The sequence below is a fragment of the Streptomyces griseoaurantiacus genome, assembly GCF_036189845.1.
Lineage (GTDB): Bacteria > Actinomycetota > Actinomycetes > Streptomycetales > Streptomycetaceae > Streptomyces > Streptomyces griseoaurantiacus.
On the sequence record NZ_CP108326.1, the window covers coordinates 962,281 to 1,188,715 of the forward strand.

General features: G+C 72.6%; 196 protein-coding genes, 3 rRNA genes, 1 pseudogene and 2 riboswitches (2 of these 202 running past the window's edge). Of the genes and pseudogenes, 99 read left to right on the top strand and 101 right to left on the bottom strand.

Features of this window, described 5'->3' with window-relative positions; translation table 11 throughout:
- Positions 1 to 1,018 carry the 3' portion of an oxygenase MpaB family protein gene (locus OHB09_RS04350; protein ID WP_006144271.1) on the top strand. The gene continues 143 nt to the left of window position 1, outside the view, so the window shows 1,018 of its 1,161 coding nt (coding positions 144-1,161); its start codon lies beyond the left edge, outside the window; the stop codon is at positions 1,016 to 1,018.
- A gap of 16 nt (positions 1,019 to 1,034) precedes the next feature.
- Here OHB09_RS04350 and OHB09_RS04355 read toward each other — a convergent pair whose 3' ends face one another.
- The gene (locus OHB09_RS04355) at positions 1,035 to 1,577 is read right to left on the bottom strand and encodes a MarR family winged helix-turn-helix transcriptional regulator (RefSeq protein ID WP_167796338.1); all 543 of its coding nucleotides are present in this window, start codon (positions 1,575 to 1,577) and stop codon (positions 1,035 to 1,037) included.
- 178 nt (positions 1,578 to 1,755) lie between these two features.
- Between OHB09_RS04355 and OHB09_RS04360 the strand changes: the two genes are divergently transcribed.
- The 8 genes from OHB09_RS04360 (at position 1,756) to OHB09_RS04395 (ending at position 11,811) form a co-directional block, all read left to right on the top strand.
- Positions 1,756 to 2,985, top strand: coding sequence for an FAD-dependent monooxygenase (locus OHB09_RS04360; RefSeq protein ID WP_191889622.1), 1,230 nt, complete (start codon positions 1,756 to 1,758; stop codon positions 2,983 to 2,985).
- A 168-nt stretch (positions 2,986 to 3,153) separates the two neighbouring features.
- Positions 3,154 to 3,555, top strand: a complete 402-nt coding sequence (locus tag OHB09_RS04365) for a hypothetical protein (RefSeq protein ID WP_006144267.1) — start codon at positions 3,154 to 3,156, stop codon at positions 3,553 to 3,555.
- 190 nt (positions 3,556 to 3,745) lie between these two features.
- A complete protein-coding gene (locus OHB09_RS04370; RefSeq protein WP_078631340.1) occupies positions 3,746 to 4,795 on the top strand; it encodes a LacI family DNA-binding transcriptional regulator in 1,050 nt (349 codons plus the stop codon).
- Positions 4,796 to 4,915: 120 nt separating this feature from the next.
- The gene (locus tag OHB09_RS04375) at positions 4,916 to 6,199 is read left to right on the top strand and encodes an ABC transporter substrate-binding protein (protein WP_328921628.1); all 1,284 of its coding nucleotides are present in this window, start codon (positions 4,916 to 4,918) and stop codon (positions 6,197 to 6,199) included.
- A 94-nt stretch (positions 6,200 to 6,293) separates the two neighbouring features.
- Complete coding sequence (locus tag OHB09_RS04380; protein WP_006144264.1) at positions 6,294 to 7,331, top strand: carbohydrate ABC transporter permease; 1,038 nt, start codon at positions 6,294 to 6,296, stop codon at positions 7,329 to 7,331.
- 1 nt (position 7,332) lies between these two features.
- Positions 7,333 to 8,226 (top strand): carbohydrate ABC transporter permease, encoded by an 894-nt coding sequence (locus OHB09_RS04385; protein WP_006144263.1) that lies wholly within the window; start codon positions 7,333 to 7,335, stop codon positions 8,224 to 8,226.
- Positions 8,227 to 8,367: 141 nt separating this feature from the next.
- Positions 8,368 to 9,987: a glycoside hydrolase family 76 protein gene (locus OHB09_RS04390; protein WP_328921629.1), complete on the top strand. Its 1,620-nt coding sequence runs from the start codon at positions 8,368 to 8,370 to the stop codon at positions 9,985 to 9,987.
- Between the two features lie 123 nt (positions 9,988 to 10,110).
- Positions 10,111 to 11,811, top strand: coding sequence for a glycoside hydrolase family 13 protein (locus tag OHB09_RS04395; protein WP_191889617.1), 1,701 nt, complete (start codon positions 10,111 to 10,113; stop codon positions 11,809 to 11,811).
- 619 nt (positions 11,812 to 12,430) lie between these two features.
- Here OHB09_RS04395 and OHB09_RS04400 read toward each other — a convergent pair.
- Positions 12,431 to 13,327 carry a hypothetical protein gene (locus OHB09_RS04400; protein WP_234525145.1) on the bottom strand — a complete coding sequence of 299 codons (897 nt, stop codon included), beginning with the start codon at positions 13,325 to 13,327 and terminating at the stop codon, positions 12,431 to 12,433.
- A 260-nt stretch (positions 13,328 to 13,587) separates the two neighbouring features.
- On the opposite strand from OHB09_RS04400, the gene OHB09_RS04405 reads away from it, so the two are divergent.
- Positions 13,588 to 14,481, top strand: coding sequence for a helix-turn-helix domain-containing protein (locus tag OHB09_RS04405; protein ID WP_374111727.1), 894 nt, complete (start codon positions 13,588 to 13,590; stop codon positions 14,479 to 14,481).
- Positions 14,478 to 14,684, top strand: a complete 207-nt coding sequence (locus tag OHB09_RS04410; protein WP_040897240.1) for a DUF397 domain-containing protein — start codon at positions 14,478 to 14,480, stop codon at positions 14,682 to 14,684. The genes OHB09_RS04405 and OHB09_RS04410 overlap by 4 nt, the downstream gene beginning before the upstream one ends.
- 82 nt (positions 14,685 to 14,766) lie before the next feature.
- Here the strand turns inward: OHB09_RS04410 and OHB09_RS04415 are convergent, their stop codons facing one another.
- Positions 14,767 to 15,339 (bottom strand): TetR/AcrR family transcriptional regulator, encoded by a 573-nt coding sequence (locus tag OHB09_RS04415; RefSeq protein ID WP_328919197.1) that lies wholly within the window; start codon positions 15,337 to 15,339, stop codon positions 14,767 to 14,769.
- Positions 15,340 to 15,461: 122 nt separating this feature from the next.
- On the opposite strand from OHB09_RS04415, the gene OHB09_RS04420 reads away from it, so the two are divergent.
- Positions 15,462 to 16,358, top strand: a complete 897-nt coding sequence (locus OHB09_RS04420) for an SDR family oxidoreductase (protein ID WP_328921630.1) — start codon at positions 15,462 to 15,464, stop codon at positions 16,356 to 16,358.
- Positions 16,359 to 16,386: 28 nt separating this feature from the next.
- On the opposite strand, the gene OHB09_RS04425 is transcribed toward OHB09_RS04420, so the two are convergent.
- Positions 16,387 to 18,774, bottom strand: a complete 2,388-nt coding sequence (locus OHB09_RS04425; RefSeq protein WP_191852682.1) for a phosphoketolase family protein — start codon at positions 18,772 to 18,774, stop codon at positions 16,387 to 16,389.
- 282 nt (positions 18,775 to 19,056) lie between these two features.
- Between OHB09_RS04425 and OHB09_RS04430 the strand changes: the two genes are divergently transcribed.
- A complete protein-coding gene (locus OHB09_RS04430; protein WP_381019258.1) occupies positions 19,057 to 19,464 on the top strand; it encodes a DUF779 domain-containing protein in 408 nt (135 codons plus the stop codon).
- A 137-nt stretch (positions 19,465 to 19,601) separates the two neighbouring features.
- The gene (locus OHB09_RS04435; protein WP_328921631.1) at positions 19,602 to 20,900 is read left to right on the top strand and encodes a phosphodiester glycosidase family protein; all 1,299 of its coding nucleotides are present in this window, start codon (positions 19,602 to 19,604) and stop codon (positions 20,898 to 20,900) included.
- A 40-nt stretch (positions 20,901 to 20,940) separates the two neighbouring features.
- Here OHB09_RS04435 and OHB09_RS04440 read toward each other — a convergent pair whose 3' ends face one another.
- The 5 genes from OHB09_RS04440 to OHB09_RS04460 all read right to left on the bottom strand — a co-directional run bounded on the left by OHB09_RS04440 (position 20,941) and on the right by OHB09_RS04460 (position 25,367).
- Entirely contained in the window at positions 20,941 to 21,135 is a 195-nt protein-coding gene (locus tag OHB09_RS04440; protein WP_006144251.1) for a hypothetical protein, read from the bottom strand.
- A gap of 159 nt (positions 21,136 to 21,294) precedes the next feature.
- Positions 21,295 to 22,404, bottom strand: coding sequence for an acyl-CoA dehydrogenase family protein (locus OHB09_RS04445; RefSeq protein WP_328921632.1), 1,110 nt, complete (start codon positions 22,402 to 22,404; stop codon positions 21,295 to 21,297).
- A complete protein-coding gene (locus tag OHB09_RS04450) occupies positions 22,401 to 23,612 on the bottom strand; it encodes an acyl-CoA dehydrogenase family protein (RefSeq protein WP_234525161.1) in 1,212 nt (403 codons plus the stop codon). Before OHB09_RS04450 ends, OHB09_RS04445 begins: the two co-directional genes overlap by 4 nt.
- 3 nt (positions 23,613 to 23,615) lie before the next feature.
- A complete protein-coding gene (locus OHB09_RS04455; RefSeq protein ID WP_234525163.1) occupies positions 23,616 to 24,587 on the bottom strand; it encodes an NADPH:quinone oxidoreductase family protein in 972 nt (323 codons plus the stop codon).
- A gap of 168 nt (positions 24,588 to 24,755) precedes the next feature.
- Positions 24,756 to 25,367, bottom strand: coding sequence for a helix-turn-helix domain-containing protein (locus OHB09_RS04460; protein WP_040897236.1), 612 nt, complete (start codon positions 25,365 to 25,367; stop codon positions 24,756 to 24,758).
- 76 nt (positions 25,368 to 25,443) lie between these two features.
- On the opposite strand from OHB09_RS04460, the gene OHB09_RS04465 reads away from it, so the two are divergent.
- The 5 genes from OHB09_RS04465 to OHB09_RS04485 all read left to right on the top strand — a co-directional run bounded on the left by OHB09_RS04465 (position 25,444) and on the right by OHB09_RS04485 (position 30,329).
- Complete coding sequence (locus OHB09_RS04465; RefSeq protein WP_328921633.1) at positions 25,444 to 26,493, top strand: NAD(P)/FAD-dependent oxidoreductase; 1,050 nt, start codon at positions 25,444 to 25,446, stop codon at positions 26,491 to 26,493.
- Positions 26,494 to 26,522: 29 nt separating this feature from the next.
- Positions 26,523 to 28,061 (top strand): ATP-dependent DNA ligase, encoded by a 1,539-nt coding sequence (locus OHB09_RS04470; protein WP_328921634.1) that lies wholly within the window; start codon positions 26,523 to 26,525, stop codon positions 28,059 to 28,061.
- Entirely contained in the window at positions 28,058 to 28,567 is a 510-nt protein-coding gene (locus OHB09_RS04475) for an NUDIX domain-containing protein (protein ID WP_328729868.1), read from the top strand. The genes OHB09_RS04470 and OHB09_RS04475 overlap by 4 nt, the downstream gene beginning before the upstream one ends.
- A gap of 114 nt (positions 28,568 to 28,681) precedes the next feature.
- Entirely contained in the window at positions 28,682 to 30,067 is a 1,386-nt protein-coding gene (locus OHB09_RS04480; protein ID WP_006144243.1) for an NADP-dependent succinic semialdehyde dehydrogenase, read from the top strand.
- Positions 30,068 to 30,092: 25 nt separating this feature from the next.
- Positions 30,093 to 30,329: a DUF6213 family protein gene (locus tag OHB09_RS04485; protein WP_040897235.1), complete on the top strand. Its 237-nt coding sequence runs from the start codon at positions 30,093 to 30,095 to the stop codon at positions 30,327 to 30,329.
- Between the two features lie 68 nt (positions 30,330 to 30,397).
- Here the strand turns inward: OHB09_RS04485 and OHB09_RS04490 are convergent, their stop codons facing one another.
- A complete protein-coding gene (locus OHB09_RS04490; protein WP_191889608.1) occupies positions 30,398 to 31,624 on the bottom strand; it encodes an acyl-CoA dehydrogenase family protein in 1,227 nt (408 codons plus the stop codon).
- 203 nt (positions 31,625 to 31,827) lie between these two features.
- On the opposite strand from OHB09_RS04490, the gene OHB09_RS04495 reads away from it, so the two are divergent.
- Entirely contained in the window at positions 31,828 to 32,478 is a 651-nt protein-coding gene (locus OHB09_RS04495) for a TetR family transcriptional regulator (RefSeq protein ID WP_006144240.1), read from the top strand.
- A 29-nt stretch (positions 32,479 to 32,507) separates the two neighbouring features.
- Here OHB09_RS04495 and def read toward each other — a convergent pair whose 3' ends face one another.
- Complete coding sequence (def, locus tag OHB09_RS04500) at positions 32,508 to 33,050, bottom strand: peptide deformylase (RefSeq protein WP_328921635.1); 543 nt, start codon at positions 33,048 to 33,050, stop codon at positions 32,508 to 32,510.
- A gap of 169 nt (positions 33,051 to 33,219) precedes the next feature.
- Between def and OHB09_RS04505 the strand changes: the two genes are divergently transcribed.
- The 6 genes from OHB09_RS04505 (at position 33,220) to OHB09_RS04530 (ending at position 38,548) form a co-directional block, all read left to right on the top strand.
- The gene (locus tag OHB09_RS04505) at positions 33,220 to 34,458 is read left to right on the top strand and encodes a MurT ligase domain-containing protein (RefSeq protein WP_040897231.1); all 1,239 of its coding nucleotides are present in this window, start codon (positions 33,220 to 33,222) and stop codon (positions 34,456 to 34,458) included.
- 26 nt (positions 34,459 to 34,484) lie between these two features.
- The gene (locus OHB09_RS04510; protein WP_006144238.1) at positions 34,485 to 35,213 is read left to right on the top strand and encodes a type 1 glutamine amidotransferase; all 729 of its coding nucleotides are present in this window, start codon (positions 34,485 to 34,487) and stop codon (positions 35,211 to 35,213) included.
- Positions 35,214 to 35,401: 188 nt separating this feature from the next.
- Positions 35,402 to 36,427, top strand: coding sequence for a 6-phosphofructokinase (locus OHB09_RS04515; RefSeq protein WP_006144237.1), 1,026 nt, complete (start codon positions 35,402 to 35,404; stop codon positions 36,425 to 36,427).
- A gap of 107 nt (positions 36,428 to 36,534) precedes the next feature.
- On the top strand, positions 36,535 to 37,485 hold the full coding sequence (locus OHB09_RS04520; protein ID WP_006144236.1) for a cytochrome c oxidase assembly protein: 951 nt from the start codon (positions 36,535 to 36,537) through the stop codon (positions 37,483 to 37,485).
- 265 nt (positions 37,486 to 37,750) lie between these two features.
- Entirely contained in the window at positions 37,751 to 38,299 is a 549-nt protein-coding gene (locus OHB09_RS04525; protein ID WP_006144235.1) for a DUF3455 domain-containing protein, read from the top strand.
- A 90-nt stretch (positions 38,300 to 38,389) separates the two neighbouring features.
- Positions 38,390 to 38,548 carry a hypothetical protein gene (locus OHB09_RS04530; protein ID WP_167794851.1) on the top strand — a complete coding sequence of 53 codons (159 nt, stop codon included), beginning with the start codon at positions 38,390 to 38,392 and terminating at the stop codon, positions 38,546 to 38,548.
- 208 nt (positions 38,549 to 38,756) lie between these two features.
- Here OHB09_RS04530 and OHB09_RS04535 read toward each other — a convergent pair whose 3' ends face one another.
- From OHB09_RS04535 to OHB09_RS04550, 4 genes are read right to left on the bottom strand one after another with little or no spacing between them, the layout of a single operon-like run.
- The gene (locus tag OHB09_RS04535; protein WP_006144233.1) at positions 38,757 to 39,965 is read right to left on the bottom strand and encodes a sensor histidine kinase; all 1,209 of its coding nucleotides are present in this window, start codon (positions 39,963 to 39,965) and stop codon (positions 38,757 to 38,759) included.
- On the bottom strand, positions 39,962 to 41,695 hold the full coding sequence (locus tag OHB09_RS04540; RefSeq protein WP_093597647.1) for a sodium/solute symporter: 1,734 nt from the start codon (positions 41,693 to 41,695) through the stop codon (positions 39,962 to 39,964). The genes OHB09_RS04535 and OHB09_RS04540 overlap by 4 nt, the downstream gene beginning before the upstream one ends.
- A gap of 3 nt (positions 41,696 to 41,698) precedes the next feature.
- Positions 41,699 to 42,058: a hypothetical protein gene (locus OHB09_RS04545; protein ID WP_006144231.1), complete on the bottom strand. Its 360-nt coding sequence runs from the start codon at positions 42,056 to 42,058 to the stop codon at positions 41,699 to 41,701.
- A 10-nt stretch (positions 42,059 to 42,068) separates the two neighbouring features.
- Complete coding sequence (locus OHB09_RS04550) at positions 42,069 to 42,839, bottom strand: LytR/AlgR family response regulator transcription factor (protein WP_006144230.1); 771 nt, start codon at positions 42,837 to 42,839, stop codon at positions 42,069 to 42,071.
- A 77-nt stretch (positions 42,840 to 42,916) separates the two neighbouring features.
- Here OHB09_RS04550 and OHB09_RS04555 point away from each other — a divergent pair, with 77 nt between their 5' ends.
- Together OHB09_RS04555 and OHB09_RS04560 are read left to right on the top strand one after the other, a co-directional pair.
- Entirely contained in the window at positions 42,917 to 43,438 is a 522-nt protein-coding gene (locus OHB09_RS04555; protein WP_006144229.1) for an Lrp/AsnC family transcriptional regulator, read from the top strand.
- Between the two features lie 158 nt (positions 43,439 to 43,596).
- The gene (locus OHB09_RS04560) at positions 43,597 to 45,201 is read left to right on the top strand and encodes an alpha/beta hydrolase (protein ID WP_086011043.1); all 1,605 of its coding nucleotides are present in this window, start codon (positions 43,597 to 43,599) and stop codon (positions 45,199 to 45,201) included.
- 132 nt (positions 45,202 to 45,333) lie between these two features.
- Here OHB09_RS04560 and OHB09_RS04565 read toward each other — a convergent pair whose 3' ends face one another.
- The 7 genes from OHB09_RS04565 to ddaH all read right to left on the bottom strand — a co-directional run bounded on the left by OHB09_RS04565 (position 45,334) and on the right by ddaH (position 53,806).
- Positions 45,334 to 46,065, bottom strand: a complete 732-nt coding sequence (locus OHB09_RS04565; protein ID WP_191852746.1) for a lysophospholipid acyltransferase family protein — start codon at positions 46,063 to 46,065, stop codon at positions 45,334 to 45,336.
- A 106-nt stretch (positions 46,066 to 46,171) separates the two neighbouring features.
- Positions 46,172 to 47,515, bottom strand: a complete 1,344-nt coding sequence (locus tag OHB09_RS04570) for a JmjC domain-containing protein (RefSeq protein ID WP_328921636.1) — start codon at positions 47,513 to 47,515, stop codon at positions 46,172 to 46,174.
- Positions 47,512 to 48,636 carry a hypothetical protein gene (locus OHB09_RS04575; RefSeq protein WP_234525175.1) on the bottom strand — a complete coding sequence of 375 codons (1,125 nt, stop codon included), beginning with the start codon at positions 48,634 to 48,636 and terminating at the stop codon, positions 47,512 to 47,514. Before OHB09_RS04575 ends, OHB09_RS04570 begins: the two co-directional genes overlap by 4 nt.
- Entirely contained in the window at positions 48,636 to 51,065 is a 2,430-nt protein-coding gene (locus OHB09_RS04580) for a DUF4135 domain-containing protein (RefSeq protein WP_328921637.1), read from the bottom strand. Before OHB09_RS04580 ends, OHB09_RS04575 begins: the two co-directional genes overlap by 1 nt.
- Before the next feature lie 88 nt (positions 51,066 to 51,153).
- Complete coding sequence (locus tag OHB09_RS04585) at positions 51,154 to 51,309, bottom strand: hypothetical protein (RefSeq protein WP_006144222.1); 156 nt, start codon at positions 51,307 to 51,309, stop codon at positions 51,154 to 51,156.
- A 443-nt stretch (positions 51,310 to 51,752) separates the two neighbouring features.
- Positions 51,753 to 52,973: an ornithine--oxo-acid transaminase gene (rocD, locus tag OHB09_RS04590; RefSeq protein ID WP_234525179.1), complete on the bottom strand. Its 1,221-nt coding sequence runs from the start codon at positions 52,971 to 52,973 to the stop codon at positions 51,753 to 51,755.
- Positions 52,970 to 53,806, bottom strand: a complete 837-nt coding sequence (gene ddaH / locus OHB09_RS04595) for a dimethylargininase (protein ID WP_167795664.1) — start codon at positions 53,804 to 53,806, stop codon at positions 52,970 to 52,972. Before ddaH ends, rocD begins: the two co-directional genes overlap by 4 nt.
- A 582-nt stretch (positions 53,807 to 54,388) precedes the next feature.
- A riboswitch (cyclic di-AMP (ydaO/yuaA leader) is annotated at positions 54,389 to 54,594 on the top strand.
- A gap of 3 nt (positions 54,595 to 54,597) precedes the next feature.
- Between ddaH and OHB09_RS04600 the strand changes: the two genes are divergently transcribed.
- Both OHB09_RS04600 and OHB09_RS04605 read left to right on the top strand, forming a co-directional pair.
- Positions 54,598 to 55,071 carry a C40 family peptidase gene (locus OHB09_RS04600; protein WP_006144219.1) on the top strand — a complete coding sequence of 158 codons (474 nt, stop codon included), beginning with the start codon at positions 54,598 to 54,600 and terminating at the stop codon, positions 55,069 to 55,071.
- Between the two features lie 87 nt (positions 55,072 to 55,158).
- Positions 55,159 to 55,710 (top strand): DUF6328 family protein, encoded by a 552-nt coding sequence (locus OHB09_RS04605; RefSeq protein ID WP_040897227.1) that lies wholly within the window; start codon positions 55,159 to 55,161, stop codon positions 55,708 to 55,710.
- A gap of 42 nt (positions 55,711 to 55,752) precedes the next feature.
- Here OHB09_RS04605 and OHB09_RS04610 read toward each other — a convergent pair whose 3' ends face one another.
- Positions 55,753 to 56,193 (bottom strand): ATP-binding protein, encoded by a 441-nt coding sequence (locus OHB09_RS04610; RefSeq protein WP_006144217.1) that lies wholly within the window; start codon positions 56,191 to 56,193, stop codon positions 55,753 to 55,755.
- Between the two features lie 283 nt (positions 56,194 to 56,476).
- On the opposite strand from OHB09_RS04610, the gene OHB09_RS04615 reads away from it, so the two are divergent.
- A complete protein-coding gene (locus OHB09_RS04615) occupies positions 56,477 to 57,337 on the top strand; it encodes a helix-turn-helix domain-containing protein (protein ID WP_191852693.1) in 861 nt (286 codons plus the stop codon).
- 10 nt (positions 57,338 to 57,347) lie between these two features.
- Entirely contained in the window at positions 57,348 to 57,638 is a 291-nt protein-coding gene (locus OHB09_RS04620) for a DUF397 domain-containing protein (protein ID WP_407077309.1), read from the top strand.
- Between the two features lie 35 nt (positions 57,639 to 57,673).
- On the opposite strand, the gene OHB09_RS04625 is transcribed toward OHB09_RS04620, so the two are convergent.
- The gene (locus tag OHB09_RS04625) at positions 57,674 to 58,801 is read right to left on the bottom strand and encodes an 8-amino-7-oxononanoate synthase (RefSeq protein ID WP_328921638.1); all 1,128 of its coding nucleotides are present in this window, start codon (positions 58,799 to 58,801) and stop codon (positions 57,674 to 57,676) included.
- Between the two features lie 190 nt (positions 58,802 to 58,991).
- On the opposite strand from OHB09_RS04625, the gene bioB reads away from it, so the two are divergent.
- The 9 genes from bioB to mug all read left to right on the top strand — a co-directional run bounded on the left by bioB (position 58,992) and on the right by mug (position 68,620).
- A complete protein-coding gene (gene bioB / locus OHB09_RS04630; protein ID WP_328921639.1) occupies positions 58,992 to 60,356 on the top strand; it encodes a biotin synthase BioB in 1,365 nt (454 codons plus the stop codon).
- Positions 60,349 to 61,641 (top strand): adenosylmethionine--8-amino-7-oxononanoate transaminase, encoded by a 1,293-nt coding sequence (locus OHB09_RS04635; RefSeq protein WP_040897226.1) that lies wholly within the window; start codon positions 60,349 to 60,351, stop codon positions 61,639 to 61,641. Before bioB ends, OHB09_RS04635 begins: the two co-directional genes overlap by 8 nt.
- Position 61,642: 1 nt before the next feature.
- Positions 61,643 to 62,356: a dethiobiotin synthase gene (bioD, locus tag OHB09_RS04640; protein ID WP_006144211.1), complete on the top strand. Its 714-nt coding sequence runs from the start codon at positions 61,643 to 61,645 to the stop codon at positions 62,354 to 62,356.
- Between the two features lie 92 nt (positions 62,357 to 62,448).
- Positions 62,449 to 62,868, top strand: coding sequence for a GNAT family N-acetyltransferase (locus OHB09_RS04645; RefSeq protein WP_328921640.1), 420 nt, complete (start codon positions 62,449 to 62,451; stop codon positions 62,866 to 62,868).
- Between the two features lie 213 nt (positions 62,869 to 63,081).
- Positions 63,082 to 64,599 carry a hemolysin family protein gene (locus tag OHB09_RS04650; RefSeq protein ID WP_328921641.1) on the top strand — a complete coding sequence of 506 codons (1,518 nt, stop codon included), beginning with the start codon at positions 63,082 to 63,084 and terminating at the stop codon, positions 64,597 to 64,599.
- Positions 64,596 to 65,609, top strand: a complete 1,014-nt coding sequence (locus OHB09_RS04655; RefSeq protein WP_006144208.1) for a hemolysin family protein — start codon at positions 64,596 to 64,598, stop codon at positions 65,607 to 65,609. Before OHB09_RS04650 ends, OHB09_RS04655 begins: the two co-directional genes overlap by 4 nt.
- A gap of 92 nt (positions 65,610 to 65,701) precedes the next feature.
- The gene (locus tag OHB09_RS04660; RefSeq protein ID WP_006144207.1) at positions 65,702 to 66,499 is read left to right on the top strand and encodes an SGNH/GDSL hydrolase family protein; all 798 of its coding nucleotides are present in this window, start codon (positions 65,702 to 65,704) and stop codon (positions 66,497 to 66,499) included.
- 133 nt (positions 66,500 to 66,632) lie between these two features.
- Complete coding sequence (gene purB, locus OHB09_RS04665; RefSeq protein WP_093597606.1) at positions 66,633 to 68,075, top strand: adenylosuccinate lyase; 1,443 nt, start codon at positions 66,633 to 66,635, stop codon at positions 68,073 to 68,075.
- The gene (mug, locus tag OHB09_RS04670; protein WP_167794984.1) at positions 68,072 to 68,620 is read left to right on the top strand and encodes a G/U mismatch-specific DNA glycosylase; all 549 of its coding nucleotides are present in this window, start codon (positions 68,072 to 68,074) and stop codon (positions 68,618 to 68,620) included. The genes purB and mug overlap by 4 nt, the downstream gene beginning before the upstream one ends.
- Positions 68,621 to 68,653: 33 nt before the next feature.
- Here the strand turns inward: mug and OHB09_RS04675 are convergent, their stop codons facing one another.
- Both OHB09_RS04675 and OHB09_RS04680 read right to left on the bottom strand, forming a co-directional pair.
- Positions 68,654 to 69,091 carry a hypothetical protein gene (locus tag OHB09_RS04675; RefSeq protein ID WP_328921642.1) on the bottom strand — a complete coding sequence of 146 codons (438 nt, stop codon included), beginning with the start codon at positions 69,089 to 69,091 and terminating at the stop codon, positions 68,654 to 68,656.
- 53 nt (positions 69,092 to 69,144) lie between these two features.
- A pseudogene (locus OHB09_RS04680) lies at positions 69,145 to 69,354 on the bottom strand (ABC transporter permease); the annotation flags it as partial.
- A gap of 87 nt (positions 69,355 to 69,441) precedes the next feature.
- Between OHB09_RS04680 and OHB09_RS04685 the strand changes: the two are divergent.
- On the top strand, positions 69,442 to 70,599 hold the full coding sequence (locus OHB09_RS04685) for an ROK family transcriptional regulator (protein ID WP_040897224.1): 1,158 nt from the start codon (positions 69,442 to 69,444) through the stop codon (positions 70,597 to 70,599).
- Positions 70,600 to 70,853: 254 nt separating this feature from the next.
- Here OHB09_RS04685 and OHB09_RS04690 read toward each other — a convergent pair whose 3' ends face one another.
- On the bottom strand, positions 70,854 to 71,615 hold the full coding sequence (locus OHB09_RS04690) for a GntR family transcriptional regulator (RefSeq protein WP_006144201.1): 762 nt from the start codon (positions 71,613 to 71,615) through the stop codon (positions 70,854 to 70,856).
- A gap of 486 nt (positions 71,616 to 72,101) precedes the next feature.
- On the opposite strand from OHB09_RS04690, the gene OHB09_RS04695 reads away from it, so the two are divergent.
- From OHB09_RS04695 to OHB09_RS04705, 3 genes are all read left to right on the top strand, one after another.
- The gene (locus tag OHB09_RS04695; RefSeq protein ID WP_006144200.1) at positions 72,102 to 72,929 is read left to right on the top strand and encodes an alpha/beta fold hydrolase; all 828 of its coding nucleotides are present in this window, start codon (positions 72,102 to 72,104) and stop codon (positions 72,927 to 72,929) included.
- Between the two features lie 262 nt (positions 72,930 to 73,191).
- Positions 73,192 to 74,778 carry an alkaline phosphatase D family protein gene (locus OHB09_RS04700; protein ID WP_006144199.1) on the top strand — a complete coding sequence of 529 codons (1,587 nt, stop codon included), beginning with the start codon at positions 73,192 to 73,194 and terminating at the stop codon, positions 74,776 to 74,778.
- Between the two features lie 189 nt (positions 74,779 to 74,967).
- Positions 74,968 to 76,404, top strand: a complete 1,437-nt coding sequence (locus OHB09_RS04705) for a GNAT family N-acetyltransferase (RefSeq protein WP_328921643.1) — start codon at positions 74,968 to 74,970, stop codon at positions 76,402 to 76,404.
- A 208-nt stretch (positions 76,405 to 76,612) separates the two neighbouring features.
- On the opposite strand, the gene OHB09_RS04710 is transcribed toward OHB09_RS04705, so the two are convergent.
- Positions 76,613 to 77,845, bottom strand: a complete 1,233-nt coding sequence (locus tag OHB09_RS04710; RefSeq protein ID WP_328921644.1) for a trans-sulfuration enzyme family protein — start codon at positions 77,843 to 77,845, stop codon at positions 76,613 to 76,615.
- Between the two features lie 60 nt (positions 77,846 to 77,905).
- Here OHB09_RS04710 and OHB09_RS04715 point away from each other — a divergent pair, with 60 nt between their 5' ends.
- The gene (locus OHB09_RS04715) at positions 77,906 to 78,415 is read left to right on the top strand and encodes an Lrp/AsnC family transcriptional regulator (protein ID WP_006144196.1); all 510 of its coding nucleotides are present in this window, start codon (positions 77,906 to 77,908) and stop codon (positions 78,413 to 78,415) included.
- A gap of 93 nt (positions 78,416 to 78,508) precedes the next feature.
- Positions 78,509 to 80,209 (top strand): DUF885 domain-containing protein, encoded by a 1,701-nt coding sequence (locus OHB09_RS04720; RefSeq protein ID WP_006144195.1) that lies wholly within the window; start codon positions 78,509 to 78,511, stop codon positions 80,207 to 80,209.
- A gap of 55 nt (positions 80,210 to 80,264) precedes the next feature.
- Here OHB09_RS04720 and OHB09_RS04725 read toward each other — a convergent pair whose 3' ends face one another.
- The 4 genes from OHB09_RS04725 to OHB09_RS04740 all read right to left on the bottom strand — a co-directional run bounded on the left by OHB09_RS04725 (position 80,265) and on the right by OHB09_RS04740 (position 86,084).
- Entirely contained in the window at positions 80,265 to 83,258 is a 2,994-nt protein-coding gene (locus tag OHB09_RS04725; RefSeq protein WP_328921645.1) for an SMC family ATPase, read from the bottom strand.
- Positions 83,259 to 83,340: 82 nt separating this feature from the next.
- Complete coding sequence (locus tag OHB09_RS04730; RefSeq protein WP_093597583.1) at positions 83,341 to 84,504, bottom strand: exonuclease SbcCD subunit D; 1,164 nt, start codon at positions 84,502 to 84,504, stop codon at positions 83,341 to 83,343.
- 131 nt (positions 84,505 to 84,635) lie between these two features.
- Complete coding sequence (locus OHB09_RS04735; RefSeq protein ID WP_093597580.1) at positions 84,636 to 85,262, bottom strand: YigZ family protein; 627 nt, start codon at positions 85,260 to 85,262, stop codon at positions 84,636 to 84,638.
- A gap of 132 nt (positions 85,263 to 85,394) precedes the next feature.
- Positions 85,395 to 86,084, bottom strand: a complete 690-nt coding sequence (locus tag OHB09_RS04740) for a hypothetical protein (protein WP_328921646.1) — start codon at positions 86,082 to 86,084, stop codon at positions 85,395 to 85,397.
- A gap of 118 nt (positions 86,085 to 86,202) precedes the next feature.
- Between OHB09_RS04740 and OHB09_RS04745 the strand changes: the two genes are divergently transcribed.
- A complete protein-coding gene (locus OHB09_RS04745; protein WP_006144190.1) occupies positions 86,203 to 86,610 on the top strand; it encodes a CoA-binding protein in 408 nt (135 codons plus the stop codon).
- A gap of 45 nt (positions 86,611 to 86,655) precedes the next feature.
- On the opposite strand, the gene OHB09_RS04750 is transcribed toward OHB09_RS04745, so the two are convergent.
- Both OHB09_RS04750 and OHB09_RS04755 read right to left on the bottom strand, forming a co-directional pair.
- The gene (locus tag OHB09_RS04750; RefSeq protein ID WP_006144189.1) at positions 86,656 to 87,837 is read right to left on the bottom strand and encodes a cation diffusion facilitator family transporter; all 1,182 of its coding nucleotides are present in this window, start codon (positions 87,835 to 87,837) and stop codon (positions 86,656 to 86,658) included.
- A 244-nt stretch (positions 87,838 to 88,081) separates the two neighbouring features.
- Positions 88,082 to 88,750 carry a TetR/AcrR family transcriptional regulator gene (locus OHB09_RS04755; RefSeq protein WP_006144188.1) on the bottom strand — a complete coding sequence of 223 codons (669 nt, stop codon included), beginning with the start codon at positions 88,748 to 88,750 and terminating at the stop codon, positions 88,082 to 88,084.
- A 164-nt stretch (positions 88,751 to 88,914) separates the two neighbouring features.
- On the opposite strand from OHB09_RS04755, the gene OHB09_RS04760 reads away from it, so the two are divergent.
- Entirely contained in the window at positions 88,915 to 89,475 is a 561-nt protein-coding gene (locus OHB09_RS04760) for an NAD(P)H-dependent oxidoreductase (protein WP_006144187.1), read from the top strand.
- A gap of 127 nt (positions 89,476 to 89,602) precedes the next feature.
- On the opposite strand, the gene OHB09_RS04765 is transcribed toward OHB09_RS04760, so the two are convergent.
- The 3 genes from OHB09_RS04765 to OHB09_RS04775 form a co-directional block, all read right to left on the bottom strand.
- Positions 89,603 to 90,166 carry a YbaK/EbsC family protein gene (locus OHB09_RS04765; RefSeq protein ID WP_328921647.1) on the bottom strand — a complete coding sequence of 188 codons (564 nt, stop codon included), beginning with the start codon at positions 90,164 to 90,166 and terminating at the stop codon, positions 89,603 to 89,605.
- A gap of 35 nt (positions 90,167 to 90,201) precedes the next feature.
- Complete coding sequence (locus tag OHB09_RS04770; RefSeq protein WP_093597571.1) at positions 90,202 to 90,774, bottom strand: helix-turn-helix domain-containing protein; 573 nt, start codon at positions 90,772 to 90,774, stop codon at positions 90,202 to 90,204.
- Positions 90,775 to 90,984: 210 nt separating this feature from the next.
- Positions 90,985 to 91,722 (bottom strand): acyltransferase, encoded by a 738-nt coding sequence (locus OHB09_RS04775; protein ID WP_006144184.1) that lies wholly within the window; start codon positions 91,720 to 91,722, stop codon positions 90,985 to 90,987.
- 126 nt (positions 91,723 to 91,848) lie between these two features.
- Here OHB09_RS04775 and OHB09_RS04780 point away from each other — a divergent pair, with 126 nt between their 5' ends.
- Entirely contained in the window at positions 91,849 to 92,373 is a 525-nt protein-coding gene (locus OHB09_RS04780; protein WP_006144183.1) for a gamma carbonic anhydrase family protein, read from the top strand.
- 122 nt (positions 92,374 to 92,495) lie between these two features.
- Here OHB09_RS04780 and OHB09_RS04785 read toward each other — a convergent pair whose 3' ends face one another.
- Entirely contained in the window at positions 92,496 to 93,152 is a 657-nt protein-coding gene (locus OHB09_RS04785) for a DedA family protein (RefSeq protein ID WP_234527164.1), read from the bottom strand.
- 359 nt (positions 93,153 to 93,511) lie between these two features.
- Here OHB09_RS04785 and OHB09_RS04790 point away from each other — a divergent pair, with 359 nt between their 5' ends.
- Positions 93,512 to 94,099: a CHAP domain-containing protein gene (locus OHB09_RS04790; RefSeq protein ID WP_319117349.1), complete on the top strand. Its 588-nt coding sequence runs from the start codon at positions 93,512 to 93,514 to the stop codon at positions 94,097 to 94,099.
- Positions 94,100 to 94,118: 19 nt separating this feature from the next.
- On the opposite strand, the gene OHB09_RS04795 is transcribed toward OHB09_RS04790, so the two are convergent.
- On the bottom strand, positions 94,119 to 94,556 hold the full coding sequence (locus OHB09_RS04795; RefSeq protein WP_167793171.1) for a DUF4442 domain-containing protein: 438 nt from the start codon (positions 94,554 to 94,556) through the stop codon (positions 94,119 to 94,121).
- Between the two features lie 135 nt (positions 94,557 to 94,691).
- Between OHB09_RS04795 and OHB09_RS04800 the strand changes: the two genes are divergently transcribed.
- Both OHB09_RS04800 and OHB09_RS04805 read left to right on the top strand, forming a co-directional pair.
- Positions 94,692 to 95,735 (top strand): chromosomal replication initiator protein DnaA, encoded by a 1,044-nt coding sequence (locus tag OHB09_RS04800; protein WP_328921648.1) that lies wholly within the window; start codon positions 94,692 to 94,694, stop codon positions 95,733 to 95,735.
- A 114-nt stretch (positions 95,736 to 95,849) separates the two neighbouring features.
- Positions 95,850 to 97,256 carry an MFS transporter gene (locus OHB09_RS04805; protein WP_191852707.1) on the top strand — a complete coding sequence of 469 codons (1,407 nt, stop codon included), beginning with the start codon at positions 95,850 to 95,852 and terminating at the stop codon, positions 97,254 to 97,256.
- Positions 97,257 to 97,302: 46 nt separating this feature from the next.
- On the opposite strand, the gene OHB09_RS04810 is transcribed toward OHB09_RS04805, so the two are convergent.
- Both OHB09_RS04810 and tuf read right to left on the bottom strand, forming a co-directional pair.
- Entirely contained in the window at positions 97,303 to 98,148 is an 846-nt protein-coding gene (locus OHB09_RS04810) for a spermidine synthase (protein ID WP_167793160.1), read from the bottom strand.
- 112 nt (positions 98,149 to 98,260) lie between these two features.
- Positions 98,261 to 99,460 carry an elongation factor Tu gene (tuf, locus tag OHB09_RS04815; RefSeq protein WP_328921649.1) on the bottom strand — a complete coding sequence of 400 codons (1,200 nt, stop codon included), beginning with the start codon at positions 99,458 to 99,460 and terminating at the stop codon, positions 98,261 to 98,263.
- 457 nt (positions 99,461 to 99,917) lie between these two features.
- Between tuf and OHB09_RS04820 the strand changes: the two genes are divergently transcribed.
- From OHB09_RS04820 to OHB09_RS04830, 3 genes are all read left to right on the top strand, one after another.
- On the top strand, positions 99,918 to 100,727 hold the full coding sequence (locus OHB09_RS04820; protein WP_006144175.1) for a TVP38/TMEM64 family protein: 810 nt from the start codon (positions 99,918 to 99,920) through the stop codon (positions 100,725 to 100,727).
- Between the two features lie 285 nt (positions 100,728 to 101,012).
- Positions 101,013 to 101,888 (top strand): undecaprenyl-diphosphate phosphatase, encoded by an 876-nt coding sequence (locus tag OHB09_RS04825; RefSeq protein ID WP_093597551.1) that lies wholly within the window; start codon positions 101,013 to 101,015, stop codon positions 101,886 to 101,888.
- Positions 101,889 to 102,188: 300 nt separating this feature from the next.
- Positions 102,189 to 104,594, top strand: coding sequence for a SpoIIE family protein phosphatase (locus tag OHB09_RS04830; protein WP_328921650.1), 2,406 nt, complete (start codon positions 102,189 to 102,191; stop codon positions 104,592 to 104,594).
- A gap of 127 nt (positions 104,595 to 104,721) precedes the next feature.
- Here the strand turns inward: OHB09_RS04830 and OHB09_RS04835 are convergent, their stop codons facing one another.
- The 4 genes from OHB09_RS04835 to OHB09_RS04850 form a co-directional block, all read right to left on the bottom strand.
- Complete coding sequence (locus OHB09_RS04835) at positions 104,722 to 105,738, bottom strand: LacI family DNA-binding transcriptional regulator (protein WP_040897222.1); 1,017 nt, start codon at positions 105,736 to 105,738, stop codon at positions 104,722 to 104,724.
- A gap of 64 nt (positions 105,739 to 105,802) precedes the next feature.
- Complete coding sequence (locus OHB09_RS04840; protein ID WP_328921651.1) at positions 105,803 to 106,600, bottom strand: enoyl-CoA hydratase/isomerase family protein; 798 nt, start codon at positions 106,598 to 106,600, stop codon at positions 105,803 to 105,805.
- Positions 106,590 to 107,780, bottom strand: coding sequence for a CaiB/BaiF CoA transferase family protein (locus tag OHB09_RS04845; protein ID WP_309486367.1), 1,191 nt, complete (start codon positions 107,778 to 107,780; stop codon positions 106,590 to 106,592). Before OHB09_RS04845 ends, OHB09_RS04840 begins: the two co-directional genes overlap by 11 nt.
- 427 nt (positions 107,781 to 108,207) lie before the next feature.
- Complete coding sequence (locus OHB09_RS04850; protein WP_328921652.1) at positions 108,208 to 109,776, bottom strand: PucR family transcriptional regulator; 1,569 nt, start codon at positions 109,774 to 109,776, stop codon at positions 108,208 to 108,210.
- A 175-nt stretch (positions 109,777 to 109,951) separates the two neighbouring features.
- Here OHB09_RS04850 and OHB09_RS04855 point away from each other — a divergent pair, with 175 nt between their 5' ends.
- Entirely contained in the window at positions 109,952 to 111,211 is a 1,260-nt protein-coding gene (locus OHB09_RS04855; RefSeq protein ID WP_006144168.1) for an NAD(P)/FAD-dependent oxidoreductase, read from the top strand.
- 43 nt (positions 111,212 to 111,254) lie between these two features.
- Here the strand turns inward: OHB09_RS04855 and OHB09_RS04860 are convergent, their stop codons facing one another.
- Positions 111,255 to 112,292: an Lrp/AsnC family transcriptional regulator gene (locus tag OHB09_RS04860; protein WP_006144167.1), complete on the bottom strand. Its 1,038-nt coding sequence runs from the start codon at positions 112,290 to 112,292 to the stop codon at positions 111,255 to 111,257.
- A 158-nt stretch (positions 112,293 to 112,450) separates the two neighbouring features.
- On the opposite strand from OHB09_RS04860, the gene OHB09_RS04865 reads away from it, so the two are divergent.
- Positions 112,451 to 113,785, top strand: coding sequence for an MFS transporter (locus OHB09_RS04865; protein WP_245766113.1), 1,335 nt, complete (start codon positions 112,451 to 112,453; stop codon positions 113,783 to 113,785).
- 41 nt (positions 113,786 to 113,826) lie between these two features.
- Entirely contained in the window at positions 113,827 to 115,413 is a 1,587-nt protein-coding gene (locus OHB09_RS04870; RefSeq protein WP_040897323.1) for an N-acyl-D-amino-acid deacylase family protein, read from the top strand.
- 174 nt (positions 115,414 to 115,587) lie between these two features.
- On the opposite strand, the gene OHB09_RS04875 is transcribed toward OHB09_RS04870, so the two are convergent.
- Positions 115,588 to 116,235, bottom strand: coding sequence for a GntR family transcriptional regulator (locus OHB09_RS04875; RefSeq protein ID WP_040897220.1), 648 nt, complete (start codon positions 116,233 to 116,235; stop codon positions 115,588 to 115,590).
- Between the two features lie 98 nt (positions 116,236 to 116,333).
- Between OHB09_RS04875 and OHB09_RS04880 the strand changes: the two genes are divergently transcribed.
- Genes OHB09_RS04880 through OHB09_RS04890 form a run of 3 tightly spaced genes read left to right on the top strand, consistent with a single transcriptional unit; the run spans position 116,334 to position 120,810 of the window.
- Positions 116,334 to 117,716 (top strand): FAD-dependent oxidoreductase, encoded by a 1,383-nt coding sequence (locus tag OHB09_RS04880; RefSeq protein WP_213088098.1) that lies wholly within the window; start codon positions 116,334 to 116,336, stop codon positions 117,714 to 117,716.
- 23 nt (positions 117,717 to 117,739) lie between these two features.
- Complete coding sequence (ilvD, locus tag OHB09_RS04885; RefSeq protein ID WP_040897218.1) at positions 117,740 to 119,452, top strand: dihydroxy-acid dehydratase; 1,713 nt, start codon at positions 117,740 to 117,742, stop codon at positions 119,450 to 119,452.
- Complete coding sequence (locus tag OHB09_RS04890) at positions 119,449 to 120,810, top strand: MFS transporter (protein ID WP_006144161.1); 1,362 nt, start codon at positions 119,449 to 119,451, stop codon at positions 120,808 to 120,810. Before ilvD ends, OHB09_RS04890 begins: the two co-directional genes overlap by 4 nt.
- Positions 120,811 to 121,128: 318 nt before the next feature.
- On the opposite strand, the gene OHB09_RS04895 is transcribed toward OHB09_RS04890, so the two are convergent.
- Entirely contained in the window at positions 121,129 to 123,972 is a 2,844-nt protein-coding gene (locus OHB09_RS04895) for a helix-turn-helix transcriptional regulator (RefSeq protein WP_328921653.1), read from the bottom strand.
- A gap of 435 nt (positions 123,973 to 124,407) precedes the next feature.
- On the opposite strand from OHB09_RS04895, the gene OHB09_RS04900 reads away from it, so the two are divergent.
- The 10 genes from OHB09_RS04900 to lnt all read left to right on the top strand — a co-directional run bounded on the left by OHB09_RS04900 (position 124,408) and on the right by lnt (position 136,094).
- On the top strand, positions 124,408 to 124,683 hold the full coding sequence (locus tag OHB09_RS04900; protein WP_143041079.1) for a hypothetical protein: 276 nt from the start codon (positions 124,408 to 124,410) through the stop codon (positions 124,681 to 124,683).
- Positions 124,684 to 124,965: 282 nt separating this feature from the next.
- Positions 124,966 to 125,955 carry an MBL fold metallo-hydrolase gene (locus OHB09_RS04905; RefSeq protein WP_328921654.1) on the top strand — a complete coding sequence of 330 codons (990 nt, stop codon included), beginning with the start codon at positions 124,966 to 124,968 and terminating at the stop codon, positions 125,953 to 125,955.
- Between the two features lie 697 nt (positions 125,956 to 126,652).
- Positions 126,653 to 128,896, top strand: coding sequence for an FUSC family protein (locus OHB09_RS04910; RefSeq protein ID WP_328921655.1), 2,244 nt, complete (start codon positions 126,653 to 126,655; stop codon positions 128,894 to 128,896).
- 493 nt (positions 128,897 to 129,389) lie between these two features.
- Entirely contained in the window at positions 129,390 to 130,301 is a 912-nt protein-coding gene (locus OHB09_RS04915; protein WP_191889577.1) for an MBL fold metallo-hydrolase, read from the top strand.
- Positions 130,302 to 130,323: 22 nt separating this feature from the next.
- The gene (locus OHB09_RS04920) at positions 130,324 to 131,820 is read left to right on the top strand and encodes a carboxylesterase/lipase family protein (RefSeq protein WP_328921656.1); all 1,497 of its coding nucleotides are present in this window, start codon (positions 130,324 to 130,326) and stop codon (positions 131,818 to 131,820) included.
- Between the two features lie 300 nt (positions 131,821 to 132,120).
- A complete protein-coding gene (locus OHB09_RS04925; protein WP_191889575.1) occupies positions 132,121 to 132,504 on the top strand; it encodes a RidA family protein in 384 nt (127 codons plus the stop codon).
- A 147-nt stretch (positions 132,505 to 132,651) separates the two neighbouring features.
- Entirely contained in the window at positions 132,652 to 133,503 is an 852-nt protein-coding gene (locus tag OHB09_RS04930; RefSeq protein WP_319117362.1) for a hypothetical protein, read from the top strand.
- Positions 133,504 to 133,821: 318 nt separating this feature from the next.
- The gene (locus OHB09_RS04935) at positions 133,822 to 133,980 is read left to right on the top strand and encodes a UDP pyrophosphate phosphatase (RefSeq protein WP_328923084.1); all 159 of its coding nucleotides are present in this window, start codon (positions 133,822 to 133,824) and stop codon (positions 133,978 to 133,980) included.
- Between the two features lie 68 nt (positions 133,981 to 134,048).
- Positions 134,049 to 134,228, top strand: a complete 180-nt coding sequence (locus OHB09_RS04940; RefSeq protein ID WP_006144151.1) for a hypothetical protein — start codon at positions 134,049 to 134,051, stop codon at positions 134,226 to 134,228.
- A 168-nt stretch (positions 134,229 to 134,396) separates the two neighbouring features.
- Positions 134,397 to 136,094 (top strand): apolipoprotein N-acyltransferase, encoded by a 1,698-nt coding sequence (gene lnt / locus OHB09_RS04945; protein WP_406255493.1) that lies wholly within the window; start codon positions 134,397 to 134,399, stop codon positions 136,092 to 136,094.
- On the opposite strand, the gene OHB09_RS04950 is transcribed toward lnt, so the two are convergent.
- On the bottom strand, positions 136,037 to 136,948 hold the full coding sequence (locus OHB09_RS04950) for a Gfo/Idh/MocA family protein (RefSeq protein ID WP_040897216.1): 912 nt from the start codon (positions 136,946 to 136,948) through the stop codon (positions 136,037 to 136,039). The two genes, lnt and OHB09_RS04950, sit on opposite strands and share 58 nt — an antisense overlap.
- A 119-nt stretch (positions 136,949 to 137,067) precedes the next feature.
- Between OHB09_RS04950 and OHB09_RS04955 the strand changes: the two genes are divergently transcribed.
- On the top strand, positions 137,068 to 137,541 hold the full coding sequence (locus tag OHB09_RS04955) for a hypothetical protein (RefSeq protein ID WP_040897214.1): 474 nt from the start codon (positions 137,068 to 137,070) through the stop codon (positions 137,539 to 137,541).
- Between the two features lie 89 nt (positions 137,542 to 137,630).
- Here OHB09_RS04955 and OHB09_RS04960 read toward each other — a convergent pair whose 3' ends face one another.
- The 8 genes from OHB09_RS04960 to OHB09_RS04995 all read right to left on the bottom strand — a co-directional run bounded on the left by OHB09_RS04960 (position 137,631) and on the right by OHB09_RS04995 (position 144,837).
- A complete protein-coding gene (locus OHB09_RS04960; protein WP_328921657.1) occupies positions 137,631 to 138,368 on the bottom strand; it encodes a dienelactone hydrolase family protein in 738 nt (245 codons plus the stop codon).
- A gap of 191 nt (positions 138,369 to 138,559) precedes the next feature.
- Complete coding sequence (locus OHB09_RS04965; RefSeq protein WP_176945146.1) at positions 138,560 to 139,096, bottom strand: hypothetical protein; 537 nt, start codon at positions 139,094 to 139,096, stop codon at positions 138,560 to 138,562.
- A 219-nt stretch (positions 139,097 to 139,315) separates the two neighbouring features.
- Positions 139,316 to 139,999 (bottom strand): uracil-DNA glycosylase, encoded by a 684-nt coding sequence (locus OHB09_RS04970; RefSeq protein WP_006144145.1) that lies wholly within the window; start codon positions 139,997 to 139,999, stop codon positions 139,316 to 139,318.
- A gap of 79 nt (positions 140,000 to 140,078) precedes the next feature.
- On the bottom strand, positions 140,079 to 141,656 hold the full coding sequence (locus OHB09_RS04975; protein ID WP_328921658.1) for an ABC transporter substrate-binding protein: 1,578 nt from the start codon (positions 141,654 to 141,656) through the stop codon (positions 140,079 to 140,081).
- 293 nt (positions 141,657 to 141,949) lie between these two features.
- Positions 141,950 to 142,708, bottom strand: a complete 759-nt coding sequence (locus tag OHB09_RS04980; RefSeq protein WP_040897210.1) for an SDR family oxidoreductase — start codon at positions 142,706 to 142,708, stop codon at positions 141,950 to 141,952.
- 22 nt (positions 142,709 to 142,730) lie between these two features.
- Complete coding sequence (gene fabG / locus OHB09_RS04985) at positions 142,731 to 143,492, bottom strand: 3-oxoacyl-ACP reductase FabG (RefSeq protein ID WP_006144142.1); 762 nt, start codon at positions 143,490 to 143,492, stop codon at positions 142,731 to 142,733.
- A 176-nt stretch (positions 143,493 to 143,668) separates the two neighbouring features.
- A complete protein-coding gene (locus OHB09_RS04990) occupies positions 143,669 to 144,052 on the bottom strand; it encodes a DUF3037 domain-containing protein (RefSeq protein WP_191852724.1) in 384 nt (127 codons plus the stop codon).
- Complete coding sequence (locus OHB09_RS04995) at positions 144,049 to 144,837, bottom strand: HipA family kinase (RefSeq protein WP_093597480.1); 789 nt, start codon at positions 144,835 to 144,837, stop codon at positions 144,049 to 144,051. The genes OHB09_RS04990 and OHB09_RS04995 overlap by 4 nt, the downstream gene beginning before the upstream one ends.
- A 223-nt stretch (positions 144,838 to 145,060) precedes the next feature.
- Between OHB09_RS04995 and OHB09_RS05000 the strand changes: the two genes are divergently transcribed.
- Complete coding sequence (locus OHB09_RS05000; RefSeq protein ID WP_006144139.1) at positions 145,061 to 145,531, top strand: Rieske (2Fe-2S) protein; 471 nt, start codon at positions 145,061 to 145,063, stop codon at positions 145,529 to 145,531.
- 93 nt (positions 145,532 to 145,624) lie between these two features.
- Entirely contained in the window at positions 145,625 to 146,092 is a 468-nt protein-coding gene (locus OHB09_RS05005) for a pyridoxamine 5'-phosphate oxidase family protein (protein WP_006144138.1), read from the top strand.
- Positions 146,093 to 146,095: 3 nt separating this feature from the next.
- Here the strand turns inward: OHB09_RS05005 and OHB09_RS05010 are convergent, their stop codons facing one another.
- Positions 146,096 to 147,031 carry a LysR family transcriptional regulator gene (locus OHB09_RS05010; protein ID WP_006144137.1) on the bottom strand — a complete coding sequence of 312 codons (936 nt, stop codon included), beginning with the start codon at positions 147,029 to 147,031 and terminating at the stop codon, positions 146,096 to 146,098.
- A gap of 38 nt (positions 147,032 to 147,069) precedes the next feature.
- On the opposite strand from OHB09_RS05010, the gene OHB09_RS05015 reads away from it, so the two are divergent.
- Positions 147,070 to 148,122: an EamA family transporter gene (locus tag OHB09_RS05015; RefSeq protein WP_407077310.1), complete on the top strand. Its 1,053-nt coding sequence runs from the start codon at positions 147,070 to 147,072 to the stop codon at positions 148,120 to 148,122.
- A gap of 103 nt (positions 148,123 to 148,225) precedes the next feature.
- Here the strand turns inward: OHB09_RS05015 and OHB09_RS05020 are convergent, their stop codons facing one another.
- The gene (locus tag OHB09_RS05020) at positions 148,226 to 149,557 is read right to left on the bottom strand and encodes an aminotransferase class I/II-fold pyridoxal phosphate-dependent enzyme (RefSeq protein WP_328729810.1); all 1,332 of its coding nucleotides are present in this window, start codon (positions 149,555 to 149,557) and stop codon (positions 148,226 to 148,228) included.
- 124 nt (positions 149,558 to 149,681) lie between these two features.
- On the opposite strand from OHB09_RS05020, the gene OHB09_RS05025 reads away from it, so the two are divergent.
- The gene (locus OHB09_RS05025) at positions 149,682 to 150,437 is read left to right on the top strand and encodes a pyridoxamine 5'-phosphate oxidase family protein (protein ID WP_191852727.1); all 756 of its coding nucleotides are present in this window, start codon (positions 149,682 to 149,684) and stop codon (positions 150,435 to 150,437) included.
- A 206-nt stretch (positions 150,438 to 150,643) separates the two neighbouring features.
- Here OHB09_RS05025 and OHB09_RS05030 read toward each other — a convergent pair whose 3' ends face one another.
- From OHB09_RS05030 to OHB09_RS05040, 3 genes are all read right to left on the bottom strand, one after another.
- The gene (locus OHB09_RS05030) at positions 150,644 to 151,693 is read right to left on the bottom strand and encodes an EamA family transporter (RefSeq protein ID WP_328729807.1); all 1,050 of its coding nucleotides are present in this window, start codon (positions 151,691 to 151,693) and stop codon (positions 150,644 to 150,646) included.
- A gap of 109 nt (positions 151,694 to 151,802) precedes the next feature.
- Positions 151,803 to 152,246 carry a Clp protease N-terminal domain-containing protein gene (locus OHB09_RS05035; protein ID WP_328922992.1) on the bottom strand — a complete coding sequence of 148 codons (444 nt, stop codon included), beginning with the start codon at positions 152,244 to 152,246 and terminating at the stop codon, positions 151,803 to 151,805.
- Between the two features lie 236 nt (positions 152,247 to 152,482).
- Positions 152,483 to 152,863 (bottom strand): winged helix-turn-helix transcriptional regulator, encoded by a 381-nt coding sequence (locus tag OHB09_RS05040; RefSeq protein ID WP_191852729.1) that lies wholly within the window; start codon positions 152,861 to 152,863, stop codon positions 152,483 to 152,485.
- Positions 152,864 to 152,941: 78 nt separating this feature from the next.
- On the opposite strand from OHB09_RS05040, the gene OHB09_RS05045 reads away from it, so the two are divergent.
- Positions 152,942 to 153,871 carry an NADP-dependent oxidoreductase gene (locus tag OHB09_RS05045; RefSeq protein WP_328921660.1) on the top strand — a complete coding sequence of 310 codons (930 nt, stop codon included), beginning with the start codon at positions 152,942 to 152,944 and terminating at the stop codon, positions 153,869 to 153,871.
- Positions 153,872 to 153,940: 69 nt separating this feature from the next.
- Here the strand turns inward: OHB09_RS05045 and OHB09_RS05050 are convergent, their stop codons facing one another.
- The gene (locus OHB09_RS05050) at positions 153,941 to 154,600 is read right to left on the bottom strand and encodes a PadR family transcriptional regulator (RefSeq protein WP_374111741.1); all 660 of its coding nucleotides are present in this window, start codon (positions 154,598 to 154,600) and stop codon (positions 153,941 to 153,943) included.
- Positions 154,601 to 155,003: 403 nt separating this feature from the next.
- Here OHB09_RS05050 and OHB09_RS05055 point away from each other — a divergent pair, with 403 nt between their 5' ends.
- Positions 155,004 to 155,834, top strand: coding sequence for a PhzF family phenazine biosynthesis protein (locus OHB09_RS05055; RefSeq protein WP_093597465.1), 831 nt, complete (start codon positions 155,004 to 155,006; stop codon positions 155,832 to 155,834).
- 31 nt (positions 155,835 to 155,865) lie between these two features.
- Here the strand turns inward: OHB09_RS05055 and OHB09_RS05060 are convergent, their stop codons facing one another.
- Both OHB09_RS05060 and OHB09_RS05065 read right to left on the bottom strand, forming a co-directional pair.
- Positions 155,866 to 156,666: a CPBP family intramembrane glutamic endopeptidase gene (locus tag OHB09_RS05060; protein WP_006144127.1), complete on the bottom strand. Its 801-nt coding sequence runs from the start codon at positions 156,664 to 156,666 to the stop codon at positions 155,866 to 155,868.
- A gap of 136 nt (positions 156,667 to 156,802) precedes the next feature.
- Positions 156,803 to 158,323, bottom strand: a complete 1,521-nt coding sequence (locus OHB09_RS05065; RefSeq protein ID WP_006144126.1) for a hypothetical protein — start codon at positions 158,321 to 158,323, stop codon at positions 156,803 to 156,805.
- 643 nt (positions 158,324 to 158,966) lie between these two features.
- Here OHB09_RS05065 and OHB09_RS05070 point away from each other — a divergent pair.
- Both OHB09_RS05070 and OHB09_RS05075 read left to right on the top strand, forming a co-directional pair.
- Complete coding sequence (locus tag OHB09_RS05070) at positions 158,967 to 159,584, top strand: hypothetical protein (RefSeq protein ID WP_167795380.1); 618 nt, start codon at positions 158,967 to 158,969, stop codon at positions 159,582 to 159,584.
- Positions 159,585 to 160,058: 474 nt separating this feature from the next.
- The gene (locus OHB09_RS05075; RefSeq protein ID WP_040897206.1) at positions 160,059 to 160,256 is read left to right on the top strand and encodes a DUF5999 family protein; all 198 of its coding nucleotides are present in this window, start codon (positions 160,059 to 160,061) and stop codon (positions 160,254 to 160,256) included.
- 75 nt (positions 160,257 to 160,331) lie between these two features.
- Here OHB09_RS05075 and gcvP read toward each other — a convergent pair whose 3' ends face one another.
- Positions 160,332 to 163,217, bottom strand: coding sequence for an aminomethyl-transferring glycine dehydrogenase (gcvP, locus tag OHB09_RS05080; protein ID WP_328921661.1), 2,886 nt, complete (start codon positions 163,215 to 163,217; stop codon positions 160,332 to 160,334).
- A 181-nt stretch (positions 163,218 to 163,398) separates the two neighbouring features.
- A riboswitch (glycine riboswitch) is annotated at positions 163,399 to 163,495 on the bottom strand.
- A gap of 114 nt (positions 163,496 to 163,609) precedes the next feature.
- Here gcvP and OHB09_RS05085 point away from each other — a divergent pair.
- Entirely contained in the window at positions 163,610 to 164,047 is a 438-nt protein-coding gene (locus OHB09_RS05085) for a PRC-barrel domain-containing protein (RefSeq protein WP_176945144.1), read from the top strand.
- On the opposite strand, the gene OHB09_RS05090 is transcribed toward OHB09_RS05085, so the two are convergent.
- From OHB09_RS05090 to OHB09_RS05150, 13 genes are all read right to left on the bottom strand, one after another.
- Positions 163,942 to 165,546 (bottom strand): DNA polymerase IV, encoded by a 1,605-nt coding sequence (locus tag OHB09_RS05090; protein WP_328921662.1) that lies wholly within the window; start codon positions 165,544 to 165,546, stop codon positions 163,942 to 163,944. The genes OHB09_RS05085 and OHB09_RS05090 overlap by 106 nt on opposite strands.
- Before the next feature lie 103 nt (positions 165,547 to 165,649).
- Positions 165,650 to 166,321: a MerR family transcriptional regulator gene (locus OHB09_RS05095; protein WP_093597456.1), complete on the bottom strand. Its 672-nt coding sequence runs from the start codon at positions 166,319 to 166,321 to the stop codon at positions 165,650 to 165,652.
- A gap of 248 nt (positions 166,322 to 166,569) precedes the next feature.
- A complete protein-coding gene (locus OHB09_RS05100) occupies positions 166,570 to 167,043 on the bottom strand; it encodes a bifunctional nuclease family protein (protein ID WP_006144119.1) in 474 nt (157 codons plus the stop codon).
- 139 nt (positions 167,044 to 167,182) lie between these two features.
- The gene (ftsR, locus tag OHB09_RS05105) at positions 167,183 to 167,935 is read right to left on the bottom strand and encodes a transcriptional regulator FtsR (protein ID WP_006144118.1); all 753 of its coding nucleotides are present in this window, start codon (positions 167,933 to 167,935) and stop codon (positions 167,183 to 167,185) included.
- Positions 167,936 to 167,978: 43 nt separating this feature from the next.
- Entirely contained in the window at positions 167,979 to 168,929 is a 951-nt protein-coding gene (locus OHB09_RS05110; RefSeq protein ID WP_078631320.1) for an FHA domain-containing protein, read from the bottom strand.
- 61 nt (positions 168,930 to 168,990) lie between these two features.
- The gene (locus OHB09_RS05115; RefSeq protein ID WP_191889563.1) at positions 168,991 to 169,980 is read right to left on the bottom strand and encodes a DUF881 domain-containing protein; all 990 of its coding nucleotides are present in this window, start codon (positions 169,978 to 169,980) and stop codon (positions 168,991 to 168,993) included.
- A 5-nt stretch (positions 169,981 to 169,985) separates the two neighbouring features.
- Positions 169,986 to 170,318, bottom strand: a complete 333-nt coding sequence (locus OHB09_RS05120; protein WP_006144114.1) for a small basic family protein — start codon at positions 170,316 to 170,318, stop codon at positions 169,986 to 169,988.
- Complete coding sequence (locus tag OHB09_RS05125; RefSeq protein ID WP_191889562.1) at positions 170,315 to 171,217, bottom strand: DUF881 domain-containing protein; 903 nt, start codon at positions 171,215 to 171,217, stop codon at positions 170,315 to 170,317. The genes OHB09_RS05120 and OHB09_RS05125 overlap by 4 nt, the downstream gene beginning before the upstream one ends.
- A 146-nt stretch (positions 171,218 to 171,363) precedes the next feature.
- Positions 171,364 to 173,859, bottom strand: a complete 2,496-nt coding sequence (locus OHB09_RS05130; RefSeq protein WP_167796078.1) for a mannose-1-phosphate guanyltransferase — start codon at positions 173,857 to 173,859, stop codon at positions 171,364 to 171,366.
- A 113-nt stretch (positions 173,860 to 173,972) separates the two neighbouring features.
- Positions 173,973 to 174,581, bottom strand: coding sequence for a CDP-alcohol phosphatidyltransferase family protein (locus OHB09_RS05135; protein WP_006144111.1), 609 nt, complete (start codon positions 174,579 to 174,581; stop codon positions 173,973 to 173,975).
- 188 nt (positions 174,582 to 174,769) lie between these two features.
- Positions 174,770 to 174,886 (bottom strand): 5S ribosomal RNA (gene rrf, locus OHB09_RS05140).
- Positions 174,887 to 174,996: 110 nt separating this feature from the next.
- Positions 174,997 to 178,120: ribosomal RNA gene (locus OHB09_RS05145) — 23S ribosomal RNA — on the bottom strand.
- Positions 178,121 to 178,433: 313 nt separating this feature from the next.
- Positions 178,434 to 179,957 (bottom strand): 16S ribosomal RNA (locus OHB09_RS05150).
- The 16S, 23S and 5S rRNA genes sit together here, the layout of an rRNA operon.
- Before the next feature lie 577 nt (positions 179,958 to 180,534).
- Between OHB09_RS05150 and OHB09_RS05155 the strand changes: the two genes are divergently transcribed.
- Together OHB09_RS05155 and ptsP are read left to right on the top strand one after the other, a co-directional pair.
- Positions 180,535 to 180,984 carry a PTS sugar transporter subunit IIA gene (locus OHB09_RS05155; protein WP_006141489.1) on the top strand — a complete coding sequence of 150 codons (450 nt, stop codon included), beginning with the start codon at positions 180,535 to 180,537 and terminating at the stop codon, positions 180,982 to 180,984.
- Between the two features lie 78 nt (positions 180,985 to 181,062).
- Positions 181,063 to 182,733 carry a phosphoenolpyruvate--protein phosphotransferase gene (gene ptsP / locus OHB09_RS05160; RefSeq protein ID WP_040895993.1) on the top strand — a complete coding sequence of 557 codons (1,671 nt, stop codon included), beginning with the start codon at positions 181,063 to 181,065 and terminating at the stop codon, positions 182,731 to 182,733.
- A 93-nt stretch (positions 182,734 to 182,826) separates the two neighbouring features.
- Here the strand turns inward: ptsP and OHB09_RS05165 are convergent, their stop codons facing one another.
- Both OHB09_RS05165 and OHB09_RS05170 read right to left on the bottom strand, forming a co-directional pair.
- A complete protein-coding gene (locus tag OHB09_RS05165) occupies positions 182,827 to 183,717 on the bottom strand; it encodes a hypothetical protein (protein WP_234528529.1) in 891 nt (296 codons plus the stop codon).
- A 184-nt stretch (positions 183,718 to 183,901) separates the two neighbouring features.
- The gene (locus OHB09_RS05170) at positions 183,902 to 185,878 is read right to left on the bottom strand and encodes an acetoacetate--CoA ligase (RefSeq protein WP_328729799.1); all 1,977 of its coding nucleotides are present in this window, start codon (positions 185,876 to 185,878) and stop codon (positions 183,902 to 183,904) included.
- A gap of 208 nt (positions 185,879 to 186,086) precedes the next feature.
- Here OHB09_RS05170 and OHB09_RS05175 point away from each other — a divergent pair, with 208 nt between their 5' ends.
- On the top strand, positions 186,087 to 188,435 hold the full coding sequence (locus OHB09_RS05175; RefSeq protein WP_328921663.1) for a glycoside hydrolase family 31 protein: 2,349 nt from the start codon (positions 186,087 to 186,089) through the stop codon (positions 188,433 to 188,435).
- Between the two features lie 25 nt (positions 188,436 to 188,460).
- Here OHB09_RS05175 and OHB09_RS05180 read toward each other — a convergent pair whose 3' ends face one another.
- Positions 188,461 to 188,997, bottom strand: coding sequence for an NUDIX domain-containing protein (locus tag OHB09_RS05180; protein ID WP_328919165.1), 537 nt, complete (start codon positions 188,995 to 188,997; stop codon positions 188,461 to 188,463).
- 117 nt (positions 188,998 to 189,114) lie between these two features.
- Positions 189,115 to 189,924 carry a M15 family metallopeptidase gene (locus OHB09_RS05185; RefSeq protein ID WP_040895994.1) on the bottom strand — a complete coding sequence of 270 codons (810 nt, stop codon included), beginning with the start codon at positions 189,922 to 189,924 and terminating at the stop codon, positions 189,115 to 189,117.
- Between the two features lie 458 nt (positions 189,925 to 190,382).
- Between OHB09_RS05185 and glpK the strand changes: the two genes are divergently transcribed.
- Positions 190,383 to 191,906: a glycerol kinase GlpK gene (gene glpK / locus OHB09_RS05190; RefSeq protein WP_167793879.1), complete on the top strand. Its 1,524-nt coding sequence runs from the start codon at positions 190,383 to 190,385 to the stop codon at positions 191,904 to 191,906.
- A gap of 210 nt (positions 191,907 to 192,116) precedes the next feature.
- Here glpK and OHB09_RS05195 read toward each other — a convergent pair whose 3' ends face one another.
- From OHB09_RS05195 to OHB09_RS05210, 4 genes are all read right to left on the bottom strand, one after another.
- Complete coding sequence (locus OHB09_RS05195) at positions 192,117 to 192,722, bottom strand: GTP-binding protein (RefSeq protein ID WP_006141499.1); 606 nt, start codon at positions 192,720 to 192,722, stop codon at positions 192,117 to 192,119.
- Between the two features lie 84 nt (positions 192,723 to 192,806).
- A complete protein-coding gene (locus OHB09_RS05200; protein WP_006141502.1) occupies positions 192,807 to 193,217 on the bottom strand; it encodes a DUF742 domain-containing protein in 411 nt (136 codons plus the stop codon).
- Between the two features lie 9 nt (positions 193,218 to 193,226).
- Positions 193,227 to 193,664: a roadblock/LC7 domain-containing protein gene (locus tag OHB09_RS05205; RefSeq protein ID WP_006141503.1), complete on the bottom strand. Its 438-nt coding sequence runs from the start codon at positions 193,662 to 193,664 to the stop codon at positions 193,227 to 193,229.
- On the bottom strand, positions 193,661 to 196,498 hold the full coding sequence (locus OHB09_RS05210; RefSeq protein WP_328921664.1) for a nitrate- and nitrite sensing domain-containing protein: 2,838 nt from the start codon (positions 196,496 to 196,498) through the stop codon (positions 193,661 to 193,663). Before OHB09_RS05210 ends, OHB09_RS05205 begins: the two co-directional genes overlap by 4 nt.
- 451 nt (positions 196,499 to 196,949) lie before the next feature.
- On the opposite strand from OHB09_RS05210, the gene OHB09_RS05215 reads away from it, so the two are divergent.
- Complete coding sequence (locus tag OHB09_RS05215) at positions 196,950 to 197,504, top strand: hypothetical protein (RefSeq protein WP_006141507.1); 555 nt, start codon at positions 196,950 to 196,952, stop codon at positions 197,502 to 197,504.
- 55 nt (positions 197,505 to 197,559) lie between these two features.
- Here OHB09_RS05215 and OHB09_RS05220 read toward each other — a convergent pair whose 3' ends face one another.
- The 4 genes from OHB09_RS05220 to OHB09_RS05235 all read right to left on the bottom strand — a co-directional run bounded on the left by OHB09_RS05220 (position 197,560) and on the right by OHB09_RS05235 (position 205,803).
- Positions 197,560 to 202,302, bottom strand: a complete 4,743-nt coding sequence (locus OHB09_RS05220; protein WP_328921665.1) for a hypothetical protein — start codon at positions 202,300 to 202,302, stop codon at positions 197,560 to 197,562.
- 73 nt (positions 202,303 to 202,375) lie between these two features.
- A complete protein-coding gene (locus tag OHB09_RS05225) occupies positions 202,376 to 203,266 on the bottom strand; it encodes a hypothetical protein (RefSeq protein WP_006141510.1) in 891 nt (296 codons plus the stop codon).
- 136 nt (positions 203,267 to 203,402) lie between these two features.
- On the bottom strand, positions 203,403 to 204,929 hold the full coding sequence (locus tag OHB09_RS05230) for a hypothetical protein (protein ID WP_167793525.1): 1,527 nt from the start codon (positions 204,927 to 204,929) through the stop codon (positions 203,403 to 203,405).
- Positions 204,930 to 205,107: 178 nt separating this feature from the next.
- Positions 205,108 to 205,803, bottom strand: coding sequence for a GntR family transcriptional regulator (locus tag OHB09_RS05235; protein WP_006141515.1), 696 nt, complete (start codon positions 205,801 to 205,803; stop codon positions 205,108 to 205,110).
- A gap of 218 nt (positions 205,804 to 206,021) precedes the next feature.
- On the opposite strand from OHB09_RS05235, the gene OHB09_RS05240 reads away from it, so the two are divergent.
- From OHB09_RS05240 to OHB09_RS05260, 5 genes are read left to right on the top strand one after another with little or no spacing between them, the layout of a single operon-like run.
- Positions 206,022 to 207,356, top strand: a complete 1,335-nt coding sequence (locus OHB09_RS05240; protein ID WP_328921666.1) for an MFS transporter — start codon at positions 206,022 to 206,024, stop codon at positions 207,354 to 207,356.
- Positions 207,353 to 208,174, top strand: a complete 822-nt coding sequence (locus OHB09_RS05245) for a putative hydro-lyase (RefSeq protein WP_319351937.1) — start codon at positions 207,353 to 207,355, stop codon at positions 208,172 to 208,174. The genes OHB09_RS05240 and OHB09_RS05245 overlap by 4 nt, the downstream gene beginning before the upstream one ends.
- 47 nt (positions 208,175 to 208,221) lie before the next feature.
- On the top strand, positions 208,222 to 208,974 hold the full coding sequence (locus OHB09_RS05250; RefSeq protein ID WP_006141518.1) for a LamB/YcsF family protein: 753 nt from the start codon (positions 208,222 to 208,224) through the stop codon (positions 208,972 to 208,974).
- Positions 208,971 to 209,618: a 5-oxoprolinase subunit B family protein gene (locus OHB09_RS05255; protein ID WP_006141519.1), complete on the top strand. Its 648-nt coding sequence runs from the start codon at positions 208,971 to 208,973 to the stop codon at positions 209,616 to 209,618. The genes OHB09_RS05250 and OHB09_RS05255 overlap by 4 nt, the downstream gene beginning before the upstream one ends.
- The gene (locus OHB09_RS05260; protein WP_328921667.1) at positions 209,615 to 210,484 is read left to right on the top strand and encodes a 5-oxoprolinase subunit C family protein; all 870 of its coding nucleotides are present in this window, start codon (positions 209,615 to 209,617) and stop codon (positions 210,482 to 210,484) included. Before OHB09_RS05255 ends, OHB09_RS05260 begins: the two co-directional genes overlap by 4 nt.
- 46 nt (positions 210,485 to 210,530) lie before the next feature.
- On the opposite strand, the gene OHB09_RS05265 is transcribed toward OHB09_RS05260, so the two are convergent.
- Positions 210,531 to 211,952: a hypothetical protein gene (locus OHB09_RS05265; protein WP_006141521.1), complete on the bottom strand. Its 1,422-nt coding sequence runs from the start codon at positions 211,950 to 211,952 to the stop codon at positions 210,531 to 210,533.
- A gap of 352 nt (positions 211,953 to 212,304) precedes the next feature.
- Positions 212,305 to 212,697, bottom strand: a complete 393-nt coding sequence (locus OHB09_RS05270; RefSeq protein ID WP_006141522.1) for an ankyrin repeat domain-containing protein — start codon at positions 212,695 to 212,697, stop codon at positions 212,305 to 212,307.
- Positions 212,698 to 213,014: 317 nt separating this feature from the next.
- Between OHB09_RS05270 and OHB09_RS05275 the strand changes: the two genes are divergently transcribed.
- Entirely contained in the window at positions 213,015 to 213,209 is a 195-nt protein-coding gene (locus OHB09_RS05275; RefSeq protein ID WP_006141523.1) for a hypothetical protein, read from the top strand.
- Between the two features lie 36 nt (positions 213,210 to 213,245).
- Positions 213,246 to 214,907, top strand: coding sequence for a hypothetical protein (locus OHB09_RS05280; RefSeq protein ID WP_191854463.1), 1,662 nt, complete (start codon positions 213,246 to 213,248; stop codon positions 214,905 to 214,907).
- Between the two features lie 15 nt (positions 214,908 to 214,922).
- Here the strand turns inward: OHB09_RS05280 and OHB09_RS05285 are convergent, their stop codons facing one another.
- Positions 214,923 to 216,422 carry an SCO1417 family PLP biosynthesis transcription factor gene (locus OHB09_RS05285; RefSeq protein ID WP_328921668.1) on the bottom strand — a complete coding sequence of 500 codons (1,500 nt, stop codon included), beginning with the start codon at positions 216,420 to 216,422 and terminating at the stop codon, positions 214,923 to 214,925.
- A gap of 136 nt (positions 216,423 to 216,558) precedes the next feature.
- Here OHB09_RS05285 and yczE point away from each other — a divergent pair, with 136 nt between their 5' ends.
- The 3 genes from yczE (at position 216,559) to OHB09_RS05300 (ending at position 218,706) form a co-directional block, all read left to right on the top strand.
- Positions 216,559 to 217,230, top strand: a complete 672-nt coding sequence (yczE, locus tag OHB09_RS05290; RefSeq protein ID WP_167793518.1) for a membrane protein YczE — start codon at positions 216,559 to 216,561, stop codon at positions 217,228 to 217,230.
- A complete protein-coding gene (locus OHB09_RS05295; RefSeq protein WP_191854461.1) occupies positions 217,227 to 217,994 on the top strand; it encodes a glycerophosphodiester phosphodiesterase in 768 nt (255 codons plus the stop codon). Before yczE ends, OHB09_RS05295 begins: the two co-directional genes overlap by 4 nt.
- A 337-nt stretch (positions 217,995 to 218,331) precedes the next feature.
- Positions 218,332 to 218,706, top strand: coding sequence for an RNA polymerase-binding protein RbpA (locus OHB09_RS05300; protein ID WP_003977404.1), 375 nt, complete (start codon positions 218,332 to 218,334; stop codon positions 218,704 to 218,706).
- Positions 218,707 to 218,869: 163 nt separating this feature from the next.
- Here OHB09_RS05300 and fxsA read toward each other — a convergent pair whose 3' ends face one another.
- From fxsA to OHB09_RS05320, 4 genes are all read right to left on the bottom strand, one after another.
- A complete protein-coding gene (gene fxsA, locus OHB09_RS05305) occupies positions 218,870 to 219,430 on the bottom strand; it encodes an FxsA family membrane protein (protein WP_167793517.1) in 561 nt (186 codons plus the stop codon).
- 46 nt (positions 219,431 to 219,476) lie between these two features.
- Positions 219,477 to 220,280 (bottom strand): polyprenol monophosphomannose synthase, encoded by an 804-nt coding sequence (locus OHB09_RS05310; protein WP_006141529.1) that lies wholly within the window; start codon positions 220,278 to 220,280, stop codon positions 219,477 to 219,479.
- A 570-nt stretch (positions 220,281 to 220,850) separates the two neighbouring features.
- Positions 220,851 to 222,473, bottom strand: coding sequence for an amidohydrolase (locus OHB09_RS05315; protein WP_328921669.1), 1,623 nt, complete (start codon positions 222,471 to 222,473; stop codon positions 220,851 to 220,853).
- A gap of 73 nt (positions 222,474 to 222,546) precedes the next feature.
- A complete protein-coding gene (locus OHB09_RS05320; RefSeq protein WP_234527817.1) occupies positions 222,547 to 222,987 on the bottom strand; it encodes an Lrp/AsnC family transcriptional regulator in 441 nt (146 codons plus the stop codon).
- Between the two features lie 271 nt (positions 222,988 to 223,258).
- On the opposite strand from OHB09_RS05320, the gene OHB09_RS05325 reads away from it, so the two are divergent.
- Positions 223,259 to 223,684: a hypothetical protein gene (locus OHB09_RS05325; RefSeq protein WP_006141532.1), complete on the top strand. Its 426-nt coding sequence runs from the start codon at positions 223,259 to 223,261 to the stop codon at positions 223,682 to 223,684.
- A gap of 504 nt (positions 223,685 to 224,188) precedes the next feature.
- On the opposite strand, the gene OHB09_RS05330 is transcribed toward OHB09_RS05325, so the two are convergent.
- From OHB09_RS05330 to OHB09_RS05340, 3 genes are all read right to left on the bottom strand, one after another.
- On the bottom strand, positions 224,189 to 224,860 hold the full coding sequence (locus OHB09_RS05330; RefSeq protein ID WP_040895996.1) for a TetR/AcrR family transcriptional regulator: 672 nt from the start codon (positions 224,858 to 224,860) through the stop codon (positions 224,189 to 224,191).
- Positions 224,861 to 225,071: 211 nt separating this feature from the next.
- Complete coding sequence (locus OHB09_RS05335; RefSeq protein WP_328921670.1) at positions 225,072 to 225,224, bottom strand: SCO1431 family membrane protein; 153 nt, start codon at positions 225,222 to 225,224, stop codon at positions 225,072 to 225,074.
- 148 nt (positions 225,225 to 225,372) lie between these two features.
- On the bottom strand, positions 225,373 to 226,134 hold the full coding sequence (locus OHB09_RS05340) for an SDR family oxidoreductase (protein WP_328921671.1): 762 nt from the start codon (positions 226,132 to 226,134) through the stop codon (positions 225,373 to 225,375).
- A gap of 194 nt (positions 226,135 to 226,328) precedes the next feature.
- On the opposite strand from OHB09_RS05340, the gene OHB09_RS05345 reads away from it, so the two are divergent.
- Positions 226,329 to 226,435, top strand: the 5' end (the start) of a protein-coding gene (locus OHB09_RS05345; RefSeq protein ID WP_006141537.1) for a helix-turn-helix domain-containing protein. The gene runs 778 nt beyond the window's last position; 107 of the gene's 885 nt are visible here — the first part of the coding sequence; the start codon lies at positions 226,329 to 226,331; its stop codon lies beyond the right edge, outside the window.

Here is a 226,435-nt window from a genome sequence, read left to right on the forward strand (position 1 = left end):
GCTGCCGGACGGGCTGCCCGAGGTGGCCCGCGAGTACCTGCGCGCCACCTCCGCGCCACCGGCCTGGGTGGACTGGACGGAGATGGAGAAGGCGCGGCTGTTCTTCGTCGACAACAACGTGCACATCTCCACCGCGCTGTCCTTCGCCTCCATGCCCGCCTGCTACGTCGTCCCGCATGTGGCGAGACTGCTGTCGGCCACGCACGGGCTGAACTACCCGTCGAAGCGGATGGCGGAGACCGGGCAGTTCACCGTCTACCTGATGCAGCCCGACGCCTTCGAGGCGGGCAGCCGCTTCCTTCCCGCCGCGCAGAAGGTGCGCCTGCTGCATGCCGCCATCCGCCATCACCTCAAGCGCGAGGACCGCTGGGACACCGGGGCGGACGGCGTGCCGATCTGTCAGGAGGACATGATCGGCGGGCAGATGTTCTTCTCCATGCTCGTCCTGGACTGCCTGCACCGGCTCGGCATCCACATGTCCCCCGAGGGCGCGGAGGCGTACTTCTACGCCTGGCGCGTGGTCGGTGCCCTCCTGGGGGTCGACCAGGACGCGGTGCCCAAGAACATCGAGGAGGGCCGGGAGTTCCTCGACCTGTACATGATCCGGCACATGGGCCCGTCGCCGGAGGGCGCCCACCTGACCCGGCAGCTGATCGACCTGTACGAGGAGGTCGTACCCGGGACCTTCTTCGACCCGGTGGTCTCCGCCCTGATCCGCCATCTGATCGGTGACACCTGCGGCGACTGGCTCCAGGTGCCACGCACCTCCTGGGACCGGGTGGTCAAGGCGGCTCCCGCGCTGCTCGGCGTACTGGAGACCGTCGAGGACCGTTCGCCGCTGGGCGCCTGGGCCCTGGACCGCCTCGGTCATCTCACCACCCTCCTCGAGTTGTCCTCCCTGACCCGTGGCCGGGTCATGCACTATGCCATTCCCGAGCAGCTCAAGAAGGACTTCGGGGTCTCCGGCGAGGTGCCCCGCAACCACCGGTGGACACCGCCCGCACCCACGGTGGTCTGAGCGGCAGTGGGTGCCTCTAGGGCATGTTGCCCGCCTCCTCCTCCGGCGCTGCCAGCCGGGCCGCCACGTCGTCGGCGAAGCGGGCGAGGAGGCGCAGCAGGTCCTCGCGGTCCTGGCGGGGCCAGTCGGCGAGGACCTCGGCGAACCAGCCGAGCAGGGTGGCGACGTAGCGGTGGGCGGCCTCGTCGCCCGCCTCCGTCGGCTCGACGAGGCTGGCGCGGCGGTCGAGGGGATCGGTGACCCGCCGCACGAGACGGTGCTTCTCCAGGTTCTGGACCTGGCGGGTGACGTGCGGGCCGACGACCTGCATGCGGTCGGCGATCTCCCCGATGCGCAGGGGCTCCCCGGCCGCGAGCAGGGTCACCAGCACCCCCACGGCGGGGCGGTCCAGGTGCGGACCGGCCGCCTCGGCGGCGCGTTCGACGAGCCGGCCCTTGTTGAACGCGGAGCTGAGCCGGGTGAGCCGGGGCAGGACGGCGAGCAGGTCCTCGGGCGAGAGGCCGGGCGCGGGCTCGGCGCCCGGCGCGGGCGAGGACTCCCCTGGGGACTCGGGGGTCATGACACCTCCATTTGCATACCTGAGTTAGGTATCTATATTCTCGGGGACGAGGCCGCGGCACCCAGGGGCGCCACACGGCCTCATAAAGAATACCTAAGGTACGTATCTTTGCCGTCCTCCGGGCGTGCCGCGTACCGCCACCATGCCGGGCCGAGCCCGGCGGAAAGGTGCCCTCGCCATGACGCACCCGACCTCCACATCCACCCCTCGTCGCGTACTGGTCTCCGGGGCGAGCATCGCCGGTCCCGCACTCGCGTACTGGCTCGACCGGTACGGCTTCGAGGTGACCGTCCTCGAGAAGGCCGCCGCCGTGCGCGGTGGCGGCTACGCGATCGACGTCCGCGGCACGGCCCGGGAGGTCGTGGACCGCATGGGCCTGCTGCCGCGCCTGCGCAAGGCCCACATCGACACCCGCCGCATCTCCTTCCTCGACGCCGCCGGGGACACGGTCGGCGCGGTGCGGCCCGAGCAGTTCACCGGCGGCGAGAGCGGACTGGACCTCGAGATCCGGCGCGGCGACCTGGCCGACGCGCTCTACGAGCCGCTGCGGGACCGCGTCGAGTTCCTCTTCGGCGACTCGATCGCCACACTGGACGACGACGGGGACGCCGTGCACGTCGTCCTGGACAGCGGCATCCGCCGCACCTTCGACCTCGTGATCGGCGCGGACGGGCTGCACTCGAACACCCGGCGCCTCGTCTTCGGCCCCGAGGAGCCCTTCCACCGCTACCTCGGGCACGTCTTCGCGGGCTTCACCCTGCCCAACGACTTCGGCTTCTCGCACGAGGCGTTCCTCTGGAGCGAGCCGGGGCGCACCGCCGCCGTGTACGCCTACGAGCCCCACGAGCCGGTGCACGGATTCCTCACCTTCGTCCGCGAGACCCCGCCCCTGGAGGCGTTCCGCGATCCGCGTGCCCAGCGCGATCTGGTCGCCTCGCACTTCCCGGAGCAGGTGTGGGAGGTGCCGCGGCTGGTCGCGGCGATGCGGACGGCGGAGGACCTCTTCTTCGACATCGTGAGCCAGATCCACATGCCCTCCTGGTCCCACGGGCGGGTCGCCCTGGCGGGCGACGCGGCGCACGCCACCTCCTTCCTCTCGGGACAGGGGTCGAGCATCGCGCTCGTCGGCGCCTACATCCTGGCCGGGGAGCTGGCCTCGCACACGGACCACAGCGCGGCCTTCGCGGCCTACGAGCGCCGGATGCGCCCCTTCGCCGAGGACAACCAGGCGCTGGCCTCCGGCGGCAGCCCGATCGTCACGCCGAGGACGCGCGCCGAGGTGGACGCCCGCAACGCCCTGCTCCGCGACTCGGAGGCGATGACGAGGGAGCTGTCGACGCCGGGGGCGGAGACGCGACGGGCGACGCACTCCGCCCTCACGCTGCCCGACTACGCGGCGGCGCTCTGAGACACCCGGCGGCCCTCTCCCCCGGCCGGGTCCGCGGGGCAGGCCCTAAGGTGTCCGGGACGGAACGCGGGGCGGGGCGGGGCGGGAGGCGGCATGGGCGAGGTGGGGGGTGCCCGGGCGGAAGGTTCCCGGGCCGGGGGTTCTCCGGCGGTGTGGCGGATCCCGCCCGTGCAGATCGCCCTGCTGATCCTGCTGGCCTGCCCGTGCGCGGCGCTGAACCTCTACGGACACCCGTCCGGGGCGTTGCGTCTGCTCACGCTCGTGGCGGGCGCGGCCGCGCTGGGGGCGGCGGTGGTGGCCGCGCGGATGTACCTCGTGGTGGACGGCGAGGGGATCGCCGTCCGGTTCCTGCACCGCGAGCAGTGGCTGCCGTGGTCCTCGGTCGCGCACATCGGCGTCGTCCCCGGTGTGCGCGGTGCGGAGACCGTCCGGGTCAGCCGTGCCGACCGGACGTACGTGGATGTGCCGCCCTCGCTGCTGCAGCCCTCCCGCCCGGTCGGGAAGCCGGTGGCCCGCGCGCTCCTGCGCGATGCCGTGCGCCGGATGGAGGCGCTGCGCCCTCCGGCGTGAGCGGTGCCGCGGGGCGCGGGGCGGCCGGGCGACGAGGTGCCCGGGGCTACACGGGCGAGGGGCGAATGCCCGGCATCCGCGCTGGATAGACTGCGCAGCACCGACGCCGTGGAACGACCGGCGGTGTGGCGTGGACGCCCCGAGCGCGGTCACGCCGGGTGGCCGCCGGGGCCCGGGATGAGAGGGGACCATGTCCCGTAGTGCGGGCGACAAGGTACCGACCATGGTGGACGTGGCCCGGCGCGCGGGCGTCTCGCCCAGCACGGTCTCCTACGCCATGACCGGCAGCCGGCCCATCTCCGAGGCCACGCGTCAGCGGATCCAGCAGGCGATGGTCGACCTGGGCTACCGGCCGAACGTCTTCGCGCGGGGGCTCAAGAGCAAGCGCAGTCACATCATCGCGGTGCTGTTCCCCAAGAACGAGCGGGGCATGAACCTCGGCTCGATGGAGTACATCTTCGGCGCCTCCGACCACGCCCAGGACCGCGGGTACCACCTGCTGCTGTGGACCTCCGGGGCGGACGCGCTCGACGATCTCGCCGGGCTGGCCCAGCAGGGGCTGGTGGACGGTGTCCTGCTCATGGAGGTCCGGCTGAAGGACCCGCGGATCGAGGTGCTGCGGAACTCGGAGCTGATCTTCACCATGCTGGGGCAGAACGCCGATCCCGGCGAACTGGACTACGTGGACACCGACTTCGACCAGTGCGCGCGGCTGGCCGTCGAGCACCTCGCGGGGCTCGGTCACCGCCACCTGGGCTTCGTTCACCAGGACGCCGCGACGATCGCCTCCGGGCGCGGCAACGCGATCCGGCTGCGGGACGGCATGCTGCGGGCGGCGCGCGAGGCCGGTGTCGCGCTGACCGCGCTGACCTGCCAGAGCCACACCGACGGCGGGCGGAAGGCGTTCGCCGAACTGCTCGCCGCGGATCCGCGGACGACCGCGGTGATCGCGTTCAACGAGCAGGCCACACCCGGACTCATGGCCGCGGCGGTGGCCGGCGGCCGGCGCATCCCCGAGGACTTCTCGGTGGTGTGCGTCGACATGCCGGCCCAGGCCGCGCTGATGACGACGCCGACCATGACCACGGTGGGGCCGGTCGCCGCCGACATGGGCAAGGCGGCCGCCGAGATGCTGATCCGGCGTATCGAGGGGCAGCAGCTCGGCGCTCCCTCGCAGATGCTGTTCGACGGGGAACTGGTGGTCCGGGCGAGTTCCGGACCGGCCCCCGAACCTCGCTGATTCGTTGCCCTTCCGTAACGCGAGCCTTCTCCCGCACCGTTGACACCCCCGAGGCGTGACTTTAGCGTGCTCGGAACATCGTCGAATCGTATCGATTCCTTGGGCGAAGGAGAGCGGCTCATGCGTGCAAGGAAGGTCGCGGCCGTGGCGGGCGCGCTCGGCGCGACACTGGTCCTGGCCGGCTGCGGCGCGGACGGAGACAGCGGCGGTTCGACGCGGGGAGCGGACGGCCGGGGGCCGATCACCTTCGTCACGGGCAAGGACAACAGCGGCGTCCTGCCGTTCATCGCCGACGAGTGGAACAGGGCGCACCCCGACGAGAAGGTGACGATCAAGCAGCAGTCCGACCAGGCCGACCAGCAACTGGCCGATCTGGAGCAGCACTTCCAGGCGAAGGACCCCGGCTACGACGTCGTCACCGTGGACGTGGTGTGGACGGCGGAGTTCGCGGCCCGGGGCTGGATCGTGCCGCTCACCGGACGGCACACCCTGGACACCCGCAGGCTGCTCCCCGCGACCGTGAAGTCGGCCACCTACAACGGCACGCTCTACGCGGCACCGTACGGCTCCGACGGCGGGCTGCTCTACTACCGCACCGACATGGTCGACTCCGCGCCCACCACGTGGAAGGAACTGCTCGGGAACTGCGAGGGCAGAACCGCCGAGGGGACCATCACCGGTGACCGGCCCGCCTGCTACGCGGGCCAGTTCGCCAAGTACGAAGGGCTGACGGTGAACGCCGCCGAGGCGATCAACGCCACCGGCGGCAAGATCGTCGGATCGGACGGGCGCACCGCGACGGTCGACTCACCCAAGTCCGCCGCCGGGCTCGACTTCCTGGTCAAGGGCTTCAAGGACGGCTACATCCCCAAGGAGGCGCTCGGCTTCCAGGAGACGCAGACCGTGAACGCCTTCCGCTCCGGACAGCTCATGTTCATGCGCAACTGGCCCTACGCGGTGGCCATCCTGGACGGCAAGGACTCCAAGGTCGCCGGCAAGTACGGTGTCGCGCCGCTGCCGGGCCCCGACGGTCACGGCGCCTCCACACTGGGCGGCCACAACCTGGGCATCAGCGCCTACTCCGAGCACCAGGCGACCGCCCTGGACTTCCTGAGGTTCATCGAGTCCGACACCGTCCAGCGCAACAACCTGACCGTCGGCACGCTGGCGCCGGTCCTCACCTCGATGTACAGCGACCCGAAGCTCGTGAAGAAGTTCACCTACCTGCCCGACCTGCTCAAGAGCATCGAGACGGCGGTGCCGCGCCCCATCACCCCGTTCTACCCGGGGGTCACCGAGGCGATCGAGACCAACACCTACGCGGCGCTGCAGGGGCGGACCACCACCGCGCAGGCGCTGAAGGACATGCAGGCGGCCATCAAGTCCGCCACCGCCGGCGGCTGACCGCGGGGCGGGCCCCCTCGGCCCCTGCCCGCCCCACCCCGCCCCTTCCCCAGGTCACGACGTCGGACGGTGCCCCCCACCGCAAGGAGCAGCCATGGCCGTAGCCGGTCACACGGAACGAAGAACCGCCGAGGAACCCGGGAACGACCGGCGCCGTCCGTCCCGGAAAGGACGCGCTCCCCGCCGGGGCGCCCGCCGTCCCGGGGAGGCGCGCACGGCGTACCTGCTGATCGCGCCCGCCGTCCTGCTGCTGGCGCTCGTCGTCGGCTATCCCGTCCTCAAGGCCGTCTACCAGTCCTTCCTGACCGACCCGGGGCTCGACCGCGCGACCGGCATGTTCGACTCGGGCGGCAACTGGTTCGGGCTGCACAACTACACGCACTGGCTGCTGCAGCGATGCGCCACGCCCGAGGGCGGCTGGACCTCCTGCCCGAGCGGGGCCCTGGGTTCGCAGTTCTGGGGTTCGGTCGGGGTCACGGTGGGGTTCACCGTGGTCGCCTGCACGCTGGAGACCGTCATCGGCATGGTGTTCGCGCTGACGATGCACCGCGCCTTCCGCGGCCGTGCCATGGTGCGGGTGGCGATCCTCGTGCCGTGGGCGATCCCCACGGCCGTCACGTCCAAGCTGTGGCAGGTCATGTTCGACCCGCAGGGCGTGGTCAACAAGCTCCTCGGCACCCACTACGCGTGGACGTCCTCGCTGTGGCCGGCCCGGTCCGCGATCGTCGTCGCGGACACCTGGAAAACCACGCCCTTCATCGCACTGCTGATCCTCGCGGGACTGCAGAACATCCCCGCGGAGACGTACGAGGCGGCGAGGATCGACGGCGCGGGTGCCTGGCGGCGCTTCACCAACGTGACGCTGCCGCTGGTGAGACCGGCCCTGGCGGTCGCCGTCGTCTTCCGCGCTCTGGACACCCTGCGCATGTACGACCTGCCGAAGATCCTGACCGGCGGCTCCAACGGGACGACGACCAGCTCCGTCCTCGTCGTCAACCAGCTCACCAGGGGCGCCAATTCGGCCTCCGCCCTGTCCACGATCACCTTCGTGCTGATCTTCGTCATCGCGTTCGGGCTGGTCCGCCTGCTCAACGCCAACCTGTTCGGCGCACGGGCGAAGGCGGTGAGCTGAGATGACCACGAGCACCGCATCCGCGGCCCCCGCTGCGAAGGCGCCTCACGCGCGAGGGCACCGCAACATCCGCTGGAGCACGATCGGCACCGCCCTGACCACGGCCGTCATCCTCGTGTGGTGCCTGGCGCCGTTCTACTGGATGCTCGTGCTGGCGTTCCGCGACAACGACCACACCTTCTCCACGGACCTGTGGTTCAGTCACGTCACCCTGGACAACTTCCGGTACGCGTTCGACGACCGCTACAACGCCTTCACGCGCTCGTTGGTGAACAGCCTCCTCATCGGCACGGTGGTCACCGCCGTGTCCATGGTGATCGGTGTCTTCGCCGCCTACGCGCTGGCCCGGCTGACGTTCCGCGGCAAGGGGCTCGTCCTGACGGTGATCCTCGGGGCCTCCATGTTCCCCGGCGTCGCGATCCTGACCCCGCTGTTCCAGCTGTTCAGCGACTGGCACTGGCTGGGGACCTACCAGGCGCTGGCCCTGCCGCAGATCTCCTTCTCCCTTCCGCTCGCCGTCTACACGCTGACCAGCTTCTTCGCCGACATGCCCTGGAACCTCGAGGAGGCGGCCCGAGTGGACGGCGCCACCTCCCGGCAGGCCTTCCGCCTGGTCATCCTGCCGCTGGCCGCCCCCGCCCTGTTCACCACGGCGATCCTGGTCTTCCTCGCCTCGTGGAACGAGTACCTGCTGTCCAGCGTGCTGTCCAACGGCTCCACGGACGTGGCGCCGTCCACCGTGGCCATCGCCGGTTTCACCGCGGGGCCGCACATCGTCCCCTACACCCAGACGATGGCCGCCGGTCTCGTCGTCACCGTGCCCCTGATCGCCGTCGTCCTGCTGCTGCAGCGCCGCATCGTGAGCGGCCTGACCGCCGGCGGCATCAAGGGCTGACCACCCTCCGCCCCCCTCCGCACCCCTCCTCCGCATTCCCTTCCCCTTCTCCACCTCCCCCGTACGCACCACCCCCACCACCCCCCAGGGAACGGTCCGCCGTGCGGCGGCCCGTTCGGCGACAGACAGGGAGCGCACCCCATGAGGTACCGAACCCATGCGTTGAGAGCGACCGGCATCGTGCTCACGTCCGCGATGCTCACCGGCGGTCTCCTCGCGAGCGCCACGACCGCGAGCGCGAGGACGGCGCACGCGGGAACGGCGAACGCCACGGCCCCGGACGCCGCGACCGCGCACGCCACGACCAAGCACGCGGCCGCCACGTTCACCCGCGCCGACCTCGTCAGGACCACGGACTCCTTCCTCTCCCACTACTACGACGGGGGCGACTTCAAGACCTCCCTGTCCAACCCCGCCGCCATCCACTTCTGGGAGTCCTCCTTCGACCGCCAGACCCTCACCGACGCCTCACGGCTGACCGGCCGGTGGAAGGACAAGATCAGCGAGGCCTACTACCGCTACGAGAACACGCACTCGACCGACCGCTTCGGGAACCCGAAGTGCTGGATCGGCAACGACACGGACTGGAACGACGACTACTCCTGGGCGATCCAGTTCGCCCTCGACGCCTACGAGGCCACGGGCGACCGGCACATGCGCGACCAGGCGAAGTGGCACGTCGACTTCTTCTACCGCGACTACTACGACGACGCCCACGGCGGCGGCTTCTGGCGGGAACGCGGCACCAAGGACCAGAAGGACGTGCCCTCCAACGGCTTCGCCATAGCGGCCGCCGAACTGGCCCGCTACTACCCGGACGCCACGGTGCACAACAACCCGCTGAACACCGACAGGACGTACCTGCAGATCGCGCAGGACACCTACGCCTGGCTGAAGAAGAGCTTCCTGCGGCCGGACGGCGGCTTCGAGAACTCCTTCTCCGGGCGTGAGTGGGACGACAACCTGTACACCTACAACGCCGGTGTCTTCCTGGAGCTGGGCGCCAACCTCTACGACCTCACGAAGGACGACACCTACCTCGCCGACGGCCGGAAGGTCGCCGACTTCGCCCGGTCCCACTTCACCACCGGGAGCAAGCAGATCATCGTCCACGAGGACGACGTCGGCGGGAGGGGCCTGTACCGGCCCGGCGCGGTCAACGACTACGAGGTCGTCTTCAAGGGCATCTTCCTGCGCGGGCTGTACAAGTTCATCACCCTCGGCGGCCAGGACGCCTACCTCGGCTGGCTCGGCGACAACGCCCAGTCGGCCTACGACCACCGCACCGATGACCTCCCCTCGGCCCAGTTCGACAGGACCCTCACCGACGGGCGCTCCACCGGGGTGGCCTCCGGCCTCGCGGCGATGACGTACACCCTGGCCGCGCAGAGGCTGTCGGGGAGGATCGAGGCGGAGACCGGCCAGAAGTACGGCACGGCCCGGAACGAGTCGGCCGCCGCCGCCTCCGACGGGCAGCTCGTCGGAAGCATCGACAAGGCCGGGGCGGGCCTGGAGTTCCACAACGTGGCGGCGGCCACGTCACTGACCTTCAGGACGGCCAGTGCCAACAAGGGAGCCAAGCTCAGCCTGTACATCGACGGCCGCTTCGCCCGGAAGGTGCACTTCCCGTACACCGGGAACTGGAACTCCACCTTCGCCGACACCACCGTCCGCGTGTCCGTCCCCGACGGGGCGACGGTGAGGCTCCAGTACGACACCGGGGACAGCGCGGCCAACATCGACCACATGACCGTGAGTTAGGCCGGAGAGCCGCGGCACGCACCGCCGACGGGCGCGTCGGCGGTGCGTGCCGTGCCCGAGCGAGAACGGACCGGCCGCCCCGGAGGACTCCGCGGCGGCGACCCGAGGGAAGGATGCAGCACGATGGATCCCTGGTGGAAGAGCGCTGTCGTCTACCAGATCTACCCCCGCAGTTTCGCTGACGCCGACGGTGACGGCGTCGGGGACCTGCGCGGCATCATCGGCCACCTGGACCACCTCGCCGGCCTCGGCGTGGACGTCCTCTGGCTCTCGCCCGTCTACCCCTCCCCGCAGGACGACAACGGCTACGACATCAGCGACTACCAGGACATCGACCCCCTCTTCGGCGATCTCGACGTCTTCGACGAGCTGCTCGCCGGCGTCCACGCGCGCGGCATGCGGCTGATCATGGACCTGGTGGTCAACCACAGCTCCGACGAGCACCCGTGGTTCCTGGAGAGCCGCAGCGGCAAGGCCTCCCCCAAGCGCGACTGGTACTGGTGGCGGCCGCCCCGCGAGGGCATGGAGCCCGGGGCGCCCGGTGCCGAACCGACCAACTGGGCCGCCGCCTTCGGCGGGTCGGCCTGGGAGTTCGACGCGCGCACCGGCGAGTACTACCTGCATCTGTTCTCCCGCAAGCAGCCCGACCTGAACTGGGAGAACGAGCAGGTCCGCGAGGCGGTGTACACGATGATGCGGTGGTGGCTGGACCGCGGAGTGGACGGCTTCCGGATGGACGTCATCAACATGATCTCCAAGGACCCCGCGCTCCCCGACGGCCGGGTGTCGGACCGCGGGGTCTTCCCCGACGGCGCGGCCGGCTACGTCAACGGCCCGCGCGTCCACGAGTTCCTGCAGGAGATGCACGAGCGGGTCTTCGCCGGCCGGGACGCGGTGCTCACCGTCGGCGAGATGCCCGGCGTGACCATCGAGGAGGCCGTCCTCTTCACCGATCCGCGGCGGCGCGAACTCGACATGGTCTTCCAGTTCGACCATGTCTGGGCCGACCGGGGCGAGGACCCGTGGCAGCTCGTCCCGCTGAAACTCACCCGTCTCAAGGCCATCCTCGGACGCTGGCAGGCGGGCCTCGCCGAACGCGGCTGGAACAGCCTCTACTGGAACAACCACGACCAGCCCCGCGCCGTCTCTCGCTACGGCGACGACGGCCCCGCCCACCGCGTCGCCTCCGCGAAGATGCTCGGCACCGTACTGCACCTGCACCGCGGCACGCCCTACGTGTACCAGGGCGAGGAACTCGGCATGACGAACCACCCGTTCGAGACCATCGCCGACTTCCGCGACATCGAGGCGCTCGGACAGTACGCCGAGGCGACGCGGAAGGAGGGCCGTACGCCGGAGGAGGTGCTGACCGTGCTGCGCGCCCGGGGGCGCGACAACGCGCGCACACCGATGCAGTGGGACACCTCGCCGCACGCCGGTTTCACCACCGGCCGGCCCTGGCTCGCCGTCAACCCCAACCACGACCGGATCAACGCCGCCGCCCAGTACGAGGACCCCGACTCCGTCTACCACTACTACCGCAGGCTGATCGAACTGCGGCACACCGAACCGGCCGTGGCCGACGGTGACTTCCGCATGCTCCTGCCGCACGACGAACGCGTCTACGCCTTCACCCGCCGCCTCGGGGCGACCGAACTCCTGGTCCTCGGCAACTTCACCGGTACCCCGGTGAAACCCGACCTCCCGGACGCCCCCGCCTGGTCCTCCGCCGACCTCCTCCTCACCAACCTCGCTCCCCCACCCCCCGACCTCACCCTGGCCCCGTGGCAGGCGGTGGTGTACCGGCGGAGGGTGGAGGGCTGAGGCCGACGACCACCGGCCTCTCGGACCGGAGGGAGGCGCGGGGCGACGGGGTAGGAAAGGCGACATGGGACTCGGGATCTACGTACTGGATCGCCGAGGCAGGCAAATCAGTTACCTGCCTGATGACACGGAGTGCACTGCCAGGAACGCGTGCACTTCCGCGCCCCCGGACAGCATGCGCCGCGGTGTCATGGTTCACGGGGACACAACGTTCAACAGACTCCAACTCGCAGGACTGGTCGAAGAGTTGGAAGCGTTGGAAGCGCCGTCCCGAGTGATCGACGACATTCTCGAAGCCGCACGATTCGCCAGGGACAGGAGCTATTACCTGTTCATAGCGGGCGACTGACTTCGACCTTCCCCGGTGGTCCGCCGACCGAGTCGGCGGACCACCGGCCCGAGTACCCGGGCCGGCCCTGACGGTCATCCTGCTGGCGTCAAGCCGTATCCATCCGGTCGCACTGGCGCACCGGCGGGGTCGGAGGCGCGTGCCGGACAGCGCGGTACGGGCGTCGTACGGGTACGGAAGCACGGCCCGGACGCCGTGCGGTCGTCACCGAGTACGACGGGACGCCGCACGGCGCAATCACAGCCCACTGAGCACGTCGGGCTCAGCCCGTCACACCGTGATGCGCAGCCAGGTATCACCCGCGCGGAGCCAAAGCGTGCCGTCGCGGCCCTGACCGCAGCGGAGGACGACCCGGCCGGGAACGTCGAGTACGCGCCTGTCGGTCACCGTCCAGGTGGTGTCGCCGAGTTCGGCGCGGTCGAGCGTGACGGTGCGCTGATTGTGGTCGCGACGGGTCAATACCGCCCGGTTGCCGTGGACCGCGAACCCGTCAGGGTCGCTGACGGGACAGGGGTACGTCACCGTTTCGCCGGTGGCCGGGGAGACGCGGGTGAGGTAGGTGCCTCGACTGCCGCTGCCCGTGTACCAGGCCAGCCATACCTCCTCGCCGTCGGTCGCGGCCGTGCAGCCTTCCAGCGCAGGCTGGGGCAGCCGGCCCCGTGGACTCCACAGCGCACGGCCGTCGGTGTCCCAACCGGCGAGTCCGGCCGCGGACTCGGGGTGTCCCCCGAAGATGCCTTCGTCCCCATGGGTCGTCCAGACCCGTCCGTGGCGGTCGCTCACGAGAGTGCGGACGTCGTCGCCGATGCAGAACTGCCCCTCGGGTGCGCCCGACGCGGAGTAGACCACGGCGTTGGGCGCCCAGACACCGCTGGTCCTGTTCCGTGCCGTACGTCCGCTCACCAGTAGGAACCGTGAGTTCGGGAGTAGGGCCAGGTGACTGGACCAGACGCCAATGTTTTCCACCGTGATGCGCCGCTCCCCCTGTCCCGTGACGGTGACCAGCTCACCGGGGCAGGCGCCTGCCGGCCGCCATCCGACCCAACCCTTGATGTAGGGGGTTTGTTCCAGGTACCGCCGATGGACCAGCAGGACCGAGAGTTCGCAGTCCGGTCCGACGCTCCAGCACAGTGCTTTGCGTCCTTGCCGGATGTCGGCGGCGGACACGCTCCACACCTCGTGCACGGGGGGTTCGGTGGGATCGCTCGTCGAATGACTCGTCATCTAGATGGGTCACCTCAGGGACTCCGGAGGCCGACGCCGTCCGAAGGTCCCCACGGTACGGGCCGGGGCGGCGGTGTCCCACCCGTTTTTGTACGGGCGTTGTACGGCTTCGCTCACGTGTCCCCGTGCGCGCGGCTCGCGTTGGACATGGCCCGGGAGCGGGTGTGAATGCGGGCGGAAAGGGCGTGAGGGCCGTGAGTACGGTGCGGGAGACGCGGGGCGGCGGCGGTCGGGTGGCGAACAGGAAGGACGAGGGCGGGGGTGACCTTCCGGGGGCGTGGGCTGCGTACGGGAGATTGCTCCAGCATCTGCGGAAGCGGGCCGGGTTGAACCAGCAGCAGTTCGGTGAGGCCATCGGCTACTCCCTGGAGCAGGCCACAATCACTCAGCTCCCGTCCCCGGCCCCGCAGGTCGGCTCGGTGGAGCAGGGCCGGCGCCCGGCCAAGGCGGCGTTCACGCGCGCCGCGGACCGGGTGCTGGAGGCGGGCGGAGTGCTGGAGGTGCTCCAGGACGAGGTGGACCGGGCGAAACTGCCGCGCTTTTTCCGTAACTTCGCGCTCATGGAGGCGGAGGCGGTGAGCCGGTTCGACTACGAACCACAACTGGTGCCGGGGTTGTTGCAGACGGAGGAGTATGCACGGGCCCTGTTTGCTGGTCACTGCCCGCCGCTCGGCGAAGATGTCATCGACCAGCGCACCGAGGCACGCCTGAGTCGGCAGAAGCTGCCGACGCGGCTACCACTCGCGGAGTTGTCGTTCATCATCAACGAGGAGGCACTGCGCGATCCGGTGGGCTGCCCGGAGGTGATGCGTGCACAGTGGCTTCAACTGCTGGAGCTGGCTGCGCTGCGGAACGTGGAGGTACAGGTCATGCCCGCCATGCGCGGCTTCCACCCCGGCAAGAACGGTCCATTCGTGGTGGTGGAGACGCGCGAGCACAAGCACCTCGGCTACTTCGAATCCCAAGGTGTCGGATGCGTCCTCACAGAGCCCGCCGAGGTCAGTACCTTCGCCTTGCGATATGGCAAGCTGCGATCGCAGGCCTTGAACGTCGAGGAATCTGCACGACTCATCGAGCGGATGGCGGGAGAGACATGAGCGTGGAGCAGATGGCCGAGCACGTGGACGGGCTGCACTGGTTCAGGAGCAGCTACAGCGGATCGGACGGCGGGAACTGCGTGGAGGTGGCTGCCGCCCTGGACGCCGTGTACGTACGGGACTCGAAGATTACGGGTGACGGACCGATGCTGCGCGTCGGCCGGGGCCAATGGGCGGTGTTCGTGGCGCGCGCGGCGGGATAGCTTCGACCAGGGGCTCCAAGGAACCGTGGCGCGGTGGCGACCGGAGCCCGGTGGCAAGCCGCGGCAGTCCGGGTGCCGCCCGTCACGCCTCGTCGGCGGCCAGCGCGACGAGTTCGTTCCACACCTCTCGCTGGATGTCCTGGAACAGCCGCTCCTCGCCCTCGGCGACCCAGACGCCGAAGGCCACGCCGAAGACCGTCACCCCGGACTGCGCGGCGAGGCGGGCGGTCACCTCGGGGACGCCGCGGGCGCGGAGGGCGGCGGTCATGGACGTGGCCAGGCCCGCCGCCTTCAGCAGTTCGCGTTCGCGCAGGGCGGGGTTCTCCTCGACGATCGCCTGCCGCTGCCGGGAGAAGGGGCGGCGTTCGTCCGAGAAGTGCGGGGCCAGGGCGGTCAGGGCTGACCGGACCGTCTCGAACGGTGAGGCGTCCGGTGCCGCCGCGGCCACGCCGTCGAGGAGCGCCTTCTCCAGCAGTTCCTGGCCGCCGAACAGCACCTCGCGCTTGTCGGCGAAGTGGCGGAAGAAGGTCCGCTCGGTGAGGCCGACGGCCTGCGCGATGTCCGCGGCGGTGGTCCTCTCGTAGCCGCGGCTCGTGTAGAGGTCCATCGCCGCCGCCTGCAGTCGTTCCCGTGTCCCGGGTTCCCAGCGCACCATGCGGCTCAGTCTAGTGATGACAGGTACTGACATAAGAGCTACAGTGATGTCAGCGACCGACGTCAGTCACTGACGTCACTTGTTCCACGGCTCCCTGGTGAGCCTCGAAGGAGACCATTCCCATGCGCGTTTTCGTCACCGGAGCTTCCGGCTGGATCGGTTCTGCCGTGGTCGACGAGCTGCTGGCCGCGGGCCACGAGGTGGAGGGGCTCGCCCGCTCCGAGGCCTCGGCCGCCTCGCTCGCCGCGAAGGGCGTCCGGGTCCGCCGCGGTGACCTCGACGACCTCGACGGCATCCGGGCGGGCGCCGAGGCCGCCGAGGCCGTCATCCACCTCGCCAACAAGCACGACTTCACCCGCCCCGCCGACACCGCCCGCGCCGAACGGGAGGCCGTACGGACGATCGGCGACGCCCTCACCGGTTCGGGCCGCCCCTTCCTGCTGGCCTCCGGCGTCGCCGGCATGTCGCAGGGCCGCAAGGTGACCGAGGAGGACCCGTCGCCGTTCCACGGCCCGGACTCCCCCCGGGGCGGCAGCGAGAACCTCGCGCTGGAGTACGTCGGCCGCGGCGTGCACACGGTGAGCGTGCGCTACTCCACCACCGTGCACGGCGAGGGCGACCACGGCTTCCTCGCGGTCCTGACCGCCGTCGCCCGGGAGAAGGGAGTCGCGGGCTACGTCGGCGAGGGCACGAACCGCTGGCCCGCGGTGCACCGCTCGGACGCGGCGCGGATCACCCGCCTGGGACTGGAGAAGGCCCCGGCGGGGACGCTCCTGCACGCGGTGGGCGAGGAGGGCGTCCCCACGCGGGAGATCGCGGAGGCCATCGGGCGGGGGCTGGGCGTCCCCGTCGCCTCGATCGCGCCCGAGGACGTCCAGGACCACTTCGGCTGGATCGGCCCGATCTTCGCCCTGGACATCCTCGCCTCGAGCACGCGCACCCAGGAACTGCTGGGCTGGACGCCGAGCGGGCCGAGCCTCGTCGAGGACCTGGACGCGGGGCACTACTTCCGCGCCTGACGCACCCCGGCGGGCGGAGGCCGCCGGCTCAGCCGTCCCAGGTCCAGTCCGCCACCTCCGGCAGGTCCACCCCGTGCTCGCGGATCCACTCGTGGTGCCGCAGCCGGGCGTCCTGCATCTCCTGGCGGACGGCGGCGGCACGGACGGCGAGGCCGGGGACGCGGTCGATGACGTCCATGACCAGGCGGTACCGGTCGAGGTCGTTCTGGACGACCATGTCGAACGGGGTGGTCGTGGTGCCGCGCTCCTTGTAGCCGCGCACGTGCAGGTGCTCGTGGCCGTCGCGGCGGTAGGCGAGGCGGTGGATGAGCCACGGGTAGCCGTGGTAGGCGAAGATCACCGGCTTGTCGGAGGTGAAGACGCCGTCGTACTCGAAGTCGCTCATGCCGTGCGGGTGTTCCTCGGCGGGGAGCAGCCGGGCGATGTCGACGACGTTGACCACGCGGACGGCGAGGTCGGGCAGGTGGCCGCGGAGCAACTGGGCGGCGGCGAGGGTCTCCTGGGTGGGGACGTCCCCCGCGCAGGCGAGCACCACGTCGGGTTCCCGGGTGCCGTCCTCGGTGCCCGCCCAGTCCCAGACGCCGAGGCCGCGGGCGCAGTGGACGCGGGCCTCCTCCATGCTCAGCCAGTCGAAGCAGGGCTGCTTGCCGGCGACGATCACGTTGACGTAGTTCCTGCTGCGCAGGGCGTGGTCGGCGACCGAGAGCAGGGTGTTGGCGTCCGGCGGGAAGTAGACCCGTACGGCTTCGGGGCTCTTGTTGAGGATGTGGTCGACGAAGCCGGGGTCCTGGTGGGAGAAGCCGTTGTGGTCCTGTCGCCAGACGTGTGAGGTGAGCAGGTAGTTGAGGCTCGCGATGGGGGCGCGCCAGTCCAGGCGGCGGGTGGTGCGCAGCCATTTGACGTGCTGGTTGACCATCGAGTCGACGATGTGGACGAAGGCCTCGTAGCAGGAGAACAGCCCGTGCCGGCCGGTGAGGAGGTAGCCCTCCAGCCAGCCCTGGCAGGTGTGTTCGGAGAGGATCTCCATCACCCGGCCGTGCCGGTCGAGGTTCTCGTCCACGGGGCGGGTCTCCGCCTGCCACGCCTTGCCGCTGGCCTCGTAGACGGCCTGGAGGCGGTTGGAGGCGGTCTCGTCGGGGCCGACGAGGCGGAAGTCGCGGCGTTCGGCGGTGGCGGCCATGACGTCCTCGAGGAGGTCGCCGAGGACGCGGGTGGGTTCGTGCAGGGTGGCGCCGGGCTTGTCGACGGGGACGGCGTGCTTCTCCAGAGGCGGCAGCGGCAGTGTGCGCAGCAGCAGACCGCCGTTGGCGCGCGGGGTCGCGCCGAGGCGGCGCTCCCCCTCCGGGACGCAGGCCAGGACCTCGGGCCGGGGCGCGCCCTGGGCGTCGAACAGTTCCTCGGGGCGGTAGGAGCGCAGCCAGCTCTCCAGTTGGCGCAGGTGCTCGGGGTTGTCGCGGACTGCGGCGAGCGGGACCTGGTGGGCGCGCCAGGTGCCCTCGACGGGGAGGCCGTCGACCTCGGCGGGCCCGGTCCAGCCCTTGGGGGTGCGCAGCACGATCATCGGCCAGCGGGGGCGCTCGGTGACGCCGTCCTCACGGGCGGCGCGCTGGAGGGCGGTGATGCGGTCCAGGGCGGTGTCCATCGCGCCGGCCATCGCGCGGTGGACGGCGGCGGGGTCCTCGCCGGTGACGTGGAGGGGGTCGTGGCCGTAGCCGCGCAGCAGTTCGTCGAGTTCCTCCTCGGGGAGGCGGGCCAGGACCGTGGGGTTGGCGATCTTGTAGCCGTTGAGGTGGAGAACGGGCAGGACGGCGCCGTCGTGGACGGGGTCGAGGAACTTGTTGGAGTGCCACGAGGCGGCGAGCGGCCCGGTCTCCGCCTCGCCGTCGCCGATCACGCAGGTGACGAGGAGGCCGGGGTTGTCGAGGGCGGCGCCGTAGGCGTGGGAGAGGGCGTAGCCGAGTTCGCCGCCCTCGTGGATCGAGCCGGGGGTCTCGGGGGCGACGTGGCTGGGGATGCCGCCGGGGAAGGAGAACTGCTTGAAGAGGCGGGCCATGCCGGCGGCGTCACGGGTGACGTCGGGATAGGTCTCGGTGTACGAGCCCTCCAGCCAGCTGTTGGCGACGACGGCGGGGCCGCCGTGGCCGGGGCCCCAGATGCAGAGGGCGTCGAGGTCGCGGTCGCGGATGACGCGGTTGAGGTGGGTGTGGACGAGGTTGAGGCCGGGCGAGGTGCCCCAGTGGCCCAGCAGCCGAGGCTTGACGTGTTCGGGGCGCAGCGGCTCGGTGAGCAGCGGGTTGGCCATGAGGTAGATCTGGCCGACGGCGAGGTAGTTGGCCGCGCGCCAGTGGGCGTCGAGGGCGGCGAGGTCCTCCTCGGTGAGGGCGGTGGGCGGCGGGGTGGTGTCGTCGGGGGGCATGGGGGGCCTTCCGGGTCGGGGCGGACGGTTCCACCTTGCGTGGGTTCCCCGGGTACCCGCGAGGGCCGGTCGGCCCCACTCGGATGGCGGCGGCGGGTTTACGCCACGGCCGTGCGGCCCGGGGTACGCGTCCGGGCCGCAGCTCTCGTCCGGGCCGGGGGCACGCCCCGGCCCGGGGGCACGCCCCGGCCGCCCGCCCCGGTCGCAACCTCCGTGCAACCTGCCGCGGCGTTCAATCGCGTGCGGGAGCCGTGGCACCACCGTGCCCACCGGGGTGCCGGGATGCCGGGGACGAAGGACGGGAGTGACCTCATGGAGGACGCCGACCGGGACGTGGAGAGCGTGCCGCGGGTGGCGCTGACGCCCGCCGCCGGGGAGCTGCTGCGGCGGCTCCGGGCGGAGCACGGGCCGCTCATGTTCCACCAGTCGGGCGGCTGCTGCGACGGCAGCGCCCCCATGTGCTATCCGGAGGGCGAGTTCCGCACCGGCGGCTCGGACGTGCTGCTCGCCGAGCTGGAGGTGGACGGAGTCGGCGAGCCGGTCGGGTTCTGGATGTCCCGCAGCCAGTACGAGGTGTGGGCGCACACCCGGCTGATCGTGGACGTCGTTCCGGGACGCGGCAGCGGGTTCTCCCTGGAGGCACCCGAAGGAGTGCGTTTTCTGATCCGTTCCCGCGTCGTCGACGCGTAGCCGCCGTGCGCGTCGCCCCCGTCTGGTGGACTGCCCCTCGCCCTCCCGGCTTATTCCTGTGATGAGCCGGTGAGTTGACGATACGTCAGCACATGTGTGCGGACGGCCAGGCAGCCACCAGTTCCCAGGGGGTACTCGTGACGCGTTACCGGCATTTCCGGACCGGAGCCCGGCTCCGGATCAGACCCAGTGGGCGGTTCGGGATCCGCCCCGGGGCCCGGCTCACCACCGTTCTCGCCCAGCTCTCCGTCCTCGGCACGCTGGCCGGCGCCACCCTCGCGGGCGCGGCGCCCGCCGGCGCCGTACAGCGCGCGAGCGAGGTCTCGCCCGGTGTCACCTACCGGGACTTCGACCTCGCCGCCGCCCACGGGACGGCCCACGTCCATCTGCTCACCGTCGACCTGGCCGATCCGCACGTCCGTGTCGACCTGCTCTACCCGGGGTCCGTCGCCGCCCGTGCCTCCGTGTCGCGGATGGCCGCCTCCGCGGGGGCCGTCGCCGGTGTCAACGGCGATTTCTTCCACATCAGCGAGGCCCAGCACCCGGGGGTGCCGGTGACCGGCGCCCCGGTCGGCCCGGCGGTGGCGGACGGCCGGCCCCTGAAGGCGGCGGTGCCGCGCGCCCAGCGCTTCGGTCCGGCGCTGCCCTCGGGGGGCAGCACCGAGGACGTGCTCGGCGTCGGCACCGACGAACTCGCGCGGCTGGACCGGCTGTCCCTGTCCGGGACGGTGCGCTCGGCGGCCGACGGATCGCTGCCGCTGCGCGGGCTCAACCAGTACGCGCTGCCCGAGGGCTCGGTCGGGGCGTACACCGCCGACTGGGGCAGTGCCTCGCGGCGGCGGGCGGTGTGCGGCACGGACAGCTCGCGTGCGGCGCCCTGCGCATCGGACACCTACGAGGTCACCGTGCGCGACGGACGGGTCGTCTCGACGGCGGACTCCCCCGGTTCCGGGGCGGTCGCCGAGAGCACGACGGTGCTGGTGGGGCGCGAGGCGGGAGCCCAGTGGCTGCGCAAGCTGTCGGTGGGCGAGCAGGTCACCGTGGAACAGCGGCTCGTGGCGGCGAAGGCGGGCGCGCCCTACCGGTTCGCCGTCGGCGGCGCGGTACTGCGCCGGGACGGCCGGAATCTGCCGGGGCTGGACGACTCGGCGTCGACGGTCCGCACGGCGCTGGGCATCGCGGACGGCGGGAAGCGGCTGCTGCTGCTCGCCCTGGACGGCTCGGCGGCGTACCGGTCCGGGCTGACGGTCGCCGAGGTGGCCGCGGAGCTGGGACGGCTGGGGGCCTCGGACGCGCTCGGGACGGACGGCGGCGGGTCCTCGGCCCTGGTGGCGCGCGGTGCCGGGGGCGGGGCGCCCGTCGTGCGGAACCACCCCTCGGACGGGTCGGAGCGGGCGGTCGCCAACGGGGTGGGTGTGTTCGCCGTCGGCGGGTGACCTTTGGGCGCAGGGCTCCGGGGTGGGTCCCCGGAGCCGCTCACGGGCGCAGGCTGCTGACGATGTCCGCCGTGGCCAGCAGGCCGTTGTGGATCGTGGGCGCCATGCTGGAGCTCGCCAGGAGGAAGCCCAGCAGGGCGCAGACCAGCGCGTGCGAGACCTTCAGGCCCCCGTTGCGGAGGAAGATCACCGCAAGGATCGTCAGCAGCAGCACCATCGAGATGGAAATGGCCATGGTCACCCTCCTCCGCAACGTCCGCTTCGCGGCGTTCGGCCGCAAGTGTGGCGTAGCGGAGGGTTCGTCCGGGCGGCTGACGTGTCCGCCGAACGAGTGGTGTCCCGGCCGGTGGCGGGTTCGCATCGGTTCGCGGACACGCCCCGGGGTGGCGCCCGCCTACGCGGGCGGACGCAGGTCGGCGAGCGTGGCCAGCCGCTCGCGGTGGGCGCCCGCCGTGCCGTAGGCGAGCGAGTCGGCCTTGGCCCGCTTGAGGTAGAGGTGGGCCGGGTGCTCCCAGGTCATGCCGATCCCGCCGTGGAGCTGGACGGCCTCCTCGGCCGCGTGCACGGCGACGCCCGCGGCGTACGCCTGGGCGAGGACCACCGCGAGGTCGCCCTCCGCGCTTCCGGTGGCGAGGGCGTCGGCGGCGTTGCGCGCGGCGGCGCGCAGGTTGACGACCTCCAGCCACAGCGCGGCCAGCCGGTGCTTGAGCGCCTGGAAGCCGCCGACCGGGCGGTTGAACTGCTTGCGGTCCTTCAGGTACCGGACCGTCTCCGTCAGGCACCAGTCGGCGAGGCCGAGCTGCTCGGAGGCGAGCAGTCCCGCCCCGGCCCGCAGGGCGCGGCGCACGGCGGGCTCCGCCTCGCCGAGGCGGCGGGCGGGCGCGGCGTCGAGGACGATCCGGGCCACGGGCCGGGTGAGGTCGAGGGAGAGCTGTGCGGTGACGTCCGCCTCGGCCGCGGCCACCGCGTACAGGCCGCCGTCCTCGGCGGGGACGAGGAGGACGTCGGCGGCGGTGGCGTCGGCGACGGCGGTCAGTTCGCCGTGCAGCGTGCCGTTCTCCCGGCGCACCGCGGGGAAGGGGGCGTGCGGGGCGGTGTGCAGCCCGACGGCCAGCGTCCCGACCGTGGCACCCGAGGCGAGGTCGCCGAGCAGGTCGCCCGCGGGGCTGCCGGGCTCGCCGGCCGCGCAGGCCAGCAGTGCCTCCGTGGCGACGACGGCGCTGGTCAGGTAGGGCACGGGGGCGACCGCACGCCCCAGTTCCTCCAGGACGACGGCGGCCTCGCGGTGGGTGGCACCCTGGCCGCCGAGTGCCTCGGGCACCAGGAGTCCGGCCAGGCCCATGCCCTCGGTGAGCGCCTTCCACAGCTTGGCGTCGTGCGGGGCCTCCGACTCGGTGCGGGCGAGGACGCCCGCCGGGTCGCAGTGGTCGGTGAGCAGGTCGCGGACGGCGGCGCGCAGCGCCTCCTCCTCCTCGGAGTGGAGCAGGTCGGGCTGTGTGCTCATCGGGCCAGGTCCTTCCAGGCGACGTCCTTGTCGGTGCGCGGTTCGGCGGGCAGGCCGAGGACGCGCTCGGCGACGATGTTGAGCAGCACCTCGCTGGTGCCGCCCTCGATGCTGTTGCCCTTGGAGCGGAGGTAGCGGTAGCCGGCCTCGCGGCCGGTGAAGTCGACGAGTTCGGGCCGCCGCATGGTCCAGTCGTCGTACAACAGGCCCTCCTCTCCGAGGAGTTCGACCTCCAGGCCGCTGATCTCCTGGTTGAGGCGGGCGAAGGCGAGCTTCATGCCGGCGCCCTCGGGGCCGGGCTGCCCGGCGACGAGCTGCTGGCGCAGCCGTTCGGCGGTGAGGCGGGAGACCTCGGCGTCCACCCACAGTTTCAGCAGCCGCTGGTGCAGGTCGTGGGTGCGCAGTTCGGGGCGTTCGCGCCAGGTCCTGGCGACGGGGCCGATCATGCCGCCCTCGCGGGGCAGCCGCATGCCGCCGATGGCGACGCGCTCGTTGTTCAGGGTGGTCTGGGCGACCCGCCAGCCCTCGCCGACCGCGCCGAGCCGACGGGAGTCGGGGATGCGGACGCCGGTGAGGAAGACCTCGTTGAACTCGGCCTCGCCGGTGATCTGCCGCAGCGGGCGGACCTCGACACCGGGGTCGGTCATGTCGCACACGAAGTAGGTGATGCCGCGGTGCTTGGGCACCGCGGGGTCGGTGCGGGCGATGAGGATGGCCCAGCGGGCGAGGTGGGCGCTGGACGTCCACACCTTCTGTCCGTCGACGACCCAGTCTCCCCCGTCCCCGGGCACGGCGCGGGTGCCGAGCGCGGCCAGGTCGGAGCCGGCGCCGGGTTCGCTGAAGAGCTGGCACCACACCTCCTCGCCGGTCCACAGCGGGCGCAGGAAGCGCCGCCGCTGCTCGGGCGTGCCGTACTGGAGAATGGTGGGCGCGGCCATGCCGAGGCCGATGCCGATGCGCCGGGAGTCGTTGTCGGGGGCGCCGGCGGCCTCCAGCTCGGCGTCGACGACGGCCTGCAGGGAGCGGGGGGCGCCGAGGCCGCCGAGGCCCTCGGGGTAGTGCACCCAGGCCAGGCCCGCGTCGAACCGGGCGCGCAGGAAGTCGAGCCGGTCGGTTCCGGCGGGCGGGTGGGCGGCCAGGAACTCGCGGGTGAGGGCGCGCAGTCGGGCCGCGTCGAGGACGGCGGGGGCGGCGGGGGTGTCCGGCATGGTTCAGGCTCCGTTCGCCTCGGTGGGCAGGACGACGACGCGGCCGGTGGTGACGCCGTCGGCGACCCGTTGTACCGCGGCCGCCGCGCCCTCGAGCGGCACCCGCTCGCTCACCAGGGGGGCGATCGCGCCCTTGGCGGCCAGTTCGGTGAGCTGCTCGTGGCAGTGCCGGACCAGGTCGGGGTTCTTGGTGTTGTACAGGCCCCAGTGCAGGCCGAGGATCGCGTAGTTCTTGACGAGGGCGTGGTTGAGCGCCGGGCTGGGGATCGTGCCGCTCGCGAAGCCGAGGACGACGATGCGGCCCTCGAAGGCGACGAGCTTGGCGGACTGGGCGTAGGCCGTGCCGCCGACCGGGTCGTAGATCACGTCGGCGCCCCGTCCGCCGGTGGCCTCCTTGACGGCGGCCACGACGTCCTCGGCGCGGCGGTCGACGACCAGGTCGCAGCCGAGCCCGCGGGCGACGGCGGCCTTCTCGGCGCCGCCGACGACGCCGATGACCGTGGCCCCGGCCGCCTTGCCGAGCTGGACGGCGGCGCTGCCGACCCCGCCGGCGGCGGCGTGCACGAGCAGGGTCTCCCCGGCCTGGAGGCGGGCCCGGCGGTGCAGGCCGAACCAGCCGGTCTGGTAGCCGATGTGCAGCGCGGCGGCCTCGGCGTTGTCGAGGGTGCCGGGGGCGGGCAGGAGGGCGGCCGCGTCCGCGAGGGCGTACTCGGCGAAGCCGCCGTGTGGGAGGGCGGGGGTGGCGAGGACGCGGCGGCCGTCCTCGGTCTCGCCGCAGATCTCGACGCCGGGGGTGAAGGGCAGGGGCGGGCGGACCTGGTACTGGCCGCGGCAGAGGAGGGCGTCGGGGAAGTTGACGTTGGCGGCCAGCACCTTGAGCAGTACCTGGCCGTCGGCGGGGGTGGGCGGCTCGGCGTCCGTGAGGCGCATGGCCTCGCCGGGTTCGCCGTTCTCGTGCACCTGCCATACCTGCATGCGGGGGCCTCCGGGGGTGCGGGCGTTTTCTGCATACTAAGCGGTCGCTTGCCCCTGTGGGGTGCCCCCGGGAGAGTTTTTTTCGCCCCGCCGCCCCTACCCGCCCCGTCCTCGGGGGCCCCGCCCCCCGGGACCCCCGAAAAGGTCGCGCGGTTCCCCGCGCCCCTGTCAAGGTCGCCGGGACGGGCGGGCGCGGACGTGCATGCGTTCGCCCTGGGGGCCGAACAGGCTCAGGAACTCCGCCGGGCCCTCCCCCGTCGAACCGAACCAGTGCGGCACCCGCGTGTCGAACTCCGCCGCCTCCCCGGGCCCGAGCACGACGTCGTGCTCGCCGAGGACCAGACGCAGCTTCCCGGACATGACGTACAGCCACTCGTAGCCCTCGTGGGTGCGCGGATGCGGCTCGGAGGCCCGCTGCGGCTCCAGCACCTTGAACGCCTGCAGCCCGCCGGGCTGGCGGGTGAGCGGCCAGTACGTGCGGCCGAACCGCGCGATCGGCTCCGCACGCACCCGGGGGTCCCCCACCCGCGGCGCGCCCACCAGCTCGTCCAGCGGCACCTGGTGCGCCCGCGCGATCGGCAGCAGCAGCTCCAGGGAAGGCTTGCGCAGCCCCGACTCCAGCCGGGACAGGGTGCTCACCGAGATGCCGGTCGCCTCCGACAGCGCGGCGAGCGTGGCGCCGCGTTCCTTGCGGATCCGTCGCAGCCGGGGGCCCACCTCGGCGAGCACCTCGTCCGTGTCGTCACTCCCGGGTACGTCGTCCCGCGCATCGTCACTCATGCCTTCATTGCAGATTCGGCAAGTGCGTTTGTCAATACGGTGGGGCTCGGCGACGCTGCCCGTGGAGGTGGTCACCATGACCGAGACGCACGGAACACACGACACACACCCCGACCGCTACGAGGTCCTCGTCGTCGGTGGCGGCGCGGCCGGGCTCTCCGCCGGGCTGGTCCTCGGCCGGGCCCGGCGCCGGACGCTCGTCGTGGACGCGGGCGAGCCGCGCAACGCGCCCGCCGCGCACATGCAGGGCTATCTGTCCCGGGACGGCATGCCGCCGGCCGAGCTCCTGGCCGCGGGCCGTGCGGAGATCGCCCGGTACGGGACGGTCGAGCTGGTCACGGACCGGGTCGTCGACCTGGCCCGGGACGGGGCGGAGGGCGGGGCGCCCCTCGGCTTCACCGCCCACCTCGCCGGAGGACGGACCGTCCGCGCCCGGCGGGTCCTCGTGGCGACCGGGCTGAAGGACGAACTGCCGCCCGTGCCCGGCGTGGCCGAGCGCTGGGGCCGTGACGTGCTGCACTGCCCGTACTGCCACGGCTGGGAGGTGCGTGACGAGGCCTTCGGCGTGCTCGCCACCTCGCCGATGAGCGTCCACCAGGCACTGCTCGTCAGTCACTGGTCGAAGGACACCACGCTGTTCCTGAACGGCGTGGCCGAGGCGGACCTGTCCGACGAGGAGCTGCGCCGGCTCGCCGCGGCGGGCGTGGACGTCGTCCCGGGCGGGGTCGCCGGCCTGGTGGTCGAGGACGACCGGATCACCGGCGTGCGGCTGGCCGACGGCTCGGTGCACGCACGGTCCGTGGTCTTCGTGGCGCCCCGCATGGTGCCGCGCACCGGCCTTCTGGAGAAGCTGGGCGCCGAGCTGCGCGAGACCCCGGTGGGCGCCTGCCCGGTGGTGGACGAGACGGGGCGCACGACGGTGCCGGGGGTGTGGGCCGCGGGCAACGCGACCCTCGTCGCCCAGCAGGTGGTCAACGCGGCGAGCACCGGGTACACGGCGGCGGCCGCGGTCAACGCCGAGCTGGTCTTCGAGGACATCGACGCCCGGGTCGGCGTGACGCGGACCGGCGGGACCGGCAGGACCGCCGAGGCCGCCGAGGCCGCCGAGGCCGCCGCCGAGGTGTAGGCCCCCGCGTCCCGGTGCACCATGACTGCATGCTGCTGCACCGGCTCGCCCGTGTGTCCCGGGAGGTCGCGGCCACCTCGGCGCGCTCCCGCAAGACGGCCCTGCTCGCCGAGTTGTTCCGGGCCGCCGAGCCGGAGGACGTGCCCGTCGTCATCCCCTATCTCGCGGGCCGGCTGCCGCAGGGCCGGCTGGGCATCGGCTGGAAGCTGCTCGGCACCCCGGTCCCGCCGGCCGACGAGCCCTCGCTGACCGTGCGTGAGGTCGACGCGCGGCTGACCGCGATCGGCGCCGTCACCGGCACCGGCTCGCAGACCGCGCGCGGCCGGCTGCTGGGGGCGCTGATGGCGGCGGCCACCGAGGAGGAGCAGCGTTTCCTGGTGGGTCTGCTCACCGGGGAGGTGCGGCAGGGCGCGCTGGACGCGCTCGCCGCGGAGGGGCTGGCCGCGGCGACCGGCGCGGCCCCCGCGGACGTGCGGCGGGCGGTGATGCTGGCCGGGTCGCTGCAGACGGTCGCGCGGGCGCTGCTGGCGGAGGGCCCCTCGGCGCTGGGGGCGTTCCGGCTCACCGTGGGCCGCCCGGTGCTGCCGATGCTCGCGCACACCGCCTCCTCGGTCACCTCGGCGGTGGAGAAGCTGGGCGCCTGCGCGGTGGAGGAGAAGCTGGACGGCATCCGGGTCCAGGTCCACCGGGACGGCGAGGTGGTGCGCGTGTACACCCGCACCCTCGACGACATCACCGACCGGCTGCCCGAAGTCAGCGCGGCGGCAAGGGAGTTGACCCAGGGCCGGTTCGTCCTGGACGGCGAGGTGATCGCGCTGGACGAGGAGGGGCGGCCCCGTTCCTTCCAGGAGACCGCGGGCCGGGTGGGCTCGCGGGTGGACGTGGACCGGGCGGCCGCCGCCGTGCCGGTCTCCCCCGTCTTCTTCGACGTGCTGTCGGTGGACGGACGCGACCTGCTGGATCTGCCCTTGGCCGAGCGGCACACGGAGCTGGCGCGTCTGGTCCCGGAGCCGCTGCGGGTGCGGCGGGTGGTGGTGACGGGGCCTGAGGAGAGCGCGCGGGCCGAGGCGTTCCTCGCCGCCACGCTGGAGCGCGGGCACGAGGGAGTGGTCGTCAAGTCGCTGGACGCCCCCTACAGCGCGGGCCGGCGCGGCGCCTCCTGGCTGAAGGTGAAGCCGGTGCACACCCTGGACCTGGTGGTGCTGGCCGCCGAGTGGGGGCACGGCCGGCGCACCGGAAGGCTCTCCAACCTCCATCTGGGCGCCCGGGGCGAGGACGGTTCGCTGGTGATGCTCGGCAAGACGTTCAAGGGCATGACGGACACGATGCTCGCCTGGCAGACCGAGCGGCTGAGCGAACTGGCCGTCGAGGAGCACCGCTGGGGGTTCACGGTCCGGCCCGAACTCGTCGTGGAGATCGCGTACGACGGGCTGCAGCGCTCCACCCGCTATCCGGCCGGCGTCACGCTGCGGTTCGCGCGGGTGCTGCGCTACCGGGAGGACAAGCGCCCGGAGGAGGCGGACACGGTGGAGACGCTGCTCGCGGCGCACCCCGGGGTGGCACCGTGACCCGGCCGGGGGACACCGAGGGGGCCGGTGCGGCGCGCCACCGGCGCAGTGCCGGGCTGCTGCTGTTCCGCCGTGCCGCGGACGGCGGCACCGAGGTGCTGCTCGGCCACATGGGCGGTCCGTACTACGCCCGCAAGGAGGCCGGGGCGTGGACCGTGCCGAAGGGCGAGTACCCGCCCGAGGAGCCCCCTTGGGAGGCGGCCCGCAGGGAGTTCGAGGAGGAGCTGGGGCTGCCGCCCCCGGACGGCACGGCGGTGCCCCTGGGCGAGGTGCGGCAGGCCGGCGGCAAGGTCGTCACGGCGTGGGCGGTGCGCGCCGACCTGGACCCGGCGACGGTGGTGCCGGGAACGTTCGGGATGGAGTGGCCGCCGCGCTCGGGGCGCCGGCAGGAGTTCCCCGAGCTGGACCGGGTGCGCTGGTTCCCCCTGGCCGAGGCACGCGTGGTGATCGTGAAGGCGCAGGCCGCGTTTCTCGACCGGCTCGCGGAGCACTCGGACGGAGGGTGAGCCGTCCGGGTCATGTCCCGGGAGCCGCCCGACGAGAAACGAGCCGTGCCCGCGTTGCGGCGCCCACCGGGGCGCGGGAGGGTCGAGACACAGCCTGCCCAGGAGGTCACAGCCATGCCCCTCGCGACCGTGAACCCGGCGACCGGTGAGACGCTCAGGACGTTCGACGCCCTGGACGCGGAGGAGGTCGAGCGCAGGCTCGCCGCCGCCGAGGCCGCGTTCCGCACCCACCGCACCACGTCCTTCGCCGAGCGGGCCCGGCTGCTGCGTGCCGCCGCCGATCTGCTGGAGGCGGACGAGCGGGAGATCGCGGAGGTGATGACCACCGAGATGGGCAAGCCGGTCACCCAGGCCCGCGCCGAGGCCGCCAAGTGCGTCAAGGCGATGCGCTGGTACGCCGACCACGCCGAGGGGCTCCTCGCCGACGAGGAGCCTGCCGAGGCCGATGTGAAGGACTCGGGCGCCTCGCGGGCGTTCGTGCGCTACCGGCCGCTCGGCCCGGTGCTCGCGGTGATGCCGTGGAACTTCCCGCTGTGGCAGGTGATCCGGTTCGCCGCGCCCGCGCTGATGGCGGGGAACGTCGGCCTGCTCAAGCACGCCTCGAACGTGCCGCAGACCGCGCTGTACCTGGAGGAGCTGTTCCGCCGGGCGGGATACCCGGAGGGCTGCTTCCAGACGCTGCTGATCGGCTCCAAGGAGGTCGAGGGCGTCCTGCGCGACCCGCGCGTGGTCGCGGCGACGCTGACCGGCAGCGAGCCGGCGGGCCGTTCGGTGGCAGCGGTGGCCGGGGACGAGATCAAGAAGACGGTGCTGGAGCTGGGCGGCAGCGACCCCTTCGTCGTGATGCCGTCCGCCGATCTCGACCGGGCGGCCGAGGTGGCGGTGACCGCGCGGGTGCAGAACAACGGGCAGTCGTGCATCGCCGCGAAGCGGTTCATCGTGCACACCGATGTCTACGACGCCTTCGCGCAGCGGTTCACGGCCGCGATGAAGGCGCTGAAGGTGGGCGATCCGATGGACGAGGAGACCCAGGTCGGGCCGGTCGCCTCGGAGCGGGGCCGGGCGGACCTGGAGGAGCTGGTGGAGGACGCCGTCGAGCACGGCGCCACGGTGCTGTGCGGTGGCGAACGTCCGGACGGGCCCGGCTGGTACTACCCGCCGACCGTGCTGGCCGACATCACGCCCGGGATGCGCGTGCACCACGAGGAGACGTTCGGGCCGGTCGCCACGCTGTACCGGGCGGCGGACCTCGACGAGGCGGTGGCGATCGCCAACGACTCCCCCTTCGGCCTGAGTTCGAACGTGTGGACGCGCGAGGAGGCGGACGTGGACCGCTTCGTGCGGGACCTGGAGGCGGGTGCCGTGTACGTCAACGGCATGACGGCCTCGCATCCGGCCTTCCCGTTCGGCGGGATCAAGCGGTCCGGGTACGGCCGTGAGCTGTCCGGGCACGGAATCCGGGAGTTCTGCAACATCACCGCGGTCTGGCAGGGGGCGTGAGCGTTCCGCGGCTACGATCGCTGTCGTGAACCGCGAAGTGACCCTGCCTCTCATCGTCGACGACCGCGGCACGTTGCAGGTGGCGGCCGCCGACGTCAGCAAGCTGCTGCGCACGGTCGGCGGCCGGTGGCTCCACCTCGTGGAGTCCGGGCAGGGCGGACTCGACGAGGACACCGTGGCGGCACTGACCATCGAACTGGCCAAGCTGGCCGACCGGATCGACGTGGCCTGCATCGCCCACAGCAGCGGAACCCCGACCTGACCTTCCGGGCCGGGCGGTCGCCGCCGTGGGCGGGGCCACGGCGGCCCGCTTCCATGGGCGGCCGCTCGCTAGCGGATCGGCATCCCCGACAGCGTGCGGGCGATCACCAGGCGCTGGATCTCGCTGGTGCCCTCGAAGATCGTGTAGATCGCCGCGTCGCGGTGCATCCGCTCCACCGGGTACTCCCGGGTGTAGCCGTTGCCGCCGAGGATCTGCACGGCCTGCGCGGTGACCTTCTTCGCCGTCTCACTCGCGAACAGCTTGGACATCGAGCCCTCGGCCGCCGTGAACGGCCTGCCGTTGACCGCCATCCAGGAGGCCCGCCACACCAGCAGCCGGGCCGCGTCGATGGAGGTCCGCATGTCGGCGAGCTGGAAGGCGACGCCCTGGTTGTCGATGATGGGCCGGCCGAACTGCTGACGGGTCTTGGCGTAGTCCAGGGCGACCTCGTAGGCGGCCCGGGCGGTGCCGACGGCCATCGCGCCGACCGCGGGGCGGGAGGCCTCGAAGGTGGCCATCGCCGCGTTCTTCACGCGCTCGCCGCCCTGCTTCGCCTTCTCGCGGGCCCGGGCGAGGCGCTCGTCGAGCTTCTCCTTGCCGCCGAGCAGGCAGGAGCCGGGGACGCGCACGTCGTCGAGGACGACCTCGGCGGTGTGCGAGGCACGGATGCCGTGTTTCTTGAACTTCTGCCCCTGGGAGCAGCCGGGTGTGCCCGGCGGGATGATGAAGGAGGCGTGGCCCTTGGAGCCCAGCTCCGGGTCGACGGAGGCGACGACGACGTGGACGCCTGCGATGCCGCCGTTGGTCGCCCAGGTCTTGGTTCCGTTGATCACCCACTCGTCCTTGGCCTCGTCGTAGACGGCGCGGGTGCGCAGGGAGGCGACGTCGGAGCCGGCGTCGGGCTCGGAGGAGCAGAACGCGGCGACCTTGACGTCGTTCGCGTCGCCGTACATCTGGGGGATCCAGGTGCCGATCTGCTCCTCGGTGCCGTTGGCGAGGACGCCGACGGCGGCGAGGCCGGTGCCGACGATGGACAGGGCGATGCCCGCGTCGCCCCAGAACAGCTCCTCCATGGCCATGGGGATGCCGAGACCGGTGGGGTCGAAGTACTGCTGGGCGTAGAAGTCGAGGGAGTAGATGCCGACCTTGGCGGCCTCCTGGATGACAGGCCAGGGGGTCTCCTCGCGCTCGTCCCACTCGGCGGCCGCGGGCCGGATCACGTCGGCGGCGAAGCCGTGGAGCCAGTCCCGGACCTCGCGCTGTTCCTCGCTCAGCTCCATGGTGAACTCGGCCATGTCCCCTCCAGTGCTGCGGTAGCCTCTCACTAGCTATGTTACTAGCGGTAACTCGGAGTCTGTTACCGACGAGTAGGAAAAGTCAACTCCCAGGCCCGGACGGGCCGCGACCTGCACTCGCGCCGACGGCCGTTCGAGGTCGGACCGCCGGGCAGTGCTACTTTGCGCAGGCGTCACCGAAACACGACGGGTGGGGAGAGACCATGGAGACCACGCAGCGGAGCGATCACCAGACATCCGCCGACCGCCGCCGGCGCGAGCTGCTGGAGGCCGCCGACCGGGTGGTCCTCCGCGACGGTCCCGGCGCCTCGATGAACGCCATCGCCGCCGAGGCAGGCATCACCAAGCCCATCCTCTACCGCCACTTCGGCGACAAGGGCGGGCTGTACGCCGCCCTGGCCAAGCGGCACACCGACGCGCTGCTCGCCTCGCTGCGGGCCGCGCTGGACGCCCCCGCCGAGCGCCGGGAGCGGGTGGAGGCCACGCTCGACACCTACCTCGCCGCGATCGAGGCCCGGCCGCAGGTCTACCGGTTCCTCATGCACCCCGCGGAGGGCGGCCCCCAGCAGCCCGCCGAGGCCGGCTTCGACACCGGCCGCAACTCCATCCCCGTGCTGCGCCGCATGGGCGAGGAGCTGGGCCAGGTCATCGAGGAACGGCTCGACCTCGGCCCCGGCACCCAGCAGCTCGCCCGCATGTGGGGCCACGGCATCGTCGGCATGATGCATGCCGCCGGAGACTGGTGGCTGGGCGAACGCCCCTGCCCCCGCGCCGAGTTGGTGCGCGCCCTGGCCGACCTGCTGTGGGGCAGGCTGGCCGCGGCGGGCGACCGGGTCGGCGGTCCCGGATTCTGAACTCCCGTTCCGGCGGCCGCCCCGGCCGGTCACCGGTCCGCCCAGCCGGCCCGCGCCGCCTGCCGCATCACCCGCCGGTGGCGCCACCCCCGCACCCGGTCCACGTACAGCTCGCCCCCGAGGTGGTCGTGCTCGTGCTGGAGGCACCGCGCGAACCAGCCGGTGCCCTCCACCCGCAGCGGCTCCCCGGTGACCGTACGGCCCTCCAGCACCGTACGGTCGTACCGCGGGGTCGCCGCCTCCAGGCCGGGCAGCGAGAGGCACCCCTCGGGGCCGCGCACGCTCACCCCGTCCCTCGCCACCAGCCGGGGGTTCACCAGGTGCCCCAGGTGGCGCACCCCCTCGTCGTCCTCGCAGTCGAAGACGAACACCCGCAGCGGCTCGCCGACCTGGTGGGCGGCCAGGCCCACACCCCGTGCCGCGTACATGGTGGCGAACATGTCCTCGACGAGCGCGGCCAGTTCGGGCCCGAACGCGGTCACCTCCGCGCCGGGCGCGCGCAGCACCGGGTCTCCGAGCAGGGTCAGGGGCCGGACGCGTCCGCGGACGCCCGGCAGGGAACGATGTCGCATGGCGGTCAGCGTACGGTTTCCCCTGCACCCCGCCGGAAGCGCCGAGGACCGTTCCGCCCGCGCCGTACCGGTCCGGGATTCGGGTGTGCGAATGGATCTCGATAGGCTGACGTCCATCACGTTGCCGACAGGCTTCCGGGCGGCGCGTACCAGAGAGGATCGAGAACTGATGGCAGGCAACTCGGACCCGCTCTCGCCGCGGGCCAAGCTGGCCGTGACCGCCGGCAAGGCGGTCGCAGCGGCCTCGCGCGCCGCGGGGCGCGGCAGCGGTTCGGTGATCGGCGGCAAGGTGGCGCTCAGACTCGACCCCGACCTGCTGGCCCGGCTCGCCCAGAACCTGGACGTCGTCCTCGTGTCGGCGACCAACGGCAAGACCACCACCACCCGGCTGATCGCGGAGGCGCTGCGCGCCGCCGGCCCGGTGGTGTCCAACGCGCTCGGCGCCAACATGCCGGCCGGCATCACCTCCGCGCTGGCGGGCGGCTCGGAGTCGAAGTACGGCGTCATCGAGGTCGACGAGAAGTACCTCGCCGGCGTGGCCCGGGACACCGACCCCAAGTGCATCGCGCTGCTCAACCTCTCCCGCGACCAGCTCGACCGGGCCGCCGAGACCCGCATGCTGGCGGAGAACTGGCGCGAGGGACTGGCCGGTTCCAAGGCGGTGATCGTCGCCAACGCGGACGACCCGCTGGTGGTGTGGGCCGCCTCCTCCTCCCCCAACGTGATCTGGGTCGCGGCGGGACAGATGTGGAAGGACGACGCCTGGTCCTGCCCCTCCTGCGGCGGTGTGATGCAGCGGCCGGGCGACGACTGGTTCTGCGGCGAGTGCGGCTTCCGCCGCCCGGTGCCGAGCTGGGCGCTCTCCGGCGACCACGTCCTGGACCCGCACGGCTCCGCCTGGCCCATCCACCTCCAGCTCCCGGGCCGCGCCAACAAGGCCAACGCCGCCTCCTCCGCGGCCGTCGCCGCCGTCTTCGGTGTGCCGCCGCAGGTGGCGCTGGAGCGGATGTACCAGGTGCAGGCGGTGGCCGGCCGCTACGACGTGGTGCAGTTCCAGGGCCGCGACCTGCGGCTGCTGCTGGCGAAGAACCCGGCCGGCTGGCTGGAGACGTTCTCGCTGATCGACCCGCCGCCCACCCCCGTGATCCTCTCGGTCAACGCGCGCGGCGCCGACGGCACCGACACCTCCTGGCTGTGGGACGTGGACTACACCCGGCTCACCGGCCACCCGATCTTCGTGCTCGGCGACCGCAAGCTGGACCTCGCCGTACGCCTCGAGGTCGCGAACCAGTCCTTCCAGGTGTGCGACAGCCTCGACCAGGCGGTGCAGGCCGCCCCGCCCGGCCGGATCGAGGTCATCGCGAACTACACCGCCTTCCAGGACCTGCGCCGCCGCGTCGGCAACTGACCTCGAGCGATCTTCCAAGGATGAGCATGAGCGACAACCAACTGCGGCTGGTGTGGATCTACCCCGACCTGCTGAGCACCTACGGCGACCAGGGCAACGCGCTGGTCGTGGAGCGCCGGGCGCGCCAGCGCGGGCTCGACGTGGCCCGGCTCGACGTGCGCAGCGACCAGCCGATCCCCACCTCCGGCGACATCTACCTCATCGGCGGCGGCGAGGACCGGCCGCAGCGGCTGGCCGCCGAGCGGCTGCGCCGCGACGGCGGACTGCACCGGGCGGTGGGCAACGGCGCGATCGTCTTCTCCGTCTGCGCCGGCTACCAGATCCTCGGCCACGAGTTCGTCAACGACCTCGGGCAGCGCGAGTCGGGCCTCGGCCTGCTCGACGTGGTCTCGGTGCGCGGCGAGGGCGAGCGGTGCGTGGGCGACGTGCTCGGCGACATCGACCCCCGGCTCGGGCTGCCCCCGCTGACCGGCTTCGAGAACCACCAGGGCGTCACCCACCTCGGCCCCGGCGCGCGTCCCTTCGCCCAGGTCAAGCTCGGCAAGGGCAACGGCACGGGGGACGGCACGGAGGGCGCGTACAACGACACCGTGTTCGGCACGTACATGCACGGGCCGGTGCTCGCCCGCAATCCGCTCATCGCGGACCTGCTGCTGAAGCTGGCCCTCGACGTGAACGCGCTGCCCCCGGTGGACGACCGCTGGTACGAGGCCCTGCGCGGCGAGCGCATCGCGGCGGCGCAGCAGCCCGCGTGAACGGTTCTCCCCACACCCCGCGCGGGGCCCTTCTGTCGGGCTCCGCGCACAGGTGAGCGGGGGCGTCCAGCACGCGGACGCACGGTTCGGTCCCGCCCCCCTGTGCCGCTAGGGTGGCGGGGATCGAACCGGACGGCGTGGTCCGGGTCCCCGGCCCCCGGGCCCACGTGGAGAAGGTAATTCGGGCGATGCGCATTGGTGTCCTCACGTCCGGCGGCGACTGCCCCGGCCTGAACGCCGTCATCCGGTCCGTCGTGCACCGAGCCGTCGTCGACCACGGCGACGAGGTCATCGGCTTCCGCGACGGCTGGCGGGGCCTCCTGGAGTGCGACTACCTCAAGCTCGACCTCGACGCGGTGGGCGGCATCCTCGCCCGTGGCGGCACCATCCTCGGTTCCTCCCGGGTCCGGCCCGAGCACCTGCGGGACGGCGTGGAGCGGGCCCGGGGCCACCTCGAGGAACTCGGTCTCGACGCGGTCATCCCGATCGGCGGCGAGGGCACCCTGAAGGCGGCCCGGCTGCTGTCCGACGCCGGCCTGCCGATCGTCGGCGTGCCGAAGACCATCGACAACGACATCGCGGTCACGGACGTCACCTTCGGATTCGACACCGCGGTGGGCGTCGCCACGGAGGCGCTGGACCGGCTGAAGACCACCGCCGAGTCCCACCAGCGAGTGCTCATCGTGGAGGTCATGGGCCGCCACACCGGCTGGATCGCGCTGCACTCCGGGATGGCGGCCGGCGCGCACGCCATCGTCGTCCCCGAGCGCCCCTTCGACATCGACGAGTTGACCGCGAAGGTCGGCGAGCGGTTCTCCGCGGGCAAGCGCTTCGCGATCGTCGTGGCCGCCGAGGGCGCCAAGCCGAAGGCGGGCGGCATGGACTTCGACGAGGGCGGCAAGGACGTCTACGGGCACGAGCGGTTCGCCGGCATCGCCCGTCAGCTCGCCCTCGAACTGGAGGAGCGCCTCGGCAAGGAGGCCCGCCCCGTCATCCTCGGCCACGTCCAGCGCGGCGGGACGCCGACGGCCTACGACAGGGTGCTGGCCACCCGCTTCGGCTGGCACGCGGTGGAGGCGGTGCACCGCGGCGAGTTCGGGATGATGACCGCGCTGCGCGGCACCGACATCCACATGGTGCCGCTCGCGGAGGCCGTGGAGACGCTCAAGACGGTGCCCGACGAGCGGTACGCGGAAGCGGAGTGCGTCCTGTAGCGGACTCCCCGGCATGACCTCGCCCCCGGTCGCGGACGCGACCGGGGGCGGTTCTACTCTTGGTTCGGACAGACAGCGCCCAACCCCCACGAATCAGGAGCCGGCGGATGGAGCACAGCGGCCACGGCATGGTCATGGATCTGCCGCCGTTCACGCTGGGCCGGGGCCTTCACTGGTCGGCGGACCCGTTCTTCCTCGTCGCCTGCCTGTTGGGACTCGCCCTCTACGGCTGGGGCGTCGCCCGGCTGCTGCGGCGCGGCGACGCGTGGCCGGTGGGCCGCACGGTCTCCTTCGCCGTCGGTGTGCTGACCGTCGCGCTGATGATGTGCACGCGGCTGAACGACTACGGCATGGTCATGTTCAGCGTGCACATGGTGCAGCACATGGTGATCAGCATGCTCTCCCCCATCCTGATCCTGCTCGGGGCGCCGATCACGCTGGCGCTGCGCGCGCTGCCGACGGCGGGGCACGGTCGCAAGGGTCCGCGCGAGCTGCTCCTGATGCTGCTGCACAGCCACTACATGCGGATCGTCACGCACCCGGCGTTCACGATCCCGCTGTTCATCGCGAGCCTGTACGGGCTGTACTTCACGCCGCTCTTCGACTTCCTGATGGAGTCCAGGACCGGGCACGCGGCGATGATGGTGCACTTCCTCGCGGTGGGCCTGGTGTTCTTCTGGCCGATCATGGGCGTGGACCCGGGCCCGCACCGGCCCGGTTATCTGATGCGGATGCTGGAGCTGTTCGCGGGCATGCCCTTCCACGCCTTCTTCGGCATCGCGCTGATGATGGGCTCGACGCCGATGGTCGGCACGTACGAGAACCCGCCGGCCTCGCTCGGCATCGACGCGCTGGCGGACCAGACCTCGGCGGGCGGCATCGCCTGGGCGTTCAGCGAGGTGCCCTCGGTGCTGGTGCTGCTGGCGCTGCTGTTCCAGTGGTACCGCTCGGAGCAGCGGCAGGCCCGGCGCACGGACCGGGCGGCGGAGCGGGACGGCGACGCGGAGCTGGCGGCGTACAACGCGTACCTGGCCTCGCTGAACGCGCGCGGGAACTGAGCGCGCCCCTTCGCATGACGGCACCGGCGGTGCTCCGGACGGGCGGCGGATTCCTCGGTGGGAATGCGCCGCCCCTGTCTTTTCCGGGGTGGTGCGCCGGGTTCCTGCCAAGAGCCTCGTTCACCCCGTGCGCCTCGGCGGCACGCTCTACGCTCTGCGGTCATACGTTCGACGGGGGGCGGACGCGGCGTTCTCACGCCCGCGTCCGCCCCTTCGCCGTACGTGATCCCGTTCCGTCTTCGCCTGTCGCTCTGGAGAGAGACCGATGAAACTCGCCACCCGTCTCGCGCTCACCACCACGGCCGTCGCCGCCGTGGCCGCCGGCACCTTTTTAGGAGTGACGACCGGCACGGCCGCGGCCACCGGCACCGGTACCGTTCCGCCCGTGCCCAGCGCGGTGAAGGTCCCGGACGGCAACAGGCTCACCGGTGTCTTCGCCGCCGAGGGTGTGCAGACGTACACGTGCACCGACGGCGCCTGGAAGCTCCTGGAGCCCGCCGCCACCCTCAGTGCCGCGCACGACAGGTCCCACCGCCCCGTGGCCCTGCACTCCCGCGGCCCCGTCTGGGTCTCCACGGTGGACGGCAGCGCCGTCAACGCCGCCTCGGTCGCCTCCTCGCCGAGGGACGGCGCCGTCGACGAACTCCTCCTCCGCGCCACCGCCACCCGCGGTTCCGGGGTGTTCGCCGACGTCTCCTACATCCAGCGTCTGGGCACCAGGGGCGGGCTCGCCCCCAGTGCCGCCTGCAGCGGCGGCGACCAGAAGAGCGTCCCGTACTCCGCCACCTACGTCTTCTACAAGCCGTCCGCGTGAAGCGGTGACGGGACGGGGCCGCGGTCGCCCGGTTCCCCCCGCCCGGGAAGGGGCGCATGATGAGGGGAACGAACCCGTGAGGAGGGTGTGATGCCCGGTTCCACGAAGGCGATGGGGGTGATCACCGTCGGCGGGCTGGTGGTCGTCACCGCCTACACGGTGACGCTCGGCAGCAACGGCTGGCTGTGGTTCGGCTGGGTGCTCCTCGTCCTGATCACACTCGGCATGGTCGCCTCCCACGGCACCTGAGGCCGCCGGCCCCTGGGGCGTGTTTCGAAAGTAGCGCCGTCCGCCCTGGAGGGCGGGTTCGGCGGCGTCTGGTGCGTGCGATCGCAAGGCGGAGGGTCGCCCCGATACTGGATGTATCGGGGTGATCCCGACAACGCGGCTGGGGGTCCCCCCTCTGGGGGAGTGCGTGCCAGGCGTCGCCGAACAGGCGGGACTTTCGAAACACGCCCTACGGCTCCCGGGGCAGCCGGGCTCCCGAGTGGACGCCCGGCTGATACTTCGGGAGCCGTGCGGTGATCTTCATACCGGCGCCGGCCGCGGTCTCGATCACGAGGCCGTGGTCGTCGCCGTACACCTGGCGCAGCCGGTCGTCGACGTTGGACAGCCCGATGCCGCCGGAGGGGCTGGTCTCCCCGGCGAGGATGCGGCGCAGCAGCGCGGGATCCATGCCCGGGCCGTCGTCCTCGATCACGACGAGGGCCTCGGCGCCCGCGTCCTGCGCGGTGATGCTGATGTGCCGTTTGTCGGCGGTGCCCTCCAGGCCGTGCTTGACGGCGTTCTCCACCAGCGGCTGCAGGCACAGGAACGGCAGCGCGACGGGCAGCACCTCGGGGGCGATCTGCAGGGTGACGGAGAGCCGGTCGCCGAAGCGGGCCCGGACCAGGGCGAGGTAGTGGTCGATGGCGTGGAGTTCCTCGGCGAGCGTGGTGAAGTCGCCGTGCCGGCGGAACGAGTAGCGGGTGAAGTCGGCGAATTCCAGCAGCAGTTCGCGGGCGCGTTCGGGGTCGGTGCGGACGAAGGACGCGATCACCGCGAGCGAGTTGAAGATGAAGTGCGGGGAGATCTGGGCGCGCAGGGCCTTGATCTCGGCCTCGATGAGCCGGGTGCGGGAGCGGTCGAGGTCGGCCAGTTCGAGCTGGACGGAGACCCAGCGGGCGACCTCGCCGGCGGCACGGACCAGGACGGCGGACTCGCGGGGCGCACAGGCCACCAGAGCGCCGTGCACCCGGTCGTCGACGGTGAGCGGGGCGATCACCGCCCAGCGCACCGGGCAGTCGGGGACGTCGCAGCGCAGCCGGAACGCCTCGCCGCGGCCGGTGTCCAGCGGGCCGCCGAGCCGCTGGAGGATCTCCTCGCGATGGTGCTCCCCCACTCCCTCCCAGGTCAGTACCGTCTCACGGTCGGTCAGGCAGAGCGCGTCCGTGCCGAGCAGGGTGCGCAGCCGCCGCGCGGACTTGCGGGCGGTCTCCCCGGTGAGGCCGGCGCGCAGCGGGGGCGCGGCGAGGGTGGCGTTGTGCAGGGTCTCGAAGGTGGCGTGCTCGACGGGGGTGCCGAGGCCGCCGAGGTTCTGCGGGCGGGCGGTGCGCCGGCCGAGCCAGAACCCGGCGGCGAGCAGCGGCAGCACGGCCACGCACAGTCCGGCGAGGAATCCGCTCATGTCCGTGCCTCCGTGCGCGGCCGGCCCCCGGTGAGCTGCTCGGGCAGGTGGAAGCGGGCGAGGATGGCGGCCGTCCCGGCCGGGACGCGGCCCGGGGTGGCCAGGGAGACCAGCACCATGGTGAGGAAGCCGAGCGGCACGGACCACAGCGCGGGCCAGGCGAGCAGGGCGTGCAGGGTGCCGGTGCCGGTGCCCGGGTAGCCGGCCATGGTGGCGGTGACCGCGGCGAAGGCCGAACCGCCGCCGACGACCATCCCGGCCGCCGCGCCGGGCGGGGTGAGCCGGCGCCACCAGATGCCGAGCACCAGCAGCGGGCAGAAGGAGGAGGCGGACACCGCGAAGGCGAGCCCGACCGCGTCGGCCACCGGCAGCCCGCCCACCAGCACGCTGGCCCCCAGCGGCACGGCCATCGCGAGCAGGGTGCCGAGCCGGAAGTGGCGTACGCCGCGGCTGGGCAGCACGTCCTGGGTGAGCACCCCGGCCACGGCCATGGTCAGTCCGGAGGCGGTGGAGAGGAACGCGGCGAAGGCGCCGCCCGCGACCAGCGCGCCGAGGAGGTCCGCGCCGAGGCCGCCGATGAGCCGTTCGGGCAGCAGCAGGACGGCGGCGTCGGCGTCGCCGGTCAGGGTGAGTTCGGGCGCGTAGAGGCGGCCGAGCGCGCCGTACAGGGGCGGCAGCAGGTAGAAGGCGCCGATGAGGCCGAGGACGGCGACGGTGGTGCGGCGGGCGGCGACGCCGTGCGGGCTGGTGTAGAAGCGGACGACGACGTGCGGCAGGCCCATGGTGCCGAGGAAGGTGGCGAGGATCAGTCCGTAGGTGGCGTACAGGGGGCGGTCCTCGCGGGCGGAGGCCAGCGAGCCGGACATGCCGCCGTCGCCGCCGCGTTCGGCGACGGGGACGGCGGCGCCCTCGGGGAGGGTGAGCCGGGTGCCGCCGGCGACGCGGTGGACACCGGCCGGGAGCGCGATCCGCTCCCCCGTGCGGCGGTGGCCGTCGACCGTGCCGGTGGCGGTCACCGTGAGGGGTTCGGTGAGGCGCAGGTCGAGGGTGGCGTCGACGCGTACGGTGCGCTGCGCGCGCAGGGCGGGGGGTTCGTCGAAGGCGCTGCGGGGTGCGCCGTCGCCCTGCCAGGCGAGCATCAGGAAGAGGGCGGGGACGAGCAGGGCGGTGAGCTTGAGCCAGTACTGGAAGGCCTGTACGAAGGTGATGCTGCGCATGCCGCCGGCGGCGACGATGACGACGACCACGAGCGCCACGACGATCCCGCCGAGCGGGGCGGGCGCCCCGGTGAACACGGCCAGTGTCAGCCCCGCGCCCTGCAGTTGGGGCAGCAGATAGAGCCAGCCGACGCCGACCACGAAGGCTCCGGCGAGCCGCCGCACCGGCTGGGAGGCGAGGCGGGCCTCCGCGAAGTCGGGCAGCGTGTAGGCGCCGGAGCGGCGCAGCGGGGCCGCGACGAAGAGCAGCAGCAGGAGGTATCCGGCGGTGTAGCCGACCGGGTACCAGAGCATGTCGGGGCCTTGGGTGAGGACGAGTCCCGCGATGCCGAGGAAGGAGGCGGCGGAGAGGTACTCGCCGCTGATCGCGGCGGCGTTGAGGCGGGGGCCGACGGTGCGGGAGGCGACGTAGAAGTCGGAGGTGGTGCGGGAGATGCGCAGGCCGAACGCGCCGACGAGGACGGTCGCGAGCACCACCAGGGCGACGGCGGTGACGGAGTAGGTGCGGTCCACGGCTCAGCGGTCCTCCACCAGCCGCACGAAGTCCCGCTCGTTGCGTTCGGCACGGCGCACGTACCAGCGGGCGAGCAGCACGAGGGGGGCGTAGAGGCCGAAGCCGAGCACGGCCCACTGCACCGCGCCGTCGTGCCGCAGGGTGGCGAACAGCAGCGGCAGCGGCCCCACGAGGAGCACGAGCACGGCGAGCACCACAAGGGCGGCGCGGAGCTGGGAGCGCATCAGGGAGCGGACGTAGGTGTGGCCGAGGGTGGTCTGTTCGTCGATCTCGGTGCGGGGCCGGTAGTGCGCGGAGGGGCGGCGGGTGCGGCGGGGCGGGCCGGTGACGACGACGCGGCGCTCGGTGGGATCCTGGGGCACGTCGTACTCCTCAGGTCGTGGTCCGGCGCATCAGCAGGTCCCGCAGTTCGCGGGTGTGCCGCCGGCTGACCTGGAGTTCCTCGCTGCCGACCAGGACGCTCACGGTCCCCGCGTCCAGCCGCAGTTCGACGACGTGGCGCAGGGCGACGAGGTGGCGGCGGTGGATGCGGACGAAGCCGCGGGCCCGCCAGCGCTCCTCCAGCGTGGAGAGGGGGATGCGGACGAGGTGGCTGCCCTGGGGGGTGTGCAGCCGGGCGTAGTCGCCCTGGGCCTCGACGTGGGTGATGTCCTCGACGGGCACGAAGCGGGTGACGCCGCCGAGTTCGACCGGTATGTGGTCGGGGTCGGGTTCGTGCACGGGTATGCGCGGCGGGGTGCCCTTGGCGGGCACGTCCTTGAGCTGCGCGGCCCGGCGGACCGCCTCCGCGAGCCGTTCCCGGCGCACCGGTTTGAGCACGTAGTCGACGGCCTTGAGGTCGAAGGCCTGGACGGCGAAGCCCTCGTGGGCGGTGACGAACACGACGAGCGGGGGGCGGGCGAACCCGGTGAGCAGCCGGGCCAGGTCGAGCCCGTCGAGGCCCGGCATGTGGATGTCGAGGAAGACGACGTCGATCGCGTCGGGCCCGTCGGGGCCGGACTCCAGGGCGCGGTTGATCCGGCGCAGCGCCTCGGTGGCGTCGCTCGCCCCCTCGGCGCCGGCGATCCTGGGGTCGGCGTTGAGCAGGTAGAGGAGCTCCTCGAGCGAGGGACGTTCGTCGTCGACGGCGAGAGCGCGCAGCATGAACGTGGAGTGTAGGGGCGTTTGGTTCGTTCGGACATGTGCCGAACGCGGAGGTTGTCGCTGGATACAGTGCGGCCATGAACAGCAGGCCGGGCGGTTTCGACGCACTCGACCGCCAGATCGTCACCGCGCTCACGGCGAACGCGCGGTCCAGCTTCGCGGAGATCGGCGCGGCGGTCGGACTGTCGGCGACGGCGGTCAAGCGCCGGGTGGACCGTCTGCGGGAGACGGGGGTGATCACCGGGTTCACGGCCACGGTGAAGCCCTCGGCGCTGGGCTGGCGCACGGAGGCGTACGTGGAGGTGTACTGCGAGGGGGCCGCGCCGCCGCGGCGGCTCGCGGAGGTGGTGCGCAACCATCCCGAGATCGCGGCGGCGATGACGGTGACGGGGGGCGCGGACGCGCTGCTGCACGTGCGGGCGCGGGACGTGGAGCACTTCGAGGAGGTGCTGGAGCGGATCCGGGTGGAGCCGTTCATCCGCAAGACGGTCAGCTGCATGGTCCTGTCCCACCTGCTGCCGGAGAGTCCGGAGGCGGGCGCGAGCCAGGCCGCTCCACAGGGGGCCGGGGCGGGGTCGCCCGGCCACGAGGAGGGCTGAGCGGACCGCGCGTACCGCTGGGCGGACGCACGCGTACCGGATATCGGATTGGCAAAGGAGGTCCGCCGCCCCTGTTGTCAGGGACCTCTCAGCGACAAGTATCCCCGTAGTCATCGGAAGATTCGTCACGATGTTCGGGGAGGTCCCTCTTGAGGGGTATGAGACCGACGAAGCGAGCCACCGTGCTCGGCTCCGCCGGAGCGCTCGTCACTGCGGCGGCACTGATAGCCGGGGCCGTGGCGGCACCGTCGGCGACCGCCGGCACGCGCCACGGCGACGGTCACGGCAACGGCAGCGAGGCCCGCGGCGCCTCGATCGCCGCCGCCCGGGCCGCCAAGGCCGGGATCGACTGGCGGGACTGCCCGGCCGACTGGGGGCTCGCCAAGCCGATCCAGTGCGGCTGGGTCAGCGTCCCCGTCGACTACGCCAAGCCGAACGGCAAGCAGATCGAGCTCGCCGTCGACCGCATCGGCAACACCGGCACCGCGAGCGAGCGCCAGGGCGCCCTCGTCTACAACCCGGGCGGACCCGGCGGCTCCGGACTGCGCTTCCCGGCCCGCGTCACCGCGAAGAACCCCGTCTGGGCCAAGGTCGCCAAGGCCTACGACTTCGTGGGCTTCGACCCGCGCGGCGTCGGCCACTCCGCGCCCATCTCCTGCCAGGACCCGCAGGAGTTCGTCAAGGCGCCCAAGGCGGACCCGGTGCCCGGCTCCGAGGCCGACAAGCGGGCCCAGCGCAAGCTGGCGCGCGAGTACGCCGAGGGCTGCGCCGAGCGCACCGACCGCGCCGTGCTGCAGCAGATGACGACCCCCAACACCGCCCGTGACCTGGACGTCGTCCGGGCCGCGCTCGGCGAGCGCAAGCTCAACTACCTGGGCGTCTCCTACGGCACCTACCTCGGCGCCGTCTACGGCACGCTCTTCCCGGGCCACCTGCGCCGCATGGTCGTCGACAGCGTGGTCAACCCCGAGCGGAGCAACATCTGGTACCAGGCCAACCTGAACCAGGACATCGCCTTCGAGGGCCGCTGGAAGGACTGGGAGGACTGGGTCGCCGAGAACGACGCCACCTACCACCTCGGCAACACCCGGGCCAAGGTCGAGCAGCAGTGGCTGAAGCTGCGCGCCACGGCCAAGAAGAACCCGCTCGGCGGGATCGTCGGCCCGGCGGAGCTGATCTCCTTCTTCCAGAGCGCCCCGTACTACGACTCCTCCTGGGCGCCGGTCGCCAAGGTGTTCAGCCAGTACGTCGCCGGCGACACCCAGGCGATGATCGACGCCGCCGCGCCCGACCTCACGGACACCGCGGGCAACATCTCCTCGGAGAACGGCAACGCCGTCTACACGGCCGTCGAGTGCACCGACGCCAAGTGGCCCACCGACTGGCGGACCTGGGACCGGGACAACACCCGGCTGCACAAGGACTACCCGTTCATGACCTGGGCCAACGCGTGGATGAACCTGCCGTGCGCGACCTGGCCGGTCAAGCAGCGCACCCCGGTCGAGGTCCGCTCGGCCAAGGACCTGCCGCCGGTGCTCATCGTGCAGTCCACCGAGGACGCCGCCACGCCGTACCCCGGCGCGGTCGAGCTGCACAAGCGGTTCAAGGGCTCGCGACTGATCACCGAGAAGGGCGCCGGCTCGCACGGTGTCACCGGACTGGTGAACCCCTGCATCAACGACAGGGTCGACACGTACCTGCTGACGGGGAGGACGGACCGCTCGGACGTGACGTGCGCCCCGCACGCCACACCGACTCCGTGACGGTGCGGTAGCCGCGTCCCGGTGACGCGGTGAGACGGGAGGGGGCGGCCGGACCACCGGCCGCCCCCTCCTTCCGTCACGTCCGCGTCGCTTCACGTCCGCGTCGTGTCACGTCGCGTCCGGGAAACGATGTCAGCTCAAGGGCATGCGCGGGAACCTGCGCTCCTTGGCCGCCTGCTCCGCCTGCTCCGCCTCCTCCGCCTTCACCACGGCCGCGTACTTGTCGACGTACTCCTGCTCGGAGAGCGACAGGATGGAGTACATGATCTCGTCGGTGATCGCGCGCAGGACCGCCTTCTCGTGCTCCATGCCGGCGTAGCGGGAGAAGTCCAGGGGCTTGCCGAAGCGGATGACCACGGGGTGGATGCGGGGGATCTTCCGGCCGGGCGGCTGCGCCTCGAAGGTGCCGATCATCGCGCACGGGACGACCGGGGCCCCCGCCCTGAGCGCCATCACGGCGACCCCGACCTTGCCCTTGTAGAGCCGTCCGTCGTGGGAGCGGGTGCCCTCCGGGTAGATGCCGAGCAGCTCGCCCTTGTTCAGCACGCCGAGCCCCTCCCGGATCGCGGCCTGCCCGGCGTCCTTGCCGGAGCGGTCGACGGGGATCTGCCCGGCGCTGCGGAAGAAGGCGGCCGTCAGCCGCCCCTTGATGCCGGGGCCGGTGAAGTACTCGGCCTTGGCGAGAAAGGTGATGCGCCGTTTGAGGACCGCGGGCATCAGGAAGTGGTCGGAGAACGACAGATGGTTGCCCGCGATGATCGCGGCACCGGAGTCCGGCACATGTTCGAGCCCCTCTATTCGGGGCCGGAACGTCAGCCGCAGCAGCGGGCCCAGAACCACGTATTTGAGCAGGTAGTAGAACACCGCGGCACTCCTCGCGTTCCCCGGGGAGCGATCAGTGTAGGTGGCGCGGGCGGCGGACGTAACCGCCATGCGGTCACTCTGCGTTGCTACTGACGAGTACCGACAGTTATCGGCCGCCGGGAGGAAGTGGTACGCGAGGTGCGACCGGCGTCCGGGCGACTCGAGGCCCGCGGTGGAGTGCCCCGAAGCTCTCCAACTCCTCCAACAGGGTGCGCGCCGCTTCACGGTGGGCGCCCGGTGTGACGGCGTCGAGGAGAACAGCCACTGGCACCGCGCCCGCCGGGCTCAGTGCCCGGAGCAGCCGCGCCAGCTCGTGTTGCTCGAGCGGGGTGCGGGTGTGGTGACCGTTCGCCGCGCACAGGCTGCCGCCGTCGCCGTCCGCGGCCCGGACGACACGCGCCCGGCGGTCGGTACGGAGGATGTCGGTGTCGGCGAGCGGACGCGGTGGGGCCGCGGGGGGCACGGGTTCGAAGCCCTCGGCGGTCCAGCGGCGCAGGGAGACGAGGGTGACACGGCGGGTGAGGCGGTCCGGCCGTGAGAAGGCGCGCAGGGTTTCCACGGGGGTGGCGAGCCCTTCGGGGAGAGTGGGGGGAAGGAGGCCGTCGGCGTCGGGGCCCGGCGCGGTGGCGGGGGCGTCGTGGTGCCGCAGCAGGGTGTCCAGGCTGCCGCGGCCGGTGAGCCGGTCCGGGTCGAGGTCGGCGATCAGGGACTCCAACTCGTAGCCGGCGTGGTGGTCCTGGCGGGGCACTCCCACGTTGACACTAGTCGCGGGCGCCGCCGTGGCGCTCTCGCCGACGTGGTAGTAGTCGGCCGGCCAGTACAGCAGGTCCCCGGGGCCGACATCGGCGGTGAACGACTCGGCGCGGTGGTCGGCGTAGTCGACCTTGGTCGAGACGGGTTCGTCCCACGGCCTGCGTGGCCAGAACCGCATCCGCTTGCGCCCGCGCAGGCCGAACATGAACGTGGCGAAGCGGTCCTTGTGCACACCGACCGGACTGTGTTCGTACGTACCGTGGAACAAGGTGGTGATGGCGCCCGTCAACGGCAGACCGACCCTGTCCCAGAGGCCGGCGAAGAAGTCCCGCTCGCACGACCAGAGGGCGGTGTCGAACGTGTGGAAACTGTTGATCACCAGGGCGTGCCTGCGGCCGTCGAGGCGAGCGGCGAGGCGGGCGTCGTACGCGTCGAAAGCACCGTCCTCGCCGGTGGGAAGCAGGTCGCCCGCCTCGTCCCGCTGGACACGCTCCACGGTGAACTGCACGTGGGGCGGCATGCGCCCCTCCGTGCGCGCGGACCGGCTGCCGTGCGCCGCCGCACGGAACACCTCCTCCGCCGCGAACGGAGCGGGGGAGGCGGACAGGGAGCGGAACAGCACCGGGGAACGGTCCCAGTACCGCTCGACGAAGGTGTCCCAGGAGAACTCCGTCTCCACCGCCACGCATTCGATCACGCCGTGTCCTCCCGTCCGTCCAGCTGCACGCCGCGCAGCGTGTACAGCTTCTCCAGCAGTGCCGTGACCGCCGCCTCCCGGCCCGGTCCGGCGACGGTGCACAGTTGCCGAACGGTGGGAGTGTCGCCCCGGCGCAGCCGAGCCACTACGCGCTCGCCCAGGGCGCCGCGTACCGAGAAGGCATGACCGCCGACCGCCCAGAGCCACGTGTCCCCCTCGTCCAGAGGCATGCGGACGACGGCGGAGGCCGGCCGCAGGCGGTCGTCCGGCGAGAGGCGGACGGAAGGCCGCGCGTCCGGCGCCGGCTCCAGTCCGGCGGCACTGACCCGTCGTGCCCATGCGGTGCCGAGCACACGGTCGAGCCCAGGCGCCTCGGTCGTCTCCCGCATCTCCTCGGCCGTGCGCGCGAGTTCGGGCACCACGGGTGCCCCCGGGATCTCATCGGGCGGGAGCGTCAGGTAGGGAACGTCATCTCTGCCCCGGCGCTCCTGCACCAGTCCGGCCACGGCGTCCTTGACCGCCGCGGTCAGCAGACGGGGATCACGGGCGACGCGCAGGCGCAGCGCCAGGGTCCGCGACCCGAAGCTCAGGCGGTGCGGTCGGCCCGCGGGCCGGTGGAGCAGGTCGCCCGGCCCGGCGGTGAGGGCACCCCCCGCCCGGGCGTCCCGGGGTACGGCGGTCACCGTGCCGTGCAGCACCCAGAGCAGGGTGGAGTGGAGCGGTTCGTGTGCGGGGGCGTCGTCCTCCGTGATCCCCTCCCCGAGGGCGAGTTCCGTGACGACCGGCAGGACGGGGTACCCGGCCCGCTCCCACAGGGGCGTGACCAGGGACCGTACCTGTGCCCACAGGACGGGGTCGAGGACGAGGGGCTGTTCCACGAGGAGCAGGTGGCCTCGGCCCTCCAACTCCTCGTCGAGCCGGGCGCCGTACTGTTCGGCGCTCGTGTCGTCCGGGCCGGGCAGCAGGTCTCCCGGGGCCCGGATACGGCCGCCGTCGACCAGGAAGCGGACGTCCGGGAGGGCCCGGAACCGGGTTCCGGCGCGGAACGGCCGGGCCGCCTCGATCATCGTCGTGTAGGCACGGTGGGCGTCGACGGCGTCCGGGCCGCCCGGTGCGGGCATCACCCCGGGCGTTCGTTCCCAGTACCGGGCGGTGAAGAGATCCCACGCGGATCCGCTCGGCCGGTTCGCGGCTGGTACCGGTCGCGCACGCGGGCCGCGTATCGGGCGAGCGGTTCCATCCTCAGACCGCGCCGCAGCGCGTCCACCCGGTCGGAGTGCTCCATGGGGCACGGTTCCAGATTTCCTTCCCTCAGGCGGAACTTGGTTCCGTACAGTTGCGGCCGGCCGTCCCGGATGCGCAGTGCGTCCGTCACGTAGGCCACCTGCCGCCGGGGCAGATCGCCCTCCCGGGCGGCCTGTTCGATGAGCCGAAGACACTCGTGCTGGAAGGCGGTCGGTCCCTCGGCGTGCTGGACGAGCCGACAGGCCGCAGCCGCCCCGGCCGGGCCGACCAGAGCCCGACCGGGCCAGCCGTGGCACTTCACGACGTCCTCCAGCCAGCGGATGGCCGCGGTGGTCAGGACACGAAGCCTGTCCTCGGTCTCCCGGTCGGTGAAACGGGATGCGGCCCAGCGGGCACGCAGTACCGCGTCCGTCCGGTCGATCCGCAGCAGTCGGCGCCGCACGTCGGCGTCAGGGGCCGGGCGGGGAAGCGGCTCCACGCGGATTCTCACGGTGCCGTGGTCCCAGAGGTAGACGACCCGTCGCGCCGCCTCCGGCCAGTCGAACCCGACCTCCCCGGTGCGCCGGCCGGAGAGCCGGACCCGCACACCGTCCGTGTCGTAGGTGTCGTGCGGATCCACGTGGCCGTACACGTACTCCACGGCGTCACGCAGCGCCACACCGAGTCCGGCCAGGTCACCGCCGCGACCGTCGCGCACGGCACTCGAGGGTGGCCACTGCGGAGGTGCCCCGATCGTCACGGCCGTGTGGGGCGGGCCGGTGCGCAGCAGCGGGCCGCCGGACACGCGGCGAAAGAAGTAGGGGACGTCCAGGCCGTCCAGCTGAGCGACCTCGTCCGGGCCGAAGACGGTGTCCGGGGCGGCCTCGTCGTGCGGGGCGCCGGTACGCGTGCCGGAGGGGGGTGCCGTGCCGGTGAGCCGGTCGGCGAGCGCCTCGGTGTACGCCGCTGTCGGTTTCAGCAGGACACGGACGTGGCCGTCCTGCTCCCCAGACGTCAAGAAGGCACGGATCGCCTCGTGGTGACGGCACATGAGGGCCCAGGCGTCGAACATCCCCCGGAGGAAGGAGGACAGGTACGGTGCGTATCCGGTGCGGCCCCGGGAGTCGGCGACGACCGTGCGGGTCCGGGTCCGCGCGCAGGGCCGGCTGCGCCTCTCCAGCCGCAGTCCACCACCGGCGGTCGCGGTGAAGTGGGTGACGGGACCGTCGATGCCGCACCAGCGGGCCTGGTCCTCGAGTCCCGGGTGGTGGTGGTCACCGGCCTCGGTGTCGGCGATCAGGCCGGTGTCGTAGAGGCCCGGCAACGGCGCGAGGAAGATCTCCAGATCGACCGGGTAGAGCATCGGTTCCCGTTGTCCGGGCCGAGTTCCGGACAGAACGTTCCCCTCCCCCAGGTCGGCGATGCCGAACCGGTGGGCGGCCGCGGCGAGGGCCCCGGCTCGCCGCCAGTAGCGTTCCGCCTGCCGGCGACCGAGTCTGGTCCCGGAGAGCCGCCGTCCGGGGATGGAGCGGATCACCCCCCACTGCGAGGGCTGCTCGACCCACTCCTGCCAGGTGTACTCGGACCGGTCGCGACCGGTGCCCGCCGTGCAGCGCAGGACAGGGAGGTCGACCGGCCCCGTGACGGGCGGCAGGGAATTGAGGAAGGCGAACACCGAGTTGTCGGAGGCGAGCAGGAGCAGTTCCCCACCGGGCGGACGAGGCTTGTAGGCGAGCGTGCCGCCACCGCTCATACGCACGCGCAGGACCCTGCGACGCCCGTTGTGCGTCTCCCCCGTCTGGGCCTCGATGCCTGTCACGGGTGGTCGCAGCGAGGGTCGGTCGAACCAGGGCCCGGTGACGTCCCGGGCGAGACGTTGCAGGAAGTGGTCCAGGAAGTCCGTCCAGCGGGCGTGCTGCTCGGCTGCCGCGTAGGGGACGCCCGCTGCGCAGGCGGTGAAGGCCTCGGTCACGAGCGGACCGAAGAGGTCGCCATCGGTCACGTCGAGCAGACCGGGCGCGAGGAGGTCGCCGTGGCGTCTCGTGGCCCGGCCGCACCAGGTGTCGAGGGCGTCGAGCAGTTCGGTGAGCGCGGAGAACCCGGGCCTGGCGAGGGTCGCCGCCAGGAGAGCCGCGTCGCCGTCCCCCTCCAGATACCGTTCGTGCACGAGCAGACCGTCGTCGGTGAGGCTCATCACCGCGGGGAACAACCGGCGGGTGGTGCCCGCCCGCACGGCTTCCACCACTTTCTCCGTGGCGACGGAGCCGTTCGGCCCCGGTTTCCTCGGACCGGTCGGCCGTGCCGCCTCCCACAAAGGCTCGGTCATGGTGTCGGACCTCCCCTGCGCGGTGCCGCCCCGCACGTCGCCGAGCGGCACCGCGTCCTGTCCAGTCGGGCTTACCGGCCGGGGCGGATCAGACGCAGTACCAGCCGATGCACGTGTTGGCCGCGGCACCGGTGCGGTCGGGGATCCGCTGCTCCAGTTCGCCGATCACCAGGTCGAGGTCCTCCTCGGCGGACGGCCGGCTCTCCGGGCGAGCCTGGGTGTCGTGGGCAGGTGCGTGAGTCATGGTTCCTCCAGGGTTGACTGGTTCCGCATGAGTCGTGCGTCGGACACACGGCGCTCCGGTCGCTCGACCCGCTCCGCACGACATGTTTCGCGCGCGGGAGCGCCCGCCGCGATGCTTTCGATGCTGATGGAAAGCATCGGTCGACTTCCGGCCGCCGCCGACCGCACCGACGCACCGACGCACCCTCCGCTGACCAGGCCGTACTGACCGCCGGACGGGGGTGAGGCCGGGGTTCGGCCGAAAGACCGACGACGCGAAAGGGCCCCTCCTCGGCAGGCGCCGACGGCCAAGGACACGCTGCCGGGACCGGGGTACGGCAGTCCCGGCAGGCGCCGACGGCCAAGGACACGCTGCCGGGACCGGGGTACGGCAGTCCCGGCAGGCGCCGACGGCCACGGACACGCTGCCGGGACCGGGGGACGGCAGTCATCCCGCGGGGCCTCTCAGGTCAGCACCCGTTCCAGTGCCGCCAGCGCCCACCGCAGTTCGTCCGCCGTGATCGTCAGGGGCGGGGCGAGCCGGATGGTGGAGCCGTGGGTGTCCTTGACCAGGACGCCCTCCGCCAGCAGCCGTTCGCCGATCTCGCGGCCCGTGCCGAGCGCCGGGTCGACGTCCACGCCCGCCCACAGTCCGCGGGCGCGGAAGCCGGTCACGCCCCGGCCGACGAGTTCCGTGAGCCCGTCGCGCAGCACCACTCCCAGTTCCGCCGCCCGGCGCTGGAACTCTCCGGTAGCCAGCAGGTCGACCACGGCGGAGCCGACCGCCGCCGCCAGCGGATTGCCGCCGAAGGTCGAGCCGTGCTCACCCGGGTGGAGCACGCCGAGCACCTCCCGGCGGGCGACCACCGCGGAGACCGGCACGATGCCGCCGCCGAGCGCCTTGCCGAGCAGCAGCACGTCCGGCAGCACCCCCTCGTGCTCCACCGCGAGGGTGCGCCCGGTGCGGCCCAGCCCCGACTGGATCTCGTCCGCGAGGAACAGCGCGCCCGCGCGCCGGGTCAGCTCCCGTACCCCGGCCAGATAGCCCTCGTCCGGGATGATCACCCCGGCCTCGCCCTGGATCGGCTCGATCAGCACCGCCGCCGTCGTCTCGTCGACCGCCGCCTCCATGGCCGCCAGGTCGTTGTAGGGGACGACGCGGAAGCCGGGCGCGAAGGGGCCGAAGCCGGTACGGGCCACCGGGTCGGTGGAGAAGCCGACGATCGTCGTCGTACGCCCGTGGAAGTTGTCGGCGGCGACGACGATCGTCGCCCGGTCCTCGGGCACGCCCTTCACGTCGTACGCCCATTTGCGGGCCACCTTCACCGCGCTCTCCACGGCCTCCGCGCCGGTGTTCATCGGCAACACCGTGTCCAGGCCGGTCAGTTCGGCGAGTGAGGCGGCGAAGGCGGCGAGCCGGTCGTGGTGGAAGGCGCGCGAGGTGAGGGTGAGCCGGTCGAGCTGGCGGTGGGCCGCCTCGATCAGCGCGGGGTGACGGTGCCCGAAGTTGAGGGCGGAGTAGCCGGCGAGCATGTCGAGGTAGCGGCGGCCCTCGACGTCCTCCACCCAGGTGCCCTCGCCGTGGGCGAGGACCACGGGCAGCGGGTGGTAGTTGTGCGCCAGGACCGGCTCCTCGGCGCGGATGATCCCTGCGGTGGTGGTGTGGGTGCGGGCGGGAGCGGTCATGAACGGATCTCCTGGGTGCAGCACTTGATGCCCCCGCCTGCCTTGAGGAACTCCGACAGGTCGACGGGGACGGGGACGTATCCGCGGGCGGCGAGCCGGCCGGCGAGGGCCGTGGCCTGCGGGGGCATGAACACGTGACGGCCGTCCGAGACCGCGTTGAGGCCGAGGACACGCGCGTCCTCCCGGGTGGCGAGGACCGCGTCGGGGAACAGCCGGGCCAGTACCTCGCGGCTGCCGGGCGAGAACGCCTGCGGGTAGTAGGCGATGTTCGCCTCCTGTCCGGGTCCGGGCTCCCCCGGGTCGAGGACGAACAGGGCGGTGTCGAGGTGGTAGAAGTACGGGTCCACCAGCCGCAGTCCGACGACCGGGACGCCGAAGAACTCCTGGGCCTCGCGGTGGGCCTCCGGGGTGGTGCGGAAGCCGGTGCCGGCCAGGACGTACCGGCCGGCCGGGATCAGGTCGCCCTCGCCCTCGCACACCGATTCGGGCCGGTACACGTCGTGGCCGGCGGCCTTGAACCAGGCCGTGTAGGCGGCGGACTCGGGGCGGCGTTCGGGGGCGTGGAAGAGGGAGCCGAAGACGCGGCCGCCGAGCACGAGGGCGGAGTTGGCGGCGAAGACCATGTCGGGGAGGCCGGGGACGGGGGGCACGTTCTCGACGGTGTGGCCGTACTCGCGGTACGTCCGGACCAGGTCGCGCCACTGGAGGAGGGCGAGGCCGGTGTCGACGGGCACGTCGGGGTGCATCCAGGGGTTGATCGCGTACCGGACGGCGAAGTAGGTGGGTTCGCAGACGAGATAGCGCCGGGGGCGCGGCACACGGGAGTCGGGCACGAAGGGGTACCTCCGCTGATGCGGTGCCAAGGGGGTGAGACCACGGTAGGGAGGGCGCACGGAGGCGGACAAGTGACGAAAACTGCGTGTACGCGCAGTTTCGCTGCGTGCGGGCGCGGGGTCCCGCAACGTTCTTGCGCGGCGCGCGAGCCACGCCGACGTTCGGCTCGCGCACCGCTCCGACGTTCGGCTCGCGCGCCGCTCCGGCGAACGGTGCGGGAGCCGCTCCGGCGAACGGTGGCGAGCCGCTCCGGCGAGCGACTCGGGGACCGCGCGGCCGAGGCCCGGGCGTGCGCGACACTCCGGCGCGGGGGGCCGGACGGGTTACCCCCTTTCGGTGTACGCATACCTCGACTTTTGTGACCGCCCCGGTTGCGCGGCACGGGTGGACACCAGGCGGAACGAGGTATTCCGGTGCTGGTCCGGGGCTCCTCCCGATGCTGGACGCGCCCTGGAACGGGGGGTGTTCACTCGAACAGCAGAGTGGTGAGTAACAACACAAAGCTCCGTTTCCGTTGGGATTTTCAGACATCGGTGGGTGAAGATCCCTTGCGACAGCCCCCGCCACAAGAGGCGGGGCGGTCCGGGCGGACGCCGAATCCTGCCGCCGCCCGGATGACCGGTCGACAGGAGTGGATCGGCAGGAGTGGAGGACCCGAGCAAGACGGGTCGCCGGTACGGACAGTCCGTGCCGAGCAGCCCTTGGGGTGAAGCCGCGTCAGCGGCCGGGCAACTTCGCCAGCCCGAATCCGACAGGTCATCCTTCACAGGCGGCTGACGAAGGGTTGCGCATGACTGCGCTCGATCGTGTCCCGTCGCTGTTGACCCGGGCCGGCACCGCCTCGGCCCTCACCCTCGCCGCCGTGGGCGGCAGCATCGCGGTCCCCGGCGTCGCCTCCCAGGCGTCCGCCGCGACCACGGCGACGAAGGCGCTGCACGTCGCGGCGTCGAAGAAGGGCTCCCCCTACCAGTGGGGCGCCACCGGGCCGAAGCGGTTCGACTGCTCCGGGCTGACGCTGTACTCGTTCAAGAAGGCGGGCAAGAAGCTCCCCCGGACGGCGGCGGCCCAGTACAACAAGACGCGCCACATCTCGTCCTCCCACCGCAAGGCGGGCGACCTGGTGTTCTTCCACTCGGGCAGCTACGTCTACCACGTGGGCATCTACGCCGGGAAGGGCAAGATCTGGCACGCGCCGAAGACCGGTGACGTCGTACGGCTGCAGAAGCTGTGGACCAAGAGCGTCTGGTACGGCAGGGTGCGCTGACCGTCCGGCGGGGGTCTCGGCGCGTGGCCGGTCGCCGTGTGACGTGCGCGGGGGCGTGAGCCGCCGAGGAACGGTTATGTGTGTGACATGGCCGACCGTCCTCACCACGAGCTTCGCAACGAGACCCCGCTGGAACGCGCCGACCGCAACTTCGCCGAGCTGCTGCAGGAGGTGCGCGTCACCCAGGCGGGCGTGCAGATCCTGTTCGCCTTCCTGCTGACGCTCGCCTTCACCCAGCGCTTCCCGGACATCGACGCCTTCCAGCGCACGACGTACGTCGTCACACTGCTGCTGTCGATGCTGGCGGCCGTCCTGTTCACCGCGCCGGCGGCGCTGCACCGCTCGCTGTTCCAGCAGAACGCGAAGCCGGTGATCGTGCAGGTCTCCTCACGGCTGGCCTCGGCCGGCCTGGCGGTGCTGATGCTGGCGTTCACCGGCTCGGTGCTGCTCGTCGTGGACGTGACGCTGGGCCGGGCGGCGGGTATCGCCGCGGGCGCGGGAACCATGGCGGCGTGCGTGCTGCTGTGGGGGGTCCTGCCGCGGCTGGTCCGCCGCACCAGCGTCCGTACGGACCAGCCGGTCACGGAGGGCCCCACCGAGACGCCCGGCGGCCGGGGACGCAAGTCCTCCGAGGACTGAGGGGCCGAGGGCTGAGGGCTGAGGGGCTGAGGGGCGCTCCCTTCACGGGTCCGGCTGGACCGCGGGCACCTTCCACGGCAGCTCGGCCTCGATCGTCTTCCCGCCCTCCCGGGTGGGCCGCACGCTGAGCCGTCCGCCGCACTCGGCCGTCAGCCAGCGGACGATGACCAGACCGCGCCCGTTGTCCTGCTGCACGGCGGCAGGCAGCCTCTTGGGGAAGCGCGGGTGACCGTCGGTCACCCCGACGCGGAGCCGCTCGTCCCGGTCGAGGACCAGGTCGACGGTGAAGGTGGGCGACATTCCCAGGGTGTGCTGCACGGCGTTGGTGGCGAGCTCGGAGACGATCAGGCGCACGGTGTCCGCGGCCTCGGCGTCGGGTGGCAGTCCCCAGTCGGCGAGGACGCCCGCGACGTATCTTCGGGCCGCGGAGACCGAGGCGGGATCGCTCGGCAGAGTGACGGATGCTTCCTGGTGATCTGCCATGGCGTCGTCGCCCCTTTCCCACGGGACCGGAGCCCGGCACGGAGCGAACTTCGCGCTTGCGGTCCCGGACTTGGTGCTGCGCGTCAGACTGCCACCACCCGCGGGCTCCCTGCTGCCGATCCCCCAAGATATGCATATATCTGTCGCCCGAAGCGGTGAACTATCCGACGACCGACCGTATATGGGCGCATGCTCGGTCCATCCTCTACCGTCGCCAACCGGGCCCGCCGGCGCTCGCCGTCGCCGCGACGCGTGTGCGCACGCCGGGCGGAAGGAGTCGGCCATGCAGTACGGACCAGCGGTGCGCCGCCGCAAACTCGGCGCGGAATTACGCGCCCAGCGCGCGCGGGCGGGTCTCACCAGCGGACAGGCGGCGGCCCGGGTCGGCTGGCACCAGTCGAAGGTGAGCCGGATCGAGACGGGCTCCAGTGGGGTGAAACCGGCCGATGTGCGGCTGCTGCTCGACGCCTATGAGGTCGTCGACCCGCAGTTGCGCGAGTTGCTGCTGGTGCTCGCGGGCTCGGAGGACGGCGGCGGCCGGCAGAACTGGTGGCACGCCTACCGGGGGGTGCTGCCGCCCGCCTACCGCGACTTCATCAGCCTGGAAGCGCAGGCCTGTGCGATGCGCACGCTGGAGACGCTGGTCGTACCGGGGCTCCTGCAGACGCCCGAGTACGCCCGTGCGGTGACCCGGGCGGCGGTCGGCCCGCCGGACGACGCCCATCTCGACACTCTGGTGGAGGTACGGCTCGCACGGCAGGACGTACTGCGCGGTGACCCACCGCTGCGGATGAGCGCGGTGCTCGACGAGGCGGTGCTGCGCCGCGAGGTGGGCGGCCCGGCGGTGATGGAGGAGCAGCTCAGACGGCTGGTGACGGCCGCCCGACTGCCCCATGTCCGACTCCAGATCCTGCCGTTCGCCGCCGGTGCGCACATCGGCGTCACCGGCCCTTTCGTAATCTTCTCGTTTCCGAGCACTTCTGATCTGGACGTGGTGGTTCTCGACCACTTGACGAGTAGCCTCTATCTGGAACGGAAAGAAGAACTCCAGGCCTACGCCGAGGCCTTCAGCACCTTGCAGAGCAACGCTCTCTCGCCCGAGGACTCATTGGCTCACCTCACCGCGCTCGCCGAACGCGCGTAAGGAGGAACCCATGCCCGCTTCCGCTTCTGCTTCCGCTTCCCATTCCGCATCCGCTCCCGGTGCCGCTCGCGCCGCCCGATCCGGCGTCCCCCGGGCCCTGCCCGCCGGCGCCTCCCTGCCCGGGGTGCTGTGGCTGCGCAGCAGCCACAGCACCGGCATGAACAACTGCGTGGAGACGGCCTGTCCGGGGTCGGGACCCTGCGTCGGACTGGTCGCCGTGCGCGACTCCAAGCGGGTTCCCGGACCCGCCGTGCTCTTCACCCCCGGCGCCTGGCGGGACTTCCTCGACTCGCTGGGCTGAACCGCACCCGGCGGGGCCCGGCGGTCCCTCGGGGGTCAGGGCCGCGTCGCGCGGATCACCTCGACCGCACGCCGCAGTTCGGCGTCCGTGAGGTCCGCGCGCGCGGTCAGCCGCAGCCGCGAGACGCCGTCCGGCACGGACGGTGGACGGAAGCAGCCGACGGCGAGTCCCGCCGCCCGGCACTCCTCCGCCCACCGCACCGCCCGCTCGGGGGACGGCGCCCGTACCGAGACCACGGCCGCGTCGGGCCGTACCGCCTCGAACCCCTCCGCCGTCAGCCGCTCGTACAGCGTGGCGGCCACCTCGCGGGCCCGTGCCGCCCGCTCGGGTTCGCGGCGCAGCAGCCGCAGCGCGGCGAGCGCCGCCCCGGCGGCGGCCGGGGCGAGCCCGGTGTCGAAGATGAACGTCCGGGCCGCGTTGACCAGGTGCGCGATCACCGCCTCCGGCCCGAGGACCACCCCGCCCTGGCTGCCGAGCGACTTCGACAGCGTCGCCGTGACGACCACGTCCGGCGCGCCCGCGATTCCCGCCCCCTGCGGGGCGCCCCGGCCGCCCTCCCCGAGCACGCCGAGCCCGTGGGCGTCGTCGAGGACGAGCCCCGCTCCGGACTCCCGTGCCGCCTCGGCCAGCCGGCCCAGCGGTGCCGCGTCGCCGTCCACCGAGAACACCGTGTCGGAGACGAGGACGGCCGGACCCCGGTGGGCGCCCAGCGCCTTGCGCACCGCGTCCGGGTCGGCGTGCGCCACGACCTGGGTGGTGCCGCGGGCGAGCCGGCAGCCGTCGATCAGCGAGGCGTGGTTGCCCGCGTCGGAGACGAGCAGGGAGCCGTGCGGCGCGAGTGCCGTGACGGCGGCGAGGTTGGCCGCGTACCCGGTGGCGAAGACCAGGGCCGCCTCGAAGCCGCAGAACGCGGCGAGTTCGCCCTCGAGCGTCGTGTGCAGCTCGGTGGTGCCGGTGACCAGGCGGGAGCCGGTGGCGCCCGCCCCCCAGACGCGGGCCGCCTCGGCGGCCGACCGGGTGATCTCGGGGTGGCGGGCCAGGCCCAGGTAGTCGTTGCTCGCCAGGTCCAGGAGCGGCGAGTCGGCGGGCCGCGGCCGCAGGGTCCGTACGAGACCCGCCCGGCGGCGCGCCCGCGTCTGCTCCTCGATCCACCCGAACGCCATGGTCCCTCCGGTGCTTTCGCGCTCACGCCCTCGCCGTCGCGGGCGGTGCGCACGCGCGTTTGTAGGCAGTGCACAGACACTAGTGCGGGCACGGGCCGCCCAGGGTGTGGCAATACCCACACGTCGCACGCCCGGAGTTGTGCGATCCCTCCTTGGCCCGGGCACCCGTCGTACGCCAGGATCGGCTTCCATGAACCTGCTGAACACGCTGGTGGACAAGGGGCTTCGGCGCGAGACGCCGACCCGCGAGGAAGCGCTGGCCGTCCTCGCCACTTCCGACGACGACGTGCTCGACGTGGTGGCCGCGGCCGGGCGGGTGCGCCGGCACTGGTTCGGGCGGCGGGTGAAACTCAACTACCTCGTCAACCTCAAGTCGGGCCTGTGCCCGGAGGACTGCTCCTACTGCTCGCAGCGACTGGGCTCCGACACCGGCATCCTCAAGTACAGCTGGCTGAAGCCGGAGGAGGCCTCGAAGGCCGCGGCGGCGGGGCTGGCGGGCGGCGCCAAGAGGGTCTGCCTGGTGGCGTCCGGGCGAGGCCCGACCGACCGTGACGTGGAGCGCGTGGCCGGCACCATCGCGGCCATCAAGGAACGGCACGAGGACGTCGAGGTGTGCGCCTGCCTCGGACTGCTCTCCGAGGGCCAGGCGGAGCGGCTGCGCGCGGCCGGCGCCGACGCGTACAACCACAACCTCAACACCTCCGAGGCCACGTACGGGGACATCACCACCACGCACACCTACGCCGACCGGGTCGACACCGTGCGCAAGGCGCACGCCGCAGGGCTGTCGGCCTGCTCGGGGCTGATCGCCGGAATGGGCGAGAGCGACGAGGACCTGGTCGACGTCGTGTTCGCGCTGCGCGCACTGGACCCGGACTCGGTGCCGGTCAACTTCCTCATCCCGGTCGAGGGCACCCCGCTGGCCGCGGAGTGGAACCTCACCCCGCAGCGCTGCCTGCGCATCCTGGCGATGGTGCGGTTCGTGTGCCCGGACGTCGAGGTGCGGATCGCGGGCGGCCGCGAGGTGCACCTGCGCACCCTGCAGCCGCTCGCACTGCACCTGGCCAACTCGATCTTCCTCGGGGACTACCTCACCACGGAGGGCCAGGCCGGCCGGGCCGACCTGGAGATGATCGCCGACGCCGGCTTCGAGGTGGAGGGCGCGGACGAGGTGACCCTGCCCGCGCACCGGGCGGCCGCGGGTTGCGGCTGCGGGGCGCACGAGGGCGCGGGCGCCTGCGGGTCCCACGGAGACGGCGGCGCCCGCGGGTCCCACCGCGGCGAGGGCGCCGGGTGCGGGGCGGAGGCGGGGGGCGCCGGGTGCGGGGGGCACGCCGGTGCGGCCGGGTCCACCGCGGCGGAGTCCGTGGCGGAGTCCGCGGCGGCGGGAGCCGACGCCGCTCGTACGGACGCGGCGCGTACGGACGCGGCTCGTACAGATGCGGCTCGTACAGATGCGGCTCGTACGGACGCGGCACGTACGGACGCGGCGCGTACCGATCTCGTCGCCGTGCGCCGCCGGGGTGCGGGAACGGATCTCGCGCCCAATGCCTGAGCCCTCAGGCCCGTGGGGGGTGACCGAACTGCTCGCGCTAGACCGGCGGCACGTGTGGCACCCCTACGGCCCGATGCCCGGCCGCGTCGAACCGCTCGTCGTGGAGGCGGCGAGCGGGGTCCGGCTGCGGCTCGCGGACGGTTCCGGGGAACTGGTCGACGGCATGTCGTCCTGGTGGTCGGCGATCCACGGCTACAACCACCCGGTGCTCAACGAGGCCGCGCGCGAGCAGCTCGGGCGGATGAGCCATGTGATGTTCGGCGGGCTCACCCACGAGCCCGCCGTACGGCTGGCGAAGCTCCTTGTCGACATGTCTCCTGACGGTCTCGAGCACGTCTTCCTCGCCGACTCCGGGTCGGTCTCGGTCGAGGTCGCGGTCAAGATGTGCCTGCAGTACTGGCGTTCGCTGGGGCGCCCGGCGAAGCGGCGGCTGCTGACCTGGCGCGGCGGCTACCACGGCGACACCTGGCACCCGATGTCCGTGTGCGACCCCGAGGGAGGGATGCACGAGCTGTGGCAGGGGGCGCTGCCGCGTCAGGTGTTCGCCGACGCGCCTCCGACGGAGTACGAGGAGGCGTACGCCGAGCACCTCCGCGCGCTCGTGGAACGCCACGCGCACGAACTGGCCGCGGTGATCGTCGAACCGGTGGTGCAGGGCGCGGGCGGCATGCGCTTCCACTCCCCCGCGTACCTGCGGGTGCTGCGGGAGGCCTGCGAGGCGCACGACGTGCTGCTGGTGTTCGACGAGATCGCCACCGGCTTCGGGCGCACGGGCGCGCTGTTCGCCGCCGACCACGCGGCCGTGACGCCGGACGTGATGTGCGTGGGCAAGGCGCTGACCGGCGGGTACATGACGCTGGCGGCGACGCTCTGCACGGCCCGGGTCGCCGAGGGCATCTCGCGCGGCGAGGTGCCGGTGCTCGCCCACGGGCCCACCTTCATGGGAAACCCGCTGGCCGCCGCCGTGGCCTGCGCCTCGATCGGGCTCCTGCTCGGTCAGGACTGGCGGGCGGAGGTCGCCCGGATCGAGGCGGGCCTGCGCGAGGGGCTCGCCCCGGCCCGCGCGCTGCCGGGCGTACGGGACGTGCGGGTGCGCGGCGCGATCGGAGTGGTCCAGCTCGACCACGAGGTCGACATGGCGGCGGCGACGCGGGCGGCGGTGCGCGAGGGCGTGTGGCTGCGGCCGTTCCGCGACCTCGTCTACACGATGCCGCCCTACGTCACCGGGGACGAGGACCTGGCACGGATCGGCCGCGCGGTGTGCGCGGCGGCGCGGGAGGCGTGAGATGACGATTCTGGTGGTCTCGGGAACGGGGACCGAGATCGGCAAGACGGTGGCCACCGCCGCCCTCGCCGCGGTGGCGGTCGCGGACGGCCGCTCGGTGGCCGTGCTGAAACCGGCACAGACAGGGCTGGCGCCCGGCCGGCGCGGCGACGCGGAGGAGGCGGTGCGCCTCTCGGGCGCCGCCACGTGGCGGGAACTCGCCCGCTACCCCGAGCCGTTGGCGCCCGCCACGGCTGCGCGACGGGCCGGGCTGCCGCCGGTGCGGCCGGCCGAGGTGGCCGAGGCGGCGGAGAAACTGGCCGCCGAGCACGACCTGGTGCTGGTCGAGGGGGCGGGCGGGCTGCTGGTCCGCCTCGACGAGGACGGCGGCACCCTGGCGGACGTGGCGGGGCTGCTCTCGGCGCCCGTGCTGGTCGTCGCCACGGCGGGACTCGGCACCCTCAACGCGACGGAGCTGACGACCCGGGAACTGGCCCGGCGGGGCCTCACCCCGGCGGGCGTCCTCCTCGGCTCGTGGCCCGCGCACCCCGACCTGGCGACCCGCTGCAACCTCACCGACCTTCCGGAGGTCACCGGCGTCCCCCTGGTGGGGGCGGTTCCGGCGGGAGCGGGCGGCTGGCCCCCGCCGGCCTTCCGGGCGAAGGCGGGAGAGTGGCTGGCGGCGGAGCTGGGCGGGACGTGGCGGGTGGAGGCGTCGACGGCGGTGGAGGGGTAGGAAAGACGGCGGTGGAGGGGTGGGGGGAGACGGTGGTGGAGGGGTGGGAAAACGGTCGACGCCCGCGCCCGCCCTCTGCTTCGCTCTCCCCCATGAGTGATCTTTCCGTCCGCCACGCCACTCCCTCCGACATCGACGCCGTGCTGCTGTTCTGGCGCACGGCGGCCGAGGGGACGAGCATCAGCGACGACCGGGACGGGGTGGCGCGGTTGCTCGACCGGGATCCCGAGGCCCTGCTCCTCGCGGAGCGGGAGGGGGTCCTCCTCGGGACGGTGATCGCCGGCTTCGACGGCTGGCGGTGCCACGCCTACCGGCTGGCCGTGCGTCCGGACCACCGCCGGCAGGGCATCGCACGCGCCCTGCTGGACTCCGCGGAGCAGCGGTTCGTCGCCCTCGGTGGGCGACGGTCCGACGCCATGGTCCTGGAGGCCAACGAACGGGCGCGCCGCGCATGGGAGGCATCCGGCTACCACCGTGAGGACCACTGGCGGCGCTGGGTCAAGCCGGTGTGATCACCTCACGGTGACGGACGCGCCGCACACCTTTGCCCATCCTTTACCCTTGTGGCATCGCATGGTCCCCCCTGGGGATCACCCGTCCCTCCATGAAAGGTGTGAGCGTCCCCGCATGGGCGAGCCTCCCAGTAGTACCCACCACGCACCCCGGGGTGACCGGCGCCGTCCGGGCCTCCCGTCCCGGGCCGGGCACGGGACGGAGATGACCCGATGACCGAGGTGTTCCTGCTGCTGGTGGCGGTGGCACTGTCGCTGGCGTGCGGCGCGTTCGTGGCCGCCGAGTTCTCGCTGACCACCGTCGAGCGCGGCGACCTGGAACGGGCCGTCGAGCGCGGTGAGCGCGGAGCGGCGGGCGCCCTGAAGGCCGTACGGCAGCTCACGTTCCAGCTCTCCGGCGCCCAGCTCGGCATCACGGTCACCAACCTGGTGGTCGGCATGCTCGCCGAGCCGTCGATCTCCAAGCTGATCTCGGGGCCGCTGGAGGACATCGGGGTCCCGTCCTCGGCGTCCACGTCGGTGGCCCTCGTGCTCGGCACGGCGGTGTCGACGGTGTTCCTGATGGTCGTCGGCGAGCTGGTGCCGAAGAACTGGGCGATCTCCACGCCACTGGCGATGGCCAAGCGGGTGGGGACGCCGCAGAGCTGGTTCAGCGCGGCCTTCCGGCCCTTCATCACCCATCTCAACAACACCGCCAACCATGTCGTACGGCGCTTCGGCTTCGAGCCCGCCGAGGAGCTGGCGCACGCGCGCGGGCCCCAGGAGCTGGTGGCGCTCGCCCGGCACTCCGCGAAGGAGGGGGCGCTGGAGGCGGACACCGCCGAACTGTTCGTGCGCACCCTCAACCTCGCCGATCTCACCGCGGAGAACGTGATGACGCCGCGGGTGCAGGTCGTCGCCCTCGACCTCCAGGCGACCTGCGAGGACGTGGCCAACGCGACCCGCGCGACGGGACTGTCCCGCTTCCCGGTCTACCGCGAGAGCCTGGACTCGGTCGTGGGCGTCGCCCACATCCGGGACGTCCTCGCGGTGCCCGCCGCCGAACGGCCCCTGCGCACGCTCGGCCAGGTGATGCGGGAGCCCCTGTTCGTGCCCGAGTCCCTCACCGTGGACCGGCTCCTCGACCGGCTGTCGGGGCGGCAGACCATGGCCGTCGTCATCGACGAGTACGGCGGCACGGCCGGGGTGGCCACGCTGGAGGACATCGTCGAGGAGGTCGTCGGCGAGGTGCGGGACGAGCACGACCCGCACGAGACGCCCGACCTGGCCCCGGCCGGCACGGACGAGGACGGCCGCGCGCGGTACGACGCGGACGGCTCGGCCCGCCTCGACCAGCTCGCGCGGGTGGGGCTGCGGGCGCCGGACGGACCCTACGAGACACTCGCCGGACTGGTGGCGGCCGCACTCGGCCGGATACCGGCCGCGGGCGACCGGGTCGAGGTCGCGGGCTGGCGGATGGACGTGGTGGACGCGACGGGCCGCCGGGCGGCCCGGGTACTGCTGCACGCGCCCGCGGCGGAGGACGCCGGGACCGCCGTGCAGGCGGAGAAGACCGGACAGGCGGGGAGGGCCGGGCGGGCCGGGGGCGGCGAGCTCTCCGGCGACACCGACGCGGCAGCGCAGTCAGCACGTGGGAAACGCGGAGAGCACGGAGAGCACGGAGAGCACGGGAAACGCGGAGAACGCGCGAAGCGCGCAGAGCGCGGGGAACACGAGGAGGAGGGTCGATGACCGCCGTACAGCTGTTGATCGGCCTGCTCACCCTGGTCGCGAACGCCTTCTTCGTGGGAGCCGAGTTCGGGCTGATCTCGGTGCGCCGCAGTCAGATCGAGCCGCGCGCCGAGGAGGGCGACCGCCGGGCGCGGGCCGTGCTGTGGGGTCTGCAGCACGTGTCGGCGCTGCTGGCCGCGGCACAGCTGGGGATCACCCTGTGCACGCTGGTCCTCGGCGTGGTCGCCGAACCGGCGATCGCGCACCTGCTGGAACCGGTCTTCCACGCGGTGGGCGTGCCGGCGGGCGCGGGGCACGCGGTGTCGTTCGTGATCGCGCTGTCGCTCGCCACCTATCTGCACATGCTGCTGGGCGAGATGGTGCCGAAGAACCTGGCGCTGGCCGAGCCGGTGCGGACGGCGCTGCTCCTCGGTCCGCCGCTGGTCGGGCTGGCCCGCGCGCTGCGGCCGGTGATCTTCACGGTCAACGCCTTCGCCAACGGGCTGCTCAAGCTGCTGCGGGTGGAGGTGAAGGACGAGGTCGCGGCCACGTTCTCGGACGACGAGCTGGCTCGTCTCGTGCAGGACTCCAGCGAGGCGGGACTGATCGACGAACGCGCGCAGGAACGTCTGCACGACGCGCTGGAGCTGGGGCGCCGCCCGGTGCGCGACGTGGTGCTGCCCCTGGAGAAGATCGTCACCGCGCGCGTGGGCGTCACTCCGGAACAGCTGGAGCAGCTCTCCGCGCAGTCCGGTTTCTCGCGCTTCCCGGTGGTCGACGCGACCCGGCGGATCGTCGGGTACCTGCATGTGAAGGACGCGCTGGACGCGGGGCCGCGCGGGGTGCCGTTCCCGGTCCAGGAGATGCGGGCGATCGCCCGGGTCCGGGAGACCACGCCCCTGGACGACGTGCTCACCGCGATGCGGGGCGGCCGCGCCCACCTCGCCGCGGTGATCGGCCCGGACGGGCGGCTGTCGGGCCTGGTGACGATGGAGGACGTCCTGAGGGAGCTGTTCGGCCGGCCCGTGTGACGGGGGCGCGGGGTGTCCGGGGTGTCCGGGGCCATGGTGACGCCCCGGCCACCGACCGGCCGGTATGCCGGGCGCGTTAGCATCGGGACGCCATGCAGACGAACCCTCCTCACCTCAGCCCCCCTTACTCCAGCCTGGTCGCGGTCGGCGACTCCTTCACGGAGGGCATGTCGGACCTGTTGCCCGACGGCACCTACCGCGGCTGGGCCGACCTCCTCGCCGGGCGGATGGCCGCGGCGTCGCCCGGTTTCCGGTACGCCAACCTCGCCGTGCGGGGCAAGCTGATCGGCCAGATCGTCGACGAGCAGGTCGACGTGGCCGCCGCGATGGGCGCCGAAGTGATCACGCTGGTCGGCGGCCTCAACGACACGCTGCGGCCCAAGTGCGACATGGTCCGGGTACGGGACCTGCTGACGGAGGCGGTGGAACGCCTGGCCCCGTCCTGCAAACAGCTCGTGCTGATGCGCAGCCCGGGCCGGCAGGGGCCGGTGCTGGAGCGGTTCCGGCCCCGTATGGAGTCCCTGTTCGAGACGGTCGACGCGCTCGCCGAGCGGCACGGGGCGGTCGTGGTCGACCTGTACGGGGCACCCTCGCTCGCCGACCCCCGGCTGTGGGATGTCGACCGGCTCCATCTGACGGCGGAGGGACACCGCCGGGTGGCCGAGGGCGTGTGGCAGGCGCTCGGCTACGAGGCGGAGGACGTGGACTGGCGCACGCCGATGGCGGCGAGCGCCCCGGCGGCGTGGCTGTCGCGCCGGACCGCCGACGTCCGGTTCGCCCGGCAGCATCTGCTCCCCTGGATAGCGCGCCGTCTGACCGGCCGCTCCTCGGGCGACGGCCGCCCCCCGAAGCGCCCGGACCTGCTGCCCTACGAGCCGCCGGCGAACTGAGAAAACGGGGGCGGGGCACAGGCGGACCGGGGACGGCCGGGGCGGAGGCGCGCCCCGACCCCGGCCACTCGTAGGTTCCTCCGAGCGCACCCGCCCCGCCCACCTGCACGAACCGCCAGTACACTCCGTACACGTGACATCTGCGCCCGCCAAGCCCCGCATCCCCAACGTCCTCGCCGGACGCTACGCCTCCCCCGAGCTCGCCACGCTCTGGTCGCCCGAGGAGAAGGTGAGGCTCGAGCGCAGGCTCTGGCTCGCCGTACTGCGCGCCCAGAAGGACCTCGGCATCGAGGTCCCGGAGGCCGCGCTCGCCGACTACGAACGCGTCCTCGACGAGGTCGACCTCGCCTCCATCGCCGCGCGTGAGAAGGTCACCCGGCACGACGTGAAGGCCCGCATCGAGGAGTTCAACGCCCTCGCCGGGCACGAGCAGGTCCACAAGGGCATGACCTCCCGGGACCTCACCGAGAACGTCGAGCAGTTGCAGATCCGCCGTTCGCTGGAGCTGATGCGCGACCGCACGGTCGCCGTCCTGGCCCGGCTCGGCAAACTGTCCGGCGAGTACGGCGAGCTCGTCATGGCCGGCCGCTCGCACAACGTGGCCGCCCAGGCCACCACCCTCGGCAAGCGCTTCGCGACCGCCGCCGACGAGCTGCTGGTGGCCCACGGTCGCGTCGAGGAACTCCTCGGCCGGTACCCGCTGCGCGGCATCAAGGGCCCCGTCGGCACCGCCCAGGACATGCTGGACCTCCTCGGCGGCGACGCCTCCCGCCTCGCGGAGCTGGAGCGCCGCATCGCCGAGCACCTCGGCTTCGCGCACGCGTTCACCTCCGTCGGCCAGGTCTACCCCCGCTCCCTCGACTACGAGGTCGTCACCTCTCTCGTGCAGCTCGCCGCCGCCCCGTCCTCGCTGGCGAAGACGATCCGGCTGATGGCGGGCCACGAGCTGGTCACCGAGGGCTTCAAGCCCGGCCAGGTCGGCTCCTCCGCGATGCCGCACAAGATGAACACCCGCTCCTGCGAGCGCGTCAACGGCCTCATGGTCATCCTGCGCGGCTACGCCTCGATGACCGGCGAGCTGGCGGGCGACCAGTGGAACGAGGGCGACGTGTCCTGCTCCGTGGTGCGCCGGGTGGCGCTCCCGGACGCGTTCTTCGCGCTCGACGGCCTGCTGGAGACCTTCCTGACCGTGCTCGACGAGTTCGGCGCGTTCCCGGCGGTCGTCGCCCGGGAACTGGACCGGTACCTCCCGTTCCTGGCCACCACCAAGGTGCTGATGGGCGCGGTGCGGGCCGGTGTGGGCCGCGAGGTGGCCCACGAGGCGATCAAGGAGAACGCGGTGGCGACCGCGCTCGCCATGCGCGAGCAGGGCGCCGAGCGCAACGAGCTCCTCGACCGGCTCGCCGCCGACGAGCGCATCCCGCTCGACCGTGAGGCGCTGGCCGCTCTGATGGCCGACAAGCTGTCCTTCACCGGGGCGGCCGCCGACCAGGTCACCACCGTCGTCGCCCGGATCGGCGAGATCGTCAAGCAGCACCCGGAGGCCGCCGGCTACACCCCGGGGGCGATCCTCTGACCCGCTTCACCCCGGCGGAACTGGAGGCCGCTCGCGACCGTCTCGTCCCGGACGTGGTCGCGGACGGCCTCGCCGTCCTCTTCTGCGGCATCAACCCCGGGCTCATGACCGCCGCGACCGGTCACCACTTCGCCCGCCCCGGCAACCGCTTCTGGCCGGCACTGCACCTGTCCGGGTTCACTCCCCGCCGGCTCCACCCCTGCGAGCAGCGGGAATTGCTGTCGTACGGGCTGGGCATCACCAATGTGGTGGCGCGCGCCTCCGCCCGGGCCGACGAGCTGTCCGCCGAGGAGTACCGCGAGGGCGGTCGGCTGCTGGGCGCGAAGGTCGCCCGGCTGCGGCCGCGCTGGCTGGCCGTGCTCGGGGTGACCGCCTACCGGACCGCCTTCGACGACCGCAAGGCACGGGTGGGGCCCCAGACGCGGACCATCGGTGACACCCGGGTGTGGGTGCTGCCCAATCCGAGCGGACTGAACGCGCACTGGACGCCGGCCACGCTGGCGGAGGAGTTCGGCCGACTGCGCGAGGCCGCGACGCAGGAGTGACCTCGGTGGTCGTCCCGGTCGTCGCCCCGGTGGTCACGGAGGGACGGTCTCCGTGACCACCACGACCAGCCGGGGCTCGTCCTCCGGGTCCCGGCCGATGACCGCGACCGCGACCCAGCGGCCGGTGCCCCGCGCCTCCCACAGCCAGGCCACACCGGCTCGGGCGGCGAGCCAGGCCCACGGCTCGGGTATCTCCTCGCGCGCCGTGCGCAGCAGGACCGTCCGCAGGTTCCACGGATCGACCTCCTCCCAGCGCTCGGCCAGTGCCTCGTACAGGGCGTCGCGGTTCTTCTCCAGCCGTTCCACCGCCACCGCCCAGGCCGCGGGATCCCCCGCCGCGCCGTCCTCGCTCTCCAGGACCGCCACGTGGTGACCCGGCCCCTCGAAGCCGACGTCCGACGGGCCGTACTCCGCCGGGAAGGGGCGGAAGCACAGCTCCTCGATGAGGGCGACATGGCGGGCGATGTTCATGCCTCCAGTAAACCCGCCGCCACTGACAGTTGGCGTGCCGTCAGCCGGCCCTCTCAGGCGTCCCGGCGCTCCAGGCTCCACCGGCCGGCCCCGAGCGCGGCGGCCGTCCACAGCGCCGTCACCGCAAGTCCCGACCACGGACCGGGACTTCCCTCGGATCGCCGGTGGAGTGCCACCTGTCCGGCGTGGTCGGGCAGGAAGTCCACGAGAGCGGTGCCCGCAGCCCCGCCCATGACGAAGGACACGACGAGGATGAACGGAAGCGGAGGTGGTGGGGTGTTCGCACTCGCCGGGGCGGGCCGCGCCGAGTACGATCCGCCCCACACGCGCACGAGCTGGGAGGACGGACGTTGGGGCGGCTCACCGGCGGGGACCCCTCGCTGCTGCGAAGGATCAATTCCGCGGTGGTGCTGCACGCCTTGCGTGCCACCGACTGCGCGACGCTCACCGAGGTCACCCGGGTGACGGGGCTGTCCCGGCCGACCGTCGAGGGTGTCGTCGAGGGGCTCATCGCGGCCGGGCTGGTGGTGGAGACGGCGGCCGAGGAGGGTGCCGCGCGGCGGCAGGGCCGGCCGGCGCGGCGCTACCGGTTCCGCGCGGAGGCAGGGCACCTCCTGGGGCTGGACGTCGGAGCGCACCGGGTGACGGCGGTCCTCGCCGACCTCGACGGCCGGGAGCTGGGCACACTGTCCAAGGACGTCTCGGAGACGGCACCGGCCGACGAGCGGCTGGAGCGGCTGCGCACCACCGTGGCCGAGCTGCTGCGCCGGGCGGGCGTGGCGCGCGACTCGCTGCGCGCGGTCGGTGTGGCCAGCCCCGGGATCGTCGAGGCGGACGGGACGGTGCGGCTGGGCACGGCCCTGCCGGGGTGGACGGGCCTGAGGCTGGGCGACCGGCTCAGCCGCTCCTTCAAGTGCCCGGTGCTGGTGGAGAACGACGCGAACGCGGCGGCGGTGGGCGAGCACTGGAAGGGCGCGGCCGCCGAGTCCGACGACGTGGTCTTCGTACTGGCGGGACTGAGCCCCGGGGCGGGTGCGCTGATCGGGGGGCGCCTGCACCGGGGGTTCGGGGGTGCGGCCGGGGAGATCGGGGCGCTGCATCTGCTGGGCCGTGAGGCGACGCCGGAGACACTGCTGTCGACGACGGGCCGGCCCTTGCACCCGCTGGACGAGCAGGCGGTGGCCGAGGTGTTCGCGCTGGCGCGGGAGGGCGACGCGCGGGCGCGGGAGGCGGTGGAGCGCTTCCTGCAGCGGTTGGTGCACGATGTCGCGGCGCTGGCGCTGGCGCTCGACCCGGAGCTGGTCGTGATCGGGGGCTGGGCGGCCGGACTGGACGGGGTGCTGGAGCCCCTGCGCCGGGAGTTGGCGCGGTACTGCCTGCGGCCGCCGAAGGTCGCGTTGTCGGAGGTGGGGGAGGCGGTGGTGGCGACGGGGGCGTTGCGCCTGGCCCTGGACCACGTGGAGGAGCAGTTGTTCGCGGTGGAGGGGACGGTGACGTCCCGCCACTGAGCGCGGTCCGGAACTCGGGTGGGGGTGTCACACCGCTCCCGGGGACCCGCCGCCGTCCCCGGCCCCGGCCCCTGCCTCCCTCCGGCCACGCGCGGCCACCGCCGCCCGGAAACGCCCCCTTGAGGATGCCCCCCCAAAGCCTCCCTGCGGGACGCCGTCCCGTGGGACGCCTGAGACGCGGCAGGACCCTCGGGGGAGCCCTGCGCGGCGCACCGCGCAGGACCCCGCGAGGGTCCCGGGATCGCCCGCAGGCGTCAGGAGGCGCGGCGTTCCGGCGTGGGGTCGATCTCGACGCCCCCCGCGTCGCCGAAGGTCAGCCGGCAGGTGTCCGCCCGGTACGTCGCCACGGACACCGCCGCCGTGCGGCCCCCGGCGTAGAAGCGGGTGGTGACGACGAGGACCGGTGAGCCCGGCAGCCGGTCGAGTTCCTTCGCGTCCTCCGCGCTCGCCGAGCCGAGCTCCACCGCGCGGTACTCGCCCTCCAGTTCCAGCCGGTGCAACTCGCGCAGCACCGCACGGGCGCGGGCCGCACCGGAGGGGGCGTCGATGCCCGACAGGTCGGGTACGGAGGCGTCGGGTACGTAGAGCAGTTCGGCGGCGACGGGCTGGCCGTGGGAGACGCGGGTGCGCCGCACCGTGTGCACGTCCTCCTCACGGCCGGTCTCCAGCAGTTCCGTCACGGCGGGCGGCGCGGGTGCCGCCTGGCAGTCCGCGGCCTGCCAGGCGTCGTCGCCCTCGCCGGGCCAGGTCTGTTCCTCGGAGCCGACGGCCACCCCCATGCGCGGCGGCGCGACCGTCGTGCCGACACCGCGGCGGCGCTGCAGTCTGCCCTCCAGTTCGAGCTGTTCCAGTGCCTGCCGCAGGGTCGCCCGGGCGACGCCGTAACGGGCTGCCAGATCACGCTCGTTCGGCAGGATCTCGCCCACCGAGAACTCCGAGTCGAGCGCCTCCGTGAGCACGTTCTTGAGATGCCAGTACTTCGGTTCCGGCACCGTCTCCAGCTGCGTGGTCCCCACCCTGTCCTCCGCATTCGCCGTGACCCGGCGGCGTTTTGGCGCCCTTGTTTATTAAAGGTTGTTGCACTTCTCTGGACCATAAAACGGTCCCCACCCTTGGTCAAGACCAATCGGGCAACGCGGGAAAATCCCGGAGGCATACGCCCAGTACGGCACGCCGGACGCCCATGCCGGAACTCCGCGCCGGCACCCCGTACCGGACCTCCACGCCGGACGTCCGTGTCATCCGGGAAGACGTGATCGACGCCCTCCCGGTCCCCCACCCCCTCGAGAACCGCCCCGCGGATTCCGGTCCCGAACCCCGGCGGCACGCGCCCATCCCACCGTGTCGCCACCCAACGTGTCCAGGCGGTCTCGTACGAGTGACCGGACATCGCCGGTGGTTGCGCCCGGTTCTCGCCAACCGGGGACTACCCGCCGGTAGCCGTTGCTGACAAGCTGTCTAGGAGAGGTCCGCCACCATCGCCACAGACGAGGAGCAGCAGCATGGCCACGGTGTCCTTCGACGTCCCCTCCCCGCACGGTCCGCGCACTCTCACCCTCTCCTACGCACGCGTGGGCACCGGCGAGCCGCTCCTGCTGCTGCACGGCATCGGGCACCACCGGCAGGCCTGGGACCCGGTCGTCGACATCCTGGCCACCGAACGGGACGTGATCGCCGTCGACCTGCCCGGCTTCGGTGCGTCCGCGCCGCTCCCGGACGGGCTGCGCCACGACCTGCCGACCATGAACACCGCGCTCGGCGCGCTCTGCGACACCCTCGGGATCGACCGTCCGCACGTCGCCGGGAACTCCCTGGGCGGTCTGCTCGCCCTGGAACTGGGCCGGGAGAAGCGGGTGCGGTCCGTCACCGCGCTGTCCCCCGCCGGGTTCTGGACGCCGGTCGAACGGCGGTACGCCTTCGGGATCCTGACGGCGATGCGCCAGGCGGCGCGGGGCCTGCCGCTGCCCGTGGTGGAGCGGCTGTCCCGTTCGGCGGCCGGGCGCACGGTGCTCACCAGCAGCATCTACGCCCGCCCCGCCCGCCGTTCACCCGAGGCCGTCGTCGCCGAGACGCTCGCCCTGGCCCGCGCCGAGGGCTTCGCCGAGACCCTGCGGGCCGGCACCACCGTGCAGTTCACAGAGGACATCCCCGACCTGCCCGTGACCGTGGCCTGGGGCACCAAGGACCGGCTGCTGGTCCGCCGGCAGGGCGTGCGGGCCAAGCAGATCATTCCCGGCGCCCGGCTGGTGCGGCTGCCGGGCTGCGGCCACGTCCCCATGAACGACGACCCGGCGCTGGTCGCCCGCGTCCTGCTCGACGGCAGCCGCTGAGGCACGGGCGCCCGGGGCTGTCGCCGGGGAGTGCGGCGCCGGGTCTCCGCACGCCCACGGACAGGCAGGTGAGCGGGGGCGAGGCAGAAGCCTGGTGAACGGGATGGGGCGCCGCGCCTCCGAAGGGGTGGGCTCGCCCCGTTGTTCATCCGGTGTTCGCGCGGGCGCCGTGGGCGGCCGGTAGGTGTGGGGCCCGTCGCCCGTCACCGATCACCCGTCGGCCGTCACCCTCGGCCGAGCGCCGCCCCGGGAGGGACCCGTCATGTCACATCCGCCGTCACCGGCCCGCCGCAGCGTGCTGCGCGGCGCGCTCGCCGCGTCCGCCGCCGTCACCCTGCCCACCACGCTCGGCGCGGCGCCGGCCTTCGCCCGGTCCGGGCGCCCGGCGGCCCCCTGGGGCGTCCAGGCCGGGGACGTCACCGCCCACTCCGGGCTGGTCTGGGTCCGTTCGGACCGTCCGGCACGCATGATCGTCGAGACCGCCGCCACCGAGTCCTTCCGCCAGGCGCGCAGATGGCACGGCCCGCTTCTTGGTCCCGGCACCGACCTCACCGGCACCACCCGGCTGCACGGGCTTCCCGCCGGCGAGCAGATCCACTACCGGGTGCTGCTCGCCGACCCGGACGATCCGCGCCGCACCGGCGAGCCGGTGACCGGCACCTTCCGCACCACCCCGGCGGGCCGCCGCCGTGGCGTGCGGTTCCTGTGGTCGGGCGACCTCGCGGGCCAGGGCTGGGGCATCAACCCCGACCTGGGCGGCTACCGCATCTACGACGCGATGGCGAGGCTGGACCCGGACTTCTTCCTGTGCAGCGGCGACAGCATCTACGCCGACGGCCCGATCTCCGCCACCGCCGCCCTCCCGGACGGCTCCACCTGGCGGAACGTCACCACGGAGGAGAAGTCGAAGGTCGCGGAGACCCTGGCCGAGTACCGGGGCAACTTCCGCTACAACCTGCTGGACGACAACCTGCGCCGGTTCAACGCCCAGGTGCCCTCGATCGTCCAGTGGGACGACCACGAGGTGCGCAACAACTGGTATCCGGGCGAGGTGATCGCCGACTCGGTGACCGCCTACCGGGAGAAGCGCCTCGACGTGCTCGCCGCCCGCGCCCGCCGCGCGTTCAGCGAGTACTTCCCGATCTCCACGCTCCCGCCGGGCGACCGGAACGGCCGGGTGTACCGGGTGATGCGGCACGGCCCGCTGCTCGACGTCTTCGTCCTCGACATGCGCACCTACCGCGACGCCAACTCCCCCGGCACCCAGGCCTCCGACCCGGTCGGCATCCTCGGCGCCGAGCAACTGGCCTGGCTCAAGAGGGAGCTGGCACGGTCACGGGCGGTGTGGAAGGTGATCGCCGCGGACATGCCGCTCGGCCTCGTCGTCCCGGACACGACCGAGGGCCGGCCGAACTTCGAGGCGGTGGCGCAGGGCGATCCCGGCCGGCCCCTCGGCCGGGAACTGCAGATCGCGGAGCTGCTGCGGTTCGTCAAGCACCGGCGGATCACCGGCACGGTGTGGCTTACGGCGGACGTGCACCACACCTCGGCACAGCACTACCAGCCCTCGCGAGCGGCGTTCACCGACTTCGAGCCGTTCTGGGAGTTCGTCTCGGGCCCTCTCAACGCGGGCGCCTTCCCGGCGAGCGCGCTGGACGGCACGTTCGGTCCCGAGCGGGTGTTCGTGAAGGCGCCCACCGCCTCCAACGTGTCGCCCGCGCAGGGCTACCAGTTCTTCGGCGAGGTCGACATCGACGGCGGCAGCGGGGAGTTGACGGTGCGGCTGCGCGAACAGGACGGCACGGTGCTTTTCACCCGGGTGCTGCAGCCGGGGCGGGTGGGTCAGTGACGCCTCCCCGCCCGGCTTGGTGGCGGCTCGCGTAATCTCGGGGCTCACGTCGCGCGTCGGAGTCATCCCCCGGCGCGCGGCGGTCGGTTGCGGTCGTCGCGGGTGCGGAAAAGGGGGCGGATCGACCGCTTTACCGCACAGTCACAAAGCGTTCGTGATCAGGCAACACACTTCCTCCACAGTGGTGCCATGACACCGGACCCGTCGCACCTGCCGAAGACCACCCGTGCCCGCAACGGGCGCCCCGTCCACCACTGGCGGCGGGATCTCGTCGAACTGGCGGCGCTGTTCACGGCGGTCGCCGTGGCCGACGCCGTCGCGAACACCGTCGGACACGGGCCCGACGGGCCGATGCTGCTCGTCTGCTCCGCCGTGGGCCTGGTCGCCACCGCCGTCTTCCACGTGTGGTGGGCACGCCGGCACGGTCACGCCCCGCCCGGGGCGGATACCGGCGCCCGGCCCTCCGCCGCCGCGGAGAACGCCGGGCCGTCCGAGTCCGACGCGGTCGCCGAGGCCGTCGGCGCGGCCACGCTGTGGCGGATGCGGACGACGGTGCGGGACGAGCCGGGCGCGCTCGCCGCGCTGTGCGCCGCGCTCGCCGCGCACCGCGTCGACATCCTGAGCCTGCAGACGCACCCGCTGGCCGAGGGCGTCGTCGACGAGTTCCTGCTGCGGGGCCCCGCCGGGCTGACCGGCGCCGGGATCACCCGCTCCGTGGCGGGCGCCGGCGGCACCGGCACCTGGATCGAGCGGGCCGACGCCCACGATCTGGTGGACGCGCCCACCCGCGTCCTCTCCCTCGCCACCCGCACGGCCCTGGACGCGGCGGAACTTCCGCTGGCGCTGCGGCAGTTGCTGGGCCGTTGCACCATCCGCTCGCTGCCCGCCGGAGCCGCGGGACGCACCGGGGACATGACACCGGTCGAGGGCGCCCTGGAGGACACCGTCATGCGGCTGCGGGCTCCGGAGGGCGGTGTGATCACGGTGGAGCGGCCGTTCCCCCCGTTCACCCCGACGGAGTTCGCGCGGGCCCGCGCCCTGGTCGAACTGGACGCGCGGCTCGGCCCGCGGATGCCGGGCGGACAGGACGTGCTCACCCTGCCCGGGGGCGACGCGATCACCGTGCGCCGGGCCGACGGGTCCGATCTGGAGGCGGCCCGGGCGATGCACGAACGCTGCTCGGCGCACACGCTCCGGATGCGCTACCACGGTCCGGTGGGCGACGTCGACCGCTACCTCGACCACCTGCTCAGCCCCCGGTTCGGGCGCACGCTCGCGGCGCGGACCGCGTCGGGCCGGATAGTGGGCATCGGTCATCTGCTGTGGGACGGCGACGAGACGGAGGTCGCGCTGCTCGTGGAGGACGCCTGGCAGCGGCGGGGCGTCGGCGCCCAACTCCTGGGCCGGCTCGTGGCGATGGCGGTGGAGGCGGGCTGCGAGAGCGTGTACGCGGTGACCCAGGCGTCCAACACCGGGATGGTCGCGGCGATGCGCGGGCTGGGCCTGCCCCTCGACTACCAGATCGAGGAGGGCACCCTCGTCGTCACCGCCCGCCTCGCGCCGGCACCGGCACCCGCCCCCGACAGCACCGGGGCCGCCCACGCCGACGGGGCCGGACGGCACTGACCGACCAGGGCGGGGCGCTGACCGGGTGGGACGGGCACTGACGGGTGGGACGGACGCTGACCGGTAGGACGGACGCTGACCGGGCAGGACGGGCGCGTCGGGGGAATCGTCGGAACGACGCCCCACGACGCGCGCGGCGCCGCACACCACCGTCCCGGCACACCACCCGGCGCCGCACACCTCCGGCCCCGCACGCCACCGGCGCCCCTCACCCCACGGCGTCGCGCGTCACTCCCACGCGCTCGGCCCGCGCGGAGCCCAGCGCCCCGTCCAGGTCGGCCCACAGGTCCTCGACGTCCTCCAGGCCGACCGAAAGCCGCAGCAGCCGGTCGGTGACGCCGGCGTCCCGGCGGTCCCCCGCGTCGACGATGCGGTGGCTGATCGAGGCCGGATGCTGGATGAGGGTGTCCACGCTGCCCAGGCTCACCGCGGGAGTGATCAGCCGGACCCCGGCGATCACCTCGTGCGGGTCGCCGTGGGTCTCGAAGGCGATCATGGCGCCACCGATCCGCGGATAGCGGACCCGGGCCACGCGCGAGTCGGCGGCGAGCCGCCGGGCCAGTTCCGCGGCGGTGGCGGAGGCCGCCCGCACCCGCACCGGGAGCGTGGACAGACCCCGCAGCAGCAGGTAGCCGGCCAGCGGATGCAGGACGCCCCCGGTGGCGAACCGGATCTGCCGCAGCCGCCGCGCGGACTCCTCGTCGCAGGCGACGACCCCGCCCATCACGTCACCGTGCCCGCCGAGGTACTTGGTCGCGCTGTGCAGCACGAGCCGCGCCCCGTGCGCGGCGGGCCGCTGCAGGACGGGCGTGGCGAAGGTGTTGTCGACGAGCAGCGGCACCGAACCGCAGGCGTGGGCGACGGCCCGCAGATCGGCCTCGGCGAGCGTCGGGTTGGCCGGGGTCTCGATCATCACCAGCCCGGTGTCGGGGCGCAGCGCGTCCTCGATGCCGGCCGGGTCGGTCCAGGTGACCTCGGAGCCGAGCAGCCCGGCGGTGAGCAGGTGGTCGCTGCAGCCGTACAGCGGCCGCACGGCGACGACGTGCCGCAGCCCTGTCGCGCCCCGGGCCAGCAGCACGGCGCTGAGCGCGGCCATCCCGGTGGCGAAGGCGACCGCGCTCTCGGTCCCCTCCAGCCGGGCGAGCGCCTGTTCGAACCGGGCGACGGTGGGGTTGCCGAGCCGCCCGTACACCGGCGGCCCCTCCGGCTCCGCGCCCTCGGCGGCGAAGGCGTCGATGCGGGCGGCCTCGCCCCGGCTGTCGGCGCTGGGGTAGGTGGTGGACAGGTCGATCGGCGGGGCGTGCAGCCCGAGGGCGGCGAGATCCTCGCGCCCGGCGTGCACCGCCTCGGTGTCCGGGGACCGGACGGGGAAGGAGACGGGGCGGGGGGTGTCCCCGGGCCGCCGCGGGCCGTCGTGCGTGTCACGGGTGCCGAAGTCCATGCACCGCAGACTGAACACAGACCGGGGTCAGGGCGCCGAACCCCGTGCTACGTTCGCCGCATGTCCGCATCCGTCGTACTGGATCCGGTGGACCTGCATCTGCTGCGGCTGCTGCAGAACGACGCCCGGGCCACCTACCGGGACCTCGCCGCCCGGGTGGGGGTGGCGCCCTCGACCTGTCTGGACCGGGTGAACCGGCTGCGCCGCTCGGGGGTGATCGTCGGCCACCGGTTGCGGCTGGACGCCGCCAAGCTGGGGCGTGGACTCCAGGCACTGCTGTCCGTGCAGGTCAGGCCGCACCGGCGGGAGTTGGTGGGGCCGTTCGTGGAGCGGATCCGGGCACTTCCGGAGGCGCTGACCGTCTTTCACCTCACCGGCCCCGAGGACTATCTGGTGCATGTCGCCGTCGCGGACATGGCCGATCTGCAGCGGCTGGTCCTTGACGAGTTCACGGCCCGCCGCGAGGTGGCCCGGGTGGAGACCCGGCTGATCTTCCAGCAGTGGGAGTGCGGACCGCTCCTGCCGCCCGGCCCGCCGGAGGGGCCGCTGCCTCCTGCCGCACGGGAATGAGGTCTTCCGCACGGCGGTGGGACGCGCCGGTGCGGGCGGGGACCCGAAGGGCCCTGCTGACGTGGGCGGCCCTTCCGTACGAGGATGGGCGGCATGTCTGACACCAACAGCCAGCTGCCCCGTCAGGTCGCCGACGCCTACGTCGACGCCCTCGTCGCACTCGACCCCCTCACCGGCACCTACCTCGGCGTGAAGGAGAGTTCCGGCAAACTCCCGGACACCTCCCCCGCGGGGCAGGAGGCCGTCGCACGGCTGGCGCGGGAGACCCTCACGAAGCTCGACGAGGCGGAACGCCTGCCGGGCGCGGACAGTGACATCGAACGCCGGTGCGCGCGTCTGCTGCGCGAGCGGCTCACCGCCGAACTCGCCGTGCACGAGGCCGACGAGGGCCTGCGCGCGGTCAGCAACATCCACTCCCCCGTCCACTCCGTGCGCGAGATCTTCACCCTGACGCCGACCGCGACCGAGGAGGACTGGGCGGCGGTCGCCGAGCGCCTCCGCGCGGTCCCGGACGCCCTCGCCGGCTACCGCGAGTCCCTCGCGCTCGGCCTGGAACGCAAGTTGTACGGCGGGCCGCGCCCGGCCGCGACCTTCATCGGGCAGCTCACGGAGTGGGCGGACACCGGTGCCGGGCGCGGCTGGTTCGAGGACTTCGCCGCCGAGCGGCCCGAGTCGCTGCCCGCCTCCCTGGGCGAGGAACTGGACGCGGCGGCGCGCGGGGCGACCGCGGCCGTCCTCGGGCTGCGCGACTGGATGCGGGACGTCTACGCGCCCACGGTCGAGGGAGCCCCGAACACGGTGGGCCGGGAGCGGTACGCGCGCTGGGTGCGTTATTTCAACGGCACCGACCTGGACCTGGACGAGGCGTACGCCTACGGCTGGTCGGAGTTCCACCGGTTGCTCGGCGAGATGCGGCAGGAGGCCGAGAAGGTCCTGCCGGGCGCCGGGACGCCGTGGGTGGCGCTGGCGCACCTGGACGAGCACGGCACGCACATCGAGGGCGTGGAGGAGGTGCGCCTCTGGCTGCAGGGCCTGATGGACGAGGCGATCGAGGCGCTGGACGGCACCCATTTCGAACTCGCCGAGCGGGTGCGCCGGGTGGAGTCCCGCATCGCCCCGGCCGGGAGCGCGGCGGCCCCGTACTACAGCGCCCCGTCCGCCGACTTCTCCCGGCCCGGCCAGACCTGGCTGCCGACGATGGGGCAGACCCGGTTCCCCGTCTACGACCTCGTCTCCACCTGGTACCACGAGGGCGTGCCCGGCCATCACCTCCAGCTCGCCCAGTGGGCGCACGTCGCCGAGGACCTCTCCCGCTACCAGGCGACCATCGGCGGGGTCAGCGCCAACATGGAGGGGTGGGCGCTGTACGCGGAGCGGCTGATGGACGAGCTGGGCTTCCTCACCGACCCCGAGCGGCGGCTGGGGTACCTGGACGCGCAGATGATGCGGGCGGCGCGCGTCATCGTCGACATCGGCATGCACCTGGAGCTGGACATCCCTGCGGACTCGCCCTTCCACCCGGGGGAGCGGTGGACGCCGGAGCTGGCGCAGGAGTTCTTCGGCGCGCACAGCAGCCGTCCGGCGGACTTCGTGGAGAGCGAGCTGACCCGGTACCTGTCGATGCCGGGGCAGGCGATCGGCTACAAGCTGGGCGAGCGGGCGTGGCTGCTGGGGCGGGAGAACGCGCGGAAGCGGCACGGTGACGCGTTCGACGCGAAGGCGTGGCACATGGCGGCGCTGTCCCAGGGGGCGCTGGGCCTCGACGATCTGGTGGACGAGCTGTCGCGGCTGTGAGGCGCGGGGCGGCGGTGAGGGTCACCTCGGCGCCGCCCCCTTCAGCACCGCGCGCTCAGCCCACTCCCCGGTGCCGGACCCGTGAGCCCGTGCGGTCCTTGAGCACCTCCAGTTGCGCGTGCACCCGGCGGCGGAGGTCGGGGACGTGGCTGACGATGCCGACGCTGCGGTCGCGTTCGCGCAGGGAGTCCAGGACGTCGAGGACCTCGTCCAGCGTCTGGTCGTCGAGGCTTCCGAAGCCCTCGTCGATGAAGAGGGTGTCCAGCCGCACTCCCCCGGCCTCGTCGGTGACGACGTCGGCGAGGCCGAGGGCCAGGGCGAGGGAGGCGAAGAAGGTCTCGCCGCCCGAGAGGGTCGCGGTGTCGCGTTCGCGCCCTGTCCAGGCGTCGACGACGTGCAGTCCGAGCCCGCTGCGGCCCCGTCCGGACCGGTCGTCGGAGTGGACCAGGGTGTAGCGGCCGGAGGACATCCGTGCCAGCCGGACGGTCGCGGCGGCCGCGACCTGTTCGAGGCGGGCGGCGAGCACGTACGACTCGAGCCGCATTCTGCGTTCGTTGTCCGCGGAGGTGCCCGCGGTGAGGGTGGCGAGTCGGGCCACCCGGTCGTGGGTCTCGCGCAGCGGGGCGAGCCGGCGCACCGCGGTGGTGGCGTGCGCGGAGAGCCGGTCGAGTTCGGCGCAGCGCCGGGCCGCGGCGTCCCGTGCGGAGGCGGCCCGCTGAAGGCGCCGGCCGGCCTCTTCGGCCGCCCGTTCGGCGGACTCGACGTCGGCGGCGGGGCGCCGGGCGGCGGCCGCGGTCTCCGGTTCGGCGAGCACGGCGCGGACGGCGGCCTCCTCCTGCTGCCGGGCGTCGAGGCGGCGTTGCAGGGCGCGGTGGGCCTCCTCGTCGAGGAGCGCGGCGGCGGCCCCGGCCGGGGTGTCGAATCCGGCCCGGAAGGCGGCGTCGGCGAGGCGGGCGTCGGCGGTCTTGAGCCGCTGCGCGGTGTCGTCCGCGAGGCGGGCGGCCTCGGCGGCCCGGGTGAGCCGCTCGACCTCGCCGTCCAGTTGGGCGGCGCGGGCGGCGACGCTGCCGGCGGTCCCGGCGGCGCGGTCCACCTCCTGCCGCAGCACGGCCCGTTCGCCTTCCAGCGCGTCACGGCGGGAGACCCGGGCGGCGGCGCGCAGGGCGGCCCGCTGGCGGGCGGTCTCGCGGCGCTCGTGTTCCTGCCCGGCCCGGCGCAGTTCCTCCTGCGCGGGGTGCAGCCCGGAGGCGGTGTCGCGGGCCCGCGCGTACGCGCGCTCGGCCTCCTCGGCGAGTGCGGCCAGTTCGGCGACGGAGGCCTCGCCCGCCTCGGCGCGGGCGGCGGCGAGCGTTTCGCGTGCGGTGCCGTGCCGCCGCTCGTCCTCGGCCCGTCGCTCCTCGGCGCGCCGGTGGTCGGCGAGTGCCCTTTCCTCGGCCTCGCGGTCGACGTGGCCCGCGTCCTTGCGGGCGGGGGCGGGGTGCTCGGTGGCGCCGCAGACCGCGCAGGGTTCGCCGGGGGCGAGGCCGGCGGCGAGTTCGGCGGCGATGCCGCGCAGCCGGCGCTCCTTCAGGTCGAGCCAGGTCTCATGGGCCTCGGCGGCGCGTTCCCGGGAGGCGAGGGCGCGGTCGGCCGCCTCCTCGGCGTCGCGGGTCAGGCGGTCGCGCCGGCGGGCGGCGTCGAGCCGGGAGCCGGCCGATTCCCTGAGGCCGGCGAGGTGTTCGACGCGGCCGGCGGCCTCCTGCGCGGCGTCGATCCGGCCCTGGAGGTCCGCCCGGACGGTGTCCCAGTCGGCGAGCCAGCTCTCGGCGTCCCGGAGTTCCGCGTCGTCGGCGGACTCCTCGCGGTCCAGCGTCCGTTGCTCGGTGAGGAGTGCGGTGAGCCGGTCCTCGGCACGTCGGGCCGAGTCCAGGCCGCCGCGTTCCTCGGCGGCCCGCCGGGCGGCGGCGGCGAGTCCGGTGGCGTCGAGCGCGGCGAGGGGCTCGGGGAGCGCGGCGCGGGCCTCGGCCTCGGCCCGCGCCGCGCGCGCGTGTTCGCGCTCGGCGGTGTCCCTCAGGTCGAGGGCGGGGGCGACGGACTCGGCCTTGCGGGCGCGCTCCATCCGGGCGCGGTCCTGCTCGTGGGTGCCGGCGTGCTCGCGGAGGCGGTCGGCGTGCTCCCGGGCCTCGGCGTACCTGCGCTGCAGCCCGGCCAGTTCGCGGGCCTCGTCCAGGGCGTGGCGGGCGGCGGCGGAGGCGGCCTCGGCGGCGGTCCGCGCGCAGGTGGCGATCGTGAGGCGTTCGCGGGCGGTGGTGCGGGCGAGGGCGGCCCAGGTGAGCACGGCCTCGGCGAGCCCGGGGTCGCCCGGGGCCAGTTCCGGCAGCGGTACGCCCTCGCCCGCCGCCTGCTGCATGCGGTGGGCGTCGGCGAGCAGCGCGGCGTCCCCCTGCCGCACGTCGGCCTCGGCGGCGCGCCTCAGTTCGGCGAGCCGCTTCTCGACGTCGGCGAACCGCCGGGTGTCGAAGAGCCGTCCGAGCAGCTTGCCGCGGGCCTCGGCGTCGGCGCGCAGGAAGCGGGCGAAGTCGCCCTGAGGCAGCAGTACGACCTGGCAGAACTGCTCCCGGCTCATGCCGAGGAGCTGGGTGATCTCCTCGCCGATCTCCTGGTGGGAGCGGCTGAGGTCCTTCCAGGCGGCGGCCTGGGTGTCGTACTCGCGCAGCCAGGACTGCGCCTTGTCGGTGGTCGTGCCGGTGCCGCGTTTCTTGGGTCGGGCCCAGGGCGGCTGCCGGGTGACCTCCAGTCGGCGGCCGGCGACGGTCAGTTCGAGCCGGACCTCGGTGCGGGTGCCGGGCGGGGCGTGGTCGCTGCGCAGGGTGAGGCCCTGCCCGCTCTGCCGGGCTCCGGGCACGGCCCCGTAGAGCGCGTAGCAGACGGCGTCCAGGACGGAGGTCTTTCCGGCGCCGGTCGGCCCGTGCAGCAGGAAGAGCCCGGCGGCCGACAGTGCGTCGAAGTCGACGCTCTGGGTGTCGCCGAAGGGCCCGAAGGCCGTGATGTCCAGCCGGTGCAGCCTCATCGGCTCCCCCTCCCCCGTGCGGGTGCCGTGGTGTCGGTGTCCAGGTCGGGGCCGGTGCCGAGGTGTGCCGCTGCCGTGCCGCTCACGGGGTGGCCTCCCGGACGGTGGCGTCCGCGCGTACGGCGTCGAAGGCCTCCTGGAGGACGCGGCGCTCGTGCGCGTCGGGGGCGGCGCCGCGCACATGGGCCACGAAGTCCTCCGCGACCTGCCGGTCGGAGCGGCCGGCCAGCCGGCGGGCGTAGCTGACTCCGTGTTCCTCGGGGGCGCGCTCCGGGTCGAAGACCAGGGCGAGGGCGTGGGGGAAGCGGGCGGTGAGCCGGGCCATGGGTTCGGCGGGCCGGACCGGGTCGGTGAGGGTGGCCTCCACCCAGGCCTCCTGGTGGCGGGCCAGGCCGGGGTCGGTGAGCAGGTCCTCCAGGCGGCCGCGGATGCGGGCGAGCGGGCGCGGGACGGGGCAGTCGACGCGCTCGGCGGTGACCTTTCCGTCCGCGCCGAGGTCGACCAGCCACATGCTCTTGCGGTGGTTCGCCTCCGAGAAGGAGTACGGCAGCGGGGAGCCCGAGTAGCGCACGCGGTCGGTGAGCGTCTGGCTGCCGTGCAGATGGCCGAGGGCGACGTAGTCGACGCCGTCGAAGACGCCGGCGGGTACGGAGGCGACGCCGCCGACGGTGATGTCCCGTTCGCTGTCGCTGGCCTCGCCGCCGGTGACGAAGGCGTGGGCGAGGACGACGGAGCGGGTCCCCTCCGGGCGGGCGGCGAGGTCGGCGCGGACCCGGTCCATCGCGGCGGCCAGCACCGGTTCGTGTCCGGCCTTCTCCACGCCGAACCTCTCGCGGACGAGGGCGGGTTCGAGGTAGGGCAGGCCGTAGAGGGCGACGTCCCCGTGGGCGTCGGCGAGGACGACCGGGGTGCCGCAGGCGGCGGGGTCGGTGCGCAGGTGTATGCCGGCGCGGCCGATGAGTCCGGCGCCGACGCCGAGGCGGCGGGCGGAGTCGTGGTTGCCGGAGATCATCACCGTGGGCACGCCGGCCTCGGCGAGGCGGTGCAGGGCCTCGTCGAACAGTTCCACGGCGGCGAGGGGCGGCACCGCCCTGTCGTACACGTCCCCGGAGACGAGCACCGCGTCGACCTCGCGCGCACGCACGGTCTCGACCAGGTGCGCGAGGAACCCGGCCTGGGCGTCGAGCATGTTCACCCGGTGGAACGACCGGCCCAGATGCCAGTCGGACGTGTGCAGCAGCCTCATGATCCCCGAGACTAACGGCAGGGTCCGACAACGCGGGCGGCTACTCCCGTATCGGCCCGATATGCCCGCCTCCAGGGCGCCTTACGTCCCACCGGCCTCCGATACGCCGCACCTTCGCACCATTTGCCCTCTTATGCGGCACCGTAGATCTCCCCGCCCAGCTCGACCCGGGCGGTTCCGGCGGTGACGTCGGCGAGCCAGGAGCGGAAGGCCTCCACCTCGGCGTCCGGCAGCCCGATCTCCAGCACCACGGCCTCCCCGTAGCGGACGTCACGCACCTCGTGCCCGGCGGCCCGGAGTTCGTTCTGCACCTTCCCGGCGCGCTGGTGGTCGACGGTGACGGTGGCGAGCCGGAAGCGGCGGCGGACGACCGTGCCGAGCGCGTCCAGGGCCTCGCCCACGGCACCGCCGTACGCCCGGACGAGGCCGCCCGCGCCGAGCTTGACGCCGCCGAAGTACCGGGTGACGACGGCGACGGTGTACCGCATGTCGCGGCGCAGCAGCATCTGCAGCATGGGGACGCCCGCGGTGCCGCCCGGTTCGCCGTCGTCGCTCGCCCGCTGCACCGAGGCGTCGGCGCCGATGACGTAGGCGAAGCAGTTGTGCGTGGCGTCGGCGTGCTCCCGCCGGACGGCGGCGACGAAGTCCTGCGCCTCCCGCTCGGTGGCCGCCGGGGCGAGGGCGCACAGGAAGCGCGAGCGGTTGATCTCGGTCTCGTGCACGCCGGCGCGGGCGATCGTGCGGTACTCGTCCTGCATGACGAGCAGCCTATGCGCCGTCCGCGCGGTGTCCTGCCCCGGCCGTGGACGCCTGGGGCGCGCGGCCGCTCCGGGCCCGGTCGTGCCGACGCCGGGGCCGTGCCGACACCGGGGCCTGCGGTCCCCTCGGTGTCAGTACACGGTGCCGATCTCCCGGGTCAGCTCCAGGCCGAGCAGCCTGTCGGCGTAGGCGTAGGACTCGAAGCGGGCGCCGGGCGGCACGGCCCCGTCCCCCTCCTCGTCCAGCTCCCGCAGGACACCGAGGGCGGCGGGGAGGTCGAGGTCGTTCTCCCAGGCGGCCCGCAGCCGTGCGCGCACGTCCGCGGGGACGGGGCGGGAGGGATGCTCCGCCCAGCCCGCGACCGACCGGCGCCACCGGGCGAGCGTCCGCTCCGCCCCGCTCAGGGCTCCGGTGTCCGGTTCGGCCGGGAGGTGGCGGGGACGGGACAGCAGGGCGAGGCGGAGGGCGGTGGGGTCCGGGCTGCCGGAGGGCTCGCCGGACGGGGCCACCTCCAGGTGCGGTCCGTCCTTGGGGGCGGGCCGGCCGGGGCCGCGCACGTGCAGGACGCGGCCCCCGGGCGGGGCCTCGGGCTCGGCGCGTCGGATGCCGAGCGCGTCGGCCCGGGCCCGCAGCTCCGGGCCGACACGGGCGACGGTGAGGGACGGACTGCCGTCGAGGTCCAGGGCCCGCGCCAGCACGTCCGCCACGAGCAGCAGCCGCAGGGCGGAGGTGTCCTCGCCCGCCGGGTGCACGTGGACGCGGGTCAGCCCGCGGGGCAGGTCGGTTCTCTCGCCGCTCCGGGCGTCGGTGATACGCAGCACGCAGGGAAGCGTAGGCCCGGGAATCCCGCCGCGCCCCTCGTCGTTGCGCGTGACGGGCGTGTTCCCGCCCCCAGGGCGTGTTTCGCCCGCCACCTGCCCGACGGCGAAGGAGCCCCACGTGTACGGCGACAGCGCGACCATCCGCAAGATCCTCATGGAGCTGGGCGACACCTGGGCGGTCGTCGGCCTGTCGAACAACACCAACAGGGCCGCGTACGGCGTGGCCGGGGTGCTGCAGCGGTTCGGCAAGCGGATCGTGCCGGTGCACCCCAAGGCCGAGACGGTCCACGGCGAGCAGGGCTACCCCTCCCTCGAGGCGATCCCGTTCCCGGTGGACGTGGTGGACGTGTTCGTCAACAGCGCGCTCGCGGGTCCGGTGGCCGACCAGGCGGTCGCGATCGGCGCCAAGGGGGTCTGGTTCCAGCTCGGCGTCCTCGACGAGGAGGCCTACGACCGCACCCGTGCGGCGGGCCTGGAGATGGTGATGGACCGCTGCCCGGCGATCGAGATCCCGCGCCTGGTCTGAGCGCCACCGCGCTCCGCGGCCCCGCCGCCGGCACGTCCTCGTCGCTCAGTGAGGGTGCGGTTCGTCCCGGTGCACCGGCCCGTGCGCCCGCTCGCAGTGCGGGCCGCGCGCGGGGGCGGCGTCCCCGGGCAGGGCCACCTGCAGCAGCCGCTCGGGGGCGTGGTCGACCTGGAGCGTGGTGTGCGTGATGGCGTACTCCCCGCGCAGCACCTCCTCCAGATCGCGCCGCACCTCGTGGCACTCGCCGCCCGGCTCCACCAGGACGTGCGCGGACAGCGCGGCCTGCCCCGAGGTGATCTGCCAGACGTGCAGGTCGTGCACCTCGACGACGCCGGAGCGGCCGGCCAGCCGGTCGCCCAGCACGTCCGGGTCGACGTCGGCGGGCGCGGCCTCCAGGAAGATACGGCCGGAGTCGCGCAGCAGCCCGTACGCCGCCCTGACCATGAGGGCGACGACGACGAGCGTGGCCAGCGCGTCGGCGCGGGCGAAACCCGTGAGCACGACGACGAGCGCGGCGACGGCGGTGCCGATGAAGGCGAACAGGTCGTTGAGGACGTGCTGGTAGGCGCCCTCGACGTTGAGCGAGGTGCGGTTGGCCCGGGACAGGCACCAGGTGGCGGCCACGTTCACGGCGATTCCGACGAGCGCGGTGACCAGCATCAGCCCGCCCTCGACCGCGGGTGGGGAGATGAGCCTGCGCACCGCCTCGTAGGCCAGCCACGCTCCGAGGAGCAGCAGCGTGAGTCCGTTGACCTGGGCGGAGAGGATCTCCGCGCGCTTGAGCCCGTAGGTGAAGCCGCCCTGAGCCGGCCGTGCGGCCAGCCGCATGGCGACGAGGGCGAGCACGATGGAGGCGGCGTCGGTGAGCATGTGTGCCGCGTCCGAGAGCAGGGCCAGCGAACCGGCGTAGAGGCCGACGACGACCTCCGCGGCCATGAACACGGTGATCAGGGCGAGCGCGGCCCCCAGCCAGCGGCGGTCGGCATCGGCCGACACGCCGTGCGAGTGACCGGCGTGACCGCTGTGACCGGCGTGGTCACCGTGGCTGCCGTGGTCACCGTGAGTGCCGTCGCTGTCGTGGCCGCTGTGTCCGGAGCGGCTGAGGTGACTCGAGTGGCCCGAGTTACTCGTGTGACCGGCGGGCGTACCCTCCGTGCCGGGCGCGGGGCGCCGCCCCGTGCGGTGCTCGCGCGTGTCGTCCTCGTGCCGGTGGTCGTGGTCGCTCATGTCGGATGCCTTCCCCCATTGCCGCGGACGCGTCGCACCCGGCCAGGGTGCGGTGCTCCGACTGCCGCGCCCGGGCCCGGCGGTCGCCGCCTCGCCCGGACACCGCAGTGGGTGCCCCGCAGGGAAGTCAAACGCATCGGCGCACGGAACGGCAAAGGCTGCATCGGTGACCGTTGTCATCTCCGCCGCCCACCGCTCCCACCTGCGACGATGCCTCCACCTGGCGAAGGGCTGGGGGCGGACGTCAGCGGTCGTCCGGCGCGGCGGCTCCCGTGCCGCGCGCGACGAGGTCGTACCAGCCGGACTCGATGCGCTCCAGGGACATGGCCTCCCGCAGGACCAGGTGGTCGACGAGGGTGATGTCCAGGTAGGCGAGCAGGGAGTGCGCGGCCAGGTCCAGGTCGCCGCCGGCCCCCGCCTCGCGCAGCAGCAGGCGGAGGTGGCTGAGCCGGAGGCTGTAGGCCGGCACGGTGCGCCGGCGGCGGATGTCGATGTGGGCGGCGAGATAGAGGTCGCGGTGCGCCTGTTCGTGGCGCAGCACCGCCGAGCCGAAGGCCCGCAGCCGCTCGACGGCGGGGGCGCCGGGGCCGAGCGGCGGAGGCCCCGTGAGGAACCCTGCCTGCAGTTCCTGTTCGTGCGAGTCGAGGAGGGCGATCATCAGCCCCGCCCGGTCGCCGAAGCGCCGGAACACCGTGCCCTTGCCGACTCCCGCCCCCTGGGCGACGGCCTCCATCGTGAGGTTCTCGGCACCGCGCAGGGCGACCAGGTCGGCGGCGACCTCGAGCAGCCGGGCACTGTTGCGCACGGCGTCGGCCCGCAACCGGGGCGCCTCACCCACGGGTTCGAGTACCAGGTCCGCACGTCCGGCGGAGTCGTCCCGCGCGGGGCGCGGGGAGGGGAGCGGCTCGGTCATGAAAAAAGAGTAGCGCTCCGGGAAGACATCCGGACCGGAGTCCGTTACCACCGATGGACCACGGTCCGTTTGACACACGGGGACCGGTGATCTAAGTTGTACAACATTCAACGGACCCCGGTCCGCTTACCCCCCCCGCCCGTTCTACCTGGGAGTTCCTCACCATGACCGTTCGCATCCTCGCCTTGGTCGGCAGCCTCCGCGCCGGTTCGCACAACCGTCAGCTCGCCGAGGCCGCCGCGAAGCACGCGCCCGAGGGCGTCGAGGTGAACATCTTCGAGGGCCTGGCCGACATCCCCTTCTACAACGAGGACATCGACGTCGAGGGTTCGGCGCCCGAGGCCGCCGGCGCCCTGCGCACGGCGATCGCCCAGGCGGACGGCCTGCTGCTGTTCTCCCCCGAGTACAACGGCACCATCCCGGCCGTGCTGAAGAACGCGATCGACTGGGCGTCCCGCCCGATGGGCGCCGGTGCCATCGTGGGCAAGCCGGTCGCCGTGGTCGGCACCGCGTACGGCCAGTACGGCGGCGTGTGGGCGCAGGACGAGACCCGCAAGGCGGTCGGCATCGCGGGCGGCACCGTCGTGGAGGAGGCCAAGCTCTCCATCCCGTCCTCCGTGATCCGCTTCGCCGAGCTGCACCCGGCCGACGACACCGAGGTCGTCGAGGGCCTGGGCAAGGTCGTCGACCAGCTCGTCGCGCAGTCCGGCGCCGCGGCCGCCTGAACCTCCGCACCACGGCGCCCGCGTGCGCGCGGGGCGCATACGCGGCTGGAACCGTGAATCGGCTGTGGGCCGGGACCCTTCGAGGTCCCGGCCCACAGCCGTGTCCGTACGCGCGGCCCACCGGAGTTCAGCCGGCCGCGACCCCCAGCCCCTCCAGCACCACGGCGTTCGGCAGCTCGGCGAAGGCCTTGCCCGGCACCAGCAGCTTGCCGCGCCGGCGGCCGCTGCCGACCAGGACGTAGGGCAGGTCGACGACGGCCGCGTCCACGAGGAGCGGCCAGTCGCCGGGCAGGCCGACGGGCGTGATGCCGCCGTACTCCATGCCGGTCTCCCCCGTCGCCGTCTCCATCGGCGCGAACGAGGCCTTGCGCACACCGAGCTGCCTGCGCACCACGCCGTTGACGTCGACACGGGTGGTGGAGAGGACGACGCACGCGGCGAGCGTGGTCTCCCCGCCGCGCCGGCCCGCGACGACGACGCAGTTCGCCGACCGCTCCAGCAGCTCCCGGCCGTAGTGCTCGACGAAGGTCGCGGTGTCGGCCCATTCCGGCTCGGTGTCCACGTACACGAGCTGGTCGGCCGGCACGGCGCCCGGCCAGTGGCGTACGGCCTCGGCGACCGGGGGGACGAGCGTGTCGAGGCACTCGGGGGCGGGGCGGGCGGAGTCGAAGTCTCCGAGAGGGGCGCGCATGGCGGCACGGTAACAGCCGCCGCGCGGCGGCCGGATCAGCGGACCGGTGGCACCGAGACCGTCATGACCATCTCCATCGGCACCTCGCCGTCGTTGCCGTACGTGTGCGGGAGATGCGCCTCGAAGGAGGCGCTCGCGCCCGCCGGTACGCGGTGCTCCTCCCCGTCCACGGTGAGCGTCAGCAGGCCGGCCGTGACGTGCAGGATCTCGACGGTGCCCACGGGGTGGGGGTCGGAGGGGCTGTGCTCCCCCGGCATCAGCCGCCAGTCCCACATCTCCAGCGGCCCGGGCGCCTCGGTGCCGGCCAGCAGCCTGCCGTGGCCGCCCGCCTCGCTGTGCCACATCCGCACGGCCTGGTCGGCGGGGACGACGCGGACCCGGGGGCCCTGCTCGTAGTCGAGGAGGGTGGGGAGGCTGACGCCGAGCGCGTCACCGATCTTGACGACCGTGCCGAGGCTGGGGTTGGTACGGGCCTGCTCGATCTGGATGAGCATGCCCCGGCTGACCCCCGCGCGGGCGGCGAGCGCCTCGAGGGTGAATCCCCGCTCGGCGCGCCAGCGCCTCACGTTGCGCGCGAGGGACTGGGTCAGCAGATCGAGGTCCGACACTCCGCCCCGTACTCCGTTCGCTCCGCCGTACCGCCGTCCGCCGTACCGCCACACCGCCGTGCTGTCCGGGTGCGCGGCCGCGTGCGACGCGGCTCGCCACGGCGGATCACCGTCGACCGCACCCTATCGTCCGCCCCACCGCATCCGAAGAGCCCGCCGTGCGCGGAGGCCCACCGCGCCCCGGGAGCCCGCGGCGCCCGGCGGCCCCGGTCAGGCCTCGGCCTCCGCCTCCAGCTCGGACAGGGCCAGCAACTGCTCCGGGGTGATCCCGTCGGGGATCGGCACCGGCGGGGGTGTGCGCAGCGGCGGCTGCCAGCCCTCCTCGGCCGTCCAGCGCCGCACCACCTTCGCGGGGGCACCCGCCACCACCGCGTGGTCGGGCACCGTGCCCCGCACGATCGCCCCGGCGGCCACCACCACGTTCCGGCCGATCCGGGCACCCGGGAGGATCACCGCACCGGTGCCGATCCAGCATCCGGGCCCGATCGACACGGGTTCCATGCGCGGCCACTGCTTGCCGATGGGCTCGTGCGGGTCGTCGTAGGAGTGGTTGGTGGACGTCACGTACACGTAGGGACCGACATAGCAGTCGCTGCCGATGGTCACCGTGGTGTCGGCGATGACATGGCTGCCGCGGCCGAGGACGACGCCGTCCCCGATCCGCAGGATGGGCTCGGGGCCGAGATCGAGGTCGGGCATCAGTCCGGCGGTGAGGGTGACCTGTTCGCCGACGATGCAGTAGGCGCCGAGGTGGATCCAGGGCTCGCCGAAGACCGTGCCCAGCGGGAAGGCGAGCCGGGTGCCGGTGCCCAGCGCGCCGAAGCGGAAGCGGCCGGGGCGCTCCGCGGTGACGGACCCGGTGCGCTGCGCCCAGGCCCAGCCCGCGTGGACGGCGCGCTGCGCGAGGCGGCTCCACCGGGACGCCTGCGTGTTCCTTCTGCTGGGCATCCGCTCACGGTACTCAGCACGGGCCTCGCTCACGGCCCCGCGGAGCTGTGATCTTCACCCCAGGAGGCGGGCCGGGGCATGGCGTACGGTGCCGGGTGACCCACGGCCGGGAGCGAGGAGACGGTGATGACGGACGGCGCGCTGATCAGGGGCATCGGCGGCAAGGAACCGAGGCTGGGCGAGGGGGTGTTCCTCGCCCCGACGGCCGCGGTGCTCGGTGACGTGACGCTGGGGGCGGGCGCGAGCGTCTGGTACGGGGCGGTGCTGCGGGCCGATGTCGAGGCCATCGCGGTCGGCGCGCTGAGCAATGTGCAGGACAACTGCACGTTGCACGCCGACCCCGGTTTCCCGGTGTCCATCGGCGAGCGGGTCTCCCTGGGGCACAACGCGGTGGTGCACGGGGCGACCGTGGAGGACGACTGCCTGATCGGCATGGGCGCCACCGTGCTCAACGGCGCGGTGATCGGGACGGGTTCGCTGGTCGCCGCGCAGGCGCTGGTCCCGCAGGGGATGCGGGTACCGCCGGGTTCGCTGGTGGCGGGGGTGCCGGCCAAGGTGAGGCGGCCGTTGACGGACGAGGAGCGGGAGGTCGTGACACTGAACGCCACGATGTACGCGGACCTCGCGAAGACCCACGGCGAGGCGGGCTGAGGACGCTCCCCTCGCCCTGAGGGGGGTCCTCGGCTCGGAGGCGGTTCCCGTCCCTGGGACGGTCCTCGGCTCGGAGGCGGTCCTCGCCGCGCGGGTGGTCCTCGCCCCGGCGGGGCGGGGGGTCAGTCGGTGGCCGGGACCGGTTCCGGCTCCTCCGCCGCCTCCGCCCGCTGGGCCGTCGCCTTCGCCGCGCGCCGCTTGACCAGCAGCATGGACGCGAGGCCCACCAGCGCGGCGGCGGCCAGGCCCAGGTAGGAGAACCGCTTGAGCCAGTCCTCGGCGACCACGCCGACGTAGTAGATGACCGCGGTCGTGCCGCCCGCCCAGGCGACCCCGCCCAGCAGGTTGGCGATCAGGAACTTCCAGTAGGGCATGTGCAGCACGCCGGCCAGGGGGCCGGCGAAGATGCGCAGCAGGGCGATGAACCGGCCGAAGAAGACCGCCCACATGCCCCATTTCTCGAAGGACCGCTCCGCGGTGGCGACATGTCCCTCGCCGAAGTGCCGGGGGAACTTCTTCCCGAGCCACGCGAGCAGGGGCCGTCCGCCCTTGCGGCCGATGGCGTAGCCGATGGAGTCGCCCACGACGGCGCCGACGGTCGCGCAGGCGCCGAGGATCACGGGGTTGATGTCGCCGTTCTGGGAGGAGAGCAGCGCCGCCGAGACGAGGACGATCTCGCCGGGCAGCGGGATGCCGAGGCTCTCCAGGCCGATGACCAGGGCCACCAGCGCGTAGATACTGGCCGCCGGCACCGTCTCTAGCCAGTCCTGGACGTGCACGCCGGATCCTCCCGTTTCCTGTCCCCTGAAGCCGCGCCCGGCGCACCGGCCGGACCCGTGTGCGCTCCCCCCTGCCGCTGCGCGAGCGCACCCGGGAAGCCTACCGGTTCGGCGTTCGAATCGCCGGTCCCGGCCGGTCCGCCGGGCGGGGTCCGGCGCCCGGCCGTCCCCCGCGCGCCCTCGGGGGCGCCGATGACACCCCCGTGCCGGCCCGCCCGTCAAGAGCGTGGCGTCAAGTCCCCCCGTACGTAGGCCCGTTGGGTGCTGGTGGGCGGGGAAGGGATCCCGGGGCCGGGCCCGGCGCGCCGTGCCCGGTGCCGCACACGGTCGGTCGTACGACATCGGAGGGAACCGTCTTCATGCAGTGGCGCATGCAGTGGCGCACGTCGAGGGAGTGCTCGCGTCTGCTGGTGGCAGGGGTGGCCGTCGCGTTGACGCTCTGCGTTCCCGGCCCCGCCGGGGGTCTCGCGTCCGCCTCGACGAGGGGGGCCGGGACGTCCGGTCCGCCCGGCGCGCGGCCGGTGGCGGGAGCCCCGACCACCGCGCGCGGGCTCGATCCGGGCGCCTACCCGTGGCGGGGCGACGGGCGGACCTGGGAGGCCGACGGGCACGGCTACTACGTGCGCTCCTGCGCGTCCTTCGCGGCCTGGGCGCTGCGTGCCGACGGCCGCCCCCGGCACCACTCCCCCGACTTCCTCGGCGACGCCCGTGCCTGGCGGGGCGCCACCACGGTCCGGACCCCGCGGGCCGGGGACATCGCCCAGTGGGACCCCGGCGCGGGCGGCGCGGGCCGCCGGGGGCACGTCGCCTATGTCGCCGCGTCCGAGGGCGGGCGGGTCACGCTGTACGAGTACAACTTCCGCAGTCCCGCGAACGGCCACCGCCCGCTTGCGCTGAACGTCCGCACCGTCCCGGCCGGGAATCCCAGCCGTTACCTGCGGTTCTGAGGAGCCGGCCCCGGCGGTCTCAGCCGCTGGGGCGCAGGGTCCACGCCACCGTCATCTCGCCGGTGACGGCGCCGTCCGCCCGCCGCAGCGCGACGGACACCGGGAACTCGGGGCGGCGGCCCGCGTCCAGCTCCGCGAGGACCTCGGCCGCGGGCCGGCCGAGGGTCGCGGTGGCGGTGACCCGGCCCATCGCCAGCCCGCGGTAGGCGATCTCGGCGCCGAGGGCGAGCGGTACGGCCCGCGTGAGCTGCTCCCCGAAGGCGGCCAGCACGACGGCCCCGCTCGCCGACTCGCCCAGCGTGAACATCGCTCCGGCATGCGGCCCGCCGACGTGGTTGTGGAAGTCGCTCCGGTCCGGAAGGGCCACCACGGCCCGCTCCGGGGTGGTCTCCAGGAACTCCAGCCGGAGGGTCCTGGCCATCGGCACGGCCACGGCGAGCATCTCGCCGACGGACATCCGGTCTGTGCTCATGCCGCCACGTTACCCACGAGTAGCCACGCCGGGCCAGACCCCCGGACACACCGATCCGGTACGGGCCCGACGAAGGGCAGTGACCGAAACGTGTCATGGGCAGCACTAAGGTGGCTCGCCATGTGGCCAGGACAGCAGCCGCCCGGGGGCGAGCAGAACCCGCAGGACCAGAACCCGAACCCGTACACCCAGCCGGGGTACCAGCAGCCGGGGTACCAGCAGCCGAACCCGTACGCGCAGCCCGGGTATCCGCAAGCGACACCCAACCCCTATACGCAGCCGACCCAGCCGGGGCAGCCGCAGTGGGGGGCTCCCACCCCTCCCGGCGGCTTCTCCCCGCCGGACGGCGGCGGCACGGGAGGCGGCGGCGGGAACCGCACGAAGATCGTGGCGATCGTCGCGGCCTGTGCCGTCGTCGTGGCCGCCGCCGTGACCGGGATCGTGGTCCTGGGCGGCGACAAGGACGACTCCGCGGACGGCAAGGACGGGAAGAAGGCGTCCACCAGCGCCTCGCCCGAGCCGGGGAAGTCGGCCGACGCGGAGAACAACCCGCGTGCCGGCGGCGAGGAGAAGGCCACGGTCAAGGGCTGGAAGGTGGACGTCAACCCCAAGTGGGGCGTCGCCTTCGACGTGCCGGCGGACTGGGAGGTCAAGTCGCCGAGCTACATCCAGGGGTTCGAGGACGAGAAGGGCCAGCCGTACATGGTGATGTCCGCGCCCTCCGTCCTCAAGGAGGAGTGGTGCACGGTCGACGAGGACAAGGACGGCCGCGAGGAGAGCACCTCCCTGGCCGCGGCGGGCGTCAAGGGCGCCAACGGCGCCAAGGACACCGACGAGGTCGCGCTGAACGCCTCCACCAACTGGGTCTACGCCGGGTACACGCAGCCCGACGAGAAGAGCCTGTCCCACGACAAGCCGAAGGCGTACACGACCGCCTCCGGCATCGAGGGCAGCTATACCTGGGCGCGCTCGAAGAACACGCCCACCAAGGGCAAGTGCGCGACCGACGGCAAGGCTCTCAGCTTCGGTTTCAAGAACTCCAACGGCGACTTCGTCTCCTGGACCCTCTACGGTGCCACCGGCGTGGACGAGGAGGTGTCCGAGGACACGATCATGAAGATCCTCAGCACCGTGCGCCTGCACGGCGAACCGACGAAGTCCTGATCACCCGGCCCCCGGCGCACGCCGGGGGCCCGCGGCCCGCCTCCGCGGTCCCCGCCTCCGCCGAGGCGGGGCCCCGGTTTGGCATCCGGCCCCCGCGGCGGCGATAGTCGGCCGGTGACCTCAGCCACCGCTCCCGAGCAGCACCCGGACTCCCCGGGACGCTCCCGCCGTCCCGCCTGGGCGGGGCGCAACTACAGCCTGCTGGCCGCCGCCGCGGTCGTCACCAATCTCGGAGGCAACGGGGCGCTCATCGCCGCCGCCTTCGCCGTGCTCGACACGGGCGGCGATGCCGGGGACGTGGGGCTCGTGGCGGCGGCACGCACCCTGCCGCTGGTGCTGTTCCTGCTGATCGGAGGCGCGGTCGCCGACCGGCTGCCCCGGCACCGGGTGATGGTCGCCGCGAACGCGCTCAACTGCCTGTCGCAGGCCGCTTTCGCCGTCCTGGTCCTGGCCGGGGAGCCCCGGCTGTGGCAGATGATGCTGCTCACCGCGCTCGGCGGCACCGGCCAGGCATTCTTCAACCCGGCCGCCGAGGGCATGCTGATGTCCTCGGTGCGCGGGGAGCAGGCGGGGCGCGCCTTCGCGGTGTTCCGGATGGCGATGCAGTCGGCGGCGGTCGGCGGCGCGGCCCTGGGCGGGGCGCTGGTCGCCGTGATCGGGCCCGGCTGGGTGCTCGCCGTCGACGCGGCGGCCTTCGCGGTGGCGGGGGGACTGCGTTCCTTCCTCGACGTCGGGCACATCCCGCCGCGCGAGCCGGGCGGCGGCCTGCTGGCCGATCTGCGGGAGGGCTGGCGGGAGTTCAGCGGGCGGCCGTGGCTGTGGGGGATCGTCGCGCAGTTCTCGATCGCCAACGCGGTGGTCGGCGCGGCCGACGCGGTCTACGGTCCGCTCGTGGCCGAGGAGCATCTCGGCGGGGCGGGGCCCTGGGGGCTCGCCCTCGGCGCGTTCGGCGCGGGCACGGTCGCCGGGGCGCTCGTGATGACCCGTTACCGGCCGCGCCGGCTGCTGCTCGTCGGCACCCTGTGCGTCTTCCCGCTCGCCCTGCCCTCCGCCGCCCTGGCGGTGCCGGTACCGGTCGGCGCGCTGTACGCGGTGATGTTCCTCACCGGGCTGTCCGTGGAGGTCTTCGGTGTCTCGTGGATGACCGCGCTGCACCAGGAGATACCGGAGGACAAGCTCTCGCGGGTCTCGGCCTACGACTGGTTCGGCTCGATCGCGATGCTCCCCCTCGCCACGGCGCTCGCCGGCCCGGCGGAGTCCGCCCTCGGCCGCCCGAACGCCCTGTGGGGCTGCGCCGCCGTCATCGTCCTCGTCACGGCGGCGGTGCTGTGCGTGCCCGAGGTCCGCACCCTGCGGCGCCGCACACCGAAGGCCCCTCTCCCGCGGCCGGCGGCGGCGCCGGGTCCGGTGCCGGGCACGGTGGCCGCCCCCGGCGCGGAGGCTCCCGTGGAAGCCCCCGGCGGCGGGACGACGGCCGCCGGGACGCAGGGCGCGCGGACCGGCACGGCCGAGGGCGCCTGAGGCTCCGGGGCGCGCGCCCCGGTCCCCGGTGGCACGGACGGCACGGTCAGCCGATGCCGAACGCGCCGTCGGGGGGCTCGGGGGACGGGACCGCCTCCGTGTCGTGGACCGGGCGGGCGGAGCCCATGAACACCCGCAGCGAGTCGCCGTGTTCGACGCGGGCGGGGAACGCGTCGGCGGCCGTGCGGCGGATCAGGGCGGCCGTGTCCGGGGGCCGGTGCGCGGCGTACAGGACCGCGTTGCCGAAGCGGCGGCCCCGCAGCACCCCGGGCTCCGCGATCAGTGCCAGTTCCCCGAACACCGTGCCGAGGGTGGCGAGCTGGGAGCGCAGGAAGGCGAAGGGGGTGGCGTCGGCGAGGTTGGCCAGGTACACCCCGTCGGCCCGCAGCACCCGCGCGGCGGCCCGGGCGTACTCGACGGAGGTGAGGTGCGCGGGGACGCGGGAGCCGCCGAAGACGTCGGCGACCAGCACGTCGGCCGAACCGGGCGGCGCGGCCTCCAGCCAGGCGCGGGCGTCCGCGTGGTGCGGGGTGATGTCCGCGCCGGCGGGCAGCGGCAGGTGGCCGAGGACGAGGTCGAGCAGCCCCCGGTCGGCCTCGACGACGTGCTGCCGGGAGCCCGGCCGGGTGGCCGCGACGTACCGGGGCAGGGTGAGCGCGCCCCCGCCGAGGTGCAGCACGTCCAGTGGCAGCCCCGGCCGCGCGAGCGTGTCCAGGGCGTGCCCGAGCCGCCTGGTGTACTCGAACTCCAGGTGCTCGGGGACGTCGAGGTCGACATAGGACTGGGGCGCCCCGTCGACGGTCAGCAGCCAGGCGCGCTCCCGGTCGATGTCGGGCATCAGCCGGGCGGTCCCGTGATCCACCTCCCGCACCACGGGTGTCGCATCGCTCACGGGACCATTGTGCGGCACGGGGGGAGCCCCGCGGGACGCCTGTGCGATTCGGGGGCGCCACGCGGGACGACGGTGCGGTACGGGGACGCCCCCTCGGGCACCCCCGTCCGGCTCACTCCACCGAGGTGACCGTCCCCGCTCCGACGGTGCGGCCGCCCTCGCGGATCGCGAAGCCGAGGCCGGCCTCCAGCGGGACGTCCCGGCCCAGCTCGACGGTCATGGTGACCGTCTCACCGGGCCGGGCGACGCCGGCCGCGCCGAGGTCGATGTCCCCGACCACGTCCGCGGTGCGGAGGTGGAACTGCGGCCGGTAGCCGCTCGACACGGCCGTCGCGCGCCCGCCCTCGCGGGCCGCGAGCAGGTGGACCCGCGCGGTGAAGCGGCGGCGCGGCCGCAGGCTGCCCGGCGCGGCGACCACGTCTCCGCGCCGCACCGCGTCCCGCGCCACCCCGCGCAGCAGCAGGGCCACGTTGTCCCCGGCCTGCGCCTCGGACATGGGCCGGCCGAAGGTCTCGACGCCGGTGACGACGGTCTCGACGCCGGCCCCGGGCACCTCGACCCGGTCACCGACCCGCACCGTGCCGCGCTCGACGGCGCCGGTGACGACCGTGCCGCGGCCGGTGATGGTGAGCACGTTCTCCACCGGCAGCAGGAACGGGGCGTCCAGGTACCGCTCGGGCACCGGCACGTAGGTGTCGACCGCGTCGAGCAGCGCCTGTACGGCCGCCGTCCAGCGCGGCTCGCCCTCCAGGGCGCGCAGCCCGGAGACCCGTACGACGGGCACGGAGTCGCCCGGGTAGCCGTGCGCGGTGAGCAGCTCGCGCACCTCCAGTTCCACGAGGTCGGCGAGGACCGCGTCCTCGCCGTCGACGGCGTCGGCCTTGTTGAGCGCGACGACGATGTGGTCGACGCCCACCTGCCGGGCGAGCAGCACGTGTTCGGCGGTCTGCGGCATGACCCCGTCGAGCGCGGAGACGACGAGGACGGCCCCGTCGAGCTGCGCGGCGCCGGTGACCATGTTCTTGACGTAGTCGGCGTGGCCCGGCATGTCGACGTGGGCGTAGTGCCGGGTGTCGGTCTCGTACTCGACGTGCGCCAGGTTGATGGTGATGCCGCGCGCGGCCTCCTCCGGGGCCCGGTCGATGCGGTCGAACGGCACATAGGCGGTGGTTCCGCCGCCGGTGCCGCGGTCGGCGAGGACCTTGGTGAGGGCCGCGGTGAGGGTCGTCTTGCCGTGGTCGACGTGGCCCATCGTGCCGATGTTGAGATGCGGCTTGGTGCGGACGTACGCCGTCTTGGACGTCCTGGACATGGGGGTACCTCGAGGTCTCTTCGATGGTGACGCGTGAACGGCCCGGGCGTGGCGCGGTGGGCACGCGGCCGGGACGGGGACCCCGAGGAAGTGGCCGACCCTCCCCCTGGGGGGTCCGCCGGACGTTCCGGGGAGGGTCAGCTTCGGGCGCCGCCGGGGGCGACCGTGGAGGCGTGAACGGCAGCCTTCGGCGCATCCGCGAGCGCGGATGCCGTGTAGGGGAAGGCGTGCCGGAACATGTCCCGATCATCCCCCGGTGTCCGGCCCCGGGTCGAATGGTTTTCGTGCCGCGCGCCGACGGGTCCGAGGGCGGGCGGCACCGGTGACACCGACGGGGCGGGCGGGCCCTCGGGGACCCGATCGGGCGCGGCCGGCCGGGGGCTGACGGGTGTTCAGCGCGGGACCCGTGAGATGGACCATACGGCGATCACATGTACGCGTCGGTTAGTGTCGCTGAATGCTCGATGCCGCCACCCGCTCTGGGGGCACCGCCACGGCCTCTCCCCGGGCCACCGCCACGGAGCTCACCGACGCCACGGCCCCGGCCGTCGCCGCGTCCTCGGTGGGCGCCCCGGTCGCCGCCGTCTCCCCCTCCCTCGCCGCCCGCTGCGGCAGGGCGCTGCTCTCGCCCTGGGCGCGACTGGCCCTGCTGGTGGCGCTGCTCGCGACGGCCGCCACCTGCGTGCTGCTGTTCGAACCGCAGAGACTGCTGACGCACGGCTGGCCACCGCAGCTCGGCGGTGCCGCGGCCGCCACGGTCTTCGCGGTGGCATACGGGCTCTGCACGGTCGCCTTCGTGCCGCGCCCGCTGCTCAACCTCGCCGCGGGTGCCCTGTTCGGCTCCCAGTTCGGCACGGGCAGCGCCCTGACGGGGACCGTGCTGGGGGCCGGGCTCGCCTTCGGCCTCGGCCGGCTGCTCGGGCAGGACGCGCTGCGTCCGCTGGTGCGCGGCCGCTGGCTGAAGGCGGCGGACGGGCAGCTCAGCCGGCACGGTTTCCGTTCGATGATGGCGGCCCGGCTCTTCCCCGGGGTGCCGTTCTGGGCGGCCAACTACTGCGCCGCCGTCTCCCGGATGCGCTCGACCTCGTTCCTGACCGCCACGGCACTCGGCTCGATCCCCAACACCGCCGCGTACGTCGTCGCCGGTGACCGTGCCTCCAGCCCCACCTCCCCCGCCTTCCTGATCGCCCTGGCCATCATCGCCGTCCCCGCGCTGGCGGCCACGGCCCTCGCCTGGCGCAAACGCCACCACCTGCGCGCGGGCTGACCCCTTCCGCGACTCCCCGCGCCTCCCGGCCGCAGGTCCGCGGGGCGCTGGGGCCGTCACGTACCGGCCCGTCACGTCGGGAAACCCCTGTGACCGGGCGTTCATTCAGGGGCGCTACGCTGCCACCCGACACACCCGAGCACCGTGTGCACGCCGGTCGTGTGCGCGCGGTCCTGCATGTTCGCGCCCCGCGGGCTCCTTCACGCCTCCTCTCTTCGCATCTCACCTCGTCACACCTCCCCTCTTCACGCCTCCGCACGATCAGCGCTTGGACTTCCTGCCGCCATGTCCTGGTTTGAATCCCTCGTCCTCGGACTCGTCCAGGGACTGACCGAGTTCCTTCCCGTCTCCTCCAGCGCCCATCTGCGGCTGACCGCGGCGTTCGCCGGCTGGACCGACCCGGGAGCGGCGTTCACCGCCATCACCCAGATCGGCACGGAGGCGGCGGTGCTGATCTACTTCCGCAAGGACATCGCCGCCATCCTGTCCGCGTGGACGCGTTCGCTCGTGGACAAGGAGCGACGGCACGATCCGGACGCCCGGATGGGCTGGCTGGTCATCGTCGGCTCGATCCCGATCGGCGTGCTCGGCGTGACGCTCAAGGACCAGATCGAGGGACCGTTCCGGGATCTGCGGGTCACCGCGACGATGCTCATCGCCATGGGCGTGGTCCTCGGCGTCGCCGACCGGCTCGCGGCGCGCGACGAGAAGGGCGGACGGCACCGGGCGCCCAAGCAGCGCAAGACACTGGAGAACCTGAACATCAAGGACGGCCTGATCTACGGCGTCTGCCAGGCGATGGCGCTGATCCCCGGTGTCTCGCGCTCCGGGGCGACGATCAGCGGCGGCCTGTTCCTCGGCTACCGGCGGGAGGCCGCGGCCAGGTACTCCTTCCTGCTGGCGGTTCCCGCCGTGCTGGCCTCCGGGGTGTTCGAACTCAAGGACGCGGCGGAGGGCGGGCACGTGACCTGGGGGCCGACGCTGTTCGCGACGGTGATCGCGTTCGTGTCCGGGTACGTGGTCATCTCGTGGTTCATGAAGTTCATCAGCTCGAAGTCCTTCATGCCCTTCGTCTGGTACCGCATCGCCCTCGGCATCCTGCTGTTCATGCTGGTCGGAGCCGGCGTGCTGGGCCCACACGCGGGCGAATCCGGCAGCTGAACCAGGGCCGGCCCTGGTTGTGGCCGATCTGGACATGGCCCCACGGTGGGGCCGAGGACACGGGCCGTGCCCCCGGGCGGCGGACCCGTCGGTACGGAAACCGGCGCCCCCTGCCGTCTCGGTGACATCTCGGCCGGCATCGCCGCAGGGCGCGGGCACCTCACTGGCTTGCTCCCGAGGGTCCACTGCAGCATCCGACCGCCTGGCGGGTTCACGATCCCGACATAGATTGTCACTACCGCTTCAGTTGCTCATACTGGACATAAGTCCTGTCCGCGAGGGGAGGAAAGGCGGCGCAGTATGAAGGACTCCTCCCAGGACACCGCTGCGCCCCCGCCCCCCTTGGACGGCATCGCGACAGCCGTGCTCGATGCGCACGGCTCCGTGCTCCACTGCTCCGACACGGCCGCGGCGCTAGTGGGCCGGACAGCCTCGGAGGTTCGCGGCCACACCGTGTTCCGGCTGCTCACCGATGCCTCGAAGCACGAGTGGCGACTCACGAGAGGCCCGGCAGGAGGTCGGGCAGCGCTGCGTCCCCGTGGCGGAGGCGCGGTCGAGGTCGCCTTCCGGATGCTTCCGTTCGACGGCGGGACCGGGTTTTTCGTGATCGCCGCACCCGCCCGCTGGGCGACCGACTGGGAGCAGGGAGGGGCTTTCCTGCACGCGCTGCTCGTCCAGGACCGGATCGGGATCAGCATCCGCGACAGGGATCTGACTGCCGTGCGGTCGAACATGACACCCGAGCTGTTCGACGGGCCCGCCTTCCCGCCCGGAAGCCGACTGACCGACGTGATGTCCGCTCTGGATGCCGAGGCGGTGCGGGCGGTGCTGCGTGGGCTGCTGGAGACGGGCGTGCCACTGGTCGGACATGAACAGCGCTTGCGCTCACCACAGATGTCAGGGCGGCAGTGGTACTTGGCCCTCACAAGTGTGCGTCTGCAGGACGCCCAGGGGAATGCGACCGGAGTCGCCACGCTGGTCAGTGACGCCACCGCGCAGCGTCGCTCTCGCCGGTACCTGGAGCTGGCCCATCGAGCCTCGGTCCGCATCAGCGCTTCTCTCGACGTCACTCGCACCGCCCAGGACCTGGTTGATGTGCTCGTTCCGGCCCTCGGTGAACTGGGGTGGGTGAATCTGGCGGAAGCCGTGCTGCGCGGCGACGAGCCGCCGAAGGTGGTCGGCGGAGGAGATCTTCAGCTGCGCCGGACCGCTGTCGCCTCGGCCGACGGACCCTGGCCCGGTGCTCTGCTGCAGCCGGGCACGGCAGTCCCGCCTTACAGGGGCACGGCGAACCTGTGGAATCTTCAGCATGGTGGAGCTGTCATCTACGACAGGGAGAGTTTTCTCGCTCTGCCCGCGGACCCGGATCTGGCCCGGGTGCTGGTCCCCGAGCACGGGCACTCCGCAGTGTCCGCCCCGCTGTTCGCTCGTGGCCTCATGCTCGGCTCCGTCACCATCTGGCGCACCGAGCAGTCGGATGCCTTCGATCAGGAGGACGCCGAGCTGCTGGCCGAGATCGCTTCCAGGGCCGCGCTGAGCGTGGACAATGCACGGCGCTACACGCGGGAGCACAATGCGGCCGTCAGCCTTCAGCAGCGCCTGCTTCCCCGCGCCACCACGGACACCCCGGCGGCAGAGACGGCCGGGCTCTACCTGCCCGCGGGTGGCGGCGCCGAGATCAGCGGCGACTGGTTCGACGCGATCCCGCTGCCTTCGCTGCGCACCGCCTTCGTCGTCGGTGACGTCATCGGCCACGGCCTGGCGGCCACCGCCACCATGGGGCGGCTGCGCACCGCTGTGCAGACTCTCGCCGACCTCGAACTGTCACCCGATGAAGTCCTCACCCATCTCGACGACCTCGTGAGTCGGCTCGCTGCCGAGGCCGACCCCGCCCAACAGGACACCGTGGGCTCAACGTGCCTGTACGCCGTCTACGATCCCGTCGACGGCCGCTGCACCCTGGCCAGCGCCGGCCATCCGCCCCCCGTTCTGATCGGTCCGGACGGCATCGGCCGTCTGCTCGACGCCACGCCCGGGCCTCCCTTGGGCGTCGGCGGCCTGCCCTTCGAGACCACGGTCGTCGACCTGGCCGCGGGCAGTGTCCTGGCCCTTTACACCGACGGCCTGATCCACCGTGGCGGCCTGGACCCCGATGTCGGCATGCGGCGGCTGGCCGACCGCCTCACGGAGCAGGCCCGTCGTGGTTCGTCACTCGATGCCCTCGGCCGTGCGCTGCTGGCGGATGACGCCGGCCCGTCGCGCGACGACATCGCGTTGCTGCTGGCCCGCACCCGGCTGCTGCCCGAGGAAGCCACCGCGACATGGGAGTTCCCCGCAGACCCCGCCGTTGTCGCCGACGCGCGCGAGGCCGCGACGCGCCAGTCGGCCGTCTGGGGACTGGATGACGCGACCATCTTCACCACGGAACTCATCGTCAGCGAACTGGTCACCAACGCCATCCGATACGCAAGCGGCCCCGTGGGCCTGCGGCTCATGCGGGAGACTGCTCTGATCTGCGAGGTGTCCGACTCCAGCAACACTCAGCCGCGCCTGCGCAGAGCACGCACCAGTGACGAGGGCGGTCGCGGTCTGTTTCTCGTAGCCCAGCTCAGCACACGCTGGGGCAGCCGGTACGGCCGGCACGGCAAGACCATCTGGGCAGAACAGGCCTTGCCCCCGACCCCGCCGCCCCCCTTTCCGACCTAGCAGTCCGCAGCGAACCTCAACCACTCCGAAGGCATTTCGTACAGCGCCGTCCCCGCCGACGGCCCTCTTGCCGTGGTGGCGGGCGGCACGTCCCACGGCAGATGCCCACCCCCGCCGAGGCGCCGCCTCACGTCGTCGACGGCGGCCCTGTCGTACCACGGACCACGAGTTCCGGAACCGGTGCGCGGAGCACCAGGTCAGCCAGGGGGGCTCCATCGATGTGGTCGAGCAGCATGGACGTGGCGGCGGCACCCGCCTCTTGCATCGGCATGCGTACGACTGTCACCGGCGGGCAGTACACCTCGGCCATCCAGGTGTCTTGGATGGCCACCACCGAGAGCTCCTCCGGAACGCGTATTCCGGCGCGGCTCGCCCAGGAGACAACGCCGAAAGCGGCGTTCACACTGGCCACCACCAGGCCGGTGGGAGGTGAGGGCGTACCCAGCAGTCGCTCCGCAGCGGCCATGCCCGCATCGGCCTCCCATCCCGCGGCGACGACGGCGGACTTGGCGACGGAGCGCCCGGCAGCGCGCATCGCGGCCCGAAAACCCGTGAACCTGCGGGCCGCCGCGTCATGCCGAACGGTTCCGCCGACGAATCCGAGGTGCTCGTGCCCGAGGTCGAGCAGATGCCGGGTGGCGATCCGCGCGGTTTCGACGTCGTCGAGAAGCACCGAACCGGTGCGGCCCTTCAGACGGGAGTTGAACAGTACGACGGGTACGTCGATGTCCAGGGTCGATGCCAGCATGCGGTCCGTGAAGTCCTCCCGCCGCTGGAGGACCACCCCATCGACCCGGCCCTTCCCTACGAGCGCGTCCAACTCGCGCTTTCCCGCCCGCGGGCCATCGAGCTGTCCCAGCAGCACGCTGACGGATCGTGAGGTCGCGACCTCGTCCACGCCGGCCAGCAAAGGCGCGAAGACGGCGTTGTTGACATCGGGAACGATCAACGCCAGGGCCCCGGCCCTGGACATGCGCAGGGCGCGGGCACGGTGGCTCGGGACGTACCCGATCTCCCCCGCGACAGCCAGGACCCGCTGACGCGTGTCGGGATGGATTCGGGCCTTGGCATCCGCGGTCAGCACGCGGGAGGCCACCGATACGGATACGCCCGCGGCCGCCGCGACGTCTTTGAGTCCTGCCATGGTCAGGGCATTCTACAAGTCGGCCGGACCCGGGACCGGTGGTCGGGACAGAGCCGAGAGAGCATCAGCGTGCGCCGAACTCCGCGGGACGCTTCTCCACGAAGGCCCGGATGCCTTCCCGCGCGTCAGCCGTGTTGAACAGGGCGTGCAGGTGCTGTTGTTCGGTCGTGAACCCGGCGGTGGTGGTGCACCCCACGGCGGCCTTGATCGCCGCGATCGCGTGGCCCGGTCCCCGCGCGAGCTCGTCGGCGATGTGCTGCGCGCGCAGGAGAGCGGTGCCGTCATCACTGACATGGGTGACAATGCCGAGTGCGTGGGCCCGTTCGCCGGAGATACGCGCACCCGTCATGATCATTTCCTTGGCGCGGTTGATTCCCACGTGCCGGGTCAGCCGCTGGGTGCCTCCCCAACCGGGCATCAGGCCCAGCGAGATTTCCGGCAGGCCGAACGAGGCTGTGGTGTCGGCCACCACCAGGTCGCAGCTCAGTACGACCTCGAAGCCCCCTCCCAGGGCCAGGCCGTGAACGGCGGCGATGACGGGGAGCCGGAGGCCGGCGATCGTGTCGCACATGACATTGGCACGGGTGGTGAACGCCTGGAACTCCTCGCTGTCGGCGCTCGCGTACTCGCCGATGTCGGCGCCCGCGGCGAAGGCCGGGCCGTTGCCGGTGATGATCACGGCGCGTACGGCCGGGTCGGCGTCGGCGTCGAGCAGCGCCGAGGTGACCAGCTGGAGCATCTCGGAGTTGAACGCGTTGTACTTGCGGGGCCGGTTCAACCGGATGGCCAGCGTCTGGTCGCGGATCTCGGTCAGGACGGGAAGATCCTCGGTCCTGGGCTTGCTCGTCTGCTCAGCCGGCACGGTGCAGCGCCCCCTTCTGCGCGAGGACATCGATTTCCTGCGCGGTGTAGCCCAGCGACTCCAGGACCGTCGCGGTATCGGCTCCGAGTGCGGGCGGTACGGCATGGACACCGGGGCGCTCTCCGTCATAGGTGACCGGGTGGCCCAGCACGCGGACCGTGCCCGCGTCGGGGTGTTCGAAGCTGACGATCGAACGGTTGTGGACCACCTGCGGATCCGTGACGACGTCGTCGTAGGTGTTGACCTGTGAGAACCAGATCTTGTGGGCGGTCAGCCGGGCGGTCCAGTCCGCGGTCGTCCGCCGGCGCATGTGCTTGGCGACTCGCGCGTTGACCTGCTCCCGGCGGGCGTAGGACTCGTCTTCTGCGATGTCGTCGAACCCCGGGTCGTCGAAGAGCGTGTGCAGGGCGGGGAGGCTGGTGAGGGAGATGCAGAGGTGGCTGTCCGCCGTCGCGAAGACGCCGTAGGGAGCCTTGTAGTACATGGACGAGACGCCGGAGGCGCTGCGTTCTCCCTTGAAACCGTTCAGATGGTAGGCGAGCGGTTCGATCTGCAGGTCGAGTGCCGCGTTCAGCAGGTTGCTCTCGACCTTGCAGCCCTCGCCCGTACGTTCGCGCCCCTGCAGGGCGGCCAGGATGCCCATGGCTCCGAGGACGGCGCCGTGCTGATCGACGAGCGACGCGCCCACCGGCGTGGGAGGCCCGTCGGCGGTCCCCGTGGCTGCGGCCAGCCCTGAGAGTGCCTGAATGAGGACGTCCTGGCCAGGCCGGTCACGGTAGGGCCCGTCGGGACCATAGCCCGAGAGGGAGCAGTAGACCAGCCGTGGGTTCAGGGACTTCAGCCGCTCGTATCCGAACCCCAGGCGGTCCATCGCGCCGGGCCGGAAGTTCTCGACCACCACGTCGGCGGTGGCCAGCAGTCTGTCGAGCGCCTCGCGCGACTCCGGCGCCTTGAGGTCGACCGCAATGCTCTTGGTGTTCCGGTTCCCGAGAAGGAAGAAGACGCTGGTGTCACCCAGGTACGCGTCGGGGCCCGACCAAGTCCGCTCGAAGGCACCGCTCGGTGGTTCGACCTTGATGACCTCGGCCCCGAGGTCGGCCAGTATCTGGCTCGTCGAGGGGCCCTGGAGGAAATGGGTGAAGCTCACGACGCGGAGACCCGAAAGCATGTGTTGTCCCATCTGAGGTGATGCGGCGTCCGGCTCTGACCGGCGCGGGGATGCCGACCCGACGGCTCTTCGGGCGCGGGCATCCGGGAGTGCGGGGTGCGGGGTGTGGCCCCCAGGACTTGTCTTCCCAAGGCGCCATGACAGTCGACGCGGAACCAAGTCGAAGCCAGGGACGAGCCGTGGCGACTTCGTTTCACACTAGACGGCGCACATTGGCCTCCGCAAGAGCATGCGCAATCGATTGTCTCCAGGCATTTCGCCGCGCTGCGCCCCGCTTTCCACTCTCGAGGCCGACAAGCCGCACCCACCTGCGCAATCGATTGCTCAGTGGTGCCGCCGCCGCGGACATCCGGCGTGGCCGGAGTCCTTCCCCACGGCTCCACGAAGCCGAGTCCGACTGTGCGCGTCGAGCCGCCCGAGGCCGCCGGCACAGGGTGCCTCAGCGCGCGGCCTCCATGGCCCCGAGTTGGAGCCGGAGAGCCAGTCGTACGCGCGGCGAGGAAAGATCCACCGGAGCCACTTCCCCAAGGCGCCGCATGCGGTAACGCAGCGTGTTGGGATGTATGCGCAGGGCGTGAGCGGCGCCTCTGGGGTCGCCGTGGAAGTCCAGCCACGCGGTGAGCGTCGCCAGGTGCGCGGTCCCGTGCTCCCTGTCATGGGCCGAGAGGGCTGCGAGCGGGCCGCCGAGCAGGCCCGCTTCGATCCGCGTTGCCGCCTGGGCCCGTTCCACCACGAGGGCGTCCCAGACGTCCTCCACCCGGAGGAGTCCACCGGACGCGGCGGCCGGCAGTCGGCCCGCCGTGACCAGCCGGCTCAGCTCGGCGGCCTCGCCACGCGAACGGGGAATCTCCTCGGGCGCGTGCGCCAGGCCGCCCATGACGGCGTACGAACTGCGGTCGTGCGGGGACGACTCGCCAAGGATGTTCCGCAGCCAGCGCACGGAACCCGGGCGAGGCGTCGTGGCAGAGTCGTTCCCGACATCGCTCACCAGGCAGTACAGAAGGCCGTCGAGCTCCACCGTGAGCGGCTGTTCCCAGCCGGCTCGACGGGCGACGGATTCCCAGACGAGGGCGTGCGCGCCCACGTCCCGCACCCCGTCCGGGGCGCCCAGGACGATGACGCGCCACGGGCCCGGCGGCAGCGCGGACGCCGCCTCCCGCTCCCCATGGCGCAGCACGGCGGACAGGCGGCCTTCCAGCATCCGGCGCCCCAGACCGGCGTCCGCGCGCAGGTGCAGCAGGTGCAGGGCGAGAGCGGACCCCACTCCTTCGAGTTCGCGCATACGTTCCGGAGGCACCGGCTTCTCGGCCACGGCCCAGATCGAACCGAGCCATTCGCCTCCTGCCCGAACGGGAATGATCAGCCGCGGCAGCAGGCCGTCCGGCCCTGGAGGAGTCAGCACCGGCTCGCTGGAACCGGCGAGCCGGCGGTAGACGCCGCGGGCTCTGAAGTGCGCGGTCACCTCGGCAGGCACCCGTCGGCCCACGATCGTCGAGACCCGCGCGGAGTCCGTGATCTCCTGGCGTGCGGAGTAGGCGAGAACGCGCGAGTGGGCGTCCTCCACGGTCACGGGGGCCTCGACGATGTCCGCTGCCGCATCCGCGAGGGCGAAGAGGGTGCCGCGCACACCCGCGGCGTCCGCGTCCGTTCCCGCCCCGCGGTCGATGACACTGCGCAGGAGCCAGACAGCGCCCGTCCATGACACGTGCGGTTGCAGCTCCACGAGGGCCAGGCCGAGGCGCTCGGCGATGTCGCCGATCCCCGAAGTCCTGATCACGGCGGCCTTCAACACGAGTCCTTCCGCTCCCGCCGCCGCAGCTCGTTCCGCGAGCTCCGCGGCCGCATGCGGGTGCGTGACGCCCACGCCCAGGACGAGATCGCCCGGCTGTCCCGCGCCCTCACCGGGCTCCGCCAGCACGACATCGCGGATCTCGGCGCCCGGCCCCGCGACGACCAGGCGCAGCAGTCCGGCACCGAGAGAGGTGACAAGGTCGGTGAGAGTGATCACGGCCGGCCCCTGGTCCAGCGGACGACGACTTCACTGCGCATGATGCGCATTCTGCATCACCCCTTTGTGCCCGTGGCACAAGCACCACGGCGGTCATGAGCGGATCACGACGAAGACAGCGGCGGCCCGCCCACCCAGGATCGACACCGTTGCCGTCGAAACGGAAGGAAGCACAATGCGGTTCTCCTCCCCTGGTCCCGACCGTGTCGCCGTCGTGGGCGCAGGCATGGTCGGCCTCTCCACCGCCTGGTTCCTGCAGGAACTCGGCGCCACCGTCACCGTGCTCGAACGCGCTGACGTGGCCGCCGGATCCTCATGGGGCAACGCAGGATGGATCACCCCCGGACTCGCCACGCCCCTGCCCGAACCCGCCGTCGTGCGCTATGGCCTGCGGGCCGTACTGAGCCCTTCCTCGCCCGTCTACGTCCCGTTGAGCGGCGATCTCCAGCTGCTGCGCTTCCTTGCGGGCTTCGCACGCCACAGCACCACCGCCAGGTGGAAACGCGCGATGCGGTCGCTGGTGCCGATCAACCGGCTGGCGCTGTCGAGCTTCGACGCCCTGTCGGAGGGCGGTGTCGCTGCCGAGACCGTCCCCGCGGGCTCGTTCCTCGCCGCGTACGGCAGTACGCAGGAGCGCAAGGTGCTGCTGGACGAACTGGAGCACATACGGTCTTCGGGACAGAGCATCGAGTTCGACGTGCTCGGTGGTGACGAGGCTCGGGAGGTCGAACCGGCGCTGTCCGCGAAGGTCGGCGCGGCGCTGCGGCTGCACGGGCAGCGCTATGTCGACCCGGGGGCCTACGTGCACGCCCTCGCCGCCGCGGTCCGTGCCCGTGGCGGCGATGTCCGGATCGGTGCGGAGGTCACCGAGGTGTCGGACGACGGCCGAGGAGTTCAGGTCCGCACGGCGGACGGCAGAGTGGATCACGTCGCCTCCGTCGTCCTCGCCAACGGTGTCTGGTTGCGTCGCCTCGGCCATCGGTTCGGCGTGCGCTCCCTCATCCAGGCCGGACGGGGTTACAGCTTCAGCGTCCCCATGGAGCGGGTGCCCTCGGCGCCGGTGTACTTCCCCGCTCAGCGTGTGGCCTGCACGCCGCTGGAGGGCCGGCTCCTGCGGGTGGCGGGCATGATGGAGTTCCGGTCTCCCGAGGCGCCTTTGGACGCCCGCCGGATCAACGCCCTCGTGGACGCCGCCCGGCCGCTGCTGGAGGGAGCGGACCTCGACATGCGCAAGGACGAATGGGTGGGGTCGCGGCCCTGCACCCCCGACGGCCTGCCGCTCATCGGCGCCACTCGCTCGCCACGTGTGTTCGCCGCCGGCGGGCACGGCATGTGGGGCATCACTCTCGGACCGGCGACCGGTCGCCTGCTCGCGGAGCAGGTGGTCACCGGCCGTCGACCGGCGGAACTGGGCCCCTTCGATCCGTTGCGCTGACGCGGGACGGCGGCCCGGGGCCGATGGGCGTGCCCCTCGCCGCTCAGGCTCTGCCGGCCAGCATGCCCCACGGGTCCACCGGGATCACCTCGGTGGACCTGCCGTGCTCGTCGACCAGGCGTCCGTGCACCTTCACCTGCCGAAGCACCAGACGACGTTCGGCGATGGTGACCTGCGGATATTCTGCGGCCAGTCTGAGCACGATCTCTTCCAACTGTTCCACCGAACGCAGGCTGACGATCACACACAGATTGGTGCGACCGACCACGGGCGCGCAGAAGCGCGTCTCCCGCCACTCCCCGATCGCCCGTCCGATGCCGCCGACTTCGGCGTCGGGTGCCGTCAGCCACAGCATCGCCATGGCGTGCCATCCGGCCAGGGGACGCGCCACATCGCAGCGGAAGGCGACTTCGCCCCGTCGCTGCAACCGATCGAGGCGGCGCTTGACCACCTGCGGCGAGGTCCCCAGGTCCTGTGCGACCTCGGTGTAGCTGCGGCGCCCGTCCCTTCCCAGGGCGACGTACAGGGCTCTGTCGTCGACGCTGAGCGGGCGCAGTTCCTTGGGCGGCGGCCCCAGATCGCTGCGGACCTGCTCGCATTGCGCGCGGTTGAGCACTCCGTGCCTCCAACGCCCTCCGCCCAGCATGCCCGTGTAGACGTGGCTGCTCACCCGGGTGACGTCGGGGGTGATCGGCAGCCCGTCCAGCAGCACCGCGGAGATGGCATCGACGGTCGGGGAGACCACCAGGGCGAACAGGTCGTACTCGCCGACCGTGATGCCCACGGTGGCGACGTGCGGCAGCGCGCTGAAGGCGGCGGCCACGTCCACTGCCGTGCCGGGTTTGCAGGCCACCTCGATGATCGCTCCCCGGAAACTGGGGCCTTCCAGGGTGATGCACGTCCATGCGGTGCGTGCCCGGACGAGCGCCTGCCATCTGCGGGCCAGGGTGACCGGGGACAGCTCCAGCACCTCGGACAGGGCGGTCCAGCTCACGCGTGGGTTCAGCTGCAGCGCATCGGTGAGGGCGAGGTCGGTCTCGTTCAGGATCGGGACTCCGCCCAGGCTGACAGAACTCGTCATAATCCGTCCCACCCGCGTGCTCGACGCAATTTTCCTTCATGTTGGCGGGACGAACGGGATTCGGGACCACCCTGAACGGCATCGCCGCCCACGCCGCCCCCATCTTCAACGCGGTGTTCATGCGTGCGCAAGCTCACTCACACATCCCGGAGGCTTCCATGAGAGCCCTGTCCCCGCTCGCGGTGGAGCACGACGCCCGGCGCGATGCTCTGTATGCGAAAGCGGCACGGCGGATCATCCCGCTGCTGGTCGTGTGCTACACCTTCGCCTATCTGGACCGGGTCAACATCGGCTTCGCCAAGCTGCAGATGCAGCAGGACATCGGCATCAGCGAGCATGTCTACGGAGTGGCAGCCGGCATCTTCTTCCTCGGATACGTCATCTTCGAGGTGCCGAGCAATCTGTGGCTGGCCAGGGTGGGGACGCGCAAGACGATCGTGCGCATCATGATCCTGTGGGGGGTGACCTCGGCGGCCATGGTGTTCGTCCATGACGCCACCAGCTTCTACGCCCTCCGCTTCCTGCTCGGTGTCTTCGAGGCCGGTTTCGCACCGGGGATCATCTACTACCTCACCCTGTGGTTCCCGCCGGCCCGGATGGCGGCGGTGATGTCGTACGTCATGCTTCCCGGGCCCATCGGATCGATGGTCGGTGGACCGCTGTCCTCCTGGATCATGTCGACCCTCGACGGCGCCGCCGGACTCGCCGGATGGCAGTGGGTGTTCATGATCGAGGGCCTGCCCTGTGTCCTGCTCGGAGTGGTGGTCTGGAGGACGCTCGTCGACCGTCCGTCCGACGCCGGGTGGCTCACGGCCGAGGAGAAGGACATCATCACGGTCGACATCGGGAAGCGCCGGCCGGGCGGCAAGCACCGGCTCGGCGCGGCACTCACGACTCCGCGGACCTACAGCCTGGCCCTCAGCTACTTCTGCCTCATCAGCGGCATCTATGCGGTGAGCTTCTGGCTTCCGACCATCCTGACGGAGAACGGTGTCCACGGCCTTTCCCGTGTCGGTGCCCTCTCCGCGGTGCCGTACCTGTTCGCCATCGTGTTCATGCTGATCGTCGGCCGCCGTTCCGACCGCACCGGCGAGCGCCGGCTGCACAGCGCGATCCCGGCCGGGATCGCCGTCTTCGCTCTGGCATGCGCCGCTGTGACCGCGAGCCACTTCGTGGTGTCCTTCCTGTCGATCAACGTGGCAATCGTCTGCCTCTGGGTGGCGTACACCGTCTTCTGGTCGATCCCGCCCTCGTTCCTCAAGGGGACGGCCGCAGCCGGGGGAATCGCCTTCATCAACTCGATCGGGCTCCTCGGCGGCTTCTTCAGCCCCATGATCATGGGGTTCGTGAAGGAACGCACCGGGAGCACCGAGTGGGGGCTGCTGACGATGAGCGCGCTTGTCGCCGCCGGCACGGTACTGCTGCTCGCGACCAAGCCGACCCCCACGCGCGTGGAGACGGATACCGAACACGCGGTGCCTGCCGGCACGTGATGACGTCCGCCTCCCCCACCAGCCGTATCGGAGTGATCTCCATGCCTGCTTCCACCCTCTTCCGCAGGGCCACCGTCGTCGACGGTTCCGGTGCCCCGGCCTACACCGCCGACGTCCATGTCGCCGACTCCCGGATCACCCGCGTGAGCGATCCGCGTCCCGGGGCGGGGACGGCGGACCGTGTCATCGACGCCGAGGGACTCGTCCTGAGCCCCGGGTTCATCGACGTCCACTCACACGCCGACAACGCCCCGTTCCTGAACACTGCCGATGTGTCCAAGGTGACCCAGGGGGTCACCACAGAGGTCGTGGGCAACTGCGGATTCAGCCTGGCTCCGGTGCACGACGCCCATCGGGACGCCTTTCGCTCCTTCACCCGCCGCATCTTTCCCCCTCTGCCGTTCGACTGGTCGTCCGTCGAGGAGTTCTTCTCCCGGGCGGACGAGGCCGGCCATGTCGTCAATGTCGCCCCTCTCATCGGCCACAACGCCCTGCGCATCGCGGCCATGGGACTGGAGGCCCGCGCACCCCGCCCCCAGGAGCTGGAGGCGATGCGGTCCCAGCTGCGCCGGGCCCTGGAGGCCGGAGTGTTCGGGCTCTCCACGGGGCTCATCTACCCGCCCGGAGTGTTCTCCGAGGCCGAGGAACTCGTCGCACTCGCCGAGGTACTGCCGCCCGACCGTGTCTACGCGACGCACATGCGGGGCGAGGGTCCGCAGTTGTTGCAGAGTGTCGCCGAGGCGGTGCACATCGCCGAACGCGCCGGGTGCCGCCTGCAGGTCTCTCATCTCAAGGCGACGGGGAAGCAGGCCTGGGGAACCGTGAGCGACGCGCTCGAGGCTCTCGACGCGGCCCGGGCACGCGGTCTCGTCGCGCATCAGGACGTGTATCCCTACGAGGCCGCCGGCACGATGCTCACCGCCTGCCTCCCCCCATGGTTCCAGGACGGCGGCAACCAGGCCTTCCTCGCCCGGCTCCGGTCCGAGGACGCGTTGGCTCGCGCCGGGGCCGAGCTGGAGCGGCATGACGGCAGTTGGGAGAACTGGGTGGCCGCGGCGGGGTGGGACCGCATCGTCGTGGCCTCCTCCGCGACCCATCAGTACGACGGCATGAGCCTCGCGCACATCGCCGCGCAGAAGGGGATTCCCGCGTTCGACACCTTGGTCGGCGTACTGCTGCAGGAGGAGCTCCAGGTCTCCATGACGGTGTTCGCCATGGACGAGAAGGACATCGCCGCGGCGATCGCCCACCCCAGCTCGATGATCGGATCCGACGGCATGCCGCCGGGAAACGGCGGCAAGCCCCATCCCCGGATGTTCGGCACGTTCCCGAAGATCCTGGCCAAGTACGTCCGTGACAGCGGTCTGCTGTCGCTGCCCGAAGCGATCCGGAAGATGACGCACCTGCCCGCCACCGCGTTCGGCATCCCCGACCGAGGACGCGTCGCCGAGGGCTGTGCGGCCGATCTCGTCCTCTTCGACGCCGGGACGGTCGAGGACCACGCGACCTATGAAGCACCGGATCGGCAGGCAGGCGGCATACGCGCCGTCATGGTCAACGGGCGGATCGTGGTGGAGGACGGTGAATTCAGCGGGGAGCGAGCGGGAAGGCGTCTCACCCCGGCGTGAGCCATCGGACCACCCCCGCCGGTCTGCGCGTGAAGCCTCTCGGGCCTGCAGGACCGGTCGTACCCCCGTCGGAGGTACTGCCTTACGTGCGGTGGTCCGCGGCAGTCCCGCGGCCACCGCTCTCCGCCCCGGAGTGCCGCACCGGTATGCGTCGGCGGACGGCCGCCGGCATCCTCATCTGCTGCGGATGGTCCGGTAGGAGAACTCCACCAGGTAGTCGTTGAGGCGCAGCGAGGCGGCGGCCGCCTCTTCTTCGTCCCCGTGGCAGATGGCGTGCAGGATGGCGCTGTGCAGGCTCGCCGCCGTGGCCAGCTCTTCGTCCGGGTTCTGTATGTGGGCGAACCAGAAGCGCCGCGACAGGCCCTGCAGCGGGGTCATGGCCACCAGCAGGTAGTCGTTGTCCGCTGCCGTGGCGATCAGTTCGTGGATCTCCTTCAGGGTCCGGTCGAACGCCCTGAGGTCGGCGTCGGGAAGGTTGTCCAGGCGGTTGGCCAGACGCACCATGGCCTCCTTCCGCTCCGCGTTCGCCCGGTGCGTCGCCAGGCGAACGGCGAGTTCTTCCACAGTGCGCCGCAGTTCGAGGAGCTTCAGCTGCGCCTCCACCGAGGTGCCGACGACGAGGACACCCCGGTTCGGGTGGATCTCGACCATCCGCTCGCGCGCCAGCCGCTGCAGGGCCTCACGGACCGGCGTGCGCCCGAAGCCGGCCAGTTCCATGAGGGCCGCCTCGGACAGCATCGATCCGGGAGGCAGCTCCTGGAACGTGATCATGCTCTGCAGCACGTCATAGGCCTGATCGGCCTTGTTGGTCTTCTTCTGCACGCGACCCCTCCCGTCACTCACCTTGTCCTCGAGCCGGAACTCAGATTCTCCGCCTCCCACTCTGGACAGGGCGCAGTCTACCGCTGTACGACTAATACATGACTGATATATCGGCCCTCGGGGGCTACCTGCGGCACGAGTGGAAACTGCATGCGGTGCACCCGCCGAACGTGGAACTGCCGGTGCTGGCCGAGGTCGATGTGCTCGTCGTGGGCGGCGGAGCCGCCGGGGTCGCCGCGGCCACCGTCGCGGCCGAGAGCGGCCGCAGCGTCGTCCTGATCGAGAAGTACGGATTCTGCGGCGGCGCCGCCGTGGCAGGGCTTTCCGGCACGGTCTGCGGCCTGTATCTGGCCAGCGACCGCGGCCGAGGGCCCGAGCAGGTGGTCTTCGGCTTCACCGAGCGCTTCCGGGCCCAGATGGCCGCCCGTGGTGGGCTCACCGAACCGCAGAAGTACGGCAAGACGTGGACCAGCGCCCACGACCCGCTGGTGTGGCGGGAGACCGCGGACTCACTGCTGGAACAGGCAGGCGTCCGTGTGCTGCTGCACACCTCCGTCACCGGAGTCCTCATGGACGGGAATGCGCACAGGGGCGTCGTCGTCGAATCCAACGCGGGCCGCGCGGTCGTCAAGGCGGCCCGCACGATCGACGCCTCCGGAGACGCCGCGGTCGTGGCCCGCGCCGGGCACCGCTACTCCTTCGGTGACGGTGGAGCGATCCAGAACCCCACCATGTTCTTCCGCCTCGGAAACGTGGACATGGAGCGCTACCTGGACTATTACGGCACCGACACGATCTGTCCGCCCAAACTCACGGACGCGATCGTGGCGGCCCGGTCGGCCGGCGAGAACCTGCCGCGGCAGAAGATATGGGTCTTCCGGACCACCCGCCCCGGCGAACTCATGGTCAACGCCACCCGCCTCACCGCCCGTGACGGCAGGATGCTCAATGTCATCGACCCGGAGGACTTCACCGAGGCCGAGGTCCTGGGACGCAAACAGGTGCGCGCCTACGCCGATTTCCTCGCGCGGCACGTCCCGGGCTGCGAGGACAGCTACGTCGTCGACACCGGCGTCGAAGCCGGCATCCGGCAGACGCGCACCATCGCCGGCCTCGAGACCCTCCGTAACGACGACGTGGTCACCGGGCGCAAACGTCCGGACGGCATCTGCCGGGTGCCCTGGCCCATCGAACTGCACAGCGGTGACCGGCCCAAGCTTCACTGGCTTCTCGACGACTACTACGAGGTGCCCTACGGCACGCTCGTACCCGAGACGGGCGAGAACATCATCGTCGCCGGCCGGTCCCTGAGCGCCGAGCACGAGGCACTCGCCTCCGCACGGGTCACCGCCCAGTGCTTCGAATACGGCCACGCCGCCGCCGTCGCCGCAGTCCTCTCCCTCGATGAGGACTCCCGATTCCGCGACATCGAAGGTGAATCCGTCCGCGCCGTCATGGCCGCGAACGGAAGCGCCCTGTGACACACCGATCCTTGGAGAACCACATGTCCGATCCCACGTCATTGCGCAGCAACTTCGAGCCGGGTACGACTCGATGGGCCGTCCGGCGTGCCCAGTGGTCCGCCATGGGCATGACGCACGAGGAACAGCAGCGTCCGAAGATCGCGATCGTCAACACCTCCTCACGCCTGTCGGTCTGCTTCGCCCACCTCGACGACGTCGTCGATGTCGTCGCCGAAGCGGTCCGCGAGGCGGGAGGTCTGCCGTTGGAGATCCGCACCACCGCACCGAGCGACTTCGTGACCAGCGCCGGCCGCAAGGCGCGGTACCTCATGCCCACCCGGGACCTGATCGTCAACGACATCGAAGCCGCCGTCGAAGGCGCCCAGCTCGATGCCATGATCCTCCTTTCCTCCTGCGACAAGACCACCCCGGCCCACCTGATGGCAGCGGCCCGGCTGGACCTGCCTGCCATCCTGGTGATCGGCGGCTACCAGCAGGGCGGCACCTTCGCGGGGTGCTCCGTGGACATCGACACCGTCTACGAGTCCGTGGGAGCCCTCGCCTCCGGGAAGATGAGCGTCGACGAACTGGGACGCATGGCCGACTGTGCCATCAAGGGCCCCGGCGTCTGCGCGGGACTGGCCACCGCCAACACCATGCACGTACTCGCCGAAGCCCTCGGCATGACCATGCCTGGTTCCGCCCCCGTACGGGCCAACTCCGAGCCCATGCTCGCCCGAGCCGCCGAGGCCGGCCGCCGCATCGTGGATCTCGTCCGTGAGGGCGTGACGGCGCGCAGCATCCTGACCCGCGAGGCGGTGGAGAACGCGATCGAGGTCGCCCTCGCCCTGGGCGGCTCCGTCAACTGCATCCGCCACCTGTCGGCGGTGGCGCAGGAAGCGGACCTCGACATGGACGTCGTGGCGACGTTCGAGGAGAAGGGGAAGGACGCGGTCCAGCTGGCAGCCATCAGGCCCAATGGCACGCACCAGGTCTGGGACCTGGAACGGGTCGGTGGCGCACAGGCCGCCCTGCGGGCTCTCCTCCCCCGCCTCCACGGCGACGCTCTGACCGTCTCGGCCCGCACGGTCGCCGAACTCGCCGACCAGGCCCCCGCCCCGGACGGAGAAGTGCTGCACCCCCCGACGGACCCGGTGAATCCGGAGCCCGGCCTGCTGATCCTGCGGGGCTCCCTCGCACCCGACGGTGCGATCGTGAAGGTGGCCGGAGTCGGTTCCGCCACGCGCAGGCAGTTCTCGGGACCCGCCCGCGTCTTCGCCGGGGAGGACGAGGCGATCACGGCTCTGGGCGAGTCCGCCATCCGTCCCGGCGACGTGATCGTGCTGCGCGGCATGGGTCCGCGCGGCGGCCCGGGCACCGTCTTCGCGGCCAGTTTCGTCGCGGCTCTCAACGGCGCCGGGCTGGGTGGGCAGGTCGCCGTTGTCACCGACGGCGAACTCTCCGGCCTCAACCACGGACTCGTCGTCGGCCAGGTCATGCCGGAGGCGGCGGACGGCGGGCCCCTCGCCGGTGTCCGGGACGGCGACCGGATCTCCGTCGACCTCGACGCACGGCTCCTCGACACCGACCCACCGAGGCAGGGTGCCCCGGTCACCGCCGGCGACCCGCAGGCCGAGCGGGGATGGCTCGGCCAGTACGCCGCACTCGTCGGCCCCATCCAGCAAGGGGCCGTACTGCGACGCCCCCGCCCGAACGAGCAGACAGGTCCGCGCACCCGAGGAGACAGACGATGACCATGACATCCCAGTCACGGCGAGCAGGCGTGGCGGCCCTCGTCGGCACCGCCCTCGAGTGGTACGACTTCCTCATCTACGGGACCGCGGCCGCCCTCGTCCTCAACAAGCTGTTCTTCCCGGCCGAGAGTCCCCTCGTCAGCACCCTGGCAGCCTTCGCCACCTACGCGGTGGGCTTCCTCGCCCGGCCCCTCGGAGGCCTGTTCCTGGGCGCGCTCGGCGACCGGCTGGGACGCAAGGCCGTCCTCGTCCTCACCCTTCTCATCATGGGCTCCGCCACCGCTCTGATCGGTGTGCTGCCCACGTACGACCGGATCGGGATGGCCGCACCCGTTCTGCTCATCCTGCTCCGGCTCCTGCAGGGCTTCGGAGCGGGAGGAGAGTACGCCGGGGCCGTCGTGCTCTCCGTCGAACACGCCGACCAGCAACGTCGCGGAGCCGCCGGGGCATGGGCACCCGTCGGGTATGCCACGGCCACGCTGCTGGCTGCGGGGGTGTTCCAGTTGTTCCTGCTGATGCCCGACGACCAGTTCCGTGCATGGGGCTGGCGCATACCCTTCCTGCTCAGTTTCGTCGTCGTCGCCGTCGGCTATCTGATCCGACGGCGGATCGTCGAGACACCGGCCTTCGAGAAGGCACAGGAACCACGGACACCTCAGCGGCTGGATCTCTTCGCGGCACTGCGCCAGGAGCCCAAGAGCTTCCTGGTGGTCATCGGCGCCCGCTTCGCCGAGAACGGGTTCGCCTACCTCTTCCCGGTCTTCGGCGTCGCCTTCGTCACCACAGAGCTCGGAGTGAGCGGCAACGTGGCTCTGGGGGCTGTCGTCGCGGCGGCCGCACTGGAGATGATCACTATCCCGGTCTATGCGCGGTTGTCCGACCGGATCGGACGACGGCCCGTGTACCTGGCCGGAGCGATCGCCTCTGTCGTGTGGGTCGTCCCCTTCTTCCTGCTCGTCGGAACCGGCTCGACCTGGGCGGTCATGCTCGCCTTCATCGTGGGGCTCGGCGTGGCATACCCCGCGATGCTGGCCCCGCAGGCCGCGTATTTCGCCGAACTCTTCGGAACGCGCACCCGGTTGTCCGGATTCGCGTTCGCCCGTGAGATCGGCTCCGTCCTCGCCGGCGGCCTCGCCCCCTTCGTGGCCACGGCGTTGTTCGCATGGGCCGGACACTGGTGGCCCGTGGCCGCGTACATGGCGTTGATGACGGCCATCACGCTGGCAGCCCTCGCGGTCGGGCCCGAAACCGTCAACCGGGACATCGAAACGCCGGTGTCCGGCGAGACTCCCGCAGATGAGGAACATCAGGGGGCGGTTCCCGAAGTCCGTGCGCCGGTCGAGAACACCAACCGGTGACCTCGTCTCCTGCCCGCGACGTCCCGCCGCGGGCAGGAGACGGGACCGACATGGTGGTGCCTCGGTGGTACGCGGAACGGGCCCCGGATGATCGACTGAAACCCGTGTGATCGACTGAAACCCGTGGCGCCTGAGCGATTCAGGCGCCACGCAGTCGCACCCATGTCGTCCGACGACGGCCACGACATCGACGCCCTTCTCCTCCTGGAACCCGGCCCGCCCCAGGACTCACCCCGGGTTCTTCCGTACTCACTCCGGCCTGCGCGAGCGACCGCGCCGGCTTCCTCGGAGACCTCCTCCAGGTGGTCAGTCATGGAGTCACCAGGCGGTATCAGCCGCGTGTGCCTCCGACGCGGGCGGCCCGCCGACGGTCCCCTCTCGGCCTTGGACACCCGCCCCCGACAGGGTGCCTTCGAGCACGTCGCGCAGTTGTGACCGGGCGGTGATGCCCAGCTTGGGAAACACCCGGTAGAGGTGAGAGCCGACCGTGCGCGGAGAGAGGAACAGCTTCTCGCCGATCTCACGATTCGTCAGTCCTCGGGCCGCCAGCCGCACGATCTGCTGCTGCTGGGGGCTGAGTTCGGCGAACGCATCGGGCACGACGCTGCTGGCTTCGATGCCGGCGGCGCGCAGCTCTGTCTGTGCCCGCTCGATCCACGGTCGCGCTCCCAGCCGCTGGAAGGTGGCCAGGGCGGCGCTCAGCAGCGGGCGGGCCTCGGCGATACGGCGCTGCCGCCGGAGCCACTCCCCGTAGTCGAGCCGTGTCTGCGCCCGTTCGAACGGCCACTGCTCACCCGTGGCGTCCGCGAGCGCCGCCTGGAAGTACGGCTCGGCGAGCTCGGGATCCGCCAACAGGGCGCGGCCCCGGGCGATCAGCACGGCCACCCGCGCCGACATGCCCGTACCCAGGCGTCGCGCGGACCGCTCCAGCAACTCCGCGGCGTCCCCCCGCCGCCCTCGGCGGACGGCCGCCGCGGCGAGTTCGGCCAGGACGGTGTAGGAGACGTGGTAGTGGACCGGATCGCCGTCGTCGGTGAAAGCGGAGCGGAACTGCGTGTACGCGGTGTCGTAGTCGCCCTCGGCCACGGCCGCCATCCCCAGAGCCCGACGTGCGAAGACCGCGACGGAGCGGCTCTCCAGCGGATCGACCAGGGCCAGCGCCTGCCCGGCGAGTCGGCGTGCGGCGGCCGTGTCACCGAGCAGGCTGAGCACCGTGGAGTCGAGTGCGCGGGCACACGCCTCGGCGTGGTGAAGTCCGGCCGACGATGCCATGGCGGCGATGTCGGCGGCCACCGATCGGGCCTCGGCCCATCGAGCCTGCTCCAGATAGGTCCAGCCGGCCGCGCACCCCAGTCCGTCCGGGAGCGGTCCATGGGCCTGCCACCGGTCGAATGCCTCGTCGAAGGTCCTGGCGGCCAGGGGGGTCTGGTCGAGGAGCCAGGAAACGATGGCGAGCATGGTCAGACGCTTGGCGTCGTCCTTGGCCTCGGCGATGAGCCCGGGCAGCAGCGGCACCAGGGATGCTCCTGCGCCGCTGGGGTCGGAGACGGCCAGCACCCAGGCGTGCATCGCCGCCCTGGCGTCCTCGTCGGGCACGTGGGAGAGCAGGTCCTGGATCTCCCGCTGCTGGAACTCCTCACCCGAGTAGTAGCGGACCACGGCCGCCGCGGCGAGCGCGTCCAGTACGCGAGGCGACCGGGCGGCCGCCGCCTCGCCGGCGACGCGCAGGAGCGTGGTGAAGGCCGCCGTGTGGTGCTCGCCCATGGCCATGAGCTGCCCGGAGGCCAGCGAGGCCGCGCCTGTCAGTGCCGGGTCGTCGGTGGACTCGCGGACCTCGGCGGCCAGGCGTTCCACCCAGCCGAGCTGACCGGTGAAGACGGCTGCGGCGGCGGCTTCCGTCAGAAGTCGGGCCCGGTCCTCACCGCGTGGGCTCAGTTCCGCGGCGCGCTCCAGAGCCGCGGCCGCGGCCGCATAACCACCCCGGCGCCGGGCTCGGTCGGCCGTCTGCTGCAGGGCCGCCGACACCTCCTGATCGGGGCGCAAGGTTGCGGCGGCGAGATGCCAGGCTCGACGGTCGGGCTCCTCGCGCAGCAGCTCCGCGAGATCGAGATGGGCCTGGCGGCGTTCCTCGAAGGACGCGGCATGGTAGACGGCCGAGCGGATGAGCGGGTTGCGGAAGGCGACCCTGGGTCCCTCCTGGCGTACGAGACCGGCCTGCTCCGCGGGCACCAACACCTTGTCGTCGGCCTCGGGGAGCCCCATGGAGGCCGCCGGCGCATCCGTCGCACCGGCGGCAGCGAGCAGCAGCAGGGTGCGGCGGGTCGGTTCCGGCAGGTCAGCCGCGTGCTCCGCGAAGATCCGCTTCAGCCGGTCGGTGAGCGGCAGCGGGCCCTCGATACTGCTGCCCCCGAGCTGCCGGATCGCGGCGACGCGGGCGAGTTCCTCCAGGGCCAGCGGATTGCCGCCTGCTTCCTCAAGGATCCGCACACGGACGCGGCCGGTGGGCGGTGTCGGCTGCTGGTCGAGCAGCCGGTTCGCCGCCTCGATGCCCAGTGGGCCGACTTCGAGGCGCTCGTACCCCTTGTCGAATCCCGGCAGCGCAGCCGTGGTGCGGACTCCCACCAGCAGCGTGACGGGTTCGCTGTCCATGCGTCGCGCCACGAAGGAGAGAACGTCCAGTGTTCCGCGGTCGATCCACTGGGCGTCGTCGACCACCACCAGCAGCGGACGGGTCTCCGCCACCTCCGACAGCAAGGTCAGGACCGCCAGACCGACGAGCATGGCGTCGGGCGTCTCGGCACCGTCGTCGAGCCCCAGAACGGCTCGGAGCGCGGAGCGCTGCCGCGACGGCAGGCTCTCCATTTCGCCGAGCACCGGACGCAGCATCTGATAGAGACCGGCGAACCCGAGGTGCGTCTCGGATTCGCTGCCCACCGTCCGCAGCACTCGGCGGCCCGAACTTCGCGCGCGGCCGACCGCGAGGTCGAGCAGGACGCTCTTTCCGGCACCGGGCTCGCCCGTGATGATCAACACGTCGCTGTGGGACCGGTCGACGTCGATACGCCGGATGATTTCTGCGGTCTCGCTTTCTCGGCCCACGACCGCCGAAGCGGATTCCCGCGTCGAGTGCTGGTCCCCACGAGCCCTTCCATTGTTCCGCACGGATGCTCCAGGGAATTGAGAATTTCCCAGATGATAGCGCGCCCGAACCGCGACAGTGCCCGCAGGTGCGGCGTCACCGGGCTTGGGCCGCCTTGAGCCGACCGGAGCACACGCATGCCCCGAGATATTCCGCCGGTCGCCCGTCGGCTCGTCGCAGAACGGCCCCCGACCCCATGCCGCAGGGGCTCATGGCCGGGGCGTCGAGGTCGCCGCGGGGGAGAACCGGCGGGCGCACGCGCTCTCCGCCTGTGGGTGAACGGCACCGATGCAGTCATGTGACGCATACCTCGACTGTGTGACCGGACACAGAATCGTGATGCGCACACGGTCGTGCCTCCGCGGGTCGGCGGGGCAGACAGGACCGGCCTCGGCGGTGGCGCGCTTCTGCGCGGAGGACCACCGAAGCCGCACATCCTGACAGGAAAGGTCGCTCTCATGGTCACCGATGGCTCGTGGCTGGTGGGACTCGGGTTCCGCACGCCTTGCGGTCGACTGGTACGCCACTTCTATGTGGTCGATGGCGCAGCCGATGCGGAGCACGCCCGCAAGGCAGCTCTCGAAAGAGCCGACCAGCCGCGCGAACGCGCAGCCCGCGCCGATCTGCGGCTCGAGGACGGGTGTGTCGAGATACGCCGGGTGCTGCGCGATCCGTGGGGTACCCGGCGGCTGTCCGCCCCACGTACATGCACCGCTCACCCCCTTGATGCGTGACCACCCGTATGTTCTTTCACTTGCAATTCCGGCGGCTTTTCCCGTATCAGTCACGTGACCGATACGGGCGTTTCCCCTCTCAGTCACGTGACTGATACCCGTTGACTTTCCCTTGAAGCACCATGGCTGTAGCGGCCGTGATGACATGAACCCGGCCTTCTCACAGTCCTGGCCGCCTCTCATGGCCGGCGCAACAGGACGTCATGTGTGGACTTCATCGGAGTGCAAAAAATGGACAGCGAAATTCATTCACGTTCCCTGAGCCGGCGCGGCTTCGTCGGAATGACCGCGGGCATCGGCGCGGCAGTCGGTACCGCCGGCCTGTTCGGCAGCCGGCTCCCCGCGTCCGCCGCCGAACGCCGGACGCGGGTCCAGACGATCGAACTGGGCAAGGTCACCATCACCCGTGTCGTCGAGTTCAGCGGTCCGGTGGGCCTGACGTCGCGCCAGTTCTTCCCGGACAGCGCGCCGGAGCTGTGGCGGGGGAACGAGAACTGGCTGAGCCCGGACTTCTGGAACCCCAGCACCGACATGGTCAGCTCCGCCCTGCAGACCTGGGTCCTGCGGAGTGAGGGCAAGACGATCCTCATCGACACGGGCGCCGGAAACGACAAATACCGCCCCTACGCCAAGCAGTGGCAGTACATGGACACCGACTACCTGCGCCGCCTCGCCCGCGCCGGAGTGGGACCGCAGGACGTCGACATCGTCGTCAACACCCACCTCCACAACGACCACGTCGGCTGGAACACCCAGCGCGAGGACCGCGACTGGGTGCCGACCTTCCCCAATGCCACGTACGTGATCCCCAAGGTCGAATTCGACTTCTGGAACCCCCTGGGCCCGGTGCGGCCGAAGTACTGGCAGGGCAACCAGAACGTCTGGGAGGACAGCGTGCTCCCGGTTCAGAACGCCGGCCTGGTGAAGCTGTGGGAGGACTCGCACACCCTGGACGGCAGCCTGAAGCTGCATCTCGCCCCCGGGCACACTCCGGGCTCCTCCGTCCTCCGGCTGGAATCGGGCAAGGAGAAGGCGCTGTTCACCGGCGACCTGCTGCACACCCCGCTCCAGCTCGAGCACCCCGAGTTCAACAGCTGCTTCGAGGAGGACGAGAAGAAGGCACTCGCGACCCGGCGCCGCGAACTGGAGTGGGCCGCCGACAACAAGGCCCTCGTCCTGCCCGCCCACCTTCCCGGCCACGGCGCCGCCGAGGTGGAGCGCAACGGCAGTTCCTTCAGGATCACGTCGTGGGCGGGCTTCAGCCGCAGCTGAACCGGCCGGAAGAAGCGATCCGCGTCGCGAGCCCCTGCCCACCGACACTCCGGCGATGAGCGCCCGGGGCCCGCGACCGCTGGAGGCCGAGCGGGGCGCCGACACCCACACCGGTCCGGCGCCCCGCGACCGCCCGCGAGCACACGGGCGCTTTCAACTCGTCGTGGCCGTGGGGCGGTCCGGGCCCTGTCGCTGACCGGCGCCGGCAGTCGACCGTGGCGACCCGCCGCGGACGCCTCGGGGTTCACGTCCTTCAGCACACCGGACCGACGGCAAGGACCTGCGCGGGAGCACAATCCGTGTCGCGCCGCAGAACCCGGCCGTCACCTGCGACGTCCGGCCTCCCGGGAGACGGGGGCCTCCCGCCGCGCCGCACAGCACCGCCGTCGAAGCCGGAGCACGCGGGACGCGGCTCGGCGCATCGGAGAGTGCGGCACGTCTCCCGTCTCGTGACGGGCTCCCGTTCTCGTTCCCTCACGACCCTCCGAAAGCAGTCACCTGACGCATACCGGACGGAACCCCCACTCGGTGAGACTGAGGACGCGGCAACGAGTCGGCCGGAACCTCCAGACCCCTCTCTTCGCCGTCCGGTTTGTCGCGGTGACGTAGGGCCCGCGCGGACGACCGCCACGCGGTGGCTCCGCGCCGTCGGCCGCAGGCACGACCGTCCACAGGCGGAAGGATGACGGAGCACCCCATGGTGGCAAGGACAGAATCGCTGTGGGACCGCTTCGCCGCCATCGACCCGGGGCTGATACGTCTCACCTCCGCGATGCGCGCCGTGCTCGGCGCCGCCGCGACCCTCGTCGTGCTGACAGCGTTGCAAGGGTCCGACACGGCCCTGCTGGCCGGCGGTTTCACCGCGATGGTGACGTCACTGGCGATCAGTGACCTGCACCCGCGCAACCAGTTCATCACGCTCGGGATCGGGGCTCCGCTCTCCCTCGCGGCCCTGACCGTCGGAGCCGTGCTGACTCCGTACCCGACGGCAGCCAAGACGCTGTTCCTGCTGCTGATCCATCTGGCCGTCCGGGCCCGCCGATTCGGCGCGCGGGGGCTGGGGTTGGGGATCTTCGGCTTCATGGCCTTCTTCCTGTCTCAGTTCGCCCAGGCCCGAGTGGTCCAGCTTCCGCAGCTCGGGGCAGCGGTACTCGTCGCCTTCGGGGCCGTCGCGACCGTGTGGTACTGCGCGGGCCCCAGGACGGCGTACGGCGTCCTGACGCGGCTGCGGCGCGCCTTCGACGGGCGTCTGCACGATGTCCTACGGGACACAGCCTCGATGATCGCCACTGGTCAGGACGTCCACACTCGGAGTCGAGCGTTGGAGCGCCGCCTGGACAGGCTGCACGCATCCGTGCTTCTGATCGAGGGCTTCCTCGATGAACGCGCGGTCGACCGGGCCACCGACGACCTGCTGCTGCGGCACGTCTCTCGTGCCGAGGTGGCCGCGCAGCGGCTGGCCGTGCTCACCGTCCGTGCGGCCCGAACACGACCGGGCCTCAACGACCCGGGCGAACGGACAGCACGCCAGCGGCTCGCGGGACGGATCCAGGTTCTCCTGCACCGGCCGACCATGGGAACGGCCCCTTCCTCCGAGCACTACGAGGAGCAGCGTGAGGACGGTCCGGCACGCCGGCCGGCCGGATCCGCACACTTGCGGGACTGCTTCCGGGCAGTCGACGAACTCACCGCGGCCCTTGAGGCTCTCGGCCCGCGCGTCGGCCTCCGGCCGGAGTGCGGGACGCCTCCTCGCGAGCCCGCCACACTGCGGAGGCAAGCCTTCGCGGTGGAGCGGCGCGGGGAAAGGGACACCGGAAGCCTGCAGCGCGCAGCCACCCGGCAGGCCTCCCAGGTGACCGTCGCCTCGGCACTCGCCATCGTGGGCGGCCATCTCCTGTCCCCGCACCTGTGGTACTGGGCCGTCGCGGCGTCCTGGGTCGTATTCATCAAGAACGAGAGCACCGGCGAAGTCCTGTTGCAAGGTCTCCGGCGGCTGACGGGCACCGTCATCGGTGTGGTGGTCGGCTACGGTCTCGCCGCCCTGGTCGGCGGAGACGGCCCGCTTCTCCTGGTCCTGCTGCTGGTCTGCATGTTCGGGATGTTCTACACGCCGTCCGTCGCCTACTGGGCGGTGACGTTCTTCCTCACCTGCATGCTCAGCCTGCTGCTCGCGCTCCTGGGCACGTTCTCGACGCACGTGCTGCTCCTGCGTGTCGAGGAGACCGCACTGGGAGTGGCCTGCGGGATCCTCGCCGCCGTCCTGGTTCTGCCCACCACGGTCCGCCGGGCCAGTGACGAGGAGTTGATCAACTTCCTGCTGGTCCTCCACCACCTCCTACGGGCCACCACGGGAAGCCCGGGCGCAGGAACGTCGACGAGCTGGGTGCGCGCGGCACATGACCTCGACCAAGCGCTGCAGTCCTTCGGCAAGGCGTCTTCGCCGCTCACCCACCCGCTCAACCCGCAGCGTGGCCGACGTGATCGCGCCCGCCACCTGGTGGAACTGCTGGAGGCCGCTGCTTACCACGCACGGAGCCTGGCCGCCACGGCCGGGCGCTCCCCGGCGGGGCAGGGCGCAGAGTGCGCCACCCGGCTCGCCGCCGCGGCCGACCGCGCACAGGCGACGGTGACACAGCTGATCCGCATCGCGCACCATCGACCGGGAATCGCCTCGCGTGCAGCACGCCCCAGGGTCACCAGGGCGCTGTCCCTGCTCTCGGACGAGCGACGTATGCGTCGCCCGGATCAGCGCCTGCTGCTGCACATCGATCACCTCGACGCGACCCTGATCGCGCTCGCGCGAGCCTTGGATCCGCTCGCCCCGGAGCCCGGCCGCGCCCCGGGCCGTCGTCCGCACGGCATCGGGCCACGACCGGCCACGCCATTTCGCGGGACGTGCACGTCCGCGGCTGCGGCCGTCCCCTGTGCCCACCGCGGGTAGACGGCGACCGACCGTGTCGCCCGCCGGATCGAGCAGCCCCGAAGCCTTGTCGGCCTCCACCTCTTTCCCCCAACGGCACAGGCCGGGGCGTGGGCCGGTGGGCACGGGTTGTCGATGAGGTGCGGTCCCGCACAGCGGTCGGCGGTCCGTCGTGGCCAGGTGCAGTCACGTGACGTATACCGCGGCACGTGCCCGGCGCCGCAGCATTGTGGTGCGGGGTCGCTCACGGAGCGGTCGTACTCACCGGGAGCCGGCCCCGTCGCCACCCGGCGGGGACTCGCTTGAAGACACCGCGGCCCCGGTCGACGCCCACCGGGTGGGCGTCGGCCAGAAGCGGATGTCGAGCCCATCCTGCGGTTGCGTGCCGGCACGTCGAAGGCGCACCGCCCCGCATCTGCGAGGCACCCGCGTCCCGTGACGAACAGCCGCTCGTCCGCATCCGTGCCGCACCACGGTCCCGAGCATGCAGATCCGATCGAACTGGAGATCAATCATGGATTCCATCACCCTGGGTGATGTCACGATGACTCGTGTCTGGGAATACTTCGGCCCCGTCGACATGAGCCCTGAGGCGTTCTTCCCGGAGAGCCCGGCGGAGGCGTGGGAGACCCACCGTTCCTGGCTGGTTCCGGACTTCCTGGACGCCGAGACCCGGATCGTCAACTCCGCGATCCAGACGTGGGTGCTGCGCAGCGAGGGCAAGACCATCCTGGTCGACACCGGTGTCGGCAACCACAAGGAACGCCCCTACGCGCCGGTGTGGAGCCACCTGAACACGAACTACCTGGACAACCTCGCCCGCGCCGGTGTCCGTCCCGAGGACGTCGACATCGTGATCAACACGCATCTGCACATCGACCACGTGGGGTGGAACACCTACCTCGACGGCCGGACCTGGGTGCCGACGTTCCCCAACGCCACCTACCTGATGGCCAAGGTGGACTTCGACTACTGGAACCCCGCCAACGAGATCAAGACGATGTTCGGCCGCGGCAACCAGAACGTCTTCGAGGACAGCGTCACCCCCGTGCACGAGGCCGGCCTGACCCACCTCTGGGAGGGCAGCTACCAGATCGACCGCAACCTGCGCCTCGACCTCGCCCCCGGCCACACCCCGGGCTCCTCGGTCCTGACGCTGGATTCCGGATCGGACCGGGCGGTCTTCGTCGGCGACATGATGCACAACCCGGTTCAGATCGTCGAGCCCGACGCGAACAGCTGCTTCTGCGAGGACCCCGCCGAGGCCCGCGCCTCACGGCGGAAGGTCCTGAGCTGGGCAGCCGACAACAACATCCTCGTCGTCCCCGCGCACCTGGGCGGCTCCGGCGCCGCCGAGGTGCGGCGCGACGGAGACAAGTTCGCCATCAAGTCCTGGGCCGCGTTCTCCCCGTACGCCCAGAGCTGATCAGTCGAGAGAGGTCCAACCGGTGACCAAGCACACGAATCCCCTCGCAAGAACCGAGCAGGGTGCCGTCCGCGGTCTGCACCAGGACGGCACCGCCGTCTTCCTCAACATCCCCTACGCCGCACCGCCCGTGGGCGCCGGCCGCTTCGCGCCCCCGGAGCCCCACGCTCCGTGGGACGGGGTGCGCGACGCCACCGAGGCCGGGCCCACGGCACCGCAGGCCAAGCGGGACGCGTTCGGCGACCTGGACATGTCCCCGTACTTCGGCCCCGGCTGGATCCCCGGGGAGGACTACCTCACCGTCAACGTGTGGGCGCCCGAGGGAGCGTCCGGCGACCTCCCCGTGATGGTCTTCGTGCACGGCGGCGGGTTCGTGGCCGGCTCGACCCGGTCCGCGCTCTACGACGGCGGCGCGTTCGCTCGCGACGGCGTCGTCTTCGTGACCCTCAACTACCGACTGGGCGTCTCCGGCTTCCTCGACCTCCCCGGCGCCCCCGCCAACCGGGGTCTGCTCGACGTCGTCGCCGCCCTGCGGTGGGTGCGTTCCAACATCGCGGCCTTCGGCGGCGACCCGAGCAACGTCACCCTGCTCGGTCAGTCCGCGGGAGCCACCATCGTCGGCGGTGTCCTGGCTCATCGTGAGGCCGAAGGTCTCTTCCGGCACGCCATCGTCCAGAGCGGCAGCGGGCTGGGCGCCTTCAGCCCCGAGCAGGCCGCCCGCGTGACCCGAGCGGCGGCGGAGGCCCTTGGCGTCGAGCCCCGTGCGGACGCCTTCGCCGCCGTCCCCGACGAGCGATTCGTCGAGATCATGCCCAAGCTGGCGGGTATCGACCTGAGGACCGAGACCCACTCCGATCCGCTGATCGGTCTGAGCCCGTTCAGCCTTGTCCTCGATGTGCAGCCGGCCGACGCCGTGGCCGCGGGCGCCGCCGAAGGCGTCGACCTGCTCGTCGGAACCAACTCCGAGGAGGGCAACCTCTACCTCGCCCCGATGGGCAACTACTCCACGTCGACCGACGCCGACGTCGACGCCGCCGCGGCACGCTCGCACCGCGATCCTGCCGGACTTCTCGAGATCCTCCGTCGGGAGCGTCCGCAGGCGTCCTCCGGGGAACTCCGGTCGGCCATCATGGCCGATGCGCTCTTCGGCAAGGGCAGCCGTCGTATGGCCGAGGCCCACTCCTCCCACCACCCGAGGTCGGACACGTACGCCTACGAGTTCGCCTGGCGCTCCCAGGCGCTGAACGGTGAACTGGGCGCCACCCACACCATGGAGCTCCCCTTCGTCTTCGACGTCACCGCCCTGCCTCAGTTGCACGGCGCGAAGGCCCTCCTCGGTCCGGTGGAACCTCCCGCCGAACTGTCGCGTCGCGTCCACGCCACCTGGATCGAATTCGCCAGGAGCGGCTCCCCCGGCTGGGACCGCTACGAGACCACCCGTCGGGCCACCATGCGCATCGACAGCGAGTGGACTCTCACGGAGGACCCCCGCAGCGCGGAGCGACAGTTCTGGAGCTGAGCGCCGCCCACCCCGGGGGCCGCGGCACACGACGGCTCCCCGGGCTCCGGCAGCGTCCTCGCAGGAGGGCGCAGGCCGACTCCGGAACGGGGCGGGCGTCCGCGTCCGCCCTCCGGGCCGGGCACGGACCGAATCGGTCCGTCCGCCCCGCCCGCACCGGACCTCGACAGCCCGGGCCTCCCGCCCCGTGGCCGGGCGCCTCCCCCCGAGGTCACCCACCGAGAGGCCCCGCGATCCTCCTCACCACGGATCCGGCCGTCTCGCAGACATGTGCCTTCGAAGAGAACCGAGGAAACTCCCATGAGCAGGACCATCATCAGCACCGAGGACGCCCCCGTGCTTCCCGCTCCCCTGTCCCAGGGCGTGCGCAAGGGCGGACTCGTCCAGGTCGCCGGCCAGCTGCCCCTGGACCCGACGACCGGGAACATCGTGGGCAGCACGGTCGCCGAACAGACCGCGCAGGTCCTTCGCAACGTCACCGCGGTCCTCGAAGCGGCCGGCGCGAGCCTGGAGGACGTGCTCATCCTGCGCGTCTACCTCACCGACCCCGCTCATCTGGCCGAGATGAACCAGGCATACGCCGAGGCGGTGGGCGAGCCGTTCCCGGCCCGTACCACCGTCTACATGGCTCTTCCGCCCGGCATGCTGGTGGAGGTGGACGCCCTCGCCGTCGTCGACGGCTGACCAGGGCCCGTCGCAGCGCGGCCGATCGGTTGCGACAACCCGTCCCGGATCGCAGCAGCCGATCGGCCGCGTCATGACATACGGCACCCGTGAGCGCCGTCGCTGACCTGGCGGCACCCAACGGACGTCTTCGGAGAACGGAAAGGCATGACTGATCGGTTGCCGCAGGCGTGCCGCGCGCTCCGCGTCACCAGAGCCGACCTCGTGGACGCGGTGTGCGAGCTCTCGGGCCGGCCGACGCCGCCCCGGGGAGCGCACCCTGTACGGGCTCTCTACCTGCGAGTTCTCGAGGCGGTCGCCACGACAGCGCCGGGGGCACTCCAACCGGGCGACATCAGCGCTGCCGCCAACGTGCGCTCCGGCGTCCTCGACGTCCAGGTGCCGGGCCCGTCGGAGGTCGCGGCTCAATACATAGAGCAACTGGTGGACGACCTCGGCATCGGTGATCTCGCCCAGCTCGCCCACCACGCGGCGCTCACCTGGGAGGAGGCGGCCGAGGGCGCCGCCACCGTGCTCGGCTTCGCCGGTCCGGACCTCGAGGAACCGCTGTGCGAACTCGGCGCCCACTCCCTCGTCGACGACATCGCCGAACGCCCCCCACAGCATTGGGGCCGCCTCCACACGCAGGCGGTCCGTGCCGCCCTGTACCTCTGCCTGGCGGACCTGGCCGACGCCCTGCTCGACGCCTCCGAGTCCACACCCACCCCACTGCGGTGGAGGAGCGGCACAGAACAGGGGCAGGAGTCGGCGGAGGCTTGCGTCAGCGGAGTGAGGCGCCACGTCCTGGTGGACCGGGCGGCGGCTCTGCCGCCTCGTGAGATGCCGGTCTGGAGCCGTCCCGACGTCGCCCCCGTCCAGTTCGCCTGGAGGTGGCAGCTGCGGCCGGGGGCGTCCGAGCCCATCACACACGGCTGTGGGACCTTCCCCACCCCGTTCGCGGCCCGCCACGCGGCCGAGTGCGCGATCACGGCCATGGCAGCCGGCCGTTGCGAGCTGTGAGCCGGTCGACCAGCCCGCGCCCACCGTCGAGACCGATCCGGTCATCGGCGCCGACGGCGCTCTCTCCCGATTCAGCCCAGCCGTCCGACCACGATGGTGTGCTGGATGATGTGGGGTGGGCCGATGAGGCGTCTCAGGACATATACCGGCTTTCGACCTCCACTGTGGTACACCTGCCGTCGCTACCGGTCCTGCCCTTCCGCCCGCCGCCTCGCGGTCCGGGCGTACGACACCTGCAAGCCGCGCCGCGGGGCGCGGCGCCGGCTCGTCTGCCTGGCCACGGCCCGGGGAGCAGGGCCTCGATGCTCGAACCGGTTCATGAGGTTCATCAGCTCGGCGTCCTTCATGCCCTTCGTCCGGTACCGCATCGCGCTGGGCCTCGCGATCATCGCCCTGGTGGCGGCGGGTGCGCTGAGTCCGCACGCGGCCGAGTCGGCGGGCCGACGGGCCGACGGGCCCGTCCGCGGGGCGCCGTGACCCATTCCATAGCGGGTGCGTAGCCGAGCGGTAGCGGACTGTCAGACCTTGCCCCTACGCTTGTCCGCATGTCCCCCGAATCCGTGTCCTCTGGTTCCGCGCGGTCCGCCGCCGACTTAAACGAGCGGATCCGTGCGCTGTGGATGCGCGCGGGCGGATCTCTGACGCCCCAGGAGCGGGCCGAGTACGAGGCCTTGGTGGTCCAGTGGGCCTCGGCGATACGCAAGGACGTCATCGAGGCGGCGTAGGCGCCGCCGGCGGTTCTCCGCCCCGCCCCGTCCGCTTTCCCTTTCCGCCCCCCTCTCCTCTCCCCCTCCTCCACCCCTCTCCTCTCCCCCTCCTCCGCCCCCGCCCCGTTTGAGATCTCCCCCACCGCGCACACTGACAGCACGCACGTCGGCCGGGGAGGGGATCACGTGAGGCTGCCCGAGGGGCGAACCGGACGTTTTCGGGGGTGGCGGCGCGCCGCCGGGCTCGCGCTCGCCGGGGCCCTGCCGATGCTCGCCTTCCCCGCCCCCTCCCTGTGGTGGTTCGCCTATGTCGCCCTGGTCCCCTGGATGCTGCTGGTCCGCTCCGCGCCGACCGCGCGGCAGGCGGCCCGGGACGGCTGGGCCGGCGGCTTCGGCTTCATGGTCGCCGTGCACCACTGGCTGCTGCCGAGTCTGAACGTCTTCCTGTTCGTCCTCGCCGCCCTGCTCGGCGCGCTGTGGGCGCCCTGGGGTCTGCTCGTGCACCGCTTCCTCGGCCCCCGTACCGGCCCCGGCGGCGCGGGGGCGCCGGGCGCGCCGCCCTCGGCGCGCCGTCTCGCCGCCGCCCTGCTGGTCGTTCCCTGCGGCTGGCTGCTGCCCGAACTCGTGCGGTCCTGGCAGGGCCTGGGCGGCCCCTGGGGGCTGCTCGGCGCCACCCAGTGGCAGGTCGAGCCCGCCCTGCGGCTCGCCTCCGTCGGCGGGGTGTGGCTGCTCAGCCTCCTGGTGGCGGCCGTGAACGTGGCGGTGGCGGTGCTGCTCCTGACCCTGGCGCCGGCGCGCCAGCCGTGGCACCCACCGGTCCCCGCGCGGACCGGGATCGCGCCGAGCGGCACCTCCGCGGGCACTGTCGCCGGGGGCGCCGTGGTCGCCCTCGCCGGTCTGGTCCTCGTGACGCTCGCGGTCTCCGCCGCCTGGGTCTGGGCTCCCCGCCCGCAGGTCGACGGCCGGGTGCGCATCGCCCTCGTCCAGGCCGGGGTCGTGTCCGGCGAGGACAGCCCCGAACGCCGCTTCGCGCGCGAGGAGTCACTCACCCGCCGACTGGCCGGCCAGGACGTGGACCTGGTGGTCTGGGGCGAGAGCAGCGTCGGCTTCGACCTCGACGACCGGCCCGATCTCGCCCGCCGGATCGCCGCCCTGTCCCGGCTGCTCGACGCCGACGTGCTGGTGAACGTCGACGCCCGCCGCGCCGACCGTCCCGGCATCTACAAGAGCGCGATCCTCGTCGGCACCGAGGGCCCCACCGGCGACCGGTACGACAAGATGCGGCTGGTGCCGTTCGGGGAGTACATACCGGCGCGTTCCCTGCTGGGCTGGGCCACCTCCGTCGGCAAGGCGGCCGGCGAGGACCGCCGGCGCGGCGAGGAGCAGGTGGTGATGGACGCCGGCCACGGACTGCGCCTCGGCCCGCTGGTCTGCTTCGAGACGGCGTTCCCGGACATGAGCCGCCATCTCGCCGCGGACGGCGCCGAACTGCTGCTCGCCCAGTCCTCCACGTCGAGTTTCCAGCACAGTTGGGCGCCCGAGCAGCACGCCTCGCTGGCCGCGCTGCGCGCCGCCGAGACCGGACGCCCGGTGGTGCACGCCACACTGACCGGTGTCTCCGCCGTCCACGGTCCCGACGGCGCGCGCCTCGGCTCCTGGCTCGGCACGGGCGACGCGGGCACCTCGGCCGTGTTCGAGGTGCCGCTCGCGCACGGCACGACCCCGTACGTGCGGCACGGCGACTGGCCGGTGCACGCGGCGCTGCTGGTCCTGGCCGCGCTGTGCGTCACCGAGGGCGCCCGGGCCCTCCGCGCGCACGGGAGGGTTCAGGAGGCGGCGGACCGCTCCCGGACCGCTATGACGACCCGCTCGCACAGTTCGTGAGTGGCCAGCGCGTCCCGGGCGCTGAGCACCTTCCCGGCGCGCACGGCGTCCAGGAAGGCCAGCACCGCCTGCTCGATGCCGCGCTGCCGGGCCACGGGCACCCAGTCGCCGCGCCGGCGCACGGTGGGCTGGCCGCGGTGGTCGACCGTCTCGGCGAGGTTGACCACCTGCCGCTTGCTGTCCTGCCCCGAGACCTCGAGGATCTCCTCGGCGGAACCGCTCAGCCTGTTCATCACACCGAGGGCGGTGAAACCCTCGCCCGCGAGCTGCAGCACGACGTGGTGCAGCAGCCCGCCCTCGGTGCGCGCCCGCACGGTGACGTCGTCGACCGGGCCGGGCACCAGGAACCGCAGGGTGTCCACGACGTGGATGAAGTCGTCGAGGATCATCGTGCGGGGTTCCTCGGGCAGCCCGACGCGGTTCTTCTGCATCAGGATCAGGTCCCGGGGGTGGTCGGCGCACTGGACGTAGCCGGGCGCGTACCTCCGGTTGAAACCGACCGCCAGGCTGGTGCCGCGCTCCTCGGCCAGCGCCACCAGCCGCTCGGAGTCGGCCAGTTCGTAGGCGAGGGGCTTGTCGACGTAGGTGGGCACGCCCGCCTCGAGAAGCCGTGCGACGAGCTCGGGGTGGGCGGCGGTGGAGGCGTGCACGAAGGCCGCGTCCAGCCCCTGGTCCAGCAGCGTCCGCAGCTCGGTGTGGCGCTGCCCGGCGGGAAGGTGCAGCGTGTCCGCGACGCGGGTGAGCGTGGCGGCCGTGCGGGTGTGCAGGTGCAGCTCGACGCCGGGGAGCGTGCCGAGCACCGGGAGGTAGGCCTTCCGCGCGATGTCGCCGAGTCCGATGCAGCCGACCTTCACCGGTTGTCTCCTCCTGTGTTCGACGCGGGTTCCGGGGAAGCATACGGCGCTCACCCATGTGGGGCATTTTCCGTCCGTCCACTCCCCCGTGCCGGGTCGGAGCCGCCAGAGTTGCCCGGGTGCATCGAACCACCACCGCAGCGCTCCTGGTCACGGTGACCGCGTCCGCCCTCGCCGGCTGCACCACGGTCCAGCGCCCCCTCGCCCCCGGGCCGCCGTCCTCCTCTCCGCCCTCCCGTACGACCGCGGCACGACCGGACGGCACCGCCGAGCCCCGGCTCGTGCAGGCCCCGGCCGACGAGGCCCTGGAACGCACCGGCCCGCGGGCCCCGTCGGCCGGGGGCCCGCCCCGCCCCGCACCCGGGTCGCACGTCCCCGCCGCACCGGCACCCGGTCGCGCTCCCGCTCCCCCGGCCGCCCCGCCCCGTCACGGCGAGGCGCCACCGGCCGGGCACCGGGCCGCGCCTCCTCCGGCCGCCGCCCCGAAGCCCCCACCGGACCACTCCGGCGTCTGCGCCCTGGGGCGCACCTACGGGGGCTGGCCGGCGGACAGCCCCCAGGCGAAGATCTGCGCACGCACGTACGGCCACTGAGGCGTGATCCGCGCCGGGCGGCGTTGAGTTCCGCGCGGCGCGGACACGGGTGCGGCCGTTTCCGCGCGGCGCGGACACGGGTGCGGCCGTCAGCCGAGGTGCCGGGCGAAGAACCGTGCGGTGCAGTCCGGTTCGCGCACCGGCATCTCCCCGTGCCCACCGGGGTGGGCGTGCAGGGACTTGTCGGGCGAGCCGAGGGCGTCGAACAGTGCCAGGCTCTGCTCTCGCGGCACCCGTTCGTCGTCCCATTGCAGCCAGAACTGAACGGGGACCGTGATCCGCGCGGCCGCCTCCGCCGAGGCCGACGCTCCGCCGAGGCCCAGAACCGCCGCGCGCACCCGCGGTTCCCGGGCGACGAAGGGGACGCCGAGTCCGCATCCCAGCGAGACGCCCCAGTAGCCCACCGGGCCGGTCCCGACATGGCCGAGCGCCTGGACCGCGTCCAGGACGGCCCGCCATTCCGGGACGGTCCGGCGCGCCACGAGTGCCTGGAAGGCGGCGATCAGCGGGGCCGGTTCCGCACCGGCGGCGATGCGCGCCTGGTTGGCGCGCGCGATCCGGTCGTACTCCTCGTCCACCGGCCGCTCTCCGTGGCCGGGCACGTCCGGTGCCACGACGGCGAACCCGTGCCCGGTCACGAGGCGGCGGGCGCGGGCCACGAGGTCGGGGTCCTTCTTGTGGCGGCCGCCGCCGTGTCCCAGCAGGACGAGGGGCCGCCGGGTGCCGACGGCGCCCACGGGCGTCCACAGGACGCCGGGGATCTCACCGAGGGTGAAGAGCCGTTCGGTGACGCCGTCGGACGACGACGTCTCGGAGTGCGTGCGCATGAGGTGCCCAGCCTTTCGGAATGCCATCAGCGGGCACTCCCCGGACCGTGCGGGTGAGGGAGCCCCGACCTGTCGCTGCGTTGATCGGTCTCACCTCCTCGGTCGCGCTCGGGCGTACGGCGACGCAGAACCTACCACGCGGGCCCGTGCCCGCATCCGTGCGCGTGTGACCGGCTGCCCGGCCCGGCCGTTCAGGACGCGCGGGGGCGTCTCGGCGGGCCCACGGGGGGTTCGCCGCCCGTGGACAGTTCCCTTTCGAGGCGGTCCATCGCCGCGCGGACCCCCTCCGCGTACGGATCGTCGCCGAGCGCGTCCGCCGTGCCGCGGGCCCGGCGGAGGTGTCCCCGGGCGGCCTCCCGGCGGCCCAGTTTCACGTAGTCCGCGGCGAGGTTGAGGTGCAGGGAGGGGAAGAAGCCGCGCACCTCGGGCGGGCCGTCCGGCACGGCGGACGGGCCGTCGGTCATTTCCTCGGCCGCCGACAGGGCCCGCAGGTCCCAGGCGAGTTCGTCGGCGGGTTCCTCCTGGGTGTCCGCCAGGTAGTGCGCCAGCGTGCAGCGGTGCAGCGGGTTCCCGTCCTCCCCGATCTCCGCCCACAGTGCGAGGAACCGGCCGCGTGCCTCCTCCCGGTCCCCTCCGTGGTGCAGCATCACGGCCTGGCCGATCCGGCTCAGCACGGCGTCCACCGCGCCCTCGGCGTCCCCCGCCGCCGCGCGTTCTCCTGGCTCCACCGTCGCATCCCTCCGGTCCCGTCGAACCCGACGCCTTCGACGCTAGGGCCTCTCGTCCGGATCATCCCGGCGCCGCGCGGTCCGGCACGCACCTCTGCGGCGTTGTCGTCGGGCGCCAGGGCTCCGCCCTGGCGCCCCCCTGTGGACGCTCCTGGTTACGCGCCCGGCCCGTCCCGCCCCGTGTTCCCCCGGTGGTGCCCCCGCTGCCCCCTGCGGTGGTCAGCCCAGGTTCGGGATCGTCCAGTCGATCGGCGTGTGGCCCTGGGCGGCCACGGCCTCGTTGATCTGCGTGAACGGGCGGGATCCGAAGAACTTCTTGGCCGAGAGCGGCGAGGGGTGCGCGCCCTTCACCACCGTGTGCCTGCTCTCGTCGATCAGCGGCAGCTTCTTCTGGGCGTAGTTGCCCCAGAGCACGAAGACCGCCGGGTCGGGCCGGCCGGCCACCGCCCTGATCACCGCGTCGGTGAACTTCTCCCAGCCGCGCCCCTTGTGCGAATTGGCCTCGCCGGCGCGGACCGTGAGCACCGCGTTGAGGAGCAGCACGCCCTGCTCGGCCCACGGCATCAGATAGCCGTTGTCCGGGATGGGCGTGCCCAGTTCCGCCTGCATCTCCTTGTAGATGTTCCGCAGCGAGGGCGGCGTCCGTACCCCGGGCCGCACGGAGAAGCACAGTCCGTGGCCCTGGCCCTCGCCGTGGTAGGGGTCCTGGCCGAGGACGAGCACCTTCACCTTGTCGTACGGCGTGGCGTCGAGCGCCGCGAAGACCTCCTCGCGGGGCGGGTACACGGGCCCCCTGGCCCGCTCCTCCTCGACGAACTCGGTCAGCTCCTTGAAGTAGGGCTGCTGCAGTTCGTCCCCCAGAACGCCCTGCCAGGACTCGGGCAGCATGGCGGTGTCGGTCACGTCAACGTCCTTCGTCGTACGGTCGCTTGCGGTCCTCAGAACCTACCGGCGACCACTGACAACGCGCCCCGCTCCCCGGCTACCAGCTCGTCTGGCGGTGCAGTTCCCACATCAGCATGATCGTCGACGGGTCCAGGGCGCGTTCCGCGCCCGCGAGATCCTCGTCGGTGGCCACGTACTGCTTGCCCTGCCACAGCGGCAGCAGCCGGGCGTCGTCGGCGAGGATGCGCTGGGCCTCGGCGAAGTCCTCGGCGACGGTGCCCCGGTCGCCGCGGCCGCGCGAGCGGGGCAGCAGGACGTCGGTGATCTCCTTGGCGGGGTACGGCGTCCCCAGGGCGTTGTCCTTCCCCACGAAGGGGGCGACGAAGTTGTCGGCGTCGGGGAAGTCGGGGAACCAGCCCCGCCCGAACACCGGGTACTCGCCTCTGCGGTAACCGGCCTCGAAGGTCTTCCAGGGGCGGCCGCGGAGGGCGACGGTGAACAGGCCGGAGTCCTCGAGCTGCTGCTTGAGCTCGGAGAACTCGGGCGCCGTCTCGGAGCCGTAGCGGTCGATGGTGTACCAGAGGGTGAGCGGCACGCGCCGTGTGATGCCGGCCTCGGCGAGGATCTTGCGGGCCTTGGAGGTGCTGGGCTCCCCGAAGTCGTCGAAGAAGTCCGTGGTGTGGCCGACGAGTCCCGCCGGGACCATGGAGTAGAGGGGCCGGACGGTGTCCTTGTACACCTTGTGCGCGATGGCGGCACGGTCCACGACCTGGGCGACGGCCCGGCGCACGGCCTTCTTCCCGGCCCAGGGGTCCTCGGGGTTGAACACCAGGTAGCTGATCTCGATGCCGGGGTTCTCGACGATCTCCAGGCCGTCCTTGACCTGGTCGGCCTGGAGCGCCACGACGTCGGAGGCGGCGATCCCCCGGTAGGTGGCGTCGATGTCGCCTCTCTGCAGGGCGCCGACCATGCCGGCGGAGTCCCGGAAGTACTCGATGGTGACGGCGTCGTTCTTGCGCTCCGCGAGGCCCCGGTACCTGCCGTTGGCCCTCAGTTCGGCCTTCTCGCCCTCGTCGTAGGAGGTGAGCCGGTAGGGGCCGGAGCCGGTGACCCGGCCGTCCTCGCGCAGGGAGTGCGCCGGGTAGTGGTCAGGGTCGACGAGGGACATGGCGGGGGTGGCGAGCACGAACGGGAAGGTGGCGTCGGGCCGGGCGAGGTGGAAGACGACCTCGCGGTCGCCCTCGGTGGTGATGGACCGCAGGTTCGCCAGGAGGCCGGCGGGGCCCCCGGAGACGTTGATCCGGCGTATGCGGTCGAGGGAGTACTTCACGGCGGCGGCGTCGAGCGAGTGGCCGTCGGAGAAGGTCGTGCCGGCCCGCAGGACGCAGCGGTAGGTGCGGTTGGCGGCGTCCGTGAACCCGCACGTCCTGGCGGCGTCGGGCTGGGGGGTGGTGGACCCGTAGGGGTAACTCAGCAGCGTCTGGTAGATGTTGCGGAACAGCTCCCAGGAACCGTCCCAGGAGGCGGCCGGGTCCAGCGTGCTGGGCGCGCTGGTGGTGCCCACGACGATCGGGTCGTCGTTGGGGGAGCCCGGGGACAGCAGCCCGCAACCGGCCACCAGTGTCAGGGCCGCGAGCGCCGCGAGCCGGCGCGGTCTTCGGTTCCGGTCGAACACGTGCGCGCTCCTCGATCCGCCGTTCCGCCGTACCAGGGACCGGGGGACCATACCGCAGCGAAACGCCGTGGGAGCGGGCTTCGCACAGGGCATCTGATCAGGGAGAACATGACGACGTTGTCATGCCGCCGCGAGGTCCTCACCACTGGACACGAACCCGCCGGACGTACACCGGAGGCACCCGTTCCGCATACGTCGGCCACCGCCCTGGACCCGCGCGCGACGACGGAGACGACGGAGCCGGGGGCGTGCCCCCGGCTCCGTTTCGCGGTGCGGCGCGCGTGCCGCCGTCGTCAGCCGACGCCGGCGTTGAGGAAGATGCCGCCGTCCACGACGAGCGTCTGTCCGGTGATCCAGTCCGACTGCTCGGAGGTGAGGAACGCGGCCGCACCGCCCACGTCGGAGGGCACGCCGAGCCGGCCGAGCGGGTAGGAGGCGGCCGCCTCGGCCTCCCGGCCCTCGTACAGGGCCTGCGCGAACTTCGTCTTGACCACGGCGGGGGCGATCGCGTTGACCCGTACCGTGGGCGCGAACTCGTGGGCGAGCTGCTGGGTCAGGTTGATCATCGCGGCCTTGCTGACGCCGTACGCCCCGATGAACGGCGAGGCCGAAAGACCGGCCACCGAGGCGATGTTGACGATCGCCCCGCCGTTCTCCTTCTGCCAGGCGTGCCAGGTGCGCTGGGCGAAGCCGAGCGCGGAGAGCACGTTGGTCTCGAAGATCTTGCGCACGACGTTCAGGTCGAGGTCCGCGATCGCCCCGAACACCGGGTTGGTGCCCGCGTTGTTGACGAGGTGGTCGACGCGGCCGAACGCCTCCATGGTGCGCGCGACGGCGACGGCCTGGTGTTCCTCGTCGTGCGCCTTGCCGGCCACGCCGATGACGCGGTCGGCGCCGAGCGCCTCGACGGCCGCCTTGAGGGCGTCCTCGTTGCGGCCGGTGATGCAGACGCGGTCGCCGCGGGCGACGAGCGCCTCGGCGACGCCGTAGCCGATGCCGCGGCTGGCGCCCGTGATGAGGGCGACCTTGCCGGAGAGTTCCACCGAAGTCATGTTCCCTGTTTCCCCAGTCGCGCTAGTCGAGCGGTCCGCCGGCCACGTACAGCACCTGGCCGGAGACGAATCCGGCGGCCTCGCCCGTGAAGAAGGCGACGGCGTTCGCGATGTCCTCGGGCTCTCCGACGCGCGCGACCGGGATCTGGGTGGCGGCGGCGGCCTTGAAGTCCTCGAAGCCCATGCCGACGCGGTCGGCGGTGGCCTTGGTCATCTCGGTGGCGATGAAGCCGGGGGCGACCGCGTTGGCGGTGACGCCGAACTTGCCGAGTTCCTTGGCGAGGGTCTTGGTGAAGCCCTGCATACCGGCCTTGGCGGCGGAGTAGTTGACCTGGCCCCGGTTGCCGAGCGCGGAGGAGGAGGAGAGGTTGACGATGCGCCCGAAGTGCGCGTCGACCATGTGCTTCTGGCAGGCGCGGGCCATCAGGAAGGCGCCGCGCAGATGCACGCCCATGACGGTGTCCCAGTCGTCGACGCTCATCTTGAACAGCAGGTTGTCGCGGAGCACACCCGCGTTGTTGACGAGGATCGTGGGCGCGCCCAGCTCCTGGACGACGCGCTCCACGGCCGCCTCGACCTGCGCCTCGTCGGAGACGTCGCAGCCGATCGCGAGCGCCGTGCCCCCGGCGGCGGTGATCTTCTCGACGGTGTCCTTGCAGGCGGCCTCGTCGAGGTCGAGCACCGCGACGGCACGGCCCTCGGCGGCCAGGCGTACGGCGGTGGCGGCGCCGATGCCGCGCGCCGCGCCGGTGACGACGGCTACCCGCGCTTCAGTGGTGGACATTGCTGCTTCTCCTCGTCCTGGGGAAGTCACCGGGCCCTCCGGGGGTCCCCGGAGGCTTCCGGAAGGTGGCGGCTCCTGCGGCACGCCCGGTGAGCGACCGCTTAGTACCTTCGACAGACGTGACGCTAGAAGCCCTGGCACCCGGTGTCAACGGCACACCGGGTGCGTGTGATCCATTACCTCACCAGCAACGCGAGCAATCGCTCCGCCTCGGCCGCCGGATCGGCGGTCAGACCCGTGTGCACCGGGCCGGGGCTCACGGTCGTCGAGCGGGGTGCCACCAGCCAGCGGAAACGCCGCCCGGCATCGTCCCCGGCAGCCGGGCCGGCCGCGGCGCCGCCCGCGCACACGCCCTCGACGGCGCGCAGCGCGGCGCGCACGCCGGCCACGTCCGCCGCCGGGTCCAGAGCCCGCAGCCGGTCCTCGTCCAGATGGGTGCGCGCGGTCACGAAGGACCGGGCCCGGCAGTAGACGAGCACCCCCGCGTTGATGCACTCGCCGCGCTCGACGCGCGGAACGACCCGCAGCAGCGCGTACTCGAAGACGTCCCGGTCGTTCACTTGTTCTCCTGCGTGACGGTCGCGCGGGCGGCGGTCAGCCCGGTGACCCGCTCGTGGATCACGGGGGCCCGGGTGAGCAGCGGGGCGGCGTAGGCCCGGCGCACCTCGTCGGGCGAGCCGAAGCCGGGTTCGTCGGTGAGCCAGGCGTCGGGGATCTCTGCGGTCACCTCGGCCAGCAGGTCCGCCGTCACCAGCGGTGCCAGTTCGGCGGCGGCCGCGGCGACGTCCGGGGCGAAGGGCGCCAGGGCGTGGTCACCGGCGTCGTAGGGGCGGGCGGCGGAGCGCTCGGCGGTGGGCCAGTTGTGCTGCCAGATCATGGTGGCGCCGTGGTCGATGAGCCACAGCTCCCCCCGCCATCGCAGCAGGTTGGGGTTCCGCCAGGACCGGTCGACGTTGTTGACCAGGGCGTCGAACCAGACGATCCGCCCGGCCTCGGCGGCGTCCACCGGGAAGGCGAGGGCGTCGAAGCCGAGCGCGCCGCTGAGGAAGTCCATCCCGAGGTTGAGCCCGCCGCTCCCCCGCAGCAGCCCCTGCACCTCCTCGTCGGGTTCCCCGAGGCCGAGCACGGGATCGAGGGCGACGGCGGCCAGCCCGGGCACCCGCAGCCCGAGCCGCCGGGCGAGCGTGCCGCAGACCACCTCCGCGACCAGCGTCTTGCGGCCCTGCCCGGCGCCGCTGAACTTCACGACGTACGCCGTGAGGTCGTCGGCCTCGATCAGTCCGGGCAGCGAACCGCCCTCCCGCAGGGGCGTGATGTAGCGGGTCGCGGTGACTTCCTTGAGCATCGCCCCAGGTTATCCGGGCCGCGCGGGACGGCCGTCCGGCCCGTCGCCCGGCCCGGCGGCCGGACACGGACGGCTGCTGTCGATCTCCTGTCGATCGCGCGCCGTGTGAACAGGCGGTGCCCGCACGCCGTAACCATGGTCGAAGCACCGGCGGTCACCGGCGGCGATCCGCCGCCGTACACGTGCCGGTCACCGTGGCAGCACCATCGAAGGGAACGTCGGCATGACCAGCGAATCGCTCCACCCCGCTCCGGCTCCGGCCCGCCGTACGGTCATGGCGGCGGTCGGCGTGGCGGGACTCGCCGTCGCGCTGACCGCGTGCGGTGACGAGGACTCGTCCTCCTCCAGCGCGAGCACCGGCGGCGACGGCGCCTCGCAGGACGCCGGGGCGGGTGCGGGCTCCGGCGGCACCGAACTGGCGAAGACCTCCGACATCCCCGAGGGCGGCGGCAAGGTCTTCGGCGACAAGGGCGTGGTCGTGACCCAGCCGGCGGCGGGCCAGTTCAAGGCTTTTTCGTCCAAGTGCACGCACCAGGGCTGCGCCGTGAGCAAGATCGCCGACGGTGTGATCGTCTGCCCCTGCCACAACAGCCAGTTCTCCGCCGAGGACGGCAGCGTGAAGAAGGGCCCGGCGACGCAGCCGCTGCCCGCCGCGAAGATCACCGTGGAGGGCGAGTCCATCAAGCTCGCCTGACCGGCCGGGGCGGGTGCGCGCCGGGACTCCCGAGGGTCCGGGCGGGGTAGACAGCGGGACAGGAAGAGCCGGAGGAACGGGGAAGGGATACGCATGTCCGCCACCCAGCGCCGGGGGCGCAGGATCATGATGACGCCGGCGGAGCTGGACGAGTTCCTCACCACCCAGCGCAACTGCCGGGTCGCGACCGTCTCCGCCGAGGGTGCCCCGCACGTCAGCACCCTGTGGTTCGTGTGGGACGGCACCTCGATGTGGCTGTACTCGGTGGTGCGCAGCAAGCGCTGGGCGCATCTGCGCCGGGACCCGAGGATCGCCGTCGTCGTCGACACCGGCGAGGAGTACGAGGAACTGCGGGGAGTGGAGCTGTCGGGGACCGCGGAGTTCGTGGGCGAGGTCCCGCGCACCGGTGAACTGCGCGCCGAACTGGACGTGCCGGAGACCCTGTTCGCGCGGAAGAACTTCGGTATCGAGGAGATGCCGCACGACGGCCGGCACGCCTGGATCCGGCTCACCCCGGAGAAGACGGTCTCCTGGGACTTCCGCAAACTGGGTCGGACCTGAGGCCTACCCGTTCTCGCGGGGCGCCCCCACCGTCTCCGCCCCCACCGTCTCCGCCGCCTCCCGCAGCGCCGCGACCGCCGCCCGGATCGACGGGCGGCGGTCGGCGTCGGCGCGCCACACCACGTAGACGTGCCGGCGCACCCGCTGCCGTACCGGAACGGTGACCACGCCCTCCGGCATCGGGTCCCGGCCGAGCACGGGCGCGACGCACACGCCCAGCCCGGCGGCGACCATCCTGAGCTGGGTGTGCGTCTCGGCGGCGCGGTGTCCGATGATCGGCTCGACACCCTTGGAGCGCAGGGTGAACAGGAGCCACTCGTGGCAGAACTCGCCCTCGTTCCAGGTGATCCACTCGTCGTGGGCGAACTCCCCGAGATCGACCTCCGCGCGGTCCGCGAGCCGGTGCCCGGCCGGCATGGCCACATCGGCCGGGTCGTCGAGGAGCGAGGCCTTCACCAGCCCCTCCGGCAGCGGCATCGGCTTGTTGTACCAGTCCAGGACGACGGCGAGGTCGAGGTCCCCGCGGACGACCCCGGCGACGCCCGCCTCCGGCTCCAGCTCGCAGGAGCGCAGCCGCAGCGAGGGGTGCCGGGCGCGCAGCCCGGCGAGCGCGGCCGGGAACAGCCCGCGCGCGGCCGTGGGGAAGGCGGCCAGGCGCAGTTCGCCCACCACGCGCCCCCGTTGGGCCTCCAGATCGGAGCGGGCCAGTTCGACCTGGGACAGGATGCGCGCGGCGTGCTCGGCGAGCAGCCGCCCGGCGTCGGTCAGCCGGACGCCCCGCCCGTTCTTGGCCAGCAGCCGCTGGCCGACCTCGCGCTCCAGCTTCGCGAGCTGCTGGGAGACGGCCGAGGTCGTCACGTGCAGCCCCTCGGCGGCGGCGCTCACCGAGCCGTGCTGCGCGAGGGCGTCGAGCGTGCGCAGGCGTTCCAGGTTCAACATGTAAGTGATGCTACGAGATATCGAGCGGGAAATCTCGATTGTGCTACGAGGTGGGGCGAGGGAGGCTGGCCGTCATGAGCACCACCGCCTCCTCGCGCATCCCCGCCTCCTCGCGCACCCCCGCGTCCGAAACGGTCGCACCGACCCCGGCCGGCCCCGCGCCGACCCTGGCGCCCGCCCCGGTTCCCGCCTCCGCCCGGACCCCGGCGGGCCGGCCCGCGCTCGACTGGCGGCTGCGCTTCGGGCTCCTGTCGCTGATCTGGGGCTTCAGCTTCCTGCTCATCAAGGTCGGCACCCACGCCTACGCCCCGTTCCAGGTGACGTTCGGCAGGCTGCTGTTCGGCACGGCGGTGCTGGTGGCCGCGATGGCGGTCAAGCGCGAGCGGCTGCCGCGCGGGGCCCGCACCTGGGGGCACCTCGCGGTGGCGGCGCTGCTGCTCAACGCGCTGCCGTTCTCACTGTTCGCCTACGCGGAGCTGACCGTCCCCTCGACGCTCGCGGGCATCTGCAACGCGACCTCGCCGCTGTGGGGCATGGCGCTCTCCCTGGTGGCGCTCTCCGAGGACCGCCCGACCCGGCGCCGTTTCGCCGGACTCGGCCTCGGCTTCCTGGGCGTGCTCACCGTGCTGGGCGCCTGGCAGGGCTTCCACGGCCTGGACGCCACGGGCACCGCGATGGCCCTGCTCGCCTCGCTGAGCTACCCCGTCGGCTGGATCTACGTCCGCCGCACCCTGGCCGGCACCGGCGCCTCCCACCTCTCGCTCACCGGCGCCCAACTCCTGCTGGCCACGGTGCAGCTCGCGGTGGTCACCCCGCTGTTCACCGAGCTGCCGCACGCCTTCCCCGTGCTCCCGCTGCTCGCCGTCCTCGCCCTGGGCGCCCTCGGCACGGGCCTCGCCGTACTGCTGCAGTACGGGCTGGTGGCCGAGGTGGGGCCCACGACGGCGCAGATGGTCACCTACTTCATCCCGGTGATCGCCACCGCCGCGGGCGTGGCGATCCTGCACGAGCCGCTCGCGTGGTCCACGCCGGTCGGCGCGGTGATCGTGGTGGCGGGCGCGGCCCTGACGCAGAGCCGGGCGCGGTCGTAGGCCCTTCCTCCGCTCCCGTTCATCGGGTCCCGTTCATCGGGTCCCGTTCATCGGGTCCCGTTCATCGGGTCCCGTTTCATCGGGTCCCGTTTCGTCGGGCCGGTCACACGTAGCGGGGTCCGGGCGCCGGTGCGACGGCCGCGGCGACGGCCTCCGCGACCGCCCCGGTCTCCTCCGGCGCGAGGGTGGAGACGGTGACGCGGATGCCGGGCGGTGCCGCCGCGCGGAAGCGGGCGCCGGGCGCGACCGCCCAGCCGGCGTGCAGCAGCCGGGCCACCGCGCCGGTCTCGTCGGGGACCGGTACCCACACGTTGAGGCCGCTGCGCCCGTGGGCGCGCACCCCGCGCTCCGCGAGCGCGCCGATCAGGGCCTCGCGCCGGCTCCGGTAGGCCGCCGCCACGGCCGGCACGTCCACCGCTCCCTCGGCCCACAACCGTACGAGGGCCCGCTGCAGCAGCCGGCTCACCCAGCCGGGCCCGAGCCGCTGCCGGCCGTGCACCCGGTCGACGGTGACCTCGTCCCCGGTGAGCACGGCGAGCCGCAGGTCGGGCCCGTACGCCTTGGCCACGGAACGGACCAGCGCCCAGTGGCGGGTGGTTCCGGCCAGCGGGTGCAGGGGGAGGTCGACGATGGCGTGGCCGTGGTCGTCCTCGATCAGCAGGGTCTCCGGGTAGCCGTCCAGGACGGCCCGCAGGTCGTCCGCGCGGGCGGCGCCCACGGCGGCGCCGGTGGGGTTCTGCGCCCGGGCCGTGACGACGAGGGCCCGCGCGCCGGCGGAGAGGGCGGCGCGGACGTCCGCAGGAAGCGGCCCCTCGTCGTCGACCCGCACCGGGACCGTGCGCAGCCCGAGGGCGGGGACGAGATCGAGCAGGGCGCCCCAACCGGGATCCTCGACGGCGACCGCGTCGCCGGGCCGCAGACGGGCGACGAGGACCCGTTCGATCGCGTCCAGCGATCCCGAGGCGACCATCACCGGCCCGTCCGGTACGCCGTCCGCGTCCAGTCCGGCCCGAGCGAGGCGGACCAGTTCGGGTTCCACGGCGTCCTCCCCGTACAGCACGGGCTCGCGGTCGGCCCGGACGGCGGCCACCGCGAACGCCTCCGCCAGCGCGGGCAGGAGCGCGGGGTCGGGGTTGCCGTCCGCGAGGTTGCGCACCCCTTCCGGGACCTGGATCCGGGCGTACTCCCGTGCGGTCGTCGCCGGCTTCGCCCGGACCCGGCTGCCGCGCCGCCCGTCCGTCTCGATGACCCCGCGCTCCCGCAGGGTGCGGTACGCGGCCGCGACGGTGTTCGGGTTCACCCCGAGGGAGCGCGCCAACTCGCGCATGGGCGGGAGCAGTTGGCCGGGGGCCAGCGCACCGCTGCCCACCGCGCCCTCGATGCTCGCGGAAATCTCGGCCGCGCGCCGCCCGGTGAACGTATATTCTCCTAGCACAAACCACATTATGCACTAGTGCAATACCCGTGTACAGGGGGCATGCGCGTCGGAAGCCGAGCCGGGCGGAGCCTGGCAGGCGGAGCCGCGCACGCCCACGACACCCAAGAGGAGACCAGCCGCCATGCCCCACACCACCGCACGGGGGATCACGCCGCCCGCCTCGCAGGACCCGCCCGCCGCCTACGCCCCGACCGACCGCACGGTCCCCACGCGCTCCGCGAACCGCGCCTCGTACGACAGGGACCTCGTGCATTCGATACTCGACGAGGCCTACGTCTGCCATCTCGGCTTCGTGCGCGACGGAGCGCCGGTGGTGCTGCCGACACTGTTCGCGAGGGTCGGCGAGCGGCTGTACGTCCACGGGTCGACGGGCTCGCGGCCCCTGCGGATGGCGGGGCGCGGCCCGGGACACGCGAAGGAGCGCGACGAGGAGCGGGAGGAGGGGGAGCAGTCCGCGCCGGGGCTGCCGGTGTGCCTGACCGTCACGCACGTCGACGGCCTGGTGCTGGCGCGGTCGGCCTTCCACCACTCGATCAACTACCGCTCGGTGGTGGTGCACGGCCTCGCCGAACCGGTGACCGAACCCGAGGAGAAGCGGGCGGCACTGGACGCGCTGGTCGACCACGTGGTGGCGGGCCGCTCGGCCGACTCCCGCCCGGCCAACGCCAAGGAGCTGGCCGCGACGGCCGTGCTGCGCCTGGACCTTCGGGAGGTCTCGGCGAAGGCACGCACCGGCGGGGTCAACGACGAGCCGGAGGACCTCGGCCTGCCGCACTGGGCGGGCGTGGTGCCGGTCCGCCCGGCGTACGGGGCGCCGATCGCCGATCCGGCGCTGGCGCCGGGGACCGCGGCGCCGGAGTACCTGCCGGGACGGTGAGCCGCCGGGCGCCGGGCTCCGGGCGCCGGTCGGGACGGGACGGCGGGCACCGTCGGGGCCGCGGGACGCCGGGCACCGGTCGGCCTGCGGGACGCCGGGCTCCGGTCGGCCTGCGGGACGCCGGGCTCCGGTCGGCCTGCGGGACGGCGGGCTCCGGTCGAGGGCTGGAGGGCGGGCGCCTCAGAGCCGCGGCGGGATACGCGGGGTCAGCCGCGCGGAGGGCCGCCCGGGTGGGCGTCGGCGGGGTCGCGGGGCGCCGGGCTCGCGGGGTCCCGTCCCGCCCCGGACGCCGCCGCCCCCTGGCCGGCCGGGGAGGAAGGCGCCGGTACGGCCCGCTGCGCCACGTACGCCCCGGCCAGCACCACCGCGCCGCCCACCACCTGCGGTGCCGAGAGGTGTTCGCCGAGCAGCACCCAGGCCAGGACCGTCGCGATCACCGCCTCCAGGCAGGCCACGACTCCCGCCACCTGAGGCGAGAGCCGACGTACCGCCAGGACCCCGGTGGCGTAGGCGAGGACTGTCGCGATCAGCACGATCCAGCCCAGCAGCAGCACGGCCGGCACCCGGGTGCCGTTCATGGCCGTGTCGCCCCCGAGGACGGACCAGTCCATCCGCCACGGCCGCGCCAGGAGCGTCAGGACGAGCGCCCCGCCGAGCAGGCCGTACGCGATCACCCCGAGCGGGTCGGGCGCGCGCCCCTCCGCGGCGTCGCCGCCGTGGTCGGACAGGATGAAGTAGCCGACCTGGCAGCAGGCCGCGCCGAGCGCGAGCATCAGCCCGAGCGCGTCGAAGGCGAGCCCCGACCAGACCTCCACCACGCAGGCCAGCCCGCCGGCCGCGAGGACGACCCCGACCGCGGCCGAGCGCGACACCGGCCGCCGCTGCACGAACCGCACCCAGCCCAGAACGAGGGCGGGCGCGAGGTACTCCACGAGCAGCGCCACCCCGACGGGGATGCGGGAGATCGCCGCGAAGTAGCAGGCCTGGACGCCGGCGACGGCGAGCAGCGCGTACCCCAGCAGCAGCGCGGGGCGGTCGCGCACCAGCGCGCGGTGCCGTACGGCGACGGGGAGCATCACCACGGCGGCGCCCGCGACCCGCAGCCACACCACGTGCAGGGGCTCGAGGCCCGCTTCGATCAGGGGCTTCGCCGCGACTCCCGAGCCGCCGAAGGCGAGCGCGGAGCCGAGGGCGAGCCCCAGCGCCGTGCCGTGTCCACGGCCGTTCGAGCCGTCTCCAGAGGTACGCACCGGCACATGATGACAGGCGCCGACAGCACCGTCACCCTCGATCGCCCCTGTCGCCCTCGTCCCTGTCGCCCAGGGCCCTCGGGCGCGCCACGGGGTTCTCGGCCGCCGTCCGTCGTCAGTACCGGGTGAGGTACTCCGAGAGCGCGATCCGCCCCAGCAGAACCGCCGGTTCGACGCCCGCCCGGCGCAGCACCTCCACCGCCCGCGAACCGGGGTCACCGGTCACCGCCGCGAGGACGTCCATCCCGCGTGCCGCACCGCGCCGGCCACGCCGTGCCCGCCGCCGGGCCGCCGCCATGGCCTCGGCCGCCGCAGGCGACAGCCCGCCGGGCCCGCGCAGGGCCGGTACGGCGCCGGAGTCCTCGACGCTGCTCTGCCAGCGCAGCCCGTAACCGATGCTGCGTTGCACGAGGTAGCCGAGCAGCCGGGCCACCTTGCGGAGGTCCCCGATCGCGGCCCGCACCTCGGGGTCGGACTCCAGCAGGGCGTGCAGGAGGTGGGCGGTGTCGATCTGACGGTCGCCGTCGCGGACCGCGCGGCGGCGTGCCGCGACGACCATGGACGCCAGCTCGTCGGTGAGCTGCGGGTCGAGGTCGCTGCGGTGCGGAGCGGGCACGGCGGCCGGCTGCCTGCACTGGGTCGGTGGCACGTCCCCATCCCATCAACCCCGGTGGTCCGCGTCATCCGCAGCGCGCAGCATTCCCGCGTCCCACGCACGGTGGGTTCCGCCCCACGCGTCTCCTCCTCAGGTATGACACGGAACCCCGAGAGCGGCTGCCGCGGCCCGTGGGGGCGTCAGTGATCCGCGGGGGCGGGGTCCGGCGCGGCCTCGAGCGCGTCGAGCACCGCCTCTCCGTGCTCCCTCGCCCACTCGGTCAGCATGTGGATCGGCTCGATCAGGGTCTGTCCGAGCGGGGTGAGCGCGTACTCGACGCGCGGCGGCACCTCGGCGTGGGAGTGGCGGGAGACGAGCCCGTGCGCCTGGAGCCGCCTGAGGGTCTGGGTGAGCACCTTGCGGGAGATCCCGCCGATCATCGCGGCCAGTTCGCCGTGGCGCACCGGGCCCTTGCCGAGTCCGGCGAGGACGACCACCGACCACTTGTCGGCGAGCATCTCGAACGGCAGCCGCCCCGGGCAGTCGGAGCGGAAGACGTCACCGGTCGCGAAACGGCTCATGGCGCCAAAGGTACCTGCCGGTTCCCGTCGGCTGCCTAGCGTGGTTCTCCTCCACCGGACCTTCCCTTCAGGAGAATCATGCGCGTCATCACCCAGCACACGCTCGGCGGCCCCGAGGTCCTCACCGTCGAGGAGGCGCCGGTTCCCCGGGTCCAGCCGACCGAGGTCCTCGTCCGGGTCGCGGCGATCGGCCTGAACCCGCTGGAGGCGCGGCTGCGCGCCGGCGAGTTCCCGCTGCTCGGCCGGCCGCCGTTCGTCCTCGGATGGGACATCAGCGGTGTCGTCGAAGGGGCACCGGGGACCTGGCGGCTCCGGCCCGGCGACGAGGTCTTCGGGATGCCGCTGTTCCCGCGTGCGGCGGGCGCATACGCGGAGTTCGTGGCGGCGCCCGCGCTGCACCTGGTGCGCAAGCCGGCCTCGCTCCCGCACGTCGAGGCGGCCGCGCTGCCGATCGTCGGGCTGACGGCGTGGCAGGCCCTCGTCGACCTGGGCGGCGTCGGCGAGGGCGACCGTGTCCTGGTCCACGGCGGGGGCGGCGGCGTGGGCCACGTGGCGATCCAGATCGCCAAGGCGAGGGGCGCGTACGTGGTCACGACCGCGAGCGGTGGCAAGCGCGCGTTCGTCGAGGATCTCGGCGCCGACGAGGTGATCGACCACACGAAGACCGACTTCGCCGAGGCGGTCCGCGACATCGACCTCGTGCTCGACACGGTCGGCGGCGACACCGCCGGGCGTTCACTCCGTGTGCTCCGCCCGGGCGGCCATCTGGTGACGGCGGTCGCCAAGCAGGAAACGGCGCTCATCACCGCCTGCGAGGCGGCCGGCATGCGCTTCAGCGGCGTCGCGGTCGACCCCGACCCGGTGGGGCTGCGGGGGCTGGTGGACCTCGTCGAGCGCGGTGCGCTCCGGGTGCATGTGCAGGAGACGTTCCCGTTCGAGCGGGTCGCCGAGGCGCACCGGCTGCTGGACGGCGGCCACCTCCGGGGCAAGCTGGTCCTGACGCTGTGAACGCGGTGAGGGCCCCGCGCACGCGGGGCCCTCGGTTCGCCGCCCGGCCCGGCCGGGCGGCCACCGCCGTCAGTCCTCGTCGGCGAGGATCAGGTACAGCTTCTTCCGCGCCTCGTTGATGACCGTCAGCGCCTTCTCGCGCTGCTCCTTGTTCCCGGTCTTCCAGACCTGGCCGAAGGCCTCCATCAGCCCGAACCCGGCCTGCCGGATCTCGCTCAGCGCCTCCCAGTCGACCCCGCGCGAGGCCTCCTCCCAGGGCGCCTCCGCGCCCTCCTCGGCCGCCGTGCGACCGGCCTCGGTGAGCGAGAACAGCTTCTTGCCGCCCTCGGTCTCACTCACGATCAGCCCCTCGTCCTCCAGCAGCTGGAGGGTCGGGTAGACCGAACCGGGGCTGGGCTTCCACGCCCCGCCGCTGCGCTCGGCGATCTCCTGGATCATCTCGTAGCCGTGCATCGGCCGTTCCTTGAGCAGCGCCAGGATCGAGGCGCGTACGTCACCGCGCCGCGCCCTGCCGCGCGGTCCGCCGCGCCCGCGGCCGCCCCAGGGCCCGCCGAAGCCCGGCCCGCCGAAGGGACCGTGCGGTCCGCCGCCCCCGGGCCCGAACGGCCCGAACGCCTCCCGGGACTCCTCCGCACCGTGCTGCCCCCGCCGACCATGACCACCGTGCCGACCGTGTCCGTGCTCGAACCCGTAGTCGTTTCCATGCGCGTGCATCTCGCTCACTTCCATTCCATCGTCGATCGTTCGCGATGCCTCAACGATATATCGTCCAACCGACTACGGCAACCCCTTTCGAGCTGCGGGCTCACGGTGGATCGCTGGCCGTGACAGCGAAGGGAAGAACGGGCTCACGCCTGGGACCATGAGCAGGCATGTCTTGCCGACGGAAGCGCCCTGCCCCACACCGTCGCGGGCCTCGACCTCGACGCCGTGTGCCCGGACCACGACCTGTGGGCCACCGAGCTCGCCGGCCCCCCGTGCCCTCGTCAACGCGTTGCTGACCGACTCCGGGATCGAGGCGGTTCGTCTCCCCCCGGGCGCACCGTCCGCACGGGGACGGACTCGGAACGGCAGGCCACCCCCGGTGAATTGGCCTTGGCCGGCGTCCAGGCGGTGCGCCTACCGTCGCCCCATGCGTATCCGAATCGTCGACGCCTTCACCGCTCGCCCCTTCTCCGGTGCCCCGGCCGGCGTGCTGCTCCTGGACGGGGACGGCTTCCCCGAGGACTCCTGGCTGCGTGCGGTGGCCCGGGAGGTCAACCACGCCGAGACCGCGTTCGCCCACCGGCTGCCCGGGAGCGGGGACGGCGGTGACGGGGAGGCCGACTGGGCCCTGCGCTGGTTCACCCCGACGACCGAGGTCGCGATGTGCGGCCACGCCACGCTCGCCACCGCGCACGTCCTGCACACCACGGGCGCCCACCGGGGCCCCGTACGGTTCGCCTCGCGCAGCGGTGTGCTGCGGGCGGCGCCGGGCGCCGACGGGGCGATCACGCTGGACTTCCCCACGGCCCCGCTCACCGAGGAGCCGGTTCCCGACGGACTCGCCGAGGTGCTGGGCGCGGCTCCGCTCACCGCCGTCGACACCGGGCCGCACCTGGGCGACCTGCTCGTCGAGCTGGCCGACGAGCGGGCGGTGCGGGAGCTCGTCCCCGACCTCCGCGCCCTAGCAGGCCGCTTCACCCGCGGCGTCATCGCCACCGCCCGCGCCTCCGACCCGGCCCGGGGCCACGACTTCGTCTCCCGGTGCTTCTTCCCCCGCTCCGGGATCGACGAGGACCCGGTGACCGGCTCCGCCCACACAGCCCTCGCCCCCTACTGGTCCGCACGCCTGGGCCGGACCGCCCTCACCGGGCTGCAGGCCTCCGCCCGTTCCGGTCTGGTGCGGACCGAACTGCGCGGTGCCCGCACCCTGCTGACCGGGCACGCGGTCACCGTCCTCGACGGGGAACTGCTCGCCTGACGGCCTCCGCGGGAAGAGGCCGGCGGCCCGCTCACGCCGTGGGCAGCCAGTCGACCTTCCCCGCGAGCAGCGCGTAACCGACGAACGCCCCGATGTCGAGCAGCGAGTGGGCCACCACCAGCGGTCCCACCCGCCCCCACCGGCGGTAGAGCAGGACGAAGACGAGGCCCATCGCCATGTTGCCGAGGAAGCCGCCGATGCCCTGGTAGAGGTGGTAGGAGCCGCGCAGCACCGCACTGCCGATCAGCGCGGCACCCGGTGACCAGCCGAGCTGCCCGAGGCGGCGCAGCAGGTACCCGACCACGATCACCTCCTCCAGCACCGCGTTCTGCACGGCGGACAGGACGAGCACGGGGTACTTCCACCACACGTCGGGCAGCGCCTCCGGCACCACCGTGAGGTTGAAGCCGAGCCCTCGGGCCGCCAGGTAGAAGGCGATGCCCGTGCTGCCGATCACCGCGGCGATCACCGCGCCCCGGCCGAGGTCCGGCCAGGGGCGGGTGCGGTCGAAGCCGAGGGTGCGCAGCGACTGCCGTTCGCGCAGCAGCAGGTGGGCCACGAGGGCGACGGGCACCAGCGCGGTGGCGATCCCGAAGAGCTGCCAGGCGAGGTCGAGCCACGGCCGGCCCGGCGCGGCCGAGGCGTTGAGCGTGGCGGCCTGGTCCTTCAACCCACCGGGTTTGGTGACCGAGCCGACGAAGCTGATCAGCGCGGAGACACCGCTCGCCCCCAGGGAGAGCGCCAGCACGAGCAGCGTCTCGTCCCGCAGGGTCCGCCGTGCCGTCCGTTCCTCGAGCAGGGAACCCCCCGCCGGCTCCGCATCCACCCGCACACCCGCCTCCGTAGCGCCGTCCCGCCTTCCCCACAGCTTGCCCGACGCCCCGGCGTTACGGCGGAGGGGCCCCCTGCCGCACTGCGGCAGGGGGCCCCTCGGAAGGTGGTGAGGAAGTGAGGGACGGGGCCGGCGCTCAGCTTCCCAGCGGCACCGGCTCCGGCAGCCCCACGGGCCAGCCGTGCACCGGCTCGCCGGTCAGCATCAGCTCGCGGTACCGCCGTGTCGTCGCCGCCAGCGCCGCGTCCCGGCTCAGGCCCTTGTCCAGCCCGGCGTGGAACGTCTCCGCCTGCCAGCGCGCCCCGTTGGTGCGCCGCCGGCACCGTTCCTCGATGACGCCGAGGTACAGGTCCCGGTCGGCGGGCTCCACGCCCCAGGCGTCCAGCCCGGCGGCGGCGAGCGGCAGGAGTTCCTCGCGGACGAGAGTGACCGCGTCGACCTCCGCGACCCCGCCGAGGCGGCCGCGCCGCGGCCACCGCAGCCGGGCGTCGATGCCGTACCGGCAGGCCGCCTCGAAGTTGTTCGCCGCGTCCTCGAAGGGCAGCTTCGTCCAGACCGGCCGCGCCTCCTCGGCGAGCGCGCGCACGAGCCCGTAGTAGAAGGCCGCGTTGGCGACGACGTCGATCACGGTCGGCCCGGCGGGCAGCACCCGGTTCTCCACCCTCAGGTGCGGCACTTCGTCGACGACCTCGTACACCGGGCGGTTCCAGCGGTAGATGGTGCCGTTGTGCAGGACGAGTTCGGAGAGCCGGGGCGCGCCGCCCTCGTCGAGGACGCGCAGCGGGTCCTCGTCGTCGCAGATCGGCAGCAGCGCCGGGTAGTAGCGCAGGTTCTCCTCGAACAGGTCGTACGCGGAGTCGATCCACCGTTCCCCGAACCAGGTCCGCGGCCGTACGCCCTGGGCCTGCAGTTCGGGCGGGCGGGTGTCGGTGGACTGCTCGAACAGCGGCGGCCGCGATTCACGCCACAGCTCGTGCCCGAACAGGAAGGGCGCGTTGGCGCCGACGGCGATCTGCGCGGCGCTGACCGCCTGGGCCGCGTTCCACACGTCGGCGAACCGGTCGGGCGTGACCTGCAGATGGAGCTGCACGGACGTGCAGGCTGCCTCCGGGGCGATAGAACGGGAGGTGCAGACGAGCCGCTCCACCCCGTCGATGTCGAGTTTGAAGTCCTCACCGCGCGCCGCGACGATCTGGTCGTTGAGCAGGGTGTAGCGGTCGACGTCGGAAAGGTTCGACGACACCAGGTCGTCCCGGTCGAGCGTCGGCAGAATGCCGATCATCACGATTCCCGCATCGAGTTCCCCGGCTTTCCGGTCGGCGTAGGCGAGTGACGTACGCAACTCCTCGGCGAGCCGGTCGAATACCCGCTCCCCCAGCCGGTGTGGCGCGATGTTGACTTCCAGATTGAACATGGCGAGTTCTGTCTGGAAATCCTTGCTGGCTATCCTTTCCAGCACCTGCGCATTCATCATCCGCGGCTGACCGTCGCCGTCCACGAGATTGAGTTCGATCTCCAGGCCCATCAGGTTCCTGGGGCGGTCGAAACGCTTCTCCTCCAGCAGTCGCCCCAGCCCCGTCAAACAGTCCCGGAGCTTGTCGCGATACCGGTGGCGATCCGACAGGTCGAACGGCCCTGCCACGACCTTCTCCCCCATCGAAGTGTCCCTCCTCGGATGGGCAGGCCGAGAGTACGGCCGCTGCTTTCATGGGTCACGGGGGATGATGCCCCGGCTCGGCGATCGATAACGTCGCCCGTCGACGTCCCGGTCCGGGACGGCCCGACGCGCACCGTGCGTCCCGTCCCGCTCATGGCCCACTCCTTCGATAACCCCTTCACACGACCACCCGGGCCGCTACGCTGGAGCGGTGGTCCGGTGGCACATTCAGGCGGCATGACGCAGTAAACAGTTCCGGTTCTCAACCATCTCGTGATAAACGCCAACGAGATTCGGCCGTCCCCTTCCACCGCATATTGCGAGGTCACGCCCCGGGTACCCACTCAAGACCCGGACAAACCCTCGCTTTTTCACGACCGAATGGTCTCTTGTTGTTGATGGCGAGTACGTCTAGCCGAAACATTGGGCGAACACGGGTCGTATAAAATTCGCGAACGAGGCAGAGAGTAGACGTTGATGGTCCCCGCCCTGTCGTCGCAGCGCCGTCCTTCCCACGGCCCGGCGCCGTCAGCCGCCCGGGCACCGGCCCCGCCCACCTCTGACCCCGAGAGCAGACAGCGTCGTCCGCACGCCCACCCACGCCTGCGCGCCACCGTGCCTGTCGAATGAGAGGCGACCCACCATGCCGCTGCACGTCCCCCCGGCTCCCGCCCCCGCCCTGCGCTCCGTCCTGACGGCACTCGGTTCCCCGACCGCGGTCCGCGAGGCGCGCACCCCCTCCCTGCGCGCCGCCCCGGGCCCCGTCACCCCCGACCTGCCGCTTCCGGTGCACGTCCTGGAGCGGAACACCACCGCGGGTGCCACCACCAGGCTCGCCGGCTGGCGCTTCCTCATCCGCAGCGGCGACCGGGCGGTGGCCGCCGCGGAGACCATGCTGACGCCCGACGGCTGGGCCTTCTCGCACTTCTTCGAGGGCCCGTACATCGCCTCCACCGAGATCGCGCTGCGCCAGGCCGAGGCGGTGGGGCAGCCGTTCCAGCCCCGGCTGCTGTCGGTACCGGAGCTGTACATGCTGACGCTGTGGCTGCACGGCGACTGCGCGGCCGACGGGGCGGGCGGCGCCCCGCTCGCCACCGACCTGCTGGTGCCGCTCGCGCCGGCGCCGCCCGGGATCGCCGCGTATCGCCCGTACCGGGCCGCCGAGCTCCTGCCGGTGCTCAACCTCCGGGCGACCCCGGCGCCACTGCTCGGCCCCTCCGACCCCGTGGGCCCGGCTCACGCCGACTCCCCCGCCGCCTGAGCGGCCCACGGTCTTCCCACCGCCCCTCCCGTGCCCCGCGGCCGCACCGGCCGCGGGGCACACCTCTGCCGCGGCCCCCCTGAGGGACGAGGGGACGCACGACCGTTCGAGGCCACGCGGCCACCCCTCGCGCACGCCACGGCACCCTCAGGTACAGACCTGCGCTCAATCGGGCCCACCCTCGCTCGTTAGAGAGAAAACCCCTGGTCAACCCGGTTTGACTAGCCTGATCCGACCATCGCCAACCATCCGAAGTGACGGTACTGTCGGGCTGAACCGCCCGCGCGAGTGATGCGTCTACACCCTGTGAGAAGCGGTGCCGCGAAATCCCTGCGGAACGACGCCCGCAGGGCAACACTGGGTCCGAGCAACACACTTCGCCAACGGGGGGCGGCAATGAACGAGGCAACGAGCCGCAGGGCCGAACCGACACGCACCACCCACGTCACGACAGAGCGAAAGATCCCCTCCACCATGTGCCAGCACCAGCCACCCTGTCCCACCGCCGAATCCGCCGACCGGGAGTCCGCCCGTCTCGTGGCGCACCACCCCGAGCAGGGCTGGAGCCTGCTCTGCAACGGCGTTCTGCTCTTCGAGGACACCGGTGAGCTCCTGCCGGACGGCCAGATCATCGCCCCGCACCGCGGCGGTGCCCGGCTGATGGCGGTCTGAGCCGCACACGGAAACACAAGGGGGCCGGCCGGGAGAATCCTCCCGCACCGGCCCCGACGCGTTCCCGCGGAACGGCTACTCGGCGTAGGCATCCAGCGGCGGGCAGGAGCAGACCAGGTTCCGGTCGCCGAAGGCCTGGTCGATCCGGCGCACCGGCGGCCAGTACTTGTCCGCGGCCTTCACTCCGCCCGGGAACACCGCCTCCGCACGCGTGTACGCGTGCTCCCACTCGCCGCCGAGCGCGGCGGCGGTGTGCGGGGCGTTCCGCAGCGGGTTGTCCTCGGCGGGCCACTCACCCGCGCCGACCTTCTCGATCTCCGCGCGAATGGCGATCATCGCTTCGCAGAACCGGTCGAGTTCACTCACGTCCTCCGACTCGGTCGGCTCGATCATCAGCGTCCCCGCCACCGGGAAGGACATGGTCGGCGCGTGGAAGCCGTAGTCGATCAGCCGCTTGGCGACGTCGTCCACGCTCACACCGGTGGCCTTGGTCAGCGGCCGCAGGTCGATGATGCACTCGTGCGCGACCAACCCGCCGGGGCCCGTGTACAGCACCGGGAAGTGCGGCTCCAGACGCTTGGCGATGTAGTTGGCGGAGAGCACGGCCACCTGCGTGGCGCGCTTGAGGCCCTCGCCGCCCATCAGCCGGACGTACGCCCAGGAGATCGGCAGGATGCCGGCCGAGCCCCAGGGCGCCGCCGAGACGGGACCGACGCCCGTCTCCGGGCCGGCCGCGGGCTGCAGCGGGTGGTTGGGCAGGTACGGCGCCAGGTGGTCGCGGACGGCGACAGGGCCGACGCCGGGACCGCCGCCGCCGTGCGGGATGCAGAACGTCTTGTGCAGGTTGAGGTGGGAGACGTCGCCGCCGAAGTACCCGGGCTTGGCGAGCCCGACCAGCGCGTTGAGGTTGGCGCCGTCGACGTAGACCTGACCGCCCGCGTCGTGCACGGCGGCACAGATGTCGGCGACGTGCTCCTCGAAGACGCCGTGCGTCGACGGGTAGGTGATCATCAGCACGGCCAGCTCGTCGCGGTGCTTCTCGATCTTGGCGCGCAGGTCCTCGGCGTCGACCTCGCCGTCCTCCGCGGTCTTCACCACGACGACCTTCATCCCGGCCATGACCGCGCTCGCGGCATTGGTGCCGTGCGCGGAGGACGGGATCAGGCAGACCGTGCGCCGCTCCTCGCCGTTGGCCCGGTGGTAGCCGCGCACCGCGAGCAGTCCGGCCAGTTCGCCCTGGGAGCCGGCGTTGGGCTGCAGGGAGACCTTGTCGTAGCCGGTGACCTCGGCCAGCCGCTCCTCCAGCTCACGGATGAGGGTCAGGTAGCCCTGGGCCTGCTCGGCCGGGGCGAAGGGGTGGAGCTGCCCGAACTCGGGCCAGGTGACCGGCTCCATCTCGGTGGTCGCGTTGAGCTTCATCGTGCAGGAGCCCAGCGGGATCATGCCGCGGTCCAGCGCGTAGTCGCGGTCGGCCAGCCGGCGCAGGTAGCGCAGCATCGCGGTCTCGGAGCGGTGCTGGTGGAAGACGGGGTGGGTGAGGACCTCGTCGGTGCGCAGCAGGGCTCCCGGCAGCGCGTCCTCGGTGGCCTCGTCCAGCGCCTCGATGTCGGCCTCGACGCCGAAGGCGCCCCACACCGCGCCGAGCGCGGCCCGGTCGGTGGTCTCGTCGCAGGACAGCGAGACGTGGTCGGCGTCGACCCGGTGCAGGTTGACCCCGTTGTCCCGGGCGGCGGCGACCACCTCGGCGGCCCGGCCCGGCACGCGGACGGTCAGCGTGTCGAAGTAGAAGCCGTGGACGACCTCGACGCCGCCCGCGGTGAGCCCGGCGGCGAGGATGGCGGCGTAGCGGTGGGTGCGCCGGGCGATCGTGCGCAGCCCCTCGGCGCCGTGGTAGACGGCGTACATGCCGGCCATCACCGCGAGCAGCACCTGGGCGGTGCAGATGTTGCTGGTCGCCTTCTCGCGGCGGATGTGCTGCTCACGCGTCTGCAGGGCGAGGCGGTACGCCTTGTCGCCGTCGGCGTCCACGGAGACGCCCACGAGGCGGCCGGGCAGGCTGCGCGCGAACTTCTCGCGCACGGCCATGTAGCCGGCGTGCGGCCCGCCGAAGCCCATGGGGACGCCGAAGCGCTGGGTGGTGCCGATCGCGATGTCGGCGCCGAGTTCGCCGGGCGAGGTGAGGAGGGTGAGCGCGAGCAGGTCGGCGGCGACGGTGACGAGCGCGCCGAGCTCGTGCGCCTTGTCGACGACGGGGCGCAGGTCGCGGACGGCGCCGGAGGCCCCCGGGTACTGCAGCAGGACGCCGTTGATCTCGCGCTCGGCGATCCCGGCCGGGATGCCCTCGCTCAGGTCGGCGAGGACGACCTCGACGCCGGCCGGCTCGGCGCGGGTGCGCAGCACGGCGACGGTCTGCGGGAGGGTGTCCGCGTCGACCAGGAACAGGCCGTTCTTGTTACGGCCCATACGCCGGGACAGCGCCATCGCCTCGGCCGCCGCGGTGCCCTCGTCGAGCAGGGAGGCTCCGGAGGTCGGCAGCCCGGTGAGGTCGGCGACCACGGTCTGGAAGTTGAGGAGCGCCTCGAGGCGGCCCTGCGAGATCTCCGGCTGGTACGGGGTGTACGCGGTGTACCAGGCGGGGTTCTCCATGACGTTGCGCAGGATCACCGGCGGCGTGAACGTGCCGTAGTAACCCAGGCCGATCATGGAGGTGAGCACCTGGTTGCGGTCCGCGAGGGCACGCAGCTCGGCCAGCACCTCGGCCTCGGTACGGGCGCCGGGCAGGTCCAGCGCGCCGGCGTTCTTGATCACCTCGGGCACGGCGGCCGCGGTCAGCTCGTCGAGCGAGCCGTAGCCGACCTGGGCGAGCATCTTCGCGCGGTCCCCGGCGTCGGGGCCGATGTGGCGCTGCTCGAACGGGATGCCCTGTTCGAGCCGGGAGAGCGGGGTGCGGTGGGCGGTCATTGCGGAGGCCTCCTGGTCTGGCGCGACCTTCGAGGGGCACCTCGTCGCGGGTACCCCGGCGGCCTCCCCCTCTGTCATCCGGACCTGAGAGCTTCGCCGGACAGGCCCTCGGCGGGCACTGCGGCTTTCACCGTCGGTGAGAGCGGACACCGTCGATACCCGCTCTGCTTTCCAGAGTGACCTCGTCCGCGCGGTACGGGTGCCTGAGAGATTCCGGGGAGGATTTGCTCCTTCGGCGCCCCCGGACTGTGTCCGGAGGACTCTCCCGCGCGGGGTCGACGGCCGTCCACCAGCCTACCAGCGGCTCCTTCGGACCGGTTTTCGAGTGGCCGCCGCCCGGAACATGCCGTTTCGTGGTGTTCCCGACACGCACAGCCAGGAGGGACGGGACCGTGCAGACCGACATCGACCCCCGCAATCTGATCGGCCGCAAGGCGTTCGACCGCAAGGGCGTCAAGATCGGCACGATCGACGAGGTCTACCTCGACGACGCCACCGGACACCCGGAGTGGGCCGCCATACGCACCGGCCTGTTCTCCCGGGACGCCTTCGTGCCCCTGGGCCCCAGTGAGCTGGAGGACGGCGCCCTGCGCGTCCCCTTCGAGCGCGCCCTGATCAGGGACGCCCCCGACTTCGGCGTCGGCCGTCACCTCTCTCCCGAGCAGGAACTGCAGCTCTTCCGCCACTACGGACTCGACGTGGCCGTGTCTCCCCCCGTGCCGGATCACTCGTTCGGACGAGTGGCGGGAGGCGGGACCGGGACGCGGGACGCCGAGGCCCCGGGCCCTTCGGCGAGGGACGAGCTGGCGGGCACGGACGAGCTGTCCTGACCCGCCCCACGCCCCTCGAGGAGCACACCGGCGTTCGCCTCGGGCGGGGGGACGGCCGCGCCCGGATCCCCACCGGGGTCCTCGCCCGGATCCGGTCCGGCTATCAGCGGCAGCGGGTCGGCGGGCCGGAGACCGGGGTCCTCGGCCCGGAAGGTGCGCACCCGGCCCGGCGCCGACTGCGGCGTCTCGAACCGCACGGTCACCCGCCCCAGCCCGCTCCCCTGCACCCAGCCCGGCCCGAACTCCGTGTGCGTCACGTCCTGCCCGGCCCGCCATTGCCGCCCGTCGGCCGCGGCCTGCTCCCCGGAAGCGGCGCCACCGGCCCCCCGCCCGTACGCTCCCGGCGGCCCCGTCGAACCGGCCTCCTCCGGCCGCGGTCCCTGCCCGGCCTCCTCGGGCGGTTCCGCGGCCGCCTGCCCGGCCTCCAGGCGCGCCTGCGCGAACAGGTCCTCCTGGGTGTAGTCGGCGAGGCCGCTGACGCCGACGCCGAGCAGCCGGACCCCGCCGGTGGTGTCCACCGACTCGAGCAGCCTCCCGGCCGCCTCGCGCACCACCACCGGGTCGTCCGTGGGGCCGCGCAGGGTATCGGAGCGGGTCAGCGTCGAGAAGTCGTATCTGCGCACCTTCAGCACGATGGTGCGCCCCGACAGCCCCGCCTCCCGCAGCCGCCGGACACAGCGCTCGGCGAGCCGCGTCACCTCGGTGCGGACCCGTACCCGGTCGTGGATGTCCACGTCGTAGGTGTCCTCCACGGAGACCGACTTGGTGTCCCGCTCGGCCACCACCGGCCGTTCGTCGCGCGCGAGCGCCATCGCGTACAGCGCCTGCCCGTGTGCCTTGCCCAGCAGCCGTACCAGCTCCGCCTCGCCGGCCTCGGCAATCTCCCCGACGGTGGTGATCCCGCCCCGGCGCAGATGGTCCCCGGTGGCCGGACCGACCCCCGGCAGGGTGCGCACGGACATCGGAGCGAGCAGGTTCCGTTCGGTGCCCGGCGGGATGACCACCAGGCCGTCCGGTTTGGCCTGCTCCGAACCGATCTTGGCGAGCATCTTGGAGGCGGCCAGTCCCACCGAACCGGTCAGCCCGGTGACGGCCTTGATGTCCGCGCGCAGCTTGGCCCCGGTCAGCCGCGCCGACTCCTCGTCCCGGGCGACTCCCCCGGCCTCCAGGTCGACGAAGGCCTCGTCCAGGCTGAGCGGCTCGACCAGCGGCGACAGGGCCCGCAACAGCCCCATGACCTGCTCGCTGATGGCGCGGTAGAAACCGAAGCGCGGCACCAGGTAGGCGGCGTGCGGGGCGAGCCTCCGTGCCTGCCCCATGGGCATCGCCGAGTGCACTCCGAAGACCCGCGCCTCGTAGGAGGCCGTGGCCACCACCCCGCGCGGACCCAGGCCCCCCACGACGACGGCCTTCCCGCGCAGGCTGGGTTTGGACGCCTGCTCCGCCGAGGCGTAGAAGGCATCCATGTCGAGATGCAGGATCGTGGGCGCGCTTCGCACACCTCCGATGCTGCACCACACCACTGACAATGCGGCCAAGCGCCCCGTGCGGAGTGCCGGGGACCGCGGAACGCGCGCGCTGCGCGGCGACGTCCCCGGCGCCTCAGACCGCCCGGTTGCGGCGGCGCGCCAGCTCGTCCGCCGGGTGCGCCCCGACGAGGGTCTCGCCCGTGTCGACGCGTTCGCCGTGCAGTTGGGAGAGAGCGGCCTCGACGTCCCGCCAGACCACGCCGACGGCGATGCCGAAGATGCCCTGCCCGCCCTGGAGCAGCGCGTGCACCTCGTCGGGCGAGGTGCACTCGTGGACCGTCGCCCCGTCGCTCATCAGCGTCACGCGCTCGAGGTCCCGCAGGCCCTGTTCCCGCAGGTGCTGGACGGCGGTCCGGATGTTCTGCAGGGAGACCCCGGTGTCGAGGAAACGTTTGACGATCTTCAGGACGACGACGTCGCGGAAGCTGTAGAGCCGCTGGGTGCCCGACCCGTGCGCGGGCCGCACACTCGGTTCGACGAGGCCGGTCCTGGCCCAGTAGTCGAGCTGGCGGTAGGTGATGCCGGCGGCGGCGCAGGCGGTGGGCCCCCGGTAGCCGACCCGCTCCTCGGGATCTGCCGGGCCGGTGGCGCCGGCCGGAGCGGCGGGGAGGGCCTGCCCGTGCGGCATCGGCACCGGGCGCGACGGCACGGGGCCGGGCGCGCCGGCGCGAAGCACATACCGGCCGCTGTCCCCCGGGATGCGCCCGGGGACACCCCCGGCCGTACCGTCGCCGCTGCTTCTCACGCCGACCTCCGTCCTAGACCTGCCTTCCCGACGGTAGGCAGTCACCAGGGGTGCGTCAACGATCGCCACACTCGGCACGCCGAGTGATAATCACCCTGGGAGTGGTTTCCCGTGCCCTTCCGCGGGGAAAGGCTAGCCGAATGGCCTGGTGCGCCTTCTGTGCGCCGTCGTGCGCCCCCCGTGCGCGGGCCGGCCGGGCCCGCGCGGAAGCAGGTGGTCCCGAGGAAGCGCCGACGGGGCCGGCGCGCTCACTGGCTGCTGGTGCCGAAGTCCTCGGGCGAGATCTGGTCGAGGAACTCGCGGAACTTCTCGACCTCGTCCTCCTGCTCGTCCGGGATCGCGATGCCCGCGTCGTCGAGCACACCGTCGCTCCCGTAGATCGGGGTACCGGTGCGCAGCGCCAGCGCTATGGCGTCGGACGGACGCGCGCTCACCTCGACGCCGCTGGCGAACACCAGCTCCGCGTAGAAGACGCCGTCACGCAGATCCGTGATGCGCACCTCCGTGAGCTCCTGTCCGACGGCTTCCAGCACGTCCTTGAACAGGTCGTGGGTCAGCGGCCGCGCGGGGGCCATGCCCTGCTGCGCGAAGGCGATGGCCGTCGCCTCCCCGGGGCCGATCCAGATGGGGAGGTAGCGGTCGCCCCCCACTTCACGCAGGAGCACGATCGGCTGGTTGGAGGGCATCTCGACCCGGACACCTACGACATCGAGCTCGTTCACACAGCAACCCTAGGCCGAGGGCGGGACGTTTGGGTAGTCGAGGCGGGATCGGGGCGGGTATCCGCCCTCGGCGAACAACGCACCGTGACGCCGCTCGGCCCTTGCTCACGGCCCGCTCACGGCCCCCACACGGCCTGCCTCAGGGAAGCCGTACGCCGAGTGCCGTCTGCACCAGCGCGGCGTGGAGCTTCACCGCGAGACCGGCGATCTCCTTCGTGCGGGCCTCCGCGTGCGCCCGCGTCTGCGGGTTGCGGTGGCGGCGCAACGGAGCCACCACCTGGTCGACCAGGCCGGCCTCCCGGTCGGCGGCGGCCTTCATCACCCGAAGATGCCTCGGCTCGATGCCGAACCGCCCCAGCTCCACCACCAGAGTGGCCACGGTCGCGGCCTCGGCCTCGTACGTGCCGTCCGGCAGCGGAGCCAGCAGGCCGTACGCCTCCCACTCCGCGAGCTGCTCCTCGGCCATCCCGGCCTCGGCGAGCAGGTCCTCACGGCAGATGCGGGCGGTGGACGCCTCCGGCTCGGCGAGCAGGTCCTCCAGCCGCTCCCCGCCGGCCGTCTCGCGCGGCCGGCCCGGGAAGGGGATGCGGACCTCCTCGCCGCGCTCCCTGGCGTCGAGGTGCTCCCGGATCACCTTGAGCGGCAGGTAGTGGTCCCGTTGCATCCGCAGGACGTGCCCGAGGCGCTCCACGTCGGCTGCGGTGAACTTGCGGTACCCGGACGGGGTCCGCCGCGGCTCGACGAGCCCTTCCGCCTCCAGGAACCGGATCTTGGAGACGGTGACCTCGGGGAACTCCTCGCGCAGCACGTTGAGGACCGTGCCGATGCTCATCAGTTCGCGGTCCGCGGCGGCGGTGCCGCTTCCGGCACCGCCACTCGGTGTGTGAGGCATGGGCCTTCCCCGGTCTCTCCCCGGGCCCGGGGCCCGGGGAGGCTCAGATGCCCCGCTGGCTCGCGTAGAAGACCAGCCGGTACTTGCCGATCTGCACCTCGTCGCCGTTGGCGAGCGCTACCTGGTCGATGCGCTCACGGTTGACGTAGGTGCCGTTGAGGCTGCCGACGTCGGCGACCGTGAACGTGCCCTCCGGCGTGCGGCGGAACTCCACGTGGCGGCGCGAGACCGTCACGTCGTCCAGGAAGATGTCGCTCTGCGGATGGCGGCCCGCCGTGGTCAGCTCGCTGTCCAGCAGGAAGCGGCTGCCCGAGTTGGGGCCCCGGCGCACCACCAGCAGCGCCGAGCCGAGCGGCAGCGCGTCCACCGCGGCCTGCGCCTCGGGCGACAGCATCGGCATCTGCGTCTGACCGGTGGTCTCGGAGTCGTACGCCTCGAGACCCGAGATGGAGATCGTGGACGTCGTCTCCGAGGGACGCTCGGGCACCGCGCCCGCCCGCAGCGGCGCGCCGCAGTTGGAGCAGAAGCGGCTGTTCTCCGCGTTGCGGTTGCCGCACCTCGAACACACCAGGGCCGACATGGACGGATCCTCCTGACGCGGCTGCCCACCAGGGGCTTGGGACGCGTACGGGTCGGAGCCGAATCCTCCACCCGCACCCGAGGTCGACGGATCCCCGAAACCTATGCGTCCGGAACCGGCAGGGTCAACAGACGACGCGCCCTGACCTCCTGAAACGTCACCGCCCGCGACCTGATCGCGGAAGAGCGGGCGCTCCGCTTCCTGCGGCTGTGCGCGATGACGGGCGGTGGCGTTCTCGCTGCCCTCTCGCGCGCTCTTGCCGAACAACTTCGCAAACAACTTCACGGGCGATTCCCCTTGACCGAAACAGACCCGCCCGTGGGGCAGGACGAACCCTGATTGAACACACCGGTCGACCCGGACATCCTCACAACGTCCGTATCCACCAGACAGTTTCCACCACGCACCCGCCATTCGGTGCGCCGACCCCCCGCAAGCTCATGCCCTCGCCACACGCTCCCCATGCGCCCCGGCCTCACTGGGAGGACGACCGAGCGTAGTCAGGCCGCTCCGGGGCTCGCAAGGCGTCCACGACGATCTTCGTCGAACGCTCCACGGTGACCGTGGCCTGCTCCTTCTCCAGAGTCTGCACCACTCCTCCGGGGATGTTGAGCGCCGGCTCGAGGTCCTGCGGCTTGCCGATGACCTTGAAACGATAGGGACCGTTGATCTTGTTCCCGTCGACGGCGATTCCCTTGCCCGAGTCCGCGAGATAGGTGTCGGCGACCACCCGCACGTCGTCGAGCTGGATGGCCTCCGCACCCGCCGCACGCAACTCCTGGATCGCGTCGAGCAGCATGTCCGCCTCGACCTTCCCCTTCGTGTCCACGACGGTCACCGTGATGCCGGGTCCCTGCGCGGCCACCGTGCCCGCCAGGATGCCGAGTTGCTTCTCCTTCCGGGCCGTCTGCTTGCGCGCCTCCTCCGCCCGGTCCGAGCTGTTCTCCAGCTCGTCCCGCTGGTCCTCGAGCCCTTGCTTCTCGTCCTCAAGACGCTGCGTGCGGTCGTCGAGTTCATCGAGGATACGGACCAGGTCCTCCTGGCGGGCGCCGCGCAACGCGCTGTCGCTGTCGCTGTTGGAGGCGACCTGGACGGCGAGACCGAAGCCGAGGCCGAAGAGGAGCAGCGCGACGATGAGTTGCGCGCGGGTCAGCCGCGGCGGCCACAGTCCGTTCAGCAGCCGTTGACGGCCCGTCGCCGGCGGCTCGGCGGCGTCGCCGCCGGGCTCCGCCTCCGGTTCCGGCTCCGAGGGCGTGCGCACCGTCCGGGGCGGCGGCGTGTACGGCGCCTGCCCGGTCCCGGCGGGCGCGGTACGGACTTCCTGGGGCAACTCCGCGCGCAGGCGCTGCGGGGCGACCCCTGGAACGTCGCGCGACGTCCGCTCACCCGTGTCCGGGCGGTCGGCGCCCCCGGCGGGCGGTTCGCCCTCGCGGGCCGCCTCGCGCCTCTCGTTCTCCTCGCTCATCGGCCTCACGCCCGGAAGACGTGCCGGCGGATCGCGGCGGCGTTGGAGAAGATGCGGATGCCCAGGACGACCACGACGCCCGTGGAGAGCTGGGCCCCGACGCCCAGCTTGTCGCCCAGGAAGACGATCAGTGCGGCGACGACCACGTTGGACAGGAACGACACCACGAAGACCTTGTCGTCGAAGATGCCGTCGAGCATGGCCCGCAGCCCGCCGAACACGGCGTCCAGCGCGGCGACGACCGCGATCGGAAGATACGGCTCGACGGCCACGGGCACCTCGGGCCGGACCAACAGGCCGGCCACGACTCCCACGACGAGGCCCAGTACGGCGATCACGATGTGCCCTTCCCGGTGTTCTCGGTGCTCGGTTCAGCTGTTCGTACGATCACGCTCGGCGCGGCGGGCAGCTTCAGGTCCGCTTGCGCGGAGATGGCCGTGCGGATCCCGTAGTTCTCCTGCAGGGCATGCAGATACAGTCCGTCGGCACTGTCCTGGAACCTGCGGCTCAGCCGCTCGCCGTCCCCCACCGCGAGCACCGTGTACGGCGGCACCAGCGGCCTGTTGTCGACAAGTATGGCGTCCCCGGCCGCCCGGATCGCCGAAAGCGCGGTCAGGCGCTGCCCGTTGATGCTGACGGCCTCCGCGCCGGACTGCCACAGCCCGTTGATCACGCGCTGCATGTCGCGGTCCCGCAGCCGTCCGGTGTCGGAGAAGCCCGCGGTCTGACGCGGGTCGCCGTTGCCGCCGACGGAGGCCTCCTTGGCGTCGTCGACGACCAGTTTGACGCCCGGACCGTGGACCTCGACCGCACCCGACAGGATGCCCACCAGATCGGTGCCCTCGCCGCCCCCGGACTTGAGGGCCTGCCGCTGCCGGGCACTCACGTCGTCCCGCAGGGCGTCGACCTTGGTCTCCAGCTTGTCCGCGGCCTCGGTCTCACGGTCGATCCGGTCGATGAGTTCCTGGCGTTCCTTGGCCACCGTGGGCGCCGCGACCCGGGCCTGGGCCGCGCCGACGGTCACCACCAGCGCCGCGAGCACCAGTCCGGCCGCGAGGCCCAGTCGGGCGCGCACCGTTTTCGGCATGCCGCCTGCGCCCTCGGCCCGCCTCCTGGCGGCGGCCTCGGCGTAGCCGTCGTCGAGGCTGTGATCCATGACGTTGGTGAGCAACGACATGGAGGCGTCCGGACGCGAGGGACGCGTCACCGTCCGCCGAACGGGGGGTGGCTGCGGCATGCCGCACATCGTCGCACGTCGTCCGCCATACCTCCGAATGGCCCCACCCGCGTGCCGGACAGGCACCCTTGGGGGTACTTGTCCGGCACGCGCGTGTACGCGTGCGGTGGGTGCGGCGGGTTCCGCTCACACCCTCCGGCGGCGGGTCAGCGGCCCGCGCTGTCGACGATCGCCGACCACTCGTCGAGCAGGGCCTGGGCGGAGGCGTCGTCGGGGCCCTCCGCCCACAGGTGCGTGACGGCCTCGGCCGGGTCGGGCAGCACCATCACCCAGCGGCCGTCGCTCTCCACCACCCGCACACCGTCCGTGGTGTCCACGGAACGGTCACCGGCGGCCTCGACGACCCGGCGCATCACCAGGCCCTTGACGGCCCACGGGGTGGCCAGGTCGCGCTTGAGGACGTGCGCCCGCGGGATGCGCGCGTCGATCTGGCTGAGCGTGAGCTGCGTCCGCGCCACCAGTCCGATCAGGCGGACGAAGGCGGCCGTGCCGTCGAAGACGCTGCTGAACTCCGGCACGATGAACGCGCCCCGGCCGTCGCCGCCGAAGATGGTCTGGTCCTCGCGCCCGACCCGGGTGAGGTCGTCGGGCGAGGTCGTCGTCCATTCCACCTGGGTGCCGTGGTAAGCGGCCACCTGCTCGGCGATGCGTGTGGTGGTCACCGGCAGCGCCACCCGTCCGCTGCGCCGCTCGGCGGCGACGAGGTCGAGCATCACCAGCAGGGCGCGGTCGTCCTCGATGATGCGGCCCTTCTCGTCGACGAGGGAGAGCCGCTCGCCCACGGGGTCGAAACGCACACCGAAGGCGGCCCGCGAGGAGGCCACGATCTCCCCGAGGCGCACCAGCCCGGAGCGCCGCATGTCCGCGGTCTCCGTCGGCCGGGACTCGTCGAGGCCCGGGTTGATGGTCAGCGAGTCGACGCCCAGCTTGCCGAGCAGGCTGGGCAGCACCAGGCCGGAGCTGCCGTTGGAGGCGTCCACGACGACCTTCAGTCCCGACTCGGCGACCCCGGTGGTGTCCACGTTCCGCAGCAGGGACCCGGTGTACGAGTCGAAGACGCTCGACGGGAAGTGCAGGTCACCGATCTCACCGGGGAACGCACGCCGGTACTCCTGGCGCGCGAACACCCGGTCGAGCTTGCGCTGGCCCCCCTGGGAGAGGTCCGCGCCCTGGCTGTCGAAGAACATGATGTCGACGGAGTCGGGCACCCCGGGCGTCGTCCGGATCATGATGCCGCCGGCGCTGCCTCTCGCCGTCTGCTGCCGGGCAACGGGCAGCGGCACGTTCTCCAGGTCGCGGACGTCCATGGCGCTCGCCTGGAGTGCCGAGATGACGGCCCGCTTGAGCGCGCGCGCACCGCGGGAGTGGTCACGGGCGGTGGTGACGGTCGAGCCCTTCTTGAGGGTCGTCGCATAGGCACCGGCCAGCCGCACGGCGAGTTCCGGGGTGATCTCCACGTTCAGGACGCCGGAGACACCTCGGGCCCCGAAGAGATGGGCCTGCCCCCGGGACTCCCAGATCACCGAGGTGTTGACGAAGGCGCCCGCCTCGATCGTCTTGAACGGGTAGACGCGCACATTGCCCTGAACGATCGATTCTTCACCGATCAGGCACTCGTCACCGATGACCGCGCCGTCCTCGATGCGGGCCGCCCGCATGATGTCGGTGTTTTTGCCGACCACACACCCGCGCAGGTTGCTGTGCTGCCCGATGTAGACGTTGTCGTGGACGACGGCCTTGTGCAAGAAGGCGCCGCTCTTGACGACCACGTTCGACCCGACGACGGTGTGCTCCCTGATCTCGGCGCCGGCCTCGACCTTGGCGTAGTCACCGATGTACAGCGGGCCCCGCAGTTCGGCGTCGGGGTGCACCTCGGCTCCCTCGGCCACCCAGACCCCGGGCGAGATCTCGAAGCCGTCGAGTTCGACGTCGACCTTGCCCTCGAGCACGTCGGCCTGCGCCTTGACGTAGCTCTCGTGGGTGCCGACGTCCTCCCAGTAGCCCTCGGCGACATAGCCATAGATCGGCTTGCCCTCCTTCATGAGCTGCGGGAAGACGTCACCGGACCAGTCGACGGACACGTCGGCCTCGACGTAGTCGAAGACCTCCGGCTCCATCACGTAGATGCCGGTATTGACGGTGTCGGAGAACACCTGCCCCCAGGTCGGCTTCTCCAGGAAGCGCTCGACCTTGCCCTCTTCGTCCACGATCGTGATGCCGAATTCCAGCGGATTGGGCACACGCGTCAGACAGACGGTGACAAGGGCGCCCTTTTCCTTATGGAAGTTGATCAGATCGGTGAGGTCGAAATCCGTCAGGGCGTCACCCGAGATGACGAGGAACGCGTCGTCCTTCAGGGCCTCTTCCGCGTTCTTGACGCTGCCCGCGGTACCGAGCGGCTTCTCCTCGTTGGCATAGGTGAGCTCCATGCCGAGCTCTTCGCCGTCACCGAAATAGTTCTTGACCAGAGAGGCCAAGAACTGCACGGTGACCACAGTCTCGTTCAGCCCATGCCTTTTGAGCAGCCGTAGCACGTGCTCCATGATCGGGCGATTCGCCACGGGCAGGAGCGGCTTGGGCATGCTCGAGGTCATGGGGCGAAGGCGCGTGCCTTCGCCTCCGGCCATCACGACGGCCTTCATGTCGGAAGCGTCCTCCTCAAGAGACGACGGTTGGCCGACTTCACCCGTCCTGATTGTCCCGCACAATTACGACGCGGGCCAACGAGCCACCTCAGGCCGTACAACCGGCGAGCTCAATCGGCCATGGCGTCCGCACGGACAAGGCGGCGGACTTGTACCACGTAGAGGACTCCTGCCCACCAATACAGGGTTGTACCCCACCCTGCGAACGCCCATCCGAAAATGGCTGCGAGTGACGGGAGCCATCCGCTTCCGTCACTGAGCAGAAGCAACGGGAAGGCGTACATCAGGTTGAAGGTGGCCGCCTTGCCCAGGAAGTTCACCTGCGGCGGCGGGTAGCCGTGCCGCCTGAGGATGCCGACCATGACCAGCAGGACGAGTTCCCGCGCCAGCAGGACGAGGGTGAGCCACAGTGGCAGGATCTCGCGCCAGGTGAGCCCGACGAGCGTCGACAGGATGTACAGACGGTCGGCAGCGGGGTCGAGCAGCCGGCCCAGGCTGCTGATCTGGTTCCAGCGCCGGGCGAGTTTGCCGTCGAGGTAGTCGCTGATGCCGCTGAACGCCAGCACGAGCAGCGCCCAGCCGTCGCTCTCGGGGCCGCCGAACTCGGGCCTGAGGATCAGCCACAGGAAGAGCGGTACCCCGAGGAGTCGCGCCATGCTGAGGATGTTCGGGATGGTGAGGACCCGGTCGGTCTGAACGCGGGTCTCCTGGACCTCCACCCGGGGGCCTCCTGAGGAAATGTGCCGACGATGCCACCTGACCCTACCCGCCCGGATCGAACGGCGGAGCGGAGGGGTGGCTCGACGCGGAGGTCGGTACGGCCGGCCCGCGGGCCTCGCATTTCCGGCAAGCGCTTGAAAACAAGAAAGCCCCCGTGCCAATGGCACGGGGGCTTTCTCCAATATTTGTTCGGCGGTGTCCTACTCTCCCACAGGGTCCCCCCTGCAGTACCATCGGCGCTGTAAGGCTTAGCTTCCGGGTTCGGAATGTAACCGGGCGTTTCCCCTACGCTATGACCACCGAAACCCTAATGGTTTCGAGCGAACAAGCACACTTTTCAAACGAAAGTAGCGTTCAGCTCTCTGCCGACAACTGTTCGTTGTCTCAGAACTGACACAGTGGACGCGAGCAACTGAGGACAAGCCCTCGGCCTATTAGTACCGGTCACCTCCACCAGTTACCTGGCTTCCAGATCCGGCCTATCAACCCAGTCGTCTACTGGGAGCCTTACCCCATCAAGTGGGTGGGAGTCCTCATCTCGAAGCAGGCTTCCCGCTTAGATGCTTTCAGCGGTTATCCCTCCCGAACGTAGCCAACCAGCCATGCCCTTGGCAGAACAACTGGCACACCAGAGGTTCGTCCGTCCCGGTCCTCTCGTACTAGGGACAGCCCTTCTCAAGACTCCTACGCGCGCAGCGGATAGGGACCGAACTGTCTCACGACGTTCTAAACCCAGCTCGCGTACCGCTTTAATGGGCGAACAGCCCAACCCTTGGGACCGACTCCAGCCCCAGGATGCGACGAGCCGACATCGAGGTGCCAAACCATCCCGTCGATATGGACTCTTGGGGAAGATCAGCCTGTTATCCCCGGGGTACCTTTTATCCGTTGAGCGACGGCGCTTCCACAAGCCACCGCCGGATCACTAGTCCCGACTTTCGTCCCTGCTCGACCCGTCGGTCTCACAGTCAAGCTCCCTTGTGCACTTACACTCACCACCTGATTACCAACCAGGCTGAGGGAACCTTTGGGCGCCTCCGTTACCCTTTAGGAGGCAACCGCCCCAGTTAAACTACCCATCAGACACTGTCCCTGATCCGGATCACGGACCCAGGTTAGACATCCAGCACGACCAGACTGGTATTTCAACGACGACTCCACCCGAACTGGCGTCCGAGCTTCACAGTCTCCCAGCTATCCTACACAAGCCGAACCGAACACCAATATCAAACTGTAGTAAAGGTCCCGGGGTCTTTCCGTCCTGCTGCGCGAAACGAGCATCTTTACTCGTAGTGCAATTTCACCGGGCCTATGGTTGAGACAGTCGAGAAGTCGTTACGCCATTCGTGCAGGTCGGAACTTACCCGACAAGGAATTTCGCTACCTTAGGATGGTTATAGTTACCACCGCCGTTTACTGGCGCTTAAGTTCTCAGCTTCGCCACCCCGAAGAGTGACTAACCGGTCCCCTTAACGTTCCAGCACCGGGCAGGCGTCAGTCCGTATACATCGCCTTACGGCTTCGCACGGACCTGTGTTTTTAGTAAACAGTCGCTTCTCGCTGGTCTCTGCGGCCACACCCAGCTCACCGTGCAAGACGGCTCACCAGACATGGCCCCCCTTCTCCCGAAGTTACGGGGGCATTTTGCCGAGTTCCTTAACCATAGTTCACCCGAACGCCTCGGTATTCTCTACCAGACCACCTGAGTCGGTTTAGGGTACGGGCCGCCATGAAACTCGCTAGAGGCTTTTCTCGACAGCATAGGATCATCCACTTCACCACAATCGGCTCGGCATCAGGTCTCAGCCTTAATGAACGGCGGATTTACCTACCGTCCGGCCTACACCCTTACCCCGGGACAACCACCGCCCGGGATGGACTACCTTCCTGCGTCACCCCATCACTCACCTACTAACCGCTTGGGCCGGCGGCTCCACCACTCCCCCTCACTCCGAAGAGATCAGGGGCGGTTTCACGGCCTTAGCATCACGATGCTCGATGTTTGACGCTTCACAGCGGGTACCGGAATATCAACCGGTTATCCATCGACTACGCCTGTCGGCCTCGCCTTAGGTCCCGACTTACCCTGGGCAGATCAGCTTGACCCAGGAACCCTTAGTCAATCGGCGCACACGTTTCCCACGTGTGAATCGCTACTCATGCCTGCATTCTCACTCGTCAACCGTCCACAACTCGCTTACGCGGCTGCTTCACCCGGCAGACGACGCTCCCCTACCCATCACAGCCTCCGTTGGGAGTACATGCTGCAATGACACGACTTCGGCGGTACGCTTGAGCCCCGCTACATTGTCGGCGCGGAATCACTAGACCAGTGAGCTATTACGCACTCTTTCAAGGGTGGCTGCTTCTAAGCCAACCTCCTGGTTGTCTCTGCGACTCCACATCCTTTCCCACTTAGCGTACGCTTAGGGGCCTTAGTCGATGCTCTGGGCTGTTTCCCTCTCGACCATGGAGCTTATCCCCCACAGTCTCACTGCCGCGCTCTCACTTACCGGCATTCGGAGTTTGGCTAAGGTCAGTAACCCGGTAGGGCCCATCGCCTATCCAGTGCTCTACCTCCGGCAAGAAACACACGACGCTGCACCTAAATGCATTTCGGGGAGAACCAGCTATCACGGAGTTTGATTGGCCTTTCACCCCTAACCACAGGTCATCCCCCAGGTTTTCAACCCTGGTGGGTTCGGTCCTCCACGACCTCTTACAGCCGCTTCAACCTGCCCATGGCTAGATCACTCCGCTTCGGGTCTTGAGCGTGCTACTCAAACGCCCTATTCGGACTCGCTTTCGCTACGGCTACCCCACCCGGGTTAACCTCGCAACACACCGCAAACTCGCAGGCTCATTCTTCAAAAGGCACGCAGTCACGAGAACAAGGCAAGCCTTGCTCCGACGCTCCCACGGCTTGTAGGCACACGGTTTCAGGTACTATTTCACTCCGCTCCCGCGGTACTTTTCACCATTCCCTCACGGTACTATCCGCTATCGGTCACCAGGGAATATTTAGGCTTAGCGGGTGGTCCCGCCAGATTCACACGGGATTTCTCGGGCCCCGTGCTACTTGGGTGTCTCTCAAACGAGCCGCTGATGTTTCGACTACGGGGGTCTTACCCTCTGCGCCGGACCTTTCGCATGTCCTTCGCCTACATCAACGGTTTCTGACTCGTCTCACGGCCGGCAGACCGTAAAAGAGAGATCCCACAACCCCGCACACGCAACCCCTGCCGGGTCTCACACGCATACGGTTTGGCCTCATCCGGTTTCGCTCGCCACTACTCCCGGAATCACGGTTGTTTTCTCTTCCTGCGGGTACTGAGATGTTTCACTTCCCCGCGTTCCCTCCACACTGCCTATGTGTTCAGCAGCGGGTGACAGCCCATGACGACTGCCGGGTTTCCCCATTCGGAAACCCCCGGATCAAAGCCTGGTTGACGACTCCCCGGGGACTATCGTGGCCTCCCACGTCCTTCATCGGTTCCTGGTGCCAAGGCATCCACCGTGCGCCCTTAAAAACTTGGCCACAGATGCTCGCGTCCACTGTGCAGTTCTCAAACAACGACCAACCACCCACCACCCCACCCCTAAGGGCGAGTTCACTGGGGCCGGCATCCCGAAGACCCAGCCTCACGGCCATGCCCTCAGACACCCAACAGCGTGCCCGACCAGAACCCGTCCGAAGATCATGCGTTCCACACTCCGAAGAGCAGTACTAACAGCCTCCGACCCGAACATCCGGCCGAGTAGTCAACGTTCCACCCATGAGCAACCAGCACCGGACATTCGCCGATGTACTGGCCTCTGGACTGCCGAAACAGCCTAGAAGTGCTCCTTAGAAAGGAGGTGATCCAGCCGCACCTTCCGGTACGGCTACCTTGTTACGACTTCGTCCCAATCGCCAGTCCCACCTTCGACCGCTCCCTCCCTTGCGGGTTGGGCCACGGGCTTCGGGTGTTACCGACTTTCGTGACGTGACGGGCGGTGTGTACAAGGCCCGGGAACGTATTCACCGCAGCAATGCTGATCTGCGATTACTAGCGACTCCGACTTCATGGGGTCGAGTTGCAGACCCCAATCCGAACTGAGACCGGCTTTTTGAGATTCGCTCCACCTCACGGTATCGCAGCTCATTGTACCGGCCATTGTAGCACGTGTGCAGCCCAAGACATAAGGGGCATGATGACTTGACGTCGTCCCCACCTTCCTCCGAGTTGACCCCGGCGGTCTCCCGTGAGTCCCCAACCTCCGAAGAGTTGCTGGCAACACGGGACAAGGGTTGCGCTCGTTGCGGGACTTAACCCAACATCTCACGACACGAGCTGACGACAGCCATGCACCACCTGTACACCGACCACAAGGGGGGCACTATCTCTAATGCTTTCCGGTGTATGTCAAGCCTTGGTAAGGTTCTTCGCGTTGCGTCGAATTAAGCCACATGCTCCGCCGCTTGTGCGGGCCCCCGTCAATTCCTTTGAGTTTTAGCCTTGCGGCCGTACTCCCCAGGCGGGGCACTTAATGCGTTAGCTGCGGCACGGACAACGTGGAATGTTGCCCACACCTAGTGCCCACCGTTTACGGCGTGGACTACCAGGGTATCTAATCCTGTTCGCTCCCCACGCTTTCGCTCCTCAGCGTCAGTATCGGCCCAGAGATCCGCCTTCGCCACCGGTGTTCCTCCTGATATCTGCGCATTTCACCGCTACACCAGGAATTCCGATCTCCCCTACCGAACTCTAGCCTGCCCGTATCGACTGCAGACCCGGGGTTAAGCCCCGGGCTTTCACAACCGACGTGACAAGCCGCCTACGAGCTCTTTACGCCCAATAATTCCGGACAACGCTTGCGCCCTACGTATTACCGCGGCTGCTGGCACGTAGTTAGCCGGCGCTTCTTCTGCAGGTACCGTCACTTTCGCTTCTTCCCTGCTGAAAGAGGTTTACAACCCGAAGGCCGTCATCCCTCACGCGGCGTCGCTGCATCAGGCTTTCGCCCATTGTGCAATATTCCCCACTGCTGCCTCCCGTAGGAGTCTGGGCCGTGTCTCAGTCCCAGTGTGGCCGGTCGCCCTCTCAGGCCGGCTACCCGTCGTCGCCTTGGTGAGCCATTACCTCACCAACAAGCTGATAGGCCGCGGGCTCATCCTGCACCGCCGGAGCTTTCCACCACCCGACCATGCGGTCAGTGGTTGTATCCGGTATTAGACCCCGTTTCCAGGGCTTGTCCCAGAGTGCAGGGCAGATTGCCCACGTGTTACTCACCCGTTCGCCACTAATCCCCACCGAAGTGGTTCATCGTTCGACTTGCATGTGTTAAGCACGCCGCCAGCGTTCGTCCTGAGCCAGGATCAAACTCTCCGTGAATGCTTCCGGGTAATCCCGGTAACACACACGAGAGCGGAACAGCCGGGCGGAATAAGCCCAGCCGTTCACAGCGTCCTCGCTGTGTTTTCTTCAAAGGAACCTCGCCCCAGCAGATGCCGGAGACGGGGTATCAACATATCTGGCGTTGACTTTTGGCACGCTGTTGAGTTCTCAAGGAACGGACGCTTCCTTCGTACTCACCCGAGAGACTCTCTCAGGCTTTCCTCCGGGCGCTTCCCTTCGGTGTTCTCAACTCTACCAGCGTTTTCCGGGGCTTTTGACCACTGTCCTGCGGGAACGCAGGAAGCGACCCCGGAAATAGGATCTGGTGAATTGATTACTGCCGGGTGAGGGCGCTTGGCCACGCCGCATCGCCCCCAGCAGGAGTTCAATTCTACAGCGGTCCGTCGAGGAGGTGCAAATCGATTGCCCTGCCCTCCTGGGCGCCCGACCCGCTCGTCTGCTGCGGAACCCGTACCTCCCATGACATACGCTGCTGTCCGACCCGTCGAACCGGGCATCCGGCCAACGGCGGACCTGCGGTTCTTGTACGTTTCCACCCCTCGGGAGGCCCCCCATGACCACCGTCTCGTCCCCTCTCGCAGGGCGCGCGATCGGACTCCTCGCGGTACCCGATCCCGTCTTCTCCCAGGCGATGGTGGGGCCCGGCACCGCCATCGACCCCGTGCGTGAGCCCTCGGAGGCGACCGCCCCTGTCGACGGTGTCGTCGTCTCGCTGCATCCGCACGCCTTCGTCGTGGTGGACGGGGACGGGCACGGCGTGTTGACGCACCTGGGTATCGACACCGTTCAGCTCAATGGCGAGGGCTTCGAGCTCCTCGTCAACAAGGGCGACACCGTGACGCGCGGCCAGGCCGTCGTCCGCTGGAATCCGGCGGCCGTGGAGGAGGCCGGCAAGTCCCCGGTCTGCCCGGTCGTGGCGCTGGAGGCCACGGCCGAGTCCCTGTCCGCCGTCCGGGAGAGCGGGGACGTGGCGGCCGGCGAGCAGCTGTTCTCCTGGCAGTGATCTCGAAGCCGTCCCTGGCGGCGCGGAAATTGGACGAGCGCGGCGGTGGTACCCGCCGTACGAGCGGAGACGGTTGACATGGAAGCAACGCTGCGAGGCGTCGGTGTGAGCCACGGTGTGGCGATCGGCGAGGTACGGCACATGGGTACGGCGGTGCTGGAGCCGCCGGCCAAGCAGATACCGGTGGAGGAGGCGGAGCGCGAGCAGGGGCGCGCCCGTCAGGCGGTGGAGGCCGTCGCGGCGGACCTCAACGCGCGCGGCAACCTGGCGGGGGGTGACGCGCAGGCCGTGCTGGAGGCGCAGGCCATGATGGCCCGGGACCCCGAGCTGATGGCCGACGTGGAGCGCAGGATCGCGGTCGGCAGCACGGCCGAGCGTGCCGTGTACGACGCCTTCGCCTCCTACCGTGCGCTGCTGGCCGGTGCGGGTGAGTACCTGGCGGGCCGGGTCGCCGACCTCGACGACGTGCGCAACCGTATCGTCGCGCGCCTCCTCGGGGTGCCGATGCCGGGTGTCCCGGACAGCGACCGGCCGTACGTGCTGATCGCCCGGGACCTGGCGCCGGCCGACACCGCGTTGCTCGACCCCTCGCTGGTTCTCGGTTTCGTCACCGAGGAGGGCGGGCCGACCAGCCACAGTGCCATCCTCGCGCGTGCGCTGGGGGTGCCCGCCGTGGTGGCGCTGCCGGGCGCGGGCGAGATCGCCGAGGGCACGGTGATCGCCGTGGACGGCAGCACCGGTGAGATCTTCGTCGAGCCGGACGAGGAGAAGAGGGCGCTGCTGGAGGCCGCGGCGGCCGAGCGGCGGGCGGCGCTGGCCGCGTCGACCGGGCCGGGCGCCACCTCCGACGGTCACAAGGTGCCTCTGCTCGCCAATGTGGGCGGGCCCGCGGACGTGCCGGCGGCGGTGGAGGCCGGGGCCGAGGGCGTCGGGCTGTTCCGCACCGAGTTCCTCTTCCTGGACGACAGCGAGAACGCGCCGTCCGAGGAGAAGCAGGTCGAGGCCTATCGCCAGGTCCTGGAGGCCTTCCCCGAGGGCCGGGTCGTGGTGCGGGTGCTCGACGCCGGTGCCGACAAGCCGCTGGACTTCCTGACTCCCGCGGACGAGCCGAACCCGGCGCTGGGCGTGCGGGGTCTGCGCACCCTGCTGGACCACCCCGAGGTGCTGCGCACCCAGCTCACCGCACTGGCCAGGGCGGCCGAGGGACTGCCGGTGCATCTCGAGGTCATGGCCCCGATGGTCGCGGACCGCGCCGACGCCAAGGCGTTCGCCGATGCCTGCCGTGACGCCGGCCTGCGGGCCAAGTTCGGGGCGATGGTCGAGATTCCCTCGGCCGCGCTGCGGGCCCGGTCGATCCTTCAGGAGGTCGAGTTCCTGTCGCTGGGTACGAACGACCTCGCGCAGTACACGTTCGCCGCCGACCGGCAGGTGGGCGCCGTGTCCCGGCTGCAGGACCCGTGGCAGCCCGCGCTCCTCGACCTGGTGGCGCTGGCGGCCGAGGCGGCCGAGGCCGAGGGCCGGAGTTGCGGGGTCTGCGGTGAGGCCGCCTCGGATCCGCTGCTGGCGTGTGTGCTGACCGGTCTGGGGGTCACCTCCCTGTCGATGGGTGCGGCCTCGCTTCCCTATGTGCGGGCGACGCTGGCGAAGCACACGCTGGCCCAGTGCGAGCGTGCGGCCTCGGCGGCGCGGGCGGCGGACACCGCCGAGGAGGCCCGTGAGGCCGCTCGGGCGGTGTTGTCCGGCGAATAGGGCGAGCAGGGCACGGCACGCGGTGCCGCGCCGGAGTCGAGGGGCGCTTCACCCGCGGGTGGAGCGCCCCTCGTCGTGTCCGGGCGGCGGGTGTCAGTGCGGGTGGCCGGGCAGGCCGATGTCGCCGAGGTCGGGCGGTGCGCAGTAGTCGACGCCGGACTCCGGGGAGAGGAGGTCGCCGGAGACGGCGTCGGTGCAGTAGGCGTCGAAGACCTCGGCCGCGGTGAGCGGCGCCAGGCCGCCCTCGCGCAGGCGCCAGCCGTGGACCCGGTCGGGCGCGCCCGGGACGCTGCCACGTACGACGAGGCCGCCGGGGCTGTCGGTGGCGAGGCCGAGGGCGAGGACGGTGGTGAATTCGAGCGCCTCGGTGTCGTCCAGTCGCGGGGTGCCGTCCGGGTCTTCGTGGGTGCGCAGGACGGCGAGGAGGGGTTCGGGCTGGGTGGCGACGCTGCAGACGAGGTGGCGTGCTCCGGCGGCCGGGGCGGCGAGGATACGGGAGAGCAGGGCGGAGGCGTGTGCCAGGGCGGCACGGCCGATGTCCTCGCCGCAGCCGGCGCAGGGGCCGAGGGCGGCCAGGGCGGTGGCGGCGTACTCCCAGGTGGCCTGGCGTACGGCCTCGTCGACGAGGTACGGGACGAGGTCGGACAGGGGCTGGCCCTCGTAGGGAACGGCGGGGCCGGTGAGGGCCAGCCGGGCGGTGAAGCGGGTGCGGCTGGCCGGGGCGTCGGGGTCGAGGCCGTTCTCGGCGCAGTACTCGGCGTAGTCCTCGGGGTCGAAGAGGGCGACGGTGGTGTGGCTGCCCTGGTCGGCGAGGGTGCGGAGCAGGATCTCCACCTGCCGCAGGTAGGTGGAGTGGTCGTCGAAGGCGAAGGTGCGGTAGCGGCGCATGGCGCCGAAGTCCTGCTCGTCGGCGAGCAGGCCGATGGTTCCGGCGATCTCGCGGCGCAGTACGCGTCGCATGGTCTCGTTGCGGGTGTCCCCCATGATGTCCCCCTGTGGCTGCGTGACGGCGCGCGGAGTCGCACACCGTGAGCACGGTCGCTCCATGCTCACTCACAGTAACGGGAGGCACTGACATCGCCCCCGGGCTCGCGCGTGCGGCTCGGAGCAGGGGGTGGCGGCGCTGGACGGCCGTGATGCGGCGGCCGTCCGGCGGCGTGTGGGAGGGTCAGGCGCGTTTGCGGGCGAGTTCCTCGTAGAAGTGCAGCAGGTCGAGGTTGTCGATCGAGCCGGGGTTGACCGCCTTCTCCAGTGGGGTGCCCTGGAGAAGGCGTTTGACCGGGACCTCGATGCGTTTGCCGGTGAGGGTGTGCGGGACGCCGGGGACCTCGATGATCTCGTCGGGGACGTGGCGCGGTGAGAGCTGTTCGCGGATGGCCCGCTTGACGCGGTCGAGCAGGGCCTCGTCGAGTTCGGCGCCGGGGGCGAGGTGCACGAAGAGCGGCATCCAGTAGCCACCGTCGGGCTGTTCGATGCCGAGGACGAGTGATTCCCGGATCTCCGGGAGGCGTTCGACGACCTCGTAGATGTCGGCGGAGCCCATGCGGACGCCCTGGCGGTTGAGCGTGGAGTCGGAGCGCCCGTGGATGATCACCGAGCCGCGGGAGGTGAGGGTGATCCAGTCGCCGTGGCGCCAGACTCCGGGGTAGACCGAGAAGTAGCTGTCGCGGTAGCGGCTGCCGTCCGGGTCGTTCCAGAAGCGGACGGGCATGGAGGGCATCGGGTTGGTGACGACGAGTTCGCCGACCTCGTCCACCAGGGGGTCGCCGTTCGGGTCCCAGGACCGCAGGTCGGTGCCGAGGCAGGGGGCCTGGAGTTCGCCGATGTACACCGGGAGCGTGGGGACGGCTCCGGCGAAGCAGGAACAGACGTCGGTGCCGCCGCTGACGGAGGCGATCCACAGGTCGGCGCCGCTGTCGGCGAACTCGTCGTGGAGCCAGCGGAAGCCGTCCGGCGGCAGGGGGGAGCCGGTGGTGGCGACGCACTTCACGCGGGAGAGGTCGTGGTCGCGGGCGGGGTGCGCGCCGGCCTTGCGGCAGGCCATGACGTAGGCGGCGGAGGTGCCGTACAGGGTGGCGCCGGTGCGTGCGGCGATCTGCCACTGGGCGTCGACGGCGGGGTGTCCGGGGCTGCCGTCGTAGAGGACGATCGTGGTGCCGGTGAGCAGGCCGGAGACGAGGAAGTTCCACATCATCCAGCCTGTGGACGTGTACCAGAAGAACACGTCCTCGGGGCCGAGGTCGCAGTGCAGGCCGAGCTGTTTGAGGTGTTCGAGGAGGATGCCGCCCTGGGACTGGACGATCGCCTTGGGCAGTCCGGTGGTGCCCGAGGAGTACAGGACCCACAGGGGGTGCTCGAAGGGGACCTGCTCGAACTCGGGTTCCGTGTCGGCGGCCGTCAGGGCCGCCCAGTCCAGGGCGCCCTCGGGGGCGTCCGTGCCGAGCAGCGGGATGTGTACGAGGGCGCGCAGGGTGGGCAGTTCGCGGCGGAGTTCGGCGACCGTCTCCCGGCGGTCGTGCTCCTTGCCGCCGTAGCGGTAGCCGTCGACGGTGAACAGGACGACGGGTTCGACCTGCTGGAAGCGGTCCAGGACGCTGCGGGCGCCGAAGTCGGGGGCGCAGGAGGTCCACACGGCGCCGACGGCCGCGGTGGCGAGGAAGGCGACGGCGGCCTGCGGGATGTTGGGCAGGTAGCCGCTGACGCGGTCGCCGGGGCGCACGCCGAGGGCACGCAGTTCCGCGGCCAGGGAGCCGACCTGCCTTCGCAGTTCGGCCCAGGTGACCGGGCGCGGGACCTGGGTCTCGTCGACGGCCAGGAGGGCCGGTTCGTCCGGGCGGGTGGCGGCCGCGCGCAGGGCGTGCTCGGCGTAGTTGAGCCTGCTGCCGGGGAACCATTGCGCGCCGGGCATCGCGCGGTCGCCGAGGACCCGCGTGGGGGGCGTGGAGAAGCGCACGTCGAACCACTCGGTGACGGCCGTCCAGAAGGCCTCGGGCTCTGCCACGGACCAGCGGTGCAGGGCCGGGTAGCCGCCCTCGGCGGGGGCCTGGTGGCGCTCGGCCGCCCAGGACTGGAAGGCCGTGATCCGGGCCTGGGCGATGCGGTCCTCATCGGGCCGCCAGAGCGGCGAGGGGTGCGCTGAGGTCATGGGGCGGCTCCCGGGCTGTACGCGTCGTGTGCGCGCTCGCGCGCGGGTGGGGTGCGCGGCACGCGGTGACACGGACGATGCCATGTGATCGACTTCCGCACCAGGGTGCGCCGCAGGGCGTCGGCCACGTGAACATGTCCTTCCCCCGCTGGTGAACGGCGGTTGAACGGCTTCGGTGTGCGGCCTCGGCGATGGCAGGGTGAGCAGCATGGACGGTCGTGACCTGGTGCGTTGGGCGAGGGTGTGGGGTGCGGGGGGCGCGGAGCGGGGGTTGCGCGGGGTGCGGGCGGCCTGGCGCAGGAGGCGCGCGGACGCCCTCGGGCTGCCGCCGCGGGGCGCGGAGCGGGCCAGGGTGCCGGGTGCGGTGCGGGAGGCGGAGCCGGGGCCCGGTGGCGGGGTGATCCGGTTCGCGCGTGCGGAGCTGCGGGTGGCGGTGGCACCGGACGGGGCGGTGTTCCTGGGGTGGGACGGGGCCGGTCCGCTGCCCTCGTACGCGCTGGCGGGGGCCTGTCCTGAGCCGGATCCGAGGGCGGCGCTGGAGCCCGACAAGGACGGCGGCTGGCGGGTGGTGGCCGAGCGGGTCACGGTCGCGGTGTCGCGGTTCGGCGGGATCGAGGTGCGTACGCCGGGCGGGGTGACGCTGCGGCGGGAACTGCCGCCCCGGTGGTGGGAGCCGGTGGGCGGCGGCCCCGCGCGCTGGACCCAGCGGGCCGAGACGGCGCCGGACGCCCGGGTCTTCGGCCTCGGGGCGTGGGCGGAGGGGCCGCGGCTGCGGGCCGGGAGGTACCGGCTGTGGAACGCGGGGCGGGTGCCGGGGCCCTCCGGTGACGGAAGGCCGGGTCCGGCGATGCCGGTGCAGCTCGTGGTGGCCGACGCGGGCACGCATCTGGTGTTCCACGACTCGTCCTGGGACGGGACGGTGGTGCTCTCGGAGGGTGAGGAGGGGGCCGGTTCGGGGCACGACCGGCCCGCGACGTGCGAGGTGCGGATGGAGGGCGGTCCCCTGCGCTGCTGGGTGGTGGTGGGCTCCCCCGCCCGCGTGCTGCGCGTCTGGGCCTCGCTGACGGGCGGGGCGGCGCTGCCGCCGGCCTGGGCGCTGGGGCACCAGCTGGCGCCGGGCGACCGCGGCGACGAGCGGGAGGTGCGGCGGCTCGTGGCGGAGTACCGGACGCGCGGGCTGCCGTTGGACGCCGTGCACCTGGGGGCCGGGCACGCCGACCGGCAGCGGGTGTTCACCGTCGACCGGGAGCGGTTCCCGAAGCTGCCGGTACTGGCCGGGGAGTTGCGACGGGAGGGGGTGCGGCTGGTGTCCTTCGTGGAGCCCGCCGTGCGTGCGGAGCCCGGGTACGCGGTCTTCGAGGGCGGTGGGGCGGAGGACGTGTTCGTGCGGGGGGCCTCGGGGCGGCGCGTGGAGGGGCTCGCGCGGCCGGGGGCGGCGGTGTACCCGGATTTCACGCACGCGCGGGTGCGCGCCTGGTGGGGTGCGCAGTACACGGAGCGCCTCGCGCAGGGCTTCGCGGGGTTCTGGCACGAGGGGGACGAGCCGGTGTCGTTCGCGGCCTTCGGGGAGAACACGTTGCCCCGCTCGGCCCGGCACGCGCTGGAGGGCCGGGGCGGGGATCACCGGGAGGCCCACAACGTGTACGCGTTGTGCATGGCGCGGGCGGCGCACGAGTCCCTGCGGGCCCTGGCGCCCGGGGAGCGGCCCTTCGTGGTGTCGGGCTCGGGCTGGGCGGGCTCGCAGCGTCACGGGGGTCTCTGGGCGGGCGGAGCGGTGGCCGGCTGGCCGGGGCTGCGGGCCTCGTTGTCGCTGGTGCTGGGGCTCGGGTTGTCGGGGGTGCCGTACGCCGGGGCGGACCCGGGCGGTGGGGAGGGCGGATCCTCGCCCGAGCTGTCCCTTCGCCGGCTGCAGCTCCAGGCGTACCTGCCGCTGTTCCGTACGCGTTCCGGGGCGGGGGGCGAGCCCTGGGAGTGGGCGGCGGAGGTGCGGGAGCACGCACGTGCGGCCCTGCTCGAGCGGCGCCGGCTGCTGCCGTACTTCCTGACGCTGGCGCATCTGGCCCGCCGGACGGGGGCGCCGTACGTGCGCCCGGTGTGGTGGGGGGCGCCGGAGGACCGGGGGCTGCGGGACTGCGAGGACGCGTTCCTGCTCGGTGACTGTCTCCTGGTGGCGCCGGTGCTGGAACCGGGACGGGACCGGCGTACGGTGCGGCTGCCCCGGGGGCGCTGGTACGACACGGCGACGGGGCGGGCGTACGAGGGGCCGGGGAAGGTCGTGGTGGAGGCCCCGCTGTCGCGGATTCCGGTGCTGGCGCGGGCGGGCGCGGTGCTGCCGGTGCGGGGCGCGGACGGGGGTGTGGAGCTGGAGGTGTGGGCGCCGGGGCGCGGGCGGACCGGGGGCGGGTTCTTCGTGCCGGAGGGGGGTGGGGGTTCGGACGAACCGGTCGTCGAGCGGTATGTGGCCCGGCGGCACGGCGGGCGGGTCCTCGTGCGCGGGCACGGGGCGGAGGGGGAACCGCCGTATCCGGTGCGGGTGCGCGGGCTGCCCGGCACGTGAGCGAAACGGCCGGGGCGTGCCCTCCTCAGATGTAGCGGCCCTCGAACCAGGCGCGGACGGCCAGGGTGTGCAGGGGGAAGGCCAGTTCGACGGGGCGGTGCAGGAGTCGCCGCTCCTCGGTCTCGCCGGTGCGGGTGAAGGGCGGCAGGTCGGCGGCCGGGCGTTCGGGCAGGAGCCCGAAGAGCAGCAGGTGGCCGTCGGGTGAGCTCATCGCGTCGGCGAGCCGCACCTCGCGGTCCGCCGCGTCGATGCCGGTCTCCTCCCTGAGTTCCCGGACGACGGCGTGCCGCCAGTCCTCCCGGTGGTCGACGAAGCCGCCGGGCAGTGCGGTGCCGCCCCGGGCCGGGGGGATGACGCGGGTGATCACGACCAGGCCGGTGCCCCGGGTGTCGTACGCGGGCTGGAGCGCCACCGCGACGGGCAGGGGGTTGCGGTAGGCCGTGGTGCCGCAGGCGGCGCAGGTGCGCGGCCACCCGGTGGCGTCCTCCTGGTAGGGCGTGCCGCAGCTCGCGCAGTGGGAGTCCGGGCGCGGGGCGGCGGAGGGGCGGTGGGATGCGGACACGCCGCGGACTGTAGCCGATCACCGCGCGGACGTCTGCGGTCCCGGCACCCCGGTCCGACCCGGCACCCCGGTCCGGGCCGGGCGCCCCGGTCACGGCGCGGCGCCCGGGGCCGGGGCTCAGCGCTTGCCGGGGAGGGAGGCGCGGGAGACCGGGAAGTCGAAGTAGGTGCCGGGGTACGGCTCCGGCTGGTACGTGTAGTGCCACCACTCCTCGGCGAGGTTGACGAAGCCGAGGCCCTCCAGGGTGCTCTTCAGCAACTGGCGGCGGGCGCGCGGGGCGCCGGTGACGCGGGGGTCGTCGGTGTGGGCGAGGGTGTCGAAGCAGTCGTAGCCGGTGCCCATGTCCACGGAGTTGTCGGGGAACCGCTCGTCCTTGGGGGCGTAGCAGGGCACCAGGGGCTCGCCGGGCACGTAGGGGCGTGTCGGCCGCGCCGGGAGCTCGACGAGGGTGAGGTCCATCGTGGAGCCGCGGCTGTGGCCGGACTTCTCGGCGATGTAGCCGTCCTCGAACAGTCTCGTCTTGTCGACCCGGGGGTAGAACTCCGTCTTCATCCGCTGGTCGTCGAGGTCCTCGGCCCAGCGCACGAAGTGGTCGACGGCCCGCTGCGGCCGGTAGCAGTCGTACACCTTCAGGGTGTAGCCCTGCGGACGCAGGCGTTTCTGGGCCCGGTGCAGGGCCTCGGCGGCGGGGCGGGTGAGGAGGCACAGGGGCTGCCGGTAGCCCTCGACCGGTTCGCCGACGAAGTTGTGCGGGGTGGCGTAGCGGATCTCCTCCAGGATCGTCGGGTCGACGTCGCGCAGCGCCACGAAGTCGGCCGGGGCCTCGGGTGCGGGGGTGGCCCGGGCGGGGGCGGTGGCGGCGCCGAGGGTCAGGAGCGCGGTCAGGGTGGTCACCAGGGCGCGGACCGTGCGTGGGAGAAGTGTCATGCACCCTGCGTTTATCAGATCTTCGGGCGCGGGCGGGGTGAAGGCGGAGGGATGGCCGGAACCACCCCCGTCGGTCCCGGCCATCCCTCGCGCTATCTCGGACGCCGTCGGGGCCCGCACGGTTCTCCCGGTCGCCGGTGGTTTCCGCGGCGGCCGGAAATCCGCGCTCCCCGGGGATCCGAAAAGCGCGGTCAACGCCTCGGGGCGCGGGGGCGGCCGGCGCCGCCTCGTGGTGGCCTCGTCGGCGCGAGGGGCGGGATCAGGGGTTCCGGGCCCAGAATGGAGATGTGCGTTTCACCCGCTTTTCGCATGATGCGTTCGGTCGTTCCGTCGTTCTCGCCCCGCGCCTTGACGCCCCAGGAGCACCGGTGAACACTTCCGGAAGGCAGTCGGCCCGCCGCGCGACCTCGGAACCGCACCCTGCGCATCTCCCGAACCGAGCGACCAAGGGGTAAGTCATGCCGGACACCGCCCACACGTACGTCGCCGCGATCGACCAGGGCACGACGTCGAGCCGCTGCATCGTCTTCGACGGGGACGGCGCGATCGTCGCCGTCGACCAGCGCGAGCACCGCCAGATCTTCCCCCGGCCGGGCTGGGTGGAGCACGACGCCACCGAGATCTGGTCCAAGGTGCAGGCCGTGGTGGCGGGCGCGCTGGCCAAGGCGGGGCTGCGCGCCAACCAGCTCAGCGCCCTCGGCATCACCAATCAGCGCGAGACGACTCTGCTCTGGGACCGGGCCACCGGCAAACCCGTGCACAACGCGATCGTCTGGCAGGACACCCGGACGGCCGACCTGTGCGAGGACCTGGGTGGCGCGGACGGCCAGGACCGGTTCCGCGAGCAGACCGGGCTGCCCCTGGCCAGCTACTTCTCCGGGCCCAAGGCGTCCTGGCTGCTCGACAACGTGCCGGGGCTGCGCGAGCGGGCCGAGCGGGGTGAGATCGCCTTCGGGACGATGGACTCCTGGCTGATCTGGAACCTCACCGGCGGCCCCGACGGCGGACGGCACGTCACCGACGTCACCAACGCCTGCCGCACCATGCTGATGGACCTGCGGACCCTGCGGTGGGACTCCGCGATCTGCGCCGCCATGAACGTGCCCGAGGCGATGCTGCCGGAGATCCGCTCCTCGGCGGAGGTGTACGGCACGGCGGTGGGCCAGCTCGCCGGCGTCCCGGTCGCCTCGGCGCTCGGCGACCAGCAGGCGGCCGTCTTCGGTCAGGCCTGCTACGACGTCGGCAGCGCCAAGAACACGTACGGCACCGGCAGCTTCCTGCTGCTCAACACCGGAGAACGTCCGGTGCCCTCGAAGAACGGCCTGCTGACGACCATGGGCTACAAGATCGGTGACGAGGCGCCGGTCTACTGCCTGGAGGGCTCGATCGCGATCACCGGCGCGCTGGTGCAGTGGTTCCGCGACCAGCTCGGGATCATCCGCAGCGCCGACGAGATCGAATCGCTCGCGGCGAGCGTGGAGGACAACGGCGGGGCGTACATCGTGCCGGCGTTCTCCGGCCTGTTCGCCCCGTACTGGCGTTCGGACGCGCGCGGGGTGGTCACCGGGCTGACCCGGTACGTGACCAAGGCGCACCTCGCGCGGGCGGTCCTGGAGGCGACGAGCTGGCAGACCCGCGAGGTCGTGGACGCGATGTACCAGGACTCCGGAGTGCGGATCAACACCCTCAAGGTGGACGGCGGCATGACCGCCAACAACCTGCTCATGCAGCACCAGGCGGACGTGCTCGGCGTGCCGGTGATCCGGCCGAAGATCTCCGAGACGACGTGTCTGGGCGCCGCCTACGCCGCCGGTCTCGCGACCGGGGTGTGGAACAGCCTGGACGAGCTCAAGGCGCACTGGGCGAAGGACGCCGAGTGGACGCCCCGTATGGAGGACTCCGTGCGGGACCGCGAGTACCGCAACTGGCGCCGGGCGGTGGAGAAGAGCTTCGGCTGGGAGGAGCGGGGCGGCGGGGACTGACCGAGGACGACCGGCACGCGGGCGACCCATACGCGGGCGGACGGGTACGCGGGTGGGTGCGCGCGGGCGGACGGCGCGGGAGTGGGTACGCGCGGGCGGCCGGCACGGGAGTGGGTACGCGCGGGCGGCCGGCACGGGAGTGGGTACGCGCGGGCGGCCGGCACGGGAGTGGGTACGCGCGGGTGCCCGCCCTCCCCCGTCGGCGGGCTCTCAGACGGTGGCCGCCCGGCGGCGGTCCGCGGCCCGCGCCATCGCGTGCCCGACGACGTCCACCAGGACCTCCTTGACCGACTCCCGCTCGCGGGCGTCGCACAGCACGACGGGGACCGCCGGGTCGAGGTCCAGTGCCTGCCGCACGCTCTCCGCCGGGTACCGGGCGGCCCCGTCGAAGCAGTTGACGCCCACGACGAAGGGGATGGAGCGCCGCTCGAAGTAGTCGACCGCGGCGAAGCAGTCCTCCAGCCGGCGGGTGTCGGCGAGGACGACCGCGCCCAGCGCACCGGTGGCGAGTTCGTCCCAGAGGAACCAGAAGCGGTCCTGCCCCGGGGTGCCGAACAGGTACAGCACCAGGTCCTCGCGCAGCGTGATGCGGCCGAAGTCCATGGCGACGGTGGTGGTGTGCTTGCCCTCGACACCGCGCAGGTCGTCGACGGGGCGGCCCGCCTCGGTGAGGAACTCCTCGGTGCGCAGCGGCCGGATCTCGCTGACCGCGCCGACCAGGGTGGTCTTGCCCGCCCCGAAGCCGCCGGCCACGAGGATCTTGAGCGTGACGGGCTCGACCGGCGGCGCACCGCGCTCAGAACGCCCGAAGATCATCGCTTGTCTCTCCTGCTCGTTCGGTGTCGGCGACGCCGGTCACCGGGCCCGGCGGGAGCCCGGGGACGGCGCCCCGTACGCGCGTCACAGCGCCCTGAGGCCGTTGATCACGTCGCGCAGAATGCTTTCGTCAACGAGTTCCGCCGCCGGCACGGGCCGTGACACATGGACCAGTTCCTCGTCCACGAGGTCGCCGATCAGGACCCGTACCACCCCGATCGGCAGGTCGAGCCCGGAGGCGAGTTCCGCGACCGACTGGGGAGCCTCACGGCACAGTTCGACGATGTCCATGTGCTCCGGGGACAGGGAGTCCGCCCCGGCGGCGTCGGCCCCGGGTTCCGCCAGCACCAGCGCGATCAGGTCGAGCCGGTGCTGGCCCGCGTGGCTCGTGCGCCCGCGGGTCATGGCGTACGGGCGGACCACCGGTCCGGCCTCGTCGTCGAACCAGTGGCCGCTGTCCCGTCCCTGTGCGGGTCCCTGTCCCTCGGGGTTCATGCCCTGTCACTACCCACCGGTCGGCAGATCGGTGCGCGGGGCCGTGCCCAGGTGCGTGCCGACCCGCTTGACCAGCAGCGTCATCTCGTAGGCGACCTGCCCCATGTCCGCATCGGCGTCCGCGAGGACGGCCAGGCAACTGCCGTCGCCGGCGGCGGTGACGAACAGGAAGGCCTCGTCGAGTTCCACCACGGTCTGGCGGACGCTGCCCGCCTCGAAGTGTCTGCCGACGCCCTTGGCCAGGCTGTGGAAGCCGGAGGCGACGGCGGCCAGGTGCTCGCCGTCCTCCCGGCTCAGGTCCGTGGACGTTCCGGTGGGCAGGCCGTCGCCGGACAGCACGATCGCCTTGCGGATGCTGGCGACGCGGTCGACCAGGTCGTCGAGCAGCCAGTTCAGTTCGCCCTTCGCGCCGGTCCGGTTGGCGGCTGCGTCCTTCGGTGCGGTCATCGACCGTCCCCCTTTGTCGTTCCTCGTGCCGAGCCGTCCGGTCCCTCGTCCCCGGCGGCGTTCTCGTGGCGGCCGCGCTGCCAGCCCCGCTGGAGCGAGGCCATCCGGCTGCGGACCTCGTCCGCGTCACGGTCGGCGGGGTCCGCCGCGTCCGTGCCGCCGGGCCGGGTGTCGGGGCCCTGCCTCAACTGCGGGGCGAGGCTGGCCTGACGTACGCGCCTGGGCAACGGGCCCGCACCCGATTCTGCCTCTCCGGTCGCGGGGCCGGTGCGGGGGGTGGGGTCCGTGGTGCCCTGCTGCGGGCCGGCGGCGCCGGATCCGGGCGCCCACCGGTCCTCGCGGAGGCGGCCGGTTCCGGTGCGATCGCCGCCGCGTACGGCCCCGGTGTCCGGCCGGTCGGTGCGGCGCCGGCCGCTGACGGGCCGGCCGCCGTCGGGACGACCGTCGCGCGGGCGGTCGTCGGGGGTGTGCTCCGCCTCCGCGCCCTCGCCGTGGGCGCGGGCCGCCTCGGAGGGCTCCTCGTCCCAGCCGCCGCGTCGCGCCCGGCCGTCCGGCACGGGGCGGCCGTGCGAGCTGACCAGCTTGGGGGCGTGGCGGCGCGGCAGCGGTGCGGGGCCCTCGGACCGCCCGGCGTCCTCGTGGGCGCCGGGCTCCTCGCCGGTGCCGCGGGTGTGCTGCTCCTCGGGCACCCCCGCGAGCGGCCTGCGGGGTCCGAACAGTCCGCGGTGCCCCTCGTCCCCGCTCAGGGCCTCGGGGAACCCGGCGAGCGCGTCCAGGTCGACGGGCGCCTCGAGTTCGACGGGGCCGTCCAGGACCGGGGCGGGCAGTCCGGGCGGGTCGCCGGGCACCCGGCCGAGCGCCGCGTCGCGGCCCGCCCCGCCCCTGGCCTTCTTGCCGGACAGCCGGTCCAGACGGAAGCCGGTGCCGTTGGTGTCCGGGATGTCGTCGGTGAGCAGCGTGTCCGGGATGAGGACGACCGCGGTGATGCCGCCGTACGGGGAGGGCTGCAGGGAGACGCGGATGTTCTGCCGCTGGGCGAGCCGGCTGACGACGAACAGGCCGAGCCGGTCGGTGTCGGAGAGTTCGAACTCCGGCGTCTCGGCGAGCCGCAGGTTGGCGTCCAGGAGGGCCTCGGCGGCCATGCCCAGGCCGCGGTCGTGGATCTCCAGGGCGAAGCCGTTGGGGACGCGTTCGCCGATCACCTGGACCGCGGTGTGCGGGGGCGAGAACACGGTGGCGTTCTCGAGGAGTTCGGCCACGAGGTGGGTCAGGTCGGCCACGGCGGGGCCGGTCACGGCGACCCGGGGCAGTCGGCGGACCTCGATGCGCTCGTAGTCCTCGACCTCGGCGACGGCGGCCCGTACGACGTCCATGAGCTGGATGGGCTTGCGCCACTGCCGGGAGGGCGCGGCCCCGGAGAGGATGACCAGGCCCTCGGCGTGGCGGCGCATGCGCGTGGTGAGGTGGTCGAGGCGGAACAGGTCGGCGAGTTCGTCGGTGTCCTCGGTCCGGCGCTCCATCGTGTCGAGCAGGGTGAGCTGCTTGTGCAGCAGGACCTGGCTGCGGCGGGCGAGGTTGACGAACACCTCGGAGATCCCGGCGCGCAGTTCGGCCTGCTTGACGGCGCCCTCGACGGCGGCGCGCTGAAGGGTGTTGAGGGCCTGTCCGACCTCGCCGATCTCGTTCTTCTCGTACTCCAGGCGCGGCGCCTCGGTCTCGACGTCGACCTGTTCGCCCGCCGAGAGCCGGCGCAGGACGCCGGGCAGCCGCACGCCCGAGGCCTCGTGGGCCTCCTGGCGCAGCCGGCGCAGGTCGCGGACGAGGCCGCGGCCCACGCGGACGGAGAGCACGAGGGAGAAGAGCAGGGCGACCAGCCCGAGGACGCCCACGACGGCGGCCTCGGTGATGGTGCTCACCGCGGCCGGGTGGACCCGGTCCTGGTAGCGGTCGGTCGCCGCGTCGTCGAGCGCGGCGAGCCGGTCGAGCACACGGCCGCCGAGGGTGTCCCAGCTCTTGGCGGTGACGCCGGGGGGCATCTCCTCGGGGTCGGTGTTGAGGACGAACTTCTCGGCCTCGCGCAGCGGGGCGGTCGGGGCGCCCTGCCAGAAGCTGTCGTAGCGGTCGCGTTCCTCGGCCGGCAACTGGTCCATGCTGACCTCGTAGACGGCCCCGCGCCGGGCGATCAGCTGGGAGATGTCCCGCAGTTCGGTGCGGGTGACGCAGCCGGCGACGAGGGCGGAGCCGAGCAGGGCGTCCTCGCGGGAGAACAGCTCCCGGGCGCGGGCGGCGTTGACGAGGGCGCGGTACTGCTTGTCGAGTTCCGTGGTGTCGACGACGTCGAGGGTGGCGAGCATGGCGTAGCAGGGGTCGACCACGCGGTTGTAGAGGTCGAGGGCCTGCGCCCGGGTGAGGCTGGTGCCGTCGATGCTCTCGCGCAGCGAACCGATGCTCTTGAAGCCGTCGAGCACGGTGGCGAGGCGGGCGGAGTCGTCCGCGTCGAGCGCGTCGCGCACCTTGGAGGAGGCGACGTTGCCGCGCAGGGTGGAGAAGGCGTCGTCGGTGGCGATCCGGGTGCGGCGCAGCGCGCCCAGCGCGTCGGAGGCGCGCGGGTCGGCGAGGTAGAGGAGGGTCTGCCGTCGCTCCTGCTCCAGGGCGCGGACGGCGTCCTCGGTGGGATAGGCGACCTTCTCCATGACGGAGGAGACGTGGAAGAGCTGGACCACCTCGCGGCCCATGAGGAGCGAGGCGTAGCCCCAGACCGCGGTCAGGGCCAGCAGTGGCACCAGGAGCAGCGCCACGATCTTCCGGCGGATGGACTTCCCGCGAAAGCGCATGGCCTCCCCCAGCCGGCCCCTCTCGGATCAGGGGCACACATGTGCGTCAACAAACGGCGTGAGCCTACTACTGCCGAGGGGGGAACTCGACGCTCCACAGGTGTGGGCGAGGTGCGAAAGGGGAATGCGGCGGGGGGAGTTGTCCATCGATAGGGGGCATGCGCGGATATGCGCGTACGCACCCGCGGCGGCCGGGGGTCCTGGGCATCGGAGCGCGGCGACCGGCGAGTTGGCCGAGATTTTCCCTGCCCGGGGGAATCTTCACGGAACCCGGATCGTCTTCCCCTACAGATACCTACGGGTTCCTACAGGGGAATCGGGGGCGGAACCGGCGACAGCCGCCGTATGCCGCACTCAGGCGGCGTATATCTGTGCAAGCCGGGCAGCAGCTGGGAAACGGGCGTCGGACGGCGCCCGTGGGCGGCCGGGCGGCAGCGGGGAGGACAAGTTGATGGGGACGGCGGAGCGGAGCGAGGCGCCCGCGAGCGGGGCCGTCGGTCATCCGGGTCTCGACGGGGGCGGACGGGAGTCGGCGTACGCGGAGTCCGGAGACGAGGAGCTCGCGTACGAGGAGTCCGGGTACGACGAGGACGAGAGCGAGCGGGAGGCGTACGCGCGCCGTGCCCCGCTGTGGGTCGAGGAGCCGGCCAAGCGGCGCAGGCTGCCGGATCCGGTGCGGACGGCGGCCGTGCGGGCGGTGCTGCTCATCGCGGTGACGCTGGTCCAGGCGGTCACGGCGTTCCTGTGCACCCTGGCCGGCTCCTGGCTGGCCTTCCCGATGGTGCTGAGCAGCGTGGTCAGCACCATCGTGGCGACCTGGGGCGTACTCGACGTGTGGGTGACCCGGCAGGTGTGGAACCAGCGCCACGGCGTGGTGTCCACGCCGAGCGCGGCGGCCCGGGCGCTGCGGCGCGAGCGGCGCCGGGTCCGGCGCCAGGAGCGGTCCGCCGCGCGGGCGCAGGAGCGCATACGCCGGCGGGGTGCGGGGCAGTTGTCGCACCCCTGACGGAGGAACTACGCCTCCCCTCTCCCGCGCCCCGCGCGGGAGAGGGGAGGCGTTCTCACGTCTGAGGGGTCTCCTGCGGCCGCCTGAACATCCGGGTGGCCGTGATCTCGCTGTGGACCGCCTCGTCCGGGTCGGTGGGCCGGGGCAGCCCCGGGCGCAGGTGCTCCTCGACGCTGATGTACTTCAGCCCCGCCCTGAGGTCGGCGTCATTGCGCAGCCGGATCACCAGGGGGAACTCGGCAAGCGCGGTCGTGTCGAACAGCCCTGTGGTGTACAGCAGTTGCACGCCGAGCGCGTCGGAGACGGCCCGCTGGAGCTCCAGCAGATAGGTGGCGTTGGCGCGGCCGATGGGGTTGTCGAGGAACAGCGTCCCGGCGTGCCGGTGCCTGTCCCGGCCCCGGTCGTTGGAGCGCAGGGCGGCCATCGTGCAGTAGAGGGCGATGGCCGCGGTGAGGAGCTGCCCGCCGGAGAAGACGTCCCCCATCTGCCCGACGGGCACGCGCTCGGCGCGCAGCACCGCGTCCGGCTTGAGGATCTCCACGGCGACGCCCTTGGGGTGCAGGGCCGCGCCGACCCCGCGCAGCAGCAGCGACATGCCGTCCCGGCGCAGGTCCGCGTTCTTCCTGACGGCGGAGCGGGTCGCCTCGTCGACGACCTCGCCCAGCCGTTCGGTGAGGGTGGCCTGGTCGGGTTCCTCGAAGCGGATGCGGAGGAATTCCTGTCCGGACCATTCGCCGAGTCCCTCGGGCAGCCGGGACAGGCGCTGCGCGGAGCGCAGGGTGGCGAGCGCGGACTCCACCAGACCGCGCAGCCGGTCCACGATGGAGTCGCGGTTGCGCTCGAGCTGCGCGAGTTCGTCGGTGAGGACGCGCAGCCGCGGCGCGAAGGCCTCCTGCCAGCGCCGGGCGTGCTCCGGCAGCGCGGCGGCGGGCAGTTCGCGGATCTGCTGCCGGGCCGGGGTGCGGACCTGTTCGTACCGGGTGGAGTTGGCGTGCCGGACGAGGACGTCGCTCGCCTCGCGGACGGCGCCCTCGGCTGCGGACAGGTCGGCGGCGCAGCCGCGCAGTGAGCGGCGGGCCTCGACGGCCGACTGCCGGGCCTCCTCCAGGGTGCCGGGAAAGGGCTCGGGGGCGGCCTGCTCCTCCTCGGTGGTGTGCTCGCGCAGCAGGTCGCGGAGCATCGCGGCGGTCTCGTCGAAGCCGCCGGCCGCGTCCTCGGCGGCCCGGTGGGCCTCGAGGAGTTCGGCGTGGGTGTCCCGCGCGCCGCTCAGTTCCCCGGTACGGGCGGCGAGTTCGGTGGTGGCGGTGCGCAGGAGTGCCTGGGCGTGCTCGGCGTCGCGGGGAACGAGGTCCTCGGGCAGTGCGGTGTGTGCCTCACCGTCCTCGGGGGCGAGCCGTTCGGCCTCGCCGCGCAGCCGGCCGAGCTGCTCGCTGGCGGTGGACATCCGCGTCTCCAGCAGCTGCACGAGTTCCTCGGCGCGGGCGGCGGCGGCCTGGCGGGAGGGCCCGTCGGCGCCGTCCGGGGCGGCCAGGAGCTGCTCGGCGCGGGTGCGGACCTTGTTGGTGAGCCGGTCCAGTTCCCTGCGGGCGGCGGACTCCTCGCTCTCGGCGCGTGCCTGCTCGGCCCGCAGGTCGGCGCCGACGCCGACCTTCTCGTACAGCTGGGAGGCGGCCCGGTAGGCCTCGCGCAGCGCGGGGAGCGAGGAGGCCGGGGCCTCGGCCCCGTCCTTCTGTGCGTCCTCCGGTACGTCCTCGGGGGCGCCGGCGATCTCGGCGCGTTCGGTGCGCAGGGTGCGGGCGGTGCGGCGGGCGTCGTCGGCGGCGCGCTGGGCGGCGCGCCGGTCCTCGTCGGCGGCACGGGCGCGGTCCAGGCAGGCCTGGGCGCGGGCCTCGGACTCGACGGCCACGTCGGCGAGTTCGCGCAGGCCCGCCTGCCAGCCGGCGCGTTCGCGCAGCCGGAAGGCGAGTCCGGCGAGCGCGTCGGCGGCGCGCCGGGCGCGCTGCGCGCTCTCCTGGCGTTCCTCGCGCACGGCGGTGGCCTCAGCGGCGGCCTCCTCGGCCTCGGCGCGGGCGGTGCGGGCCTCGGCGAGTTCGGCCTCGGCCTCCTCGGCGAACGCGCGGGCCTCGGCGGCCGCGCCGGCGAGTTCGGTGAGGCGGCCGGCGGGGCAGCCGGTGCGCCAGGAGGCGAGCCGGGCCGCCAGTTCGCGGTCCTTGGCGAGCCGGGCGGCGAGCGCCCGGATCTGCTCGTCGCGTCCGGTGGCGCGGGCGCGCAGGGCCTGGCGTTCCTCGTCGGCGGCGTGCTCGTCGTGCATGGCGGGGTTCGGCGGGACGAGGAACACCTCGCCCTCCCCCGCCTCCGGCGCCGGGGTCGGGGCGAGCAGGGCGGCGGCGGTGCCGACGGCGACGGCGGAGCGGGGCAGCAGCGCGGCCTCGCCGAGCGTCTCGCGGGCGCGGGCGTGGGAGGCGGGGTCGGTGATGATGACGCCGTCGACGAGTTCGGGGCGGGCGGCGAGCACGCGCGCGTGGTCGGCGGGGTCGACCGCCTGGGCCAGGTAGCGCCAGCCCGGCAGCGCGGGGATGCCGTGCTCGCCGAGGAACTCGACGGTGGCCAGGACGTCGGGGCCGGGCGGCAGCAGTCCGCCGTCGCCGAGGGCGCCGAGGATGCGGGCGTCGTCGGCGGCGGCGGTGCGCAGGTCGAAGAGCTGCCGTTCGGCGGAGGAGACGGCCTCGTCGAGCAGTTCCCGCAGTTCCTCGGCGAAGTGGTCGAGCTGTTCGGGGGTGAGGGGGCGGCCGGGGGCGTCGCCCAGTGCCGTGGGGGCGCGCTCGGGGCCCCCGGGGCCCTGGGCGCCCTCGCTTTCGTGCCGGCCGCCGGGCGGGGCCTCGGTTCCCGTCCTGGGGCCCGGGACGCCCGCCCGTGCCGCCCCGGACGGGCCGGTCGCGGCCGCCGTCGGGGTGCCGGGCAGGCCGAGCAGCTCCGCGAGGCGCTCCTCGGTGGCCAGGGACTCGGCGAGCCTCAGCTCGGCCTCGTGGGCGCGGGTGGCGGCCGTGGCCGCGTCGGCCGAGCGGGCGGCGGTCAGTTCGGCGCGGGACTCGGCCGAGGCGGCCTCGCGGGCCAGGTCCGTGGCCCTGCGGGCGGCCTCGCGGGCGGTGTCCCAGGCCGCGACCGCGTTCTTCTCGGCGTCACTGGCGGCGAGCGCCGCGCGGGCCGGGTCGGCGTCGGGCGCGCTGTCGTCGAGCCAGCCGGCCCGCACTGCCTCGGCCGTCTCCTGCTCGACCTCGGTGAGCCGCTGGCGCAGGTGCCCGGCCTCACTGCGGGCGCGCTGTGCCTCGGTGGCCGCCGCGGTGGCGTCCCGGTGGGCGGCCTCGCCCGTCTCCTGAAGGGCGGCCGAGCGCTCCTCCTCCTCGTTGGCGAGAGCCTCGGCCTCCCCGGCGGCCGAGCGCAGGGCCCGTACGAGGTCGACGGCCGCCTTGGCGCGGGCGGCGAGGGCGGGTGCCGCGTCCCGTTCGGCCTCACGGATGGCGGCGGCCACGCGGGCGGAGCGGTCGGCGGCGGCACGGTGGCGCAGCACGACCTCGGCGGCCTGCCACGCGGAGTGCAGGGTGCGGGCGTCGGCGAGTTCCCGTTTCTGGGCGGCCGCCCCCTTCTCGGCGCCGGCCAGGGCCAGCGAGGCGTGCCGGTAGGCGAGTTCGGCGGCGACCAGGGCGGCCCGTTCGCGGGCGCCCTCGGCGTGGGTGACGGCGTGGGCGGCGGCGGTGACGCGCTGGGCGAGGTCGGCGGCGCGCGCCCGTTCCCGTACGCCCCGCGCGGACAACCGCCGGGCGAGGGTGCGGGTGCGCCGCTCGGCGGCCGCGTGGATGTCCCGGGCGCGGGCGCGGGTCTCGGCGGCCTCGACGATCCGGCCGAGCAGGTCCACCGACCCGGCGGTGAAGTCGCGTTCGGCGATCAGTTCGGCGCGCCGGCCCAGTTTGTTGCCGAAGCCGCTGACCAGGTCGGCGAGTCCGTCGGTGTCCCGGGTGTCGGTGACGGCGCGCAGCAGCAGGTCGGTGAAGTCGGAGTCCTTCTTGACCGCGAAGAGGCCGGCGGCCTCGCCCTCGTCGGCGTTCATCTCCCGCTGGTAGCGGAAGAGTTCCGGGTCGAGGCCGAGGTCGGTGAGGTGTTCGTTCCAGCGGTCGTGGATCTCCTCCCAGTGGACCTCCAGATGCGGGTAGGCCTTGCCCGCGTCCATGAGCGCGTCCCGGAAGCCCTTCATCGTGCGCCGCCGGCCGCGGGCGCCGGAGACGCCCTCGACGGGAGGCCGGACGGCGGTGGACTCGGCGACCGGCAGGTTGTCCAGGGTGAGGCCGGGGCCGGGCCGGAAGGAGTACCAGGCCTCGGCGAACTTGCGCGGGTCGCTGGAGACCTGGCGGCCGCGCCACTCGCTGGCCTTGCCCACCACGACGCACTCGCCGGTGAGCGTGTGCTGCCACTCCAGGGCCACGTGTCCGCAGTCGTCGGCGAGCAGGAACTTGCGCAGCACGCCGGAGCTGGCGCCGCCCAGGGTGTTGCGGTGGCCCGGCAGCATCACGGAGAAGATCAGCTTCAGCAGGACGGACTTGCCGCCGCCGTTCTCCAGGAAGAGGACGCCGGCGGGCGCCGGCCGGCGGGGCGGGCCGACCGGTTCCTCCTCGAAGAACTCCGCCTGCTGGGGCGCGGGGTCGGGCACGGGCTCCCCGACGCCGCGCAGGTCCAGCACGGTGTCGGCGTAGCGCGCGCCGGCCGGCCCGATGGAGTAGAGGCGGACCCGGGACAGTTCGTACATCGGCTGGCTCTCGTCGGTCTTCGGCGGATCGGAGTGCCGCGGTCCTCGGCGGACCGGCGGGCGTGGACGCGGGTCAGGCCCGCGGGGAGTGGAAGGGCAGTCCGGCGTCGGCCACCAGTTCCAGGTCGTCGCTCTCCTCTGCGGGCAGCAGGGTCGGTGTGCCGTCGGTGACCGGGACGACGCCGAGTTCGAGGAGTTCGGCCATGGCGGCGCTGCCGGCCATGTCGCGGACCTGGAGCTGGTAGCGGGCGGTGGTGCGGTAGGTGCCGCCGCCGTCGTCGCCGGTGCGCTGCAGGAAGCCGGAGTCGGTGAGGAAGGCGACGGCCTTGCCGATGATGCCGGTGGTGGAACCGGCGAGTCTGCGGGCGTCCTTGGTGGCGCCGGTGGCGCTGCGGCGCACCCAGATGCGCCAGGCGGCCTCGAGGCCGGGGGCGTCGGTGGCCGGGTCGGTGTTCTCGCCCCGCTCGGCGGCCCGTTCCTCCAGGCGGCGGCATGCCTGGCGGACGAAGGAGTCGACGCCGTTGACCGTGACGCGGCCGATGTAGCCCTCGTCGGCGAGGTCCTCGGGGCGGGGGAAGGCGAGGGCGGCGACGGCGAGGTGGGCGAGGCCGTGCAGGAAGCGGTCGCCCGCGTCGGCGGAGGTGCGGCGGGCGTAGTCGCCCATGCGGACGGCGAAGACGGAGTCCTCGGCGGCGGTCACGGCCATGCCGGCGCGCGGGGAGACCTCCAGCACCACGAGGCCGAGCCCGGCGGCCACGGCCTCGGCGAGCCGGGCGAACCGCGGGTCCTCGCGGTGGCGGCGCAGCAGTTCGGCGTACTCCTGGTCGCGGGCGGGCTGCAGTTTGGGCTGCAGTCCGAAGGCGACGAGTCGCGCGGCGTCGGCGGCGTCGGCGGGCGTGACGCCGGCGCTCGCCGGTGGCGCGGCGACGGCCTCCGGCTCGCTCCACTCGACGGGCTCACTCACGGTCGGGGCTCCTTGGTGCGGGGGGTGGGTGCTGCGGGGAGGCGGGAGGGGCGGGGGCGGGCGCTTGCGGTGCCGGGGCGGCGGAGCGCGGCGGCCGGGCGGGCGGTGCGCACGGCGGGGGTCTCCCCTCGCGGGTTCACGCGGGCTCCGAGCGGGCCGTCGCCATCGCCGCCGCGTCCAGCAGGGCCGTGCCGACGATGAGGTCGGCGCCGCCGAACTCCCGGTCGTCGAGCTGGGTGCCGTCGTCGACCGCGAAGAGCAGTCTCTCCTCGCCCTGCCGGTAGGCGGTGCCGACCGGGGGGCTGGCCGCGTGCACCGCCAGCAGGGCGACGAGGTAGGGCAGTTCGGGGTCGCGGCGGCGGGCCTCCGCGAGCAGGCCGGAGAGCCGGCGGGGCGCGTCGGCGGGCAGGTCGAGCAGTTCCGTGGCGGCGGCGAGCTGCTCCTGGCTGAAGCGGCTGTCGTCGGGGGTGGCGATGAGGTCGGGCTCGGGCATCTCGGCGCCGAGGTGCTCACGTTCCACGGGGGGTGTCAGCAGCAGGTCGACGAGGTCCCCGACGCGCACCGAGGCGGGGGTGCGCAGTCCCGTGCCGCGGGCGAAGAAGGCGTCGGTGACGCGGACGGACTGCTCCAGCGGCAGCGGCAGCAGCGGGGCGAGCAGCTGTCCGTACAGGTCCGTGCCGGAGGCCGCGGTCGCCGGGGCGAAGGCCTGGCGGTCCTGCTCGGCGCGGAACAGCGGGCCGGCCTCCAGCAGCCGGGACTGGAGCTGGGTGTGGCGGCGGATGCAGTCCTTGACGATGTCGACGAGCTCGGCGGCGCGCCGCTTGTTCTCCGGGTCCCCGGACTCGTCGCGCGCGCGGCGGATGTTGGTCAGGATCGCGTTCTCGTGGCGGTAGCGGTCGGCGACGTGGTCGAGGGCCTCGGCGATCATGTCGGGAACCGCGTTGAGCCAGTCCACCGCCCGTACGTTGCGCCGCGTCGCCTCCAGGGCCCGGCGCAGCGTCTCGGCGTACTGCACGGTGCGGTAGCGGGCCTGCTCGGCGGCGAGCTGGGCGTCGGCGAGCCGGCCCCGGCTGACGAGGACCTCCAGTTTGACCTCGGCGGCGATCTGGGCGCTGGTCACGTCGGTGTCCAGGGCGCCCACCAGGACGTTGACCGCCTCGTCGGTCGTGCGCAGGTAGACGCCCCCGCCGTAGCCGGGGACCTCCTCGACGAGCTTGAAGTCGTAGTCCCGGCGCACGTAGGTGCCGTCCTGGGCGAAGGTGCCGTACACGGCGCGGAAGCCGCGGTCCACGCTGCCGACGTTGATGAGGTTCTCCAGGACCCAGCGGGCCACCCGTTCGTGCTCGGCGGCCGGGCGGTGCGGGGCCTGGGCGGCGATGCGCGGGAGGAGGCGGGAGACGATCTGCTCCTGGTCGGCGCCCGCGTCGAAGTCCATGTGGAGGGTGACCAGGTCGATGGCGGCGAGGGCAACCTCGGCCATCCCGTACACGGAGTACTCACCGGCGAGGTTGGCCTTGCGGGCGTCCAGGTCGTGCAGGGGCGCGGTGCAGGCGAGCGCGCGCAGGCGGCGGGCCAGGCCCTCGTCGGCGGCCGGTCCCGGCGCGGGGCGCGGGCCCGCGCTGAGCTGGGGCGGAACGCGATCCGTCGGTACGGGGGAAGTCACGGTGCACAGACTAGGTCCTGGGTCCGACAACGGGCCAAACGGTGCGCGGGAACGCGTTCACGACACCCCCGCGGCGCGCGGGGCCGGAAGGGACCGCTCCCGGGACGGCATGTCTGAGGCCGTCCCGGGAGGGACGGCATGCCTGAAAGCCGTCCCGCGATCCCTGGCGGGACAGGCCTCAGACCGCGTCCGCCACCCGGCGGGCGTAGACGTCGACCAGGCCCTCGCGGGAGTCGTCGAGGTAGGTGGCGAGGAGCTGTTCCGCCTGGTCCCGTTCGCCCGCCCGGAGGGCGCCCAGGAGGTGGCGGTTGCGGGCGAGGTAGGGCTCGTGGAGGCGGCGGGGGTCGTCCACCACGTGGAAGGCGAGGCGGAGTTCGGCGAAGACGCTGCGCATCACCTCGTCCGTGCGGTCGCTGCCGGCGAGGGCGACCAGGGCGCGGTGGAAGTGGATGTTCGCGGTGGAGACGCCCTTCCAGTCGCCCTCGCGGGCGGCCGCCGTGCCTTCCTCCACCGCCGCGGCGAGTCCGTCCACGGCGTAGGGCGGGGCGCCCAGGCCGCGTACGACGGCGCACTCGACGAGCCGCCGCACCCGGTAGATGTCCTCCACGTCCTCGACGGTCAGCACCCGTACGAACACGCCCCGGTTCAGCTCGTGGACCAGCAGCCGCTCGTGCGTGAGCAGCCGGAACGCCTCGCGCAGGGTGTTGCGGGAGACGCCGAGCGCGCCGCCGATGTTGTCCTCGGACAGCCGGGTGCCGGGCGGGAAGTAGCCCTCGGCGATGCGGCTCCTGAGGATGTCCGCCACCCGCTCGGCGGTGCTGGTCCGGCCCAGGAGGGCGCGGTCCTCGGCCAGCGGCGTCAACTGGTCTGCCATGGGCGGAATTCAATCACGTGCAAGAACAAGGCGACATGGGTATTGAAGGATCGTTGAACGATCCTCTACCTTCCTGAGTAGCGGCCCCCGAGGGCACGCACCGCCCGGCCCGCTGTTCGACTCCCTCGCCCGGCCCGCTCGACCGCTCCAGCCGCTCGGCCGTTCCACCCGCTCCACCCGCTCCACCGCACCCTCCGTCCCCTTACCGCGAGGTGCCCATGAGCACGACTCCTCCCTCCCGCGCCCCCTCCACCACGGACCCCCGCCCCGGCGAAGGACACGCCACCGGCACCCCGGTGGCCGACGAGGGTCCGCTCGCCTTCTGGCGTGCCCTCGGACCGCGCGGCCGGCGCGCCTTCGGGGGCGCGTTCGGCGGCTACGCCCTCGACTCCTACGACTACTTCACCCTCCCGCTGAGCATGGTGGCCCTGGCCGCCTACTTCGGCCTGGACAGCGGCCAGACCGGACTGATCACCACCGTGACCCTGGTGGTCTCCGCGGTCGGCGGCGCCGTCGCGGGTGTCGTCGCCGACCGGATCGGCCGCGTCAAGGCGCTGATGATCACCGTGCTCACGTACGCGGTCTTCACCGTGGCCTGCGGTTTCGCGCCCAACTACGAGACCCTGCTGCTCTTCCGCGGGCTCCAGGGGCTCGGTTTCGGCGGCGAGTGGGCGGTCGGCGCGATCCTGGTCGCCGAGTACGCGAGCGCCCGGCACCGGGGCCGCACCCTGGGCGCGATCCAGAGCTCCTGGGCCGTCGGCTGGGGACTGTCCGTCCTCGTCTACACGCTGGTCTTCTCCTTCGCGGGCGACGACCTCGCCTGGCGCGTGATGTTCTGGACCGGCGCGCTGCCCGCGCTGCTCGTGCTGTGGGTGCGGCGCCGGGTGCAGGACGCGCCCGAGGCGGCCGCCGTCCGCCGGGAGAGCACGGAGAAGGGCTCGTTCGCGGCGATCTTCCGGCCGGGTACCGCGGGCGAGCCCGGGCTGCTGCGCACGACCGTCTTCGCGGGACTGCTCTCCACCGGCGTCCAGGGCGGCTACTACACACTGGCCACCTGGGTGCCGACCTATCTGAAGTCGGAGCGCGGCCTGTCGGTGGTCGGCACCGGCTCGTATCTGACGTTCCTCATCTCGGGCGCCTTCGCCGGCTATCTGACCGGCGGCTACCTCACCGACCGGCTCGGGCGCCGGCGCAACATCTGGCTGTTCGCCGTGCTGTCGGCGGTCTGCGTCCTCGCCTACACCCACATCCCCGACGGCGCCAACACGCTGCTGCTGATCCTCGGCTTCCCGCTCGGCTTCTGCATGTCGGCCATCTTCAGCGGCTTCGGCTCCTACCTCAGCGAGCTGTACCCGACGGCGGTGCGCGGCACCGGCCAGGGCTTCACCTACAACACCGGTCGCGCCGTCGGCGCCGTCTTCCCCACCCTGGTCGGCTATCTCGCCGACAGCTGGGGTGTGGGCGGCGCGCTGGTCTTCGGCGCCCTCGGCTACGGCCTCGCGGCGCTCGCGCTGCTGGGGCTCCCGGAGACGCGTGGAAAGGAACTGCGGTGAACCGCACCCAGGACCGCCCCGTGACCGCTCTCGCACCGCACGCGCACGCGTGGAGCCCGGCCACCGCGCGCGCCCGCTTCCGCGCGGGGCTCGCCGGCCCCACCGCGGGCGTCGCCTTCGGGCACACCCAGGCCAATCTGATCTCCGTCCCCACCGACTGGGCCTACGACGTCCTGCTGTTCTGCCAGCGCAACCCGAAGCCCTGCCCGGTCCTCGACGTCACGGACGCCGGCTCCCCGGCCACCGTGCTCGCGGAGGGCGCGGACCTGCGGACCGATCTGCCGCGCTACCGGGTGTGGCGGGACGGCGAGTTGGTGGACGAGCCCACGGACGTCACCGCGTACTGGCGCGCGGACCTGGTGTCGTTCCTGATCGGCTGCAGCTTCACCTTCGAGTCGGCGCTGACGAAGGCCGGGGTCCCGCTCCGCCACATCGAACAGGACCGCAACGTGCCCATGTACGTGACGGACCGGCAGTGCCGTCCGGCCGGACGGCTGCACGGCCCGATGGTGGTCTCCATGCGCCCCGTCCAACCCGAGCACCTCTCGGCGGCGATCCGGGAGACCAGCCTGCTCCCGGCGGTGCACGGCAGCCCGGTGCACTGCGGGGACCCCGCGGTGCTCGGCATCGAGGACCTCGCCCGGCCCGACTTCGGGGAGCCGGTGGGGCTGCGGCCGCGCGACATCCCGGTGTTCTGGGCGTGCGGGGTGACCCCGCAGGCGGCCGTCATGGCCTCCCGGCCGCCGTTCGCGCTCACCCACGCCCCGGGGCAGATGTTCCTCACGGACGCCCGCGACGAGCAGTACCGCGTAGCCTGAAACCCGGAGAGCCGGGGGCCGGCACCGGCCCCCGGGCAGGAGAGAAAATGATCGACCTGAACGCCGATCTCGGCGAGGGCTTCGGCCGCTGGCGGCTCACCGACGACGCGGCCCTGCTGTCGGTCGTCACGAGCGCCAACGTGGCCTGCGGCTTCCACGCCGGGGACCCGTCCACCATGCGCCGGGTGTGCGCGCTGGCGGCGGAGCGGGGCGTCCGCATCGGCGCCCAGGTGTCCTACCGCGACCTCGCCGGCTTCGGGCGGCGCGCGATGGAGGTGCCGGCCGAGGAGCTGGCCGCCGAGGTCGCCTACCAGATCGGCGCCCTGGAGGTGTTCGCCCGGGCGGCGGGCGCGCGCGTGGCCTACGTGAAGCCGCACGGCGCGCTCTACAACCGGGTGGTGCACGACGGCGAGCAGGCCGCGGCGGTGGTCGAGGGCGTGCTCCTCGCCGACGCCGCGCTCCCGGTGCTCGGGCTGCCCGGCTCACGGTTCCTGGCGGCCGCCGCGAAGGCCGGTCTGCCCACCGTCACCGAGGCGTTCGGGGACCGCGCCTACACCGAGGAGGGCACGCTGGCGCCGCGCGGACACGAGGGCGCGGTCCTCACGGAGCCGGACACGGTGGTCGAACGGTCCCTGGGGCTGGCCCGCGAGGGCGAGGTGACCACGCTGTCGGGGCGCCGCATCCCGGTGCGGGCGCGCTCGCTGTGCCTGCACGGCGACACCCCGGGCGCGGTGGAGCTGGCCCGCCGGGTGCGGGCACGGCTGGAGGAGGCCGGCGTACGGGTGGAGGCGTTCGCATGACGGTCCGGGCGCTGCCCGTCGGCGACCGGGCCCTGCTGGTGGAACTGGACTCCGGCGAGGCGGCCCAGGCCCTCCACGCGGAGCTGCTGCGCCGCCGGGCCGCGGGCGCGCTGACGGTGCGGGAGATCGTGCCCGCCGCGCGCACGGTCCTCCTCGACGGCCTGGACGAGCCCGGCCGGCTCGCGGCCGAACTGCCCGGCTGGGAGGTGCCGCCGGTCGCCACCCGCACGCAGGAGGCGATCGAGATCCCCGTGCGGTACGACGGGCCCGATCTGCCGGACGTCGCCGCGCTGTGGGGTGTGCCGGAGACCGAGGTGGCGCGGATCCACTCCGCGGCCGACTTCCGGGTCGCCTTCTGCGGCTTCGCCCCCGGCTTCGGCTATCTGACGGGGCTGCCGCCCGCGTACGACGTGCCGCGCCGGCCGACCCCGCGCACGGCGGTCCCGGCGGGTTCGGTCGCGCTGGCCGGGCCCTACACGGGGGTGTACCCGAGGGCCTCGCCGGGCGGCTGGCAGCTCATCGGCACGACGGACGTCGTCCTGTGGGACCACACGCGGGTCCCGGCCTCGCTGCTGAGTCCGGGGGCCCGGGTGCGCCTCGTCCCGGTGACCGGCCGGGGGGACGGCGCGGTGGGGCCGTCATGAGCGACCGCGCCCTCGCCGTCGTCCGCCCCGGGGCGCTGACCACCGTGCAGGACCTCGGGCGGCCCGGCCACGCCCATCTCGGGGTGCCGCGCTCGGGCGCCCTGGACGCGCCCGCGGCGGCCCTCGTCAACCGCCTGGTCGGCAATCAGCCGGCCGCGGCGGTCCTGGAGACGACGCTCGACGGCTGTGCCGTGCGACCACGGGCGACGGTCACCGTGGCGGTGGGCGGCGCCCCCTGCCCGGTCTCGGTGGACGGCCGTCCGGCGCCCTGGGGTGCCCCGTTCCGGGTGCCGGGGGGCGCCCTGCTGGACATCGGGGCCGCTCGGTCCGGGGTGCGCGCCTATGTCGCCGTCTCCGGCGGGGTGGCCGTCGAGTCGGTGCTCGGCAGCCGCTCCACCGACCTGCTGTCCGGGCTCGGCCCGCCGCCGCTCACGGCCGGCGCGGTGCTCCCCCTGGGCCGGCCGGTCGGTGCGCCGGCCCGCGTGGACCTCGTGCCGCAGCCCGCGCCGCCCGCCGAGCTCGTGCTGCGGGTCACGCTCGGACCGCGCGAGGACTGGTTCACCGCGCGTGCGGTGCGCACCTTCACCACGCGCGTCTATCGCGTGTCCTCCGCGAGCAACCGCATCGGGCTGCGTACGGAGGGGCCCGCCCTGGAGCGGGCGCTGTCCGGGGAGCTGCCCAGCGAGGGCATGGTGCTCGGCGCGGTGCAGGTGCCGCCGGACGGCCACCCGGTGGTGTTCCTGGCCGACCATCCGACCACCGGCGGCTACCCGGTGCTCGCGGTCGTCCGCCCCGCCGACCTGCCGGCCGCGGCCCAGGCCGCCCCGGGCACCCCGGTCCGCTTCGTGGCGGTGCGGCACCGCTGAGGCGGGGGCCGCCCTGGCTCCGGAGCCGGGACTCCGCGGGGTCCTCTCACACCCGGCGGGGGCCCTCCGGTCCGATGCGGCTGCGGACGGCGGTCTGTACCTCGGCCTCCTCCGCCGGATCGGCGGCGAGGCGGCGCAGGCGTTCGACGACCCGCACGTCACCGGTCTCGGCGTGCCGGGCGGCGAGTTCGCGGGTGGTCTCCTCGCAGTCCCACAGGCACTCGACGGCGAAGCCGGTGGCGAAGGAGGGGTCGGTGGCGGCCAGGGCGCGGGCGGCCCGGCCGCGCAGGTGGGAGGAGGCGGTCTCGCGGTAGACGTGCCGCAGAACGGGGGCCGCGCAGTCGATGCCGAGGCGTCCGGCGCCGTCCACCAGGGTCCACAGGGTCGGCGCGTCGGGTCCCTCGCCGCGCACGGCCTCACGCAGGGCGGCGAGCACCAGGTCCTTGTCCTGTGCCCCGCCGTGGCAGGCGAGCATCCGGCCGGCGGCGGCGCCGAGCAGGTCGGGCCGGTGGACCCAGCCGCGCGCCCGCGTGACGGCGACGGCGCCGCGCATCCGTTCGAAGGCGGCGACGGCGGCCTCGGCGACGAGGGTGCCGCCGTCGGCGACGGCGGCCTCGACCAGGTCGAGGAGGGCGGGATCGCCCGCGTCGGCCAGATAACGCAGGGCGGTGCAGCGGGCGCCGTCGCCGCCGTGGCGGGCGGCGTGCACGATCTCGGGCCGGTCCTCGGGCCCGGCGACGGCGCTCAGGCAGCGCGCGGCGGGCACATGGAGGGCGGCGCCGCGGTCGAGGCCCTCCTGGGCCCAGTCGAACACGGCCCGCACGCTCCAGCCGGGGCGGGGCCCGGAGGGGCGGAGCTGCCGCTGCCAGCGGTCGAAGCTGCCGGCCTCCTGGGCGGCGCGCACCCGGGTGGCGACGGAAGGGCGGGGGTCCTCGGCCCACAGCCGCCAGGGCCGGGGTTCGAAGGCGTCGCGCACGGCGGCGGCGAGTTCGGCCTCGCCCTCGGGACCGGCCGGGAAGCGGGCGAGCACGGGGGCGGCGAGGGCGCGCAGCGCCTCGTCCTCGTCGCGCAGCGCCAGCTCGTCCAGGGCCCAGGCCCAGTTGCTGCCGATGGCCGCGTAACGGCGCAGCAGAGCGAGGGCGTCCCGCCTGCCGTAGGAGGCGAGGTGGCCGAGGACGGCGAGGGCGAGCCCGGTACGGGACTCCTCGGTGTCCAGGACGTCCTCGGGTTCGAAGAGGTGGGCCTCGACGGCGTCGAGCTCGCCGTTGAGGTCGAGGTAGAGGCGGGCGTAGTAGAGGGAGCGGTTCTCCACCTGCCAGTCGTGGCGTGGGTCGCGCAGCACGCAGTGGTTCAGTGCCTCGAGCGCCTCGGCGCGCGGGGCGGTGAGCGCGTGCAGTGTGCCGTCGCCGCGGCCCCGCTGGAGCAGGCCGAGCAGCGTACCGCTGGGCGCTATGACCGGATCGAACATGGGAAACAGCCTCACATCAAGCGTCGACGCAACCGGGGTGCAACCGTGGTGCCTGGGTTACCTGGCCGCGTGACAACACGTCGGAGCGCCCGCCGTCTCTTGCTTGCTGTGAACCATCTTCCTCTGCCTCTCGTCGGTGGCCCATGCGGACCGGTCACGGTCCGCGCGGTGCGGCAACACCTGCCCAGCCGTCGCGTCCGTGAATCACGACGTCATGATGGCTCGCTGGTCCTGCTGCCGCGACCGTATTTCCGGCGGCCCGGTGCCGCCTCCCCCGTCGTTCGGCGTCCTGTCGCGTCCGGGACGGCGCGGGCCGGTGCGGCCCTCGTCCCGAATGGCCAGGAGATTACCGTCAGTTGGCGCCGAAGAGCACGAGAAGTTCGGTCCGGCCGAACATCCGGGCGGTGTCGGCGGCGGACGGCGTGCCCTGGCTCGGGTCGGCGCCGGCGGCCAGCAGGACCTCGATCACCTGGCGCTCGTTCTTGAAGACCGCCCCCGCGAGGGGGGTCTGGCCGCGGTCGTTGACGCGGTCGGCCTCGGCGCCGCGCTCCAGCAGCGCGCGGACCGCGCCGGCGTGGCCGTGATAGGCGGCGAGCATCACGAGGGAGTCGCCGCGGTCGTTGGTGAGGTCGGCGGGGACGCCCGCGTCGACGTACGCGACGAGCTCCTCGGTGCGGCCCCGCCGGGCGAGGTCGAAGATCCTGGTCGCGAGCTCCACGACCTCCGGGTCGGGGGCTTCACTCATCGCCGCATCACCTTTCACTGCCTCCGTGGGGGGTGCCCGTGCGGCGGCCGTGGCGCGGCCGTACGGGTGAATCGCCAGCGTACTGGCTCGGCACGGCACATGACCTGCGCCCGCCGTGGCGAGGATCACCAGGAGCCGTCCGCCACGGGGCCGGGCCTCCCGCCCGGCACGATGCCGAGCAGAGGGGCGGAGGCGCCGGACACACACAAGCGGTGAAACGCCCGGAGATCACCCAGTTGCACCTTTTGTCATATGGATACATTCTGTGATCCTGGAAGAACTCATGGTGACCGTCCCCATCAACCAGGAGAGCTCAAATGATTCTGTCCATCTCAGGCGTGGTCCTGTTCGGCATCATCGTCTTCCTGTTCTTCAGGAAGGACGGCCTCAAGGCTTCCCACGCAACGGTCTCGGCCCTGTTCGGCTTCTACCTGGCGAGCACCGCGATCGCCCCCAGCATCAAAGCGGGCGGCGAGAGCCTGGCGAGCCTCCTCGGCGGAATCAATTTCTGACCCTCCCCTGACCGCCCCGTACCTCCAGGAGACGACGTGGCCCGCCGCCCCCTCCCCCGCATCCTCAAGCGAGGCAGCGCACGGCTCACCGGCACCGGTGCCGTACCGCTCGCCCGCGGCCGGGAGCTGGCCAGGACGGCGGCGGACGGCGCCACCGACGTCCTCCACCCGCTGATCACGGTCACCCGTGGACTGCGCCGGCTGGCCGCGGCCGGACGGCGCAGGTGGGCGGAGACACCGAAGGACCGGCGAGGACCGCTGGTCTTCCTCGTCCTCGCGGTGCTCCTGGTGGTGGGCCTCGCTCCGTACGGGCCGCTGCTCGCCCTCGTGGCACTGATGGCGGCGGCGGCCTGGCACGGCCGCGAGCAGGCGGTGCCGGTGGCGGAGGGCCCCGACGAGGCGCAGGCCGAGCGGCTGCGTGCGCTGTACGACGCGCTCGTCCCCTACTTCACGGCGGCCGGCGACCCCTCCCCCCTCTTCGGGCACGGGGGCGACTGGACGGCGGCCCTGTCCGGATACGAGTTCGACGAGGCGGGCCGGGTCTCCCGGCTGACCGTCCGCTACCCGGCGTACTTCACCGACGGCGAGCCCGAGTCGCGCGCCCGCATCGAGCAGGTGCTGCAGGCCAAGGCCGGCCGGGGGCGCGAATACCACTTCACGTGGGACGAGGAGGGCAACGAGTTGACGCTGTGCGTGCTGCCCCCGCTCCCCACCGACATCACCGCCCAGCGCTTCGTGACCGCGCCGGGCGAACTCGTGCTCGGTTTCACCGATCCCACCGGCGTCCAGCGCACCGTTCCCCTCGACTACGGCGAGGAGCGGCGCGACGAACCCCCGGTGGTGTGGCGCACCGGCCCGCGCTCCACGGAGCCGCACCTGCTGGCCGTCGGCGAGCCCGGCAGCGGCACCACGACCCTGCTGCGGTCCCTCGCCCTCCAGGCGCTCCAGCACGGCGACGTGCTGATCGTCGAGGGCGGCGGCACCGGCGAGTACGCCTGTCTGACGGGGCGCGACGGCGTGCTGGCGGTCGAGTGCGCGCTGGCGGGCGCGGTGGCGAGCCTGCGGTGGGCGACCCACGAGACGGAGCGCCGGCTGATCGCCGCGAACCGCGCCCGGCAGGCCGGGCAGCCCGCGCCGGACGACGTCAGACGCCCCCTGTGGATCTTCCTCGACCGGCCCGTCGCCCTCGGTCACCTGGCCGCGGCCGGCGGGCACGAGGACCCGCTGGCGCTGCTGCAGGTGCCGCTGCGGCACGGCCGCGCGGCGAACGTCACCGTGGTGGTGGCCGAACACGCCGAACACGCCAGACGCGCCGAGCACGCCGAGCACGCCGAATACACGGACGGCCTCGACGCGCTCCCGGAAGCGGTCCTGCGACACACCCGCGCCCGCGTGGTGCTGGGACCGGCCGCCGCCGACCTGCTCACGGCGGTCCTCGGCGCGCCGCCGCACACGACCCCCACCAAGGACGTCCCGCCCGGGCGGGGGTACGCCCGGCTCGGCGCCGGTCCGGTCCACCGGCTGCAGGTGCCGGCCACGCCGGACCCGTACGACGAGGCCACCGGCGAGCGGGAGCGCGAGGCGGTGCTGGCCCTGCTGCCGGCGCGCACGGAGGCCCCGGGGGCGGAGGAGGCCGGACGCCTCACCAAGGACTCCCGGTCCCGCGCGGCCTCGGAACCGGTGGCCGCGGAGGGGTGAGCGCGCCCGTCGTCCTCACGCCACGAAGGTCCGCGGCGGCTCCGTCGTCCCCGGCGCCCCGGTGCGGACCAGGTGCGCGGCGGCGGCCAGCCGGCTCGCCGCCTCCTGGGCCACCGCGCCGCCCACGGTGAACGGCAGCCGGACATAGCCCTCGAAGGCGCCGTCCACCCCGAAGCGGGGTCCCGAGGGGACCCGGACCCCGGCCCGCTCCCCCGCCTCCGCCAGTCGCGAACCGGACAGTCCGCCGGTGCGGACCCACAGGGTGAGGCCCCCGTGCGGCACCTCGAACTCCCAGTCGGGCAGCTCTCGGCGCACCGCCGCGACCAGGGCGTCGCGGTTCTCGCGGGCCTGGACGCACCGCTGAGCGACGGCCCGTTCCCAGCCTCCCGTGCTGAGCAGCCAGTTGACGGCGAGCTGTTCGAGGACGGGGGTGCCGAGGTCGGCGTAGGCACGGGCCGCGATCAGGCTGCGGATGACGTCGGGCGCGGCCCGCACCCAGCCGATGCGCATGCCCGCCCAGAACGCCTTGCTGGCGGAGCCGACCGTGATGACGGTCGAGCCCGCCGGGTCGAAGCCGCACACCGGGCGCGGCAGCGCGGTCCCCTCGTCGAGGACGAGCTCGCTCATCGTCTCGTCGACGACGACCACGGTGCCCGCCGAACGCGCCAGTTCCACCAGGCGGCGCCGCTGGTCCTCGTCGGCGAGCGCGCCGGTGGGGTTGTGGAAGTCGGCGACCACGTAGGCCAGTCGCGGCGCCGCCTCGCGCAGCACCTGCCGCCAGCGCTCCAGGTCCCAGCCGGTGAGCCCCTCGGCCATGGCGACGGGCACCAGCCGGGCCCCCGCCGCGCGCATCAACTGCAGGATGTTGGCGTAGGAGGGGGACTCCACCGCGATCCGCTCGCCGCGTCCCGCGAAGAGGTGGCAGATGGCGTCGATCGCGCCCATCGCGCCGGTGGTGACCATGATCTGCTCGGGCATGGTGGGGATGCCGCGCGCGGTGTAGCGCTCGGCGAGCATCGCGCGCAGCGCGGGCAGCCCGGCCGGGTAGTCGCCGTGCGTGTGGGCGTAGGGCGGCAGTTCCTCCAGGGCGCCCCGGACGGCGCGGGTGAGCCAGGGCTCGGGGGCGGGCAGCGCGGCGGTGCCGAGGTCGATGAGCGAGCCGAGCGCCTCGGGCGGCAGCGGTTCGAGGCCCCGCGCGGGCAGCGGGTTCCCCGCGGGCACGGCGGTCCAGCTCCCCGCTCCCCTGCGGGACTCCAGGAAGCCCTCGTTGCGCAGTGCCTCGTAGGCGGCGGCGACGGTGGTGCGGCTCACCGAGAGGGCCAGCGCGAGTTCCCGTTCGGCGGGCAGCCGGGCGGCGACCGGAACCCGGCCCTCCAGGACCAGCAGCCGGATGCCGTCGGCGAGGGCACGGTAGGCGGGCGGGCGGCGGGTGCCGGGACCGGCGGGCCGGTCCTGCTGGGAGCCGAGCTGCCGGGCGAGCTGAGCCGCGCCGACCGCGGACGTCCACTTCACCATGACAAGCGGTCCACCTTCCTGGAATTGGCCCTGGATGGTTCGATTCCCCGAGCCACAGAGTGGCACGCGCCGGTCCACTGCAACCACCCGGGGGCTTCCCTTGTCCGCCTCTTTGCCCGCTCCTTCCGATCCTCCCGTGGGTTCCGTCCCCTCCGAGCCGCCCCGTCGGCGTCTCGTGCGGCGGCTGACCCAGCTCTACGGCGGCCTCGCGCTGTACGGCGTGAGCTCCGCCCTGCTGGTCTCGGCGGGCCTCGGCATGGAGCCGTGGGGTGTGCTCCACCAGGGGCTGGCGAGGCGGTCCGGTCTCACCATCGGCGAGGTGACGATCGCCGTGGGCGTCGTGGTGCTGCTGCTGTGGATACCGCTGCGGCAGCGTCCGGGCCTCGGCACCGTCTCGAACGTCTTCGCGGTCGGCCTGGCCATGGACGCCACGCTGGCCGTGCTGCCCGCCACGCACGCGCTGTGGGCGCGGATCGCGCTGATGGCCGGCGGGGTCGTCCTCAACGGGCTGGCCACCGGCCTGTACATCGCCGCCCGGTTCGGGCCGGGTCCGCGGGACGGTCTGATGACGGGGCTGCACGCGCGGACGGGCCGGTCGATCCGGCTGCTGCGGACCTGCATCGAGGTCGCGGTCGTGGTGGCCGGATTCCTCCTCGGCGGCACGGTCGGCGTGGGCACCGTGCTGTACGCGCTGGCCATCGGCCCGCTGGCGCAGCTCTTCCTGCGGCTGTGCGCCGTCCCGGCCTCGCCCCGGGGAGGCACCGTCGTCGCCGCCGGTACCCCCCGGCGCGCCATACTGCGGCGGTGACCCCCGCGACACGCCACCCCTATCTCGACCACCGCGGCCCGCTCGCCTTCGCCCACCGGGGCGGGGCCGCCGACGGCCTGGAGAACACCGCCGCCCAGTTCCGGCGGGCGGTGGCGGCCGGCTACCGCTATCTCGAGACGGACGTGCACGTCACGGCCGACGGCCGCCTCGTCGCCCTGCACGACGCGACCCTGGACCGGGTCACGGACGGCGTGGGCCGGATCGCGGAGTTGCCCTGGTCGCAGGTGCGCCGGGCACGCGTGGCGGGCGGCGAGCCGGTCCCCCTGTTCGCGGACCTGCTGGAGGAGTTCCCCGAGGTCCGCTGGAACGTCGACTGCAAGGCGGAGTCCGCCTTGCTCCCGCTGCTCGACCTGGTCGGGCGGGCCGGGGCCTGGGACCGGGTGTGCCTCGGCTCCTTCTCCGAGGCCCGGGTGGCCAGGGCCCAGCGGCTGGCCGGACCCCGGCTCGCGACCTCGTACGGCACCCGTGGGGTGCTCGGGCTGCGGCTGCGCTCGTGGGGGCTGCCCGCCGCCGTGCGCCGTTCGGCGGTCGCCGTCCAGGTGCCCGAGCGGCACGGGCGCGTCCCCGTGGTCGACGCCCGGTTCGTGCGGAGCGCGCACGCGCGGGGACTGCAGGTGCACGTGTGGACGGTGAACGAGGCGGAGCGCATGCACCGCCTGCTGGACCTCGGCGTCGACGGCCTGATGACCGACCGTCTCGAGGTACTGCGCACGGTCCTCGAGGAACGGGGCGCCTGGACCTGAGCCCCCGCGGCGCGGCGTGTTTCCGCGCGCCGGGGGAACTCGTCGGCGACCGGATTTAGCGCTCCGGGGCAAAGGGCGGTAGTGTACGCGTTTGGCCTGCCAGGCGTACCGTTACTGCGCGTCAGAGAAGACGCAACGCTGGGTGACATCTGCGAGCAGATGTGACAAACCGGGCGCCGTTGGGTACTGCATGGGGAGACAAGGCTGCGGCTACGACGGCGACGCATGACCCGAAACGGGACACGGGACGGGAATCTTTACCGCCGACCGGACGTTGACCGGATGACGACGACAGCGACACCTGTCCTGTGGGCGACAAGCCCGGGAGGCACGATTCATGAGTGAGCGAGCTCTTCGCGGCACGCGCCTCGTGGTGACCAGCTACGAGACGGACCGCGGCATCGACCTGGCTCCGCGCCAGGCCGTGGAGTACGCATGCGAGAAGGGGCATCGATTCGAGATGCCCTTCTCGGTCGAGGCGGAGATCCCGCCGGAGTGGGAGTGCAAGGTCTGCGGGGCCCAGGCACTCCTGGTGGACGGTGACGGCCCGGAGGAGAAGAAGGCCAAGCCCGCCCGTACGCACTGGGACATGCTGATGGAACGGCGCACTCGCGAGGAGCTCGAAGAGGTCCTCGAGGAGCGGCTGGCCGTCCTGCGGTCCGGTGCGATGAACATCGCGGTCCATCCGCGCGACAGCCGCAAGTCCGCATGATCCCCACGGGGATCGGGCGGTAGCACAGCGGACACCACACGAGAGCGCGGGTGCCGTACGTGAGAACGTACGGCACCCGCGCTCTCGTGCGTGCGGCGTTCCCCGGGCTCAGGCCAGCCACTCGGCGGTGGCCGGCCGGGGCTCGCGGCAGGGGTGATCGCGCTCAGCCCGTGAGCGGCGGGCGGTCCTCGCCGCCGTCCCGGGGGCCGGGGCGGTCCTCCCTGATGACCTCGCCCTGGACCACCTTGCCGTCGGGCCGGTGCATCCGGGCCTGCTCGAAGGCGTCGCCGAAGGAGCCGGGGACGGTGGCGCGCAGTTTGCGGTCGATCGTGCGCTCCGTGTAGGCGCTCACGGCCTTCTGGACCGGCGGGACCAGCAACAGCAGGCCCACCGCGTCGGAGAGCAGGCCCGGCAGCATGAGCAGCAGACCGGCGAGCATCGTCAGGCCGTTGGCGCCCCCGCTCTGCGGGGGCGCGCCGCGCTGCAGGGACTCGCTGAGATTGCGGAAGGCCCGGCGCCCGGCCCGTTTGACCACCGCCGCGCCGCCCAGGAACCCGGCGAGCAGCAGCAGGAGCACGGCGATGCCCCCTGCCGCGTCCGCGACCAGCAGGAGCAGCCAGATCTCCAGCACCAGCCACGCGGCGAGGCCGAGCGGCAGGAAGGTGCGCAGGCGCGAGCGGCGGGGCCGGGCGGGGGCGGCGGGAGTCGAGGCACCAGACGTCATGGTTCCAGTGTGCCTGGGGCCTGCTCAGAACGGCGTAAGGGGGTGATCAGCCGGAGGACTTGGGCTCCGTGCGCTTGGTGAGCCGGCCGACCCGCTCCCCCACGCCCCAGGAGGTGACCCGCCACAGGGCCTCCACCAGGATGTCGCGGCTCATCTTGGAGTCGCCGAACTCCCGCTCGACGAAGGTGATGGGCACCTCGACCACGTGGTAGCCGGCCTTGACCGCGCGGCGGGCGAGGTCGACCTGGAAGCAGTAGCCCTGGGAGGCCACCTCGTCGAGGCCGAGGCCCTCCAGGGTCTCGCGGCGGAACGCGCGGTAGCCGCCGGTGATGTCGCGCAGCGGCAGGTCGAGGGCGAGCCGGGAGTAGAGGCTGCCGCCGCGGGAGATGATCTCGCGGGAGCGGGGCCAGTTGACGACACGGCCGCCGGGCACCCAGCGGGAGCCGAGCACCAGGTCCGCGTTCTTGAGCGCGGTGAGCAGCCGGGGCAGTTCCTCGGGCTGGTGCGAGCCGTCGGCGTCCATCTCGATCAGTACGCCGTAGTCGTGCTCCATGCCCCAGCGGAAGCCCGCGAGGTAGGCGGCGCCGAGGCCCTCCTTGCCCTTGCGGTGCAGCACCTGGACGTGGTCGTCCTCGGCGGCCAGTTCGTCGGCCAGCTTGCCGGTGCCGTCGGGGCTGTTGTCGTCGGCCACAAGGACGTGCGCCTCGGGAACGGCCTTGCGCACCCGGCCGACGATGGCCCGGATGTTCTCCGCCTCGTTGAAGGTGGGGATGATCACCAAGGCCGTGCCGAGCGGGCCGAACCGTCTTCCCTGGGCTCCCGCCTCGGGGGTCCCCTCGCCGTCGTTCACTGCATCCCCTTCATGTCCGTACGCAGGGCACCACCATAGTGGCCACTGCCTGGAAGGACGCGACAGCACAGGCCCACGGGGGTGTCGGCCGGACAGAAAGTGGGTAGGGGTGCGCGTCCTCAGGTGTCGTCCACCCGTTCCGGGCCGCTTCCGCGACCGTCGCGGGCAACGGGTTGGGGGCCCGGCGGCCCTTCGGGCCGACCTGGGAACCGCTGGCTGCGGATCGACCGAAAGCCGTTGTCTACTGAGCGGCCGGACCCCACCCGGGTCGCACCTGCCGGCCGGGCACGAAACATTCCCTCGCCGTGGCGCGGACGCTGGGCCTGGCTCCCGGTGGCGGCGCGCCGGGGGCGCGCCATCCCTGACCCAGCGGGCTCCGGCGACCTCTCGGACGTTCTCCGGCCGGACGTGACGGTGGTGGACCCGGCAGAACCTACCGGCCCCCGGCGGCTCACTGTCAACACCCGTCCCACCTGCGGCTTCGCGGTCCCGCCGCAGGTCAGCGGGGAGGAAACGCAGGTCGCGCCGCAGCGTGCGGGGCGGGCCGCGGCACCCGGGCGCCCGGGGAGATCACTCGCCCGGCCGTACGAACACCGTCCGCCCGCCGACCACGGTCCGCAGGCAGAGCGGCAGGTCGCGGCCGGGGGTGAGGGCGGGCAGGCCGGGGGTCCCGGAGCGGGGGTCGGTGGACCAGCGGGCGACCCTGTCGTCGGGGGCCTGGACGATCAGTTCCCCGGTGCGCCAGACGGCGTAGTCCGCGGGGGCGCCGGGCACCAGGACGCCCGCGTCGTCGCGGCCGACGGCCCGCCAGCCGCCCCGGGTGTGCGCCGTGAACGCGGCACGCACCGAGACGCGGTGTTCCGGGGTGCGGTGGAAGGCGGCCGCGCGGACCGTGCCCCAGGGGTCGAGCGGGGTGACGGGGCTGTCGGAGCCGAGCGCCAGGGGCACTCCGGCGCGCAGCAGGGCGGCGAAGGGGTTGAGGGTGCGGGCCCGTTCGGCTCCCAGTCGGTGCGCGTACATGCCGTCCTCGCCGCCCCACAGGGCGTCGAACGCGGGCTGCACGGAGGCGGTGAGGCCGAGTTCGGCGAAGGCGGCGACCGTCTCGGGGGTGAGCATCTCGGCGTGTTCGACGCGGTGCCGGGCGGCCCGCACGCGGGCGAGGCCGACCTTCTCGGCGGCGGCGCGGACGCCCTCGACCACCGTGGTGACGGCGGCGTCGCCGATGGCGTGGAACCCCGCCTGGAGGCCCGCCTCGGTGCAGGCCACGACGTGCGCGGCGACGGAGGCGGCGTCCAGGTGGGCGGTGCCGCGGTGGGCGGCGTCGGCGTACGGCTCGTGCAGGCAGGCGGTGTGCGAGCCGAGGGCGCCGTCGACGAAGAGGTCGCCGGCGGCTCCCCTGGCGCCCAGTTCGCGCGCCCTGGCCACGCCTTCCTCGCCCTGTTCGGCCCAGTAGCCCACCACGCGGGGGCCGGCTTCCTCGGCGGCGAGCCGGAGCAGTCCGGTGAAGTCCTCCTCGGAGGAGATCTCCGGGCCGCCGCACTCGTGGACCGAGCCGATGCCCAGCGAGGCCGCGTGGGCGAGTGCGGCGCGCTGGGCCTCGGTGCGCTGGGCGGACGTGAGCGCGCCCAGGGCGAGAGCGCGTACGGCGTGGTGGGCCTCGCCGGTGAGCGGGCCGTCGGCGTACCCGTCGAGGCCGGTGACACCGGGGGTCAGGTCGAGCAGGGCGGTGGTGACGACGGCGGAGTGGACGTCGATGCGGGAGAGGTAGAGCGGGCGGCCGCCGGCGGCCTCGTCGAGTTCGGCACGGGCCGGGGGCCGGCCCTGGGGCCAGCGGGCCGCGTCCCAGCCGTGCCCGAGCAGGACGCGGTCGGCGGGGTGGGCGGCGGCGAACGCGCGGACCAGGGCGAGGGCCGCGTCCAGGGTCGGGGCGGCGGACAGGTCGAGCCCGGTGAGGGCGAGGCCGGTGGCGGTGGTGTGGACATGTGCGTCGGTGAACGCGGGGGTGACGAGTGCGCCGTCGAGGTCGACGGTCTCGTCGACGCCGTCCGCGAAGGCGTCGGCGGCACCCTCGGAGCCGACCCAGGCGACCTTGCCGCGTTCGACGACCATCGCGGTCGCGAACGGGTCGGCGGGGCTGTGGACCTCGCCGCGGCGGAGGAGGACGGTCTGCGGGTCGGGGGTGCGCTCACTCATGCGTAACAGTGTCGCGCGGCCCCCGGACGGGGCGGACCTCGGGTGGCCGTCGGCGCACGCGGGCAGCGGCGGGTCAGATGCGGGGCGGGCGCGCCTCGTACGGAGTGGACAGGACGACCGTGGTGCGGGTGGAGACACCGGCCAGGGTCCGCACGCGGGCCAGCAGCTCCTCCAGTTCGTGCGGGGTGGCGACGCGCACCTTGAGGATGTAGTTCTCCTCGCCCGCGACGCTGTGGCAGGCCTCGATCTCGGGGACGTCGGCCAGCCGGTCCGCGATGTCGTCGGGAGCGCTGGGGTCGAAGGGCTTCACGGAGATGAACGCGGTCATCGGCAGTCCCACCGCCTCCGGGTCGACGACGGCGGCGTAGCCGCGGATGACCCCGCGCTGCTCCAGCCGGCGCACGCGCTGGTGCACGGCCGACGTGGACAGGCCCGTGGCCTTGCCCAGGTCGGTGTAGCTCATCCGCCCGTCCTTGACGAGCAGCTGCACGATCTGTCGGTCCAGCTCCTCCATGGCGCAAGAACCTACAGTGCCGCCGATCACCCGGGACAGCTCGGCGGCGCAGGTCATGCCGGTTCGTGACCTGCGCCGGGTCCGGTACGCGCGGGCGGGCGTGTCCCGGACGGAACCTCGTCACGGCATCTGCGGGCGGCATGTGACGAACGCCACAATTCCCGGACAGGCTTCGTGATGTCCTCGTGATTACCCGGCGGGCGGGGCGGGAAGTGCTTGCTGTGGTCGAGGCCGTAGCGCCTGATCGGCCCAGCCCTAGGGGGAGAATCCCATGCAGAGTGTGAAGCGCCCTGGCCGTTCCGTGCCCAAGCGGCTCAAGTCCGTGAGCGAGCCCGAGCCGGAGGGCGTCGAACCGGACGACGAGTTCGACGCGTACGACACGTTCGAGATGTACCGGGTCGTCTGCCCGGACTGCGCGCAGCCCATCGCGCTGCTCGCCGACGAGGAGGTCCTGCCCGAGCACGCGCTGTGCGCCTCGCCGTGGAACCCCTTCGGACTCACCGTGTGCGCCGGCACGGGCCGCCCGGCGGACGAGGCCCGCCCCGCGGACGAGTCCCTGCGGCCGCAGCAGCAGGAGACGGCTCTCCTGCTGACCCTGCCCCAGGGCCTCGACTGGCGCACGCAGCCCTTCTCCCACGTCGGAGGCCCGGGCTCCCGCCCGATCAGCGTCCCGTCGATGCGCCGAGAGGCCGCCTGACCGCCGTACCGCGGCGGGGACGGAACCAGGTACCGCCCGTACAGGTGAGGTGACCCGTACGGGCCCGGTGGTGGACACACGGGCGAATGTCCGGGGCGGTGACCCGGCCGTCCGCTCGCGCGTTTGCCCGGTATGACCCCCACGTCCTCAGTGACCGGCCATCGCCGACGGGTGTTTCTGCCGGTCCCGGCCGCATCGGTTCCGCCTGCCCCTCCTCAGCCGCAGGACCCTCCCATCTACCGCGCCCTGATCCGCGCCTGGGCCGACCGCGGCCGCACCCTCCCCGGCCGCCACGACCCGGAGTGGACCCGTCTGACGGCGCCCCCGCGCAGCACGGCCCCGGGCGCCTACGAGGCAACGTGGGTTCCCCCGGCCGTCCCGCGCGAGCCCGGGGGCACGGTGCACGGCTCGGGGCGGGTACGGCAGCCCGAACCGGCCGCCGTTCCGCCGCGTTCCTGACGGCTCCGTTCGCCCCGGGCACGAGCGGCCCCGCCCGGTGCCGTCTCAGTCGCGCGCGCCCGCGCCCCGCCGCGCCGCGGCGGGCGCCGGATGCGCGGGCTCCAGTTCCTCGATGGCCCGCAGTGTGCCCCCGAGCATCTTCGCCAGCAGCTCCCGCAGCCTCTCCCGGGGCAGTCCGGGGCGGTCGATCCAGTCGAGGGTCGCGCCCTCGACGCTGCACAGCCAGGCGAGCAGTCCCATGCGCGCGAGCGGGGCGATCCGCCCGGGGCCGTAGGCGCCCTCGGCGATCGCCTGGATCATGGCCTCGCGGACACCGTCCCGGATCTCCTGGACCTGGGCGTCGAAGCCGACGCCGCCGCTGACGATCGCGCGGTACGCGGCCTGGTTGTGCTCGGCGTAGCGGAGATAGCCGTCGAGGGTACGGTGCAGCCGTTGCGTGGGCGGCAGGTCCTGCCCCTCGGCGGCGCGCGTGACCAGGCCGGCGACCGAGTCCTCGATGATCGCCAGGTAGTAGCCGCGTTTGGACTCGAAGTAGTAGTAGATCAGCCCCTTGGCCACCTGCGCGTGACGGGCGATGTCGTCCATCGAGAGCGCGTCGTAGGACGTGTCGGAGAACAACGTGCGGCCGATGGCGATGAGTTCGGCGCGACGCGCCACGGAACGGTCGGTCCCGCGCGCCCGGGGGCGTGCGGTGTCGCGCTGCTGACTGTGCGTCAATTTCGGCCCATGTCTGAAGCGGTCGGGCGGGACAGCGGCAGTATGGCAGAGCCACCCCGCCCGCATGTTCGACTCCGATCACCGGACCACGATCGGGGGCCGGTTCGCCGCGCGGCGCTCCCTTGGACCGGAGCGGGCCGAGCTGCGCTCGGAGCGGGCCCAGTCGCGTGGACAGCGGGCCGAGTCACGTGGACAGCGGGCCGCGCCGCGTTCAGAGCAGGCCGAGTTGCGTGACGAGCATCGCGAGGACGACGACGAGCGTCCAGCCGAGGACGTGCTCGAGGTGGGCGGGGCGCTCGTCCTTCGGCCCGCCGGTGCGGGCGTGCGGGCGGGCGGCGGCGGCGGCGGCAGACAGTGCGGTCATGGCTTCTCGCAGGTGATTTCTTCGTGCGGCGGACACGGACTTTCCCCCCACCGTGCAGTCCACCATGCCACCGGATGCGGCGGGCGCTGCCGAGAGCTTGCTCACAGGCCGCGCCCGCCGGCCGCGTGGCGCCGGCCCGCCCCCGCGGTCAGCCCTGCCAGGAGGGCAGCATCGACAGCGCCCGGGAGCGCTGGGCGACGAGCGCCTCGTACGTTCCGTCGCGCTCGGCGAAGCGGTGCCCGAGGACCCCCTCGACGAGGATCTCGCGCGGGGTGGGCTCCTGCGCCAACAGGTCCATGACCTCGCCGAGGTAGTCGTCGAGCGGCAGTGCGTTCGGGTTCACCTTCTCCTGGCCCGCCGAGGCGACGGCGGGCGGGACGAGTTCGACGACGTCGACACCGGTGCCCTCGAGCTGGGCGCGCAGTGCCTCGGAGTAGGCGTGCACGGCGGCCTTCGAGGCGGCGTAGCCGGGCATGGGCGGGAAGGGCAGGAACGCGATGCCGGAGGTCACGGTGACGAAGGTGCCGGCGCCCCGTCCGACCAGGTGCGGGGTGAAGGCGTCGAGGACCCGGACGGTGCCGAGGAGGTTGGTCTCGACGGTCGTCCGGGTCGTCTCGAAGTGCGCGGGGTCGCGCAGGTCCTCCATGACCATGACGCCGGACATCGTCACGACGGTGTCCAGTTCCGGGTACCGGGCGAGCACGGTGTCCCGGGCCCCGGCGACGGACGTGTCGTCGGTGACGTCGAGGACGACCGTGCCGAAGCCCTCCGCGGCGAGTTCCTCAAGAGCGCTCGGGTTGCGGCCGGCGACGGCCACGGTGCCGCCGGCCGCGGCGAAGCGGCGGGCGAGCCCGCGTCCGATGCCGGAGGTGCCGCCGACGACGAGAACGGTGCGGTCGGAGAGATCCACGGGATCCTCCCTTTCGTGCGGGGCGCCACCCGCCGGGGGCGGTGGCGCGAGGGGTTCGGTACGGGGGCCGTCCATCCGGGACGGACGGCACGGAACGAGTCTGGGCGGGCCGCCCCGGAGGTGGCAGAGCCCTCGTTCTCCCTGGTCCCGACAGGGCCCCCCTCGTGGCCCGCACCCGGCGTTACCGTGTCGGTATGGGTGGCACGAAGGACGAGGAATCCGGCAATCGGCTCGGCGCGTATCTGCGCGCCCGGCGCGAGCTGGTCACCCCCGAGCAGGCGGGACTGCCGCCCGGTGGCAC

What these genes read in the sequence shown, in the direction of transcription:
- OHB09_RS04360 (WP_191889622.1), top strand. Translation starts at nt 1,756, where the DNA reads ATGACGCACCCGACCTCCACATCCACCCCTCGTCGCGTACTGGTCTCC.
- OHB09_RS04525 (WP_006144235.1), top strand. Translation starts at nt 37,751, where the DNA reads ATGAAACTCGCCACCCGTCTCGCGCTCACCACCACGGCCGTCGCCGCC.
- bioD (WP_006144211.1), top strand. Translation starts at nt 61,643, where the DNA reads ATGACGATTCTGGTGGTCTCGGGAACGGGGACCGAGATCGGCAAGACG.
- OHB09_RS04910 (WP_328921655.1), top strand. Translation starts at nt 126,653, where the DNA reads ATGGTGGCAAGGACAGAATCGCTGTGGGACCGCTTCGCCGCCATCGAC.
- OHB09_RS04790 (WP_319117349.1), top strand. Translation starts at nt 93,512, where the DNA reads ATGCAGTGGCGCATGCAGTGGCGCACGTCGAGGGAGTGCTCGCGTCTG.
- OHB09_RS05315 (WP_328921669.1), bottom strand. Translation starts at nt 222,473, where the DNA reads ATGAGTGAGCGCACCCCCGACCCGCAGACCGTCCTCCTCCGCCGCGGC.
- OHB09_RS04835 (WP_040897222.1), bottom strand. Translation starts at nt 105,738, where the DNA reads ATGGCAGGACTCAAAGACGTCGCGGCGGCCGCGGGCGTATCCGTATCG.
- OHB09_RS04455 (WP_234525163.1), bottom strand. Translation starts at nt 24,587, where the DNA reads ATGCAGGTATGGCAGGTGCACGAGAACGGCGAACCCGGCGAGGCCATG.
- OHB09_RS04825 (WP_093597551.1), top strand. Translation starts at nt 101,013, where the DNA reads ATGTCCTGGTTTGAATCCCTCGTCCTCGGACTCGTCCAGGGACTGACC.
- OHB09_RS04700 (WP_006144199.1), top strand. Translation starts at nt 73,192, where the DNA reads ATGTCACATCCGCCGTCACCGGCCCGCCGCAGCGTGCTGCGCGGCGCG.
- OHB09_RS05065 (WP_006144126.1), bottom strand. Translation starts at nt 158,323, where the DNA reads ATGGGGGAGAAGGTCGTGGCAGGGCCGTTCGACCTGTCGGATCGCCAC.
- OHB09_RS04645 (WP_328921640.1), top strand. Translation starts at nt 62,449, where the DNA reads ATGAGTGATCTTTCCGTCCGCCACGCCACTCCCTCCGACATCGACGCC.
- OHB09_RS04775 (WP_006144184.1), bottom strand. Translation starts at nt 91,722, where the DNA reads ATGCCCAGCAGAAGGAACACGCAGGCGTCCCGGTGGAGCCGCCTCGCG.
- OHB09_RS04625 (WP_328921638.1), bottom strand. Translation starts at nt 58,801, where the DNA reads ATGGCGTTCGGGTGGATCGAGGAGCAGACGCGGGCGCGCCGCCGGGCG.
- OHB09_RS04620 (WP_407077309.1), top strand. Translation starts at nt 57,348, where the DNA reads ATGCCCGCTTCCGCTTCTGCTTCCGCTTCCCATTCCGCATCCGCTCCC.
- OHB09_RS04450 (WP_234525161.1), bottom strand. Translation starts at nt 23,612, where the DNA reads ATGCCGGACACCCCCGCCGCCCCCGCCGTCCTCGACGCGGCCCGACTG.
- OHB09_RS04495 (WP_006144240.1), top strand. Translation starts at nt 31,828, where the DNA reads ATGGAGACCACGCAGCGGAGCGATCACCAGACATCCGCCGACCGCCGC.
- OHB09_RS04480 (WP_006144243.1), top strand. Translation starts at nt 28,682, where the DNA reads ATGCCCCTCGCGACCGTGAACCCGGCGACCGGTGAGACGCTCAGGACG.
- OHB09_RS04530 (WP_167794851.1), top strand. Translation starts at nt 38,390, where the DNA reads ATGCCCGGTTCCACGAAGGCGATGGGGGTGATCACCGTCGGCGGGCTG.
- OHB09_RS04715 (WP_006144196.1), top strand. Translation starts at nt 77,906, where the DNA reads ATGTCCGCATCCGTCGTACTGGATCCGGTGGACCTGCATCTGCTGCGG.
- OHB09_RS05185 (WP_040895994.1), bottom strand. Translation starts at nt 189,924, where the DNA reads ATGACACTTCTCCCACGCACGGTCCGCGCCCTGGTGACCACCCTGACC.
- OHB09_RS04915 (WP_191889577.1), top strand. Translation starts at nt 129,390, where the DNA reads ATGGATTCCATCACCCTGGGTGATGTCACGATGACTCGTGTCTGGGAA.
- OHB09_RS05300 (WP_003977404.1), top strand. Translation starts at nt 218,332, where the DNA reads ATGAGTGAGCGAGCTCTTCGCGGCACGCGCCTCGTGGTGACCAGCTAC.
- OHB09_RS04960 (WP_328921657.1), bottom strand. Translation starts at nt 138,368, where the DNA reads ATGCGCACGCACTCCGAGACGTCGTCGTCCGACGGCGTCACCGAACGG.
- OHB09_RS04425 (WP_191852682.1), bottom strand. Translation starts at nt 18,774, where the DNA reads ATGCCCCCCGACGACACCACCCCGCCGCCCACCGCCCTCACCGAGGAG.
- OHB09_RS04820 (WP_006144175.1), top strand. Translation starts at nt 99,918, where the DNA reads ATGCTCGATGCCGCCACCCGCTCTGGGGGCACCGCCACGGCCTCTCCC.
- OHB09_RS04730 (WP_093597583.1), bottom strand. Translation starts at nt 84,504, where the DNA reads ATGAGGCTGCTGCACACGTCCGACTGGCATCTGGGCCGGTCGTTCCAC.
- OHB09_RS04995 (WP_093597480.1), bottom strand. Translation starts at nt 144,837, where the DNA reads ATGCTCAAGGAAGTCACCGCGACCCGCTACATCACGCCCCTGCGGGAG.
- OHB09_RS04535 (WP_006144233.1), bottom strand. Translation starts at nt 39,965, where the DNA reads ATGAGCGGATTCCTCGCCGGACTGTGCGTGGCCGTGCTGCCGCTGCTC.
- OHB09_RS04445 (WP_328921632.1), bottom strand. Translation starts at nt 22,404, where the DNA reads ATGAGCACACAGCCCGACCTGCTCCACTCCGAGGAGGAGGAGGCGCTG.
- OHB09_RS05240 (WP_328921666.1), top strand. Translation starts at nt 206,022, where the DNA reads ATGAGCACGACTCCTCCCTCCCGCGCCCCCTCCACCACGGACCCCCGC.
- OHB09_RS05275 (WP_006141523.1), top strand. Translation starts at nt 213,015, where the DNA reads ATGATTCTGTCCATCTCAGGCGTGGTCCTGTTCGGCATCATCGTCTTC.
- OHB09_RS04605 (WP_040897227.1), top strand. Translation starts at nt 55,159, where the DNA reads ATGGCCGACCGTCCTCACCACGAGCTTCGCAACGAGACCCCGCTGGAA.
- OHB09_RS04780 (WP_006144183.1), top strand. Translation starts at nt 91,849, where the DNA reads ATGACGGACGGCGCGCTGATCAGGGGCATCGGCGGCAAGGAACCGAGG.
- OHB09_RS04650 (WP_328921641.1), top strand. Translation starts at nt 63,082, where the DNA reads ATGACCGAGGTGTTCCTGCTGCTGGTGGCGGTGGCACTGTCGCTGGCG.
- OHB09_RS05270 (WP_006141522.1), bottom strand. Translation starts at nt 212,697, where the DNA reads ATGAGTGAAGCCCCCGACCCGGAGGTCGTGGAGCTCGCGACCAGGATC.
- OHB09_RS05045 (WP_328921660.1), top strand. Translation starts at nt 152,942, where the DNA reads ATGCGCGTCATCACCCAGCACACGCTCGGCGGCCCCGAGGTCCTCACC.
- OHB09_RS04760 (WP_006144187.1), top strand. Translation starts at nt 88,915, where the DNA reads ATGACCGTTCGCATCCTCGCCTTGGTCGGCAGCCTCCGCGCCGGTTCG.
- OHB09_RS05110 (WP_078631320.1), bottom strand. Translation starts at nt 168,929, where the DNA reads ATGGCGGGTGCGTGGTGGAAACTGTCTGGTGGATACGGACGTTGTGAG.
- tuf (WP_328921649.1), bottom strand. Translation starts at nt 99,460, where the DNA reads ATGTCCAGGACGTCCAAGACGGCGTACGTCCGCACCAAGCCGCATCTC.
- OHB09_RS04520 (WP_006144236.1), top strand. Translation starts at nt 36,535, where the DNA reads ATGGAGCACAGCGGCCACGGCATGGTCATGGATCTGCCGCCGTTCACG.
- OHB09_RS04370 (WP_078631340.1), top strand. Translation starts at nt 3,746, where the DNA reads ATGTCCCGTAGTGCGGGCGACAAGGTACCGACCATGGTGGACGTGGCC.
- def (WP_328921635.1), bottom strand. Translation starts at nt 33,050, where the DNA reads ATGCGACATCGTTCCCTGCCGGGCGTCCGCGGACGCGTCCGGCCCCTG.
- fabG (WP_006144142.1), bottom strand. Translation starts at nt 143,492, where the DNA reads ATGTCCACCACTGAAGCGCGGGTAGCCGTCGTCACCGGCGCGGCGCGC.
- OHB09_RS04750 (WP_006144189.1), bottom strand. Translation starts at nt 87,837, where the DNA reads ATGAGCGACCACGACCACCGGCACGAGGACGACACGCGCGAGCACCGC.
- OHB09_RS04660 (WP_006144207.1), top strand. Translation starts at nt 65,702, where the DNA reads ATGCAGACGAACCCTCCTCACCTCAGCCCCCCTTACTCCAGCCTGGTC.
- OHB09_RS05000 (WP_006144139.1), top strand. Translation starts at nt 145,061, where the DNA reads ATGACCAGCGAATCGCTCCACCCCGCTCCGGCTCCGGCCCGCCGTACG.
- OHB09_RS04555 (WP_006144229.1), top strand. Translation starts at nt 42,917, where the DNA reads ATGAACAGCAGGCCGGGCGGTTTCGACGCACTCGACCGCCAGATCGTC.
- OHB09_RS04870 (WP_040897323.1), top strand. Translation starts at nt 113,827, where the DNA reads ATGCCTGCTTCCACCCTCTTCCGCAGGGCCACCGTCGTCGACGGTTCC.
- OHB09_RS04695 (WP_006144200.1), top strand. Translation starts at nt 72,102, where the DNA reads ATGGCCACGGTGTCCTTCGACGTCCCCTCCCCGCACGGTCCGCGCACT.
- OHB09_RS05205 (WP_006141503.1), bottom strand. Translation starts at nt 193,664, where the DNA reads ATGACCGCACCGAAGGACGCAGCCGCCAACCGGACCGGCGCGAAGGGC.
- OHB09_RS05170 (WP_328729799.1), bottom strand. Translation starts at nt 185,878, where the DNA reads ATGACCTCAGCGCACCCCTCGCCGCTCTGGCGGCCCGATGAGGACCGC.
- OHB09_RS05175 (WP_328921663.1), top strand. Translation starts at nt 186,087, where the DNA reads ATGGACGGTCGTGACCTGGTGCGTTGGGCGAGGGTGTGGGGTGCGGGG.
- OHB09_RS04355 (WP_167796338.1), bottom strand. Translation starts at nt 1,577, where the DNA reads ATGACCCCCGAGTCCCCAGGGGAGTCCTCGCCCGCGCCGGGCGCCGAG.
- ftsR (WP_006144118.1), bottom strand. Translation starts at nt 167,935, where the DNA reads ATGCCTCACACACCGAGTGGCGGTGCCGGAAGCGGCACCGCCGCCGCG.
- rocD (WP_234525179.1), bottom strand. Translation starts at nt 52,973, where the DNA reads ATGACCGCTCCCGCCCGCACCCACACCACCACCGCAGGGATCATCCGC.
- OHB09_RS04930 (WP_319117362.1), top strand. Translation starts at nt 132,652, where the DNA reads ATGACTGATCGGTTGCCGCAGGCGTGCCGCGCGCTCCGCGTCACCAGA.
- OHB09_RS04380 (WP_006144264.1), top strand. Translation starts at nt 6,294, where the DNA reads ATGGCCGTAGCCGGTCACACGGAACGAAGAACCGCCGAGGAACCCGGG.
- OHB09_RS05210 (WP_328921664.1), bottom strand. Translation starts at nt 196,498, where the DNA reads ATGCGCTTTCGCGGGAAGTCCATCCGCCGGAAGATCGTGGCGCTGCTC.
- gcvP (WP_328921661.1), bottom strand. Translation starts at nt 163,217, where the DNA reads ATGACCGCCCACCGCACCCCGCTCTCCCGGCTCGAACAGGGCATCCCG.
- OHB09_RS04510 (WP_006144238.1), top strand. Translation starts at nt 34,485, where the DNA reads ATGAGCGACAACCAACTGCGGCTGGTGTGGATCTACCCCGACCTGCTG.
- OHB09_RS05130 (WP_167796078.1), bottom strand. Translation starts at nt 173,859, where the DNA reads ATGAAGGCCGTCGTGATGGCCGGAGGCGAAGGCACGCGCCTTCGCCCC.
- OHB09_RS04860 (WP_006144167.1), bottom strand. Translation starts at nt 112,292, where the DNA reads ATGACGAGTTCTGTCAGCCTGGGCGGAGTCCCGATCCTGAACGAGACC.
- OHB09_RS05215 (WP_006141507.1), top strand. Translation starts at nt 196,950, where the DNA reads ATGGGGACGGCGGAGCGGAGCGAGGCGCCCGCGAGCGGGGCCGTCGGT.
- OHB09_RS05070 (WP_167795380.1), top strand. Translation starts at nt 158,967, where the DNA reads ATGCCGCTGCACGTCCCCCCGGCTCCCGCCCCCGCCCTGCGCTCCGTC.
- OHB09_RS05115 (WP_191889563.1), bottom strand. Translation starts at nt 169,980, where the DNA reads ATGAGCGAGGAGAACGAGAGGCGCGAGGCGGCCCGCGAGGGCGAACCG.
- OHB09_RS05005 (WP_006144138.1), top strand. Translation starts at nt 145,625, where the DNA reads ATGTCCGCCACCCAGCGCCGGGGGCGCAGGATCATGATGACGCCGGCG.
- OHB09_RS04925 (WP_191889575.1), top strand. Translation starts at nt 132,121, where the DNA reads ATGAGCAGGACCATCATCAGCACCGAGGACGCCCCCGTGCTTCCCGCT.
- OHB09_RS05195 (WP_006141499.1), bottom strand. Translation starts at nt 192,722, where the DNA reads ATGATCTTCGGGCGTTCTGAGCGCGGTGCGCCGCCGGTCGAGCCCGTC.
- OHB09_RS05125 (WP_191889562.1), bottom strand. Translation starts at nt 171,217, where the DNA reads ATGCCGCAGCCACCCCCCGTTCGGCGGACGGTGACGCGTCCCTCGCGT.
- OHB09_RS05025 (WP_191852727.1), top strand. Translation starts at nt 149,682, where the DNA reads ATGCCCCACACCACCGCACGGGGGATCACGCCGCCCGCCTCGCAGGAC.
- OHB09_RS05040 (WP_191852729.1), bottom strand. Translation starts at nt 152,863, where the DNA reads ATGAGCCGTTTCGCGACCGGTGACGTCTTCCGCTCCGACTGCCCGGGG.
- OHB09_RS04735 (WP_093597580.1), bottom strand. Translation starts at nt 85,262, where the DNA reads ATGCAGGACGAGTACCGCACGATCGCCCGCGCCGGCGTGCACGAGACC.
- fxsA (WP_167793517.1), bottom strand. Translation starts at nt 219,430, where the DNA reads ATGACGTCTGGTGCCTCGACTCCCGCCGCCCCCGCCCGGCCCCGCCGC.
- OHB09_RS04580 (WP_328921637.1), bottom strand. Translation starts at nt 51,065, where the DNA reads ATGACCGAGCCTTTGTGGGAGGCGGCACGGCCGACCGGTCCGAGGAAA.
- OHB09_RS05165 (WP_234528529.1), bottom strand. Translation starts at nt 183,717, where the DNA reads ATGGGGGACACCCGCAACGAGACCATGCGACGCGTACTGCGCCGCGAG.
- OHB09_RS04705 (WP_328921643.1), top strand. Translation starts at nt 74,968, where the DNA reads ATGACACCGGACCCGTCGCACCTGCCGAAGACCACCCGTGCCCGCAAC.
- OHB09_RS04980 (WP_040897210.1), bottom strand. Translation starts at nt 142,708, where the DNA reads ATGACTTCGGTGGAACTCTCCGGCAAGGTCGCCCTCATCACGGGCGCC.
- OHB09_RS04515 (WP_006144237.1), top strand. Translation starts at nt 35,402, where the DNA reads ATGCGCATTGGTGTCCTCACGTCCGGCGGCGACTGCCCCGGCCTGAAC.
- OHB09_RS04675 (WP_328921642.1), bottom strand. Translation starts at nt 69,091, where the DNA reads ATGAACATCGCCCGCCATGTCGCCCTCATCGAGGAGCTGTGCTTCCGC.
- OHB09_RS04375 (WP_328921628.1), top strand. Translation starts at nt 4,916, where the DNA reads ATGCGTGCAAGGAAGGTCGCGGCCGTGGCGGGCGCGCTCGGCGCGACA.
- OHB09_RS04560 (WP_086011043.1), top strand. Translation starts at nt 43,597, where the DNA reads ATGAGACCGACGAAGCGAGCCACCGTGCTCGGCTCCGCCGGAGCGCTC.
- OHB09_RS05035 (WP_328922992.1), bottom strand. Translation starts at nt 152,246, where the DNA reads ATGGTCGTCGCGGCACGCCGCCGCGCGGTCCGCGACGGCGACCGTCAG.
- OHB09_RS04855 (WP_006144168.1), top strand. Translation starts at nt 109,952, where the DNA reads ATGCGGTTCTCCTCCCCTGGTCCCGACCGTGTCGCCGTCGTGGGCGCA.
- OHB09_RS05155 (WP_006141489.1), top strand. Translation starts at nt 180,535, where the DNA reads ATGACCACCGTCTCGTCCCCTCTCGCAGGGCGCGCGATCGGACTCCTC.
- ptsP (WP_040895993.1), top strand. Translation starts at nt 181,063, where the DNA reads ATGGAAGCAACGCTGCGAGGCGTCGGTGTGAGCCACGGTGTGGCGATC.
- OHB09_RS04655 (WP_006144208.1), top strand. Translation starts at nt 64,596, where the DNA reads ATGACCGCCGTACAGCTGTTGATCGGCCTGCTCACCCTGGTCGCGAAC.
- OHB09_RS04420 (WP_328921630.1), top strand. Translation starts at nt 15,462, where the DNA reads ATGCGCGTTTTCGTCACCGGAGCTTCCGGCTGGATCGGTTCTGCCGTG.
- OHB09_RS04465 (WP_328921633.1), top strand. Translation starts at nt 25,444, where the DNA reads ATGACCGAGACGCACGGAACACACGACACACACCCCGACCGCTACGAG.
- OHB09_RS04615 (WP_191852693.1), top strand. Translation starts at nt 56,477, where the DNA reads ATGCAGTACGGACCAGCGGTGCGCCGCCGCAAACTCGGCGCGGAATTA.
- OHB09_RS04890 (WP_006144161.1), top strand. Translation starts at nt 119,449, where the DNA reads ATGACCATGACATCCCAGTCACGGCGAGCAGGCGTGGCGGCCCTCGTC.
- OHB09_RS04710 (WP_328921644.1), bottom strand. Translation starts at nt 77,845, where the DNA reads ATGGACTTCGGCACCCGTGACACGCACGACGGCCCGCGGCGGCCCGGG.
- OHB09_RS05285 (WP_328921668.1), bottom strand. Translation starts at nt 216,422, where the DNA reads ATGGTGAAGTGGACGTCCGCGGTCGGCGCGGCTCAGCTCGCCCGGCAG.
- OHB09_RS05260 (WP_328921667.1), top strand. Translation starts at nt 209,615, where the DNA reads ATGAGCGACCGCGCCCTCGCCGTCGTCCGCCCCGGGGCGCTGACCACC.
- OHB09_RS05010 (WP_006144137.1), bottom strand. Translation starts at nt 147,031, where the DNA reads ATGTTGAACCTGGAACGCCTGCGCACGCTCGACGCCCTCGCGCAGCAC.
- OHB09_RS04900 (WP_143041079.1), top strand. Translation starts at nt 124,408, where the DNA reads ATGGTCACCGATGGCTCGTGGCTGGTGGGACTCGGGTTCCGCACGCCT.
- OHB09_RS04940 (WP_006144151.1), top strand. Translation starts at nt 134,049, where the DNA reads ATGTCCCCCGAATCCGTGTCCTCTGGTTCCGCGCGGTCCGCCGCCGAC.
- OHB09_RS04845 (WP_309486367.1), bottom strand. Translation starts at nt 107,780, where the DNA reads ATGGGACAACACATGCTTTCGGGTCTCCGCGTCGTGAGCTTCACCCAT.
- OHB09_RS04610 (WP_006144217.1), bottom strand. Translation starts at nt 56,193, where the DNA reads ATGGCAGATCACCAGGAAGCATCCGTCACTCTGCCGAGCGATCCCGCC.
- OHB09_RS05220 (WP_328921665.1), bottom strand. Translation starts at nt 202,302, where the DNA reads ATGTACGAACTGTCCCGGGTCCGCCTCTACTCCATCGGGCCGGCCGGC.
- OHB09_RS04880 (WP_213088098.1), top strand. Translation starts at nt 116,334, where the DNA reads ATGACTGATATATCGGCCCTCGGGGGCTACCTGCGGCACGAGTGGAAA.
- OHB09_RS05255 (WP_006141519.1), top strand. Translation starts at nt 208,971, where the DNA reads ATGACGGTCCGGGCGCTGCCCGTCGGCGACCGGGCCCTGCTGGTGGAA.
- OHB09_RS04600 (WP_006144219.1), top strand. Translation starts at nt 54,598, where the DNA reads ATGACTGCGCTCGATCGTGTCCCGTCGCTGTTGACCCGGGCCGGCACC.
- OHB09_RS05075 (WP_040897206.1), top strand. Translation starts at nt 160,059, where the DNA reads ATGTGCCAGCACCAGCCACCCTGTCCCACCGCCGAATCCGCCGACCGG.
- OHB09_RS04755 (WP_006144188.1), bottom strand. Translation starts at nt 88,750, where the DNA reads ATGACCGAGCCGCTCCCCTCCCCGCGCCCCGCGCGGGACGACTCCGCC.
- OHB09_RS04550 (WP_006144230.1), bottom strand. Translation starts at nt 42,839, where the DNA reads ATGCTGCGCGCTCTCGCCGTCGACGACGAACGTCCCTCGCTCGAGGAG.
- OHB09_RS04725 (WP_328921645.1), bottom strand. Translation starts at nt 83,258, where the DNA reads ATGAGGCTGCACCGGCTGGACATCACGGCCTTCGGGCCCTTCGGCGAC.
- OHB09_RS04415 (WP_328919197.1), bottom strand. Translation starts at nt 15,339, where the DNA reads ATGGTGCGCTGGGAACCCGGGACACGGGAACGACTGCAGGCGGCGGCG.
- OHB09_RS04470 (WP_328921634.1), top strand. Translation starts at nt 26,523, where the DNA reads ATGCTGCTGCACCGGCTCGCCCGTGTGTCCCGGGAGGTCGCGGCCACC.
- OHB09_RS04800 (WP_328921648.1), top strand. Translation starts at nt 94,692, where the DNA reads ATGTGGCCAGGACAGCAGCCGCCCGGGGGCGAGCAGAACCCGCAGGAC.
- ilvD (WP_040897218.1), top strand. Translation starts at nt 117,740, where the DNA reads ATGTCCGATCCCACGTCATTGCGCAGCAACTTCGAGCCGGGTACGACT.
- OHB09_RS04720 (WP_006144195.1), top strand. Translation starts at nt 78,509, where the DNA reads ATGTCTGACACCAACAGCCAGCTGCCCCGTCAGGTCGCCGACGCCTAC.
- glpK (WP_167793879.1), top strand. Translation starts at nt 190,383, where the DNA reads ATGCCGGACACCGCCCACACGTACGTCGCCGCGATCGACCAGGGCACG.
- OHB09_RS04410 (WP_040897240.1), top strand. Translation starts at nt 14,478, where the DNA reads ATGAGCGTGGAGCAGATGGCCGAGCACGTGGACGGGCTGCACTGGTTC.
- OHB09_RS05050 (WP_374111741.1), bottom strand. Translation starts at nt 154,600, where the DNA reads ATGGAAGTGAGCGAGATGCACGCGCATGGAAACGACTACGGGTTCGAG.
- OHB09_RS04585 (WP_006144222.1), bottom strand. Translation starts at nt 51,309, where the DNA reads ATGACTCACGCACCTGCCCACGACACCCAGGCTCGCCCGGAGAGCCGG.
- OHB09_RS04505 (WP_040897231.1), top strand. Translation starts at nt 33,220, where the DNA reads ATGGCAGGCAACTCGGACCCGCTCTCGCCGCGGGCCAAGCTGGCCGTG.
- OHB09_RS04635 (WP_040897226.1), top strand. Translation starts at nt 60,349, where the DNA reads ATGCCTGAGCCCTCAGGCCCGTGGGGGGTGACCGAACTGCTCGCGCTA.
- OHB09_RS05055 (WP_093597465.1), top strand. Translation starts at nt 155,004, where the DNA reads ATGCGTATCCGAATCGTCGACGCCTTCACCGCTCGCCCCTTCTCCGGT.
- OHB09_RS04795 (WP_167793171.1), bottom strand. Translation starts at nt 94,556, where the DNA reads ATGTCCGTCGGCGAGATGCTCGCCGTGGCCGTGCCGATGGCCAGGACC.
- OHB09_RS05325 (WP_006141532.1), top strand. Translation starts at nt 223,259, where the DNA reads ATGCAGAGTGTGAAGCGCCCTGGCCGTTCCGTGCCCAAGCGGCTCAAG.
- OHB09_RS04395 (WP_191889617.1), top strand. Translation starts at nt 10,111, where the DNA reads ATGGATCCCTGGTGGAAGAGCGCTGTCGTCTACCAGATCTACCCCCGC.
- OHB09_RS04490 (WP_191889608.1), bottom strand. Translation starts at nt 31,624, where the DNA reads ATGGCCGAGTTCACCATGGAGCTGAGCGAGGAACAGCGCGAGGTCCGG.
- OHB09_RS05250 (WP_006141518.1), top strand. Translation starts at nt 208,222, where the DNA reads ATGATCGACCTGAACGCCGATCTCGGCGAGGGCTTCGGCCGCTGGCGG.
- OHB09_RS04765 (WP_328921647.1), bottom strand. Translation starts at nt 90,166, where the DNA reads ATGCGCGCCCCTCTCGGAGACTTCGACTCCGCCCGCCCCGCCCCCGAG.
- OHB09_RS04830 (WP_328921650.1), top strand. Translation starts at nt 102,189, where the DNA reads ATGAAGGACTCCTCCCAGGACACCGCTGCGCCCCCGCCCCCCTTGGAC.
- OHB09_RS04440 (WP_006144251.1), bottom strand. Translation starts at nt 21,135, where the DNA reads ATGGCCATTTCCATCTCGATGGTGCTGCTGCTGACGATCCTTGCGGTG.
- OHB09_RS05320 (WP_234527817.1), bottom strand. Translation starts at nt 222,987, where the DNA reads ATGGAGGAGCTGGACCGACAGATCGTGCAGCTGCTCGTCAAGGACGGG.
- OHB09_RS05335 (WP_328921670.1), bottom strand. Translation starts at nt 225,224, where the DNA reads ATGACCGCACTGTCTGCCGCCGCCGCCGCCGCCCGCCCGCACGCCCGC.
- OHB09_RS04390 (WP_328921629.1), top strand. Translation starts at nt 8,368, where the DNA reads ATGAGGTACCGAACCCATGCGTTGAGAGCGACCGGCATCGTGCTCACG.
- OHB09_RS04905 (WP_328921654.1), top strand. Translation starts at nt 124,966, where the DNA reads ATGACCGCGGGCATCGGCGCGGCAGTCGGTACCGCCGGCCTGTTCGGC.
- OHB09_RS04385 (WP_006144263.1), top strand. Translation starts at nt 7,333, where the DNA reads ATGACCACGAGCACCGCATCCGCGGCCCCCGCTGCGAAGGCGCCTCAC.
- OHB09_RS05265 (WP_006141521.1), bottom strand. Translation starts at nt 211,952, where the DNA reads ATGTTCGATCCGGTCATAGCGCCCAGCGGTACGCTGCTCGGCCTGCTC.
- OHB09_RS05235 (WP_006141515.1), bottom strand. Translation starts at nt 205,803, where the DNA reads ATGGCAGACCAGTTGACGCCGCTGGCCGAGGACCGCGCCCTCCTGGGC.
- OHB09_RS04935 (WP_328923084.1), top strand. Translation starts at nt 133,822, where the DNA reads ATGAGGTTCATCAGCTCGGCGTCCTTCATGCCCTTCGTCCGGTACCGC.
- OHB09_RS04575 (WP_234525175.1), bottom strand. Translation starts at nt 48,636, where the DNA reads ATGCCCGCACCGGGCGGCCCGGACGCCGTCGACGCCCACCGTGCCTAC.
- bioB (WP_328921639.1), top strand. Translation starts at nt 58,992, where the DNA reads ATGAACCTGCTGAACACGCTGGTGGACAAGGGGCTTCGGCGCGAGACG.
- OHB09_RS04865 (WP_245766113.1), top strand. Translation starts at nt 112,451, where the DNA reads ATGAGAGCCCTGTCCCCGCTCGCGGTGGAGCACGACGCCCGGCGCGAT.
- OHB09_RS05200 (WP_006141502.1), bottom strand. Translation starts at nt 193,217, where the DNA reads ATGAACCCCGAGGGACAGGGACCCGCACAGGGACGGGACAGCGGCCAC.
- OHB09_RS04430 (WP_381019258.1), top strand. Translation starts at nt 19,057, where the DNA reads ATGCCGGGGACGAAGGACGGGAGTGACCTCATGGAGGACGCCGACCGG.
- OHB09_RS04460 (WP_040897236.1), bottom strand. Translation starts at nt 25,367, where the DNA reads ATGAGTGACGATGCGCGGGACGACGTACCCGGGAGTGACGACACGGAC.